This window comes from Gammaproteobacteria bacterium, assembly GCA_024235095.1.
In the GTDB taxonomy this organism is placed as follows: domain Bacteria; phylum Pseudomonadota; class Gammaproteobacteria; order Competibacterales; family Competibacteraceae; genus UBA2383.
On the sequence record JACKNC010000001.1, the window covers coordinates 115,343 to 346,028 of the forward strand.

Sequence of the window (230,686 nt, forward strand, 5' to 3'; positions counted from 1 at the left end):
TTTTGAAAAAGTAAGATTCCGCCAAATCAGGGCTTGACCTATACTTTTTTCCGGCTATAATTCGCCACCCTATGAATCGAAAACTTCGTAACCCTCATTTTTCATCCATCGCTGACCAGCGTTTGCTGGCAAGATGCAGCTACGCGCCAGCGATGGACCCGACGTAGAGCCTGTGAGCTTCAGCTCGAAGGGTTCGCGTTAGGCAGCCCTCCGAGCGGGAACTAAAGAACCCCGGTCGGCGGCACGCCTTCCGGGGTTCCGTTTTTTTCTGCAACCGATTCGAAGCAGCCCCGCCGCCGCACAGCGGTGCCGGTTCTACATGCCGGTCCGGCGCGCTCAAGCTAACCATGGCACAGCGTGTGTCGGGCGACGACGGGACTTCGAAGCAAGGAAAGTAGCTCAGTGGGTAGAGCAACTGACTCATAATCAGTCTGTCGAGGGTTCAACTCCCTCCTTTTCACTGGTAAAGCCCTAAAAAGGCCTGCGGTTCAAATCCGCTCCACTCCTTGCAGCACCCAGGAGCCGTCCCAGCGGGCAGCAACCCTTTCGACGCTTTAGCATTGGGAGGGTCGCTGACCTGCAGCGCCCGCGCGGCCTTGCGCGGCGAGCAACGGATCGATGCCGATGATCGGCCAGCCGGTCGCAGCGAGAGCGGGCAGGGACGCCTCGCGTTGCGGCGGGTCCGCCGGTGATCTGCACGGTTCGCCTCGTCGCCCGCCGTGCGGGCGTGGGACGCGCTCTCAACCCTATCAACTTTATTGTCAACGCAACCGGCAGGAACCGTTATTCAATGACACCCTGACGTTCGGCAGTGGCGGGCCGGCAACGGCGCCGATAGCAACACGCCATGCTCGATCGCCGGAGACGGCGGAACAGGAAAACCCAAAATAACTTCACAAGGAGAATTAATATGTTGGGTTACAAGCGAGTCGTTATTGCCCAAAACGAGCGTGGGCTGCACCTCTACGACCGCCGGTTGGCGGACATTCTGGAACCGGGCGTCTACCGCTGGTTCGACCCGCTGCGTCATCATGAAGTGCAGCGTTACGACCTGACCGTGGCTGAATTCAACCACCCGTGGCTGGACGTATTGTTGCGCAACGAACCAACCCTGGTGGAGCGGCATTTCCAGATTGTGGAGACCGGCGAACAGCAGGTGGGCCTGATTTACAAGAACGGTCGTCTGGAAGGCGTGTTGCCGCCGGCGACCCGGCAGGTCTACTGGCGCGGTCCGGTCGAGGTGAAGGTGGAGATGCTGGATATCGGCGTCGATTACGCTCTGTCCCGGGCGCACGCAGCGCTGCTGGCGCGACCCTCGGCGACGCTGGCCCGGAGCCTGAGCGGTTTTATCCTGACGGCTGAGGTCGAGGATCATCACATCGGCCTGTTGCTGGTCGACGGCGAACTGGCGCGCACCCTGCCGCCGGGTTTGCACGCCTTCTGGCGCTTCAATCGGGCGATCAAGGTTGAAACCATCGATCTGCGCTTGCAGACTGTCGAAGTTTCTGGCCAGGAAATTCTGACCCGGGACAAGGTTAGTTTGCGGGTGAACCTGTCGGCGGTGTATCGGATCGCTGATCCGGTCAAGGCGCGCAGTGAATTGGGCAACATCGCCGAGTACCTGTACCGCACCTTGCAGTTTGGTTTGCGCCAAGCCATCGGCGCGCAGCCGCTGGATGGATTGCTCGGCGACAAGGATGAACTGGATCGAGTGGTGCGCAACTACGTCGCTGAGCGCGTCGAGCTACACGGCCTGGCTTTGGAAACGGTTGGCGTCAAGGATGTGATTCTGCCCGGTGAGATGAAGGATATTCTCAACCAGGTGGTGACCGCGGAGAAGGCGGCGCAGGCCAACGTGATCCGCCGGCGTGAGGAAGTCGCCGCCACCCGTTCGCTGCTCAACACGGCGAAGTTGATGGAAGAAAACCCGATTCTGTTGCGCCTGAAGGAACTGGAGGCACTGGAAAAAGTGGTGGACAAGGTTGAGCGGCTAACCGTGTTCGGCGGCCTGGATGGCGTGTTGCGCGATACCGTACGCATTAACTTGCCTCCACACTAACCATGTGGTGATATAGCCGTTCTCACATCAACCCTCTCCGGCTTGCGGGAGAGGGTTCTTTATTTGCTTCCGGAAATCGAAATCGCATGTCTGGCACCATTGCCATGCTCTTACTAGGTCTGGGTACGCTGCTGGTGGGGAATGGCCTGTTGGGTACGCTGTTGGGTATTCGGGCGCGGCTGGAGGGTTTTACCAATACCTCGATTGGGGCGCTAATGGCGGCTTATTTTCTGGGCTATGTGATCGGCGCCTTTCAAATCCCGGCGCTGATCCGGCGCGTGGGCCACATCCGCACCTTTGCCGCGCTTGCAGCGCTTGGCTCGGCATCGGTCCTATGCTACGGCCTGATCGTTCACCCCCTGGCCTGGGCGATATTGCGGGTCGTGACTGGCTTTGCCGTGCTGGGCGTTTATATGGTGGTGGAAAGCTGGCTGAATGAGCAGACGCCGCATCACATTCGCGGCCAAGTCTTTGCAACATATATGGTGGTGACGCTGGTGGGTCTGGCGGGCGGACAATATCTGATCCTGGCCGGGGACACCGGCACGCTGGCGCTGTTCGCGGTGGCCTCCATGCTGTTCAGTCTGGGACTGGTGCCGATCGCTGCAACTCGCGTCCATGCGCCTCAACCGCTGGCGACTTCATCGGTCAGCCTGATGCATCTGTTCTGGTTGGCCCCCCTGGCGGCGTGCGGCGCGTTCATGGCCGGCATTGTCAGCAGCGCGTTCTGGAGTCTGGGCGCAGTGTTCGCGCAGCGAGTCGGCTTGTCCGAGCAAGGCGTCGCCCTGTTTATGAGCGCCACCATTCTGGGCGGCGCGCTGCTGCAATGGCCAATTGGCCGGCTGTCAGATCATTTCAGCCGGCGCTTTATTCTCACTACGGTAAGCTTTTCCGCTGCTTTGGTCGCCTTACTGGCGTTGCAGATCATGTATGAATCGCTGGCCGCGCTGACCGCTTGCGCCTTTCTGTACGGTGGTCTGATGTTCTCGGTCTACAGTTTGAGCGTGGCGCTGATGAACGACCGCTTGAGTACGCCGGGGGAAGTGCTGGACGCCACGCGCGGTTTGTTGCTGATCTTCGGCATTGGTTCGATTGCTGGCCCAGCGATTGGCGGTCCGTTGATGGACTGGTTTGGACCCGGCACGATTCCCGCTTACTCTGCTGCTACGCTGAGTTTGCTCGGTTTTCTGGGACTGGTGCGTCTGGTTTGGGCCAAGCCGATTCCGCTCATTCAGCAGGGCCGGTTCGTGCCAATGGTGCGCACCACACCGGTGGTCTTGGAAATGTTACCGCAGACCGATATGCAACCGGAACCGGATTTGCCGCCGCCGACTGAATCCCTGAAGCAGTGCTGATTAGCGTCTAAACTTGAAGAATGATTCAACACATTGGAGAAGCACTCATGATTCGAGCCTACGCTGCACACGAAGCCAAGGGTAAACTCACGCCATTTGAGTACGATCCTGGCGAACTGAAGCCGGATCAAGTCGAGTTGGATGTCATCGCCTGCGGCATTTGTCATTCCGACCTCTCGGTCCTGAATAACGAGTGGCAAAACAGCATCTATCCTCTGGTGCCGGGTCACGAGGTTGTCGGAACCGTCGCCCAGGTTGGCGGCAACGTCAAGCATCTCAAGGTCGGCGATACAGTGGGCCTGGGCTGGTTCAGCGGCAGTTGCATGACTTGTGACCAGTGCATGGGCGGCAATCACAATCTCTGCGCCAGCAACGAGCAAACGATGATCGGCCGCTTTGGTGGTTTTGCCGACAAGGTGCGTTGTAATGCGGAATGGGCTGTCCTGCTGCCTGCTAGCGTGGATGCAAAGAAAGCCGGCCCCTTGTTCTGTGGCGGCATCACCGTCTTCAACCCCATCGTTCAATTCGATGTAAAACCCACCGACCGGGTCGGCGTGGTGGGCATTGGTGGCCTGGGGCACCTGGCGATCCAGTTTCTGAACAAGTGGGGCTGCGAGGTCACGGCGTTCACCTCCAGCGATTCCAAGCGCGCTGAAGCCCTGAGCATGGGCGCGCACCAGGTCGTCAATTCCCGCGATGATGGGCAACTGGAGAAAATCGCTGGTTCGCTGGATTTCATCCTGTCGACGGTCAACGTCGACCTGAACTGGCCAGCGTTTCTGAATGTTCTCGGGCCGAAAGGACGGCTGCATACGGTTGGAGCGGTACTAACACCCATTCCGGTCGCTGCGTTTTCGCTGATCATTGGCCAGAAAAGCGTATCCGGTTCGCCGCTTGGTTCCCCGGCGACGATGCGCAAGATGCTAGAATTCTGCGCCCGTCATCAGATCGCGCCGGTGACTGAATTCTTCCCGATGAGTCAGGTCAACGAAGCGCTGGCGCATCTGGAAGCCGGCAAGGCGCGCTATCGCGTTGTGCTGGAAAACGACTTCGCTTAATCCCAGTCACCCCACAGCGCCTGCAACGCCGCCAGCGCCGCCACGCCGGCGGTTTCTGTGCGCAATATACGCGGTCCCAGACGGACGCCGGTGAATCCTGCTGGCTGAGCCTGATTGATTTCCGCCGGACTCAAGCCGCCTTCGGGACCGATGAGCAACGTTACGGGTCCAGTGGGCGGCTCCAGCCCACGCAAACTCTGCTTAGCCAGCGGATTGAGTAACAGGCACAAACCGGTTGCTATCGGTCGCGCCAGCCAATCTGTTAGCGATCGCGGCTCCTGCAACATTGGCAACCGGTTGCGCCCGCATTGTTCACAAGCGCCAATCACGATGCTCCGCCAGTGCTCGACCTTGCGCGTCAGCCGTTCACCGGTTAAATCCACCCCGCCACGCTCGGTAAAGAGCGGTTGAATGGCAGCGACTCCCAGCTCCACCGCTTTCTGGAGGGTGTAATCCATCTTCTCGCCCCGCGAGACGCCCTGCGCCAGTGTAACTCGCAAGGGCGATTCCATCTCCTCGCCAGGCAGCGCTTCCAGTACGTGCGCCCAGGCTTCCCGCTTGCCCACTTCCCGCAACGTCGCCGCGAACGCGCCGCCTTCACCGTTGAACAACGTCAACGATGCACCGGGTTTGAGGCGCAGCACCCGCACCGCATGATTGAAGGAGCTGTCGGTCAGCGGCGCGGTTATGCCAGCAACCAGGGGTATCGGGAGATAAAGTCGAGGGATGCGCATTTATTATCAACCGTGGAAAAGTTGATAACATTAAAGGTAGACATGAACGGATCGCTGTAAAGCGATCCCGGTCCTTTACTGTCGGTTAAAAATCTTCTCAAAATCGACTTTGATTCCTTCGGACTCAACCGCTTGGTTGTAGAAAATATTTTCACCTTGTGCGCTCGTGACAAAGATGGCTCTCGTATAAGGTTCAATCGTCCAGACTGCTTTGATGCCTGCTTTAACCATTCTTTCTGATTTTTCGAGAATATCCTGGATGTTCTGAGTGGTGGAAATGACCTCAATGGACAGGATCGGCATTTTTTGCAGCTCGGTGATGTCTCTTGAAAAATTGGGATGAATCACTTCGACAGGATAAACACAAATATTCGGCGTCAGACCGTTATCAATATCCAGAGTGAGTTCAGTCAATACCTCAATATTTTCATTTTCAAAGAGTTGGCGCAGAGTTCTTGAGCAAATATAACTATGGTTCAAGGAAGGCATTTCCGTACTCGGCTTGTTTACGGGAAGTTCCAGGTACAGCATAAGCAAGTTCCTCGGATGTGAAGATCACCTCAAGTAAGTTATGAAACGAACCAACGATGAAACTGACCCTTGAAATCTACAAATTCTTCTGCACCACCAACCTGGACGCGCCTTATGTGGCGGCGCTGTTTGAGGATGGACGGCTGGTGGAACAATTTGCCTATTACTCCAGCACCGAGTCCGCGACGGACGCCGGCATGGCTTATGTCCACGACCATTATCGGGATGGGCAACCCGAAATACAGATCAAGGTTGCTCCCGATCCCTGATGCAAGCCGGATCAACGCCGTGCAAGCAGTGTCAGTTGCTTCCAGCGGCGACGAACCCTCGCGCCATACCAGTCCGTTTCCAAACGCTGGTCCTGTTCATCCGCCAGCGATTGAGCAAGTTTATAATCCTGTTCTATCTGGTCGAGTACTCCCAGAGATACCGATTGGGCAACGTTAATCTGCACAGCGTTGATAGCGGCTGCATTGCCATCATCGTCGCTAGTCGGCAAATCCAGCGCCATGCGCAACCGGTTCAACTCTAAATCGGCGAGTATTAACTGCTCCTCGAAGCAATCGTTTTTCAGTGGACGTTGTGCGAGCGCATCGTCCATTTCTCGCCAGCGACCTACCAGCGCGAGTGTCAGTAAAGCTTCACGATAAGCTCCAGAATCGCGAGTTTCCCCAGTATTAATACTGGATGTCAGCAGGGCCAGGGCCAGATCAACCGGGTCTGATTCCGTTGGCTGGACCCGCCACAACAAGAGTTGCGCCCGCTGGACTAATTCTCGCTCCAGCCGCTGAGTCGGATGGAGTTCCGCCAGTTTTCCGACCTCCTGCTCCAGAATTGCAGGATCGCCAAGCCAAAAAGCAGTGCGGCATAATGCCCAGAGGTGAGTCGCCGGGGTCAGGCGGGGATGTTCATCGCGCCAACCGGCCCAGGCGCGCTGATGCCAGTCCCAGGCCGTCGCAAACTCGCCACGGCGGAACGCCAACTCGCCTTCCAGGAAATCCAGCGGTGCGTTCCAAGGGCGGCGTAATTCAAACAACCAGTCCCGGGTCTGGTCCATTAAGGTCCGGCAAAACCGGAACGGCTTACGCTCCAGGCTGATATGCAGGATGGCGGTCAGGGCGCTGAACACATCGGCGGGATCAGTGGTCGCCCGATCATGCGCCGCTTGCAGCAAGGCGGCCAGCGCCAGATCATCCTCGCCAGCCTGGCGCAAGCTGTAGCCTTCCCACAGCAACGCCCGCGCCTGCGAACCGGCAAGCCCTCGCGCGCCGGCCCATTCCGCGGCCTGGCGCTCCAACCGGGCAGCCTGACGATAATCGCCAATCTCACGCGCCTGCTGGGCCTGGACGCGCAGACGATCAAAGATCCGCCGGTCAGAGGACATTGCTCAATGGAACAGAGAGAACATGCGTCGCCGGTAGGTCATGACCAGCGGATTCTCGTTGCCGAGAATCTCAAAGATCGCGATCAATCCCTTGCGACCAGCCTCTTCCTCGAATTGCGGGTCACGGCGCAGAATTTCCATGAATTGCTCAAGAGCGGCTTCATAGTCGCCCGCCAGTACACAACGGGCCGCCAGTTGCCGACGGGCCGCGCTGTCTGTGGGATCAGCTTGGACTTTAAGCTCCAGCGCCGCGCGATCCAGCGCGCCTTGCGCCATATCGGCGAATTGCAGCCGAGCCAGCAGACCGCTAGCAGGTTGCCGATTGCGCTCTTCCTCCGGCAGACTTTGCAACACCGTGCGAGCTTCTTCACTCTGATCCAGTTGCAACAGCTTTTCCGCCAGCGTGACTTTCCATTCAACCCGATCCGGTTCCTGTTTCAGCGCCTCGCGCAGCAGTTCGACGACTTGCTTATGATGACCCCGTTGCCAAAGCGCTTCGATTTGCTCCTGCAACGCATTACCGGGCGCAGCGCCGCCGAACTGGTCAATAATCTGCCGGTAAGCCGATTCTGGTTGCAGACCCACCAGTTGTTCAGCAATCTGCCCTTGCCAGATGACCATGACCGTCGGCAGGCTGCGCACCCGAAAATGCGCCGCCAAACCCTGTTCGGCATCGGCATTGATCTTGGCCAGAATGAATCCGCCCCGGTATTCCTGCGCCAGCTTGGTGAGCAGGGGAGTCAGCTGCTGACAGGGCTGGCACCAGTCGGCCCAGAAATCCACCAGCACTGGAACCTGCTGCGAGGCTTCCACCAGCGAGGCGAAATTATGTTGATTGACTTCGACAATATAGGGTGAATCGCTCATTGTGGACTATCCGAGAATCTGGAATGCAAAAAGGTAAACTGGCTGTAATATTGGGGTGCGGACGCTTTCAGGAACAGTTAAACACGCAAACCTGACGGCTATGTACCTGTCCCCCACAATTTTGAAAGCAGCGGCGGTAGTCGGCATCGCAAGCTTCGTAGTTCGCTGCCCGGCAATAGGTCTTGTTCGACAGGCGCTTGCATTTGCCAGAGTCATTCTTGTTTCTGTCGAGGCAGCGCTGATAGTCGGCCTCAGCGTCCTGGCGATCCCGGTTACATTGCTGATACTTGCGATCTTCGAGCCGCCGGCAGTCAAGCTTCACCCGTTCGCATTCCACCGTGCAGAATCGCCCGGCGTCATCGGTAGGAGGGAGAAGATCATAACGGGTTTCGTAGATGGGTCCGCAACCCGTAAGGAGGAGAAGCAAAAGAGGGAGTATTAGCAAGCGCGCATTCGCATTCATTCAAAAACTCTCTTGGCGGCCATGTAGATTTTTGCGATATCAACGGATGTCTTCATTTGTTCAGGTATTGCAGCTTGTCTGGTTTGCCATCCCAGTTCTGCGCGTCGGGTGGCGGATCCTTCTTTTCCGTGATCACCGGCCATTTTTTAGCCAGTTCAGCATTGAGTTCAAGGAATTGTTGCTGATCCGCCGGCAGATCATCCTCGGAGAAGATAGCTTGCGCCGGGCATTCCGGCTCGCACAGCGTACAGTCAATGCACTCATCGGGGTCGATAACCAGAAAATTCGGGCCTTCGTGGAAACAATCCACCGGGCAAACTTCGACGCAATCAGTGTACTTGCACTTGATACAGTTTTCGGTGACAACAAAGGTCATGAACGCAATCTCCCAGCCGGAAACAGAATGGGCACTATCTTAACCGCAATCAATCGGAAGAAAAACCAGATCACGCAGGGCGGCGATCACCATAAAGCGCGTCCCGAATAAAAACGGGATTCTGGCCAGCGTCCACAGAGCGAACAAGGCCAGAAGTCTAAATCCACGCAGATTTGTACACCTGTCCAGTTTTAACAGCGGTCGGCAAAAGAGATAAACGCCCATTCATAGCGCTATGGCGAGGATAGCGAAAGTCCTCGCGCCGAGGAAAAACGGTCGGAATCCCAAGTTAAATAGGGCGATGTTCGAAAATTGGTGGTGTCCCTCAGTTTACGTGATGAGCTAAGCCAGTGACGACGACAACATGTATCCTCATTGTGATTGTGGTGTTAATCACTGACCGGGGATCTTATGAAGTGGGAAACGCTCTACTGCCCCAATCGTTCCTGTCACCACTACGGTCGGCCCTTTGGTCAAGGGTTGTTGGTCAAAAATGGTTCCAGTCACGGGAAAAAGCAGGCGTTGTGTCGTTCGTGCGGGAGGAGAGTGTCCTTGACGTACGGAACTGCGTATTTTGACCTCGAGGCCGACCCCGCCGTTTTCGAACTGGCGATGCGGGCGTTGGCGGAGGGAAATTCCATCCAGGGTACGGCACGAATCGTCCAGATCGACAAGGATACGGTTTGTGCGTGGTTGACTCGGGCCGCCCAGCAATGTCGTTTGGTGGTTTTGTCCCATTGGCGCGAGCTGACGGTGACCGAGTGTCAACTGGATGAATTGTGGAGCTTTGTCCATACCAAGGACCAGAATCTGCCGATGGCGCAGCAATGGTGCGAGACGGATGGCGATGCTTGGGTGTGGGTCGCCTTTGCGCCCGAATGGCGCCTGGTGGTAGGGTTTGTCGTGGGCCAGCGCACGCAGGCTCAGGCGAACCTGCTCCTGGAGCGCGTGGTGTATGTGACCGACGATCACGTCCCCTTCTTTACTAGTGGGCTGACACAGAAGTTTTGACAGGTAGCGGTGGGTGCCCTATGGTTGAGATCAACAGGAGGAATCACCATGGCCCACAAGTATCTGGTTGATCTAACTGAAGAGGAGCGGGAAGACCTGCTGAAGGTCATTCATAAAGGCAAGGCAGCGGCGCGCAAGGTTGCCCGTGCCCATGTGTTGCTGCAGGCTGCGGAAGGGGCGACGGATGAGGCCATTGCCCAAAGCCTTCACTTGGGGATTTCGACCGTTCATCGTACCCGTCAACGGTTTGTCGACGAAGGGTTGCTGGCGGCGTTAAGCGAGCGGCCACGAGTCGGTTTGCCCCCGGCCTTGACCGGCAAACAGGCCGCCTTTCTGGTCGCCTTGGCCTGTAGTACCCCGCCCGCTGGCCGTTGTCAGTGGACTCTCCAATTGTTAGCGGACCGCTTCATGGAACTCCGGCCCATCGAAGCCATTTCCCGTGAGAGTGTGCGGCGCATCCTTAAAAAACGACCTCAAACCCTGGCAACGTCAAGAATGGTGTATTCCCAGTGTCAGTCCCGATTATGTTTGGCATATGGAGGATGTGTTGGGCCTGTACGCCGAAACCCGATGATCCTCAATACCCCCAAGTGTGCTTCGATGAAAGTCCGGTGCAATTGACCAGCGAAACCCGCTGTCCTCAACCCGCCCGCCCGGGTCAACCGGCGCGCTATGACTGTGAATACAAACGCGAAGGCACCGCCAATTTATTTCTATTCGTACAACCCTTGCGCGGGTGGCGTCATGTTAATGTCACGAAACAGCGCACCAAACGCGATTTTGCCCAGCAAATGCAGCAACTCGTTGATGTGTACTTTCCGAAGGCGGAGCGAATCCGGTTGGTCGTGGATAACCTCAATACCCACACTGCTGCGGCCTTGTATAGTGTCTTTTCTCCAGAGGAAGCCCGCCGGATCACCCGCAAGCTCGAATTTCATTACACCCCCAAGCATGGCAGTTGGCTCAATATGGCGGAATGTGAGTTCGCTGTTCTCGCCGGCCAGTGTTTGAATCGCCGCATTGCGAACCTCGAAACTTTGCGGAAGGAAATCGCCGCTTGGCAAGGCCCACGCAACCTACGTCAGACCAAAATCCACTGGCAGTTCGGCACCGACTTGGCCCGGGTCAAACTCAAGCGCCTCTATCCTCCCTTGAAATCTTCTGAAACCCCGGTGGACCTAGAAACCTCTGAACCTGTCAAAACTTCTGTGTCAGCCCACTAGCGACCAATGGCCGGGCTATCCCAGCGCCTTGCTCCATGCCTATGGGGAATGGTATCAGCCCGAGCGCCAAGGGACGCGAGGACGATATCCGGCCCCACGGTGCCGCCCACCGCCGAATTTGCTGTATGCTCAAGTGGTTAAGCGACGTGAAAAAGGACGGGTGGTCGAGGTGACCCGTAAGAGGGTCTGGGGAAGCGCGGACGAGCTTCAGGCGCGATTGGCCGCATCCGCCACCAGCACGACGATCAACACGAGCTTTGTGGAGCGGGATAACCTGGCCTGGCGCGAACACAATCGGCGGTTGGCTCGCAAGACGACCGCGTTTTCCAAGCAACGGTCGTGGATGGAAAAGCAGGTGTGGCTGTCGTTGGCTTACTACCATTTCTGCTTGCCCCACCTGAGCCTGCGTGAGGAATTGCCCACCCCGGAACCGACCCGAGGCAACGGATCGCCCCGTAAATGGCGGCCTGTCACGCCGGCCATGGCGGCGGGGATGACCGATCATATCTGGACCACGGCGGAGTTGCTGGGCTTTCGGGTACCCGCACCGTTTCTGAATACCTTGGAAACCATCAAACACTTGTTCCCCGCACTCGACGATGCTCATCACGTAAACTGAGGGACACCACCCGAAAATTGCATACGAGGTCTTTTAGATGTGGGAGGGTTTGTAGCGATCCAGTTTGATCAAGGGCGGTGGAGAACCCGGAATTTTTTGTGCAGCGCACAATTTTTTGCTATGATCTTGACCTGTGAATCTGTCAGGCGCGATAAAAATCATGTATATCGTCGACGACCCCCTGTTAGCCCTCATCAGCCGTTTCATGTGCCAAAACCAGCATCTTGAAGTATCTGATGCGGAATTTCTGCTTCGGCAAATCAGCGCTATTGAAGAGTATGTCGGGCAATTTCCCGATTGTGAACGCGATCAGCACGCCATGGAGTGGATTGCGGCGCATGCCCGCGAATATCGGCGTCAGTGGCAAAAAAGCACGGTTGCGCAGATTTTGGTCAAGGCGCGTTGTCCGGATTGCCCATTGCTGGGAGAGCGGCGGTCGCCGCAATGCGAGATTCATGCTTTCTGGCTGAGTTTATTGCAACACTATATCGCTGACGATATCTCTTCGCAGGAGTATGTTGAGAGTGCGCTGAAACTACTGAGCCAATACAAGGAACGACTCAAGATAGGGATAACACGTCGGCAGCTACAGCTTGGCTCTGCACAATTTTCAATTGTCTGATTTCTTTTAAGCTGTGAACTGTTGGTGGTCAATACCAGTTCCACTAACCCCTGCTCGCGCAACCGGCCCAGTTCCCGGAACAGCTACAACACATTTTGGCGCACCAGCGGTTCGCCGCCAGTGATGCGAATTTTATGCGCTCCCAACGCCACGAACGCCGCACCCCAGCATCGCCCGTTCTTCCAGCGTCAGCGCCTGCGTATGCGGCAAAAAGGTCATTGCCAGCAATAGAGTCACTGGAGTCAACTGTGCTGCCGAACTGGGCAGCCTGGTTGATATTCTGAATCTTGGCTAAAATTTGAACAACTTTGCCTGCGCAGGAGTAGCGTGGGCCGTCTTGGAGTACCTTTGCAACATGCCTCTCCCCTTTCGGCGCTCGACCCGACGCCTGATCGCACTGCTTGCCTGCTTGCCAATAGCCGTCTTATTACTCGGCAGTCTGTACCAGCTTGGCTCGATCTACCTGGAAGACAATCCCCGTGGATTCTGGGCAAGCCTTGAATGGGCCGCCGAGACCCTCACGACAACCGGCTATGGCGCCGATGCCCGTTGGAACCACCCCTTGATGACGTTGTTTGTCATTTTGGCACAGTTCCTCGGCTTGTTCCTGGTCTTCCTGATCTTTCCCGTGTACGTGCTGCCCTACTTCGAAGAACGATTTGAAGCGCGGTTACCGCGCGCCCTGCCGTCAATGACGGGACGGGTGTTGTTCTACCGCTATGGTCCAGCGATCGACTCGCTGCTGGAGGAATTGCAACGGGTCGGCTCCACCTTCGTCATTTTCGAGGAAGACCTGTTGCTGGCCCGCAGTCTGCGTGATCGCGGCTATCCGGTGGTGTTCGGCAACCTGGATGAAGATCCGGAAATACTAGCCGGGGTGAACGAGGCGCAGGCGGTCGTGACCAATGCCAATGACCATGCGAATGCAAGCTGCATTCTGATGATCCGTGAAGGGGGATTCGAGGGGCCGGTCTACGCCCTTGCCGATAATCCCCTGTACCGCCCGCCAATGTTGAAGGTGGGCGCGTCTGCGGTATTCACTCCGACACATGTGCTTGGCGCGGCGTTGGCAAGTCGCGCCAGCGCCCGCATCAACCCCCCAGCGGAGGGTTTGCACTTACTCGGCGCGCAACTCGGTCTGACCGAATTCCGGATCCGGGCAGACAGCCCACTGGCCGGACAGCAACTCGGCGAACTGCGCCTGCGCGAACGCCACGGTGTTACCGTTATCGGCCAATGGCGCGGCGGGCAATTCGCCATTGCCAAGGGGCCGGATATGCGCATTGAGTCCGGCGCAATCCTGGTTGTGGTCGGCGCTCATGCTTCGTTGACCCAGATTGAGCGCTTGGCCGCGCCGATCCGCCGCACCGGCCCTATCGTGGTGGCGGGTTACGGCACGGTCGGCGGCAAGGTGGTGCAAATGCTGCGCGACGCCCATGAAATGACGGTTGTCATCGATCAGCAACTCGCGCCAGGGGTCGATATCGTTGGTAACGTACTTGAACACACGACGTTAAACCGCGCGAACGTGCGGGCGGCCAGCGCGGTGGTGTTGGCGTTAAGCAACGACAGCGAAGGGGTGTTCGCTACCGCGGTGGTTCGTGATTATGCGCCCGAAGTTCCACTGATTGTCCGGGTCAACCGGGCGCTGAATATCGCGCGGCTGTATCAAGCTGGAGCCGATTTCGCCCTGTCGGTGGGGCAGATGGCTGGAGAAATCCTCGCTTACCATTTGCTGGGCGAACAGGCAGTGACCGTCGAGCCGCGCATTAAATTCGTGCGACTGGCCCCAGGCGCGCTGGTGGGTCAACATCCTTGGCGCGCCTGGGTGCGCGAACGAACCGGCGCAGCGGTTGTCGCCGTGGAGCGAGACCGGGATGTGTTTGTCAAATTCGATGATGATTTCCAGGTAGACCCTGGCGACATTCTGTTCGTCTGTGGAACGCTTAGCAGTCTGGATCAGTATGTACGCGAGTTTCAGGCTGCGCCCGCTGAAAGCGCGCTGACGGCAGACGAACCAAATGATAGCGCTTTGTAGATGATCCCGCAGGTATCGCCCGTTATCTGAAACTCGAGGCGCTGGAAACCAGCGCTATAGGGGACACTATGGAAGTTGCTGAAATCATGAAGGGTTGTGCAGAACTGGACGTGCGCTTTCTGGAGGAGAAAGGTTGGGGGAGAGAGGATTGGCTGGCAATGGGGGCAACTGATCGAGAATGCGTCGAGCCACGCCCGGATAATCCTCGTCAAAGTGATGATCGCCCGGCATCGGTTGTGCGATGACGCCCAGGTCAACAAGCTTTGGACAGGAAGCATCCTCATCTTCGGCGCCGTAGATGCATAGCCGTTTAATACCGCTCAACTTGGCAATTTCCGGGCGCACCGGCTGATCGCTTTCATCGGGGTTGTCGCTGATCCAGTCGTTGAGATGAAACTCGAAAGAGGCGTAATCCGACAAGCCCAAGAGCGCTATGAGATCAATCTGTTCGCGCAACGCCGACGGCAAGCGATTAACGATGGCCGGCAATACATCAGCCCCGAAGGAATAGCCGATTAAAACGATGCGCTCTTTCTTCCAGACATCCAGGTACTTGCGCAGCGTCCGCTCCAAGTCCAGCGCGACTTCATCCGGTTGGCGGGCTTTCCAGAAGTAGCTTAGCGAATCCCAACCGACAGTCGGCAAGCCGTTTTTAGCCAGTTCCGCCGTCACCGCCCGGTCGAGCAGCGCCCAGCCGCCGTCTCCGGACAGCATGACCGCCAATTGTGGCCGGTTGGGACCGCCGGTCGCGGGTACTTCGGTGAGCGGTGCGCCACTGACGCTGGCATCCGGTTGCACCTGTTTAACGATGCTGGGGTCCAGCCATTGCAAGAGCGCAGACACCTGTGGCAGCCAGTCCTTGAATCCCTGATTGCCGGGCGCTTCGGTCAGTCGAGCTAACGAGATCGACTGGATAAACTGGGTGGTAGTTACTGCGCCACAGGCAGGCTGATTCTGGAACACAAACCAGGTAGTCGACAACCGGGTGACCGGTTTTAAAAGCGCTCCCTGCGCATTGGGCAATGCGCTGCTTTCCAGTTTCCCGACCCCAGGACATAGGGGTTGGCGCAAAGGCAGTTCCGGGCAAAAGTTGACGCCCACTCCGGCATGAAAGCGGTCCGCTGACGCCTGAGCCAGTGCGGCGTAGCCCAGCGTTGCGCCCGCGCCATACCCCAGTAAAATCGGCGGCAAGGGAGTCGCCAGTGGGTAGCGCTGCTCCATCCGCTGGTTCAATCGCTGGAGATCCGCAGATAAGTCGAGGCAAGCAGTCTTTGACGATTCCAGGCGCGTCAGATATTGATCCAGATCGATGCCGGCGACGACATAATCCAGACCGGCAACGTCTCGCGCTACAGCAGTCAGGTCAGCATTCCAGCCGCCTGCGCCGGATGCAAACAACACCACGCCTTTCGGTTCGTCACTCGTATGGTAAATAGCCAGACGGCCAAAGACAGCGTCGTCCAGCGTTTCCTCAGCCATTTCTGCCTGAGCGTTGGACAGCGCCAGCAGCGCAATGGTCAGGTACAGCACTCGTAGTAGGAGATGCATGGTGTTTTTAGAGATTGGGGATTGGGAATTGGGGACTGGGGATTGACCGCTTTTTGAAGCCGCCGCCAATCAGCGTCGTCAAATCGGCTAACACCCGGGGCAGCACCACCATACCGCTCGGCGTAGCCAGATAGCGGGCTTCCCACTGAGGATCAAACTTTTCCTTGTACTGGCGCAGACCCCGGAAATTGTAAAACGTCTCGCCATGCCCAAAGACCAGCGCGCCAAATCGATTCCACAGCGGCGCAAGGCTGCGGTTCTGCAAACCGGACAGTGGCGCCATGCCCAGATTGAACCAGGCGTAACCTTGCGCGCGGCCCCATAACATGATCTTGAGCAACAGATAATCCATTAGACCTTGCGGACTGTCGGGCGAATAGCGCATTAAATCGACCGATAACTCCTCGCCTCCGCTTTGCCAGAGGTTAGCGAAGGCGTCTATTTGCTGATCGCGCCAGACGACAGCGACCGGCCCCATTCGCAAGTAGTCCTCGTCAAAAAAACCCAGGGAAAAGCCTTTTTCCCGCCTGCTTTTCCCATGCAGCCAGGCGTCGGAAACGTGCTTCAATCGGGGTAATAGCGATGATGAAACATCCACGGCTTCCACAATCTCGAAACGGCAGCCCTCCCGCTCCAGGCGGTTGACATAGTTGCGCATCGCTTTGCGGGCCTTGCCGTCCAGTGAAAAGGCGGTCAGCGCTACCCGCGCTTCTTCGCCAAATTTCAAGAGCGTCAAACCCAGATCTACATACAAGCCCAAATGGTCCGGGTGAACCTGATAGAACACTGGCCAGCCGTCATGGCGTTCGCATAATTCGCGGAATTGCCAGGCCAGTTCCCGGCGGTCTTCCTCGTGGCGGGCGACGGGATCGCCCATGGCCACCCAGGTGCGGCCTTCCACAGCATACATCAGGAAAGCGCTGCGATCCGCATTGAACAAGAACGCCTTGTCGCCCAACAACGCGAGGTGGGCGTAGGTGCGCGGAAAGGCAACAGCGACCGCTCGCGCTTGTTGTAATTCGTTTGAACCTGGCCGGGTAGGTTCAAACGCGGCGGGTCGCAATAACTTGGCGATGCCAAAGAATAGCGCTGCACCCAGGGCGCCGACCATCGCACGTAGAAAGCGCGGCGCCTCACCCTGGTCGCTGAAGCTGAAATCCCACCACAGTTCGCTGGAATACTCGACATGCTTGTAGGAGAAGAAACCCAACCAGATTGAACACAGCAACACCACAGCAATCGCGGCGAGCCAGCCTGGCGTGAATCGTTCGCTGAACAGCGAAGCCTGCCGGTAGAACTGTCGCCGGGAGGGTAGCAAACCCGCCAATAGGACGGTCAGGATGATCGCTTCTTCGTAATCAGCGCCTTTCAGCAGCGAAGCGACGATGCCCGCGCCCAGAAAAATCACTGCCAGCAGCCAGGCGGCGTCGAGCCGGCGTTGCAAACCGCGCGCCAGCAATAACAGGCCCATGCCGATCAGGCTACTCATAAAGTGGGAGATTTCCAGCACGGATAGCGGGATGTGGTGATGCAACCATTTCAGCCGAGTCTCGATCGCCGGGGTTGCGGTTGAAAACAGCAACACCGCGCCGCTGATCAGCGTTAGCAGGGCGAAAAGATGCGGGAGCAACACGGGAACCCAGGGACCTATCATTCGGGGCAACCACAAGACCCGCTCCTTCTGATGCCGCAATTCGTACAAACCCAGCGTGAGCGCCGCCAGCGCCAGCGGCAAGAGGTAGTAGATCAGCCGATAGGCCAGCAACGCGCCAAGAATGTCGGCGCTGGGTAACTCGTTCTGGAGCATGAGCAGCACCAGCGACTCGAAAACGCCCAGGCCGCCGGGAATATGGCTGAGCAAGCCCGCAATTTGCGCAATCAGGAACACACCGAGGACATGGCCGAAGCCGAGCGTTGCCGTGACTGGCAGCAACGTGTAAAGAACCGCGCTGGCCATGACCCAGTCGAGCGCGCCGATGGCGATTTGCAGCAAGGCCAGACGTGGCCGGACCATCGGCAATTCCCAAGGCCCTACCGACAATGGTTGGCGACGGAGGACGCCCAGCAATACATAAACCGCCGGCAGAGCCAGCATCGACCCGCCCAACCATCGGTTGTCCAGCGCCAGCCCCGGAATCATGCGTAAATCCAGCGGTTCCAGCAGCAGCACTCCGCCGCCTACGGTCAGAATGCCCAGCCATAGCGTCAGGGTTGTGAACAGCACAATGCGGGCAATGTCCACCGTGGTCAGTCCCCAACTGGAGTACAGCCGGTAGCGCAGGGAGCTGGAGGTCAATACCGACAGGCCGACCGAATTACTGAAAGCGTAACTGAGCAGCGCCGCGAAACCGACCTTGGGCCAAGGCAGCGGCTGGCGGATATAGCGGAGCGCCAGCCAGTCATAACCGGTCGTGACCAGATAGCTGAACGCAGTGACCAGCAGCGCCGCAAAAATCTGCATTGCCGGTAATTGTCGCAGATACGCAGTGACATCCCGATAGCGGTCTTCGGCCAGCGCCTCGCGCAGCACCCACAAGGCGGCAACGAACAGTATCAAACCGATAAACGAACCGGCGTATCGAGCGAAGAATATTTTCATGGCCAGACGAAAAGAAATCCCTCTTTGGTGCAACGCTCATCCAATCAATTGTCAATCAATCCTCATCCGGTTCATAACCCAGACTCGGCGCCAGCCACTTTTCCGCCTCCGCCAGGGTCCAGTCCTTGCGCCGGGCGTAGTCGGCAACCTGATCGCGACCGAGCCGCCCTACGCCGAAATAGCGCGCCTCGGGATGGCTGAAATACCAGCCACTGACTGCCGCCGTCGGGGTCATGGCGAAGCTCTCGGTCAGATGGATGCCTGCATTATGATCCACATCCAATAACCGCCAGAGTAAATCTTTCTCAGTGTGGTCGGGACAGGCTGGATAACCGGGGGCCGGGCGAATCCCGCGATATTGCTCAGCAATCAGATCGTTATTGCTCAGCGTCTCATCCGCCGCATAGCCCCAGAACTCCTTGCGCGCTCGCTCATGCAAACGCTCGGCAAAGGCTTCCGCCAAGCGATCGGCTAATGCCTTCAATAAAATAGCACTGTAGTCGTCATGAACCCGCTCGAAGGCAGCCACCTGTTCCTCAATGCCGATACCCGCAGTCACCGCGAACGCACCCAGAAAGTCGACGACGCCCGATTCACGCGGCGCAATCCAGTCCGCAAGACAGTAATGGGGTTTGCCGGCCGGTTTCGGACCTTGTTGACGCAGGTGATGGAGCGTCATCAATGCCTGATTGCACGTCTGATCGGTATAAAGCGCTATATCGTCATTGTCGACCTGGTGCGCCGGGAAAAAGCCGATCACCGCCCGCGCCGTCAGCCAGTCTTTGGTGATGATTTTATCGAGCATGGCCTGGGCGTCGGCGAAGAGTTGGCGGGCGTGTTCGCCCTGTGCGGGATCGTCAAAGATCGCCGGATAGCGCCCGCGCAGTTCCCATGCCTGGAAAAACGGCGTCCAGTCAATTCGTTCCACTAATTCCGCTAATGGGTAGTCGTCGAACGTGCGAATGCCGAGGAAGCGGGGTTGTGGCGGGATATAAGTCGACCCATCGAGGACAGGCCGGTTAGCGCGGACTTGGGCAAGCGGCAACAACGCTTCGCGCCCACGACGATTGGCGTGTTGCTCGCGTTTCTGGACATAATCGGCTTTGGTTTTGGCCATATAGCCGGCCTTGGCATCGACGCTCACCAGGTTTTGCGCCACGCCCACCGCCCGCGAGGCGTCCTTGACATAGACCACCGCGCCCGGATATTGCGGGTCGATTTTCACCGCCGTGTGCATAACCGACGTGGTCGCGCCGCCGATGAGCAACGGGATGTTGAAGCCCTGCCGCTTCATTTCCCTGGCGACGTTGACCATTTCATCCAGTGACGGGGTAATCAACCCGGACAGGCCGATCATGTCCGCTCCATGCTCACGCGCAGCGTCGAGAATCTTCTGTGCGGGAACCATCACCCCGAGATCGACGACTTCAAAGTTATTGCATTGCAGCACCACGCCGACAATGTTCTTGCCGATGTCATGCACATCGCCCTTGACCGTGGCCAGCACAATCCGGCCATTGCTGCGGCGCTCGCCTTCCGCCTGTTCCGCTTCGATGTAGGGAATCAGGTAAGCGACGGATTTCTTCATCACCCGCGCTGATTTCACAACCTGCGGCAGAAACATTTTGCCCGCGCCGAACAGATCGCCGACCACGTTCATACCATCCATCAATGGCCCTTCAATGACCTGTAAAGGTCGATCGAAATGCTGACGGGCTTCCTCAGTGTCGGTCTCGATGAACTCGTCGATACCCTTGATCAGCGCATGTTCCAGTCGTTTAGCGACGGGCCAGGAACGCCACTCCTGCACCTTCTCCGGAGCGGCTGACGCCTCGCCGGTCTGGTATTGCGGCGCGATGTCCAGCAACCGCTCAGTGGCGTCCGGACGACGGTTAAGAATCACGTCTTCGACCCGTTCCTGCAGTTCAACCGGAATTTCCTCGTAGATCGCCAACTGCCCAGCATTGACGATGCCCATATCCATACCGGCGTGGATGGCGTGATAAAGGAAGACCGAATGAATCGCCTCGCGCACCGGGTTGTTGCCCCGGAAGGAAAAGGACACATTGGACACGCCGCCGGAGATTAGCGCATGAGGCAAGGCCGCCTTGATGCGCCGGGTGGCTTCAATGAAATCCAGCCCATAGCGGTTATGTTCCTCAATTCCAGTGGCAACGGCGAAAATGTTGGGATCGAAAATAATGTCCTGGGGCGGAAATCCCACTTGCTCGGTCAGAATCCGATAAGCGCGCTGGCAGATGGCGAATTTGCGCTCCTCGGTGTCGGCCTGGCCTTGTTCGTCAAAAGCCATGACAATCGCCGCCGCGCCATAGCGACGGACTAACCGGGCCTGACGGATAAACTCCGCCGCCCCTTCTTTCATGCTAATTGAGTTCACCACCGGCTTACCCTGGATGCGCTTGAGACCGGCTTCCAGAATTTCCCATTTGGAGGAATCGATCATCACCGGCGTCCGGCTGATATCCGGCTCGGCGGCGATCAGATTGAGAAAGGTAGTCATAGCCTCCTTCGAGTCCAGCATCCCTTCATCCATGTTGATGTCGATGATCTGCGCACCGTTTTCGACCTGCTGGCGAGCGACATCCAGCGCGCTGTTGTAATCACCCGATTTGATCAGCCGTTTGAATACGGCGGAACCAGTGACATTGGTGCGCTCGCCGACGTTGATGAATAACGAGTCGGGACCAATATTGAGCGGTTCCAGTCCGGCCAATCGGCAATGCGGCTCGATGGTCGGGATTTGCCGGGGCGGGAAGTCTTTGACAGCCTCGACAATGGCGCGGATGTGGGCCGGGGTGGTGCCGCAGCAGCCGCCGACGATGTTGAGAAAACCGCTTTCAGCGAATTCACGGATCGTGGCGGCCATCATCTCCGGAGTTTCATCATACTCGCCGAAGGCATTGGGCAACCCGGCGTTGGGATGGGCGGAAACATGCGTGTCGGCGATGCGCGCCAGTTCAGCGATGTAGGGTCGTAGTTGCGTCGCGCCCAGCGCGCAGTTGAGGCCAAAGGATAAGGGCCGGATATGCGAAAGCGAGTTCCAGAACGCCTCGGTCGTTTGCCCGGATAAAGTGCGCCCGGAAGCGTCGGTGATGGTGCCGGAAATCATCACCGGTAGCCGGAGGCCGGAGTCATCGAAAAATTGCTGGATGGCGAACAGCGCGGCCTTGGCGTTCAGCGTGTCGAAGATCGTTTCAACCAGCAGTAGGTCCACGCCACCCTCGACCAGCGCCTGGGCGGCTTCGGTGTAAGCAACGACCAGTTCATCAAAGGTGATGTTGCGGAAACCGGGATTGTTGACATCCGGCGACAGACTGGCAGTGCGGTTGGTAGGGCCAAGTATTCCGGCAACAAAGCGGGGTTGCGCGGGGTTGCGAGCGGTAAATTCATCGGCGACTTTACGGGCCAGCCGCGCCGCTTTGCGGTTTAACTCTGGTACGAGATTTTCCATGCCGTAGTCGTGCATGGACACCGAGGTCGAGTTGAAGGTGTTGGTTTCGAGAATATCTGCACCGGCATCCAGATAGGCGGCGTGAATCTCCCGAATGATCGCTGGTTGGGTTAATACCAGCAGGTCGTTATTGCCTTTGAGGTCGCTGGGCCAGTCGCGGAACCGTTCGCCCCGGTAATCGGCCTCTTGCAGGCGGTAACTCTGGATCATGGTGCCCATCGCCCCGTCCAAAATGAGAATGCGGCGGGCGAGCAGGTCAGAGAGTTCGGCGGTTCGGTCAAAGGGCATCAGCAGGGTACTCGGAGATTTGAGCGGAATGGAAACGGTTTTTTGGATTATGGGTTTAGCTAATACATTCTATGCAATCAGGGTAGACTCTGATCAATTCTTATGTGTAGTGATCTTACTACCTGTCAGTTCCTCATCATGGGGCAGATCGGGTAGAAGGGAGGTAAGCATTGACGGGAGTTTATCGGAAATCGTGTTGAGCTTGGGCTAAAATACCCAGGTTATGCCTGAAGCACAGCTATTCTGAAACAGCGCCGAATTCCCCGGAAACAGGAAATCTGGACAGGAAAATCCCGGATATGTCGATCCACGACTCACCTAACACCTCGGCGCAAGGCGCGATCCCGCCTACTCGCCTGATCGCTTACAGCGTCGCGTTGGCGGCGCTGGCGGTCGCCCTGTCGCCGATTAGCATTCCCATCGGCATCGCCAAGATATCGCCGACTCAACACTTCATCAACGTCATCGCTGGGGCGCTGGTTGGCCCCTGGTGGGGACTGGCCATTGCGCTGGTGACTTCGCTGATCCGCAACGCCATCGGTTTGGGTACGCCGCTTGCCTTTCCCGGCAGCGTGTTTGGCGTGGTGCTGGCCGGACTGGCCTACCGCTATACCCGCAATGTGTATTTTACCGCTTTGGGTGAAATCATTGGCACGGGCTTGATTGGCGCGTCGATTGGCGCGCTGCTGGTTGCGCCTTACCTGATGGGTAAAGACCTGGCGTTGACCCTGCTGATTCTCCCCTTCCTGCTGTCTTCGGCAGCCGGCGCAGCGCTGGGAATCACTGGTCTGGGGATTTTACGGCGACTTGGTTATTTGCGCTGAGTGATATGACTCAATCCCCGACCGGGATGAAAACCACTGTCGTCCATTCCTGGAATCTCAGTCCCGCCGAAGCTATCGCCTTGCAGCGGGAATTGCGTCCTCATCTGATTCTGGAGGATCGGTTGGCGGCGGTGCGGCGGGTGGCCGGAGTCGATGTCGGATTTGAGGAAAGCGGCGCTGTGACCCGTGCGGCCATTGCGGTGCTGCGCTACCCGGAACTGGAGGTGCTGGAAACCGCTATCGCCCGTCGTCCGACCTCCTTTCCCTACGTGCCGGGACTCCTCTCCTTCCGCGAACTGCCCGCCGTGCTGGAGGCGTTGGAACAGTTGCGGAAACCGCCGGACCTGTTGCTGTGCGACGGACAAGGCATTGCCCATCCCCGGCGCTTGGGCATCGCTAGCCATCTGGGTTTGCTGGTGGATATTCCATCGATTGGCGTGGCCAAGACTCGCTTATGCGGTGCACACGACGACCCGCTGAATCAGCGTGGCGCATGGGCGCCGTTGTGGGCGAAGGGTGAAATCATTGGCGCGGTATTGCGAACCCGACCCAATGTCAAACCGCTGTACATTTCGCCCGGTCACCGGATCAGCCTGGATACGGCCATTCACTATGTAATGGCCTGCTGTACCCGCTACCGCCTGCCGGAAACGACGCGCCATGCGCATCGGTTAGCGTCAGAACGATAGGCCGGATCAAAGCGAAGCGTTGCCCGACAGCGCGAAGGGATGAGTTCAGGTCATCACCCGTGGCGTCAACATCCGGCGCGCTTGTTCCAGGAAATCGGGTTGCGGCAACAGTTCACTGCTGGGAAAGCGCGCAAACAACATGGTGAAGCGGCGCGCATCCTGACGCAACACAATCTCATCGAATTCCAGCATGTTCGTGTTATGCCGCGAATTCGCCGACATCTTGACGTTCATGTGGTTGAGATGCAGGATGACCCGTTCCAACCGCAGGTGTTTTTCCGGCTCGCGCAAGGTTGCAGCGACTTTCGCCAGATGGTTTTCAATGGTGGCGGAACTGATGCGGATGTGCGTCAACTCGGTTTCGATTTCCTGCAACTGCTTTTCCAGCGCGCCAGCGTCGGGCGCGGCGGGAACCCGGATTTCCATCAGCGGTTCCAACGCCAGCGTACTGGCTTTGTAGAGTTGCGCCTTTTTCTGCAACAGCAGGCGCTGTTGCTGCTCCAGTTGCTGCTTGCGGCTGCGGGTGGAGAGCAGGCGTTGCAGCGCAATCTCAACCAGGTAGTCGAATACCCGATTCATGGCGTTGTGGCGACTCTCGGTCGCACTGTCGGTCGGCAGAGAGACGCGCGGGTCATGGAAATTCACCACGGTTTGCACAACGTCGCGCCGCATCAAGTCGCCCTGTAAATCCATGCCGATGATGTTTTTCTCGACCCGTTCCGCCACGAGAACCGCATAAAGCGTCTCGGGCAACGGACCAGGGTTTTGGTCGAGATAGCCGAGCATCCCCTGACTGAAGCTGATGACTTCCCGCAGTTGTTCTGGCGAGGCGAACAGTGCGCGCACTCGGGGATCGGTCGTGAAACTGCGCCGGCTGAGTTCGACCGCCGGCGGAAAGGTGTCGACAAAGGCGACCACGAATTCGATGGCCTGCTCCACGGCGTCGCGCAATTTGCGCTGATAGTGTCTGACCGCACGCAGGCGCGGATCGGTGCCGTCTACCACCCGCTCAATTGCGGATCGAATCAACGCTTCATCAAACTTGCCCGGTTTGTTGGGGGCGGTAGTGAAAATGGATTGCAGCAGGCGCAGCACCATGCTTTGGGTCTCCTCTGAGGCGTGGGTTAGCGCCGGTGACTACAGGGACAACGTTTTTTGCATATCAGAATTATAGGCTGACCCGTTATTTCGCGCATTGAGCTTGACTGTGGTTAGTCATGATTTGAACAGATATGATTAAATCCGGTGTAAGCATTCACCTCCCCCCTTTGAAAAAGGGGGGCTGGGGGGGATTGCGCACGGGCGACGGGGCCAAAATCCCCCCTAACCCCCCTTTGCCAAAGGGGGGGACTGAACGGTTACAATCCGATAAACAGGCATGGCCATCGAAAACATTATTGGTTTATCGGCGATTATCCAATGTAATGGGAGCAAAAATTGATGCCGGATTGGACACTGATCACCTTGGCCGGAGTGTTATCCATCCTTCTTGCCGCCTGGCTGCTCATCCAGATTTTCCTCAAAGGCCCCAGTCTGCGGAGTTACGATCAACCGATCCCTAACGCTCGCACCGGCTCGCGCGACCACGCCAGTCCCGAACATCAGGAAGTCTTGCGGTTGCTGGAACAGGCGCAGACCGAAATTCGCACCGCTCCACGGAAACAATGGCTGGAAACCGTCCGCAAGGTCATGGCGCGTGGATTTGTAGAACCCTCCCTGCTCGCAAGTCATTCGGGATACCAGATTCGCCAAGTCGATGCCGGCGGCGTTGCCGGCGAATGGGTGCTGGCCCCGGATGCTGACCCGAATCGCCGCCTGCTTTATCTGCATGGCGGCAGTTTCATTAGCGGTTGCCCGCATGGCCATCGGGTGATCACCACGCAATTGGCCCGGATCACGGGCGCTTCAGTGTTGGCGTTGGATTATCGGCTGATGCCGGAACATACGCGGCGAGACTTGATCGCTGATTGCCAGACCGGTTATCGCTGGATTCTCGACCACGCTCCCGAGGAATCGGCGCCCGTTCAGGAATTGTTCGTCGCCGGCGACTCGGCGGGCGGCGGTCTGGCGCTCATGCTGATCGCCTGGGCGCGTGACGCCGGTTTGCGCGCGGCTGACGGCGCGATCGCCCTCTCGCCCAGCGTAGATATGACCTTCTCCAGTCCCACCCTCAAGAGCCATGCCCAATCCGACTGGATGCTCGGTCCGGGTTTGGGCAAATTCATGAAAATTCCCTTTTCCATCCGGCTGCTCATTTTCTGGGCCATCAATCGCATGATGCCGCCCAATCCGTTGCTCTCACCGATTTTTAGCGATTTGTCGGGATTGCCGCCGGTGCTGATCCAGGTCAGCGAAGCCGAAATGATGTTGGGCGACGCCCGTCGCTATGTGAACAAGGCGCGCATTGCCGGAACTCAGGCGAAACTGGAAACCTGGCCGGATATGCTGCATGTCTGGCACTTGTTTGAACCGATTCTCCCGGAAGCGCGGGAGGCGCTGGAACGGATCGGGCAATTCGTAGCGCGCTGCTCAGTCAAATAGCCGCCCAGTCCATCCATGTTTCAACATCGGGCCGCGCCAGCAGCCGTCTGGCGAATTCGATTGCTGCTGCAAGGTGGGTCTCCGCTGTCGCGCTTAAAGACTCGCCCAGTTCAAATCGCTCGCCGCGAATCGCCAGTTGAAACGCTGGCGGCGGTGGCGTTTGATTAATTAGTTGATAAACGTGCAGCACCGCAGTTGGCGACAGCGCATGGCTGGTATAGCTGGTATCCCGCGACGGTTGGAGACGGGTCAACTGGTGCGGCGCTGGACAGGATACGCTGGCGTCCACAAACAGGGCCAGCGCCCGGCCCTCCAGATCAACGGCATGTTCGATCTGCAACTGGAAGTCGGTCAGCAACTCAATGTTCCCCCAGTCGCTACGTTGTTCCTGCTCAGCCGCTAGTTGCTCCAGGAACAAGGGACCCAGGGCGTCATCCCCCCGACTTGGATTGCCAACGGCCAGAACAACCACAGTTTTAGTCAATCTTTGTCTTCCAGGCTTGCTTTTACGAGGGCCGGTGACGGTAAAACACCGCCAGCCAGATGGCGGGGCGCGAAGTATACGTCACCCGATGCCGGGTATGCGCGGGCAGGTTCAGCGCATCGCCCCGCGTCAGGTGAACCCGCTCGCCATCGGCGAATTCGATACCGGCTTCCCCCTCCAGCAACAACACCCATTCGTTTTCGTCCTGATCATACCAGAAGCCGTCCGGGGAGGCGTGGCCGTTCGAGACAATCCGCTCGATGCGCACGGCGTCATGACGCAGCAGTTCAGTGAACGCTTCCTCAGTGAGCTTCTCGGGAAGGGGATGAAGTAGGTTCATGGACAGTGGGCTGTACTGACCCCGATTTTTTGGATACTTAAATCGGGATGTTTAAGTTATACCGTTTCCCGGTAAGTTTTGAACGCTGGATTCCCCCCTTTAGCAAAGGGGGGCCGGGGGGGATTTGAACGCCGTGAGTTCCAGCCACAGGTCAAAATCCCCCCCGGCCCCCCTTTTTCAAAGGGGGGAGGCTCCGTGGCATTAGGAAATAGCGAACCCCGAACGCTCATCGCTTCACCGGTTATTGAAACCGAACTCGGCCCCAGGAGGCGGTTGCACCGAGACCGGCGCGGCGGGGACATCCTGGCGGGAGTTCGCTGCCGAAGAAGCCAGCGCCACGGGTTCCGTCGGCAGACAGCGACTGAGGGGCGCGGGCATCGCCTCGTCTGGCCCGAGCGGCAATGCGCCCCGGCCATGAATCAGGAAATGACTGCGCTCGTCGCGGTCGCCGCTGTCACAGTGTCGGCTGATGTGGTGGGAGACATCGAGGTAGGGCGTGTTGAGGTTGGCCAGGCTACCGCTGATATCTGTGGTCGGGGCGTTGACTTCCACGGTGCCGTCGTTGCCGCTGCGGCCACCAGTGGCGCTTAGAACGTCGTCAACCGTAGGCGCATCGTGTAGGAAGGCTTGGGCTTCGATGCGGATGCGGCCCCCCTGAAATTCTTCAGCACGGGCAGTCACGGTGCTACCGTCCAGCGCGACGATGTTGGTGCTGTGAATAGTGACATTGCCGCCGTCGCTGTTAGAGATGTTGCCGCCTGCCGAGGAACTGATTTCGCTACCGTTGAGTAACTTAAGGTAATCGGCGTTGATCGTGACGTTGCCGCCAGTGGTGTCCGATGCAGTAGCGACAATGCTGCCGCCATCGGTCAGAGTCAGATAAGGGGCATTGACTTTTAATTCACCTGCGTTGCCTTCGTCACTAAAGGATCGGACGCTGATTCGCCCGTCATTTTTCACCGTGAGAGTATCGGTCACGCTCACGGTCACGTTTCCTCCATCACCGAGCGCGGTAGAGTTGGCCTGGCTGGAAATTCCAGTAAAGCCGTCATACCCCATCCCATCCACGAGCAGATTGCCGACGCTCACCGTCACGTCCCCGGCAGGGCCTTCGCTAAAGGTGCCAGCACTGATTTCCCCCCCATTCTGCACCGTGAGGGTGTCAGCAATATTGAGGTTCACGCTCCCTCCAGCTCCGGTGCCGTCTTCGGCATCGCTGGCCAGGCCGGTGAAGAACTCTGATCCCATCCCATCCACCAACAGATTCCGGGCATTCACCGTCACGTCCCCGGCAGGGCCTTCGCCCCAAGTGTCGGCGCTAATTTGCCCCCCATTCTGCACCGTGAGGGTGTCGGTAAGGGTGAGATTCACGCTCCCCCCGGCCCCGGTGGAGTCGGAATTAGCGTTGCTGACCAGGCCGGTAACGGTCTCCGCTCCCATCCGATCTACCAACAGATTCCGGGCATTCACCGTCACGTCCCCGGCAGGGCCTGTGCCAAAGGTGCTGGCGCGGATGGTCCCGCCATTCTGCACGGTGAGGATGTCGGTAAGGGTGAGATTCACGCTCCCCCCGGCCCCGGTGGAGCCGGAATTAGCACTGCTGGCCAGGCCGGTGAAGAACTCTGATCCCATCCCATCCACCAGCAGATTCCGGGCATTCACCGTCACGTCCCCGGCAGGGCCTTCGCTAAAGGTACCAGCACTGATTTCCCCCCCATTCTGCACCGTGAGGGTGTCGGCAAGGGTGAGGTTCACGCTCCCCCCGGCTCCGGTGGAGCCGGAATTAGCGTTGCTGACCAGGCCGGTAACGGTCCCCGCTCCCATCCGATCTACCAACAGATTCCGGGCATTCACCGTCACGTCCCCGGCAGGGCCTTCGCTAAAGGTACCAGCACTGATTTCCCCCCCATTCTGCACCGTGAGAGTATCGGTCACGCTCACGGTCACGTTTCCTCCATCACCGAGCGCGGTAGAGTTGGCCTGGCTGGAAATTCCAGTAAAGCCGTCATACCCCATCCCATCCACGAGCAGATTGCCGACGCTCACGGTCACGTCCCCGGCAGGGCCTTCGCCCCAAGTGTCGGCGCTAATTTGCCCCCCATTCTGCACCGTGAGGGTGTCGGTAAGGGTGAGATTCACGCTCCCCCCGGCCCCGGTGGAGCCGGAATTAGCTTGGCTGGCCAGGCCGGTGAAGGTCTCCGCTCCCATCCGATCTACCAACAGATTCCGGGCATTCACCGTCACGTCCCCGGCAGGGCCTGTGCCAAAGGTGCTGGCGCGGATGGTCCCGCCATTCTGCACGGTGAGGATGTCGGTAAGGGTGAGATTCACGCTCCCCCCGGCCCCGGTGGAGCCGGAATTAGCACTGCTGGCCAGGCCGGTGAAGAACTCTGATCCCATCCCATCCACCAACAGATTCCGGGCATTCACCGTCACGTCCCCGGCAGGGCCTTCGCCCCAAGTGTCGGCGCTAATTTGCCCCCCATTCTGCACCGTGAGGGTGTCGGTAAGGGTGAGATTCACGCTCCCCCCGGCCCCGGTGGAGCCGGAATTAGCGTTGCTGACCAGGCCGGTAACGGTCTCCGCTCCCATCCGATCTACCAACAGATTCCGGGCATTCACCGTCACGTCCCCGGCAGGGCCTTCGCTAAAGGTGCCAGCACTGATTTCCCCCCCATTCTGCACCGTGAGAGTATCGGTCACGCTCACGGTCACGTTTCCTCCATCACCGAGCGCGGTAGAGTTGGCCTGGCTGGAAATTCCAGTAAAGCCGTCATACCCCATCCCATCCACGAGCAGATTGCCGACGCTCACGGTCACGTCCCCGGCGGGGCCTTCGCTAAAGGTACCAGCACTGATTTCCCCCCCATTCTGCACCGTGAGGGTGTCAGCAATATTGAGGTTCACGCTCCCTCCAGCTCCGGTGCCGTCTTCGGCATCGCTGGCCAGGCCGGTGAAAGTCTCCGCTCCCATCCCATCCACCAACAGATTCCGGGCATTCACCGTCACGTCCCCGGCAGGGCCTTCGCTAAAGGTGCCAGCACTGATTTCCCCCCCATTCTGCACCGTGAGGGTGTCAGCAATATTGAGGTTCACGCTCCCTCCAGCTCCGGTGCCGTCTTCGGCATCGCTGGCCAGGCCGGTGAAGAACTCTGATCCCATCCCATCCACCAACAGATTCCGGGCATTCACCGTCACGTCCCCGGCAGGGCCTTCGCCCCAAGTGTCGGCGCTAATTTGCCCCCCATTCTGCACCGTGAGGGTGTCGGTAAGGGTGAGATTCACGCTCCCCCCGGCCCCGGTGGAGCCGGAATTAGCGTTGCTGACCAGGCCGGTAACGGTCTCCGCTCCCATCCGATCTACCAACAGATTCCGGGCATTCACCGTCACGTCCCCGGCAGGGCCTTCGCTAAAGGTGCCAGCACTGATTTCCCCCCCATTCTGCACCGTGAGAGTATCGGTCACGCTCACGGTCACGTTTCCTCCATCACCGAGCGCGGTAGAGTTGGCCTGGCTGGAAATTCCAGTAAAGCCGTCATACCCCATCCCATCCACGAGCAGATTGCCGACGCTCACGGTCACGTCCCCGGCGGGGCCTTCGCTAAAGGTGCCAGCACTGATTTCCCCCCCATTCTGCACCGTGAGGGTGTCAGCAATATTGAGGTTCACGCTCCCTCCAGCTCCGGTGCCGTCTTCGGCATCGCTGGCCAGGCCGGTGAAAGTCTCCGCTCCCATCCCATCCACCAACAGATTCCGGGCATTCACCGTCACGTCCCCGGCAGGGCCTTCGCCCCAAGTGTCGGCGCTAATTTGCCCCCCATTCTGCACCGTGAGGGTGTCGGTAAGGGTGAGATTCACGCTCCCCCCGGCCCCGGTGGAGTCGGAATTAGCGTTGCTGACCAGGCCGGTAACGGTCTCCGCTCCCATCCGATCTACCAACAGATTCCGGGCATTCACCGTCACGTCCCCGGCAGGGCCTTCGCTAAAGGTGCCAGCACTGATTTCCCCCCCATTCTGCACCGTGAGAGTATCGGTCACGCTCACGGTCACGTTTCCTCCATCACCGAGCGCGGTAGAGTTGGCCTGGCTGGAAATTCCAGTAAAGCCGTCATACCCCATCCCATCCACGAGCAGATTGCCGACGCTCACGGTCACGTCCCCGGCGGGGCCTTCGCTAAAGGTACCAGCACTGATTTCCCCCCCATTCTGCACCGTGAGGGTGTCAGCAATATTGAGGTTCACGCTCCCTCCAGCTCCGGTGCCGTCTTCGGCATCGCTGGCCAGGCCGGTGAAAGTCTCCGCTCCCATCCCATCCACCAACAGATTCCGGGCATTCACCGTCACGTCCCCGGCAGGGCCTTCGCCCCAAGTGTCGGCGCTAATTTGCCCCCCATTCTGCACCGTGAGGGTGTCGGCAATATTGAGGTCGACGCGGCCCGCATCACCTGCGCCGAAAGTAGCGCTTTGTACAGCACTCCCGTCCAGCGACAAATTCCCTGCCTCAACCGTGATCGACCCGGCGTCACCTGCTGCGGTATCTGCTGTCAATCGGGCATTCCCGATAAAGCGCATCCCCCCCGCGATCTGTACATTCACATCCCGCCCTGCCTGCGCCCCGTAGGTATCGGCAAACACCATCCCGCCCCAGTTCACCCACTCCCCGCCGCGAATGAACAGCGCGCCGCCGCCTGCGCCGCTGGTGTCCATATCACCCAAAGGCACATCAGCAAACCCATTTCCCATATCGACCATCTTGCGCGGCGCATCAGGGTCACGCTTCATTGTTAACGTCCCCAACCGCCCAAACCCCTGCATGACCAAATCCGTATCTGTGGGGATCACCGCCCCCGCCGAACCGACCGCCGCTACATTCAACCGCCCCGCCGGCGCGTACACCGTCGCATTCGTCAGCGTCACATCCCCGCCAATTAGCGACAGCGTTTGTCCTTCTGCCCCATGCAGATAGCTGCCGTTGATGTCGATCCGCCCCGGCATCTCCCCGAGAAACCCAAACGCCTCCACCGGCGCGACTGTCAACACACTGTTTCCGGGCGTTAGCGCCTCAAACCGCCCGCCCTCACCCAAGCGCAAATAATCCGCCGTGCTGGCGTGGAACGACCCGGACACGTCCAGCCGGGCATTTTCCCCGAACAGAAGTCCCGCTGGATTGAGCAAATACAGATTCGCGCCGGGAATAGTCGAGCGCAGCAACCCGTCAATTGTGGACGCCTGCCCACCCGTCACCCGGCCAATGATGTTGCTCACTGAATTTGGCCCGCTAAAGGTCGCGGATTCCCCGGCATGAATCGAGAACTGGCCAAAGCTATGAAACAGATTGCCGCCGTGTTGTTGGCCCACCTCAGCGGGAATGGCGTAGTTCGGCCCGGACAACGGCCCCGCCGGCCCGAGCGTCCCGTCCAGGGTAACTTGGGCCAGACTGAGGCGAGTCAGCAGCATCAGCCCGAAAAACAGGGAAAAGCGATCAACAGGACGTAATGTCGCCATAGGAGCAATCTCTATCGAGGGGAAATCAGGTTCTCACTGCTGCGTAACCGTTCAGTCCCCCCTTTAGCAAAGGGGGGTAAGGGGGGATTTTGGCCCCGTCGCCCGTGCGGAATCCCTCCCGGCCTCCTTTTTCAAAGGGGGGAAATGAACGCTTACACCGCTGCCATTTCATATACCCGTAAAGAGAGTATGGTAAACTCTATACCTTATTTCCAGCAAACGATTGTGGCGAATACCTTTTCATTTGAAACGGTGCTTTGGCCACCTGCGCTGGCTGCTAACCGGATCGACCAAAGCCAGCCCTACTTCGTGCTGGGCGAGGTGGGGATTGCCAATGGTAGGGCAACCGGTCGCCCCGGCTTCACACATTGACCAGCTGCATCATCTCGGCTGGATACCGCAGGCCCGCGGCTGCATCGGGCGGAAAAGCAGTCGCCAACTCAGCATACTCCGTCGGAGTCAACATGATGTCGACCGCGCCCACATTGTCCTCCAGATAGCGCCGCCGCTTGGTGCCGGGAATCGGGATAATGTCTTCCCCTTGGGCCAGCACCCAAGCCAAGGCCAATTGGGCCGGCGTACAGCCTTTCTGCCGGGCCAGCATCTCGATCTTGTCGACGAGGGCCAAATTCCGGGCGAAGTTCTCGCCCTGAAAACGCGGGCTGGTGCGCCGGTAGTCGTCATCGGCAAAATCTTCCGGACGCCGGATCGCGCCAGTCAGAAAGCCACGTCCGAGGGGACTATAGGCGACGAAGCTGACCCCGAAGCGACGGCACGCCGCCAAGACCCCGTCGGTTTCCGGGTCACGGCTCCACAGGGAATATTCGGATTGCACCGCCGCGATCGGGTGGACCGCATAGGCCCGCGTGAGGGTGGCGGCGGAGACCTCCGACAACCCGAGCCAGCGCACCTTGCCAGCGCGCACCAAGTCCGCCATAGCGCCCACGGTGTCCTCAATGGGCGTGTCCGGGTCGAGCCGGTGCTGGTAATACAAGTCAATCGTCTCCACCCCCAACCGCCGGAGGCTGCCCTCACAGGCGGCGCGAATGTACTCGGGGCGACTGTTGAGACCGCGCCGCGTCGGATCTTGCGGGTCGCGCACGACGCCAAACTTGGTGGCGAGAACGACGCGGTCGCGTTGCCCCCGGATCGCTCGACCGACTAGTTCTTCATTGGTGTGGGGGCCGTACATATCGGCAGTGTCCAGCAGAGTGATGCCTAACTCCAGCGCACGATGGAGCGTCGCCAGGGACTCGGCCTCATCGCGCCCACTGTAAAAATCACTCATGCCCATACAGCCTAGACCGATGGCGGAGACGGAAGGGCCGTTGCGGCCTAATAAACGGGTTTTCATGGAAAGCGCCTCGTCAGGGTAATAATTCAGAATGATGGAATTTGCGGCGTTGCGTGTCGGGGGTGTCCATTGCGCACCTCGACCGAGTGATGGATTATCATGGGGTTCTCCAGATTTGAGATAGAATAACTAATATTAGAACACGACTTTGCGGCAAAACGAGCCGCTTCGTATGCCAAAAGAAATTCCTGATGCATCATGCTCAAATCCTCAGCACCGGGAGCAATGCGCCTGACCGGGTGGTGACCAACGCCGACTTCGCCGCCCGGTTCGGCGAGAAGGTGGACGATTGGCTGGTTGAGAATGTCGGCATCCGCGAGCGCCGGTATCTGCGCGAGGATCAGGTCACGTCCGATTTGGCGGTCGCCGCCGGGCGTATGGCCCTGGAACGGGCCGGTCTGGAACCGGCGGCGCTGGATCAAATCATCGTCGCTACCGATACCCCGGATTATCTCAGCCCGGCCACGGCAGCGGTGGTGCAAGCCAAGCTGGGCGCACACCGGGCCGGCGTGTTCGATGTCAACAGCGCCTGTGCGGGATGGGTCACGGCCTTGGACCTGGCGGCCCGGCAGATACTTACCGAACCGGAAGACACCACAGTGCTGGTGATTGGCGCGTATGGCATGAGCCGGTTCCTGGACGGAAACGACAAGAAAACTGCGACCCTGTTCGCCGATGGGGCCGGTGCGGTGATCGTTGGCGCCGGTTCAGCACCTGGCTGGCTGGCCACGGTCACGGCGGCGGCGGGTGAATACCATGACGCCCTGGGCATCTACACCGGAGGAACCTTTCGCCCGGCTACCGCCGATCACGTGGCGCAATTCGGCCCGCCGGTGGTGCAGTTCGTGCGCCCCTTTCCGGCGACCTTCAACGTCGAACAGTGGCCGCCGCTGATCGAGCGGCTACTCGCCAAAGCGAGCGCCACGACCGGAACCCGCCTGCGCCCGGAGGATGTCGATCGCTACTATTTCACGCAGGTCAACCTGCGCGTCATTGAAGCTGCCATGGCGGCGTTGGGGCAACCGCTGACCAAGACCCACTGGATCATGGATCGCTATGGCTATACCGGTTCCGCCTGTATCCCGATGGCCTTGGACGACGCCATTCAGCGCGGCAACGGCCCGCAGCCCGGAGAACTGGTGTTGTTCTGCGCCAGCGGCGGCGGGATCGCCTTGGCGGCGTCGTTATGGCGCTGGAGGGAAGGGACTACATCATGACCCTTGTGTACAAAGAAAATGCGCCATTGAGCATTGAAGCGGCGCAGGATCTGTACCGGCGCTCCACGCTCGGTGAGCGGCGTCCGGTGGATCAACCAGATCGGTTGGCCGGAATGTTGAACCATGCAAATCTGATCATCACGGCCTGGCATGAGGAGTACTGCGTAGGCATCGCCCGCACCTTGACCGATTTCACCTATGTGGCTTATCTGGCGGACCTGGCGGTCGATGCCGCCTATCAACGGCAAGGTATTGGCCGACAACTGATTTTTGAAACTCGACAGCGATTGACGCCCGCGTGTATGGTCGTGCTGTTGGCCGCGCCCCAGGCCCATACCTACTACGCCCAGTTGGGCTTTGAACCCCATCCCCGCGCCTGGGTGCGCCCAGGGAATCATTCATGAAAACTCTTGGGCTGATCGGCTGAGCGCGCCTATAGTTTTGCTAATGTAGAAACCAGGCCAGATTCTAAGCAAGAAATTGATCTTGCTTATACCGTTTCTCGATAAGTTTTGAATCATAGGTTCCCCCCTTTAGCAAAGGGGGGTGAGGGGGGATTTGAACGCCGTGGATCGAAGCCGCTCGTCAAAATCCCCCCCAACCCCTCTTTTTCAAAGGGGGGAGCTTCTAAAACACACACGACATAGAAGATCGGTAAAAACCACCGCATTTAGCAGCTCCGCGATAGATACTCGCCCAGTAATTCCTGCAAATCCGCATGAAACCGCCGGGCGACCGCCGGGGTCAACCGGTGCTGAGCGTTGAGCAGCGCGCTGTAGTACAGCCCGGTCAGGATCGACCGATAACGAGGATGATCTGGTTCGGTCAGTGCGCCCAAGCGTTGTACGAGAGGATGTTCCGCGTTTAAAAACAAGGTCAACGGATATTGGCGCAAGCGGTCGCGCACCTCGCCCGCCAGTTCCGCCAGTCCGTCCAGGGCAAACGGTTTTTCCAACGTTCGCTCCATCGCATCAAATGCTGTAATGCGCTGGCCGGTCAGTAATACGGCGCTGAGCGTGGCGGGCTGAAACCGGCGCACCTGCGTATGCACCGCGACTTCCCGTTCCGCCAGCACTCGGTCTACAGCGCGCGCCAAACGCTGGTAAGTCGCTTGTTCCTCTGCTGGCAGTTTTTCATACCATTCTGGATCATCCAACCGATCCAGAGGTTTCAATTCGACCATCTCGGCGTGTTGACGCGCATAGCGGCGCAATAAAGTCTCATCAAAAGGCCGGCCTGCGTTGATCGCCAGCACCCCGTGCGCCTGGCAGAGAGCATTAAACTGATTGGCGTCGGCCTCATGGGTAAAAAAATAGAGCAGGCGTTTACCCTGTTCCGTGGTGGGCTGGCGGGCCAGAATGTCGGGCAAACTCAATTGCCCTTGGTGCGTCTCAAAGGGCAAGTAGTCCAGCACCGCTGCGCCGAATTCCGCATGACGCGCCGCCATGCCCTTAATCGCGTCATGTTGCCAATCGCAAAGTTGCAGAAAGCGTGGTTGATCATGGTTCGCTAGATCGAGCAAGCTGGCGACGATTCGTTCCCCTAACCCTGTGCGTAAGGCCGACCAAGCGGCGTCGCGCAATACATTATCGCGAGCGGCGGTCGGTTGCAGGTCGGGACAATCCACTACGCCGCGCACAAAACCGGCCCATTCCGGTAGTAACTCAGCATCGTTCGGACGAATCGCCATCCGCGCCTGAAACAGGTCGACCGCACCGCCGGTCGACTGGCCCGGCGTGTAGCGGGCCGGGATGAATAACCCGCCCAATGCGCGCGGTTGCGCCAAGTCAATGGGAATAACCAGCAGCGGCGGATCGGCGTAGCGCTGGCTGAGAAAGGCCGCCAGCGACCGTTCCCGTTCCACAGGATCGCTCCAACCCGGTTCATGCCAAGGCGCATTAACCGCGTTGATCGGGCCAAAGCCGTTCAACAAAATCGGGAACGGCAGAAAATCGGCATAGCGGCGCACCACTTGGCGAATTAATCGCCCGTCCAGAAAGTCGGTCCGGTCAGGCGCTAAAGTGACAATCACTCGGGTGCCAGGCGGTTGCGCGGTCGCTGGCAACGCCTCCAGTTGATAATCTTCGCCGCCATGATTGACCCAGCGCCAGGTTTGCAGCGCTCCAGACTTACGGGTGAGAACCTCGACTTGCTCGGCTACCACAAAAGCGGACAGCAAGCCGATACCGAATTGACCAATGGTCGCCACCGCCACATCCCGCGTCGCCAGTTCCTGAGCGTGATGACCGGTGCCGGTGCTACCGATGACGCTCAGGAATTCCTCAATGTCGCGCTGATCCATGCCGCTGCCGTTGTCGGCGAAGCGCAACGTCCGGTTCGCTTCGTCCACATCAATACGGATTTCACCCGCCGGCTGTGGCGTGTGAACCTGGCGTAACTGGATGCTGTCATGAGCGTTTTGCAGCAGTTCACGAATAAACACTTCCGGCTCCGGATACAGGCTTTTCGCCAGCAACCGGACCAGACCCTGAAAGCTGGTGCGCATCTTGGGCATGGGGAAACTCGCGGTTTGCGGTAAGCTATAGTCAAACAGTTTTATGTTGATTGCCCTTCCAGCAAGGAATACTGTAGTGGCCTGAGCACATGGCGAACTATCCAAAAACTGTTTGACTATAATCGTCGTTTACTTGCCTTTCACGAGTGCGACCGCCCGGTCCGTGGTTCCGTTGCGGAGAATTTGATTCCCACTCGATGATTGCGGTTTGGAAGCCGTTATTATGGTTTCATTCGCAATAATGTGGTTTGAACGCGACCGATAGAATCACTTAATGTGCTCGAAAAAAACCGATGATTGCAGTTCGCTACAGATAGGCGTTAAAAACTTTCCCATTTTGGGTTGTTATCGGGAAAGTTTTGGCGAGAAATCGGCGAAAGAACGCCTCACAGAATTTTCTCGGATTTGGGCCTACACCCCACACTAAGCCGATTAAGAGGTAGTAGCTAGACTCTGATCCATCAGGAGTTTTTGTCTAACCTGTTCTTTAAATTGAAGCGACTCCTTCCATTCAGGAATTTCTTTAGCCAGCAAGTCAATCGACATGTCCAGATTCAAATCCTGTCGTAGAACCTTGTTGCAGATCACCGGTGCTACGGGGCCCATAAATTCAGTCAATACTTCTTTCAACACTTCCAGAGTCTGCTGGGAAAGTGTTTTAGCGGTCGTTTTAACTGCCCCCGATTTCGGAGAAGAAATACTGCCGCCACTGAGAAAATTAAAAATATCGGTGGTTGAAGGTTGCCAATCAGGGTCAGGAGTGACACTGCTGCTCTTGATAAATTGAAACCAGTTAGGTTTGATCTGCTGGATCAGCGATAGTGCTTCCGCCCCCCGCTTATTCTTATAAGACAAGGTTACGATGTTGCCGTTCAGAAGACCAATTCGGACCATTTGGCGATCTTCTGTCACAATAGTCATATTGCCAGAGAGTTTGTCTTGAGAAATTTTCTGGAGTTCGGCTACTACTTGAGCCAAAGATAACGGTTGTGAATTGCTCATGTCAATTAACCTTAAATGGAATTTAGGAAATTGATACCTAAGTAACGATAAGTGCTAGCTCAATCAGCTTGTGACGGCAATGAAGCGTCTGTATATGAAGGAGCTAGCACGCTGAATATTGGCTATCCTTTTGATTGCCCTATCGTCCATTTTAAGCTGCGCCGCAATAACTCAAAAGAATGAGCGAGTTCACCAATTTCGCTGCCATCCCGCTTAACGTTAATCTCTTGCTCAAGATTCCCTTTGCTTAGAACAACTGCCGCCTCCGTAATGTTTGCGATTGGCAGAAGAATGTTTCTCTTTACTAGGGTGTTAATTATTAGAAATATTAAGCTGAAAATCAAGGTAATTATCCCTACTGCTACAAGCCCGCGTTGAATCACTAAAGTATTGACATCTGCTAATGGAACACCCAGGTTAATTGTGCCAACAACGCTGCCAGTTTGATAATTATAGCCGCTTGTCGTGCCGTATTTGCTAGTTATTGGCATAGGGGCGCTTTTCGGATCACCGTGGCATACCATACATTCTTTTTTAGCTACACTGGGGCGAGAGGAAACCAGAAACCGTTCGCCATTAATCTCGCCAATTTGTATTATTTCATCTAATTTTCTATCTTCACGATATTGATCTAATAATTTTTTTTCAAACGGCCCCGCCATATTTTTTAGATTCAATGGATTATCAGAAGCAACTTTAATATAGTAGTTAGGTTGCCTTTTAATGAAATAGTTAGCCACCTTGCTTGTTGCCACAGCCCCAGACATTGTAGGTGATTGAAACATTTTTGCTTCCATGAGATCTGGGCGAACATCCTTTGAGATGTACTCTCTCATAGAAGTAACCATATCCAACATTAATGTTAATTCTTTATTAGATTCCGCATGTACTTGGTACTGTGTGACCAAATAAATAATCGGAATGCTAATCATAATGGTGATGATATACAGCCAGACTATCGATTTACGAAATCGCTTTATTAAGCTATTTGTGATGACCGGACCCATAGGATTTTTCTCGTTTGCCATTGCAGTTCTCCAATTTACCGATGTCAATTAGTGCGATGTTCGACTTTATCAGACAATCAGTTCCCTGAATCGAGGGTCTGGCTGATTGAGTAAGTGGTTCACAAAAATCTGGGGAGTGTGAGTTAAGATTTTTACATCATCATTCCATGTCCAGATTGTTTCGGATAAAACATGACCTTAGAAATATAAGCAAATAATGAGCCAATAATAAAATTTAAATAGGTATTTGAATTTTAAATATTATTGCTTGATTGGGATCTCGATAGATTATTTTTAATAATTTTTGTTGTTAAAAATAAGGTAGATTTTTATTTTTTTAATATATTTCAAGTAAATAGCATAAACAATAAAAGTTGTAGTTAACAACCTTTATTGTTAACTATCGCTCATTCTCAAAAGGATTCTATCGGCCATCCGGGCACATGTTACCTCTGCTGCCAGGTTTCAAATCAAACACACAGACCAGATTCACACAGTACCGGATACGCGATATGACTGCGACACCGCATCCACCCGAGTTCGATAGTTCAGCCCTCAATATCACTACTGTTACTCAATAAAAACAATATCTTGACCAGAGAACCCTAGCACTTTTATGGTGGCGCGTCTACCTCACCAGATTTTGATTGACTTGGATGAGCGCGCTGATAAAGTGGCGGCATGTTGGTGAAGATTACCAACTCAGGCAGCCGTCGCTACGTCCAATGGGTCGAGTCCTTTCGCGATGAAGGCGGGCCGGGTCAAGAAATGCACCTTGGCCACCCTCGGGTGGCTTGATCCACTGGACGGTGGACTCGATACCATCATCAACGGTTTGTTCAAAGCATGTTTGGAGCACTACCGGATGCGCTGATCGATGATCAAGCCCCGGTGGAGACTGTCGTCGCCGGTGTGCTGCGCCCGATGATCGCCTAGGATTTAGCGGTGGTCTTCTGATTTGAAGATGATCCGCGCCGAAGGATCGAGTACCCCCTTACAAGGGTAGGTTTTTTCACGTCTCTCCTTCTGGCAGTGGTAACGAAAAATCATCGGTGGTCATCAGGATCGCTGGCCAGGGTTCAGGGCAACCGTGACCGATGGGGAACGGCTGATGATTGAACATCGCGGCGATAATTGACCTGGCATTCCGCATATCACTCAGCCATCTCCGGAATAAAGTAAAGACCGTGCTTCGGCGTACTCTATCGAGTCCACGCCCCACCATAACATATAGGCAAGCCGCCAAAAGTCAGCATAAGTTCTATTCTTAATAAATTGAATTAAAAGATATATTTTTGATTAACAAATTGGAAATCTAGTGTGCAGAATGTCGGGTTTACCACGTTCTCGCCAGCCTCCGCTTCCACGCCTCATCATCCCGGATACCCTGCGCTCATGACGACCCACTCTGTTTCCCTCGCCGAATTTGCCCCCTTGCGTCTACGCAAGAATGAAGATCGCCGGTTGCGCGCTGGCCACCTGTGGGTCTATAGCAACGAGATCGATGTGGAAGCGACACCGCTGCGCAATTTCCAACCCGGCCAGCCGGTGGCCATTCAAGCCAATAACGGTCAATTCATCGGCACGGGCTATATCAATCCACATGTTCTGCTGTGCGCGCGCCTGGTCAGCCGCGATGTGGAACATCCGTTGAACTCATCACTGCTGGTGCATCGCCTGAACGTGGCGTTGAGCTTGCGCGAGCGGATTTTCGAGCGGCCCTTTTACCGGCTGGTCTATGGCGAAGGTGACGGGTTACCGGGTTTGATCGTGGATCGCTACGGCAATTTATGCGTCGCGCAGATCACCACAGCCGGCATGGAGCGACTCAAGGACGAAGTGTTGGCGGCTTTGCAGAAAGTGTTGAAGCCGGCGACGGTGCTGTGGCGCAATGACAGTCCCATGCGAGAGTTGGAAGGCTTGGAGCGCTATGTCGCCGAGGCCGTGGGCGAGGTTCCTGAACTCGTCACCGTTGAGGAGGACGGTCTGCATTTCCAGGTCGCGCCGCGCACCGGTCAGAAAACCGGCTGGTTTTATGATCAGCGGGATAATCGCGCCCGGCTGGATCGCTACGTTCGCGACCGGCGGGTGCTGGATGTGTTCAGTTATGTCGGGGCCTGGGGTATTCGCGCTGCGGTGCGCGGCGCACGGGAGGCGCGGGTGGTGGACAGTTCCGCGTCGGCGCTGGAACTGGCAAGGGCTAATGCCGCGTTGAACGGCGCCAGCAACCGGGTGCAATTCCAGCAGGGCGACGCTTTTGAAGTATTGAAAGCGTTGCGCGAGGCCCGCGAACGCTTCGACGTGGTGGTCGTCGATCCGCCCGCTTTTATCAAACGCCGCAAGGATTTTAAGGAAGGCGCATTAGCCTATCGCCGACTCAATGAAATGGCCATGCAAGTCCTGGAGCGGGATGGTCTGCTCGTTTCCTGTTCCTGTTCGCAATTATTATCACGCGACCTGTTGATCCAGACCTTGTTGCAAGCTGCCCGACATCTGGATCGCAATCTGGTGATTCTGGAGCAGGGGCGGCAGGGACCCGATCATCCTGTGCCGCCAGCCATTCCCGAAACCGAATATCTCAAAATGGTGTTAGCTCGGGTGTTGCCCGCTTGACGTTTCACTACTTTCCGGCGCCGACTGTTCGGCGAACCGCCAATCATTCTTGCCTGCCCGCTTGGCTTCGTACATCGCGGCATCCGCCTGCCTGAGCAACGACATGGCCTGTTCCAGATTCGCCGGCCACTCTGGCCGGTAAAGCGCAATCCCAACGCTGGCGGTGACTGTAGCCCTGACTTCACCCACGGGCACCGGTTCCGCTAGACTGGCCACTAGTTTCCGGGCCACCGCTTCCGCCGCCTCGGCCTGTTCCAGATCGGCCAGGACAATGGTGAATTCGTCGCCACCCAGTCGCGCCGCGGTGTCGGTCGCACGGATGCATTGACGCAAACGCCCGGCAACCTGCCGCAGCAACTCATCCCCCATATCGTGGCCAAAGGTGTCATTCACTTCCTTGAAGCCATCCAGATCCACCAGCAGTAACGCTAATAGTCGCCATTGACGCCGGGACTGCTGCAAGCTCTTGCGCAAATGCTCGAAAAACAAATTGCGGTTGGGCAATCCGGTCAGGCTGTCGAAATTGGCCAGCCGCCAATTGCGCAGACTCACTTCCGTCAGCATCCGGGTGCGCTCCACCACCCGCGCTTCCACCTTCTCTTCCAGGGTCCGGTCGTAATCCTGCAATAGCGATTCGGCCTGTTCACGCAGTGCCTCAGCTTCCTTGTAATCACTGATATCAGTGGTGGTGCCGCGATAACCTCGAAATTCACCGCTGTCGTCGAACAGCGGCAAACCGCTGTTACGTGTCCAGATCGGCGTCCTTGCGCCGGGCAACCGCACCCGCAACACCCGTTGTTGAAAGCGCTGGCGTTGGCGAAGCGCTGTGCGAAGTCCGCTGAGATCAGCATCTTGATCCGGCAGCACATATTCCCGCCAATGCCGTCCCAATTGTCCTTTAAACGCTTCCCTGGAGCCAACGAAATGCCCCTGGAGATCACACAAACGTCCCTGCTCGTCGAACTCCCACAGGAGATCGTTGGATACTTCGGCCAAATCACGGAATCGACCGATATCCACCAGTCGCGCCTGGGACACGGCGCCTGTGAGCAGTCCCGAGGCTGCGATGACCGCCATGGCGATCTGATATTGGAACGCCAACATCGGTTGAGTGAAATCCAGGACCAGCACCATGATGCTTAATTGATAAAGCAGCACGGTGGGCATAGTCCCTCGAACTCCATGAGTCGCAGCGATCCAGGTCAATACAGGGAGCAACAACAAGGTCATGAAGGGATAGGACTGACCGAACCATTGGGGGAGAGGCGTCAAAAGTAACGCCACAATCAATGCGATGGATACTCCCCCTTGCAGGACGCCCAGGTGCACAGATAGAAATTCGGTGGCGGGAGCCGCTGTTGGTCGATATAAGGGTTCCTTCCGCACAAACCGTCGTGCGAAGGGTGCGACGAAGATTAACGCCAAAGGGGTGACAGTAGCGACGCCAATGAAAGCGCCGATCCACTTTTGCTCAACCATTTCTAGCCATGACAGCATGGGTGGCGATAATCCGGCTGCCTGTAACAACGGGGCACCCGCCAGCGCCGCGAACAGCGTACCCAGCATGACTGCGCCCAGAAAAGCCGCTACCCGTCGTGGATCATCAAAACGCCATGCGCCGGGGCGCTTGCCACCCGGACGATGGCGCAGAATGCAGGCGGCGATCAGATAGCCAAGCAGCGGCGCCAGGCTAGCGGCCAAGCTATAGGGCCAGCGCTCCCCGAACCCGTTGTGTGACCATCCTGCCAGTAGGGTGGCCAGCAAAGGTAAGGGCAGTGACCGCCAGCCATATTCCAGCAGAATGGCAAAGGTCAGACCTGCGCATGGAACCCAAAGATTAACGCCAGCTAATTGATTAAGCCGGTCGACCGCATGCCAAAGCGCCACCCAGATAACGACATAGGCCACGGCCAGCATGGCTGTCCGCGTCCATGAGCGTCTGTTGCGCGGGGCTTCGCCGGCGTTTTCCTCCGCACCCATGATCGATATTCTCCCGGAATTATCGAATACAATTGTCAATTATTATATACGACTATGGACGCCCTCAATAGTGCTATCGATCAGTAATGGCGAATCTCGTATAAGGTTTTATCCAGTAGAATGGCCTCAAGCGCATCACCAATTCGATCCGCCCAGTATGCGCAACCCTCATTATCGACCAGTAAATCCTGACGGATTTCTACTTCCACATGCGGCAAACCGGCAGCGCCGCCATGCGTATCCATGGTGAAACCCACTTCACGCCCTGAATAGGGCTGATTGTCGCCGACACACCATTCGATATTAGCCCCAAACCGGGTCAATAACGGTTCAGCTAGCCGGGGATCGCGATTCCACAGCACCCCAAGCTGCCAGGGACGACGAAACCCATTCATCACTGGGGTGAAACTGTGAATCGCGATCAATGCGGGCGCACGACCGTGACCATGCCGCCAGCGATGGGCCAGCGCTTGGGTAATCGCGTGGTGATAGGGCCAGAACACTTCGTTTAACCGAGCTTCGGCTTCCTGGTCACTCAGATCGCGGTTACCAGGAATAAAAATACCGTCGCTAACCTCGGCCATCGAAGTGGGATGACCCGGCGGACGGTTGCAATCAATGACCAGCCGTGAATAGCCGGCCAGGACGGCGGGCGCATTCAGGCGCGCTGCCAGTAACTGAGCCACTTGAGCAGCGCCGATATCCCAGGCAATGTGTTGGTTGAGTTCGTGCTTCCCCAGTCCCAAACTGTTCAACTGGGCTGGAATCACGTTACTGGCGTGATCACATACTAAAACCACTGGCGCTTGACCATTCGGATTGACCAGGGTGAAAGTTGGCGGATCGGTGGAACCGATAAGTACGGGAGGGGCAACCGGTTGTGTAGCGGCATCCGAGAGCAAGCAGGATTGCAGTCCGCCATGAAACCCGGTTTCATGGGTAGGAGCGTCAATCCCTTCGACATGACCGTTAGACGCAGCGTCTTTCATGTATGGAGGTTTCAGGCATCGGTAAAGGAAACAGCAAGTTATTTTGTCATATTTAATATGTTATCGAAAAATATTAATAAACCAGCGCCAATCGTGATCCTGAACCACAATCCCGGACGAGTCAAAGCAGAGTTGCCGGTCACGCGTAAGCATCCCTGCGATGATAGGATTCTGTCGGGGGTCAGCCGTGTCGGGTGACCGCGCGCATAGCCAGTTCGACCCGGCTGCGCGCATGCAGTTTATCCATGATCCGGCTGACGTAATTCTTGACTGTGCCTTCCGCCAGAAACACCGAGGCGGCAATTTGCTTGTTGCTCTTGCCTTGCGCGATCAGGTCGAGGATGCGTTCCTCCTTGTCGGTAAGCGGGTCGTCGATCGAATGCGAAGCAACCGGTTTCGGCGCGGACGTCGCCGTTTGAGCTGCTTGCAGCGCGGGGTCGACGCTGTCGATGTCCTTGAGGATAGCGCTTTTCAAGAGATCGGCTTCGGTTTTCACGGTGTAACCGGCAAACGTTCGGAACTGTTCCATCACTTTGCGGGCAATAGTCGGCGACAGGCGCGACTCGCCGCGTTGGACCGCACGCAGCGTCTCAAGCACTTCCTCCTCGGGGGCATCCTTGAGTAAGTAAGCCTGTGCGCCTGCATAGATGGCCTCGAACACCAATTCGTCGTAATCGTAAGTGGTGAGGACGACGACTCGCGTGGCAGGCAGCTTCGTAGTAATCTCGCGGGTGGCGACAATCCCGCTGGCGCGAGGCATTTGCAAGTCCATCACCACGATGTCCGGTTGGGTCGCTAAGGCTTGTTCAATCGCTTCCAGGCCATCCGCCGCTTGTCCAACCACTTCGATATCGGGTTCAGTCGCCAGCATGATCGCCAGCCCACGTCGGATCAGCGGCTGGTCATCGGCAATCAACAGTCGCAGGATAGGTCTGTCGGTATCGTTCACTGCTGCGCTCATTCTCAATGTTTGGGTTGCGATCGTGAATCGAAACATCACTACCGCCTTGCGCATTATTGTAGCGGATACCCCTTCAGCCAGCACAGCAACAAAAGTCATGCCGTAGTCATAGGAGCCGATGACCTCAGTCACAATGACATGCGAAAATTGCTATTATGAAACTATTATCCTATCTCAATCCGCGGTTACGGTTCTCCGCCGCCATCGGTTGGACGGTGTTCGCTGTCATCTTATTAGCAGCGCTGGCTGGAGCGAATCTGGCTGCCCGTGAGGCCGAACGCCTTGCCCGCGCCGATGCCGAACGCCTGCTAACCCAGTTCGCTGTGCAAATTCACCATGCGCTCGATATGAATTTGGAAATGCGGCGCTCCATCCTCCAAGTTACCGCCGTCCAAATTGCCGCTTCTCAGGATCGGGGCACCGATGCCCTCCGTCATCATCTCGAAGCCGTGCAGGCTCATTTCCCCGAATTCGCCTGGCTTGGCGTGGCGGACGAGCACGGTCGCGTAGTGGCTGCCACCGGCGGGGTGTTGCATGGTAAAAATGTCTCTGCACAGTTCTGGTTTCAGGAAGGCAAACAGCATTCGTTCATCGGGGACACCCGTCGTGTTTCCTTACTCGATGGGGAAGCTTTACCTGACAAACTCGCGAACGGATCACCAGGGTTCATTGTCGCCGTACCGATCAAGCAGCCTTCAGGTCATCTCGCTGGCGTTCTCAGCGCCCGGCTTTCCTGGAGTTGGATCGAGCGCCAACAAAATGAGCTGTTGCACAATCTGGATACGCAACAACCGCTCGATTTATTTCTGATTGCCGCTGTAGACGGTTTCTTGTTGATCGGTCCGAAAAACTGGCGCAACCGCACACTCGCAACCGGTTCTGACCTCAGCGAGGGTGGCGCCTACATGGTTGGCCGGAATAACGCGCTCTCTGAAGAAAAAGAAGGGCTGAATTGGATCGTCATTCTGCGTCAAGACGCCAGCACCGCCCTGGCGCGCGCCCAGACCGCCCGCCGGGGGGTTTTTCTAGTCGTGTTTTTGGCAGGACTGGGTTCAGCGGTCGCCGCGGTTCTCGCCACTCGCACCCTCACGCGCCGCCTGACGCTGCTGGCGGATCAAGCGCAGGCGGTTCGCCAGGGTGTACAACAAAATATCTCGGTTCCCGCCGGAGCCGATGAGATCGCCCATATCGGCGCGACCTTGGTCGACCTAGTGGGGTATCTGCAACAGGAAAAGAAGGGATTAGCGATCCTGAACGCGGAACTGGACGCCCGCGTTGCGCAACGAACCGCGCGCATCGAGCGAATGGCCAAGGAAGCCCGTCACGCCGCCATCGCCCGTGAGCGGTTACGGCTGGCGCGCGAACTGCACGATACGCTGGCCCATTCGCTGATGGCGCTGCTGACGCAGATTCGCCTGATTCGCAAGCTGCGCGACCGCCTTGATCCTGTTGAACTGGATGCGGAGTTGGCTCAGGCTGAAGACGTCGCCGCCAGCGGCCTGGCCGGGGCGCGCGCGGCGATTTCCCAAATGCGCCATAACGATGTGTGCGATGCGGGCCTTGGCGCAGCCTTGCAAGATCTGTTAAGTCGTTTTGAGGATCGCTCGGGCGTCGATGCCAGGCTGGATGCTGATACGCAAGCCGCTGGCCTCGCTGACGAGCGGGCGGAAACGGTGTTTCGCATCGTCGAAGAAGCGTTGAATAATGTTGAGCGGCACGCCGGTGCGCGCGCGGTGCGCGTCGCCTTACGCTGGGCCGAGCCGCAAACCGCTGCATCGCTCTGCTGGGATCCCGATGGGCCGGCGTGTGTGCGCGTCGAAATCGCTGACGACGGGGTCGGCTTCGACCCAGCGGCGCCCTGTCCGGGTCATTACGGATTGCGCGGCATCCGCGAACAAGCTGAACTGATCAAGGCGCGCTTCGAACTGCACAGCCGGCCTGGAGAAGGAACCTGCATCGTTCTGGAATTTAAAGCCTGAGAATTCATCGTGACGGATGACCTCTCTTCTACATGACGAACGGCACTTGGGAGCGTAGAGCAGTTCTCCTACAGTACACAAACAGGTTGCGCGGATGGCAAATTTTGCGAGGCGCTGCGCGACCTGCCGCCAACTCAACTGTATAGGAGAAACCATGATGAGTCTGATGAATACCTCCCGCCGGGCGCTAATCGGCAGCTTGTCCGCCGCGGCCCTGTTGGTCGTCACGAGTCTTCCGGTTTATGCCCAGGACGAGCTGATCATTATCGAACCGGTGTTAACCACGATGTATCTCAACGGCGGCGTCGGCGAGAGCAGTGAGCAATATATGCATAAGATCGCCAAGGATTGGCCGCTGCGCATGATTTTCTCCGAGCGCAAAGACAATGAATTCGTGGCTGATGTCAAGCTACTGGTCACTGATGCGCAGGGCGTACCTTACTTGCAACTCAGCAACGCCGGCCCGATGACCTATGCCATGCTGCCAGCAGGCAAGTACCGAATCACCGCTCAGTTCAGAGGCCAATCCGAAACGCGAGAAGTCACGCTGGACGGCAAAACCGGTCGCGATGTGTATTTTCACTGGAAGGGTGACGCCAGATAAGCGCTCGCGGCGACAAAATCCCAGCGGATAGCAACGACCGTTCGGTGGAAGCATATTGGCAATAGCCGGCCCGACTCGCATGGGGTGTGCTCAAGATCCTGGCGTCGCTGGTGGTGGTCAGCACCGGCGGCGCTGTGGGCCGCGAGGGCGGGAAAGCGTTGGTTAGGCGTCATGGTGTAGAGATTTCTCAATGCGGCGATCAGGTACCAGCCATATAAGGGCAACCAGGACATAAAGCGCCAGCGCCACCCAGGTCCACATAAAGGTGGAGATGATTCCGAGCAAGTACAGGAATGGGGAGAGCTTACCTTTCCAATCACCTCCGATTGCTGCCTTCAGTGGCGAGTCCGGCCCCTGCGAGGCAATAATCGTTTGCTGGAGAATCCAGTAAGCAATAGCGGCCGCAAGGAGCACTATGCCATAAAGCGCCGAAGGAACGGCAGCGAAGTGATTCTCGCCCATCCATCCGGTGACGAACGGAAACAGCGATAGCCAAAAGAGTAGATGCAAGTTTGCCCAGAGAATGCCCCCCGTTACCCCGGTGCTAGCGTGAAGCATGTGGTGATGATTATTCCAGTAGATGCCAATGTAAATGAAACTGAGCACGTAGCTCATAAACACTGGGGCAAGTGGCGCGAGCGCGCCAAGGCTGTCCCCATGCGGAACCTTCATTTCGAGCACCATGATTGTGATGATTATCGCGAGGACACCATCGCTGAACGCCTCAAGTCTGTTCTTTCCCATTCGCCACCTCATGAGATAAGCCGCCAACGCGCCAGTAAAAAGCCCCGCCGCTTGCGATGGGGCTTTTAAAAAGAAAAAAGACTGATCTGGGATAGCAGTGAGTATCGAACCCGCTACCCCAGATGGCTCACTCCTCTCCACCGCAAGCGGTGGGGCATCCTAAGCGTTTTCGTGAATCCTTGTTCCTGGTTTTCCGTACTCACTCCACCTGTGCCTCGGAACTTTCGATTTTGCTGGCGCAACATGCTGACAGTCAAATTGAATTCCACATGCAAGGGCGGTATGTCAGCTCAGTCGGTTGCAAGTATCGTCATAGTGAGCCTCCGGCAACAGAATGAAGGATAATCAAGATAAGCAATTGCCATACTAAGTACTCTTGATTTAAATGTTGACGAGCTTGCTCTATAGATATTCTCGCGAATCGATGCGGCGGCGGATTGCCGTTTCTCCAGCAAGCGATAGAGGTGAACCCGCACGAATACCTCAAGGCTCAACGCTACATCGCATCTTCCCCGATTTTAACTCGGCACACTAGGCAGATCAGTCTATTGATTGGAAATCGGTCGGAAGTCGGCTTGAGCGTGCGATTTTCGGATATTCGACACCCTCCATATTTTATATTGCAATGCAATATCATACATTATTTTATCAATCGACATATTGACTTCAGTTATGGTGCACTGCACGGATGGTCGAATGGCACGTCCGCTGCAAATCCTGGGGGGCCAGCAACGAACTGGCATCTAGATCACACACCAGAGGAAACCCCATGGAACCCCAAACCCTATCACAGGTACAGGTTATGGGCATCGATGCCGGCGGCACGATGACCGATACCTTCTTTGTCCGCGCCGATGGAAGATTCGTAGTCGGCAAGGCGCAGAGCAATCCAGAAGATGAATCCCTGGCCATCTTCGAGTCCTCGCAGGACGCGCTCAAACATTGGCAGCGGAGCGTCAACGACGTCTATCCGGAACTGGTTACCGGCGTGTATTCCGGCACGGCGATGCTTAACCGCGTCGTGCAACGCAAAGGACTCGAAGTCGGGCTGATCTGCAACCGAGGCTTCGAGCAAATCCATTCGATGGGACGCGCGATTCAAAGCTATCTCGGTTACGCGCTAGAGGAGCGCATCCATCTCAACACCCATCGCTACGACGAGCCGCTGGTGCCGATTTCGCGCACCCGAGGTGTCACCGAACGTACCGACGTGCAAGGTGAAATCGTCATCGAACTGCGCGAAAACGAAGTACGCAAGGCGACGCGGCAATTGGTGGAAGCCGGTTCCAAGGCCATCGTCATCTGTTTTCTCCAATCCCACAAGAACGCCACCAGCGAGCTGCGCGCGCGCGATATCTGCCGCGATGAACTGAAGAGACACGGCGTGGATATCCCGGTCTTCGCGTCCGTCGATTACTACCCATCGCGCAAGGAATCCCACCGTATGAACACCACGGTGCTCGAAGCCTATGCCGCCGAACCCTCGCGCCAGACCTTGAAAAAGGTCAGCGACCGCTTCAAGAAGAACGGCGCGCACTTCGATCTGCGGGTGATGGCTACCCATGGCGGCACGATCAGTTGGAAGGCCAAGGAGCTTGCCCGCACCATCGTGTCTGGTCCGATCGGCGGTGTGATCGGTTCGAAGCTGCTGGGCGAAGCACTCGGTTACGACAATATCGCTTGTTCCGACATCGGTGGCACCAGCTTCGACATGGCGCTGATCACCAAGGGTAACTTCGCCATCGCCTCCGATCCAGACATGGCGCGCCTGGTTTTGTCGTTGCCGCTGGTGGCGATGGATTCGGTCGGCGCGGGCGCGGGCAGCTTTGTGCGTCTCGATCCCTATAGCGGCGCGATCAAGCTGGGACCGGATTCCGCTGGTTATCGAGTCGGCACCTGCTGGGCGGACAGCGGTCTGGATACTGTCTCCGTGTCCGACTGTCACGTGGTGCTGGGCTATCTCAATCCGGAGAACTTCCTGGGAGGCGCCATCAAGCTGGACGTCGAGCGGGCCCGCGAACACCTCAAGGCACAGATCGCCGATCCACTCGGTTTGAAAGTGGAAGACGCCGCCGCCGGCGTGATCGAACTGCTGGACTTGAACCTGCGCGACTATCTGCGTGCCACCATCAGCGCCAAGGGCTACAACGCAGCCGAGTTCGTCTGTTTCTCCTACGGCGGCGCCGGTCCGGTTCATACCTACGGCTATACCGAAGGACTGCACTTCAAGGATGTGGTGGTACCCGCCTGGGCGGCCGGCTTCTCGGCGTTCGGGTGCGCCTGCGCCGACTTCGAATACCGCTATGACAAATCAGTCGATCTGGCCTTGCCGCACCTAGCCTCCGACGATGAAAAAGTCGACGCTTGCAAGGTCATCCAGACGGCTTGGAACCAACTGGCCGCCAAGGTGATCGACGAGTTCGTCATCAATGGGTTCAAGCCGGAAGATGTGATCCTGCGTCCCGGCTATCGCATGCAGTACATGGGGCAGCTCAACGACCTGGAGATCACCTCGCCGGTGACCGCGGCCACCACCGCCGCCGACTGGGATCAGATCGTCGCGGCGTTCGAGCATACCTACGGTCGTGTCTACGCCAGTTCGGCGCGCTCGCCAGAGCTGGGATTTTCCGTCACCACCGCCATCATGCGCGGCTTGGTCACGACGCAGAAGCCGGTCCTGCCGGAAGACCCCGAGGATGGCCCGACACCGCCAGACGAAGCCTATCTCGGCACCCGCCCGTTCTACCGCCACAAGAAATGGGTCGAGGCCACCATCTGGAAGATGGAAGCGCTCCATCCCGGCAACCACATCGTCGGTCCAGCCATCATCGAATCGGACGCAACGACCTTCGTGGTGCCAACCGGTTTCGAGACCACGCTCGACAAGCATCGCTTGTTCCATCTCAAAGAAGTGGCAGGAAAATCTAATTAGGAGTTGCCAGAATGAACATGATGACCTCCAACGCGGTACAAGGCCCCGATCTGTTGAAAAACGGCAAAACGCTCAAGCAGTTCCGCGATGAAATCCTCGAGCGCACCGCCGCCACCGGTCACTACAACGGCTTGGAACGGCTGGAATTACGCGAGAAAGATCCGATCGGTTATGAAAAACTGTTTTCCAAGCTGCGCGGTGGTCTGGTGCACGCTCGCGAGACGGCCAAGAAGATTGCGGCCAGCCCCATCGTCGAACAAGAAGGCGAATTGTGCTTCACGCTCTACAACGCGGCGGGCGACTGCGTGCTCACCTCGACCGGAATCATCATCCATGTGGGCACGATGGGCGCCGCGATCAAGTACATGATCGAGAACGGGTGGGAATTCAACCCCGGCATCAATCCTGGCGACATGTTCACCAATAACGATTGCCAGATCGGCAATGTCCACCCCTGCGACATCGCCACCATCGTCCCGATCTTCTGGGAGGATCGGCTGATCGGCTGGGTGGGCGGCGTTACCCACGTCATCGACACTGGCTCGATCACGCCAGGCTCGATGTCCACCGGTCAGGTGCAGCGTTTCGGTGACGGGTACATGATCACCTGCCGCAAAACCGGCATCAACGACATGCCGCTGCGCGACTGGCTGCACGAAAGCCAGCGTTCGGTGCGCACGCCGAAGTACTGGATTCTGGACGAGCGTACCCGCATCGCCGGTTGCCACATGATCCGCGAATTGGTCGAGGACGTGATTCGGGAAGACGGCATCGACGCCTACGAGAAATTCGCTTTCGAAGTGATCGAGGAAGGCCGTCGCGGCTTGCAATCCCGCCTCAAGGCCATGACCCTGCCGGGCAAGTACCGCAAGGTGGCGTTCGTGGACGTCCCTTACGCGCATCCGGACGTCCAGACCTCGTCGGCCTTCGCCAAACTCGACACGATCATGCACTCGCCCTGCGAAATGACGATTCGCGCGGACGGCACATGGCGCCTTGATTTCGAGGGCGCCAGCCGCTGGGGCTGGCATTCCTACAACGCCCATCAGGTCGCCTTCACCAGCGGCATCTGGGTGATGATGTCGCAGACGTTGGTTCCCACCCAGCGGATCAACGACGGCGCCTATTTCGGCACGCAATTTCATTTGCCCAAAGGGGCTTGGTGCAATCCCGACGACCGCCGCACCGGCCATGCCTATGCTTGGCACTTCCTGGTTTCCGGTTGGAGCGCGTTGTGGCGCGGCTTGTCGCAAGCCTACTTCAGTCGCGGCTATCTGGAAGAAGTCAACGCCGGCAACGCCAATACCTCCAACTGGCTCCAGGGTGGGGGAATCAATCAGGAAGGCGAAATCCACGCGGTGAACAGCTTTGAAGCCTCCTCGTGCGGCACTGGCGCCTGTGCGATCAAGGACGGCCTCAACCATGCCGCCGCCATCTGGAATCCGGAAGGCGACATGGGCGATATCGAGATTTGGGAAATGGCGGAGCCGCTGCTGTACATGGGCCGCAACGTCAAGGCTAATTCCGGCGGCTACGGCAAGTATCGCGGCGGCTGCGGCTTCGAAACGCTGCGCATGGTCTGGAAAGCCCAGGACTGGACTATGTTTTTCATGGGCAACGGTTACATGAACAGCGACTGGGGGACGATGGGCGGCTATCCACCCGCCACCGGTTACCGTTTCGAGGCGCATAACACCGGTCTCAAGGAACGGATCGAGTATGGCGACAGCTTGCCGCTGGGCGGCGATACTAATCCGGCCAAGCCGAACTACGAACACCATATCGACGCGACCGCCACCATCAAGCGCGACCAGCAGTGCATGACCACCGAGGATTGCTACGACGAGTACGATCTCTACCTCAATTACATTCGCGGTGGCCCTGGTTTCGGCGATCCGCTCGATCGCGATCCGCAAGCCATCACTTACGACTTGAACCAGAAGTTCATCCTGCCGGAGTTTGCCTTATCGGTGCACGGCGCGGTGGCAACCCAGGATGACAAGGGGACATGGTCGGTCGATGCCAAGAAGACCGAAGAGCGCCGCACCCAAATCCGCCAGGAACGAATCGCCCGTTCGGTGCCAACCCGCGAATGGATCAAGGCGGAGCGCGCGCGCATCATCACCAAGCATGCTTCGCGTCCGGTGCGGCACATGTATGCCACGAGCTTCGCGCTTTCTCCGAAATTCTTGGCGGAATTCAAGAAGTTCTGGCGATTGCCGCACGATTGGAAACTGATGGAGGAAGAGCTCGACGTGCCGTGTTATGGCTCGAAGTATCGGATGGACCTGGCGAAGCTACCGGATGTCAGGACCATCGTTCAGGTCGAAGAGTAACGCGAGCCGCCCCCTAACGACAAACTGAATCAAGGAGCACGCCATGTCTTCTTATACCAAAGATCAAGTACAGCACCTCGTCGAAGGGTCCCTGGATTGGGACACCACACTACGCATGTTGTCCATGCCCAAGGATAAGGAACGCTTTAGCCTCTATCTCGACGTGCTGCAAAGCAAGGTCAGTTGGCACGATCGCATCGTATTGCCGTTGAGTCCGCACATGTATATCGTGCAACAGACCAAAACCAAGGAATGGGTCGTGAAATGCGATTGTGGGCATGAGTTTTGCGATTACCGCGAGAACTGGAAGCTATACGCCAACATTTACGTGCGCGATACCGAGGAAGCCATGAGCGAAATTTATCCGAAGCTGATGGCCCCGGATGTCTCATGGCAAGTGTATCGCGAATACTATTGCCCGAGTTGCGGCACGCTGCATGACGTGGAAGCGCCGACCCCCTGGTATCCGGTGATTCATGATTTCGAGCCTGATATCGAGGCGTTCTATCAGGAATGGCTCGATTTGCCAGTGCCGGAACGGGCTGCTTGAGAGATGAAGGGTGACAATGGATCGCCGGGATAGCGATTCCCTCTGTATCAACACAGGGCCGCCACAAGGTTTTAGGCGGCCCCGACTATCATCGCCATAATGCGATTTTGGTATTCACGGAGATACGCCAATGAATGATAAGAGGCATCCTAATCGACCGCTGTGGACACCTGATCCAGCTTGGAGCGCCACGACGCGAATAGCGGCTTTTACCCAGCATGCTCGTGCCATCTCTGGCGCGGCCCTGGCGTCGTATGCGGACTTGCACGCCTGGTCAGTCGCCGCGCCTGAGCAGTTCTGGCTGGCGGTCTGGGAATTCTGCGGGGTGGTGGGTGAACGCGGGGAACGAATACTCGTCGATCCCGAGCGAATGCCGGGCGCGCGCTGGTTCCCCGACGCCCGCCTCAACTTCGCCCAGAACCTGCTGCGGGATTGCGCCAACCCGGAAGCCCTCGTGTTCTGGGGCGAAAACAAAGTCCAGCGCCGGTTGTCGCGGACCGAACTGCGTCAGCAGGTCGCCCAGTTCGCGGCAGCCTTAACCGCTACTGGCGTCGGCGTTGGCGACCGCGTCGCCGCCTATCTACCCAATCTGCCGGAAACCATCATCGCGATGTTGGCGGTGGCCAGCATCGGCGCGGTTTTCACCAGCGCCTCACCGGATTTCGGCGTTCAGGGCGTGCTTGACCGGTTCAACCAGACCGAACCCAAGGTGCTGATCGCCTGCGATGGCTACTGGTATAACGGCAAGGCCATCGATATTCGGGACAAGCTGGCCGAACTCGCGCCGCGGCTTCCCAGTGTGGAACGCCTGATTCTGGTTCCTTATCTGCATAATGAGGCGGACATGCAGGCGACGGAATTGCCCAAAGCGGTGTCCTGGGCGCGCTTCGTCGCACCTCATACGGCGGTGACCGAACCCGAATTTATCCCACTACCCTTCGATCATCCGCTCTACATCCTATATTCCTCGGGCACGACCGGCATTCCCAAATGCATCGTGCACGGTGCGGGCGGGACGCTGTTGCAGCATCTAAAGGAACATCAGCTCCACACCGACATCCGGGAAGGCGACCGCCTATTCTATTTCACCACCTGCGGCTGGATGATGTGGAACTGGCTGGCGTCCGGGCTGGCATCCGGCGCGACCCTGTTGCTGTACGATGGCAGCCCCTTTGTCGAACAGGGCCGGATTCTCTGGAACTACGCCCAAGCCGAGCGCATGACCCATTTTGGTACCTCGGCCAAGTATCTTGACGCTCTGGAAAAAAGCGGGATCAAACCGAGGGAAACCCATGAGTTGCACCATCTGCGGGTCGTTACGTCTACCGGCAGCCCGTTGGTCTCTGAACGCTTCGACTTCGTGTACGCCGCCATCAAGTCGGATTTGCAGCTTTCCTCGATTTCCGGCGGCACCGACATCATGGGCTGCTTCGTGCTCGGGAATCCTGCATTGCCGGTCTGGCGTGGCGAGATTCAATGCAAAGGGCTGGGCTTGGCGGTCGATGTCTGGGATGACGAAGGTCGTCCGATTCGGGAAAGAAAGGGCGAGTTGGTCTGCACGCGTCCGTTTCCGTCCATGCCGGTCGGTTTCTTGAACGATCCCGACGGCAAGAAATATCAGGCCGCTTACTTCGAGCGTTTTCCCGGTGTCTGGTGCCACGGCGATTTTTGCGAAGTGACCGCGCACGACGGCTTGATTATCCATGGCCGTTCGGACGCCACCCTCAATCCGGGCGGCGTCCGCATCGGTACCGCCGAGATCTATCGGCAGGTCGAGAAGCTGCCGGAAGTGATCGAATCGATCGTGATCGGGCAAGACTGGCGAGGCGACGTACGCGTCATCCTGTTCGTGAAGCTCCAGGACGGCATCGAACTCGATGACGACTTGATCGCCATGATCAAGCGGACGATTCGGGACAACGCCACGCCGCGCCACGTACCGGCGAAGGTGCTGCAAGTCACCGAGATTCCCCGCACCAAGAGCGGCAAGATCGTTGAGCTGGCGGTGCGCAACATCGTCCATGGCCAACCGGTCCAGAACATCGAGGCGCTCGCCAACCCGGAAGCTCTTGCGCTGTTCGCTGATCGCCATGAATTGCGAGAATGAAATAGTCATTTGAAAATTTTGCAGATATTGCAAAGCAAAAAGGTCGCTAACCACAATCGCCCTTAGGTCGGGCAAACGTCTTTCAATTATCGAGGAACCATCATGACGACCGCTTACGACGACATTCTGTACGAGATCAACAACGGCGTCGCTACTATCACCATCAACCGCCCGGATAAATACAACGCTTTCCGCGCCCAAACCTGCGAGGAAATGATCGATGCCTTTCTGAAGGCAGGATGGGATAAAAAAGTGGGCGTCATCGTCTTGACCGGAGCGGGCGAAAAGGCTTTTTGCACCGGCGGCGATCAATCGGCGCACGCTGGCCATTACGACGGCCGTGGGGTAATCGGCCTGCCGTTGGAAGAACTGCAAAGCGTAATTCGCGACGTGCCCAAGCCGGTGATCGCCAAGGTGCGCGGTTACGCCATCGGCGGTGGCCACGTCCTGGCGCTGCTGTGCGATTTGACCTTGGCCGCCGAATCGGCCCGGTTTGGCCAAGTCGGTCCCAAGGTCGGTTCGGTCGATCCCGGTTTCGGCACCGCCTACATGGCGCGGGTCATCGGCGAGAAGCGGGCGCGGGAAGTCTGGTACCTCTGCCGCCAGTACACCGCCGCCGAAGCGGTGCAAATGGGCCTGGCGAATAAGGCCGTGCCCGACGCCGAACTGGATGCCGAAGTCGAGCACTGGTGCGCGGAAATCTTGGAGAAAAGCCCGACCGCGCTGGAGTTGGCCAAACGTTCCTTCAATGCCGACACCGCCCACATCGCCGGGATTTCCTCATTGGGCCTCAAGGCCGTCAGCCTGTTCTACGGCACCGAGGAATCCCAGGAAGGCGTGCAAGCGTTCCAGGAAAAACGTAAACCAAAATTCCACGACTGAGTCAAAACTATCGCCATTGGCATCAAGGAAACACCATGAACGCCATGATGAAAGCAACCGTATTCGTTGCGCCCGGCCGTATCGAGTTGACCGACAAGCCGATTCCTGAGGTCGGTCCCAACGATGCGTTGATCCGTATTACCACCACCACCATTTGCGGCACCGATGTCCATATTCTGAAAGGCGAGTATCCGGTAAAATCTGGCCTAACCATCGGCCATGAACCGGTGGGTGTGATCGAAAAACTCGGTGCCAACGTGCAAGGCTATGCCGAAGGCCAGCGAGTGATCGCCGGCGCCATTTGTCCGAGTTTCACGTCCTATGGATGCCAGGATGGAGTTCCTTCCCAGGATGGCGGCGGCCACGGCCATGGCTACAAACCGATGGGAGGATGGCGCTTTGGCAATACCCTGGATGGTGCTCAGGCCGAGTATGTGCGAGTGCCCGATGCTCAAGCCAATCTCGCGCCGGTGCCGGACGGCCTCACCGACGAGCAGGTCTTGATGTGTCCCGACATCATGTCCACGGGCTTTGCCGGCGCGGAAGCCGCCAACATTCGCATTGGCGATACCGTGGTCGTGTTTGCTCAAGGTCCCATCGGCCTGTGCGCCACCGCCGGCGCGAAGCTGCGTGGGGCGAGCACGATCATCGCCGTCGACGGTATCGACGATCGGTTGCAAATCTCACGCAATATGGGCGCGGACATCACCTTGAATTTTCGCCAAGTCGATGTCGTCAGCGAGATCATGAAGATGACCGGGGGGCGCGGCGTGGATGCGTCGATCGAGGCGTTGGGCACGCAAACGACCTTTGAAACGGCACTGCGCGTGTTGAAGCCCGGCGGTACGTTATCCAGCCTCGGCGTCTATTCGAGCGATCTGAAGATTCCGCTCGATGCCTTTCATGCCGGTCTCGGCGATAACAAGATCGTGACTTCGCTGTGTCCAGGCGGCAAGGAACGAATGCGGCGGCTATTGAACGTGGTGGCTTCCGGCCGCGCCGACTTCGGTGCGCTGGTCACCCATACCTACAAACTCGACGACATTGTGGCCGCTTACGAACTATTCGCCAATCAGCGCGACGGCGTGCTAAAAGTGGCGATCAAACCGCGCTGACCGTCCGCTTCCAGCGAGCCGCGTTACCGTCCGCGAGAAGCTCGCTGGGAATGGTGGATGGACTTTTGTCGAGAACAGGCGCGACCCAAAGCGTCCGGTTTTCGGACGATCAAACGTTTTCGTCCGTCCGAAAACCGGACGCTTCGTATTTTGTCCCACGCTGTAGCGCCTTCGATCAAACGAAACCCTTCTCTTTTCTCTTTCTTCACTTGAATCGTCCCGCGGATTCGCTTGTGCGAATCGCGCCAATATCCATGTTGAAATTTTCACATCATCGAATCAAAAATCACTAATAATTATATAGTTTATATTGTTATGGCATTATCTTTGCTATATTTAGAGACACGAAAATGCGATCCATTTCATGCACTGGGAGATGCTGGAAACGCTGAAAATTTAGACAAAGCCAACATGGCGGAATGAATGGGGAATCAATCCCCTCTTCGCGATGACAGCGATACGCCTGTTGCAACTACCGAGGAGGAGAATGGAGATGACGCATAATGCCAAGAGGCAGGTTTTTGCCGATCCTGGGAACGATGCGGCGATCATGACGGCATGGGAACGATTTCTCGCGGGCGGTGGGCAGCCCTCCGACGCCTTGCGCGGGATCGTCGAAGGTTCGTGGCAACGCTGCCGGGCACACCACGTCGATCCCGAAAAACGCAGCGGTCCGTCGCCAGTGTGCAACTCCAAGCTGGAGTCGCTCAAGGGTCAGCATCGCGAACTCTTTGAAGCCGCCGCGCCGATCATGGCCTGCGCGCGGGATTTTCTCGCGGAGACCGGCGCCATCATGGCGCTCGCCGACACCAATCCCACTATTCTCACCATGGAGGGCGATAGCCGCACCCTAGGTTTTGCCGAAGACATTCATTTGCTGCCTGGCGTGGTCTGGAGCGAGGGTATTTGTGGTACCAACGCGATTGGCACCGCGCTTGCCGTCGGCCACGCCGTGCAAATTCACTCCGCCGAACATTACTGCGCGGGCATCAAACGCTGGACCTGTTCCGCCAACGTCATTCGTCATCCCCACGATGGCGAGATTTTGGGTGTGATCGATGTATCCGGGCTTTCGGAAACCTACAACCGCCAGAGCATGGCCCTGGTCGTGACGGCGGCCAGCCGGATCGAGAGCCGACTGACCATTCGCGAGATGGAGCGGCGCTATCAGCTCTTGGAAGTTGCCTTGCCGCGCTGGTCGGGGGGCACCGATGGCGTGGTTCTATTCGACCGTCGTGGCTATCCCATCAAGGCCAACGAAAACGGGCAGGCGGCGCTCGTCGCTCTTGGCGCCGATCTCGATCTGGCCGCGCCACGGCGGATCCCGGCGCTCGCGCTCGACAGTGAGCGACAGGCCTATCCGCCCTGGTTGCGTCCAGAATGGCTGGTGCCAGCGGTCAGGCACGGCGAGCGCCTGGGAACCCTGCTGATCATACCGATGCCGGGTCTTGGCCGCGCGCGGGCCAGAGGGACCGAACTGTCGCGATTTCCAGCAAATGGGGAAGAAAACGGTCCTCCTTCGGCAATGTCGGCAAGCTTTGCCAGAATCATTACCGGTCATGGCGGCCTGTTGGAAGCCGTCCGCAAGGCGAGCCACCTGGCTCGTTCCCGCGTGCCCGTGCTGCTGCTGGGCGAGACTGGAACGGGCAAGGAGGAATTCGCGCAAGGTATCCATCAGGCCAGCCCGTTTCGAGAGGGTCCTTACGTGGCGCTCAATTGCGGCGGTCTATCGCGCGACCTGCTCGCAAGCGAGCTTTTTGGCTATATCGATGGCGCTTTCACGGGCGCGCGTCGCAACGGTCTGGTCGGCAAGATCGAAGCGGCCAACGGCGGCACGCTCTTCCTGGATGAAATCGGCGAAATGCCGCTCGATCTCCAGCCCCACCTGCTGCGCGTGCTTGAACAGGGCGAAATCTACCGTCTCGGCGAGAGCGCGCCGCGCAAGGTCAACTTTCGGCTTGTTGCCGCGACGCATCGCGATCTGCGTCAGGATGTGGCGGACGGTCGCTTTCGCATGGATTTCTATTATCGGGTGGCGGTGACGTCGATCCGGATTCCCGCCTTGCGAGATCGGAAGGGTGACGTCGACCTTCTCGCCCAGCACTTTGTCGAGCGATTCTGCGCACTGCACAAGCTAAAGCCTCGCCGCTTGGACGAGGCGCTTATCGCACGCCTGGAAGACTATGCGTGGCCAGGAAATGTGCGAGAGCTGCGCAACGTGATCGAGAGCATGTTGTTGATGAGCGACCGCCGAGTTCTTGATGTCGATAACCTACCGCCGGAGCTTACGTACGAGATGGCAACCCATGACACGCACGCCGATACGACCTTCAATATTTCCGAGAGCGAAGCGAATCTCATCCGACGCGCGATTATCGCCACACGGGGCAACCTGGCTCGCGCGGCGCGCGAACTCGACATTGCCAAGAGCACTCTCTATCAAAAAGTTAAGCAATATGGCTTGGAACGGGAAATTTATTGCGCGCGCGGATTCGACTGACCTGCTGGGAAAATTCGCGGGCCTGTTTAGAGGACATCCGGCACAGACTTTGCCGTATCGAGCCGCTCATCGTGACGGATTGCCTCTCTCATGCATGACGAATGGCACTTGGGAGGGTAAGGCGGTTCTCCTACAGTACGCGTAAACGGGTTGCGCGGATGGCAAGTTTTGCGCGAGGCGCTGCGCGACCTGCCGCCAACTCAACCGTACAAGAGAAACCATGATGAGTCTGATGAATACCTCCCGCCGGGCGCTGCTCGGCAGCCTGTCCGCCGCGGTCTTGTTGGTCGTCACGAGTCTTCCGATCCGATGATAATCAGCGGATAACCGTTCAGTCCCCCCTTTTGGCAAAGGGGAGTTAGGGGGCTTTTCGAACCATCGCCCGTGCGGAACCCCCCCGGCCCCCCCTTTTCAAAGGAGGGAGTTGAACGCTTACGTCAACGGATTTCCTGATCATTGTGATCTCTCGTACGGCTTTGCGAGGCGCCCGGCGCGTGTTGGGCGCGCTGGACGGCCCTTGGCGCAATCTTCTGGTGGCCATGGGGGTGGGCGTGTTGGGCGCGCTGGCCGTGGAGGCGTTTCGCACGGTGCTGTTCGCGCTGGAAATGGGGTTGGTCGGCGCGCACGACGGGCATCTGGTACCCGCCGCCCGTGAACTGGAACCTGAAATTCGTTTGCTGGTGCCGATGATCGGCGGGCCGGCGGTAGGGATGTTATTGTGGCTAGCCGAGGGAGCGCACTCAACCAAGCCCTCTCGCTTCAGAGGCGATTACATCGAAGCCGTCGCCATTGGCAATGGCCGGCTCGACCTGCATAGCGGCGCGCTCAAGATTCTGGCGTCGCTGGTGGTGGTCAGCACCGGCGGCGCCGTGGGCCGCGAGGGCGCTATGATTCTGCTGGCCGCCATGGCTTCATCGTGGATTGGCCGGCTGGCTGGCGAGACCTTGCAACTGCGGCTGATGGTGAGTTGCGGAGCGGCGGCTGGACTGGCGGCTGCCTATCACACGCCGTTGGCGGGAGCGGTTTTCGTCGCCGAAATCTTGCTGGGATCGCTGGCGTTAGCGCAGCTCGGGCCGGTCGTTGTGGCGGCGGTCGTCTCGCACGGTATTACCATCGCGCTCGTAGGTCCCGGTGTCCGGTTCCCCATGGCGACCGTTCCCCCATTTGCAGCGTCGCAAGCGATGATCATGTTGGCGTTCGCACCGATCAGCGGCATGGCGGGCGCTGTCTTACTGTATTGGTTGGAGTTGACGCGCCGCTTATTTGTGAAGCTCGCCTTACCCTTGCCTTTGCCGCTAGTGGTGGGGGGGCTGATCGTCGGCGTACTGTCGCTGTGGCGACCAGAAGTCTGGGGCAACGGCGATAGCGGCATCCGTCAACAGATTGACGGACTCTGGCCTTGGCAAATCGTCGCGCTCGTGCTCGCGCTTAAACTGCTGGCAGTCGCGGCGACCACGGGATCGGGAGCGCCGGGCGGCGTCTTCACGCCGACGTTGTTCGTCGGCGCGGCATTCGGCGCATTGCTCTCGGCTGCGCTGGCCGCGCTTGGCTACACGGGTGCGGCTGAACCGGTTTACGCCGTATTGGGCATGGCCACGGTGCTGGCCGGCACCACGCATGCGCCGGTGATGGCCGCGTTGATGGTCGCCGAAATGACGGGTCAATACAGTTTGCTCACTGTATTCCTACCGGCTTGCGTAGTAGCAACCTTGGTTTCTCAGCGCCTGCACCCGCAGTCGATTTACGGCCTGAGCGCGCCGACCGAGGAACCCAAATGATGACCGGCGTCACGAACGGGTGTGACCACCGGCACTGACTCATCACCTGATCGAACATACAATACGCTTATCCGAAGTCTCGACTGGAGTTCCGTCATGCACGGCGATCCGCTGATCCTATCGCGCCTGCAATTCGTTTTTGTCATCGCGTTTCATATTATTTTTCCCGCTGTCACCATCGGACTGGCAAGCTATATCGCGGTTCTCGAAGGTTTGTATTTAGCGCGGGGCGACGCCCGCTACCTGCGGGCATCCCAATTTTGGCTGCGTATCTTTGCAGTCGCCTTCGGCATGGGGGTGGTTTCGGGGATCGTGATGCCCTTCCAGTTCGGCACCAACTGGGCGCGTTTTGCCGATCATGTAGCCAATGTCGTTGGCCCGCTCCTCGCCTATGAAGGGCTGACTGCGTTTCTCCTGGAAGCCACATTCCTAGGCGTGCTGCTGTTCGGCCGGAACCGGGTGCCGCAATGGGCGCATTTCGGCGCAGCGGTTCTGGTGGCGGCAGGCACCTTGTTTTCGTCGTTCTGGATTTTGGCCTTTAATAGCTGGATGCAAACGCCCGCCGGTTTTGTGATGGAAGGCAGCCGTTTTCTACCCGCAGACTTCAGCGCCATCATTTTCAGCCCTTCGTTTCCCTACCGGTTGGCGCATACAGTAAGCGCGTTCTACAACACTACAGGTTTTGTCGTGTTGGGTGTGTCGGCGTATTACTTGGCGCGCGGACGCCATCGAAAAACGGCCCTGTTGATGGCGCGCATGACGGTATTTTTCCTGGCGGTGATGATGCCGTTGCAAATCGTTCTTGGCGATGCGCATGGACTGAACACGCTGCAACATCAACCGGCGAAGATCGCGGCCATGGAGGGCTTGTGGGAAACGCGCGCGCCCGTGCCATCGGTATTGTTCGCGATTCCCGATCAAGACGCGCAAAAGAATCTTTTTGAACTCTCGGTGCCGCATCTGGCCAGCTTGTACCTGACCCACTCCTGGGATGGCCAGGTGACGGGTCTTAAAGCCTTTGCGCGGGAAGACCAACCGCCGGTATTGCCGGTCTTCTTCGCCTTTCGGGTGATGGTGGGCATCGGCGTGCTGATGCTGCTGGTCGCCTGGTGGGGAGCATGGCTGGCCTGGCGCGGCCAATTGGAGCATTCGCCGCGCTTTTTACAGGTCGCACAATGGATGGGACCCAGTGGCTTTATCGCCGTGCTGGCCGGCTGGGTCGTTACCGAGGTGGGCCGACAGCCGTGGACCGTCTATGGATTGCTGCGCACCGCCGACAGCGTGAGTCCGACGCTCACTGGCCTGGATGTGTTTCTGTCGCTGTTGTTTTATCAGGCCGTCTACTTCACGGTGTATGCAGCGGCCGGATACTATCTGCTACGGCTGATCCGGCAGGGTCCCGACGCCGAGCTGGCGCCCGACGCCAGCGCACGACCCATGCGGCCCCTGTCGGCATCCTCTATCTCCTTGGAAAGCGAGAATTGTCATGGCCATTGACCTCGTGCCGATCTGGATCGCGATCATGGCGCTTGCGATCTTCATGTATGTCTTGCTCGATGGTTTCGATCTTGGGGTGGGCATTCTCTACCCCCTAGCCCCTTCAGAGCGGGACCGGACGCTGATGATGGCGTCGGTGGCGCCGATTTGGGACGGCAATGAAACCTGGCTGATCATCGGTGGGGCAGGGTTGCTGGCGGCGTTCCCGCGCGCGTTCTCGATCCTGATGCCTGCACTGTATTTCCCCATCCTGTTCATGTTACTGGGTTTAATTTGCCGAGGCGTCGCCTTTGAGTTCCGCCACAAAGCCACCCGCTGGCGCACAGCTTGGTCCGCGATGTTTTGCGGTGGCTCGTTCGTGGCGGCATTCGCGCAAGGCATTATTCTCGGTAACTATATCAATGGCTTTCGGGTCGTGAACGGTCAGTTCGCTGGTACGAGTTGGGATTGGATTCATCCCTTCGCCCTGTTTACAGGGTTTGGGGTGACCACTGGCTACGCGCTGCTGGGCGCGACCTGGTTGGTGTTGAAAACCGAAGGCGAGTTGCAAGCCTGGGCGCGCCGACAGGCAGAGCGGGCGCTGGCCATGACCGGACTTTTCATCATTGTCGTCAGTGTGTATTCCCCGTTCGCGCATCCCCGTATTTATGCGCGCTGGTTCACCGCGGAACACTGGCTCTGGCTCGCCCCCTTGCTATTGGCGATGGTGGCCCTGTTCTGGGCCGCGTCCGTAGCTCTGCGCCGTGGGCGCTCGCAAGCCGGGCCTTTCGTAGCGGCAATGGGCATTTTCGCACTGTGTTACGCCGAACTGGCGGTGAGCTTATTTCCGTATGTGGTTCCGCACGAGATCACCCTGCGCCAAGCTGCCGCGAGCCCGTACAGTCAAGCGTTCCTCCTCATCGGCACCCTGCTGTTATTGCCGGTGATCCTGGGCTACACGGCGTGGTCGTATTGGGTCTTCCGCGGCAAGGTGTCCTCCGCTGACGGTTATGGTTAAACCGCGTGAGAGGGTCTGATCTACAAATGTTGAGGATCAGCCCCTCTGTCAACCAGCCCGTTATAGCCCCGCCAGCCGTCTGAATCGATGGCGCTTTCCGCATCCACCTTTCCCCGCGGATGAGCGCCGTCATGATCGCGACGAGACTAGCGGCGTTGTGCGCTCTCCGGTGAGTTCGCCGTTTTGGTAGTCGACGAGGGCTTGCTCGATCTCCTCGCGCGTGTTCATCACGAAAGGACCGTACTGCACCACCGGTTCGCGCAGCGGTCGCGCAGCCAGCAGGATGAAGCGCGCGCCCAGCTCGCCAGCCGCGACGTCAATGCGCTCGCCGGTCGACAACAGGCCGGCCTCGTGCGCCGCGAGCCGCCGCGGGCCACCCGCTGCGCCGATCTCCAACTCGCCCTCGTAGACATACACGAAGGCGTTGTCAGCGGTTTCGATAGCCTGCGTGAAACGCGCACCGGGGCGTAGCTCCACATCGGCGAACAGCGGCGCTGTGCTCAGGCCCTGGATCGGGCCTTCTGCGCTCGCTGTTTGCGAATCGATCCGGCCAGCGATGACGCGCGCCCACCCGCCACCCTCGAGCGCTATGGAAGCGATCTCTTCCGGACGAATGTCACGGTAGGCCGCCAGCTTCATTTTCTCGCGGGCCGGCAGGTTGATCCAGAGTTGGAAACCGCGCAGGCGACCGCTGTCCTGTAGCGGCATTTCCGAATGAATGATGCCGCGCCCGGCGGTCATCCACTGTGCGCCGCCGCTGACCAGCTCGCCGCGATGGCCGAGATGATCTTCGTGTTGCATCCGGCCTTCGAGCATGTAGGTCACCGTCTCGAAGCCGCGATGCGGATGGGCGGGAAAGCCGGCGATGTAGTCGTCCGGATTGTCCGTGGAAAATTCATCCAGCATCAGAAACGGGTCCAGGCGCGCGCCGGGACTTTGGCCGAGGCTGCGGCGCAGCTTCACACCAGCGCCGTCCGAAGTCGGGTGGGCGCGAATGATCTGTTGCAGGGTACGGGTGCTCATCGTCTTCTCCAATAGTTCGTTATACTCAGGCGACCAGCATTTCGGTATCGCTGCGCGCTTGGGCCAAAGCAGCCATCTTGCTGTCCTCACCCAAGGCCAGCCCCTCGGCATAGACAAAGCGCACGTCGTCGATACCGATAAAGCGCAGGAAATTCCGCACGTAGTCGGTCTGGGTGTCCAGCGGCGTCCCGGCGTAGCGGCCACCGCGTGCGGCATAGACCACCACGGTCTTGTCGCCCAACAGACCGACTGGACCCTTCTCGGTGTACTTGAAGGTAACGCCGACGCGCGCTACATGATCGAAGTAGGCTTTGAGCGTCGAAGGAATGCCGAAATTGTACATCGGCAGGCCCAGCACCACGATGTCGGCCGCACGCAACTCCTCAATCAAAGCGTCGGAGTAGGCGACTACAACATTCTGCGCTTCGGTGCGCGACTCAGGCGCAGTGAGGAAGGACTGAAAGCGCGCGCCGTCCAGATGGGGCGCCGGATCGGCGGCTAGATCGCGTGTGATGACGCGGCCGTCCGGGTTCTTGTCGCGCCACCGGGCGACAAATTGATCGGCTAGTTGGGTGGACTGGCCTTGGCCAGAAAAAAGACTGGTGTTCAGTTGCAGCAGTGTTTTCATGATTGCCTCCGTGTGGGGTACCGCTGCATTAAACGATTTACTCATCGAATAAAAAAGAACAATAATTCGCTCATATCTATCGAATCATTCGATCATGACCCGAAACACCCCTTCAATCAGCCTCGAACAATGGCGCGCCTTAGTGGGCGTGGTCGAGGCTGGCGGCTACGCCCAAGCGGCTGAAGCCCTGCACAAGAGCCAGTCGGCGCTGACCTACGCTATCCAGAAGATCGAAACCCAGTTGGACGTGCGCGCCTTCGAAATCCAGGGTCGCAAGGCGGTGCTGACCACGACCGGGCAGATGCTCTACCGGCGCGCCCTGGCCCTGCTGGCGGAGGCCGCCGAACTGGAGCAGGCGGCCTACAAAGCCTCGGCCGGCTGGGAGGCGGAAATCGGGTTAGCGGTGGAAATGCTGTTTCCCACCGCCATCGTGCTCGCCAGTCTGGCGGAATTTGGGCGGGAAAGTCCGCACACGCGCATCGAACTGATCGAATCGGTGATCGGCGGCACGCCGGAGGCGTTGCTCGAAGGCCGTGCAAACCTCGCGGTCACTGCGCGCATTCCGCCAGGCTTCGCCGGCGATTCGCTGATCCGCATGCCCCTGCTGGCGGTGGCGCATCCCGACCACGCCCTGCATCGAATGGAGCGCCCGCTCCGCTTTCGCGATTTGCGCAGCCACCGTCATCTGATCGTGCGCGACAGCAGCCGTCAACGCGACCGGCGCACCCTGTCGTTAGACGTTGAACAGCGCTGGACGGTGAGCCAGATGGCCACCTCGATCGCCGCGGTCTGCGCCGGCTACGGCTTCTCCTGGTTTCCGCGCGAGGCCATCGCCGCCGAATTGTCCGATGGCCGGCTGAAGGCCCTGCCGCTCAAGGAGGGCGGCGAGCGGTACGTGGAACTCTATCTGGTCCTCACCGATCCGGACTTTGCCGGTCCAGGTGTGCGCCGCTTAGCGGCGATCTTGCGCGAAACCGTGCAGCGCGAATGCGCCCGCACGCGCGGCGAACAGACGGGACTCAACCGAGCTTGAACCAATAGACGGCTGCCAAAGCGATAACCAACAGCAGCATCAGCCATCGCCAACCACCGCCGCTATCCCCGCGGCGTACCAGCGCAACCATGCTGGTAGCATTCTGGGCGTTGGAGCCGTGCTGTTCGACATATTCCTTGGCTTCCTTCAGTCCGATGCCCAGCGCTTCGCGCACGATGCGGATGGCTTCGATCTTGTTGCCGCGCGCCAAGGCATCGGCAGCCGCGCTGGGCAGCCCTTCTTGGTGTTGTCTGCTGTACGGTCTTTGACTCCCCGGTGAGCCGTCGCCCGATGAAGCTTCGACGATCTCCTTAGCTTGCTTCAAATCGACGCCGAGTTGCTCACGCACGATCTTGATCGCCTCGATCTTGTGGCCACGTTGCAAGGCGGCCCGCGCCATCGGTGGCAGTTCAGCATTCATCGTATCTCGTCTCCCGTGCTTGGATCGTCACCTGCCAAGATTTCATCTGCTAGGCGGAAATCCATTCCCACGTATCCGCAGCAGCAATGCGATCACCGCTTCTTTAACATGTGTGGGCTGCGTACTCAAGGTAACTTTACACTGGAACTTAAACGGGCATTTGTGGAGTTGCGCATCGCGCCCGATGATTGGATTGAACACTGTGGGAATGGATATAAAAAGTGACCAGTACCCAAAGTCATCGTGACTCCAGCCACTTCCATCCAGCCGACAGGATTTTTACAGTGCCGTCATGGTGATGAACGGTCGCCGATCCCTGAAATCTCTTGGAATTCCCGTGAGGATCAGTCTTATGAAAACCTCGATGACGTTCGTTTGTTCGGCTGTCGTGCTTACCTTGCTACAAGCACCTTTGACAGCCTCTGCGCAAGCTGCATCAACACCCTCCACTGCGGACAGTCAACCCTCACTCACCGTTGACCAGAAGCCCGTCGACTGGATTGAATTCGACGATGCCACGGTTACGCCTGTGCTGGATGATTTCAGCATCCATCTGGCGGCGGCTCGCACCGCGCTGGCTCAAAAAGACCATGCCCAAGCGGCTAAAGCGCTACGGGCCGCGTCGCAGGAGTTAGCCGCGCAAGCCGCCCGCGTCGACGAACTCGATCGCCAGCGTGCGGCAGCGGACTTGGAGCGAGCTTACGAGACTAAGGTTCGTTTGATGGCGCTCACCAAGAAACTGGATACCGCCGCCGATCAGGTCGAGGCAGGTAAATTGTCGACAACCACTGCGCTTGACCAGACCTTGGATCAGGCCGCGCGCGCCGATCTTGAGCGACGCTGGCTGGTCACGGACGTAACGACTTGGTATTCCGTCACGGATAAACCTCAGCAGCATTTTCTCGCCGCCATGGACGCTTTCGTGCAGAAAAATTATCAAAAGGCGGCTGACGAGGTCCGTAAAGCCGAAGCCTATGTGCGACTCAATGCGGCGCGAGCCAGTGGTCAAGCCAAAGCTGGACTTAACGCCGCCAACGTCGAGCTGGAGAAAACCGCGCAAGCGCTTGATCAAGGAACCCTACAAAGCGAGCAAGATTTAGCAAAGGTATTTGCACAAACCAACCATGCGCTGGCGTTAGCCCACCGCACGCAAGCCGCTGAATCATGGGCGCAAAAAGCTTACGAAAAAGCAGGCTACGAATTGAAAGCGGCAGCGCATGGCTTGGAAAGCGCGGCGACGTGGGTGGGCACTGAAGCGAAATCCGCTGCCTCGACAACGGTCAAGGCTGTGCATACCCTCGGCGATAAACTCGTGAGCGGCGGCGTTTGGGCCAAGGAAGAAGTCGCCGAGAGCTTTGAATCACTGAGTCAGGAACTCGCCAAGCTTGGCCTGACGACGACGAGCGCGAAAGCGAAATAATCCTTCGCAGACGGCTTGCCCTACCACACTGAGTTGATGAAGCACAGAATCTAGGGCAGCCGCCTTTGCAGTCGTTTATAAGTGGCGCTTTTTGCCAAAAGGAAATTGACCGCGCCAGTGGCGGAGAGTCATCCAGCCACCCGCCAGTCCGCCCAGATGAGCGAAGTGGGCAACGCCGTTCGCGCTGGCGGTCACTCCCAGCGTCAGCTCAAGCAAGCCGTACAACGTAGCGAATAACCAAGCTGGCAATGAAATCGGCGGTAGCAACAGCAGCATTTTCCGGTTCGGAAACACCATCGCGAAGCCGATCAACAAGCCAAATAGGCCGCCAGAAGCACCGACCATTGGTGCGTCTCTACCGAGCACGGTCATTACGATCAACTGGACTGCCGCCGCCGTCAAGACGCAGATGAAATAGAAGGTGGCAAACCGGCGCCAACCCCAGGCTCGCTCCAATTCGGAGCCGAACATCCACAGCCCAAACAGATTGAAAAGCAAATGCGCCAGGTTAGCGTGCAAAAAAGCGTAGCTAACCAATTGCCAAGGCATGAAAAAGCCAGAATTCGTCGGCCACAGTGCAAACCAGTCTATCGCTCTGAACCCCGTCAACTGCGTTAGAAAAAATACTGCGACGTTGGCGATGATGAGCGTTTGGGTGAAGGGCGGCATTGATCACTTGCTCCAGGGAATACAGGGCGCAGCATAGGGGAATCACGCGGCATCGGCCAAAATTTGTTGCAGAGTGTGTTCTACAGCGGCGGCGGCCTCCTCGATATCGGGCGTGATCTCGAAACCGGAGAGGATCGTGGTGGGGGCTATCGTGCCCAGGCAGGTTTGGCCAGCGCTTTCGAACACCGTGATGCGACAAGGCAGCGCTAGGCTGACCGTAGGATTGCGGGTTAGCATGCGTGCGGCTAATGAAGCATTACAGATCTCGAACACGGCGCAGCGCCCGACGATGGGATGGCCTTTGGAGGCCAGCGTCTCGCTGAGAGGAAAGCAGTGCAGCACGCTGAAACCATGACGTGCGACGCTCTGCTCCAAGTCGACTGTGGTCTGATCGAAGGATTTCGTGGAATTGACGATGATATTCATAAAAAATCTCCATTTACTTTAAGAAGAAAAACACCATTGTCTGGGTTGTCTAGCGTCTTCGCCAGTGCCGATCGTCACCGGACTGTTTATTTGAAAAACGGATGACGGAGCATGATCCAACGAGGCCATCGTCGTGCGCGTTCAATGCGCCGCGTCGCCCGCCGAAAATGGGGGCCGCGCCCACCAGACCAGCCCGATCAGCGTCAGCGCGAGCACAGCGCTGGTGAGCAATACCGCATTCGTCGCCAGTAGCGACGCCTGCGGCGCAATCACATTATGTTGCAGGTAGGCCAGCGCTGCCGTCAGAGAAAACCCAATTTCGCTCAACTGGTTGAGATACGCAGTAGCCGCTGGGTTATGGTTAGCCACATGCTCGGCCAGTTGCACGGTGTACTGCTCGGTGCGGTGTGACCACAGGGAAACCATGATCGAGGTGCCAAAGCTCGAACCGAGGTTGCGCATGAAGTTGCCCAGTCCAGCGGCGCTGGCAGTCTGCTCGGCAGTCAGGCCCGATAGATAAATGACGGTCAGCGGCAGAAACAAACATGAGATCCCCGCCCCTAACAACAAGCGGGTGGTCGCCAGCGTCCAGAAGTCCACGTTCGGCGGAAAACGCGACGACAGATAGGCAAACAGCGCAAACATCACCAACCCGAAGGTGGCGGCTGCGCGAGCGTCGAGCCGATGAATGTTAGCGCCAAGCAGTGGCCCCATCACGATCGCCAACATTCCGCCGAACGCCATGGTGCGGCCCGCCCATTCAGCCGTATAACCCAGTTGGGTTTGCAGCCACAATGGCACCACCACGTTGGTGCCGAAGAAAGCCACTGAAGTGATCGCCATGCAGGTGACGCCCACCGCGTAGTTGCGGCGAGCGAACAGGTGCAGTTCGACCACGGGATAACGCGAGGTCAGCGTCCAGGCGACAAAGACCGCCAGCGCGATCCCCGCGGTTACCGCGAGCGCAACGATGAACGGCGAGCTGAACCAATCCAGCTCGTTGCCTTTGTCGAGTAGAATTTGCAAGCAACCCACCCCAAGCGCTAACAACGCGATGCCGACTAAATCGACCGGCGGTCGGCGGCGGGCGCTTTCAAAACGGCCCAGTAACCCCCACACCAACAATAAACACAGCGCGCCCACCGGCAGGTTGACCAAAAAGATCCAGTGCCAGGACAAATGATCAGTGATCCAACCGCCTGCCACGGGGCCGACAATGGGAGCGGCCACCGTGGTCATCACAAAGATGCCCATCGCTAGCCCGCGCTTGGCCGGAGGATAGATGGACAGCAGCATGGCCTGCGCCAGCGGGATCATCGCCGCGCCGACCGCCCCTTGGATCACCCGGCCCGCCAGCAGCACGGCGAAGTTCGGACTCAGGCCGCAGGCCAGTGAGGCGGTGGTGAAAGCCAGGGTGGCGGTCATAAACATGCGGCGCTGACCCAGCCGCGCTGCGAACCAACCCGTCAACGGCAGCATGATCGCCTCCGAGACCGCGTAAGAGGTCACGATCCAAGTGCCCTGGGTGGCGCTGACCCCCATGGCGCCGGCGATGGTTGGCACGGAAACATTGGCGATCGTTAGGTCCAGAATGTTCATGAAGGCGGCCAGCGCCAACGCCATCGTTGCCGCGAGCCGCCGACCGCCTTGCAGCGGTTCGAACGGTTGTGTGCCAGGAGGACGACCGGACGGTATGGCTGCAACGCGGCTCATCGCCCGACGTTGGCCGCGATGACCGCGGCCACCCGAGCATCGGCTTCGCGCGCCGCGCCGTCGTAGATAGTAGTGTGCGCCGGTTGCGCCGCTTGCGGCAGCAAGCCCAAACGCGGGCCGCTTTGATCGTGCAAATCAACGGTGACATTCATCGACAAACCGACTTGGAGGGGATGGGTGGCCAGCCGTTCCGGTTCCAACCAAATACGCACCGGTACGCGCTGCACCACCTTGATCCAATTACCGGTAGCGTTTTGCGCTGGCAGGAGGGATAGCACCGAACCCGTGGCCGGCGAGACGCCCGCGACCTTGCCGCGATAGATCACTCCTGAACCGAAGGCGTCAGCCGTCAGCGCGACTGGTTGCCCGACCCGCAGCGCCGCCAGTTCGGTCTCCTTAAAATTGGCATCGACCCACACCTGACTTAGCGGCGCGATGGACATAATGGGCGTGCCGGGCGCCACACGCTCGCCCAGTTGCACGTCACGTGGGCCAGCCACGCCATCCATTGGCGCGAGAACGCGCGTGCGGGCCAGCGCCAGCGCCGCCTGACGAACGCTGGCCGCCGCCAGCGCCACGTCGGGCTGGGTGGGAATAGGACCGCCGTTGACCTGCGCTTGCGCTGCTCGGGCTTGTTCCCGCGCCTGACCCGCACTGGCCAGCGCAGCGGCCAGCGTACTGGCAGCCGCGTCGCGGTTCGCTTGTGCGGTCTGCGCGATAGCGCGAAAGCTGATCAACGTTTCTTTCGATACAAAACCCTGATCGGCGAGATCGGTTTGACGCGCTAGATCGGATTGCGCCTTAGCCAACGCAGTTTCCGCCGCTTGCAGTTGGGCGCGCGCTGCTTCAGTATCGGACTGGCGCTGCGTCACGCCGGCTTGCGCCGCGAGGGCGCTGCTGGCCAACCCACGCGCGCCGCGCACGGCTTTAGCAAGATCAGCTTCGGCCTGGGCCAACGCGATTCGGGCATCGCTGTCATCCAGTTCGACCAATACATCGCCTTGTTGTACCTGCTGGCCGGTTTGTACATAGATCGCTTTGACCATCCCGGAAGTCAACGCACTGATTTGGGCCATGTCGGCCCCGGTATAGGCGTCGTCCGTCGTAGCCCGCCAGCGAGCGATGAGCCACCACCAAGCGATGAACGCAACGGCTGCGAGCACAACCACGAGCGCAATGAAGGTCAAGGCGCGCGCGCGGCGGCGGGCCAGCGCGGCGGCGGAAGTATCGGTGGGTTCAGACAGAGATGAAGGCTCCGATAGCGATGTGACAGTTTTCGAATCGTTCATACGATATCCGCAAGAAAGTCAGATTGTGAATGATATCCGATACCGATGTGGAGCCTACCATGACAATTCACACTTTAAAGGACACATTATTTCCTCCTGTAAATTTTCCTGTGATGCTCTATGCGTTTGAAACTAACCGCAAGTTTGACGGATCATTCGCGGCTTCTTGAGGAAACCAGACAGAATCCCATTCATTATTGAGTTCGATCACCTTTAAAATGCCTAAACTTCGACTTCCTGCAGGACGCCAACTCATCCCTTTTTTCTTCTGACGACGTCCGATAACTTGATCACAGCCTTTCTCGATAGAACCACTTCCGATGGGTTTGCCTGCAATCTGACGACTTCGATAATCGATAATTTCATGCTGATGTTTTTCAAGATAATTGATCAGTTCAAGATGCTTTTCTGCATTTTTGGGTTGCACCTGCTCGACTAAGTAATTCAAAACCGTGACAACATCACCACGCCAGAGGTGATAGAACATAAACTTTAGATGCTGATTCTTCTCATCCTTATTCAAGGCAATCATACTCATTAAATCACGAATTTTTTTACCAAGATGGTACCAATCCAGGATAATCAGCACGGTGATACCAAATACCGCCCAAAGATGCTCACGAATGATTTTTGCGCCATCTGTAATCGCGATAATCGGCAATGGCTTTTCTTCTTTCCCATAATCTTCAATCACCCGGCTTTTCAGAATATCAGCAACCGGAATGATCGCTTTCCCCTGTCGATCAATCGGTGCGGTCAGGTATTCAAGATCGCCGTCTTTATTTTCAAAGAGAATGACGTCACTCGATACGGCAGACGTCTTCTTCGGTGCGGATTTCTCTGGCACTTCTTCCTTTATAACTGATTGTTTTCTTATACGATTTTCTTTCTGACCACGGACTTGAATGGCATCTTCGAAAATCAGAATTTCCCGACTTTCTGGGTCGTAAATATCAACATCAGGGTCAATGTTGATGACAGAACCACTCGTCTTCGATAAGGTTTCTTCCACTTGCGCGACGCACGCTTGACTGAGCGCTTGCGCCTTTTCAACCACCACATGGTGGATTTTTTGGTCACTGAGTTGTCGGAACCCGGTGACCCTCTCTATTAAATCGGATACATCGATATAGCTTAAGCGATTGCTATAATAAGCGGAGAATTCTTTTAACCGATCACTCACATAATCTTCCTGAAATTGATCCGTCAAATCAAAGTAGGTTCGATGAGGCAAACTAGGGTATTCTCGATCAATAAATCGCTGAAGTCTAAATTCAAAAGGTCCATGAAGCGTCTTAATCTTGATGGGTGTTGTCCCATTGCAAATCAAGTCTTTTTTTTATCCTGAATAAAGATGTTTTGAGCCGCTTCTAACAAATCAGCCTGAAGATCCGGTAGTGCATTTTTCTTAAATTCTTCAACTGCACCTTCAATACAATGCAAGCTTTGATTTCTCCAATCCAAAGAATATGTTCGTGTGGATCGATGATCAATAATACGACCTTCATCATCACGAAGAATCAATTCAACGGTCGGCATGGCGCTTCTCCAGATCAAAGAGGAGGCGTGGTTTTTTACAGAATTTCTGGACGCATCCTCAGCCGCCGCCCGATCGGCAGCCTTCCATGGATTTCGCCCTTTTTCAAAATCAATCAATGCCCTAATAGGCCGGCTCCAAAAGAGTTCTTGAAAAAGCAAAAAGTTAGATATCAGTATACCCTATGGTTTGTCTATCACAGGAAAATTTACAGGACCCATTATTTTGAATGACTTTCGTCATTCCACTAGAACCCGAAACGATGTGACCACAGGATGACTCTTGCCACTGTTGACGATAGCGATGCCCGCCTAAAGTACATCTAACGGCGGTCGTTCGTAACTGCCGAACACAACGATTGAAGGAGTGCTCCCATGAGCAAGATCGACACTGCGGTAGCCGTCTACGACGCGCGCGAACAGGCTGAGGAAGCGGTTCGAGAACTGGCTAAATCCGGGTTCGACATGAAGACGATTTCCATCATCGGTAGGGATTACCACACGGAGGAAAACGTCGTTGGGTATTTCAACGCGGGTGATCGTGCGAAGTTCTTCGGCAAATTCGGCGCATTCTGGGGCGGACTAGCCGGATTACTGTTTGGTTCGGCCATGTTGTTTATACCTGTCGTCGGACATGTCGTCATCCTTGGGCCTTTGGCCGCCACCTTGGTCGGCGGTCTGGAAGGCGCCGCCCTCGGCGGCGGCGCGGGCGCGCTAATCGGCGCTTTGTCAGCGCTGGGCATCCCTAAGGATTCGGTGCTGCGCTACGAAACCGCCGTCAAAGCGAACAAGTTTCTGGTCGTCGTCCATGGCGGAGGCGATGCCGTCCAACGCGCTCGCGACGTGCTCGCGACCGCTGGTAGCTCCGATGTCCAAATGCATCCCGGAACCACCTGATTGTGAATTTCTGTGATCCTTAACTCATTAATTTTCAAAAGGAGGCTTTAAATGAACATTCGTAAGACCCTGCTTGCCTTAACCAGCATTACCGTTGTCTCTCTATCGCTCGTCGCCGTGGCGGTGGAGAAGAATGCCAACGAACGTACATTCATACGGCTATCGGAAGATGGCGCTAAAGCGGCCCGCACGATTTCGCTGGCGCGCGTCGCCATTTTCGATGGGCAAACCCAGGAAGCGAAAGACTTGCTGGATCAAGCAAAGACCGCACTGGACGCCGCCGCCAAAGACGTTGACAAATTGGCGATCAAAACATCGAAACACAACGACTTGGGACCGATGGTGCCCATCGATGCTCGATTGTCGGTCATCGATGCCTATACCCTTACGCCTGAAAAGAAGGCTGAAATCGGTAAGGTGAACGAACATCTAAAGAAGGGCGAAACGAAGAAAGCACTGGAAGTGCTCCGCCCAATCGATGTGCAATTGACGCTGACATCGATGTTCATGCCGCTGAAGCCAACCACTAAAGCGGTGGAGCAGGCCAAAACGCTGCTCGCTGACCATCAATACTATGAAGCCAATCTGGCGCTGAAGAAGGCGGAAGACAGCTGGGTTATCGATTCACAAGGTTTTGTCGATTATCTGGAAAAATTGCCGGAGTCGGGCAAACAGCCAGCTGACGCCGCCTCGTCGAACCAGCCAGAAAAAAAATAATTCATTAGGAAAGCTAATGATCTCGCACCCCTCCTATCGGGAGGGGTTTTTCTTTAAGATGTAATGGTTTAGAGGGAATTTCAATGAACCGACGATTGATAGTCGCTGCCGTGACTTTCCTGTTGGGAATCGCTACCGCATGGCCTGCGCTAGCGGATAGTTATGGCCCTGTTCTCCGAGGACAAGACCTTTGGGATATCGCCCGGCGCGTTTATCCGAATGAGGATGTCAGCCGCGACCAGATCATGCTGGCCTTGCTCAAGGCCAATCCTCAAGCATTCGACATGCCTTGTAACGCCAACTCTCCTCTAAAAGTCGGCGTGATGTTACAAATCCCAAATTTAACGCAAGTCCAAGCGTTGAGCCGTGAACAGGCTAACCAAGAATTCGAGCGGCAATTACGGGAATGGGAAAATCATCGGGTGTCGGGTGAGATGCTGGTCTGTCCGCCCGAAACCCAAACGGTAGCGGCTACGCCTGAACAAGCCACCGCTCCCGCTCCGGAAACCACAGCAACAGGAACCGCTCCCGCTCCGGAAACCACAGCAACAGGAACCGCTCCCGCTCCGGAAACCACATCGCCTGTGTCTAAACCGGCAGCATCGGCTGGAACGCCAGGCACCCCCGCCCAAACAGCGACTCCGACCGCGCCATCAAGTGGAGGGGCATCGAAACAACCCGCGACTCTCGTTCATTATGAGGAATGGTTAGGCATTCCGATTCTGGCCCTGTTGTTGATCGGTATCATCGTCCGCAAATACCGCCGTCGTCCGGCCCCAATCGCTGCCTCGATCCCGGTTGCCACCGGCCCCGTCAAAGGCGCGGATGAGGATCGGATGACCGTGGAAGAAACGCTTGCCACATTCGGCGTCGACCGTGAGCGAGGCTTGAGCGCCGAAGAAGCTGCGAAACGCTTGCAGGCCAGTGGGCCAAATGCGCTGGAAGAAAAGCATGTCAGCCTGCTCCAGCGGATACTCCCTTATTTTTGGGGGCCAATACCGTGGATGATCGAAGCAGCGGCAGTGCTATCGTTGCTGACTCGTGATTGGAACGATTTTGCAGTGATCACCGCCCTGCTGGTGTTTAATGCGGTGATCGGTTTCCGTGAGGAAGCGAGCGCCGCCAATGCCCTGGCCGCGCTGAAGAACCAACTTGCTTTGAAAGCCCGTGTCTTGCGCGACGGTCGGTGGCGGGAGATCGAGGCTCGCGAGCTGGTGCCGGGCGATGTGGTCCGCATTCGTTTGGGCGACATCATCCCCGCCGATGCTACGCTATTCGACGGTGAATACCTAAGCGTGGATCAGTCGGCGCTGACCGGCGAGTCCTTGCCGGTGAACAAGGAGTCCGGTGATGTGGTGTACTCGGGTGCAGTCGCCAAGCAAGGCGAAATGGTCGCGGTCGTCACCGCAACCGGCACCAACACCTTCTTTGGCCGCACCGCCAAGCTGGTGGAATCGGCGGGATCCAAGTCGCATTTGCAGGAATCTGTATTGCAGATTGGCAACTTCTTGATCTTCTCGGCGCTGGCGTTGATTCTGGTGCTGGCGGAAGTTGAGCTGTACTGGGGAACCTCGTTCCTGCACCTGCTCAAGACAGCGTTGATCCTGCTGGTGGCGTCGATTCCGGTGGCGATGCCAGCGGTGCTGTCGGTCACTTTGGCGCTTGGGGCGCTTAAGCTCTCCAAACTCAAGGCGATCGTCTCGCGTATGGAAGCCATTGAAGAATTGGCCGGTGTCGATATTCTCTGCTCGGACAAGACCGGCACCTTGACCCAAAACAAGCTGACCCTGGGTGAAGCGCAACCGTTTGGAGTGACGACCCAAGAGCTGATTCTGGCCGGAGCCTTGGCGTCCAAGGCGGAGAACCACGACGCCATCGACTTGGCGGTCATCGGCGCCCTATCCAGTCCCGATGTGTTGACTGGGTATCGGCAAGTGCGTTTCGTACCGTTCGATCCAATCGGCAAGCGCACTGAAGCGACCGTTGAGGACGCGGACGGCCACGCTTTCAAAGTAACCAAAGGCGCGCCACAGGTGGTGATGCAACTCTGTCATGCTGATCAAGAGACGCAAACCCAGGCTGATCAGTTGATCGATGCCTTCGCCGCCAAGGGGTTCCGCACGTTGGGCGTGGCGCGCGCCGATGAAAATGACCAATGGGCTTTTCTCGGCATTCTGCCGCTGTTCGATCCGCCGCGCGAGGATTCTGCAGCAACCATCGCCGAAGCCAACCGTTACGGTGTCGCAGTTAAAATGGTCACCGGTGACAACCTCGCCATTGCCCGTGAGATTTCCGGACAACTGGGAATTGGCACGGATATCCGCGCAGCAGAAGCCTTGTTTGCCGGCGGCGTCGCGCATGGCGAATTGCCGGAGATCGCTGTGCATCGGATTGAGCAGACGGATGGTTTCGCCCAAGTCTTCCCAGAGCATAAATACGGTATTGTCAAGGCTCTGCAACAGGGTGGCCACATCGTGGCGATGACCGGCGATGGCGTTAACGACGCTCCTGCGCTCAAGCAGGCGGATGTCGGCATCGCGGTGTCTGGAGCTACGGACGCTGCTCGGGCCGCCGCCGCGCTGGTACTGACCGAACCGGGTTTGTCGGTGATCACTCACGCGATGGAAGAGTCACGGCGCATTTTTGAACGGATGACGAGCTACATCATTTACCGGATCGCCATGACCATCGACATCATGCTGTTCGTGGTGCTGGCCAGCATCGTGTTTGGTTTCTTCCCACTCACTGCGATTATGCTGGTGGCGCTGGCCTTGCTCGATGACGTGCCGATCATGACCATCGCCTACGACAACACCCTCCCCGATCCCCAGCCGGTGCGCTGGAACCCGGAACGCACATTCGCGGTGTCGATCGTGCTGGGTCTGCTGGCGGTCGCGCAGAGTTTCGGCCTCCTGGCTTTGGGCATGAATGTCCTGCATCTGGACGGCGCTCATTTGCAAACCATGCTATTTTTGCAGCTGCTGGTCGGTGGACATTTGCTGTTATTGTTAACCCGCACGCCGAAAGCCTTCTGGGCGCCTCCTTACCCATCCTGGCAGTTGCTGACAGCGGTAGTGGGGACGCAGATCCTAGGGGTGTTAATGTGCGGGTTTGGTTGGTTAGTGCCAGCGTTACCCTGGCATTTGATCGGCTGGGTCTGGGTGTACAATCTCGTCTGGATGATCGTGCAAGATGGCGTCAAATGGGTGACCTATCGGGTCATCAACCAGCGTGCGAATGGCGAAACCACGCGGCCCGGCTTTGGGCAACTGGTGACAGCGCTGGAAAACGGCTAACTTCGGAGGACCGAGGCTTTGGAATCCGCCGCCCTGGAGGCGCCACGCAACAAATCGAAAGACCCGCCCGGTTTTACCTGGGCGGCGCTGGCCTCCACACTGGCGTGGATTGCAGCTCTGTGGCTAATCGTGCTGGCGTTGCATTTGACGCCAGCATTGTTCGCCGCTCTTGTGACCTACGGCGGCACTCGCGCGCTTGCTCGTCTGCTGGAGCGTTGGCGCCCTGGACTGCGCTACGCGCAAGCTTGGGGCCTGGCGCTGCTATTGTTAATGATCGGTATCGTCGGCTCAGTGCTTGTCGGATATGCGGTGGATACAGCGGAGACGGGGGGCTATGCTGGGTTGCTGCACGAGATGGCTCATGCCTTGGAGCGGCTGCGCCAGGACTTGCCGTCTTGGCTGGCGGCGCACCTGCCGACCTCGCTGGAAGCGTTGCATAGGGTGGCAGTGGTGTGGCTGCATGACCATGCAGCGCAGCTCCAGCTTTGGGGTGGGGATGCCCTGCGCGGCGTCGGCTATGTGTTGATCGGTGCAACGACCGGCGGGTTGATGGCGTTACAGTTACCCGTGAACCCGACTGGGATGCTTCCGCAATCCCCTACTGCCGCCATGCGCCGAGAATTCGATGGATTAGTGCGGAGCTTCACGGCTGTGGTGTTTGCGCAACTACGCATCGCCATCCTTAACACCGCACTGACCGCTCTCTATCTGTTAGGCGTGCTGCCATTGTTGGGGATGCCGCTGCCGTTACCGGGGACGCTGCTAACGCTCACCTTCACCGCCGGCCTGCTGCCAGTCGTCGGCAATCTGATCTCCAACACCGTCATCATGATCGTCAGCCTACGCTATTCGGCGCTGGGCGCCGCGCTATCACTGGCTTGGCTGGTAGCGATCCACAAACTGGAGTATTTCCTGAACGCCCACATCATCGGTCACCGCATCCGTGCCCGCACGTGGGAGCTATTGATCGCGATGCTGGCGCTTCAGGCCATGTTTGGCCTGGGTGGCCTGATTGGAGCGCCGGTGTTGTACGCCCAAATCAAACAAGCATTGCACGAGCGCGGCTGGCTTGACTGATCGGGCGTGCTTAAAACCAAACTTAAATTAAGGAGACCGTTATGCCCGAATTCGAATCGACTTTGGAATTGACGCCAGTCGAACCCAAACGCAACCTGTGGCGGTTGTTGCTTCGCCCCAGAGACATCGGTTTTTATTTGATGATTGTGCTGTCTTGGATCGGTATTATCTACAGCACATCCAGTTTGGAAGGGAGTCGTTGGTACTGGCATTGGCTTATTCCAGGGTTCGGCGTGATTTGCATTTTTACCCACTGGAACAAAACTGAGAAAACCTTTAAAGCCCGAGCATTGCTGGTCTTGCATGAGACTCTGTACTGGGGCGGGGTATTGGGCCTGACGTATTTGATCTATGCAGTATCCTCGCCCGCTAACGGCTGGATCGATCTGTTCGATATACGGCAGTTAAGCTTTCTCGTCGCCTTTATCCTGGCGACAAGCACCTATCTGGCTGGCCTTAATCGCGATTGGCGGCTGTGCGTGGTCGCTGCTTTTATTCTGACCGGTGGATTGGCCAACGTGGCTTTTTCCAACATGGCGCCAACGTTAATATGGGGCAGTTTCGCTGTTATCGTAACTTACATCGTTTGGGCTTGGTTGCATAGCATTTGGCGGAGCAGAAAAACTCTTCCAACAGACGAAATTTGAAAGAATACGATCTGAACGGGGGTCACTGGGATTCTGACGGATTCTTTATATCACCTCGCAACCTGCATAAGCTGGCATTCTGAACCACCCCGGCGCTTCGCGCTACCCCTTGTATGTTTGGAATTTAGTAAAGTATCCCGAAACGTGGTAGCGCGATCCCCCTCTGGGACTCACGATCCCGTTAAGGAGCTTGACGCGCCGCGTTCCGGTTTTTGTGAACCTCAAGCCCGAACAGTTGATGGGCTTTAAAGCCGTATCGTGCAAGGTGGGGATAAGGAACACACGATGATCAAGAACTCATTGACCGTTGCCGTTGAACAAGCCCTCCATCCACAAGCGCACCGGGCCGAAATCGGCGCGGCGATCCCGTCCGCCGGTTCTCTGCCAGCGCCGACCGACGCACTGCCGGCGGAATGTTGGGTGGGGATTGATGTGGCCAAAGCCCATCTGGATGTGGCGATCTGGCCCACCCAGGAACGGTGGCGCGTACCCCGCGATGAAGCGGGTTTGGCGGCATTGATCGCCTGGCTGCAACCCCAGACACCGCGGCTGATCGTCCTGGAAGCCACGGGTGGCTTGGAAACCCTGGTCGCCGGGATGTTGATCGAGGCGCAGTTCCCGACGGCGGTGATCAATCCACGCCAAGCGCGGGACTTTGCTAAAGCCTTGGGGGTTCTGGCCAAGACGGACGCCTTGGATGCCTTGGCGCTGGCCCGGTTTGGCCAGTGCATTCAGCCCCAACCCCGTCCCTGGAAAGACGAAGAGACCCAGGCGCTGACGGTGCTCCTCCAGCGCCGGCGGCAACTGATCACGATGCTCACTGCCGAGAAGAACCGCTTGGGCAGCGCCCATCGTCAGGTGCAGGCGGATATCCGCACGACGATTGCCTGGCTGGAACAACGCCTCAAGGCCCTCGATGACGACCTTCAGGGCCGACTGCGGGCCAGCCCCGTCTGGCGCGAGCAAGACGCGCTGTTGCGGAGCGTTCCCGGGATCGGCCCGGTGACGACGGTGACGTTGCTGGCAGCGTTGCCGGAACTGGGCACGTTGGCTCGCCGCGAAATCAGCGCCTTGGTCGGGGTCTGCCCGTTGAACCGGGATTCGGGTCAGTATCGAGGACACCGGTCGATTTTCGGCGGGCGGGCGGTGGTTCGCACGGCGCTGTATATGGCGACGGTCACGGCCAGCCGCTGCAATCCCGTGATCAAAGCGTTCTACGCACGGTTGCGGGCTACCGGCAAACCGGCCAAGGTCGCGCTGACCGCCTGTATGCGTAAATTGTTGACCATCCTGAACGCGATGCTTAAGGCCAAAACCCCCTGGCAGCCTCCAGAGGAGTGCAGGGCCTGAAGTTTTCAACACAGTTGCTCCTTATTCAAGGAGGGGAATTCCGTAGTGTGAGGCGAGGCTATCAGCGAGCAAGACTATTAAAAAACCTCTTCCGCTAACGGGCTGAAGATGCAGCGGTAATATCGCCCGATCGCACGGCCCATGCGTAGCTTTTGTAAACCCGACGGTCCAAATACTGGTACCCACTGCTGGCGAGGAAGTACCACGCGAAAAGGGCAATTGGCTCGTACCTAGTGCCTAACCAATAGGCATCGTCTTGGATGTGGGTGAATAAAGCTAAATTAGCAGTATGTGTTCCTTTTGAAATAAGGTTGCCAGCCGTCGCACCCAAGTTTTTGTAAAACATATAACCCATTTCACTGTCCGTGCAGTTGTAGCCGCTACACGGTCCCGTATGATCGCGGTTCAACGCGGTTGGCAACCGCCAGTCGTCATAGCCGCCATAGACCAACTGATCCGCCCACGCCATTGCCTCATCCCAAGTCATCCTTCCGTCGGTATCGTAACCACTGGTCTGGGCATAATTGGCGTCTTGCAACCAGGTGATATTCAATACCGTGTCGTAAATCAGTCCACCCCCACGGTCGACCAGCTCGGCGCTCGCTACGCCGGAGATCCCCAGAAGAACTGCAAACGCCAACGCCGATAACGATGGATGGTTCATGGCTTTGTTCCCTCATTTGTAGGTCAAGGGTTGTAAGTCGCTTTTATTGAGGCGCTCCAGTTGCCGGATTTTGCCCAAGTCGCCGACGGCATCCGGTTGACCCCGTATGAATCGAGCATTTCCTCAATGCCGACATTCAGCGGCGCAAAACCATTTTCGGCGAGTATGTGTTGCGGCGCGTGCGATGGCCCCGGACACCAATTCGTCGTAATCGTAAATGGCGAGGACGACGCCTCACGTGGCAGGCGGCTTCGTAGTAATCCACGAGTACGATGAAGGTCAAGGCGCGTGCGGCGGCGGACCAACACCGCGTCGGAAGTCCTTGGCGGATTCAGACAGGGACGAAAGCTCCGATGGCGGCGCGGCGGTTTTTTTAAATCGTTCATGCAACATCCGAAAGAGAGTCAGATTGTAAATGATATCCAATGCCAATGCAGGGTCCACAATGACAATTCGCACTTTGAAAGAGACACATTATCTTGAATGATCTTTCATCATTCCACTCAGACTCGAAACGATGTGACCACAGGATAACTCTTGCCACTGTTGACGACGGCGATGCCCTCCTAAAGTGGATTCAATAGCGGTCGTTCGGCACTGCCGAACAGAACGATTATGAAGCCAATATGGCGCTGAAGAAAGCGGAAGACAGTTGGGTTATCGATTCACAAGGCTTTGTCGATGATCTGGAAAAATTGCCGGAGTCAGGCAAACAGTCGGCTGACGCCGCCTCGTCGAGCCAGCCAGCAAAGAATAACGCTCTACCTGGGGTTCTTTCAGTTTGTGCATAACATCCGCTTTTGAGGCAAAGGCTTGCTCAGCCCTCCTGTTGAAGAACTCCCGGTGGCCTAACCTAGCGAACTGCTGAAATCCATATTGAGTCAATTTTATATCTGAATGAACGATTTGGTGATAAAAATTTACATGTATCCCGAGCAGACCCAGATAGAACAGCGAATTTCAGTAGTGATTCACTCTAAAACTTGATAATTAACCTATTTATGATAATAATGGTTTGGGGACAGTGAAACGAAAAACTGAGTTAAGACGCCTGCTACGGTGAAGGAGATACGATATCTGGAAGAAAAACATGTGCCTATCCGTACAACATGATTACATAAATCTATTCTGTCACCTCAGGATGATCGTGTAAACGATCATTTGTGCACCTGGTTCGGCAGCGAAGGACACTACAACCTGACGTGTGACGTACTCCCCGACAAACGGGAACTACGTCAATGCTATCTGCGCTGCTTAAGCTGATCATGAATCAGCTGACTCTACAGAGTCCTCGAAGAACTCAAAAATTGAGGAGAGAAGCATGTTTAGCCGATTAAAAATTGGAGTTCGTATCGGTATTTCCATGAGCCTGTTGCTAGTTTCTGCCGTCTTGGCCACCACTTCTATAACATTTTTTAGATTTCAAGGATCGGTATTCGAGGCAGAAAAACGTGAAGTTGATAAAACATTTGAATTATTGGTTCAGACCATTGCCTCCCAAAGCCAAGTGGCAGAAACGCTAAGTGTCCTGTTAGCAAATATACCTGAAGTGCAACAAGCAACGGCAAATCAAGATCGTGAACGGCTACTTACACTCATGCAAGCCCCTTACCAGGCGCTGGCCAAGAGATATGGCGTTTCACAGTTTCAATTTCATACACCGCCAGCGACTTCATTACTACGGCTTCACAAACCTGAGAAGTTTGGAGATGACTTATCAGCGATAAGACCATCAGTCATAGACGTCAACAAGACTGGTAAGACAGTAGGTGGCCTCGAAGAAGGCGTGGCGGGCCTTGGAATTCGAGGTATTGCACCGATATCAAATAAAGATCAACATGTTGGATCAGTGGAATTTGGCATGGCTTTCAATCAAAGCTTCTTTGAGAATTTTAAGACTGAGCATGGAGTGGAAGTCGCGCTATTTGTGCCGCAACAACAAGGCTTCAAAGGGCTATATTCGACTTATGGTGAGCATTCTTTTTTATCTAATGAGCAGTTAAAAACTGCTCTAACTGGAGAGGTTGTCGTACAAACAACGAATTTCGCCAATCGGCCAGTAATGGTTTACGCCCGGGCTATCAAGAATTATTCTGGTATGCCCATTGGGGTATTAGAGATGCTGGTTGATCGCAGTGACTTTATCACAGAAATAGCACGTACCCGTAATCTTGTCTTAATCATTGTGGGGCTGATCTTTGCGGTTGGCCTAGTAATCATCCGGTGGATAGTGCGTTCTATCTTAAAGCCGTTGGCCAATATGGGTACTATCGCAAGTCGTATTGCTGACGGCGACCTGACAACTGTCATTCAGGTCACTTCACAAGATGAAATCGGCCAGTTGCTACGAGCAATGCAGACCATGAGTTCTAATCTGCAACGCATCGTAGGCCAAATTGCTCAATCAACCAGCCAGGTCGGTTCCGCTGCGACAGAAATTGCCCAAGGCAGCGCCGACTTAGCTCAACGCACCGAAGAACAAGCCTCCGCACTGGAAGAAACCGCTGCGTCGATGGAAGAGTTAACTTCAACGGTGAGACAAAGCGCTGATAACGCTGAGCGAGCTAATCAATTAGCTGAAACCGAACGAGTTCGGGCAGAACAGGGTGAATATGTTGTGGATCAAGCGATCAAGGCGATGAGCGCTATCAGCACTAGTAGCCTTAAAATTGCTGACATCATCGGTGTCATCGATGAAATCGCTTTCCAAACCAATTTGTTAGCCTTAAACGCCGCTGTGGAAGCCGCCCGTGCTGGGGAACAAGGGAAAGGCTTTGCCGTTGTGGCATCTGAGGTGCGCAAGCTCGCGCAGCGTAGCGCTGACGCCGCCAAGGAGATCAAGACATTGATTACCGACAGTGTTGCTAGAGTGGAAGATGGTAGCCGACTTGTCGAACAATCCGGCAGAACGCTCCGGGAAATGGTCTTGGAGGTTAAGAAAGTTAGCAAAATCGTGACTGACATGGCAGCATCAACACGGGAACAAGCCCTAGGAATCGAACAAGTCAACAAAGCCATTCTGCAAATGGATCAGGTTACACAACAGAATGCTACTCTTGTGGAAGAGACTGCTGCTGCTAGCCAATCGATGGATGAACAGGTTCATGAATTACAGAATCTGATGGCATTTTTCAAGCATTAGACCAACCAACCTTATTTCAGCTCGATTTCACCCTATTTGACTGTATAAAAATTAATAATTACAAACAGATAAACAAAAGGCGCTGCTGGAATGGTTACTCGGCTTTTACAGCGATTCCCAGGTTTCCCTACCCGATGTTCATTCCGAGTAGCGGCGGCTTTGGAATCGGCGATCAAGACCAGCGAGTTGAATAGAGCGCTGATTCAGGTGCGCTGAGCGCTGTATCTGGATCCAGGCGCACCGTTTCCCGGCATTCATCTGCGCTACAACGCAAATCTGACTGATGGCGCCACGATTACTTACCTTGCAATTGATACCGTCTGACCGCTCGATTGTGCTCAGCGAGTGTTCGAGAGAACACATGGCCGCCCTGACCATCAGCGACAAAGTACAGCGCATCGCCGGCGGCTGGATTCACTGCCGCTTTCAAAGCTGCTTCACCTGGCAGGGCAATCGGCGTAGGCGGCAGACCTTTGCGGGTGTAGGTGTTGTAGGGTGTGTCGGTCGTTAAATCCCGTTGCCGGAGATCGCCATCGAAAGCCTCTCCTAACCCATAGATCACCGTCGGGTCGGTTTGCAGACGCATCCCTTTGAGCAGACGCCGCGCGAACACCCCGGCGATTTCCGGACGCTCCGCAGGCAGACCGGTTTCCTTCTCGATGATCGACGCCAGAATCAATGCCTGATAGGGATTGTCCAGAGGCAGGTTGGGCGCGCGATTCTGCCAAATCTCAGCCAGGCGCTGATCCATCGCTGTCATTGCCCGGCGCAGGAATGCTTCATCAGTGAAGCCGGCGGGAAAGTGATAAGTGTCCGGTAGAAACCGTCCTTCAGGATGCTCACCTGGACGTCCCAAGCGGGCCATGACGTCCGCATCGCTTAACCCTTGTAGAGTCTGCGCAAGTTTGGGATGACGGGTCATCGCCTGCTGCAATTGGCGAAATGTCCAACCCTCCACCACCGTCAGCGCGTGTTGGATCACTTGCCCGGCGACGATCCGGTCAATGAGCGTTCGGGGGGTTAGTCCAGGTGACAGTGCGTATTCACCGACCTTGAGGCGGGCGGCCAGGCCATTCAGGCGGGCATGAGCTTCCAGATAGAGCGCGGGGCGCGACAAGCCAGGTTGCCGTTGCAAATGCCGGGCAATCTCATTGATGCCCATTCCGGGCTTGACTTCAAGCACCTGACCGTCAGCGGAAACCTCCAGAGGAGCATCAAGAAACTGCTGATAATCAGAGTAAAGCAGTGACAGGAACAGCGCCAGCCCCAATGAAGCCAGCAACCATCGCCACATCATCCCCCCCTTGGATAAGGAGGGGTGGCGCACAGCGCCGGTGTGGTGCAAACACGCCCAGTCGACAACAGAATTAGCGCCCTCAACTCAGGCTGCGGAACACTACCGTGCCGTTGGTGCCGCCAAAGCCAAAGGAATTGGATAGCGCTACCTGGATCCGTCGTTCCTGCGCCGTATGCGGCACGTAGTTCAGATCACAACCTTCTTCCGGTTGATCCAGATTAATGGTGGGCGGGGCCACTTGATCGCGCAACGCCAATACGGCAAAGATCGCTTCAACACCGCCGGCAGCGCCCAGCATGTGACCCGTCATCGACTTGGTCGAACTCATGGCTAACCGATAGGCATGATCGCCAAACACTTCCTTAGCGGCGTCGCTTTCAATCTTGTCGCCCGCTGGCGTGGATGTGCCGTGGGCATTGATGTAATCGACAGCCTCAGGCGCGATTTCACCATCGCGCAGGGCGTTGGCCATCGCTCGCCGGGCACCGTCTCCATTTGGAGGCGGCAGGGTCATGTGGTAGGCGTCGCCGCTCATGCCGAAACCGATCAGCTCAGCGTAAATCCGCGCGCCGCGCTTTTTGGCATGTTCATACTCCTCCAGCACGACGACCCCGGCACCATCGCTTAACACGAAACCGTCTCGATCGCGGTCCCAGGGACGACTGGCTTTCTCCGGCTCATTATTGCGCACCGACAAGGCGCGCGCCGCTGCAAAGCCGCACAGTCCCGTCGGTGTTGTGGCCATTTCCGCGCCGCCAGCAATCATGACATCGGCGTCGCCATAGGCAATCAACCGACCCGCCAGACCAATGCTGTGCGTTCCTGTAGTACAAGCGGTGACCACCGCCAGATTTGGACCCTTAATGCCATACATGATCGACAAATTGCCCGATACCATGTTGATAATGCTGCGCGGTACGAAAAAGGGCGTCAGCCGGCGCGGCCCACCCTTCAGAAAGGCCGAATGCCCTTCCTCAATCCCCGGCAGACCGCCGATACCGGAGCCAATGTACGTTCCAATCCGTTCGGCATTGGCTTCAGTGACTTCCAGTCCTGAGTCCTGGATCGCCTGCGCCGCCGCGCCGATGCCGTAATGAATGAAGGCGTCCATCTTCTTGGCTTCCTTGGGATTCAGGTACTGCTCAATTTGAAAATCCTTCACCGCTCCGCCAATGCGCACCGGAAATGTGCTGACATCGAAAGCGGTCACCGGCGCGATTCCGCTGCGACCGGCCAAAATGTTGTTCCAGGCTGTCTCCACGGTGCTGCCGACGGGCGATACGATACCCATACCGGTCACTACCACTCGCCGCTTGGCCACAGGATTACCCTCTGCTGTGCTGCGCTGACAAAAGAAAGCCACGACCCCCGGCGGTGGCCGCGGCGGCTGAACCCGAGCGATACGCGACTGACACTCTCAACCGAGATGCGATGCAATATAGTCAATCGCCTGCTGAACCGTAGTGATCTTTTCGGCATCCTCATCAGGAATTTCCAGTTCAAATTCCTCTTCCAGAGCCATCACCAGCTCAACGGTATCCAGCGAGTCAGCGCCGAGATCCTCGACGAAGGCGGCCTCATTGGTGACCTGCTCCTCCTTGACCCCCAACTGCTCGATGATGATTTTCTTGACGCGGGCTTCAATGTTGTTGATGTCAGTCATGTGCTTTACTTCCTCGTTGTCTGTTTCAATCCACACCCGCCATCGACGGCGGGCGAAATCCGGCGCAACGGTACCACAACTTGCGCGAATTTCAGAAATAATCAGGTGATGCTTTCCGAATTCGGCGTTTTCGAGAATCCGCGGCGACCGCCGGCGCGTCAGCGCGGATTTCTCCGGATTCTATCGCTTGGCGCTACGCATCAAATCATCGCCATCCCGCCGTTGACATGCAAGGTCTCGCCGGTCATGTAGGCCGCATCCGGCGAAGCCAGGAACGCGACGACACCGGCGACATCCTGCGGTTGGCCAGGGCGTTGCAAGGGAATCGAGGCGACCAGCGCCTGACGCTGACTGTCGGGCAGCGATCGGGTCATGTCGGTTTCGATCAGCCCTGGCGCAACAGCGTTGACGGTAATGTTGCGCGAACCGACCTCACGCGCCAGCGACTTGGTAAAACCGATGACGCCGGCTTTAGCTGCTGCGTAGTTGGCCTGTCCGGCGCTGCCGGTAACGCCTACCACCGAGGTGATATTGATGATGCGCCCACGCTGAGCTTTCATCATGCCTCGCAACACTGCCTTGCTCAACCGGTAAACCGAGGTCAGGTTCGTATCCAGAATAGAAGACCATTCCTCTTCCTTCATTCGCAAGAGCAGATTGTCGCGAGCGATGCCGGCATTGTTGACCAGGATGCTCGGTGCGCCGAACTCCCCGGTCACCGCCTTGATTGTTGCCTCCACTGCCGCCGGATCAGTCACGTCCAGTCGCTGGCCGCGCCCCTTGAGTTCGCGCGCGCGTAAATCCCGGGTGATCGCTTCAGCGCCAGCTTCGGTGGTCGCTGTACCGATCACGGTCGCGCCGCGTTGTCCCAATTCTCGGGCAATGGCTTGACCAATGCCGCGACTGGCCCCGGTCACCAAAGCAATTTCATCTTGCAATATCGTCATCACTGCATTCATTTCAAGACTTCATCAACGCTATTCAGTACTTCACCAATACGGTACCCCAGGTAAAACCACCGCCAAAGCCTTCCAGCAGCAGGGTTTGGCCGCGCTGAATGCGGCCATCACGCACCGCGACATCCAGGGCCAGCGGCACTGAAGCCGCTGAAGTATTGCCATGCGTCCGCACACAATCCACCATGCGCTCCTCCGGCAGACCCAGACGCTTGGCGGTCGCCGCCAGGATGCGGCGGTTGGCCTGATGAGGGATCAGCCAGTCGACATCGGCCACCGTCATCTGATGGGCGCTCAGAATGCGTTCGGCAATGTCTTTGAGCGTGGTCACCGCGACCTTGAACACTTCGCTGCCGCGCATTTCCACGAAGGCGGCTTCCTCGCGGGTCTGCTCATAACCGCTCGATACTCCCGCAGGCACCCACAGCAGTTTCTTGTAACGGCCGTCCGCACCCAGTTGACAGTCGATGATACCCGGTTCGTCGGCGGCTTCCAGCACCACCGCGCCGGCGCCGTCGCCAAACAGGATACAGGTTCCGCGATCTTTCCAGTTGATAATCCGGGTGAAGGTGTCCGCGCCCACCACCAGCGCCCGTTTTGCAGCATCGGTGCGAATGAAGCGGTTGGCAATGTCCAGTGCGTAAACAAAGCCGGTGCAGACCGCCTGCACGTCAAACGCCGGACCACCGTAACAACCCAGGCGATGTTGCAACTGGGTCGCCACGCTGGGGAAGACATGATCAGGCGTGGTGGTGCCCAGAATGATCAGGTCAATGTCAACCGGTTCAAGCCCTGCGGCTTGTAACGCAAGACGGGAAGCTTTTTCAGCCAGATCGCAGGTAGTCTCGTCTGGCGCGGCGATATGGCGCTCCTCGACGCCGGTGCGTTCGACAATCCAATCCGCCGTGGTATCGATCAGTTGTTCGAGATCGGCATTGGTCAGGATTTTCTCCGGCAGGTAGCCGCCGGTTCCGGCAATTCTGGCGTAGTTCAAAGCGCTTGCCTCTCGGCGTGAAGGGCGGCCAGATAAGCATCGATGCGTTGGGGCACCGCCTGCTCAACTTCCAGCATCGCCACCTGGATGGCGTTAGCGAACGCCAGTGCGTCAGCGCCGCCGTGGCTTTTGATCACAATGCTCTGCAAACCCAGAAGGCTGGCGCCATTGTAGCGGCGAGGATCGATTTTGCGGCTGAAAGCGCGCAGCACCGGTAAGGCGATCAATCCAGCCAGGCGGGTTAGCAGGTTCCGCTTGAATTCCTGAGTCATGTAATGGCGAATAAGTTTGGCGACGCCTTCGCTGCTTTTCAAGGCAACATTTCCAACAAAGCCGTCACAAACCACGACATCCACATCATCCAGATAAATTCCATCACCTTCAACGAATCCAATGTAGTTGAGATCGCTGACCGCCAGCAAGCGGGCGGCTTCCTTAACCTGTTCGTTACCCTTGATATCTTCCTCGCCGATATTCAGCAGGCCAATCCGCGGGTATTCGATGCCGTTCACAACCGCCAGCACCGAACCCATCACTGCGAATTGCAGCAGATGGGCGGCCTTGCTGTCTACATTGGCGCCCAGATCCAGGACGCGAACATGGCCGCGCACAGTAGGCAAGGTCGTGCAAATCGCAGGACGGTCGATGCCAGGCAAGGTTTTCAGCACAAAGCGGGCGGTAGCCATCAGCGCGCCGGTGTTGCCGGCGCTGACGCAAGCATCAGCCTCGCCTTGCTTGACCAGATTGATCGCAACCCGCATTGAGGAATCTTTCTTGACTCGCAGGGCCTGGGCCGGCGATTCGTCCATGTTCACCAATTGCGAGGCATGACGAACGATGAGATGCGGATGCCCCTCAGCCTTGTGCCGACGCAAACAGGCGGACAGCACATCTTCCTGACCCACCAGGATCAGACGCAGCGCATCGCGCGTCGTCTTTAGCACTCGCAGGGCGGCGGGTACGACGACTTCGGGACCGATATCGCCGCCCATACCATCGAGAGCGATGGTTAGCGGTCTGTTCATGGGGATGCCAGAGGGCCGGGCAGGCGGAATGAAACGCAGCGCAGACCGGGAAGAGCGGCTATTCGGTTTCAGCAGCGGCTGAGACATTGACCACCTTGCGGCCGCGATAAAATCCTCCCGCTGTAACGTGATGACGACGATGCACTTCGCCGGACAAAGGATCGGTCGACAAGGTGGGGCCGGTCAAGGCATCGTGGGAACGACGCATGTCGCGCTTGGAGCGACTCTTGCGGGTTTTCTGTACAGCCATGGTTCAATGACTCCTTTGGGAATCCTGTAATAAAGTCGCCAGCGCCGCGAAGGGCTGGCGTTTTTTTAGGTTCAGCGCCGGTTCGCCGGGCTGGGGATAACCGTGGGCCTCGCATTCCCGCAGGTTTTCATGGCGGGGAATCTGTGGCAAGGCCAGTAGCAATTCATCTTCGATTAAATCGGGGACCGAAACAACGCCGCCCTCCTGAACCAGTAGGGGGTCATATTCATCAGGCAACCGATCGGCAGCGGCTTCGTCGCGCGCTAATCCCAGATTGACGGTGATATCCAGGGGCAAGCACAATGGACCAAGGCAGCGCTGACAAGTCCATTCCACATCGGCACACAAGCGGCCCTGGATAAATCGCACCTCCTGCGCGTCACATCCCGTGGATAACGCCACAACCACCTCGCCATCCGCGTGACCCAGCAGTGCGCTCAGACGCGGCAGTGCGGCCAGCACTAGGCGGCCATCCAGGCAGCCACGCTCAGCGGCCATTCGCCATGGATGGATTTTTGCGGGAAGCGATGGAGTCTCCATAAGGCGCCGAATCATATAGACCTGTCGGAATTCTGTCAAAATAAACCAGAATTCCACACAATTAAACCAATTTTCAGTGACCTTGAAGAGTAATAACCATGTCCAAAGCCCTGTTTGGCGGTCGCCGACTGATTCTGGCGTCCACGTCCCCATTCCGCCGTGAGTTGTTGACGCGGTTGGGTTTGCCGTTCGCAACGCGATCTTCCGATATTGACGAAACCCGCTTGTCGGGAGAGGATGCGCCGAATCTGGTCGCCCGCCTGGCCGAGTGGAAAGCCCGCCGAGTCGCCACATGGGAACCGGACGCGCTGATTATTGGTTCGGATCAGGCGGCGGTGCTGGAAGGCGAGATTATCGGCAAACCCGGTAACCATCAACGGGCGGTCGAGCAGCTGCAGCAGGCTTCTGGGCGCGTAGCGACCTTTTATACCGGCTTGTGTCTCCTGGATAGCGCGAGCGGATTTTGCCAGGTGGCGGTGGAACCGTTTCATGTAGCGTTCCGGGCGTTGACCAGCGAGATGATTGAGCATTATCTGCAACGGGAACAGCCTTACCATTGCGCTGGCAGCTTCAAATCCGAAGGTTTGGGCATCGTGCTGTTCGAGCGGCTGGAGGGTGATGATCCCACTGGGTTGATCGGTTTGCCGCTGATCCGGTTGACGCGGATGCTGGAAGCGGCGGGCATCGTCATATTGTGAGTAGATTTGCAAAATCATCATATAGACGCTGGCTAGATTTTGCCGGCCTGCTGGGCGATGAACGCGGTTTTCGCTGACAATTCCAGCGAACAGGTCCATTTATAAGCCAGATTGAGGCTGTTCGCGCAGGCATAGACGCCATGACCGCGCACCACGGCAATAGGATAGTCCGCCAAAATCTCCGCGACCATGTGCGGTGAACGGGCTTCATATTCGTCATAAGGAATGGTCAGCACCGGCACACGGCTGAAGTATAGCTGCCCTTCGAAATCCGTTGGCACGAATTCCTCGTTGTCCATGGTCATAGCCACCGAGTAGGGACCGTGACTGTGCAGGATCGAGCAGGCGTCGGGATTCGCCTGGTAAACCGCCTGATGCAGGCGGGCATCCAGCGATGCGCCCTTGCCGATCGCGCCATCAAGGCGGCATTCAACCAGGTCGCCACTGCTGAGAGTGTCGGCGCAGCAACCGGTGGGGGTGACCCAGAAAAGGTCGCCGTCCCGGATCGAGGCGTTGCCGCTGTGGGAGTCGTTAAGACCATACTGGCGCAGCCAGTGGTAGTGTCGAACCAGGTCGTCTTTGCTGTTCATAGGGTTCGGAAGAGAGTGTCCATTCTTTTGTCGGGAAAAATGATTAACGCGGTTAATGCTATAGGCGAGGAAGGACCCGCCAAAAGGAATTATGATAACAGGATGACAGGGAAAGGTGGGGTATACCTCGGCTACTCACCACTTGCCGTAAAAAATACCGTGGCCAATTTATCAAAGTTCCTTGTAATCCATCTGTTTAGAATGTACTCGTTCGACCTTGGTCCGAGTCGATCGGTTACCTGACAAGATCACGGTTAGCGCGATCATCATGAAACATTGCTGGAGGCCCTATGCTTGTCACTCAACCGGAAAGCAAGCAGCGTCAGGCCAGCGGTCCTCGCATCGGGCTGGCCATCGCCGGCGGCGGACCGGTGGGGCTGGTCTATGAAATTGGCGCATTGCGCGCGCTGGATGAGGCGCTGGAGGGCATTGATTTTAATAACCTGGACGTTTATGTCGGGGTCAGCGCCGGCGCCGTGATCGCGGCCCTGCTGGCCAATAAACTCAAGACGGGCCAGATGTGCCATATTTTCATCAGCAACGAATCGGAAGAGCATCCGCTTGATCCCCGGATTTTTCTGACGCCGGCCTTTGGCGAGTACTGGCGGCGATTGGCGTCCATACCCGGATTAGTGTGGGAATCGTGCTGGCATTATTTCAAAAATCCCATGGACTTGAATTTCTTGCAGTCGCTAACCCGGTTAGGGCGAGCGCTGCCGTCGGGTTTCTTCGATAATGAACCCATTCATCATTATCTGACCCGGTTATGGAATACGCCTGGCTGCACCAATGATTTCCGTCAACTAGCGAATAAACTCTACATTGTGGCGGTGGATTTGGATACTGGCGAATCGGTGAAATTCGGTGCGCCCGGCTACGATCAGGCGCCGATTTCCCGGGCGGTGCAAGCCAGCAGCGCGTTGCCGGGACTGTATCCACCAGTGGAAATTGATGGCCGCTATTTCGTCGATGGCGCATTGCTCAAGACCATGCATGCTTCAGTGGCGCTGCAGGAAGATCTGGATTTATTGTTCTGCCTGAATCCACTGGTGCCGTTCGATGCCCGACTGGCTGTTGCCGCTGGCCGACCTACCCAGGTCGGACGACTCGTGGAAGGGGGGTTGCCCGCAGTATTGTCTCAGACCTTCCGGGCGCTGATCCATTCGCGCCTGAAAGTCGGGATGCGTCAATACGATAGCGAATATGAACATTCGGATATCGTCCTGTTCGAGCCGAATCGCGACGATCCCAAGATGTTCTTTACCAACGTCTTCAGTTTCTCGGGCCGGCGCTGGGTCTGCGAACACGCTTATCAGACTACCCGTCAGAATTTAATCAATCGCCGGGAAGCGCTGGAACCCATCCTGGCCCGGCATGGCATCCGGATGCGCATGGACGTATTGGAAGACCCCGATCGATGCTACTACAGTAGTCTGCGCAATCAGCGAGGTTTGGCGGCGCCCGCGGAATATCGCGGCCCGATCGTGAGTCACTTGCACTCGGCGCTGGACCAGTTGGAAGAGATGGTGGCGCAGCAAGACAGGATCAACTCAGGTACTCCCGGCTGATCTGCCTTAGTAATTCGCGGGCTTCGCCTTGCAAAAAGGGCGCAACCAGTGACAGCACCTGATAAACGCCCATTGCCAGATGGTCGCTTTCGTTGCTCTGGCCTGCGACCGGGGCGCTGATGCGCTGGAAATTCAGCCAGTAGGTGGCAATCACGGCAATATTGCGGGACAGTGCGGCAATATCCTCGCTGGAGGCGTCCATAACGCCGGCCTCGATCAAACCCTTGCAGATCGTGGCGGCGGTGCTGACCTTGCGCCCCAGAATGCGCCGGAAGTGAGTGCGCAGTTTCTTATTGCGGCTGAGCAGATTGTCGAGGTCGCGGTAGAAAAACCGATATTCCCAGATATTCTCGAACACCAGGTGCAGGTAAAGCCACATATCTTCCATATCGGGCACGCGCCGTTTCGGAACTTGTAGGACTGCGCCCATCCGCCGCTCGAACTGTTCAAACAGCAGCCAGATGATGTCATCCTTGTTGCGAAAGTGGTAGTACAAGTTACCGGGGCTGATATCCAATTCATCGGCAATATGGTTAGTCGTGATGCGTGGTTCGCCATATTCATTGAAGAGTTGCAAACTGGTTTGCAAAATGCGATCACGGGTTTTCATAGGGACTAGCGCAGGTTCAGAAGAAGACATCGGATGACGGATATCGTGAGTGAAGTGAGTGAAATTACCATCCATTGTGGTTGAATGCGAACAGTTGTCCAGAGTGGCGTCACCCAGGAAAATACGACAGCGTGAGGAGAAGAAAATGGAAAAAATCTGGCTGAAAGAATATCCGCCGGGCGTACCCGCGGACATTGATCTAAATGAGTTTGCTTCGCTCAAGGACATTCTGGAAAAGAGTTGTCAGCGCTTTGCCGATCTGCCGGCCTATTCCAATATGGGGGTAACCCTGCGTTATCAGGATATTGATCGCCTGAGTCGTGATTTTGGCGCCTGGCTACAGGGCCTGGGATTGGGCAAGGGCGAACGGGTCGCCATTATGATGCCCAATACCCTGCAATACCCGGTCGCGCTCTTTGGGACGTTACGGGCGGGGTTGACGGTAGTGAACGTCAATCCGCTCTACACCGCGCGCGAGCTGGAGCATCAACTCAAGGACTCCGGGGCCAGCGTTATCGTTATCATCGAAAACTTCGCTCACACCTTGCAGGAAGTGCTGGATAAAACGCCGCTCAAGACTGTGGTAACCACGCAGTTGGGCGATCTGTTCCCATTCCCCAAACGGCCGCTGGTTAATTTTGTGGTCAAGCAAGTCAAGAAAATGGTCCCGCCCTGGCGCATTCCCGGCGCGATTCCGTTTCAACGGACCCTGACGGAAGGCGCGAAACGATCTTTGACTGATGTGCCGCTGACCCATGACGATCTGGCCTTCCTGCAATACACTGGCGGCACTACCGGCGTGTCCAAGGGCGCGATGCTGACTCACGGCAACATGGTAGCGAATCTGCAACAGGCTTCCGCCTGGTTAAAGCCCTTTTCCAAACCCACGGAAGAGACGATTATTACCGCCCTGCCGCTCTATCATATCTTCTCGCTGACGGCTAATTGCCTGACGTTTATGAAAGTCGGCGGCCATAATATCCTGATCACCAATCCCCGCGACATGCCAGGCTTCGTCAAGGAGTTAAGTCGCACAAAATTTACGGTGATGACCGGAGTCAACACGCTGTTCAATGGTCTGCTGCACACCCCGGGTTTTGAGCAACTGGATTTCAGCTCCTTCAAAATCGCCCTGGGCGGCGGCATGGCGGTGCAACGGGCGGTGGCGGAAAACTGGAAGAAAGTGACCGGCACGCCGCTGATCGAGGCTTATGGCCTGACTGAAACCTCGCCTGCCGCCTGCATCAATCCCCTGACCCTGCCGGCCTACAACGGCAGCATTGGCTTGCCGATTCCCTCGACCGAGTTGTCTATCCGCGATGAGGAGGACCAGGAGCTGGGCATTGGGCAAGATCAGGTGGGCGAGATTTGTCTGCGAGGTCCGCAAGTCATGCGTGGTTACTGGCAACGACCCGAGGAAACCGCCAAGGTGATGACCTCGGATGGTTTTTTGCGCACGGGTGACATCGGTTATGTGGATGAGCGCGGCTATGTCCGGATCGTGGATCGCAAGAAGGACATGATTCTGGTGTCGGGTTTCAATGTCTATCCCAATGAAATTGAAGACATCGTCATGTTGCATCCGGGGGTTGTGGAGGCGGCGGCGGTGGGCGTGCCAGATGAGAAATCCGGTGAGACGGTCAAGATCGTGGTCATCAGGAAGGATCCAGCGCTAACGGCTGATTTGCTGATCGAGCACTGTCGTCGGCATCTGACCAATTACAAGGCGCCGCGTCACGTCGAATTCCGCGATGAGTTGCCCAAGAGCAACGTGGGCAAGATTCTGCGGCGGTTGCTGCGCGAGGAGCATTGAAAGACTGCGCTAACTCTGCGCAGGTAAGGCGACGCGCAATCAATATTCTTCAGTTATACTGTTACAGTTTGAACTTTTTTAGCAGGTATAGAGTGGATTAGCGGTAACCGTTCACTCCCTTACCACGGCCCTCTCCCTCATGCATGAAGGAGAGGGAATTAAATGCTTACGATTTAATTACTCGACCTTCACCACCCCCATCGCGCCGCGCCCAAACTGCCACGGTTTATACATATCCTCCACATATATTGCCGGTTGCTGATACACGCCCGGCGTGACTGCTCGCGCCAGATAGGCCAACGTGAAGGATCGTGCATTGCCCTGATCGATATCCAGCGCCGCCACGAAACGGTCGTCGCGGATTTCGGTGTGCAGAGTCGTGGTGAGTTTCGGCAACCAACCGATGTCAGTGGTCGATGCGCCTTGTCCGATCCGGGCGTTCTCGATCTCTAGCCCCGCCGGCAGCAAATCCACGACCAGCGCCTGTTGTCCTTCATTGCCCTGCGCCTCGCCGGTAATGACCGCGACCAGCAGATCGTTCTGGCGAATCTGCCCAGGTTCGACTTCCTTGCCGGTGCGGGTGTAATAGCGACGGGTAATGGTGAACCCCTCGCGGGCCGGCGGTTGGGCCACCGTCGGTACGCCGCTGCGATCTAGCACCGTCCAAGCCGGTTGTTCGCCTTGATTGACTATGACGATGCCCTTGATCAACTCATCAATACCCGGCTTGAGGTAGAACGGATCGCTGGCGGTTGCCTGACCGTTGACGCTCAACTTGAGCGTCCCGGTCTGTTGCAACAGCGCATGCGCCGCCAGCAACAGCCAGGCTTGTTCCTGGGTGCTAGTGTAGCGACGCTGATTGAAGTCCGCAGCGACTTCTTCGGCTAACTGAGACACTTTTTCAGCCAGCAGTCCCGATTCCGCCAGTAACGCCAACAACGCCGCTCGGTCACGTAGGAGACTGCCGTAATCGCGGATCGTGGTTCGATCAGTCCGGTTCAGCGCCGCTGTGAACGCCTCTTTAGCCCGCTCCAGCTCGCCATACCGGGCCAGCGCCGAACCAAGTTGCGCCTGCGCCAGGGCGCTTGGCATCTTCTGCAAATAGTTGTCATGCAGGTAACGCAAATCACCGATGGCGGCTTTCTGCTCGCGGGCCAGCACATACAGCTGATAGGCCCGCCAGCCCAGATCCTTGTCGTCAAAATCATCGGTGCGCAACCGTTCCTGCAGATGCTCCAGACCCCGTTTCCAGGCGTTTTCGGGAACCAGGTACTTCGCCTGCCGGGCGCGCACGATGAAATCCATGGCATAAGCAGACAACCAGTCTTCAACCGGACTGTCGGGACCCCAGAGACCGAAACCGCCGCCGGCGTCCTGCATGGTCAGAATGCGCTGAATGGCCTCTTGCACCCGTTCCCGCAAACCGGCCACGGTCGCATTTTGACCGGCCCAGACTTCGGCGACTTCGTTGAAATCAATCAGTGGCAACGCACGGCTGGTGGTTTGCTCCAGGCAGCCATAAGGATAACGATCCAACTGGGCCAGCAGTTCCGGGACGTTGAGATTGGGGCGACTGGCGACGCTCAGGCGCACTCGGCCGGTACCCAGCAGGTAGCCATCCAGCAACTCGCCACCCAGTCGCAAAGTTTCCCCTGGATTCAGCCGTTTTGCCGTGCGCTCGGTTGCCAGGTTCTGCGCCGGGCGCACCCCGATGTCGGATTGCCGAACCAGATTGAAACCGTTTGGTCCTTCCACATGCAGCCACACTTGGCCGGCACCGGGCTTCAAACCTCGCAGGGTAAACGTGCGACTCTCGCTGTTCTGCACGGCGGAATCTGCGACCGTGAAAGTGAACGCGGCGGCTTCAGTCACCGCCACCGCGCCATCGGCGCTCAGATGAATCGAGTAGTCACCGGGTGGAGCGCTCAGGTTCTGCACCGTCACGTTGATCTGGCTTTGATCATCCGGGGCCAGGAAACGCGGCAGATAAACTCGCGCCACCAGCGGATCGCGCACCAAGGGCGCAACTTCGGCGCGACCGAGCCGGTTCTGATTCCAGGCGACCGCCATCAACCGTACCTGACCGTTGAAATCCGGAAGCTCCAAGGGAATCTTCGCCTGACCCTTGGCGTCTAGCGCCACTGGGCCGGAGAACAACGCCAGGGTTTTCACCGTGCGAATTGCCGAGGGATCGAGTTGCCGGCTTTCCGCGTCGCCGCCGACTTTCAGCGCGCCGGGCCGCCCACCTGGTTCAATCAGCTTGCCGTACAGATCGAGCAATTGCATCCCCAGACGACGCTTGCCGAGGAAGTAGTCGACCGGGTCGGGCGTGGTGAAATCGGTGAGTTGCAGGATGCCTTCGTCCACTGCTGCGACCGTCAGATAAGCCGGTTGACCGGGTTCCAGCCCGGTGACGGTGACGGGCAGCTCCACGGTTTGACGCGGCTTCCATTCCGTCGGCGCGTCCAGGGTGATGTTCAGCGTCCGCGCTGCCGGGTCCAAACCCAGCCAGGCGACGCCAATGGCGCGACCCGGTCCGCGTGGACTGACGGAACGGGCGGTTCCCGCATTGCTACCGGCCTGAGTGGGAACGCGGAACGCCGTAGCGGTCAGGTAAACCCCCGGCCCCCATTCGGCGGGAATCGGTAGCTCCACCGTCGCGCCCTCTTCGGGAATACTGACCGTTTTGCTCAGCCATAACCGGTCGCCGACGACGTTCAACAGCACTTCACCGGCAAAGGGCGCGCGCAGGAAGACCTTGGCGGTTGCACCGGCTGGATAGCGCAGCTGATCCAGCGTGACTTTCATTTGATCCGGGGTGTCGCTCCCGCCGGGTGTTTCAAACCAGCCGACATTGAAGCGCACACTGGAGGCCACGCCGGTTTGCGGGTCCAGCACATCCAGCCGATAACGCCCCCAGTCCAAACCGCGTTGCGTCACGACCACGGGCTGTCCAGCGGCGATATTCAGGGTCTGGCTGGCGACGGCCGCGCTGTCGCGAATGATCAGCTTGTAGTTCCAGCGGCCTTCGTTGTAGTACCAGTAGTATTGATACTCCTCACGCACCAGCTTGGCGTTCAATCCACCTTGCGCCTGCGCCTGACCCAGCGCGTCCACAGCGATGACCTCAAATGTTGCTTCCTGGCCGATTTTGACGCCGCCATCGCTAAAGCGCGGCTTGACGCCAATAGCGAAGGGCTGAATCCGGTAGGGCAGGTCAAGGCTGCGGGTCACGGGCCGACCGCCGGGTTCAAACAGTGAGACGCGCACCTGAGCCAGCAAGGGGCGTGTGGTATCCGGTTTCTCGTTCAAACTGACTTCCGCCTGCGCTTTACCCTGATCATCGGTGCCGGCCAGAACGACCGGAAAGCGTTGCGCAGTCCAACTGTCTTGCGCTAATCCGAAACGATAGCCGGGGAAGGCCGGGTAGGGATCAGCGTCCTCGCGCAGCACCAGTTCGCCCTCGGCCTTGAGATTGGCCGCCGGCGCGCCGTACAGAAAGCGACCGTTGATGTCCACCATTACCGGTTCACCCGGTTTCAGCACCGAAGCGGTGGAACTCAGCTCTAGCTTGAGCCGCTGCGGCACGAAATCCTCGACTTGAAAACGCACCTCGCCCACCGGTTCGCCCTTGGGATCAGTATAGGCTTTGACCGTCCAGATTCCGGTGCGCGCGTTCAACGGCATCGGGAGGGTGGTGTGATAGCCGCCCAGCGCCGGGTTGCCGGGACGCAGTTGGGTGGATTCCACTTCATCCGGGCGAAAGACCTTTAAGGTCAGCGGCGCTTCCGGCAACGCATAACCCCGGCTATCACGAATCAGGGTCATTAACTCTACGGTTTCGCCGGGCCGGTAAACGCCGCGTTCGGTATAGAGGAATGCATCGACCGCCCCTGGCGCAGCGCGACCGGCAACGCCCCGGTCACTCAGGTCAAAAGCCGGTCGAGTCAAATCGAGAAAGTTGTAGTCGCCGTCGCCAAAGGCCATCAGCGCCGCCGGCTCCCGTCCGCCCTCGCCGCGCAACAAACCTGGATCGAGTCGGGCATAGCCTTGGGCATCAGTAGTCGCCGCGCCCAGTTCGCCATTATTGCGGGCATACAATCGCACATTGACCCCGGCGACCGGCTGGGCGCTGGACAGGGAGCGGACAAAGATATGCAGACCATCGTTGCCGCGCATGGTGAACAGCCCCAGGTCGGAAACCACCAGCCATTGCGTGGCCTGGTTCTCCCAATTGTTATCCGCGTCTTCCTTGACGGATTGCGCGGCGACGATATAGATGCCCGGCTGCGGATCGCGCAGAATTTCGCTGATCGGCAGGGCGGTAGTGACTTCCTGGTTACGCTCGCCGCTGGCCAAGGTCAAAACGCCTTCCCAGATCTGCTCGCCAGAGTTTTTAGCGATGGCGTTCAGATCGTAGCCGTCCAGCAGCTGAGTAATGCGATCCCGCTCGATTTCCCGCAGCAGATTCCGGTCATTGATGCGCAACACCCGCACCCGCGCCTGATCCATATTGACGCTGGTCAGCGGTAGTTGCTGAGAGCCGGTTCTCGGCAGGACATAGGTCGCGCCCCGGAACCCCAGAGTCGGCTTGCGGTCTTCGACCTTGGCGGTGAATTCCTGAGTGACGAGGGTTCTCTCGCCGCTGGCCGCCGGGATGCCAATCCGGGTCTTGATGATGTAGCTCTGGCCGTGACTGAAACCCTCCACGCACAATTGCCGCTCTTCGGGCGTTACCACCGGCTGGATAGCGGGTTCAATGACCAGATAATCCTCATAGTGCAGTTGCCGACCCTTAGCCAGGTCATCGGAGAAATTCAGACAAACTTTGGGCATCGCGCTGTCCGATTCCACGTCAACACCCTTGATCTGGAAGGCGTTGGCATTCACTAGATCCTGATGGCGTTTGGCGATGCGCGGATTATCCTCGATTTCCAGGGCTTCACCGTAAGCAGCAATAGCTTTCTTCGGTTCCTGGTCGCGGTCATACAATTCTCCGAGCCGGAACAGGGCGCGTGCGCGTTCGAGTGGGGCGTTTGCGGCTTGCAGGGCGTTCCAGGCGGCTTGTTCCATGCGCTGCCGCGAGCGTTGCCGGATTTCATAACCGGCGTTGTTTTTTTCCTGATGTTGCGCCTGATTCTGCCAGATTTGACTGAGCACCAGCCAGGTCGCGGTCTGGCCGGCCCCGGCGAGAATCGCGGTCTCATAGTGAGCAATAGCGTCCACCCAGTTTTTCTTCTGCGTTTGCTGCTCTGCTTGTCGCAGCAGGACAGAGACGGACTGACCGGCGGGATCGCGGCCATCGCGGATCGATTGCAGATATTGCGCCGCAGCAACGGCCAGTGGCGTATCCTCAAGCGCATAGGCGCTGAAAGAGAGCAGCCATGCCAGCAGAAAAATCGGGTACCATAAGTAACGCATCGTGAATCGCTCCTCGAAACAAGGGTTGCGAACGGGTCAGAGAACGGAAAAATTGCGGACTGGATGACTGAATAGCATAGCGGCTTCGTGGGTTTGTGATAGTCAAAAGCGCTGCGTTGTGAAAGAATAAAAAAGAATAAATATGAACAATCCATTTCAAACTGTTGGTTTTCACCGTGATCGACTCGGAGGGTTATCGGCCAAACGTCGGCATCATCCTGTGCAATGCAGAAGGACGTCTGTTCTGGGCGAGACGAATTGGGCAGCATTCCTGGCAGTTTCCCCAGGGCGGTATCCGACGGGATGAGTCGCCTGAGCAGGCCATGTTCCGCGAACTGGCTGAAGAAGTTGGTTTGCGCCCGGAACATGTACAGGTGATTGGCTCTACCCAGGGCTGGCTGCGCTATCGGTTGCCCAAGCGACTTGTCCGTCATGGGTGTCGCCCGCCCTGCATTGGTCAGAAACAGGTCTGGTTCCTGTTGCGTATGCGTTGCAGTGAGGATGTTGTGCGTCTGGATTTGTCCGAACATCCCGAGTTTGATCTCTGGCAGTGGGTCGATTACTGGTATCCGTTACACGCCGTGGTGGCGTTCAAGCGCCACGTTTACTGGCGAGCCTTGCATGAGCTGGCGCCGTTTCTGCCGGTTGCATCGTCACCCCGGCGATCGTCCGCGATCCGGCGCATCGAGTCTGTCTTATGCGATCCACCAGACCGGGAAACCTGGTCATCTCCGATCCGATCCCGAAGTATTGAGCCGCCGCGCGCTAACGCCAGCATTCAGCAGGTAACAGTTCTGCAAATGCGCCAGATGGAGAATACCCAGAATCCGGTCATCACTCGAATGGTCGTTGCGACCCGGCGTTGCGCCTTGGAAAAAGCTGTTGCTTCGCCAGCGCTTGATTTTCCGGATACGGTGGTTCTGGATGACAGCCAGGAGGTTCGACCGCCGCATACTGCTATGGCCAGCCGGCGCCGATAGCCCCCGCTTTGAGAAAGTAACTTCATTGATAGCTATATTTTAAAAAAAGCTTGAACGGTTTCTCAGTCTCTGTTGCCTGTTGAGGACGGCTCCATGCTGGATATTCTGCGGCGCATCGTGCAGGACATTAACGCCACCCGCAATCTGAGCGAGGCGCTTAATCTGATTGTGGTTGAAGTCAAGGGCGCTATCCATACTGATGTCTGTTCGGTGTATATGACGGATCATACACGCGGCGAACATGTGTTGATGGCTACCGATGGCCTGCGACCCGGCGCGGTCGGCAAGGTGCGACTCAAATTCGATCAGGGATTGACCGGACTGGCCGCCAGTCGGGCGGAGCCAGTCAATGTCGATAACGCTCCCGCCCACCCCGCCTTCCGTTACATCGCCGCCACCGGTGAAGCGCCCTTCCACGGATTCATCGGCGTACCCATTATCCGCCGGCGCAAGGTGCTGGGCGTGTTGGTGGCGCAGCAGCGCGAACAACGCAAGTACACCGCTGATGAAGAGTCCTTTCTGGTCACCCTGGCGGCGCAATTAGCCGGCTGCATCACTCAGGTCGAGATCCGCCAAGCGTTGGAGCGTTTGGGCGATGACGCCTTGTCCGGCACTCTGTTTCTTGAAGGCGTGGCCAGCGCGCGAGGGGTCGCATTGGGCGAGGCGGTTGTGGTGTTTCCCGCGACCGCGCTGGAGCGGGCGCCTGATAAGGATATTGATAATCCCGAAGCCGAGGCCGCGCGCTTTCGCCAAGCTGTAGCGGCGGAGCTGGCGGAATTGCAGCGTCTTAGCGAGCGAATGCGTTTGTTGCTGTCCGCCGGCGACCGAGCCTTGTTTGACGCCTACGCTCTGTTGTTGAGCAGCGACAGCCTGGTGAATGGCACCCTGGAGCGAATTCAGGCCGGTAACTGGGCGCCGGGTGCGTTGCGCGCCACCGTGCTGGAATACGCGAACATCTTCGCGGAAATGGACGATCCCTACCTGCGCGAGCGCGCCGCCGATATCCTTGACCTTGGGCAACGCCTGCTCGATCGTTTGCAGGACGAACAGATCGTCAACCGTGACTATCCTGACAATACGATCCTGATGGGCGATGAGATCAGCGTTTCGCAATTGCTGGATGTGCCCCAGGAAAAGATCAAGGGCCTGGTTTCAGTACGCGGCACCAGCACCTCGCACGTTGCCCTCCTGGCGCGAGGATTGGGCATTCCGGCGGTTTTTGGGGTCAGTAATCTGCCGCCAGGGCGTTTGAATGGCCGTGAAGTGGCGGTGGACGGCTATACGATGCGGGTGTGCATCCAGCCCAGTCCGCCGCTGCGCCAGGAATATTTGAAGCTGATCAATGAGGAGGCTGAGCTGTCGCGCGGCTTGCAGCATCTGCGCGATCTGCCGGCGGAAACGTTGGATGGCCATCGCGTCGATCTACACGCCAACTCTGGGTTGTTCGCTGACATCGCCGCTGCGCGCAACAGCGGTGTGCAAGGAATCGGGCTGTATCGCTCGGAATTGCACTTTTTCCTGCGCGACCGCTTTCCGAACGAAGAAGAGCAGACCACCATCTACACGCGGGTGCTGCGCATCATGGATCCGCATCCGGTCGTGTTGCGCACCCTGGATATCGGCGGCGACAAGCCCTTGCCTTATTTTCCGATCGCTGAACAAAATCCATTCCTGGGCTGGCGGGGCATTCGGATCAGCCTGGATCAGCCCGACTTGTTCAAGACTCAGTTACGCGCCATGCTACGGGCCGGAACCGCTTATGCCAATCTGTCGATTCTGTTGCCCATGATCAGTACGGTCAGCGAATTGCGGGATGCCTTGGATCTGTTGAACTGCGCCAAGGAGGGATTGCAGGAGGAGGGGGTTCCAGTGCGGATGCCACCGATTGGCATCATGGTTGAGGTGCCTTCCGCGGTTTGGCAGATTGATCAGCTGATTCGTATGGTCGATTTCGCCTCGATCGGCAGCAATGATTTGACCCAGTATCTACTGGCGGTGGATCGAAACAACGACCGAGTGGCCAAGCTGTACGATTCCCTGCACCCGGTGGTGCTGGCGGCAACCCGTCATGTCATCGAACAATCACGCGCGGCGGGTCGGCCCATCAGCGTTTGTGGCGAAATGGCCGGCGATCCGGCGGCGGCGCTGCTCTTGCTGGCGATGGGCGTGGACAGTCTGAGTATGAATCTGGGCAGTTTGCTCAAGATCAAATGGATGATTCGCAGTATCCGTTATGAGGAAACCCAGACGCTGCTGGCTGAGGTTCTTGAACTCGATACGGCGGCCGCCATTCGGGAACGCGCTAATATCTTTCTCGATCAGCAGGGCCTAAGCGGGTTGTTGCGGGTGGGGAAGTAGGCGATGCTGGCCAGCAGCCTAACCGTCTTAACGCCCTGTCAGCCAATACAAAGACCTAGCCGCTACTCTTGTGATGGTGCTTGTGATGTCACAGGCTAACGCCCGCCTCCCCCTGACCGCTTTGAGTTTATGCTTGGGACCAACCTAAGAGGCTGTACAAAAGCGCCTCTCAATCTTTCAGGAAAAGGCGTGTCCGAGAGTCACCATCATCAAATCGGCAATTATCATCGCGCCTTTGCGATAGGGATTGCCTTGAATATCATTTTTGTCGTCGTCGAAGCCGGTTATGGGATGTTCTCTGGCTCCCTGGCGCTGATCGCGGACGCAGGACATAATTTAAGCGATGTGCTCAGCCTGCTGCTGGCGTGGGGCGCAATCCTGCTGGCGAAAAAAGCCTCAACGGAAAAAAGAACCTATGGATACCGCAAGGTCACCATCATGGCGTCGTTGACCAGCGCTATCCTGTTGTTCATTGCGCTTGGCGGGATTACATGGGAAGCGATGAGTCGTTTTTTTAACCCAAAGCCGGTCGAAGGCATAGTTGTCATTCTGGTTGCAGCCATTGGCGTTGTCATCAACACATTAACTGCTTTTCTTTTTTTCTCTGGCCAGAAAAGTGATTTGAATCTCAGGAGCGCATTTCTGCATATGGCGGCGGATGCAGGCATTTCGCTCGGCGTCACTATCGCGGGCCTTGTCATCATGATCAAAGGCTGGCTATGGATCGATCCGGCGATCAGCCTCATCATTGTCGCCGTGATCCTGGTGGGGACCTGGAGGTTGCTCCAAGATTCGATCGATCACGCCATCGACGCCGTGCCCGAAGGCATCGACATGGCCGGAATCAAGCAATATCTCACCGGCCTGGAAAATGTATCTCATCTCCATGACCTACATGTTTGGCCGCTGAGCACGACTGAAGTCGCTCTGACGGTCCACCTCGTGGTGAACGACGACTCGGCGAGCAATCATTTTCTAAGAGAACTTCAGGATCATCTCCACGACCGCTTTGGCGTAGAACACTCCACGATACAGGTAGAAACAGCAGGCACTGAGAATCATTGCCTGTTGGACAGGGAAAAATGCATATAAAAATAGTGGGCAAGGGGTTCTCATACAGCTTCTAATTCAAACCTGATGGACGGTGGGTCTAATCACCCGCTAAAAGCGAATTGGGAATACTGCTATCATTCTGCGTTCCCCTTCCGACTTAGGAGAGTGTTCGCGATGCATCGTTTCCGTGGAAGCCCCGCTCTGTCGCCCTTCCGTCTGGAGAAACTGCTGGCGGCCTTGCGCCTGCAAGTTCCCGCCATCACCCGTGTTTATGCTGAATTCACGCATTTTGTCGATGGCGCGCTGACCCTGCCAGATCGCGAGGTATTGGACCAGTTGCTTGACTATGGCCCCAGAAAGTTTGTATCGCATCAGTTGACCCTAATCGGCCAGAGCCAGGTCGAAGCGCAAGGAACGCCTACCGGCGCGCCTCTGTTCCTGGCCATTCCCCGGCCTGGAACCATTTCCCCCTGGTCGTCAAAGGCCACCGATATTGCGCGTAACTGCGGCCTGCATCGGGTGCGCCGCATTGAACGCGGCATTGCCTATTACCTGGAATTTGAGCGGTCGCTCAGCGAGCGTGAATTAGCGGCGCTGAAACCCCTGCTGCATGACCGGATGACGGAAACGGTGCTGGAGCCCGGTGATGATCCGGCGTTGCTGTTTCGCCAGGCGCAACCAACGCCGCTGACTACGGTGGATGTGCTGAACGGCGGGCGCGATGCTCTGGCGGGCGCTAATCTTGCGCTGGGTCTGGCCTTGTCGGATGATGAAATCGATTATTTACAGGAGAGCTTCCTGCGCCTGGAGCGCAACCCCACGGATGTGGAGCTGATGATGTTCGCTCAGGCCAATTCCGAACACTGTCGGCACAAGATTTTTAACGCAGATTGGATTATTGGCGGCCAACCCCAGGCGTACTCCCTGTTCGCCATGATTCGCCATACCCATGAACGCCATCCTGCGGATGTGCTATCGGCCTACAGCGACAACGCAGCGGTCATGACCGGTTTCCCTGCCGGACGCTTCTTCCCCGACGCCAGTGATCGTCAATACCGCTATCATCCGGAGGATGTCCATATCCTGATGAAAGTGGAAACCCACAACCATCCGACGGCGATTTCGCCCTTTCCCGGCGCGGCGACCGGCGCTGGCGGGGAAATCCGCGATGAAGGCGCGACCGGACGCGGCGCGAAACCCAAGGCTGGCTTATGCGGCTTTTCGGTTTCCCATTTGCGCATTCCCCATTTTATCCAGCCCTGGGAAGAGGACGATTACGGCAAGCCCGAACGCATCGTTTCCGCGCTGGACATCATGCTGGAGGGCCCGCTGGGCGCGGCGGCATTTAATAACGAGTTTGGCCGACCCAATCTGGCCGGTTACTTTCGCACGTTTGAGCAGGATGGCCCGGACGGTCAGCGGCGCGGCTATCATAAGCCGATCATGATCGCCGGTGGCTTGGGCAATGTCCGCGAGCCGCATGTTCACAAGGCTGCTTTGCCGCCGGGAACCGCTATTGTCGCGCTCGGCGGACCAGCGATGTTGATTGGCCTGGGCGGCGGCGCAGCGTCCAGCATGGCGGCGGGCAGCTCTCAAGAAGACCTGGATTTTGCCTCGGTGCAACGGGGTAATCCGGAAATGCAGCGGCGCGTCCAGGAAGTGATTGACCAGTGCGTCGCATTAGGCGCGGATAATCCCATTCTCTCCATTCATGATGTGGGCGCCGGCGGCCTGTCCAACGCCGCGCCGGAAATCATCCATGGCGCAAAACGGGGCGGGCGTTTTGAACTGCGCGAGATTCCCAGCGCCGATCCGGGCATGTCACCCACGCAAATCTGGTGCAACGAGGCCCAGGAGCGTTATGTACTGGCCATCGCGTCAGCAGGATTAACGAATTTCAAGGCGCTGTGCGAACGGGAGCATTGCCCGTATGCCGTGATTGGCGTGGCCACTGAAGAGTCGCAGCTGACGCTTCACGATGAACAGTTCGCTAACCAGCCGGTGAATCTGCCGATGAATGTGCTATTCGGCAAACCACCGAAAATGGTGCGCAACGTTGAACGGGTTGCCCATCCACCCCGCCAGCGGGATGTTACCTCTCCTGCTATTGCCCTGCCGGAAGCGGTCGCCTGGGTGCTGAGCTTTCCCGCCGTGGCGGATAAGAGTTTCCTGATCACTATTGGCGACCGCACGGTGACCGGTCTGGTCTGCCGGGATCAGATGGTCGGACCGTGGCAGGTTCCGGTTAGCGATGTGGCGGTCACCGTGACCAGCTTTGATGTTTACACCGGCGAGGCCATGGCGATAGGCGAGCGAACCCCTTTAGCGGTGTGGAACGCGCCGGCCTCGGGGCGCATGGCGGTGGGCGAGGCGCTGACCAATATCGCAGCGGCGCGTATCGAGAAACTGGGCGATGTCAAATTATCCGCCAACTGGATGGCGGCGGCGGGTCATCCTGGCGAGGACGCCGGTTTGTTTGACACCGTGCAGGCCGTGGGTCTAGATCTGTGTCCGGCGCTAGGCGTCGCCATTCCCGTGGGCAAGGATTCGCTGTCGATGAAGACCGTTTGGGAGGAGAGGGGCGAGCGCCGGAGCGTCGTTGCGCCTTTGTCGCTGATTGTCTCCGCCTTCGCCCCGGTGCAGGATGTGCGCCGCACCTTGACGCCGCGATTGCGTACGGATCGCGGCGATACCGATCTGCTGTTGATTGACCTGGGTTGTGGGAAAAATCGGTTGGGCGGGTCAACGCTGGCCCAGGTTTATCCCCGTGACGATGCTGAAACTCCGGATGTGGACGCGCCTGAAACGCTCAAGGCGTTCTTCACCGTTATTCAGGAACTCAACGCCGCCGGTCGGTTACTCGCCTACCATGACCGTTCGGACGGCGGGTTGCTGGCGACGCTGGCGGAAATGATGTTCGCCGGCGGCTGCGGAGTCACGGTGTTACTGGATGATCTGGGCGAGGAACTGTTGCCAGCGCTGTTTACTGAGGAACTGGGTGCAGTCGTGCAGATGCGCACCGCCGAGCGTTCGACCGTATTGGCGTGCTTGGCCGCCGCTGGCCTGGGCGAATGCAGCCATCTGATCGGTACGCTGAATCCGCATGACCGATTGATCCTGTGTCATGCCGGCGAAGTCGCGTTTGCCGCTGATCGGGTCGAACTGCGCCGCTTGTGGTCGGAAACCAGTTATCAGATGCAGGCGTTGCGCGATGATCCCGACTGTGCCCATGAAGCCTTTGCTAGCGCCTGCGATCCCAGTGACCCGGGGTTGCAGGTCAGCTTGACGTTCGATCCAGCGGCGGATGTCGCCGCGCCGTATATCGCCAATGGCGAACGTCCGCGTATCGCCGTTCTGCGCGAACAGGGAGTCAACGGTCAGATAGAAATGGCGGCGGCTTTTGACCGGGCCGGTTTTGCGGCGGTGGATATCCATACCAGCGATCTCATCGCGGGCCGAGCGACGCTGGCGGGTTTTCAGGGCATCGTTGCCTGCGGCGGATTTTCCTACGGGGACGTTCTGGGCGCCGGAGAAGGGTGGGCTAAATCGATTCTGTTCAACGCCCGCGCCCGGGACGAGTTCACCGCGTTCTTTGCGCGCCCGGACAGCTTTGGACTCGGCGTCTGCAACGGTTGCCAAATGCTTTCCAACCTGCATGAGTTGATCGCTGGAACGGAACTCTGGCCACGCTTTGTCCGCAACCGGGTTGAGCAGTTTGAGGCGCGTTTGAGTCTGGTGGAGGTTTTGCCATCGCCGTCGCTGTTCCTGCATGGGATGGAAGGTTCGCGCTTGCCGATCGCCGTGGCGCATGGCGAGGGTCGTGCGGAATTTCGCGAGCCTGGCGATCTGGAAGCAGCGTTAACGGCGGGTCTGGTCACTGTGCGTTTTGTCAGCCATGCGGGCTCGCCAACTGAGCGCTATCCCGCCAATCCTAACGGCTCGCCCAGTGGAGTTGCCGGTTTATGCAGCCGTGATGGACGGTTTACGATCATGATGCCGCATCCAGAGCGCCTGTTCCGCACCGTGCAATATTCCTGGCATCCCGATGGCTGGGGCGAGGACGGTCCCTGGTTGCGCCTGTTTCGCAACGCGCGGCGCTGGTTGGGGTGAATGTAGGCGTTAGCTTGCCAACGATTCAAAATGCTGCTTGCAAATGCTGATTGAAATCGCTGGCGTTCATAAACCCCACTATCCGGTATTCGCGGCGTTCCCGACCATCCGCTCCGAAAAACAGCATGGCTGGGGGGCCGACAATATTGAAGCGCTTGAGCAGTGCCCGGTCGGCGTCATCATGGGCAGTAACATCAGCTTGTAAGGCCACGATGTTTTTCAATGCCGCGCGCACCGCAGGATCGCTGAAGGTGTCGCGTTCCAGCTCTTTACAGGTTACGCACCAGTCGGCGTAGAAATCCAGCATCACGGGACGCCCCGCAGCTTCGTGCAAGACTTGGTCGATATCGGTAACAGTTTTGACCGGCTGGAAGAGCGGTGCTGGCGCTTCACCGGCGGCGCTGGTGATAAAGCTGACGCCGCGCAGCGGTTGCCAGGGATCGCGTCCGCCGCCAGCGACCCCTACCAACAGCAAGACGCCGTAAACCAATAAGACCGTACCCAGACCCTTGACCAGCATCCGCCAGGGCGGCGCGCCATGGATGAGCGGTTGCAAGGCGCCCATGTAAGTAGCGGTAACGATCAAGAGCGTCGCCCAAAGCACCATACTCAGCGCTGCGGGTAGAATGCGTTCCAAGAGCCATAAGGCGACCGCCAGCAGCAACACCCCAAAAATAGCCTTGATCCGCTCCATCCAATGCCCGGCGCGCGGCAACCAGTGACCCGTCGATGCGCCGATAATCAACAAAGGCGCGCCCATACCCAGACTCATGACGAACAGGGTGGCTGCGCCCAGCAACACATCGCCAGTGACTGCAATGAAACTGAGCGCGCCGATCAATGGCGGAGCTACGCACGGTCCAACAATCAATGCGGACAAGAAGCCCATCACCGCCACTCCAGCATAGCGGCCACCGCGTTGGTGATTGCTCCATTCCGCCAACCGGTGCTGCAGGAAAGCCGGTAATTGCAAGTCGTAAAAACCGAACATGGACAACGCCAGCAACACGAATAACCCGCTGAACATGCTGATCACCCAGGGACTCTGGAACCAGGCTTGCAAATTCTGCCCAAGCAACGCCGCCAACACCCCAGCGACGGTATAGGTCGCCGCCATGGCCAATACATAGGTCAAGGCCAATAGCAACGCCCGTCGGCGAGTCAGATTCGCGCCTTGACCGGCAATCAGGCTGGACAGAATCGGCACCATGGGAAATACGCAGGGCGTAAACGCCAGCAGTAATCCGAAGCCGAAAAAAGCCGGAATCGCTAGAAAGCGCTGTTCATTCAGCAAACGCGCTAACCGATCCTGTTCCGCCTCTGGCGCGCCTTCGCCCTTTATGGAAAGGGAGGTAGGGGATATGGTTTGCGCCTCCTGGCCGTTTGAGGGGAAATTGGGAGGTGAGGTCATGGCGGGCAAAGCGACTGCGACCGTCCGTTTCAATGGCGGATAGCAAACGCCGACTTCCGCGCAACCCTGGTAACTGGCCTTTACCTCCACTTCGCCAGTACTGTTTGGGTCGCGTTGCAAACGGACGATCACTTGCGCCTCGCCGTGAAATATTTGCTGCGGGCCAAAATAAGGGTCGTCCTTCCGTTCGCCAGGAGGAATCCCAGTGCTGGCGATAGCGATGCCCTGAGCGTTAATCAGCTCCAGTTTAAACTTGTCGCGATAGAGGTAATAACCGGGGGCAATGATCCAGCGGGCCTGGAGAGTGCGCGGATCCGACGCGGTAATGGTGAGTTGGAACGCCTGGTCGGCATCGAGAATCCGCTCCCCGGAGGCGCTGCCGAAGCGGTCAAATAACCCGCTTCCACCCGTTGCCGGCCCTGTCAACAGCGCTAACAGCAATGCTAGCCAGGGCCAGACAGGGTCAAATCGTTTCATAACGGCGCCCCGGTGTTGTCGGTAATCCAGTCCAGATAGGCTGCCGAACCGGTTTGAATCGGCAAGGCGATGATTTCCGGCGTGTCGTAAGGATGCAATTCACGGATACGCGCCTCTAATAGCGGATAAACCTTGCCGCGGGTTTTAATGATTAGCAGCCACTCCGAATCCCGTTGCACTCCACCTTTCCAGCGATAAATCGAGGTCAGTCCCGGCGCGAGATTGACGCAAGCAGCCAGCCGCTCACTGACCGTGGTTTCGGCAATCTGTTCGGCGACCGTCTGATCCGGACAGGTGCAATAGACCACCAACGGTTGATTATCCATGAAGGTTTCCCCCTTGAAATCATGATGCCATGTCATTCGACCATCCAAGCCTAACGATAGACTCTTAATCCCGCCAATTTTCTTCAACGCGCTCCCTTGAAATTTCCTGGATCTCGCCCCACTTCACGGTCAACCCCTTGACAGCGATTTTTCGCTGACTATGATTAGCACTCACCAGGGTTGAGTGCTAACAAAGTAACGTCAACCTCAAGTTACCGAACATTATCCCAAGGAGATTTCATCCATGAACATTCGTCCGTTGCATGATCGGGTGCTAATCAAGCGTGTTGAAGAAGAAACCAAGAGTCCGGGCGGTATCGTCCTGCCGGGCACCGCCGCCGAGAAGCCTTCGCGCGGCACGGTAATGGCGGTAGGTCGCGGCAAGTTGCTGGAGAATGGCGATGTGCGGCCACTGGATGTCAAGGCGGGCGACCTGGTCCTGTTCGGTAAGTATTCGGGTAGCGAAGTCAAGGTAGACGGCGAAGATCTGATCGTTATGCGCGAAGACGAAATCATGGCGGTCATCGAGAAGTAAGCGTTCTCCCTGAATTTCTGCATTCGAACATCCCAAACTGGTTTTAGAGGAATTAAACATGGCTGCAAAAGACGTTAAGTTCAGTGACGACGCCCGTTCGCGTATGGTGCGCGGCATCAATGTTCTGGCCAACGCGGTCAAGGTCACCCTGGGCCCCAAGGGCCGTAACGTGTTGTTGGACAAATCTTTCGGCGCTCCCACCGTCACCAAGGATGGCGTGTCGGTCGCCAAGGAAATCGAACTGGAAGACAAGTTCGAGAACATGGGCGCGCAGATGGTGAAAGAAGTTGCGTCAAAGACCTCGGACGTCGCTGGCGATGGCACCACGACCGCTACCGTGCTGGCCCAGGCGATTGTCCGCGAGGGCATGAAGGCCGTGGCTGCCGGCATGAACCCGATGGATCTCAAGCGTGGTATCGACAAGGCGGTCGCTGCTACCGTCGAAGAGCTGAAGAAGCTGTCCAAGCCCTGCACCGACGACAAGGCGATTGCCCAAGTCGGCACCATTTCCGCCAATTCCGACGATGCGATTGGCCAGATCATCGCTAATGCGATGAAGAAAGTCGGTAAGGAAGGCGTGATTACCGTTGAGGAAGGCAAGAGCCTGGACAACGAGCTGGATGTCGTGGAAGGCATGCAGTTTGATCGCGGCTATATTTCGCCCTACTTCATCAACAACCAGCAGAGCATGAGCGCGGAGCTGGAATCCCCCTACATCCTGCTGTATGACAAGAAGATTTCTAACGTCCGTGATCTGCTGCCGCTGCTGGAAGGCGTAGCGAAAGCCAGCAAGCCGCTGCTGATCGTCGCCGAGGATGTGGAAGGCGAAGCGCTGGCGACTCTGGTGGTCAACACCATTCGCGGCATCGTCAAGGTTGCTGCGGTCAAGGCGCCTGGTTTCGGCGACCGCCGCAAGGCCATGTTGCAAGATATCGCCATTCTGACCGGCGGCCAGGTGATCTCCGAGGAAGTTGGCTTAACGCTGGAAAAGGCGACTCTGTCCGATCTGGGCACTGCCCGCAAAATTGTGGTTGGCAAGGAGAATACGACCGTTATCGATGGCGCTGGCCGGACTGATGAAATTCAAGGTCGGGTCGAGCAGATCCGCCGGCAGATCGAGGAAGCGACCTCCGATTACGACCGTGAGAAATTGCAGGAGCGCGTGGCTAAGTTGGCTGGCGGCGTGGCAGTGATCAAGGTCGGCGCAGCGACCGAGATCGAAATGAAGGAAAAGAAAGCCCGCGTTGAAGATGCGCTGCACGCAACGCGCGCGGCGGTTGAAGAAGGCGTGGTCGCCGGTGGCGGCGTTGCGCTGGTTCGCGCCTTGCAGACAATCAAGGGCCTGAAAGGTGACAATTCCGATCAGGATGTAGGCGTATCGATTGCGCTGCGCGCCATGGAAGAACCTGCGCGTCAGATCGTCGCCAATGCGGGAGACGAGCCTTCGGTCGTTATGGACAAAGTTCTGCAAAATTCTGGCAACTATGGCTATAACGCCGCGACGGGTGAGTATGGCGACATGGTTGAAATGGGTATCCTTGACCCCACCAAGGTCACCCGCTCCGCATTGCAGAATGCAGCTTCCGTAGCGGCGCTGCTGATCACCACTGAGGCGATGATCGCCGAACTGCCGAAGAAGGAGTCCGGCGGCGGCATGGGCGGCGGCATGGGCGGCATGGGCGGCATGGGCGGCATGGGCGGCATGGGCGACATGATGTAAGCACCCTGCGTCTCGCAGCCCAGGATCAAAAAACCCCGCTCCAGCGGGGTTTTTTTATGAGCCGGGAATTGCTGGTTCAGAATCGGCTGAGGAACGGTATACTCAATAGAAATTCACGATTCTTTGTTTGCAATACGGATTGAGTCACAGGCGGTCAACCGCCACCGCAACCAGGACAATGAAAAACCGGACCCACGACTCCCCGGGCATCTACCGCACGGGAGATAGCGATACTGAACGCCAATTACGCTTCGACCGGGGTACCCTGCTACTGGAAGGCGTAGCCGAGTTACCGCCCGGCCTGGAAACCTGGTTTCAATACGACCCCCGCGTCGAGGCTTATCGCGCTCCAGCCCATTCCTACAACGCGATCATCGGGCCGCTCAAAGGCGAGCTAGCGCGGAATAAAGCACCGCGTTACCAGCGCCGGGAACTGATTTGCACTCTGGAGATGAATCCCTATCCCCATCAGCGGGAGGCATTGACCGCCTGGCAAGCGGCGAAAGGGCGAGGTGTGATTGTGTTGCCCACCGGCGCCGGCAAAACGCTGGTTGGGCTGTTGGCGTTGAGCTGGACCCGGCGCGATGGTTTGATCATGGTTCCCACCCTGGATTTGATGCATCAATGGTATGCCTTACTGCGGGCGGCATTCCCCGACCAGGAGATCGGTTTGATCGGCGGCGGCTATCACGAACCACAACCGTTAACCATCGCTACCTATGATTCCGCGGCCCGCCACATCGACCGGCTGGGCGACCGCTTTGGCCTGTTGATCTTCGACGAGGCGCATCACCTGCCCTCCGAGTTCTACCGCAGCATCGCCGAATTCTCGCTGGCCCCCTACCGGCTGGGCTTGACGGCTACGCCCGAACGCAGCGATGGCCGCGATGCCGATTTACTGGAGTTGATCGGCCCGATCGTTTACCGCCGGCATCCGGAACAATTAGCCGGCAACGTGTTGGCTGCATTTCAAATCCGGTCGGTGCATGTCGATCTCTCACCTGCCGAGCGTGCTGCTTATCAACAGGCGTTGGAAGACCGCAATACCTTTCTGCAAGCCAACCGGCTGTCATTAAGTTCTTTGGAGGGTTGGAACCGCTTTATCATGCTCTCGGCGCGCAGCGTCGAAGGCCGCCGCGCCATGCGCGCTCATCGTGAGGCGCGGCGCATTGCGCACGCCACCCCCGCCAAACTCCGTGCGCTGGGCATGATTCTCGCCAACCATCCCGGCGCCAAGACGGTGATTTTCACCGAAGACAACGCCACAGCCTACGAGATTGCCCAACGATTCCTGATTCCCTGTCTGACCCATCAGACGATGGTAAAGGAGCGCCAGGATATTCTGGAGCGCTTCAAATCCAGCGCCTATACCGCCATCGTGACCAGCAACGTGCTTAACGAAGGTGTGGATGTTCCAGACGCTTCCATTGGCGTGATCTTATCGGGGAGCGCTTCCGCGCGGGAATTTATCCAGCGTTTAGGCCGCATCCTGCGACGTGGCGATGACAAACAGGCGGTGCTATACGAAGTCATTGCCCGAGAAACCCGCGAGGAACGGGTGGCCGACCGCCGCCGAACGCCTCCAAATTCCGGACATCACGCGGAACGCATCGAAGCCACGCTGGCCTTGTTTGACACTCAAACCCCGAATCAACAAAAAATCTAAAATTTCAATATATTATAGCCAAAGGTAAACATCAGCCCGGCACCGCCTAGCAGATTGAGTTGAACATTGAAATCACCGTATTTGTAGCCGATACCCGGCACAGCGCCTGGCGCAACGCCATTGTTGTTCAATGGAATTTTGTCTTCGTAAGGCTCCTTGTAACCGAACAGGACGCCGCCGGTCAGCTTGAAGTAAAGGTTTTCGTCGATCGATTCCAGCGGCCAGGATTTGCCAAGGTAGAGGTACTGGCATTTCTGGTTGAAGCTGTTGTTGAAATAGGACGCTCCCGCCAACCAGCGCGAAGGCGCCTGCCATTCCAAACCGACCAGCCACGAATACTTGGCATGTTCGGGGTCGGAATCGAAATGAATGACGCCAGGCGCTGCTTGCAACATGAGCAGGTCACCCTCTGCAAAAATATCAGCCCGGACGTTGCTCGTAGCCAGCGCCATTAGCAAAACCAGGGGCATCAACAGCTTTTGAATAAGGTTAAACAGCGGCATGGAGAAGAGCCTTTGCTGGATTCCAGAAAAATGATTAGCATTGGAAGAGAAGGTAACGGCTACGTCAATTTTCTTCACGCTGCTCCAAAATAGCCTGGATGGTGAAGCGCGGACGCTCGCGCACCTGCTGATAAATCCGCCCGACGTATTCGCCCAGCAGGCCAATCCCGAACAACAGAATGCCGATCAGCAGGAAATTGATGCCAAACAGGGTGAACAACCCCTCGGCCTCCGGCCCAACGATGATCCGGCGAATCGCCAGGAACACCACAAACCCCGCCGACGCCAGTGAAAGGGCAATTCCAGCCAGCGAGAATATCTGTAAGGGAACGACCGAGAAACCGGTAACCAGATCGAAGTTAAGCCGGATCAGCTTGTACATTGAATACTTCGATTCACCGGCGGCGCGCTCGGCGTGGGTGACCACAACCTCGGTCGGGTTGGCGGCGAAAGTATAGGCCAACGCCGGGATATACGTACTGACCTCGCGGGTGGACACAATCGCTTTGACAATCGACTGGCTGTAGGCGCGCAACATGCAACCCTGGTCGGTCATGCGGATTTTGGTAATCCGCTCGCGCAACCCATTCATGAGCTTGGAAGCCACATGCCGCCACAGACTATCCTCGCGGGTCTGGCGAATGCTGCCGACATAATCATGGCCCTGATCCATCGCCGCCAACAGCTTGCCAATCTCCTCGGGCGGATTCTGCAAATCGGCGTCCAGGGTCACCACCCGCTCACCTCGGCAATATTCAAACCCGGCTATGATCGCCGTATGCTGGCCACAATTCGCGTTGAACAGAATCACCCGCGTCACGTCGGGCCGAACCTGAAACTGGTCTTTCAACAACGCCGCCGAACGGTCGCGACTGCCATCGTTGATGAACAGCACTTCATAGGCGACGCCCAAGGCGTCCAGGGCGGGGTAAAGCCGCGCAAACAAGGCGGGCAGCGTCTCCTGCTCGTTGTAAACCGGAATGATCACGGAGAGTTGGGGAGCATTCATCGCAAACTCCCATCAACCAACACCTCGCCGACCGCCTGGCAAACCCGCTCCACATCAGCGAGGGTCATCGCCGGAAACAGAGGCAGCGTCACCGTTTCACGGGCAATTCGTTCGGTGTTTGGCAACTCCCCCTCGTAGTGACCGTATCGACGGAACAACGTTGTCAGGTGCGCCGCCTCATAGGAGATGCCAGTGCCAATGCCGCGTGCTTCGAGCGCAGCGCGAAATTGCTGACGATCTATGGTCATCTGGTCCAGCGGCAACAATGGCGCAAACAGATTCCAACTGTGGCCAGCTTCATCGCCAGGATAGCCAGGATGCGGTAACAAACAGGGCGGGGTGGTGGGGAACAGCCGAAAATACTCCGCGACCAATTCGCGGCGCCGAGCGTTGAACGCATCCAGCCGGGCCAGTTGGCCAGAACCAATCCGGGCGTTGACATCGGGCAGGTTGAACTTGCCGCCAGGAAAAGTGACATTACGGGTGCCATCAGATAATCGGGTGATGCCGTGGAAACGCAGCATTTCCACCTCGCGCGCCTCGATCTCGTCGTTCAACACCAGCGCGCCGCCTTCAATCGCCGTCATGTTTTTATTAGGATGAAAACTGAACACCGTCAGATCGCCGAAACTGCCGATTCGTCGTCCGCGCCAACTGGAGCCAATGGCCAAAGCGGCATCCTCAATGACCCGCAGCCGATGCTGACGGGCGATGGCGTAAAGACGGTCCATATCGACCGGCAACCCGGCGAAGTGGGTCGGCATGATCGCCCGGGTATGGGGGGTAATCGCTCGTTCCACAGCGTCGAAATCCAGATTGCGGCTGATTAGCTCCACATCGACGAATACCGGCGTCGCCCCCACCTTGGCGATCATGTTTGGCGCAGCGAAGAAAGTTTGCGAGGGCGTAATGACCTCCGCGCCGGGACCGATGCCGCACAATTGCAAAGCGACTTCCAGCGCGGACGTGGCTGAATTCAGCACCCGCACCGGCCGGCCATCCAGATAATAGGAGAGCGCCGCCTCGAATTTTTTGACTTGAGGCCCGGTCGTAATCCAGCCGGAACGCAGCACTTCGGCCACACCGGCGATGGTGTCTTCGTCCAGGGTCGGTCGGGCGAAAGGCAAATAGGGTAGTGATGACATCTCAGGATCTCGCAAGCAGAACCACGCCAACGATGATGCAGCTAATGCCGAGCCAGCGCCCACTGGTGAGCGCCTCGCCGAACAAATAGCTGGCGGCCAGGGCGTTGACCACATAGCCGATAGAGAGCATGGGGTAGGCGATGCTCACCGGCACCCGGGACAGGGCCAGAATCCACACCAGAACGCTAACGCCATAGCAGGCGAAACCACCGAGGAAATGCGGATTGGTCACGATAGAACTGGCGAGTGGGAGGGCGTTGGCGACAGTCGGGCTAATCACCCCCAGCGTATTGGTTCCTGCTTTCAACAGTAGTTGCGCAGTGGCGTTGAGTAACACGCCGGTCAGGATCAAGGCGAAACTGGCTAGGTTCATTGGCGGCTCACGATCACGCGGCGCGGGTCGCGGGCCAGAAGGCGCATGGGTAAACCTTCTGCGGTGAAGTGTTGGTAATTATGATGATTCATAATGGCATAACCCTTCTCCAGCGCACGCCAGCGGGATTTCCAGTCCTCAACCTTCGCAATACCCTTCTCCGGTTCAGCCGCCAGTCCCAGAGCAAACTCGTCAGTGTATTGCACCAGGGTAACCGGGCGCTTGAGATAGAACGGCAACGTCTGATCATGCATTTGGATGCTGTAGAACGGTGCGCTAGGGTCAAAGGGGCCATGTTCGGCTTCGATTTCCTGAACAATTTGATCTGCGGAGTATAACCGGGATAGCTCATTATGACCGTTCATGACCAGAATACCTGCGCTAAGACTACCCAGAGCCAGCGCGATGATGCCGGCATTGCGCGAGGTTTGGCGAAATAAACCCGCTGCCGCACCCGCGCCCGCTGTAAAGGTCGCGATAGAAGCCAGGAGCCAAGGAACAAGGGTGCGCACCATCTCGAACGGTGATGCATCGTTGGAAAATGCTTGAGCCAGATGTTCGCCGCCAAGCAGGATCAGCAAAAGTAGTAAACCGCCGATCGCCGCCAATCCCCAGGCCAAACGACTTAGGCGCTTCGGCTCCATCCGCTGCATCTCCACTCCGGCGAACAGCGCCAGCGCCGGGAAGATCGGCAGGATATAAGAGGGTAACTTGGAATGCGAGACGCTGAAGAAGACGAAAATGAAGGTCGCCCAAATCAACAACAATCGCAAAGGTTGTAGCATTCCCCGCTCCCCTTCGCGCCGCCAACCGTCGCGCAACCGCACCGCGATAAACGGTAGCCATGGCATCGAACCGATCAAGAGTTCAGGAACGAAATACCACCAGGCGCCTGTGCGCCGGTGAACATCGGTGGTGAACCGCGCGAAATGCTCGTGAATAAAGAAAAATTTGGCAAACTCGTCATTGAGCAGCGAGACTGCGATAAACCACGGCGCCGCAATAAACAGAAATAACGCTAGCCCTTTGCCCAGATGCAGGCGGGTCAACATTCGCCAGTCGCGCTCGATCAGAATATACAGCGTCAACACTGCGCCCGGCAGCACGATACCGATCAGGCCCTTACTGAGTACCGCCAGCGCCATAGCGGCCCAGACGATCAACATCCAATTGCGGTTTGCCACCGGAGTCGCATCGGGGCGTTGAGCCATCAGAAAGCTCAACAAAGCAATGGTGAGAAACGCCGTCAACCCGGCATCCAGTGCATTAAAATGCGCGTTGAGGAGGAACCAGGTGCATCCGCCCAGCGCTGCTGCCGCCGCTAGACCGACTTCCTCATCGTAGAGTCGCCGCCCCACCCAGAACATGAGCAGTACACAGGCAAAACTGGTGGTCGCCGGCCACCAGCGCGCCGTCCAGTGATGTTCTCCGAACAGTTTGAACGCCGCCGCTGTCGCCCAGTATTGCAGCGGCGGTTTCTCGAAATATTTGAGGCCATTCAGATGCGGCGTTATCCAGTCTCCGGATACGGCCATCTCGCGGGCAATCTCGGCATAACGCCCCTCGTCAGGGCGGAATAGCTTGCGGGATTCCAGATTACTGAACCAGACCAGGGTGAAGACCAGCAGCAGACCGAGCAGGAACCAGCGGGAGTAATGGGGTGATTTCAGGGAAAATAAATCCATGAGAATTTTGATGCTTATGCTTGCGGGATGGAGGAGTCTCTAGAGGCGCACATTCTGAGAAAGTTCGATCCTGCCAGAGATTAGGTTATATGAACAGAGAGATGGCGAAATGGTCATGTTGGGGTCAGTTTGTGATCAGGTTGACCCGGTAATCTCATCCTTGCTTGAACAGTATGGCGAATAATCGATCGCCCTCAGCCATGAAAATTGGACCGAAGCAGAGGAGAGAGCCATGATTGATAATGTGGTCAATGAACTGAAACAGCAGGTAGGCCCTTTTTACCAACTTCGACTAGCAACCCGTACTGTCCTTGGTCTTTGTTGCCTGTTGCCGGCGATTCCCGTTTTGGCAAACAACGACGATGACGAGAGCCGGGCTGGCGGACGCCAGAATGATTATTGTTCGGCAACGGCCAGAGCGCAATTCGTTGCCTGCGGGTACGAACAGAGAGACGATTACTTTACCGCACAAGCCGTTTGCCTCAATGAAACCGATGACGAAGAGCGACAGGCGTGCTTGGCTGATCGTACAGCCAACTCGAAGGAAAGCAAACAGCTCTGTCAGGAGCAGTTCGATGCCCGCCGCGACCTTTGCGCGATGCTCGGAGAAGCCCAATACGACCCCAGTTTCCGTCCAGAAAACTTTGTCAATCCGCTCCAAATTGGCGCTACGGTAGACCCGAACCCGTACTGGCCGCTGGTTCCACGCACACAATGGGTCTATCAAGATGCAGGGAGCGGGCAGCAAATCACTGTGACTGTGACAGAGAAAACCAAGCAAATTGAAGGAGTCACTTGCATCGTCGTCAATGATGTTGTCAGGGTCAATGGCGAGTTGATCGAGGACACGGACGACTGGATTGCTCAAGACTTGCAGGGCAATATTTGGTACTGTGGTGAAGAGGTCAAGGACTACGAGAGCTTTTCGGGCGACCATCCGGCCAATCCTGAACTGGTCGAGATTGCGGGATCGTTTAAAGTGGGTCGTGATGGCGCCAAGCCCGGAATTCTCATGTACGCCATATCCACCGTGGGGCAAATCTATCGGCAGGAATTTGCGGTCGGAGAAGCCGAGGATGTGGCGCAAGTCATCCATGTCAATGGAGATGAAGCAGTTTTCGGTTTCTCGTGTGAGAGCAAATGTGTCGTCACCCGCGACTTCTCACCGCTCGATCCGGGCGTCGAAGAAAACAAATTTTACAAGCCTGGAGTCGGTCTGATCCTGGAGTTGGGTGTTGGAACCACCGAACGTGTCGAACTGATCTCAAAATCCATTTTGCCGTAGCGGACTTTAGTCCAAGGTTCAGGGAGTTTTCTTTAGCAGGTCAACACCTTGGCCTGCTGTATCTTTTTTCATCTTTCTCGGCATCCATTTGATTCGATCCATTCGAAACGGCCTGTCTAAAATTCATAAATCATTTTAAAGAACAGGCGATTGGCGCGCTCTCCAGCATCTGCTCCATAGGCGCGACCGGCTTTGAAACTCCCAGCGATCATCTCCATTTCCAGGTTTTCCCATTTCTGGATCTGTAGCACAAGGCTGATTTCCTTACCGATTTCCCTGCTTTCTGCTGTCGGTTCGGCGTCGATGCCTGTGCTTCGCAGGAAAGGCGTGGCGTCTACCTGGCGAAAGTGGTGATAACCCAAGGTCAGGCGGGCATCAGCGGATACCGGCAACCTAAGCATCAGCGTCGCAATGCGCAGGTTGGAAAGCTCGGGTCTGAGCACGACCCCATAGTCGCGAAATTCCTCATCCTGGTCTTGCAATCCAGTCTGACGAAACGCACGATCCGTGTGATCATCAGGATCGTTGTCGCCAGAACCATAAGCGTAGACCAAGGTCACCGAGGGATCGCCCGGCAAAGGCAGGGTCCAGGTTACGCCCACGTCCGTCGCCCAACCGCGCACCTTGCGTCTCTGGATTTGGTCCACCTGACTGAATCCAGGCGCCTCCTCTTCAAACGCCGTCAAGGTTTCATCGCCGGTCAAGAAGGCGATATCGGCCCGGTACTCCAAATGGCCAGCAGGGGATTCGTCAACGACGCCAGCGGCGCGTAGTCCCACCCAAAGCAGATCGGCGTCGCTATCGTCTTGATGGCCTTCTTCGACAAGCTGGCCAACCGCCAACGCATCCGACCGGTCGCGTTGCGCCAGAAGAAAACCGGCCAGATGAAGCTGATTCGATACCTTCCAGCCTGCATGTCCGAGCAAGCGCTGCAAATCCTGGTCTTCCGGGTCGATAAAATCTTCGTTGGTGGAAACGCGCCCGAGTGCTTTAGCGACACCGACGTAAAAACGCCAGGGTGGATGGTCATAGTAGAAACGTACTGCATCGAGATCGGCGTCCCACCACCATAGGCGGGGGTCCAGGAAATTCTGGCGGCCGATTTGCAGAGAATAATTCCCGTCAAGAACCCGATTGAACAGCAGCCACATCTCGCCACGTTCGAGAGCTTCTTCAGACCCGCCTGGTCTATCGTCAGCGTAAACCGCTTGATCCGCAATCCCCTTGATTTCGCCGAAGATCAGGAAATCGCCGCGTCGATAGGATAAGCCAAGCTGGATCTCTTCCTCGAAAACACGCCAATCATCCAACGGTTGCTCGCCAAGCGTCGGGTTCCAAAGCCATTCACTCTTAAAATCGAATGCAGACGCAAATTCGAATCCAGGTTCTGCGGAAGGTCTCAATGCGGCATCGCCTCCCTGCTCAAGGCTCGAAGAACCGGATGCAGCGAAACTGATGAGTAGTAAACCCAGACTGACGAATAGCCGGGATAAATCATCAATGACCACAACACGACCGGCAAAGCATGACCGTAAAGGTGCTGCCCTCGCCAGGCTTGCTACGGACAGTGATATCGCCGCCGTGAGCGCGGATGAAGGCCAGCGCGAGACTGAGACCCAAGCCATTGCCGTATTTCGAACGACTCCAGTCGCAGCGGTAGAAACGCTGAAAGATTTTCGGCAATTCCTCCACCGCGATGCCGACGCCCGTGTCAATCACCGACAAATGAATTCTTTGTCCCTCGTCGACCAAGCGGATGAGGATCTCTCCACCAGCGAAGGTGTATTTGAGCGCGTTATCCAGAAGATTCGCCACCACGCGCTGCAGGCGCTGTAAATCCCCCTGAACAAGACATCGCGGTGGTAGATGGGTGTGCAGCGCAATGTTCCTGTCTTCCGCAACCGTTTGAAACAGATCGCAAGCGTCGATGACGATAGCGACCAGGTCGATCTCGCTGATTCTCAGCCTAGCCGCTCCGGACTCGGCTTCGGCAATATCCAGAGTTGTATTGATCATCTCCAGAAGATGATCGCATTCCTCAGTAATATCGCTGGACATGGCCTCCCAGTCCGTTCTTGAACCGTTGCTGGTGAGGGCCATTTCGGCGGATGCCCGGATGCGCGCCACCGGGCTGCGCAGATCGTGTGCCAGGTTGTCGGTCATCTCGCGCATCCCCAGGATCAGGGCTTGTATGCGGTCCAGCATGGTGTTGAAGGCTTGCGCCAAGCGGTCGAGTTCGTCGCCTTGCGACCCAACCGCCACTCGCTGGTTGAGCGCTCCATCAGCAATTTCCATTGCCGTGCGCGTAACCTCCTCAACCCCGCGTAAGGCCCGTCGGGCCATGAACCAGCCGATCGGACCGCCCAGCGCGATGACAGCCAAAAGCGCCACGAAAAACCCGTTGAGCAACGCCGCCAGGAATTCTTGGTCATTTTCCAGCGATTCTCCAATCTCCAGGACTACATCAGGTCCGATAACGCCATAAATGCTGCGCACCGAGTGTTCGCGCTCAGTCAATTGGAGGGTTTCCAAAACGGGTTCATCTTCCTCACGCAATCGAAGCAACTTCGGTGCTGGCGCACCCAGCGCCGGCCAGGATGAAAGATTCGTGGTCGCTATCAGGCGACCGTCTCGCGTCCAGAGCCGGAAAAACACCGCCTCCGCCTCTTCGCCTTGCGTCTCGAACGCCATTTCCGCTTTTACTTTATCAAGTCCATCAACCCGCATAAAGCCAGCATACTCCGCAATATCTTCTTGCAAATCCTGATCGGCGCGTTGCTGGACAACAGCCGCCATCAAGACATAAACCAGCGTGAACGCCAACAAGGAAGACAAGGCGAAGATGCCCCCATACCAGATGGTCAACCGCAGCGCGAGGGTGTGATGTTGCTTAAGGAAGGTCTTCTTTAAGAACATAACCTACCCCGCGCACGGTATGGATTAGCGGTGTGCTGAAATCTTTGTCGACCTTGTCCCGCAGTCGGCAGATCCGCGACTCGACGATGTTGGTTTGCGGGTCAAAATTGTAGTCCCAGACCCGCTCCATGATCATCGTCTTGGAAACGACGCGCCCAGCGTTACGGGCCAGGTATTCGAGCAGGGCGAATTCCCGAGGCTGTAAATCGATCTTCTTTCCCTCTCGCATCACAGTGCGCCTGAGCAGATCGATAGATAGATTGCCCACGGTGATCCCGGTCGGTTCTGGGATAGCGCTCGCGCGGCGGATCAGCGCTTGAACCCGCGCCAACAATTCGGTGAACGCGAAGGGCTTGGTCAGGTAATCGTCGCCGCCGGCTTGCAGTCCTTCGATCCGCTCGTCGAGCGAACGCTTGGCGCTCAGGATAATTACCGGCAGCTTGTTCCGCCGTTGCCGCAATTCATCAATGATCGAAAGGCCATCGAGTCCGGGCAGCATGATATCGACCACAGCAACGTCGTAAGACGACAGCAGCGCCATCTGCAAGCCGGTTTTACCGTCGCCCGCATGTTCGACGATAAAGCCAGCTTCTTTGAATCCCTTGCTGACAAAAGCAACGATCTTGAGATCATCTTCAATAAGTAATAGGCGCATGAATATATCATTCCCTGTATGAAAACCGACTCAGGATATTATCAACAGAAGACCGGGTTTTTCATCGAAGATGACCAAATACTCACCTCCACGACATGAAATGATCATGTTTGCGTTAGTTCGCGATCAGGTCAACGCGGTAGCCTCATGACCGTCTGAACAGCACGGCGACGGATCGCTATATCGCGACAAAGAGAAAACCAGGTTGCTAACGCTCTCCTAATTCTTGATCGCTATCTTCACCCTAACGCGAATATCCGCGTGACCTGAAGGAGAGATATTCATGAACCGCAAAGTTTATCCATTCATCCTGGCCACGCTGGCCGCGACGGTCATCAGTGGCGCTTACGCAGCGGAATCCGCTGAAAATGACGCTTTGGCTGTCACCGGCGCAAAAATCAGTTTAACGCAAGCAGTCGCCGCCGCTGAACAGCAGATCGGCGGTAAGGCTTCCAAGGTTGAGTACGAACGCCATAAAGGACAGCCGGTGTTCGATGTGGAAGTCGTCAAGGGCAAGAGCGTCATGGATGTCAAGGTCGACCCGACAAGCGGCCAGGTCCTCTCTGCTGTCGAGGACAAACCCGACCGCGACGATGATGGTGACGAAGCCGATTGACGCTTCTGACCGCCTTAACGCCGGCGCAGGCCACTGCGCCGGCTTTTCCCAAAAACCGAGACCAAGCTATTCCTTGCAAGAGAGGAGTCGCTCAGTCCCTCCTTGGCAAAGGAGGAGATGCTTGCCCATGTAAGAGATAAACCCTTTCGAAGGTATATCATGTGTGGAATTGCTGGCCTCTTCTTAAAAGAACACACGCTCAATCAAGCGGTTTTGCTGGATGTGCTTTCCGTGATGCGTCATCGCGGTCCTGACGACATCGGTATTCATTTACCCGACCAGATGGGCCTGGCTTTCACCCGCTTGTCAATCATTGATCTCGATCACGGCCAACAACCGCTTTACAGCGCAGATAAAAATCTTTGCTTGGTCGGTAATGGCGAGATTTATAACGCTATCGAGCTACGTCAACACCTGATCGACAAGGGCTATCGGTTCACCACCCGCAGCGATTTTGAACCGGTGTTATACGCCTACCAGGAATACGGCCTGGATTTTCTGGAGCGCCTGGAAGGCATGTTCGCCTTTGCTCTGTATGATCAACGGCAAAACCGACTGCTCCTGATTCGCGACCGACTCGGCGTCAAGCCGCTCTTCATCTGGCAGACGAAAGAGGGTGCTTATTTTGGTTCTGAACTGAAGGTCTTATTTGCGCTGCGGAAACAACATCGCCCAGCGGTCGACTCGGTGGGCCTGGCGCAGTATCTGCAAAGCGGCCTTGCTACAAACCACGCAACACTTTGCCAAGGCATCGAACGTCTGTTGCCGGGTGAAGCGTTGTTGATTGAGTCCAGCGGGCACTGTCGCCGTTGGCGTTACTGGACGCCGCAGAACGTTGAACCGCGGGTGACGGACTTCGCAGACGCGGCGGAGCACTTCGATACGCTGATGACCGATGTCATCTGCAAACATCTGCGTTCTGACGTCCCCTTTGGCTTGTTTCTTTCCGGCGGCATCGATTCTGCGACATTGTTGGCCTTGATCAAACGCGCCGGCGTCGAACCGCTGTGGACTTACTCCATTGGGTTTCCGGGCAGCGATGTGTTCAATGAACCGAGCGATGCCCAACGCATTACCCAGCATTTCCAGGTTGAACATGTCAAAATTGAACGTGATGAACAAGCGGTATTTGAACGGATGCCGCACACGATCTGGGCAGCGGATGAACTGATATCGACACGGTGTTGCCGGATCGGCTGAAGATTAAAGACCGGCAAGGTAAGATTTTTTTGCGGCGCTGGGCGCAGCGCTGGTTACCGATGGATCATCTACAACTGCGTAAACGGGGACTCTCGGCGCCGGTTGATCACTGGCCCACTGGAACAAGGTTGCCCAGACTGGAGCGAGTGCTTTTGGGCAATGCTGGCATTCGCAAATGGTTTGCGCCTGCGGGCATTCAGCAACTCATCGCGGCGCAGCGCCAGCGACCGTCAGGCAGAACTCGGCAGAAACTCTTGCGCCTGCTCCAGTTTGCGCTTTGGCACCGGATATTTATCGAAGGTGATGGCGCTGCGCCTGCAAAACGGCAAGATCCGCTGGATTTGCTGGATACACAATAAACAGTGCCAGTCTCGAAGACAGCCTGACCCGTATCGCCCGATCACTCTCGGTAAATTCTCCCCGACTCTCGTCGGCTAACCCTTCCCTAATTCTCGATCGCTATCTTCACCCCATCGCGCGTATCCACGCGCGGGAAAAAGTGACTTCTCATGGATCGAAAAGACTTTTTTCTGCCAATCAATTCGGGCAAACGCTACTAAAGCCTACGGGAGCATCGCAATGAATGTACTGACACGCGAAGACGCCATGCCGATGTTGAACAAGGTTCCAGAGGTTACATTATACTTCTGGATCATCAAAATCATGGCGACCACCGTCGGCGAAACAGCCGCCGATTTTCTCAACTTCAATTTGCACTTTGGCCTGACCAACACCTCACTTATCATGAGTGCTCTATTGGCGATTTTTCTGGTCTTACAGGTACGCGCTCGTCAATACATACCCGGCCTATACTGGTTAGCGGTCGTACTGATCAGCGTGGTCGGCACACTCATCACGGATAACCTTGTAGATAATTTTGGTATTGCGCTGGAAACGACGACTATCGTTTTCAGCCTGGCCTTGCTAGCGACGTTCGCTATCTGGTATGCAAGTGAGAAAACGCTGTCGATCCACACCATTTTTACGATGAGGCGCGAACTGTTCTACTGGGCGGCGATTCTGTTCACGTTCGCCTTGGGCACGGCGGCAGGCGATCTTACTGCAGAAGGTTTGAATCTTGGCTATGTCAACTCGACACTGATGTTTGGAGCATTGATCGGCATCGTCGCCCTTGCCTATTATGGCTTCAAGGCCAATGCGGTTTTGACGTTCTGGATCGCCTACATCCTAACACGGCCATTCGGCGCATCATTTGGCGACTATTTGTCGCAATCAGTCGCTGACGGCGGCCTGGGCCTGGGCACGGTCATTACGAGCGCGATTTTCCTGTCAACCATCGCAATTCTCGTAATCTACCTGACCATCACCCGACGGGATGCGATTGATCTTCCATCGGTATCGTCGCCTTCGCCTATTATGGCTTCAAAGCTAATGCGGTCTTGATGTTCTGGATCGTCGTCATCCTGACGCGGTCATTCTGCGCATCAGTAAGAATGCCATCTCCGCTGTGGATTAGGTCAAGGACGGCGTTACGGTAAGCCGTGTGCTCGAAGGCACTGAGCACGCGGCCATGTTGCCTGGAGTGTAGTGGCATGAATGACTTGATCAACACATCCATGCAGTGGGTTAGCCTGCATCCTCACCTTGCCGGCCTAATCTTGGGCCTGATTACCTGCGCTGAATCGCTGGCTTTCATCGGCTTGGTGGTACCCGGCGCCACGCTGACACTGGTAGCTGGCGTGCTGGTGGGCGCCGGTTCCATGGCGTTCTGGAGTACCTTCGCCTGGGCAGCGGGCGGTGCGGTGCTGGGTGATGGCCTCAGTTACTGGCTTGGCCATCGTTATCAGGAGCAACTGCGCAGCCTGGGGCTGCTGCGCCGCCACCCGGAATGGCTCGCGCGCGGGGAGGACTTCTTCCATCGCCACGGCGGCAAGAGCATCCTGTTCGCCCGCTTTGTCGGCCCGGTGCGACCAGTGATTCCGGTGGTCGCCGGCATGCTGGGCATGGCGCCGATTCGCTTCTATCTCTACAACTTGTCTTCGGCGCTGATTTGGGCGGCGGCACACTTGCTGCCGGGCATGGTATTCGGCGCCTCGCTGGTGCTCGCCGGCCAAGTAGCCACGCGATTGGCTGTGGTGTTCGGCGTACTGGTGGCATCCGCCTGGCTGATTATCTGGTTGATGCGCCTGAGTTACCACCAACTACAGCCGCGAGTTGCCCGCTGGGCGACCCAGGCTATGGCCTGGGGTCGCACCCATCGCTATCTCGCGTGGCTCGTTACCGACCTACTCGATCCGGCGCGCCCGGCATCGCGCGCTCTGCTCGTCTGGCTGGTGGTACTCATTGCGGCAGGCTGGCTGTTTCTCGGGATACTGGAGGATGTGCTTACCCAGGATCAAATCGTGTACGCAGGTCAGGCGCTCTACCATCTGCTGCAACAACTGCGCACACCACTCGGTGACTGGGTCATGGTCGTGCTTACGGAGCTGGGCGACGCAGCCGTTACGATTCCCGTCGCCATCGTGGTGCTGGTCTGGCTACTCTGGCGGCGCGCCTGGCGTGACGCGTTGTATTGGTTGACCGCGCTCGGCTCTGGAGCGCTGGCCGTCACGATCATCAAAGTGGCGCTGAAAGCGCCACGACCGGTGGCGCTGTATTCCGGGACCGATGCGTACAGCTTTCCGAGCGGTCACGCGACCCTGAGCACGGTGATCTACGGGTTCCTGGCGGTCCTCGTGGCGGACACATTCAGCCCGCGCTGGCGCTGGACCCCCTATGCGACCGCCGCGCTCTTGATTATCGGGATCGCGTTTTCCCGACTCTATCTCGGTGCGCATTGGCTGGCCGATGTCACGGCAGGTGTCTCCCTGGGTACGGTATGGGTGGCTTTGCTAGCGATCGCACGCGAGCGACGCCAGTCAGCGCCAGTTTCGATTCACGGACTCGCCACAGTAACCTTGCTGGGGTTTCTCAGCGCCGCTGGCTGGCATGTTCACAATAAAATATCGCAAGACCTTGTACGTTACGCCGTGCGCCATCCAGTGATGTCGATGCCTGTGCTGGCATGGTGGCAGGGAGACTGGCGGAAGCTGCCAGCTTGGCGGCTCGATCTGCAAGGCGAACACGAGCAACCGTTAAATGTGCAGTGGGCAGGCGACCTGGGTTCAGTACGGCAGTACCTCTTATCGCATGGCTGGCATGAACCCACGGCGCTCAGTGCCCGTACCGCGTTACGTTGGTTCTTGCCTAACCCGTCGCTCGCACAGCTTCCCGTGCTACCGCAATTGCACGATGGTCAATACGAATCGTTGCTTCTGACCGCCGAACGGCGCGACCAGACGCACTCTGCCGAACAGTGGATTCTACGTTTATGGCCGACGATGCTGCGGTTACAGCCGAACGACATTCCGGTATGGGTTGGCGCCGTCGCGTCACAGTACAGCGCGCATTTGCCACTGATCAGCTTTCCGCGTTCGAACGATGGCTACGATTCAGCACTAACGGCGCTGGAATCCACCTTGAGCAAGGTAAAGTGGAAATCGGTACAGTATCCGTCTCGGGAAAACGGAGAATCTGCTCGCTGGAGCGGTACTGTCCTGTTGGTTGACAGCAATCGTTAATTGGCGCCTCTACGCTCCAATATAAAGAGTTGTCGAATCCCTTGCAGCCGGTTGGCTGCGTCGCTGGTTGTCGGCGACAACCGATAAATTCTGAGTGAGCGGAATGATAAGCATGCAAGCAAAAGGCGACGGCTCCGGCTCTGCCCTGAAACAGATTCCAACCGGAGTCTGGATACTTGGCTTTGTCAGTCTGTTGATGGACATCTCGTCAGAGATGATCCACAGCCTGCTGCCAATGTTCATGGTGACGACGTTGGGGGCCAGCGCTCTCGTAGTCGGTTTGATCGAAGGGCTAGCTGAGTCAACAGCATTGATTCTAAAAATATTTTCCGGTGTGCTGAGCGACTACTTGGGCAAGCGCAAGGGACTTGCAGTGTTCGGCTACGCCTTGGGTGCACTGACCAAACCCGTGTTTGCATTGGCACCGACCGTTGGCATCGTGCTGACGGCGCGGCTGGTGGATCGGATTGGCAAAGGGATTCGTGGCGCACCGCGTGATGCGCTGGTCGCTGACATTGCGCCGCCGAGCTTGCGCGGAACCGCCTTTGGTCTGCGTCAGTCGCTCGATACCGTAGGGGCTTTTCTTGGGCCACTACTGGCTGTTGGTCTGATGCTGTTGTGGACCAACGACTTCCGGGCTGTGTTCTGGGTGGCGGTGATTCCGGGTCTGATGGCCGTCGCGCTGTTGTTCTTTGGTCTGCGTGAACCAGAACACCATCAGACAACGACACGCACGAATCCGATTTGCCGGGAGAACTTGCGCCGTCTTGGCGTTCCTTATTGGTGGGTCGTTGGCATTGGCGCGGTGTTCGCGCTGGCCCGATTTAGCGAAGCGTTTCTTGTCCTGCGTGCGCAGCAGGGCGGCGTGCCGGTCGCATTCGTGCCGCTGGTGATGGTGGCGATGAACGTGATCTATGCGTTGTCGGCGTATCCTTTCGGCAAGCTCTCCGACCGCATGAACCACCGCAAGCTGTTGGCGCTCGGGTTGGTTGTGCTGATTGCAGCGGACCTAGTGCTCGCCGCCAGCGATCATTGGGGCGTGGTATTGGCTGGAGTTGCGTTGTGGGGCGTGCACATGGGCATGACTCAAGGGCTGCTGGCAACGATGGTAGCCGATACGGCGCCTGCTGACCTGCGCGGCACAGCCTATGGTTTCTTCAATCTGGTTAGTGGCATGGCCATGTTGCTGGCTAGTGTCGTTGCGGGCCTGCTTTGGGATCGACTCGGGGCGTCGGCTACGTTCTATGCTGGCGCAACCTTCTGCATGATTGCGTTGGTGGGCCTCGCGTGGCCGCCTGAGGCAGATCACTGTTGAGGAGACGATGCGTATCCTGCTGGTCGAAGATGACCTGATGATTGGTGAGGCGGTATCCATCGCTCTCAAAGATGCTGCGTATGCCGTGGACTGGGTGAAAGATGGCGTCACCGCAGACGGTGTGCTGGAAAACGCTGAACACCAGGCCGTATTGCTTGATCTGGGCCTGCCCAAGCGCGACGGTTTGGACGTGCTGCGTCGTTTGCGCCAAGCGCGCAACACAGCGCCCGTCATTATTATTACTGCGCGTGATGGCATCGACGACCGGATCAAGGGTTTAGATTTTGGGGCCGATGATTATTTAGTAAAGCCATTTGATATAAAAGAACTTTTAGCCAGGCTGCGGGCGGTGATTCGCCGCCGAGGCGGGCAAGCGGCGCCGTTGCTCAGCAATGGCCAAGTGACCCTCGACCCGACGACCCGCGAAGCGCGCTGTGGCGCTGCGGTAGAGGCGCTAAGCGCACGTGAGTTCGCTGTGTTGCAGGCGCTCCTGCTCAAACCCGGCATGATTCTCTCGCGCGCTGAGCTGGAAGAACGCATCTATGGCTGGAACGAAGAGGTTGAAAGCAATGCGGTGGACTTCCTGATTCACGGCGTGCGCAAAAAACTCGGTTCCAACATCATCAAGAACGTCCGTGGGGCCGGCTGGATGGTGGAAAAAGCCCGATGAAACGATCCTTGCGACGGCATCTATCGCTGACGCTGGGCAGCGCTATCGTGCTCGCTGGTCTAGCAGCGGCGCTGGCTTCCTTTGGTCTGGCATATTTCGAAGCCAAGGAATTTCAAGACGACATGCTGCGGCAGATCGCTATGCTCCATGTCAACGGTCCCAGTACATTTCGCGTGCTGGAATCTCCTCATCGAGATACCGGGGAAATTCCGATCAGCGATCCTGAATCCCGCATTATCGTCATCCATCTGCCGCGTGATGCAAGACCCGATTGGATCCATCTGCCGCGCGACGCAAAATCCACCTGGGTCGCCAGCGATTTGCCGCCGGGCCTCCACACCCTGAACACCCGCTCTGGATCTCTGCGGGTGCTGGTTCGCGATATGCCTGCCGGGGAGCGTTTGATAGTGGCTCAGCTCACCACAGTACGCGATGAACTCGCGCTCAGCAGTGCGCTGCAGACACTGATTCCCTTGCTGCTGTTGCTCCCACTACTGGTCTGGTTGATCGTGCGGATTGTCCACAGTGAGCTGGCGCCCATCACCCGGATGGCCAAAGCGCTGGACGCCCAGCCGGCGGATCGGCCGCAAGCCGTCCCTGACAATGGTCTCCCAGATGAAATTACCCCTTTTGTGCATGCCATCAACCGCTTGCTGGAGCGGGTCAATCTATTGATCGGACAGCAAAGGCGCTTTATCGCGGATGCTGCGCATGAACTGCGCAGTCCGCTGACCGCGCTGTCGCTGCAAGCGCAGAACCTGATGCGCGCCGAGTCGCTGGACGCTGTGCGTGAGCGTGTCGTTCCGCTTCAGGAGGGCATCGAACGCGCCCGCCATCTGGCGGAGCAGTTACTCAGCTTAGCCCGAACTCAAGCCAGTATTGCCGAAGCATCCGTGGTCGACGTTTCGGCTATGGTGCGCGAACTGATGGCCGAATATTGGCGCTTGGCCGAGGCCAAGCGTATCGACCTGGGCCTTGAGGAAACCGCGCCCTTTACTCTGCGCGGCTCCAGAGAAACATTGCGCCTGATGATAAGCAATGCGTTAGAAAACGCCCTGAAATACACCCCGGAAGGCGGTGAAGTGACGCTACGCCTGCGGTCGGATGCGCAAGGCGATCTTATCGAAATCGTAGATAACGGCCCTGGAATTCCTCCTGCCGAACGCGAGCGAGTGTTCGACGCCTTCTATCGGATACCCGGCGCTAAGGGCGAGGGCAGTGGACTCGGACTGGCCATCGCACACGAAGCCGCAATCCGCATGGGCGGGACCGTGAACCTGTATAATCGGCAAGCGGGTTCCGGTCTCATCTTCCGCTACCAACACGGATGCAAAAATTAATGAGTGCTTTCGTTGCATTTTCTGAGGTGAACCTTCGACGGTAGAGCGCAGATAGTGGTTCGGACGCATAGGAGCTTAGCTCTGCTACCGTTCGCGCAAACGCAGTTTTCCAGCCGTCAGAATCTGCATTGCTGCTTCATCCTCATGGCGCACTTCGGTATGATAATCCTCTTTTTCCCAAACGGCCCTACCATGCCCACCGGTTCTACATTCAACAGTCCCGCCCGAATTGCCGATAGCGAGCGCTTTTTGCAATGAACTATAACAACACCGATTCTCCCGTTGATCTGTTGCCCGCCACCCCCTTGCGTGATCAGGTCTATGAGGCGCTGCGCATCTATTTTCACAATCTGGGCGACCAGCAACCCAGCCATTTGTACGATCTGGTGCTGCAAGAGGTGGAACCTCCCTTGCTGGAGATCGTCATGGAGCGCACCGACGGCAACCAGACCCATGCGGCGGATCTGCTGGGCATCAATCGCGGCACGCTGCGTAAGAAGCTCCGAAAATACGCTCTTGATAAACTCACATTATCCAGTAAACGGTAATCATTTTATGAGTTTGGCGATTTTTGATCTCGACAACACCTTGCTGGGGGGGGACAGCGATTACCTATGGGGCCAGTTTCTCATCGAACAAGGACTGGTTGACGGTGAACATTACGAGCGCGAGAATCAGCGCTTTTACGATGAGTACCGGGCAGGCATACTGGATATTCACGCTTTCCTGGCTTTCATGTTGCGCCCCCTGGCCGAACATCCGCTGCCCGAGCTGTTGGCTTGGCGCGAACGATTCCTGGAAGAGAAAATTCAACCGATTTTGTTGCCCAAAGCGGATGAATTACTGGACCGGCATCGCACCGCCGGCGACACTCTACTCATTATTACCGCCACCAACCGCTTCATCACCGCCCCCATTGCTGAACGGCTGGGCGTACCGCATTTACTGGCCAGCGAACCGGAATTGATCGATGGCCGTTATACCGGACGACCGACCGGCATTCCCTGTTTCCAGCATGGCAAGGTGGAACGGCTCGATGCCTGGCTCACCGAAACCGGCGGCGATCTTGTGAGAAGCTGGTTCTATAGCGATTCTCACAATGATTTGCCCCTCCTCGACCGGGTTACTTATCCTGTAGCAGTCGACCCTGACGCCACTTTGGCCCACCATGCCGGGAAACGTGGTTGGCCGATCATTAGCTTGCGGAATTAATCCATTCCAAACCCTTGTTTTTTTAATTCACTACCTTGATTTTACGCTCATGCAAAACCTGTACAATGTCAATGTTGCCGCCCTGGAAGTTCTCCCTACGCCCGAGGAAATCAAGCAGCGCCTACCGCTCAGCGAAGCGGCGGCGGACACAGTGTTCCAGGCTCGGGAAACCATCAAACGCATCCTCGACCGCCAGGACCCGCGACTCTTCGTGGTGGTCGGCCCCTGCTCTATCCACGATGTGGCGGCGGCTCGTGATTACGCACAACGCTTGAAGGCGCTGGCCGATGAAGTGAAGGACACCTTGTTCGTGATCATGCGCGTGTATTTCGAGAAACCGCGCACGACGGTAGGCTGGAAAGGTTTGATCAATGATCCGCGCATGGACGATACCTTCCAAATCGATGAAGGCTTGCAAATCGCCCGCGGCCTGTTGCTGGAGCTGGCGGAAATGGGTCTGCCGGCAGGCATTGAGGCACTGGACCCGATCATCCCGCAGTACATTTCCGATCTGGTCGCCTGGACCGCCATCGGCGCCCGCACGACCGAATCACAAACCCATCGCGAGATCGCCAGCGGCCTGTCCACGCCCGTTGGGTTCAAGAATGGCACCAATGGCAGTCTGGAAGTCGCGATCAATGCGCTGCAATCCGCCGCCCGCCCACACAGCTTTCTGGGCATCAATCCACAAGGCCAGTCAGCGACCATTCGCACTCTAGGCAATCGTTATGGCCATGTCGTCTTGCGCGGCGGCGATCGGCCCAATTATGACTCAGTATCGATCGCCTTGTGTGAAAAGGCGCTGCGTGAAAAGAAATTGCCCGTCAACATCGTTGTCGATTGCAGTCACGCCAACGCCTTCAAGGATCCCGCCATGCAGCCGCTGGTCATGCGCGACTGTACGCATCAAATCATGGAAGGCAACCAGTCCATTGTCGGACTGATGATCGAGAGCAACCTGGAATGGGGTAGTCAGTCGATCCCAGCGGATCGCAGCCAGCTTAAATATGGCGTATCGGTCACCGACGCCTGCGTGGACTGGGCCACAACCGAGAAAATGATGCGCGAGACGGTCGCTAAATTGCAAGGCGTGTTGTCCAAGCGCAGCGCGGTCTGACCGTTAATTGTGCAGATGGTGAGGTTCATGACGCGAATGCCGTCTTCGATTTCTTCGAGGACCCCGGCCCGCCCCGGCATGGTAACCGCTGTGAAATGCGGTAATATCACGATCCCGGTTAAATAGCGAGGCAGCGTGAATGATGAAGCGTGTAGGTCTAGTCGGTTGGCGCGGCATGGTAGGTTCCGTGCTGATGGAGCGAATGAGGGCGGAAAACGATTTTTCCCTGATTGATCCGGTATTTTTCACCACGTCCAATGTGGGGGGTCAGGGGCCGGTCATTGGCCAGGACACGCCGCCGTTGAAGGATGCCCGATCGATTGATGAATTGAAGACGCTGGACATCATTATCACTTGCCAGGGCGGCGATTATACCAACGAGATTTACCCGCAATTGCGCGCCGCCGGTTGGCGAGGCTACTGGATTGACGCAGCTTCGGCATTGCGCATGAAAGACCACGCTGTCATCATTCTCGACCCCGTCAATCGCTTGGTCATCCAGGATGCGCTGATCCGGGGAATGAAGGACTATATCGGCGGTAATTGCACAGTCAGCCTGATGCTGATGGGTCTGGGCGGATTATTCGCCCATGATCTGGTGGAATGGATGAGCGTCATGACCTATCAGGCGGCTTCCGGGGCTGGCGCGCAAAACATGCGCGAACTGATTCAGCAAATGGGCGCAATTCACGGCGCGGTCGCGGATCGTCTGGATCAACCGGCCTCGGCAATTCTGGAGATCGACCGCATCGTGGCGGAAACGCTGCGTTCCGATGATTTCCCGGCTGCGAATTTCGGCGTCCCATTAGCTGGCAGTCTGATCCCGTGGATCGACAAGCAATTGGACAATGGACAAAGCCGTGAAGAATGGAAGGGCCAGGCCGAAACCAATAAAATTCTGGGCTGTGCCGATCAACCCGTACCCGTCGACGGCATTTGTGTACGGGTCGGCGCCATGCGTTGCCACAGTCAGGCGTTGACCATCAAGCTCACGCGCGACGCCCCCCTGGATGAAATCGCTGAAATGATCCAAACCGCCAATGACTGGGTGCGCATCGTGCCGAATGAGCGGGAGCGCTCCATTCGGGAATTGACTCCCGCCGCCGTGACCGGCCATCTGAACGTGCCGATGGGCCGGTTGCGCAAACTCAATATAGGACCATGTTATTTAAGCGCATTCACCTGTGGCGACCAACTGCTGTGGGGCGCCGCCGAACCCCTGCGGCGCATGTTGCGTATTCTATTGGAGTCGTGATTTTTTCGGCTCTATTCACCATCATCTGCTATAGGGCAGATATCCAATTTTTCGGTGGTGTCCCTCAGTTTACGTGATGAGCTAAGCCAGTGACGACGACAACATGTATCCTCATTGTGATTGTGGTGTTAATCACTGACCGGGGATCTTATGAAGTGGGAAACGCTCTACTGCCCCAATCGTTCCTGTCACCACTACGGTCGGCCCTTTGGTCAAGGGTTGTTGGTCAAAAATGGTTCCAGTCACGGGAAAAAGCAGGCGTTGTGTCGTTCGTGCGGGAGGAGAGTGTCCTTGACGTACGGAACTGCGTATTTTGACCTCGAGGCCGACCCCGCCGTTTTCGAACTGGCGATGCGGGCGTTGGCGGAGGGAAATTCCATCCAGGGTACGGCACGAATCGTCCAGATCGACAAGGATACGGTTTGTGCGTGGTTGACTCGGGCCGCCCAGCAATGTCGTTTGGTGGTTTTGTCCCATTGGCGCGAGCTGACGGTGACCGAGTGTCAACTGGATGAATTGTGGAGCTTTGTCCATACCAAGGACCAGAATCTGCCGATGGCGCAGCAATGGTGCGAGACGGATGGCGATGCTTGGGTGTGGGTCGCCTTTGCGCCCGAATGGCGCCTGGTGGTAGGGTTTGTCGTGGGCCAGCGCACGCAGGCTCAGGCGAACCTGCTCCTGGAGCGCGTGGTGTATGTGACCGACGATCACGTCCCCTTCTTTACTAGCGACCAATGGCCGGGCTATCCCAGCGCCTTGCTCCATGCCTATGGGGAATGGTATCAGCCCGAGCGCCAAGGGACGCGAGGACGATATCCGGCCCCACGGTGCCGCCCACCGCCGAATTTGCTGTATGCTCAAGTGGTTAAGCGACGTGAAAAAGGACGGGTGGTCGAGGTGACCCGTAAGAGGGTCTGGGGAAGCGCGGACGAGCTTCAGGCGCGATTGGCCGCATCCGCCACCAGCACGACGATCAACACGAGCTTTGTGGAGCGGGATAACCTGGCCTGGCGCGAACACAATCGGCGGTTGGCTCGCAAGACGACCGCGTTTTCCAAGCAACGGTCGTGGATGGAAAAGCAGGTGTGGCTGTCGTTGGCTTACTACCATTTCTGCTTGCCCCACCTGAGCCTGCGTGAGGAATTGCCCACCCCGGAACCGACCCGAGGCAACGGATCGCCCCGTAAATGGCGGCCTGTCACGCCGGCCATGGCGGCGGGGATGACCGATCATATCTGGACCACGGCGGAGTTGCTGGGCTTTCGGGTACCCGCACCGTTTCTGAATACCTTGGAAACCATCAAACACTTGTTCCCCGCACTCGACGATGCTCATCACGTAAACTGAGGGACACCACCAATTTTTCCAAAATTCGCGTTTCAAGCCTCATTCAAATCGCAGAAACGCGCGTTAAGGAGTATCTTTAACGGAAGCTTCGAGGCCACGGGTAATAGGGGTGGTTCGGAGCGGGAAAGCCCCTTGGCCTGTCCGAGGCCAGTGACGGCATTCAAGCCAACCCCGCCGGGACCGTGACCCTCCGGTGGCGTAATGGAGATTAGGTCATGCCGACCAGGATATTACTCCGATTATTTCTTTTGGCCGGACTGGCAACGCCACTTTGCGCGTTTGCTCTGGGTATCGGCTTGCTTCAAGTTCGTTCGGCGCTCAATCAGAATTTTGACGCCGACATTCCCTTGATCACCAACAATCCCGCCGAACTGGTCGGATTGACCGTGCGAATTCCTCCTCAGCAGGAATTTGACCAGGTCGGCGTTGAACGATTGGAATTGATGTCGAACCTGCGCTTCTCAGTGCAGACGCCGCCCGGTGGCCCGAACTACATCAAAGTGACCTCGGTTCAGCCCATCCGCGAACCTAACTTTGATCTTCTGGTGGAAGTGATCTGGCCGCGCGGCCGCTTGCTGCGAACCTTTGCAGTTCAACTCGACCCAGAACTTTACGCGAATCGCCAGGAACCGCCGCCGCCATTACAACCGACTGAAACGCCGCTGATCGAAGCGCCATCGACTGTTGCCGCTGCGCCGGCCACACCCAGCCTGACGCCACCTCCACCTGTGAGCTTCGAAGGCGCATCATCCTATGGCCCAGTCCGTCGAGGCGAAAATCTGACCCGCATTGCTGAGCAGGTTCGTCCTTCCGACGCTATCAGTGTCCCGGATATGATGGCAATTCTGCTGGCGGGCAACCCCGAAGCATTCATCAACGGCAATCCGAATCTACTGCGGGTCGGCGCAGTGCTTAAGGTGCCTGCTCCACAGGCCCTGGGTGTGCAGGGCGCGCCTAGGTCGGAACCTTCCACTGAGATCGCCGCTATCGCGCCGCCGGGTGATTTGAATCCCTCGGAGCCGGTTTCGCAATCGCCACCCGATGTCGTTCCCGCGCCGGAGCCAACGCCGCCGGTTACGCCAGCGCCAGTTATTCCTACGCCCGAACTGACACCGCCGGCAGCGCCAGTGCCGGTTACTCCCATACCGCCATCTGCGCAGCCGCCATCGGAAATTGCTGCCTTGCCGGCATCGCCCGAAGAGACACCGTCATCTACGGAGGAGACTTCGCCGACGATGGCCGAATCCGCTCCAGCGGTTCCACTTACGCCGATTGCGCCGCAAGAGATCATTCCTCAAGCCGTAATGCCTCAGGCGGAAACGCCGCCGACTCCCGAGGCTGCTGAACCTGTCGCCGCTCAACCAGAATCGCCACCAGCCCCCGAGGTTGCTGAACCTGTCGCCGCTCAACCAGAACCACCACCGGCGCCAGCGCCAGAACCCAAGACGCCACCGCCACCGCCCCAGGAAACTGGCATGGAGTGGTTATCCAATCCAGTCGTCTGGATCGCGATTGCGCTAATTGTGCTGGCGATTGCTGCGGTATTGCTCGTGCCATTAATGCGACGGCCAGCGCGTCCGAAAACAGCTGAGACTGAGCCGAAAGAAGAACCTACCGCTGGATCAGTCGACGAAACGACCGAAATAGCGGAGAGCACCCAGATCCAGCTTCGCAAACCCCGTCCACAAAAGCAGTCCCCGCTGGCCCCGCCCCTGGCCGAGGCAAGCGCCGCGTCTACACCAGCCGCTACAGCCGCGCCTGCCCAAAAAACAGGCGCTGTCTCGCCTCCCAAACCGATTGATGAGCTATTGAAGAATATCGATTTCGGGCTTGGCGACGAAAAATCGCGACTGACAGCCCCCGGTGGAAAGAGAGGTGCAATACTGGCGCGAAGTCAGGAAGGACAGCGTTTGCCGGATGCCGAGCCACCGACAGCTTCAATAACCCAGACGAAACCATTTACCCCCGCGCCGCCTGATAAACCCGAGGCTCGGGAGCCAACTTTGGAAGAGCAGCCGGCGGCGCAGAAGCCCGCCCCAAAGCCGCAGCCAACGCCTGAGCCACCGGTATTGGAACCGCCGTCAGAACTTCCATCCGGCTTAAAGCTGGACAGCCTGGACTTTGACTTGGGCGATTTGGGACTGAGCGCCAGCCGCGATCAAGCTCCCGAGTTACCGCCTTTGGAATTAAAACCAGTAGGGTCGCCTAAAGCCGTGGATCGGAAGCCACTGGACTTCGACCTCCCTCCGATTGAACCTCCGACCCAGAGCGGGCCAGAGCAGGAACCGCCTAAACCCAAGGCGTCTGACCTCAAATTTGAGTTTACTGACGTCAGTCGGGAACAGGAGCAAATGGGCGCTCATGAGAATCTGGCCAAGCTGGATGAAGAATTGCTTAACTTCAGTGGCGCGGAATTAGGCGCAATGGAACTCAATTCGCCAGGCGCTACGGCTGACACCGGCGCTGATTACGTGGAAACCAAACTGGATTTAGCCTCGGCCTATCTGGACATGGGCGATCAGATGGGCGCCCGAGGTTTGCTTGAGGACGTTTTGCAGGAAGGCGATGCTTCGCAGAAGAAGCGAGCGGAGGAAATGCTCAGGAAGATCGGCTGAACTGGGCTTCAGCACGGGCAGGATGCCCGTGCTGGGAAAGCAATGCGCTTTAACGCAGCCGGGCGGTGGAGACCGGCTCAGCCAGCACCAGCGCTCGTGAAGTAGCGCCGCGTTGGGCCAGGCGGATCATGGTTCCTGCTGGCAGCCAAATCATACTCCCTGCTGGCAGCGGCTTTTCGCCACTATGGGCCGGCGCTTTCCACGCTTTGTTCAAAGCGATGAGTTCACCGAGATTGACCTCGTAGTAACTCGCTAACGTCGGAGCATCCACCGCTTGCCGAAGCCGGATCCGGTCGAGATTCAGCGGCGGCTCGTAGGCTACGCCCTCTGGGAAAAACCGCTGGGGATTGCGGGCAATCTCACGGGCAGCCAGGAATTCCGTGTAGAAATTTCGTGAGGCAAAGCCGAAACTCTTTCCTCCATAGCTTTGAACGATGGCGTCAATATTGTCGCCAACCTCCCTTTTCGCTCGAGCCATGCCCCCCACACCATGATTATAAGACGTAATGGCCAGCGGCCAACTCTCCAGCCGGTCATGCGCGTTCCCCAGATAGCGGGCCGCGCCTTGCGCCGAGATCACCGGATCGCGCCGCTCGTCGACAGCGGTATTCAAGTGCATGAATTGCCGTGCGGTGCTGGGCATGAATTGCCACATACCCGCGGCCCCGACCGAAGATGAAGCATGATTCTGAAAGGATGATTCGACATGTGGCAGGTAAGCCAAATCTTCAGGCAAACCGGCTTCGCGGAATACCTCGCGGAAAGCCGCATCGTAGCGTCCGCTGATTTCCAGCCCGCGCTTGAACCGTTCGCGCAGACCCCGTTGGCTGCGCAAGCGCTCGCTTGCACCCATCAGGGCGACCGGGCCAGAGCGGCTGGCGTTAATAAAATCCGCCAAACGCTGTTCATCGAGGGTCAGCGGCGCGTTGACTGCGGTCTTCGATTCGACTTGCCGGAGCAGGTCTTGCAAATTTTGGTAATGATTCTGGAGGAAGGCTCTCTGCTCGGCGCTATAGCCTTCGTCAACCGGACCGGGCAAAGTCAGTACCGCATAGATCAGATCCATGTAGCGATCATCGTGCAGTGCGACCTGATTGCGCCCCCAAACCGCGTAGACGTTTTGCCAAAAGGTAATTTGCGGCTGTAATGCCGGCGGCACCGGGAATGTCGCATCATTGGTCGTGATGGGAATCCGAGTCGGTGGCGGTGTGGGCTGCTGGTTGGCGCAGGCAGCCAGTATGAGCGTCGTTAAAACAATCGAGAATCCGCGCAATCGTAGTCGCATCGGCGCTTTCCCCCTGGTTGCGTTATCAAGTAAAAATCTTGCGGAACCCCGCAAGGCATTAACAGGCGCTGTCGTCGGTCAACCCTTGGTCTATCGGGACAGCACACCAGAAAAACTGAGCGTCCATCGCCCCTCCCCGTCAGGCGGACCCAACAGGTTCATCGCCTGGCGAAGCGCACGATTTTCCGTATCTCGAATCGCTGCCTGACCGTTAAACCGGTACCGGCCATCAGGTTGCAGGCTGAAATTCCCCTCCAGCATCAGCGGACCATTGTTGTCCTTGACGACCCCCTGAACACCCTCCGGGTCAGCCGAATTCACCTGCGCTGTGAAATCGCCCAGCATCAGTGGCTGACCCAAAGTGAGTCTTAAGTCCATCATGCGAATCATACCAGATGCACTTAAGGGCTGTCCGTCCGAGCTCAAACGGAAATCCGGCAGATCAAATTCTACGACTCCCTGTAAGGGTAGTTTAGGTTGTCGGGCTAAAACAGCGAATTCGGTAAGAAGCAGTCGGCCCATCAACTTTTGCAAACGGATGTGCTGGCTGGCATCGACTGCTGCGTTTCCTGAAAACCGTATTTCAGGATCGTCGACATTCAGGTGAAATTCCAGCCATCCGGTGAATAAAGCCAGTGGCCGCCAATTCCATTGTAGTCGGTCAACGCGAACACCGCGCCAGATCACGCCTTGCGCCGCGCCGTCGACTACCGCGCCCTCGACGGTTTGCACACTGAAACCGGGCAGTCGTTTGGCCAATTGTTCCGTGACCAGGTTGGCCGGCGCCTGCAACAGCAAAAACAGGAGAAACGCCAGCAATCCCGGCAGACCGTAGCGCAGGACGCTTTTCATGGCTGCTTGCTTTGCAGAATGAGCCGGGCGTTTACTTGCCCTGGAGTTTCAGTGCGATCCACACTGAGATTGATCAGCATGATGCGATGTTCACGCTCCAGCGCGCCGAGCCAGGCGAGCAGTTTGTCAAACTCAACCGCATCCAGGCGAGCGTTCAGTTTATCGTCGCCTTGCGGAGTAATCTGCTTCAAGGCAGCGCCCAATCCAGCGGCGCGCGCCGTCTGATCGATCCGGGTCAACAGCGATCGACCATCGGCCTGAGGTTGCGCAGCGCCGGCGTTGTTGCTCAGACGCTGGATTTCCTGGGCGGCTTGGCGCATCCAAGCGAGGTCGGCGCGTTGTTCGGCTACCCGTTGCTGGAGTCGGCGATGGCTGGACTGAAAGGGTTCCCAAATCAGCACATAACCCAGTATGCACAACGCCAGGACGGTTCCACCGCCGATCAGCCATTGCTCCCGAACGCCGAAATGCTCCCACCATGTTTTCATGAAGCCGCCTTTTTTAGCGTAACCCGGCTTTCCAGCCGTCCCTCGCGCTGGGTTGTGCGCATTTCCGCCCGGACGTCGGGCTGTTGTTCAAACCGTTGCCGAAGTTGATCCAGCGTCGCCGGATTACCACCCTCCAGGGCCAGATCCAGTTGACCCTCGCGGTAGCTGAGACTACGCAAGGTGATATCGGTAAAATCGACCAGCGGTTGTCCACCGTGGTAAAGCAGATTAAGAAAGAGGCCGCCTCGGGCGTCGGTTGGGGTTAATTCGCGCAGGCGGGCTTCCAGCTGCGCCTTAGGATTAACGATGCGGGTTGCGCCAGGCACGGCGTTTTTGTAAACCTCCTCCATTTTAACCTGGAGGGCGACCTGTTCCCGCTGCAACTGCTGATGTTCGTAAATCACGGCGATGCCTTGCAACAGCAGCCACACGCCGGCCAGGATCGCCGCAGGCCGCCAGGGCTGCAGTCGGCGTTTCCATTGGGTTTGTCGACTGTAGGGGCCTTGCAGTAGATTCAATATCGTGGGTGGCTGATAACCGGCGGCAAATAGTTGCAGTGGTTCGCCAGGCTCCTCTTCCACTTGCCAGGCCATGCTGCTTGCGGTCAGTTGTGGCGGCGGACTGCCCCAGATTCGTAGTCGCTGGGGCTGGGCGTCGCCGGCTTCGGCAAGGGCCTGATCCAGGAACAGATCGAGCGATTCCTGCTCCAGCGCGAATCCTTCCCAGCGACCGGTGCGCACCACGGCGCGTCCGTTTTCCACCAGCACACTCCAATCCCCGTCCTGCCAAGGTAAGAGCAAAGCATCCGGGATCACCGCCGTCGGCGTGAGTCCAGCCTGGGCGCAGGTTTCCAACCAGTCGCGCAGCACCGCATGGTCCAACGTCGCGACCGGCAGGCAGTTGCCGTCCGCTGCATGGGCCATCGCAAAATGCACCGTCTCGATATCATCGATTAACTGGTCTTCCAGGGCATAAGGGACAGCCCGCGCCCACAGGGTCCGGTTGCGTCCGGGCAAGGGAACCCGATGCAGGGTAATGGCTTCGCTCGGCGCAACCAATATCAGGCGCGCATTGCCTGGCTGACTGGCCAGTTCCAGTAATGGCCCGCGTTGCACCGTGCTATCGGGGCGCAGCCACTCGCCTTGCTCAGCTGGGAGGATACGAAAAAACGACAGGGAAATAGGCACGGCCTCAATCCTGGTAGCCAAAACTGCGGCGCAGGATGCGAGCGCCTCGATCGTCACGAAAAATAACACTATATAAAATCGAGTGGCCATCGCCGACCTGTGCATCAGCGCGCAGTAGAAAATACTGACTGCTAACGCTAAGCAGCGCTTTTAATTCCGCGTTCAGGGTCATTTTTGTCGCGCTCAGGAATTCATCGACGTTTTCATAACCCTTGGTGGGCCGATCTTCCAGCAGGCGCTCCATATCGGCCAGTTCCAACCCGTCGCTCAGCGCCGCCAGAACCACCGCCGGCGCGGTGTTGACATTCAAGGCGGTACCCGGCGGCAGCGCGCAAACCAGCGGTGCCAGTTTGTTGTAGGCTTCCCGATCCACGCCCTTGACCAGGCGTAATTCGGAAACGCTCATAAATGGCTGATTCCCAGCCAGGTAAGGCGGATTCAGTACCGTGTAGTCGCTATCTTCGGCGCCGTCAGGAAACAGGGGATCAGGGTCGGGATCGACCCAGTCGACAATAGCTTGAGCCAGTTCCGGTTTCAGCTCCAGAAGGGTTAACAGGCGTTGCAGGGCTTGCAACTGGGTTTTATCGAGACCGGCCTTGCCGGGTCGAGGTTGATTGGAATCCTTGGGAGCAGGGACATTCGACGGATCTGATGAAAGATCATCGGGATTTTTCTTGGATTTCTCATCATTTTTTACGGAAATCTCCCGGTTGTCGTCCGGATTGGCTGGTGACCCAGCCAACGCAGGCCGCCACAGATTGTTGAGATTGAAGCAACCCTGCAAATCACGGATTTTTGCCGAAAGGGTTCCACCCTCGACCGGTAGGGTCGGCAGCAGGTTGGCCCATTCCTCGTCAGGATAATCGGTCTGGTTTTCCTGCGCATCCCGGATCAGGATCAGCTCGGCCCACTGTTCAACGCCCAGTGTGTACAAGCGGGCTTGTTGCTGGTGCTGAAGGACAGTGCTGCGGCGAATCGCTATCTGTTGCAGGGTGGCGAGACTGGTCGCAGTCAGGCTGGCCAGAAAGACAATCAGCAGTACCGTGATCAAAGCAACGCCGCATTGGCGATGGACAGCAGGGTTAACCGGGCAAGGGCAGCAGACGGGTGATCGCACCCCAATCCTCCAGAGTCAAGGTGATTTCCACGGCGCGCGGCAGGACGTTCGGGTCGGGCGGCAGACTATGATCGGCGGCGCTGCTGGCGGGCGGCGGCCAGTCGTTTTGCCAGGCGTCGCTCTGATCCAGAAATCGCACCCGGAATTCCCGGACCTGGTCCAGCAGCAGTGTTTCCCGGGGTTCCATCGCCCCACCCCGATCCAGCACAGTCCAATACAATCGCCACAGTCGCCCTTCCCGCAACCGGTAGGCGACTCGTTGCAAGTTAGCGCGCAGTTGACCGAGCGGATTATCCCAGCCAGCGCGGGTCAAAACCAGTGTATCGCTCAGTAATTCCCCACCGTGCAGGGCAGGTTGCGGCTCGCCATATTCATCCCGGACGCCGCGCGGCAGAGCCTGCTCGATATCCTGCTCTAGGCGGAAAACCGCCAATTGCACCGCCGCCAGTCGACGATTCTCCTCCTCCACGGCAGCGCGCGTGAACAAAACGCTGCGCAGGCCGCTGTAGGCCGCGGTCGCCATGATGGCGAATACCGCCAAGGCGACCAGCAATTCCAACAGCGTAAAGCCGCAGGATCGATGTTGCCTCCCCTTTCTCACAGGCGGGAGAGGGAGTGGGAGGGAGGAAGCGTTTTTCATCGCGACGTGGTTGGAGGGCGTTCTTTGGACGGACGGTTCCTGGATGGAGGGTTTTCGGACTGCGGTTCCCCAGATGTTGGGCCGTTGGGTTGATCGTTTGCTGGCGGTTCGGGCGGCTTGGCTTTGAAGGCGGTCAGTACGCTTAACGCTGGAGCATTCTCGGCGCTGCGCACCGCGACTTCGAGCCGGCGCAGATCGGGATCGTCGGTTTTCGCAAAGCGCGCTTCCCAGCGCCAGACGCGATTAGCCAGTTCGGCGTTGCCTTGCCGAGAGCCTTCCTCGGGCCAGGGGTCAGGATCGAGCAGTAGTTCATTGACCTTGTTCAGAGCGACCCAACTGGCAAAGGTTTGATCGCGTAAGTAAGTCGTGCTGGCAATGCTTTGCGTCGCGGCGTTGATCATTGCTCCCATGGCGATGGCCAACACCGCCAGGGCGACCAACACTTCCAGCAACGTAAAACCAGTCGCCCGTCTCACCGCATGGTTTCCTTCAGGGTCAACCGGCCCATAGCGTCGCTGGCCACCCGATACAGCGGGGCGTCCAGCGCCGGATCATCAGCCAGGCTGAACACGGCGACGAATTCAGTCGCTTCGCCGCTATTTAGCAACAGCACCTGGGGAAATTCCGCTTTTTCCAAGGGTACGGGGCGATCCTCAACCCATAACCCTAACGCGATATCTTCAGGCAATTCATGGCGGATCAGGCTATTTGTCGCGTCGGGGGAACGCCAGGCGCCCTGTTCATTAAGACTCAAAATGGCGTAGCCCTTCTGATCAAACTGAATTCCGCGCAATTCACCGCTTAAAATGGCCTCCTGTTGATGTAACTCCACCAGCGCCGCCAACCGTTGCCCTTCCTCGGCCAACCGATCCCGTGTACCACCGCCAATCGACAGCACTGCCAAGCTGCTGAGAATGCCGATGAGCACCATCACCACCATGATTTCCAGCAGGGTGAAACCGCGCATGGAGACTGGAGCTCGGAGGCTGGAAGCTTTTTGTGGCCGTTCAGTCCCCCCCTTTGGCAAAGAGGGGTGAGGGGGGATTTTGGCCTCGCTGTCTGTGCAAAATCCCCCCCGGCCCCCCTTTTGCAAAGGGGGGAGGTGAATGCTTAAACCTTCTTTACTCATCCAAATTCCAGTTGCCAATATCCGCATCTACGCCCTCGCCACCGGGTTGACCGTCAGCGCCCAGCGAATAGATGTCCAATTGGCCATGCTGACCAGGACTAAGATACTGATACGGTTTACCCCAGGGATCTTTGGGCAACTTGTCCAGGTAGCCGCCATCCTGCCAATGAGGGGCATCCGCAGGTTTTTGCACCAGGGCTTCCAAACCCTGTTCGGTGGTGGGGTAGCGGAAGTTGTGCAGCCGATAGAGGTCAAGCTGGTTCTTGATCACGCGAATATCCTGCTTAGCCTTAACGATGCGCGCCTTGTCCGGGTTATCCATGATGCGTGGCACCACCACCGCCGCCAGGATGCTCAGAATGACCACCACGACCATGACTTCGATCAGGGTGAAGCCTCGTAAATGTCGCCTGTATCCAAATTTCCTCCCTCCTTGTGGATGAGTGCCAAGATAGGGAGTGTGAAAGGTTGCGTATCGAAAGCGCTTTATCGACATCAAAAATCTCCGGAATTCAGTCCTGGTCAGCGCCAGATTCAGGCGCGACCCAATCGGTATAATGCGATCTCGCCAAGCAGGTTGGGCCACAGCCGTGGTCCCTGCCAGGGACGGTGCGCATGATCCAGCACCATGCGCTGTAGAACATCGATGCGCTTGCGCTGGCACAATTCCTCAAAATCGCGAATCGTGAAAAGATGGACATTCGGTGTGTTATACCACTGATAAGGCAAGGTTTTAGCGACAGGCATCAATCCCTGCAAGGCCACTTGCAGCCGACAACGCCAGAACCCGAAGTTCGGAAAAGTAACAATTCCCTGCCGACCGACCCGCAGCATTTCATCCAGCAAGCGTTCAGTGTGTCGGACCGCCTGTAAGGTCTGGGTCATGATCACGTAGTCAAAGCTGCTGTCGCTGAAGTCCTCCAGCCCGGCTTCCAGGTCTGCATGAATCACGTTCACGCCGGTTTGAATGCATTTGACAATGTTGCCGGTGTCGATTTCCAGGCCATAACCTTCAACCTGTCGCTGTTCGTGCAAATAGGCCAGCAATGCGCCATCGCCGCAACCCAAGTCGAGCACCCGGGCGCTGGGGCGAATCCAGTCGCTGATCAACTCCAGTTCAGGACGCATGCGCATGGATCTCAGTAGAATGAGGCAGGGGGGATGCTTCATAAGAGAACGCTTCTTCGGGACCGTTCACTTCACGAGCGACCCGGGTTAGATAACCGCGCAGCATGTCGTGATACAGTGGAATGGGCATTAAAAAGGCGTCGTGGCCATACTCCGAGGTAATTTCAGCATAGCTAACCTCGCGGTTGGCCCGCACCAGCGCCCGCACAATTTCGCGCGACCGGGCGGGGGAGAACCGCCAATCGCTGGTGAACGCGATGACCAGAAATCGCGCCTGCGCCCGGTGAAAGGCGACCGACAAATCCTGGTCGAAATCCGCCGCCGGGTCGAAGTAGTCCAAAGTTTTGGTCATCAGCAAATAGGTGTTAGCGTCGAAGCGATCCACGAAGGCTTTGCCTTGGTGGCGCAGGTAACTCTCCACTTGAAATTCGGTATCGAAGTTGAAGTTGAAGTTGGGCGTTCCCTGGCGCAGCTCACGGCCAAACTTAGCGCGCATTCCTTCATCGGAAAGATAAGTGATGTGGCCCAGCATTCGGGCGATCATCAACCCGCGCCGGGGCAATACGCCGAATTCGTAGTAATGGCCATGATGAAAATCGGGGTCGGACAGAATCGCTTGCCGGGCGACTTCGTTAAAAGCGATGTTCTGCGCTGACAAGCGAGGGGCGGCGGCGATCACCAGTGCGTGACGAATCCGCTCGGGAAAGGTGATCGCCCACTGCATGGCTTGCATCCCCCCCAGACTACCGCCAATGATAGCGGCCCATTGCTGGATGCCGAGTCGATCGGCGAGTCGGGCCTGACTACGCACCCAATCCTTGACCGTGACGATGGGAAAGTCCGGTCCATAAGGTTTGCGGCTGTCTGGATTGATCGAGGTCGGTCCGGTGGAGCCTTTGCAGCCGCCCAGATTGTTGCAGCACACCACGAAGAATTGACTGGTATCAATGGGCTTGCCGGGGCCGATACAGTTATCCCACCAGCCTGGCTTGCTGGGATCGCTGCCTTCGTGAAAGCCGGCGGCGTGATGATCACCAGAGAGGGCATGGCAGATCAACACCGCATTGCTGTGGTCGGCGTTCAGCGTTCCATAGGTTTCATAGACGATTTCATAGTCAGCCAGCATCCGGCCACAATCCAGCGCCAGCGGTTCAGAGAAAGGGGCGGCTTGGGGCGTGATCAGACCGACGGAATCGGGAGGAAATTGTGCGGCCATCATTCTCCTGACCGTGATGTTTATCCTTGGGTGAAATGGTTGACGATTTAGTTTGAGTGGCGCGCAACGGCGCGGTAACCGATATCGGTCCGGTAATACGCCCCATCCCAATGGATGCGCTTGACGCTGTTATAGGCCAGGCTTTGCGCTTCGGCGACGGTGGCGCCAAGCGCGGTGACGCAGAGCACCCGCCCACCGTGGGTAACGATAGGGCCATCCTTCGCTTCCGTCGTCCCGGCATGGAAGATCTTGATATCGTCGCCCAGTTCCTCATCATGCGCCGGCAGACCGGAGATGACGTCACCCTGCCGGTAACGACCGGGATAACCGGCGGCGGTCATCACCACACCCAACGCTGGACGCGAATCCCAATCAATCGCAACGTCACTTAAACGCCCTTCCAGCGCCGCCTTGCACAGCTCCACCAGATCCGAGCGTAAGCGCAAGAGCAGGGGCTGAGTTTCCGGGTCGCCTAATCGGCAGTTGTATTCCAGCACTTTGGGGCCATCGGCGGTGATCATAATTCCGGCGTAGAGGAACCCGACATAGCGGCAACCTTCCTCGGCCATGCCGCGCACCGTCGGTTCGACGATCTCGCGCATGATCCGGTCATGCAATTCCGGCGTGACCACCGGCGCCGGGGAATACGCGCCCATGCCGCCGGTATTCGGCCCCCGGTCGCCATTGTCGCGGGCTTTGTGATCCTGGGAAGAGGCCAGCGGCAGGATGAATTCCCCGTCCGTCATGACAATGAAGCTGGCTTCTTCGCCGACCAGAAATTCCTCGATGACCACCCGGTGACCCGCTGCGCCAAAGTCTGCGCCGCTTAACATCCTGCGCATGGCGGCGATGGCCTCGTCCTCGCTCTGCGCCAGAATAACGCCTTTGCCAGCCGCTAAACCATCTGCTTTAACCACTACCGGCGCGCCCATTGCGCGGATGTAGTCTTCCGCCGCATCCGGATCGGTGAAGCTTTGATAACGGGCGGTCGGGATGTGATGACGGGCCAGGAAGTCTTTAGCAAAAGCTTTGGAACCTTCCAGTTGCGCCGCCGCCTTGGAGGGGCCAAAGCAGGGCAGGCCCGCTTGGGCGAACTGGTCGACAATGCCCAGCACCAGCGGGACTTCCGGGCCAATGATCGTCAAATCAATCTGGTGATTGCGGGCGAATTCCAGCAAGTCCGGTGGGTCGTCAGCGGTGATCGAGATGTTGGTGACTTTGGGTTCCCGCGCCGTGCCGGCATTGCCCGGCGCGACGTAGACCTGGTTGACCCGGCTGGAGCACGCCGCTTTCCAGGCCAGGGCGTGTTCGCGGCCCCCGCCGCCGATAATCAGGATGTTCATCAATGTCTCCCTGCTTCAGCGTCAAAACTCAATGCCGGAAATGCCGCATACCGGTGAAGACCATCGTCATGTTGTACTCATCCGCAGCAGCGATGACTTCGTTGTCGCGCATCGAGCCGCCCGGTTGAATAACCGCGGTAATACCGAACTCCGCCGCCAAATCAATACCGTCCCGGAACGGGAAGAAGGCGTCGGACGCCATCGCCGCGCCTTGCAGCTCCAGCTTTTCTTCCTGCGCCTTCATAGCGGCGATGCGCGCTGAAAACACCCGGCTCATCTGCCCGGCGCCGACGCCCAGAATCATCCCATCCCTGCCATAAACGATGGCGTTGGACTTGACGAACTTCACCACCTGCCAAGCGAACAACAGGTCAGCCATTTCTTCGCCACTCGGCTTACGCTTGGTGACCACTTTCAATGCCGAAAGCGCGACCTGGCCCAGATCACGGTCCTGCACCAACAGGCCGCCGGTAACTCGTTTGTAGTCCCAACCCGGTGCCCGGTCGATATCCCAGAGACCGCAGGCCAGCACCCGCACATTCTGCTTGCTGGCGGTGACTGTTAAGGCTTCCGGCATGACCTCCGGGGCGATGATCACCTCGACAAACTGGCGTTCGACGATGGCTTTGGCGGTCACCTCGTCCAGGGGCCGATTAAAGGCGATAATGCCGCCGAACGCGGAAGTAGGATCGGCCTGATAGGCCCGGTTGTAGGCGTCGAGAATGGTCGCGCCGACCGCCACGCCGCAGGGATTGGCGTGCTTAACGATCACGCAGGCCGGGGCGGCGAAGCCTTTGACGCACTCCAAAGCGGCGTCGGTGTCAGCAACGTTGTTATAAGACAGTTCCTTGCCCTGAAATTGACGGGCGGTGGCGATGCAGGCTTCCTTCGGTTGCGGCTCCACATAGAACGCGGCGCCCTGATGCGGGTTCTCGCCATAACGCATGGCTTGCGCCTTGCGGAACTGAATGCTGTAGGTACGGGGGAAAGGATCGCGTTCGCCTGCGGCTTGAATGGAGCCGAGATAGTTAGCGATAGCGCCGTCGTAGCGGGCGGTGTGTTCAAACACCTTGGTCGCCAGATCAAAGCGGGTAGCATTACTGACCGCTCCGTTTCCAGTACGCATTTCGCTCAGCACTCGTTCATAATCGCCAGCATCCACCACGACGGTGACCGCCGCATGATTCTTGGCCGCCGCCCGCAGCATGGTCGGTCCGCCGATGTCAATGTTTTCAATGGCGTTAGCCAGGGTGCAATCCGGCTGGGCGACGGTAGCCTCGAAGGGATAGAGATTGACCACCAGCAAGTCGATCAGGGGAATGCCATGCTGCATCATGGCGTCTTCATCCTCGCCGCGCCGACCCAGCAAACCGCCATGAATGCGGGGATGCAGCGTTTTGAGCCGGCCATCCATCATTTCCGGGAAGCCGGTGTAGTCAGCGACTTCGATAACCGGTATGCCGTTGTCGTTCAGCAGCTTGGCGGTACCACCGGTGGAGAGCAGTTCCACGTCCAGCTCATGCAGGGCGCGAGCGAAATCGACGATGCCGGTTTTGTCGGAAACGCTGAGCAAAGCGCGGCGGATGGGGGAAGCGAAGGTTGGATTCATGCGGGAGTCCGTGGCCATTGGAGAAATGGAGGGTAAGCGCCGGAATGAACGATTAAAGGTCTTCTTCGGCCGCTGAGCCAAAATAGAGATCGTAGAACCGGTCTTTCTCGGCATCGTACTGCATGAGTTCGCCATTTTCGAGATCGTAGTACCAGCCATACAGATTCAGACGGCGATCCTCAACCCGTTCGCGCACGAATGGGAAGCTCAGCAAATTGGTCAGCGAGGCGCGAATGCCGGCGCGTTCGCAAGCCCGTTGCTTGAATTCGCGGCTGGCGTCCGGCCAGCGGCGCAACACTTCGTCACGAGCCGAAGTCGCGATCTGCACCCAGGGCGCAATAAAACCCTCGCCTTCATCATTCAGGCCGTAGCCTTCCAGCAGCGCATTAATGCCGCCGCAGCGCGAATGACCGAGCACGATGATGTTGCGGACCTGCAGATTGCAGACGGCGAACTCCAACGCGGCGCTGGTGCCGTGGTAACGTCCGGTCGTTTCGTAGGGGGGAACCAGATTGGCGACGTTGCGCACGACGAACAGGTCGCCGGGCGCCGAGTCGGTGAGGATCGCCGGGTCAACCCGGGAATCGCTGCAACCGATCAACATCGTTGATGGGGTTTGTCCCTGCATTGCCAGCCGGTTGAATACCTCCCGGTTCGGTTCAAAACTTTTGACGCGAAAGCGTTGAAAACCTTTGACTAATTCTTTGATGTCAGCCACAGCGCGAGACTCCGATGATGAGGGTTGGCGCGCTATTATACAAGCTGGGACAGGGCGTTGCGCAGAATCGCATTCATTCGTTATGATCGATGCTGGGTAAAGTCCAGACTGGCCAGACTTGAACCAGGCGAGGCAAGAGCAGCAGGTTTGACGATATTCTGGGCGAGGTTTGAATCAATGTTTCCAGGACTCGCCAGCAAAGGGATTCCGAATAATTAACTGTCCATTGATGATTTGAGCCTCTTGCCAGTCTTCTGAATACAGCGTGCTGCAATTCGCCAGTAGCGCGGCGGCGATGATCAAGGCGTCATAGAACGAAAATCCATAACGTTCCGCAATCCTGAATCCAAGGTCATGCGTTTCTAAAGTGACGGGGTGAATTTTGCAAACCTGTCGAACTGTTTGCAGAATTTCGCGGATTTCAGGATACGACAGACCTAGTTTGCGGGATGCGACGGCGGCAAACTCATTGAGAATTTGCACGCTGATGACTCCACCCTGAGCCAGCAGCGCCTCGGCGCGATCTGCTTTCTCGGGGTCCCCGGACAACAGATAGAGCAGGACATTGGTGTCGAAAAACGATTTATCCTCGCTCATGAGCTTCGAGCCGATCAAACTTGAAGTCGGCAGGAAGTCGTCCGCGATATTTTCTTAACCGAGCCAGCAACTCGTCAGTTCCAGGCTTTGCTCTGATTTCGAAGACGCGTTCTCCGGCCACATCGATTTCAATGTGATCGCCCTCTTTAAGATTGAGCGCCTCTACAACTGACGCCGGCAAGCGCACCGCTAGACTGTTGCCCCATTTCGCCACTTGCATAGAATCCCCCTCACGGTTTGGATATATATTGTGATTGTATATCTATAATCCCAAGTTTGAAAATCTGATGATGGGAAGTCCCAAACAAAACGGCGACCCGCAGGCCGCCGTTTTCGCAACTTCAACCACTCTGACGATTAAGCCCGCTTACGCCGCCGGGTGAAGCCCAGACCGGCCAGGCCAAGGCCAAAGAGGGCGAGGGAGGCGGGTTCGGGGATGTTAGAGTTGACTTGTTCCGGACTGCCAATAGTGAAATTATCAAAAGCGAAAATATCACCTTGGCCCGTCGTGGTATTAAAGGCTACCGAAGTGAATTGTTCAGCATTATTCTGCGCAATTAAGCCATAAAATAGTACCGAACCATCGGTGGAACCGGAGCTGCCTACAGTATTAGGTACCGTCAGATTATCACCATTTGACAGGTTCAAGGTCAATTGGCCGCCAAAGTCGCCGATGTCGACACCATAAAATCCAAATGCGGCGATAGGATTGCTGAAATTGATGGTAAAGTTACCGGCACCGCCTGCTGATACTTCCCAGTAATTAGACGAACTTGCGGAGGGAATGCTGTAGCGTCCAGCAGACGCTGTACCTGGAGAGGAACTCCGCACCGATCCATTACCACCGGTCAGCTCAGCGGTGCCTGCACCCGGAAAGGTCAGCGTCAGCGGTGAGCTGGTAAAAAGCGCAATGCTCTCAAAGGTTTCCGTTCCCACGCCAATTAAATTGGATAAAAAGTTCGTTTCCGCCCCCGAAGCGTTGGGGATTGATGACAGAGGTGTGCTGGAGCTGTTATTCAGATCTTCACCAAAGAAGATTTGGTAGGCGTGAGCAGTGCTGGCGCTAAAAGCGAGTAGCGCTGCCAGCGTTGCGGAAGCAGTAAAGTGTTTCTTAAACATCTCAATTTCCCCTTGAAAAGAAGTGAAGTGGATTTCACCAGGCGCCTCGGCGACTGTGCCAAATTCTTGGTTGTTGGTCATTGATGCGCCTGATTTCGCAGGGGATTAAAAGCAAAAAAGAAGCCAAATTTATATACTATTGAATAATATATAAATTTAGTTATTATAATCCATTCGGTTGTAAAAAATCCTGACAATTAACGATTAGCAGATGAAATAGTCGGAAGTTTACAGTTATGACCTTTAAAACTGCCGAAAATCGCCGCTTATAGTTATCGATTGTCATCTATTAGAATGATTTTCACTATTAGCCGAAATCTTCTGTGTCCTGCTTATGCTTAATAAATTTCGCCAAGCCGGCAAATTTGTAACATATCAGTCAAACAACCCAGTGTATCAGTAGGAAATTCAACCGGACGCCACTGTAAAATTTTCCGACAGTCTCTTTGCTTCAAACGCCGTTTTTCCGCTTAAATCCGTGATCAGACCCAAAAGCGCTGTAAAATTTTCTGACAACGCGGGTGATCACACGCTCGCCCGGCTCATCCACGTCGGAGAACCCTATTCATCGGTACGCACGAGCAATATGATGGGATCGATGCCGAAACCATTATTTCCGCCGAGAGCCTGATCCGCCCTTCAGGTCCGCGTTGAAAAAAATGAGCATAGCGCTGTGCGTTAATCGAGGATAACTTGATGAATACCTTATTACTGGAAATCCCGGCAGATGCCTTGCCCGCTCCCGCCGATCCTCCAGAATTATTTGCGGCTGAAGCCCGCTTTCTGCTGGCGTTGAAGCTGTTCGAGTTGGGCCGGGTTTCCTCAGGCAAGGCGGGACGTCTCTGCGGCATGGGACGAGTCGAGTTTCTGCTGGCCGCCAGCCGCGCCGGAACTCCGGTTGTTCACCTGACCGCGGAGGAGATGGCGCGTGAGTTCGTCTGGGATGATTGAACGCGCTGTGATTAACGCCGGTCCTCTGGTGGCGCTGTCGCTTCTGGAAAAGCTGGATGTGTTGCCGGCGCTGTTTACAGAATTCTGGATTCCCGCGCCGGTTTATACCGAAGTCGTAACCGCTGGGCTGGGTCGTCCCGGCGCGATGGACTTGAGTGCGCCACAATGGAGGGCGCATATTCGCCAAGCGCCGGACCCGGACCCCTTATTAGTCGCGGAACTCGATCCGGGAGAGGCATCTGTCATCGCGCTTGCCCGTACCTTGCTACCCTGCCTGGCGATCATCGACGAACGGCGTGGTCGCCGCATCGCGCAACAGATTTATGGCTTGCCCGTCAGGGGTACGGCGGGTCTGCTGGTCGAGGCAAGGCGGCGCGGATTCGTGGGTGAACTCCGCCCGATGCTTTATCAGCTCAAGGCCGCTGGCTATTTTCTGGCTGATTCAGTGATTGACGCTGCGTGTCAAGCGGCAGAAGCTCCTCATTGAGATTTCCTGATCACTCCAAATAAACCCAGTGTATCAGTAGGAAATTCAACCGGACGCCACTGTAAAATTTTCCGACAATGAGAAGGCTCCAAGTCTTGAATCACCGCTAAATATCGTGACCAGCATTCAAGCGCACTGTAAAATTTCCCGACAGCGCAGCTTGCGCTTATCCCAAAATGGGACTATCGTTTAGCCTCATGAAAATCATTGCAGTCAAGGCCCTGCGCGAGTTCTGGGAACGGTTCCCGGACGCTGAGCAACCCCTTAAGGCGTGGGTGGATGAAGCCAGAAAGGCGCAGTGGACGCAACCCGCCGATACCAAACGCCATTATCGCAGCGCCAGCATCCTCAAAAACCGGCGGATCGTCTTCAATATCAAAGGTAATGCTTACCGATTGGTCGCATCAGTTGCCTATCGATTTGGGGCCGTGTACATCAAGTTCATTGGTACGCACGAGCAATATGATGGGATCGATGCCGAAACCGTTGACGAGGAGTATTAAAAATGGAAATTCGCCCGATTCGCACCGAGGACGATTATCAAGCCGCACTGCGCCAGGTTTCCGCGTTCTTCGATCAGGAGCCAAAACCGGGTTCGCCGGAGGGCGACCGTTTCGAGGTCATGCTGACCCTGCTGGAAGCTTATGAAGCACAACATTTTCCCATCGATTTGCCGGATCCTGTCGCGGCCATCCAGTTTCGCATGGAACAGGCGGGTCTAACGCCCAAAGATTTACAACCCATGATCGGCCGCCTGAATCGAGTCTATGAGGTACTCAATCGCAAGCGCCCGTTGACCCTGAACATGATCTGGAAATTACATCAGACCCTGGGCATTCCCGCCGAGAGCCTGATCCGTCCTCCAGACCCGCGTTGAAAAGGAGGTTGTTCAACACCTTCCGTAGAGTTGATGTAGGGCCAGTTTCAAACGGCCCTGGCGGGTTAAAACCGGCCATACAGCTTTTTAAATCAACAAGTTATTGTGCCTTCTTTCAGAAGGTGGGCACAAACTATCCCTCCCGCAACGCAGCGCGCAAAGCGCGCACCGCCTGAGTTTGGCTGGACTCGCTCATGCAACGGGCCATCAACGCCGGGTCAAGATCGGGCAACAGGCGACTTCGGGCGCTTGGCGAGTAGCCGCCCTCCTGCAACAGAAAAAACTGGAGTTGGCCTTTTTGCCAAAACCAGACTTCAGGAACGCCCAGACCTCGGTACACTTCCAACTTATCAATGCCTCCCGAAGTCCAAACCACCTCGATAGCGATATCCGGAATGCTCGGCGGCTCGTCTCTGATTCCCACGACATAGCATTCATCGGCTTCGACGCCGCGCTCCACTGCGGCGGACTTCACCGTCCACGAGCCATAGCCGTTCAATTCGATATTGCGTTCTTCGGCGTAAGCCTCCAGCAAACGGCCCAACAAGGTTTTGAAATGCTCGTGGTTGATTGAAGGCGACATCAGCTCCAGTTCCCCTTGAAGATAAGTCACGCGGGCGCCAGCCTGATCGCCGCGCATCGCCAGAAAAGCTTCATACCCTTCCCAACTGATGTCGTGCAGGCAGACACGCTGATCAATGTGCTGAATCGGAACTGCTGGAGGATGCAATGCGGAAATCATAGCCAAATCTCCCAATGGTTTAGCGGTGCGCTGGAACCGATGCCCGGTTCGTGGTCATCTGCGCCGCCCAAGCGTTCGCCGCATTCACCGTCAGGTTTTGCACCAGGCTGGGGAACAGACCCCCGGTTAAAACCAGTAATCCCATCACGCTGGCGATCAGCAATTCACGGGGACGCAGATCCATCGCCGAGGCGACCGCCGGTTGCGTGACTGGCCCCAGAAAGGCATGGCGGAAGAAACCCAGAAAATAAGCCGCGCTCAGAATCACCCCAAGCAGGGCAACAACAGCCAGACCGGGCGAAACTTGCAAAATGCCCAGCAGCATCAGCAATTCAGCGACGAAGCCATTCGTGCCGGGCAGCCCAATCGACGCCATGCCCAGCAACAGGAACAAAGCGGTCAGGCGCGGTAGGGGTTGCGCCAGCCCGCCCAGGCTGGCCAGATCCGTCGAACCCAACCGATGGTGCAGAAAACCGGCCATGAGCATCAACCCGCTGGCGACAATGGCGAAATTGGCCAGTTGGAAAATCGCGCCCTGCATACCCTGCATATTCATCGCAGCGAGGCCCATCATCACCAGCCCGACATGACTGATGCTGGAAAACGCTAGCATCTTGCGCAAATTGGCCTGGCGCAGTGCGATCAGCGCCCCATACAGCAACCCGAACAGACCCAGGAGCACTATCAACCAGAAAAAATCGCGAGCAGCCATCGGCGCCAGCGGCAGCGTAAAGCGCAACATGCCAAAGACGCCCAGTTTGAGGCCAACCAGCAACGCGCTCAGTCCCACCGGCCCTTCCTTTAACACGGTCGGCAGCCAGGCATGGAAAGGAAAAAGCGGCGCTTTGACCGCGAAGCCGAAAAACAGCAACAGGAAAACCACCGTCTGCGCCGGGGCGGGTAACGGCTGCTGCAACAACGCCAGATAGTCGAAATTTAATGTATGACCCGCAATGCCTGGGTCGTGCAACCCCAGCAGAATCATCCCAAACAGCAGGGGGACACCGCCGGCCAACATGAACAGCGTATATTGAGTAGCGGCGAAGCGCCGTTCCGGGCCAATACCCCACAGGCTGATCAGGAAGTAAATGGGAACTAGGGTCAGCTCCCAGAACAGGAAGAACAACACCAGATCCAGAGCGCAGAATACGCCCATGGTCACTCCTTCCAGCGCCAGCAACAAAGCAAAGTACAAGCGCGGCAGGGATTGAATGCTGGTCCAGGACGCCAGAATCACCGCGCAGAACAGCAGCGCGGTCAGTGGCGGAAACAGAGCAGCGATGCCGTCGATGCCCAACAGGTAATGAACATTCAGACTGGGAATCCACGGTGCGCGCTCCACAAACTGCATCCCCGCGACCTCTAAGCGCAGTGAGATCAACATCGCCAGCGACAACACCAGCTCCACCACCGCGCCCATCAATACCAGGATGCGCACAGTGCGGTCTTCGCGCGGGAACAGCAACAGCAACGTCCAGGTCAACGGCAGAAAAATGAGCAAACTTAAAATGGGAAAACCGATCGATTCGGCAGCCGATAAATATTCAGGATTCATCCCCTGGATTCCTTTAGAAAGAGGTTCTTCACGAATTCTGGTGGAGTAAGTGGAACGCAATCCACCTTTTTGAGGCGCGCTACCAGTTTAAAGAACGAAAGGCGAGACTTCCAAAGGGACATCCTGGAAAAAGGACCGACACCGGATTCTGATATGACGCAAGATGATCGCCCTACAGGCGATGCGCTCTCCCGCCCCGCCCTAAGCAACGCAGGGCTGTTAAATTCTGTGTAGGGCGGGTTAGAGCGCCAGCTCGTAACCCGCCGATTTTGCTGGACTTCGGCGGTGGCGGGTTACGCTACGCTAACCCGCCCTACCCATCAGAATCAGCAGAACTTAACGGCCCCGCCCTAAGCAACGGGGCCTCTTACGCAAGAAAGGTGAAATTTTAAACATAGCCCATTTCCCACTTATTGAAGTTGTTGCCACGACTGGCGGGATGCCACGGTTTGCATTGACGTGCCTTGACCGCCAGCCAGTTGCCTGCCCAATCCTCCGAGAGTAGGAGCCCAGGTCGGATTCACGGCAGCGCCTGTTGTTAATGCATTTGCACTGTTAAGAATAGTGGTTGCTTGAGCTAATGCAGTTTGGGCTTCCGCCACAGTAACACTCTCATTGCCTCCACCGCTAATGATCGCATTAGCGTTATTAATGACTTCATTCGCGGCATTAACAATCGCTGCTGCCGCAGCAGTGTTGGCGTCCGCTGCGGCTTGGTCGGCAGCCGCTTGCGCAGCTTGCGCGTCGGCCAAGGCTTGCGCAGCCGCAGTCGCAGCGGCTGCGAGATTCGCATCAGTAGGATCGGCATCCGCCGCAGTTTGCGTGTCATTCGCTGCAGTTTGCGCATTTGCGACATCCGCTGCGGCATCCGCTGCGGCTTGTTGTTGAGCGGCGGCGGCGGTGGCAGCAGCAGCAGCAGCATTAGCGGCGGCTATCGCCGACCCACTAGCTGATGAACTTAAACCCCCAGTTCCCGATGCAAGTATATCAACGCCTCCAGAGGACCTGATGAGGGTGGCCTGTGCGATGCCGGCGACTTCGGTTTGAAAGCCGCTCGCTACTCCCGTGACTCCAGCGATAGTCACATAATCACTCGTATCGGATTCATTATCACGATTGACATCAAACACATTGGTCTCAGCTTGACCGCCCGTCAGCCAATCCAGCGCCATGAACCAGGATGTGCCTGTGGATGGGATGCAGGGATCGATGTTATAGGGAATGCGCGTAACAAAGATCACTCGACCTTGAAACAGAATGGGCGCATCGATGACGCGCTCGCCTTCTGGATTGTTATTAACAACTAGGTCAACATACCAGCCACGCCCGTCATTAACATTCCAGGTAATGGGATTTTTCGACAGCAAGCGCCAATTATTCCCATCTTGTACTCCTTCACCCAGAATTTCCTGTTCCAGGAGTACGCTACGATCAGTCTTGTTTATGGCGGTTCCACCGCTCCAAGCACCAGCTTCAAATTCGGCAGTGTCCCAGATGCCATAGAGGCTGTTTACTGGAGTGGCGCTGGCGGAGTGATCACCGACCTCGAAATACTTACCGGTGCCAAAGAAGATTAGATACCCTCCATCCGGGTGTTTAGCAATTTCAATCGGCGCAGTGATCGGCTGGATATTGCCAGAATCATCTCTAGCTTTGAAGAGAGGCTTACTACCGCTAAACGCCACTGCGTTGCTAGTTAGATCGAATTTCCACAAGTTGCCCCGTAAATCGCCAGCATAGGCAGCTATAAAGCTGCCACTATCATCAGCCAGTAATGCAGGCGTCGCTAAACCATTACCTGTCTCACTGTCTGTCGGGATTTTTATATAATTCGTTGGATCGTCAAGAGGGACTATAAATAGAAACGCTTTACCATTATTACTTTCATAGCCGTTGCCAAAAACTGCGACCCAAGTATCCCCAATGCGCCCGATAGTTGGTTGGCCGATTGTGTAACCAAGATCATCGTTAGTGAACTCCCACAAGACATTATTGACGCTAAAAGAATCAGGGTTGGTCACATCCAGCGCGAACACCGCCCGACCGCCTGCGCCGGTAGTGCCAATCAACGCTGACTTCCAATTGCCGCCAATCTTAGCGTCGCTGATGATGGGCGAGCCATCGACGAAATACTTATGGCTGTAATTAGGGGCTGACAAGCTGGCCAGATTGGCCAGCACCGCATTGGGAATGAAAGCGAACTGCTCTACGCCGGTCGATGCGTTGAACGCATGCAACATGCCATCGTTGGCGCCGACATACAGCATGGGGGTTCGTCCTTGATTCGCGTTGAGGAACGCTCCATAGCCTGTCGAATCCCAAGCAGAATGCTTTAAATTGACTACTGGTTCGCCGACATAAGCAGGATCGGAATTAACGATGTCGCCGAGTAACTTGCTGTATTGATCCGCGGGTGGCAGCGGGTTGCCATTTTCATCCTCGGTGACGATCTGACGATTGCGCAGCGTTCCCCCATTTTGCATTTCCTGGCTTTGATCGCCGCGCACCCAGTTCAGGACCTCTTCCGTAATACCCAAGCCATCCAGTGTCGTTTGTTGAGCGGCCGTCAGCGCGCTCCATTTGAACTCGACTTTCTCGCTGCCAATCATGCCGTAGACCGTTCGGCTACCCGCCGCCGGAATTTTGCCAGCCGAACTGGTATCCCAAGTGGCCGCGCCCACTGTACCGTAAGTAGGATCTAGCGCATACGAGATGAGTTGTCCTGTCCAATCGCTACTGTTGAAGGTGGCTTGGTAGATCGATGTGCCGGTGTCCAGCTTGGTCGAGTTGGTCGCCAGGGAAGCAGCGGAACTTTCTTCGCGAGTGACAATATCCTCCAGGATTCCCGCTAGCTGGTCAGCAAAGGTATCCGGCTCTGCCGCGCTAAAAAAGCCGCCACGGCTGTTAATTGCAGCATGAAGTAAATCATCAATCCGTGCAGGACATTCAGTACCAATACAGTTTCCATTACTACTAGAACCCGTGTCCGGCCAATTAATTGCGCTGCCATTTGCAACTGCCGTCCATGCATCGTTTGGATTGATTGAGCCAGTGACGCCCAAGCCAACGCCAAATACCACCATGTGCTGCCAAAACGCTTTATCTACTGAGTCAGTTGGCACCAAGTTGTCCAGATCAGTACGTAGGTCACGATTCCAATAGTACATCGCAATATCAGAAAGATTATTGCTTTGATTATCCCTATAGGGATCAGCCGGCGTGTATTGATAAGTCGAACCATCTGGTGCGGAAATTGACGGTCCTGATGCATTGTCGACGTTTTGGCGAGCCGCGCTGGTGCTGGCTTGATAATCGCTTCCTCCTGACCAGTAACCATCGGTCATCAAAATCGTATAGCTTTTTCGGCACTGCAAATGATCGCTTGAATCGTTAGTGCCAGGGACAGCGCCCCAAGGTCCATAGTTATCCGTGCGGGAGAAATACTGCCCGGCGTCATCAAGCGCTTTGCGCAATGGCGTACCTGAAGCAGGGATATCGCGTGTATAAAGTTCATTAAAGAATGCCTGACGGTTGGAACCGGTGAACGGACGCACTCCACGCACAATCGTACTGGTATTACTTACAGTATCAATGATGCTCGATCCCTTATTAATCGTCCCATAGCCCACACGGAGATTTGAGCCTTGTTGCGCGAAAGCTTGACCAATTCCTGCTCGGGCAGTAAGGATTCGCGAGCGGTAATAAGTATACCAGTTGGCGAAATTCTGGATTTCCTGGGCGTAAGTACAGATGCCACCCGTACAATCAGTTCGATTATCACGACTGTGACCACTATAGGTTGAGGTGCTGGATTTAATTTCGACCCGGGTGTAGTTATTCCAATTCCATTGGTCGCCACCATTATGCCAGTAGTATGTGGAAGGCCAGAAGGTTTTATCGCTCGTCGATGACGAACAACTTCCATTGCTGGTACACGTTCGCCAGTAGTTATTATTATACCTAGCGTTATTCACAGTCAGATTACGAGCAACAGAGTTTACGGATCCACTAGGGCAGCTACCTGTGTTCTCTGGATTATGATATGCACAAGTAGGCGAAGCATTTGGATAGGAACTGCCATCATACTTGATCCAAGGCTTATAGGTTTTTGAAGGATTGTAATAAGATTTGTTAAACTGCGGCGAACGGGTCGTTGCAGTATAAGCAACATTTGAATCTACCGTAGCCGTTTGAATAAAGTTGTCTAAGTAATCGCTTGGACCATAAACATTATCCGCGCGCGGAAAGACAAACCCTGCATAGGAGAGGCCAGGAAAAGCCAAAGTTTCTGGGGTGACCTCGAAGAACATTGAACCCGAGTCATCAATGATGAACATAATATTCGGATCTACGCTATCCAAAGCCATAAACAGTGGCAGTTGCGAAACCGTTGCCCGTGCATTTTGGCTTCCAATACCCGATAAAGTCAGGGTAATGGTTAGCAAGAATAGCATCGATAATGTTTTAACGATGCCTGTATTGGAAAGTAATAATTTTTGGTTTTCCATGGTCTACCTCAGCTTAATTTCTCTGATTAATAGAAATTTCTGGTCTTCGGATGGAGAAGTAGAAATAACAAAATCTCCCTCATATATGTGGTACATCAAAAACACGAAGACTTTGAATGAGGTTACCATCCGCTTCAAACTCGACATAGTAACCGACCTTCAAATCTGTAATGCTTATTGTCTCTTCGGTCTCATTAGATAGTTTTTTAAGATCGATTTGAGGGGCAATTTTATACTGTTGACCATCAACTTCGATTATCCTTTCGATAACATCTATCGTGGTAATCCTTCCAATAAGACTAGATGCTTGAGTTATGTGCAATGGCACCGAAATTAAAATAGTCAGAATAAATGGGTATATCCAGAAAGATTTTCCAGATTTTTCAAAATAAGCCGCGAAATTCATGGTTTATCCTCCAAAGCTCAAATAAATCATTTGGAATGCATCATTGCTATATAGCAAGAGCATGATGAGTTTCCAAGGCAAATAAAAACCTGCTACTGTTCCCATTTACATAAAGTCTACATCCGATAGACACTCTGTAAAATGACTACAGCGTTTGGCGAACCGCCGATTCCACGGGCAGTGATACGAAAATAATCATCTCCCAGACTCGTTCGATTATTCACTACCTGGCTACTCCCTGAGCCACCAGTTTGAGCTATGTTGCCTAAGTACTCAATCACATAACTCGGCGGGGCGGAAATCCCCATCAACGCCCCATTATAATTTATCGGTTGCGGACCTCCCCAGTTGAAAGCCAGCCAGCTCGCAGGTGGCGCAAAGGTGTTTGGTTGAACTCCTGGAGCAGCATTGCCCCGCTGATCCAATGCATTTTCCGCAGCCAATAACGCCGCTTCGGCGGCCTGAAACGCCAGATTGCGATCAAGCACATTACCCGCCATTTTCTCTTGTTGCGTGGTGCTTTGCATACCTGTCACACCAATCAGGGTCATCGCCAATAGGAAAACCAAGGCAATGATCAACGCCGAACCCCGCTGTCGGTAAAGCCTTAGACTATTTTTGCTTAAATACGAGATGTACATGACGGTTCTCACAAGTTAGTTCCGCAAGGCGATGGTTGTAGAAAAAGCTTGACCTAAACAGCGGTTATTTAAAATCACATTAGTTTGACCTCCAGCGCCATCAGAAAAATTAACACCTTGCGGAGTGGTGACCAAATTGCCTTCAAGGCCCACTACCAATAAATTGATCTGGACACTAACGACGTTGTTCCAGTTGACCACACCCCCAGCCGGAACGATTTGTCTAGCTACACTAGGGGTAGGAGGGGTACCGGCGGGAGCTGTGTCTTCCCCATAGAGAATCTCCATACTACGAACCCCTTCGATCAGTTCCTGATTATTTAAGCCATCTAGTCGATTAACTCTTAGGGAGTTATTTGCTTCAGGACAACTTACAGCACCCGTTGTTCGCGGCCCAATAGAATAGATTCTGGAGTTAAATGTAACGCCATCATCAGCAAGCCATTGAATAGCAATATTATCTGTAGCACCATTATCATTACCGAATATTGGAAATGCGCCAAAACTAGGGATATTAGGCCATACAGGCGGCGGTGTTACCGTCGTCGAGGTAATCCCTCCTGCGCCTGCGACAACTGTTGTCGTAACTCTTGGATAATAACGGGCCATCCGTATATCACGCGCCATCGCTTCCAATGCAAACCGCCCATTCTCTTGAATGCGGGACAGCGCATCGTAGCCACGATAGGTCTGTTTGCTACCGATAAAAAGCTGAATCACGCCCGCCACTAAAAACAGACTAATGACCAGAGCGACTAAAATTTCCACCATCGTAAAACCTTGCTGAAGGTGGCTTGATTTAAAAAAGTGAGGATAGCGTGTATTCATCATAGTTCGGTCGTCACGATAAATTGATTGGGAGTCTCTTGTCCGCGGCTGTCATCCCATTGGATGGTTATTGTCACGATTGCGCCATCATAGTTAATAGTGCCATTTGCTGACGGCAGTGTGTTATTCAATGCCGTTGTCCACCTTCCGGTATCAGTCACAGCGATGCCATTCAAGCCTGCAACCAAAATAGCATTGCAATCTTCGCCTGGCCTTTGCGTGTTCGCCGCATCATAGAAACCGCATCGGACTCCTTTTACATTAGCTCGCATCTGTTCAAGAATGTCATACGCTAAGATCGTTGCTTGCGAGCGTTGAGAAGCAGAACTATTAAACCTTAATGCCGTCGCCTGCAGGCCAGCCAGTCCTAAAAGTCCAATCGCCAACACCACGACCGTTACTAGAATCTCGATGAGGGTAAAACCAGTTTGTTTTCGCATTCTTATCCTCCAGTCTAGAAAGTACAGGGTGTTATTCCTAAATTACCCTGCAGATCTGTGTTCACTCGCGCTCGTCCAACAAAATTGATAATAATCTGATTTTGCTGATTGTTGTTATGACAGAGACTTAGAGTCAATGTGCATGCCAGAGGAGCATTGCCAAGTTGACGCGCTGTTCCATCCGGTGAGAAAGAAATGTACTGGTTATTTGGTGGGTTGAGGATTGCCGGAGCATTGCCTGTCAATGTAGTCCTGCCGCCATCGAACGCCTCATAAACGCGGAGAACAACCTCATTGCCGTCCAATGTGCCGTTGTTGTCTGTAATAGGGTCATTAGCAAAATTGCCGTCGCCAGTCGCATCGGCATCGACGAAAACAATCCAGCCATTGCCCCACGCATTCCCGTTACATCCGGCTTGGTTGCCAGGACAAAGCACAACTCGCCAGCCCCGTTTAATTGCTTCACTTCGGGCCAGATTGAGCGCGCTCATAAACTCGTTCGTGTAGGTAGCCGCACGATTATTGCGCATCATCGCCTGAAATGACGGTACGCCGACGGTAAGCACAATCGCGGCAATGGCCATCGTGATGATCAGTTCGATCAAAGTAAACCCTCGTTGTCTATTCATCGTCACTACACCATTGGTTAATAGTTGACACCCTACACAAAACGCAGTCTCCTCTTCACGCCGCTTCTGATTCAACGGTCACATTTTTCCGACAAACGGCAATTCATCCTGACTGGCCCGCCGTCTATAGCTCCTCAACCAGGATCGAATCGCCGAAGGTCTCAATCCCCAATTGTTCAGCGACCTTGTGCGCCCGGACATCGATCATTGGCGAGATCACGATCAACCGGTTGGCCTGCCGCCCGTGGCGCTTCTCATAAAACCGCGCCTTGCGTTCAAAAATATACATTCCTGCCTTATCAATCGACGATTTCAATTCACAGATCAGCAGCAACCCGTTCTTAATGATCACATCCAACTCCACCTGATCCGGTCGACCGAACACCTCGCCCTGATCATCGTACTCATTGACGCTGAGCACCTGCACATCAAAGTTTTTCTCCAGAATTCCGGCCAGCGCATCGCGGAACGCTTTCTCGGATTGCAGACCCCAGCACGACCCCAAAGCGCCAATGCTGCGGTCATGTTTTTTCGCTTGCGCCATAATTTCCTCATGGAGCTGCCGCAGCTCTTGCTGATTCTCCCACCACTTACGGTTCTGCTCCTCCCACTTGCAGTTCTGCTCCGCCTGATGCTCGTCCCACTTACGGTTCTGCTCCTCCCACTTGCGGTTCTGCTCCGCCTGATGCTCCTCCCACTTGCGGTTCTGCTCCGCCTGATGCTCGTCCCACTTGCGGTTCTGCTCGTCCCACTTGCGGTTCTGCTCCTCCCGATCGCGGCGCAATTCCGCTAGAAGGTCATAAAACCGATCTTGGGTTTCCTCTCGCCCCGCATATTCCCGACGAGTCAAGTCGAGAATATAGGCGCGCAAGTCGGAATCGGTCCGCAAAAGCTGCGGTAACTCTTGTCGAATCGCTTCTTTCAACGACTCTGTATTCATGACTTTTAAATCCTATCTTTGCAGCCTAACTCTTAAAAAAAGCCTGCTCTCTCCACTCTGGCTTCATAATCACTATACTCCTTGCCAAAATCACACACAAAAACGCCGCTCCGGTTTCACCAAAGCGGCGTTTTTTTGATTCTCTCCCCGGCGCAAAACCGGGCAGGGATTTATCCGATCGACAAATCTAAAGACCCAGTTCCGCCATAAAGTCAGTGAATTCCTGAGAATAGAGGAAGTCCGCCATCACGTCGTTGCGTGATTTACCGGCTGCCAACTCACCCTGCCAAAACGTCAGGCCATCCGCATCTGGCTCGCGCTGGAAGAAGGTGCGATAGAGATCGGTGATGAACTGGGTATCGCTAGTATTGTTACCCAGATATTCGGGACTGTTGAAGAAGAAGTTCGCCATATCCCGGAATACAGGTTTGACATCGACGCCTGCCGCCTGGCGCTCAGCGATGAGAGCCTGCCAGAAAGCCAGGCCCGTCGGATCGGGCGCGCGACCCAGGATAGAGGTGTAGTAATGGGTGATTAGCTCGGTCGATGAGCTGACAAAAGTAGCAGTAGCCGTTTTGATGGCGTCCATCGTCACCGTGCAGGTTGTCCCGGTTCCAGCACAAGCTCCGCTCCAACCAGTAAAAGAGGAGGAGGTACTCACGTCGGGCTTGGCTGTGAGGGTGACGATCTTGCTATCAGCCTTTGTGTAGGACTGCCAACAATCAGCGCCACAATCGATGACCGTGGTAGTAGCACCGTCATCAGCAACCACCGTACCGGTTACCTTACCAGTACCCACTCCGGTCTTGTACACAGCCAGGACGACCTGGCTGGGATCTTTGTTATTATCCCAGTACCTGGCTGTGATGTTAGTCGTGTCCTCCTCATACAAGGCCAACTCACAGTCTTTAAGACCCACGCAAGACCCACTCCAATAAAGGAAGGTATACAGCGATTTTGGCGGATCCTGTCCATCCGTCTTCGGTGCCTGGGTCAACGTAACTTTATCGCCGTACAGGAAAGGAATATCGCAGTTAGTGCTGACATTGCAGACAATGCCGCTGGGTTGGCTATACACCGTTCCATTGCCAGATTCTTCGACAGTTACCTTCAACCGTTTAACGGTGAAGATCCGATCAGTGGCATCCCGCTGGCCTTGGGAGTAAACACCCAGCTTGTAGTCGCCCGCTGGCAGATCTTTAGGCGGCACATTAGGCAACACAATACTGCCAATACACGGTGGATGCTCCGTACCCGTTTCGGTGCTTGTTCCGGTACCCGCAGGTAAACTACTAAATTGGCACTCTTTGCCTGCGCTGAAAACCGTCGAATCCGTGGGAAGGAACACATCTGCTTTATCGGGTGAAACGAAGTACAGGCTGGCCTGGAAAAGTCCTGTTTCAAATGGTTGGTTATTTTCTACATTGAGTTCAAAACTGATGTTGCGCTGGCCATTTTTGCCCGCTGGTTGTTTCCCGTCAGCCGTAGCCGGTTTGGGACTGACTAACGTCAAATCTACTCCTACATTAGAATCTGAAAATGTGGCGGTCACTATTTTATCGCTGTCCAGCGTCACTGTGCAGGGATCCGCGCTATTACAAGTCGGTTCGCTCCAACCATTGAAAACCGAGTCGGTTCCGGATTGGGCAGTCAGCGTCACCCGAGTACCCATATCATAACTTTCCTGGCAATCATCACCGCAGTTGATGCCGGACGGGTCGCTGATTACAGAACCAGTGCTGCTACCCCCTTTTTTCAGGTTGACAATCAATGATCGTTGGCTCTCTTCCCGGAAAACCGCCGTGACAGACTTAGCTTCATTCATTTTGATTGAGCAAGTCTCCACGCTTGGATTACTATCACAACCGCTCCAACCTACAAAAGATAAGCCAGGAGCAGCCGTAGCAGTTAATGTCACATCTTTGCCCCGATTGTAGTCTTTGGCGCAGTCGGCAGCGCCAGAGCCACAACGAATACCTTCTGGACTACTAATCACAACGCCTCTGCCAGTCACCTTCACAGTTAGCGTAAAGGTATCCGGATCCAGGAAGTTCGCAGTTACTGTCTTGTCTGCGTCCATTTTTACAGTGCAGGTTGCTCCAGAGTTATTTCCACCCTCACAAGATACCCCAGCCCATCCGGCAAATATCGAACCGTCTTCTGCCTCAGCAGTCAGCGTGACTTCCGTATCCACTTCATAGGCTTCTTCGCAATCCACACCGCAGTCAATGCCATCCGGGACACTGGTCACTGTGCCGGAGCCTACTCTAGTAACCGTCAAGGCATTGGAATCAGTATTGATGACTGGAATGCTGAATTTGGTCACAAATGCATCCGCGCCACCCGAATAACGCCGGTAAGGCGTAATCGGATCCAGGACAAAGCCATCCTCAAGCGAGTTGGTATAACCGACCATATAAACATCATTAGAGAAGTCCTTGGCAAGTCCACGCCCGGAATCATTCTCGGCGCCGCCCCAGAAACTGGAATACGTTAACTTCGTTCCATCTTCATTGAGTCTGGATAAGAAGGCTTCGCTCTTGGCCGCCACATTGTCATCAGCAGCCACCATTGGAAAACCAGGTGAGAAGGTTTCGCCAGCAACAAAAGCATTGCCAAAGCTATCTACAGCAATGCCATAACCGACGTCATTGGAAAATCCACCCAAGTAAGTGGCGTAATTCAGCGCGAAAGCAGAACCTGAATCGGTGTACTTGGCGACAAAAGCATCCTGCGAAGCTGTTGGGCCGTTGAACGTGGCGTCATAAGCGCCTTCCGTAGCAATACCGGATATAGAACTGGTATAGCCCGTTATATAGACGCCAGTTAATTCATCCCGCGCAATCGCTAAACCCCGTTCATTGCTCGGACCATCCAGAGATGTATTAGAGCTGATGACACCGGTTGTATTAACCTTAGCAATAAAAGCCGCTTCATTGGTTGGGCTATTGCGATAGCCGGTGATATAAGCGCTTGTTCCCGCCGAATCTAGCACAATGCCTTGGCCGCGATCATTGCCGGTAAAGTTGGTCAGGCGGCTATATACCAAGCCGTTACCTGCTGCGTTCACTTTGACGATAAAGGAATCTTCACCACCACCATTAGCAGCAGCGCCAGTTGTTCCTGGAAAATTCACTCCTGGAAAACTTGATGAGGTAGTGTACCCCGTTACATAAGCCTCACCCAAACCATTGACGGCAATCCCATAACCAGATTCACTCCCTGCGCCACCGAGGTAAGTTGAATAGCCCAACTGGCCATTGGCATTGATTTTAGCAACAAAAGCATCTTGGGTGCCTTGAAGCGCAGCAACAATCAGGGTGAATGTCTTACGGGTGACATTTTTAGGATCAGCATTATCTTCTACTTTGACAATAAAATTGTAGCTACCCACCTGATCAATAGTTGACGTTCCTGATAATACACCCGCAGAGGAAAGCGTAAGGCTGGAGGGCAAACTACCTCCATCAACGCTCCAAGTATAAGTCACCGTACATATTGTTTCTGGCGCTACTGGTGTACACTGCCCATCCGTCGCTATAAATGTTTTCGTATAGGCAGTCCCTGGACGGGCTACGGATAAAGGCGTTGTCGTCGTAATCACTATAGTATCGCCTTCATCAACCTGCTCAGCGGTTGATTTAATCGTCTGTGGAAAATTATCTGAATTCGTGGAACCGGTCACATAAGCATTGCTCGCGTTATCCACGGCAATCCCATAACCCACATCGAAAGCGCTGCCGCCAAAATAGGTTGAATAAATAATCGTACCGGCTGCATCCATCCGGGTTACGAAAGCGTCAGTACCCCCGCTAAAATTCTGATTGATTGCAAGACTCGTCGTAGGAAACTGCTTACCCGCATCCCCCACGTTCGCATTATTCGTACTGGTCGAACCGGTAATATACGCATTGCCTGCGCTATCCACTGCAATGCTTAAACCCCGATCATCGCCGCCGACACCGGTATCATCATCCGGTGCACCGCCCACAAAAGTAAAATACACCACCGGATCAATCACCAGCGGTAGCTGCGAGTTATAAGCGGCAATCTCAAATCCCACTACCGGCGCATCCTCAATGGACTTACGCAACACATAACGCCCATCTACCTTCCGCCGTTCGCCATTCACCACCTGATAAATGGTCGGTGAGGAATGCAGTACTTCCCGCCCGGTCGCTAAAACCACCAACTCCCCATTATCGGCAATGCGCGCTTCATCCGCCCCGACCAGACTTAGATTGATCACTGTCGGGTCAACACCCGGCGCAACCACAAAGTCATACTCCAACTGGCGCGGATTGCCATACAACACCCAATCCACTCCCGGATACACTTCGCTATAACGTACTTTAGCGAAATGCGGCACATCGGTTTGCCAATACTGCGGATCATTGCCCAGATAATAATGACTGCGGCCCGGCAACGCATCCATGCCGGACATCACCGGCTTTGAATTCACCGTATCACCAGCCAACTGCATTTGCACCAGCGATGACGTTTGCTCCTTTCCACGCAACGCCAGCACCGCCGCATTCGGGGTTAAATACAACTGATAGCCTGGCGCCCGCGCCACAAACTTCACGTTTTCCGCTGCCTGACCCTGATTCGGTTCAAAATGCAACGGTGACCGCCCGAACGCCTCGATCATCCGCGCCCGTTGCGCTGCGATCGCTGGCTGTCGGTCCAGCACCGCTGCCTCACTCGCCAGCGCCACGCCCTGACCCAGCAGCACACTGACGACGAAAGCCCACAGTATGACGCACAGCCACTGCCTCCCACTGCGCATTGCCCACCCGTTGCTATTCATGACTGTACCCCACAACATGTCTTATCGCTGCATCTTTAGAAAAAAGAGTAAACCCATTACATGGTGATTCGCGAGTCCCGCCTACGTAAAGAGCAGATTATTTTGGTACTGTAAATTTTCCTGTGATCGCCGGATCAGATGTAGGATACGGTTCGCAAGCTCACCATCTCCTACAGTTACTCCTATCTGCTTTCATTACAACTCCGGCCAGAAGCCTTCAGCCATCACCTGATCTATAGACCAGAGGCATGCGTCTGGAAAAACCAGCCCGGTTTCTTCGGTTGCCAAAGCTACGCCATCCGCCCATACTTCTTCCCACCACTGCATATCGGCCAAAGACGCTTTTAAGACTCGGCGTTCGCTGCAAGCGCTTGGCAATGGCGCGTCGCTGGACGGTAATCGTTTGTCGCCAACTCCGTCCCTGTCGTTCCGGTTGAAACTGCCATTTCAAGAGATGCGCCAACAAGACCGCTATGCGATTCGCCAGCTCGCGTTGCTCGCTTTTACCCACATCCTCAATCTCCTCAGCAACCTGTTCCACATCGAGTTCGGCGAAGCGACCCGCACGTAATAGAGCGGCCTGCTGATTAGCCCATGCAATGACATCTTGCTGGTAAAGCGTCGCCATTGGCTTCTTCAACTTCAATTCCAAGCAGCCCAATACCCCTCTTTGCAAAAGAGGGGGTTAGGAGGAGTTGAGAACGGCTACGGTGTTAGTTCAACTGGCACTACCACCTTGGCATTACCCACCTCGAACGTCACCGACCCGACGGTTACGGGAACAGGCACCGATAGATCCTGGCTTGGATTGGTCACTGTCACGTTGAACAGCGCCGTTGACCCCGTCGTGTTGGACCTGAAGGGTTCGACACTTAGATTCAAAGTAGCATTCGTCGAACCCGCAGTAGCAAAGACCGTCGTACCGGTTAGATCCACATTACCCGGTAAATTGACAACTATCGTCACATTACCAGACACACTTGCCAGCGGCCCAAGGGCAGTGCCGCCCACCGATAAATTCAATCTGGTAGGACTGGCGGCAACCGTCAGAGCTGCCTCGTTCTCAACCGAAATCGCGCAACTGGGCAATACGCCAAAAGGACTTGGCTGACCAGGAGGGCTTGGGACTGCCGGCAGCACATCACCCGCAAGAACAGGAAGGGTAAAGGCGGCGCTTTGACGCGCTTCGGTGCCACTGACCCGCGTACTGGCCTCCAATGCGACCGTCACCCAATTAGCGTATTGCTGCGCATAAACAACGCTGAAATCACCAAATCCCGAATCATCCGTAGTAACAGAGGGCACCGATGGGGCTGCAACATTGCCCGGATCAAGCCGACCATTACCATTGGTATCCTCACCCGCATCCAAAACACCGTTATTTCGCCGCGGATCGCCTTGAGGGTAAAACTGGTCCTCATTCGGACAAGTTTGGTTGACCTGAGGTATCCATACTTCAGTTGTTCCGATAAATCCACGGAAATATTGCCCTTTATTATAGTTGCTCGGGATAACCTGAAGAACGACACTAGCTCCGGCAACGGCTCCACCGACCACGTCAGTCACCAGCACGTTGTACGGTAGCAAATACTTCGTAGCATCTTCGCTCTCCAGAACGACATTACCCGTACCCAGCGTAATGAAAAGTTCCTTTTTAGCCACAGTCAATTGCACTTCCCCTGTCAAACTAGTCTCAGCGATCGCCGCCTGAATAATCACGCCATTTTCCTGGGTCGCCGAGGAACCGGCAATGTATTCGACGCTGGCCCGGCCCGCCAGATCGGTTTTCGCCGAACTGGAGGTCAATGCACCGCCACTGGTGTCGCGCAGCACAGTAAACAGCACATCTTGACCAATCACCGGATTTTCGCTGGCATCTACAACAATAGCGGTAATTGTACTGCGCTCAACGGTGCTAGGCGGAACATTAACGCCAACGCTCGTAGGATTGGCTTGCAGATCAATAATGCGCGCAGGCACCGTAGAACTGAACTGGAGACTCACCGTCGCCGCCACGGAGTCAACGCCCAAGGCGCCGCTGGCGGACAGTGTGGCGCTGCCAGGCACACTTGACTGAATCGTCAGCAGATCGCTAATTTGCCCATCAGCATTGGTGATGCCTGCATACTGCGTACCATTACTGCCCGCTTCCGAAGGATTCAGGATGCCCTTAGTGGTTTGCACACGGACGCTGGCCCCCACTACCGGCTGGCCATCCCTGGTCCAGGTCACCCGCACACCTACCGGGGTATCCAGCGCTGCGCTCTCGGTCAGCTCATTGGTTTCCAGATCGTAGATTTCAATGATAAAACTGTCTGGCGAGGCACTGAGTTCGACCGGTAACGTCGAGGTATTGGCATTCGCCGACAGCCCATCCCAACTGGCATTGATGGTGTACGAACCCGACTCAGTCACCCTCAGAATGAATCGTTCACCCTGATCGTCCAACGCGATGCCCGAGGCGTTGGTCGTCAATGTCTGAGTCTGACTGACGGCCCCGGAAACGGTCACCTGAATCTGCGCGCCGCCAATACCCCGATCCGACGAATCAATCAGGGTAAAGGTCAATGGCACTTCATCGCCGACTTGAATCGCTGTCGGCACCCCAGAGATATCCAGCCGGGTGCCAGTCACCGTGACCGTCACATCGTTTGCCGTGATGCCCCCTGAACTCGCGCCCACCACGATATCACGATTGCGCTTATTGCCGCCCGCCGACAACTCCGCTGTCGCTTGACCGGCTGCGTCAGTGACTGCGCTGATCACCTGCAAGGTGCCATCGCCGCTCTTAATCTGGAAGGTCACTGTCGCCCCTTCGACCAGTACGCTGTTGGCGTCGCGGGCAACCGCCGTAATCGTCACCGGCGTCTGGTCGGAAGACGGCAATTCCGGGCTACTGGCCAGCAACGCCAACTGGGTCGGAACAGGACCGCTATTGCCTCCTGACTCCACCGTCACCGTAGCGTTGGCGATGCTGGTCAACTGGGGACTGCTCGAATCCACTACTTTGACGACGAAATTATAAGTGCCCGCGGCGCCAAACGTGCCCGCCAGCACCCCACTGTCGCTAAGCGTAATATCCGCCGGCAGATTACCAATGCTTTCGAACGACCAGGTATACGGTGCGGTGCCGCCCGCCACAGTTCCGATGACCGTGGAATACGGTACGCCCGCCGTCGCTGTCGGCAATGGTGTATTGAGCGTCACCGTCAACGGTTCGCCAGTGCCACCTCCATCGGTGATAGTGATGGTCGCCGTAGCCGTTCCCTTCAAGCCATTTTTATCAGTCGCCTCGGCATTGAAAGTGAACGTCCCCGCCTGGGTCGGCGTACCGGTGATCGCGCCGGTCGATGAACCCACGCTCAAACCGGCTGTGGCCAGTACGCTGCTGGCGTCGCGGAAGGTGTAAGGCGGCGTGCCGCCAGTCGCGGCCAACACGCCGTCGGTGAACGGTTCGCCGACCACCCCTGCGCCACCGCCTTCAAGGGTCACGGTAATGGGCGACTCGCTGGCAATCTCAATACTGAAATTGCCGGTTCCGGTCGCACCCTTGCTATCAGTCGCCTGGATCGACACGGCAAACGTTCCCACCGCCGTGGGCGTTCCTGACAACGTACCGCTAGAATTCAGCGATACACCCGACGGAAAGTTACCCGCCAGCTTCTCAAACTTATACGGCGCTGTCCCACCGGTCGCACCAGCCACACCGTTAAAGGGCACGTTCACCGTGCCGGTCAACGGCTCCAGGGTCACCGTCAGCTCCGGCTGCTTGCCGACAACGATGGTGAACGCTGCCGTACCGGTAAAAGCGCTGTTATCGCCGGCTGGTCGGGTTTCCTTCACATTCACCACAAAGCTGAAGGTGCCATCGGTGGTCGGTGTGCCGCTGATAATTCCGGTTGACGGATTCAGCGACAACCCCGGCGGCAACGCGCCCGCGATGGACCATTCATACGGGGGTACGCCACCGGTCGCGGTCAAGCTTCCTGAGTAAGGCGTTCCCACTTCTGCAGTGAGCGGATCCAGGGCAATTTGCAGCGTTCCCGGCGCCGGCACCGTGATATTCAGCGTGAAGGTCGCCGTACCGCCCGACGCGGTCTGGAACGGGAAGGCATAGTCACCTGGCCGCTCCATATTGACCGTCACCTGCACCTGGCCTTGATCATCGGTCTTGCCGAATTCACCCTCGGCGGGATTAAAGACCAAGGTAAATGGGCCAGCTGCCACAATCTGTCCGACACCAATCAGTATGCCCGCCATCGGCGAACCTTCATCATCGGTCAGCCGCAGTGTACCAGTGCAAGAGCCGGTTCCCTCCGCCGGAGTCACCTGGCAATCGAATAAACCCTCCAGCTTGCCTGCGCCCGGCGAACGAATCGTTACATCCACCGGCGCCGCCACATTGTCCGAGGTGAATTGAATCGGGATCTCCTGGCTGCCGGGAATCTGGCCACTGCTGGCGATGGTCACTGTCGTACAACCCTCCGCACCGGTCAGCACCGCGCCGCGAACGTCGGCAACGCCATTGACCGTCACCGCCGCCTGACCGCGCGCCCCAACGTCATAGCGAATTTCCGTCGCTGGTAGTGGCGAGAAATTCACATCGCGCAAGCACATCCGCACATCGGTGCTGCGGTTCGGCCCCAGGCTGGTCGCCGATACAGTCAGCACCCGGTCAGCGCCACTAGTCGCCGCCAAATACACCGAGTCGCAATTTGCGCCGCTGGGATTGCAGGTATTCAAAATTCCGCACACATCCATATCGGTGGTGCACGCCATCAACACCGCGGTCTGTCCCAGGTTTTCCACTGGATAGGTCAGCGTGGTGCTGGCCACGCCATTCAGATTGGTGAAGGACGGCGACAATACCGCGCCGTGTACAGCGCGTCCGATGATATACGGCACCGTCCCCCGGTTGTTCTTGCCGCTATTGAATGGCTGACTCACGTTCAACACTTGCTGCCGGGGCACCGATTGCACCCGTCGCAACGTCGTGTGATAACTGTTGTTAAAACCGGTGGTATCCAGGAATCGCCCATCCAGCACCAGCGAATCGAAGAGCAAAACGCCCTTGGTCCGGAAAGCGCCTCTACGCGCCCTGAACTGGAATTGCCCTTCGGTAGGGTCGCCGTTGGGGCCAGCCATGAAGAAGGAACCTGGATTGTCGGGATAACCGGTCAGCGGGCCATCGACCAGGAAAAAATTAATTTGCGTATTGGGATTGGTCGGGTTGCCATTAATGTCGTTCACCACCACGCTGACCACCCGGCTGTAGGTTCCGCTCTGAATAGGCGGATCGCCGAACCGCGTTTGACCGGCCAAAATGGCGTTGACATACGGACCAGTGAAAGTGATTGAAAAGGGCGGACGCTCTTCGTTATATACCTCGATCTCAATGCTGGCGCTCACCACCTGATTAGTGGTCGGATCCGCCGCCGAAGCAGTGATAATCACGGTGCCAGGGGTCGAGGTGGCGTGGAAAAAAGCGGTCGCGATGCCGCTGCTTTCCAATGACAGACTGCGGAACCCCTGGGTCAGATCCTCGGGATTAACCAGCGCGCCCGAAGCCAGCGTCGGCGCTAAATCCAATTGAATATTGCCCGCCAGTAATCGCCCGTCCTGTTTCAATAGAGCCGTCAGCGTGCGGGTGTAGGGCAAACTCGGGTTGACCGGTTGGCCGGATAGATTGACCGGAACCCGGGTGCTAGTGACCGATTCGCCGGTAACGGTATCGTTAACGTAAAGTTCGACGGTAATTAGCGGCCGCCCGGTAAACCCGCCATCGCCGCCGCCAGGATTGGTAAAGCCCTGGGCCAGAACGTCGCCCATCCCCCCGCTGACCATCAACAGGATGATCAACATCAATAATTCTGTAAAATTTTTTAGCCCGCTTAACAGTGTTCGCATGGCTTGGCTCCCCGCAACACAAATTCATTGTTTATCTGGAAAATCAGAATTCAGTCCCCTTTTTTTCAAAAGGGGGAGGCGAACGCCCGCCTGACTACTCGACCGCCGCTCCTCCCTCTTTCAAAATCTGCGGCGTAACGAAGATCAGGAGTTCGCGTTTGGTAGCGCTGTTAGAAGTAGTTCTGAATAAATAACCAAGCAACGGCACATCACCGAGTAAGGGTACCTTGGTCGTGTTATCAGTCTTGGTCTGCTCGAAGACGCCCCCGAGCACCACGGTTTCACCGTTATTGACCAAGACTTGCGTCTCGACTTCACGCTTGTCAATACTGACCTGTGGTCCTGTCGCAGTCGCCACCAGCGCACCCTGCTCATCCTTGGAGACCTTGAGATCCATCCGAATCCGGTCATCTGGGGTAATCTGCGGCGTCACCTCCAGCTTCAGGAAGGCATCCTTGAATTCAACATTCGTACCTGAATCGCTTACCGTCGAATAGGGAATTTGCCGGCCCTGCAAAACCGTGGCCTTCTTTAAATCAGCCGTCACAACCTTCGGATTTGAAACGATTTCCGCATTTCCTTCAACCTGCTGCGCCGACAGTTCCAAATCCACCAGATAATCTGCTCCCAATATCGCGAAAGCGATGCTCGGACCGCCAACCGGCAGGTTCACACCGAGCCGATCAGGCAAGGGCGGCACCGCCACCGGGAAGGGCTGGCCAGTGCTAAGCAAATTACCCACCGCGCTGTCGATCATGGCTCCCGTGGAATTCACATTGCCGCTCACGGTATTTACCCGGCCATCGCCTGTCGTACTGACTCCTGATACTCCAAATCGCGCTCCCAAATCCCGGCTGAAATCATCACTAGCAATCACCACCCGCGAATCAATCATGACTTGCCGAATGGGCTTGTCGAGTTGTGTAATCAGCTCGCGGATCTCACCCATTTTACTCGGCACATCCTTGATGATCAGGGTATTCGTCGGTTCGTAGGGTTCCACCGAACCGCGCGGCGACAAAATACTCTGTTGCTGATCTTTCTCCCCACTCTTCTTCTTCAATAACTCAGCAAGATCCTTAGCCTTCGCGTAATTAACCTGAATAATCTCTGTTTGCAATGGAACCAACTCTTCCACCGTCTTGCGCGACTCCAGATCCAGCTTCTCACGTGCTGCAATCTCCTCGGTCGGCGCAATAAAAATCACATTACCATTCTGGCGCTTGTCCAGACCCTTGGTGCGCATGATGATATCCAGCGCCTGATCCCAGGGCACATTCTGCAAGCGCAACGTTAGATTCCCTTTCACCGTATCGCTGACCACAATATTCAATCCGGTGAAATCCGCTAGAATTTGCAGGATCGCCCGCACCTCGATGTCCTGGAAATTCAGCGACAACAGATCACCCTGGTATTTCTTCTTCGACGGATCCAGTTCCGCCGCGCGCCGCTCCGCCTCGGTATCCCGCTGCGGCGGACGCACCTCGATCACATACAAATCATCGGCCTGATACGCCAGATACTCAAATGGCGGAACCGGCTGAATGCTCAACCGGGCGTTATCGCCCCGATTCAGCGCCTCAATCGTCGTCACCGGCGTCGCAAAATCCGTCACATCCAGCCGCCGCTGCTGACCACGGGGCAATTTCGCATTCTGGAAATCCGCCACGATCTGATTGCCTTCTTGACGCACATCCACCGCCGTACTGGCGCTGGACAACTTGACGGTGATCACGCCCTGCCCAGCGGGACCCCGCTTGAAATTCACATCGCTGACGCTGCGCGGCCCCGCAAAAATCGGCGCTTCACTCCGCTTCGGCGCCGAAGCCGCTACCGAACCGGACGGAGTCGGCGCTGGCGTCTTGCGGCTCGTTGTCCCCGCGCTCTCCAGGGTCAGGATTACCGAATCGCCGCGCACATCCACCTTATACGGCACCAGCCGCGCCAGATTCAGCGAAGCCCGGGTGCGATCCGCCCCTTCTAGAACGCTGATCTTCTCCGCTACCCCGACATTAATCGGCTGCTGACGCGACGCCAGGCCATTGCGCGTATCCAGGAAGTCCAGCACGATGCGCGCCGGCTCATTGATCGTGAAACTGCTCGGCGGCGCTTCAATCCGCTCTGACAACTTAAACCGTAACTGCAACCGGTTACCCGCCAAGGGGCTGATATCCACCGCCTGCAGGATCGGTTGCCGACCCGCGCCTGGCGGCGCCGCCCAAGCTCCATCGGCCCAGCCCCCGACCAAAAACATGAACGTCAATCCCCAAATCCAGCTCAACGCTACCCATTCTTGCAGTAGCCTCCCCTCGACCAATCGTTGACCGCCGTGGCCCTGGCTCATGGATCTACCTGTCATAATTTTTCCCCCTCAATCATTGGGTCAGCGACAGAAACGATTCCCGCTCCTGCCAACACCCGGGACGATCCGGAACGATTTCCTTCAGATCGACTCGCTGCTCGCTGATATTGATGATTTTGCCGTGATTAGCGCCCAGGTAATTATTTTTCTGTACCCGATGCACCACATTGTCGGGCGCTAGAATCAACGCCCACAATTCATCGGTGCCGCCCATTCGCACCGTTCCCATCATTCTAAGTGAACCCAGCGAATACTTCTCCAATTCCTCCCGAATCCGGTTTGGATCAGGCGCAATACACCCCGCCTCCGGCGCCGCAGTTGGCCGAACACCACCAGAAATAACACCCGCCTCAACCGGTTCAGCAAACGGTGAAACTAGAAAGGGATCCTTCAAGCCTTGAGCCGTGTAGGCAAATGGCTGATAGGGTTCAATCTTCGGCGCAGGCTCCGGTTTGCGGATCGGCGTGGTGCGCTTAGTGGTCTCCACGAAATTCCGCAGATCGCTCATGTCTCGCTCAGCGCAACCCGCCAACAGGCCCAATACACCCAGCGCTGCGATGATCCTCAGGCGATTTCCATTAAGAATCTTACCATTACAAACTCCACCTTCCCTTCTTGAAAAAGGGAGGCTAGGGGGAATTTTGCCATAGGATTGCGCGACACCCGCCGGGAAATCCCCCCTAACCCCCCTTTGCCAAAGGGGGGACCCCCTTAAATACTCAGTCACTTCGGGAAATCGCCTTAAATATCTGTTCATTTCTTACCGGCTCCCCTTCTCGGCGGGCTGCTCGGCGGCGCGTCCGCTTCATCCATATAGCGATAAGTCTGCAACGTCGCCTGGATATCCACCGGCTCCTGGTTATTCTTCGCGCCACCCTTACCCTTATCGCCTAACCCTGCCAGCGTCGCATTCTCCAGCGTCACAATGCGCGGCAACGCCGCTACCCCGCTCACAAATGCACCAAACTGATGGTAAGTCCCCTTGGCCTTGATGGTAATCGGCTTAGCCGCGTAAAAATCCCGGGGCTGTTCCGCCTCCGGCTTGAAGAGATCAAATTCCAGACCGTTCTGCTTACCCGTATTCGACACGTCATCCAGTAAATCCGGCATTTCGGTGCCGGTCGGCAACTGGCGCAACATCTCCCCCAGCTTCTCCTCCATCTCCGCCAATTGCGCCCGAAACGCCTCCAGATTGGCCGTCACTCGTTGCTTCTCGGTAAACTCCTGCCGCAACTTCTTTTCTTCGTTCTGCACGGTCTCTAGTTGCATCAACTGATCACTGGTGAAAAAGTAATAACCAGCGCCCAGCACCGCGACGATGACCAGCACCGCCAGCACCAGCCGGCCCGCCAACGGCCAATCACCAGCCTCGCGAAGATCAATATCATTCAGGTTGATTTCGGACAAGTTCATGTCTTGCCTCCCATATCCTCCTGCTCCACATCCAGTTTGAGCGGAATATTCAACTCAAAAACCCGAGCCTGCACGTTGTTTACATCTTTCTGTTGAATAACCTGCAACACCGGCTCGCCGAACAACGTGGAATTCCTGATCAGCCGCATGAATTCGGAAATAATCAGATCATTGCGCGCCGTGCCGATCAGCGTGACCCGTTTGTCCGCGGTTTTGAATGATGTCAGAAAAATGTCCTCGGGCAACAAACGCACTAGCTCGTCCAACATCCGCACCATACCAGGACGGCTGGCCTGCAACTGCTGAATGACCTTGATGCGATCCACTAGGCGGGCCTTGGCCTTCTGCAATTCCGCCAGCTCCTCGGCAGCTTTCTTGAGTCGGGCAATCTCTCCGCGCAGGTATTCATTACGCTCCTGCTGAAATTCAATGCGGTTGGCGATCTCGGTGTGAACCAGGAACACGATCCCACAGGCGAGCAACGCCACCCCGACCAGCATGGCAATCAGGTCGCGCTGACGCTGGAGGCGACGCGCCTCGCGCCAAGGCAATAAGTTGATGCGCATCATCAGTCAAAACTCCTCAGGGCCAGTCCTCCCGCCACCGCCAGTAATGGCGCATCGCGCAACAGGGCGCTGCTGTTCACCCGCGAGGCGCTACCCATGTTCTTGAAGGGATTGGCGACCATCGTAGTGATCCCCAGCACATCGGCCACCATCCGATCCAGCCCCATGACCATCGCCCCGCCTCCGATCAACACAATGTTATTTACAGTATAGCGGCCCGAAACATAGAGATCAGAGGAAAAAAAGAACTGCAGAGTATGGCCAATCTGTTCCGCCAGCCCCTGCTTGAACGGCTCGAGAATGGCATCGGCAAAATCTTCGGCGACTTGACCGGAACGCTTGGCGCGTTCCGCCTGCTCCCGGGTCAGATCGTAAGCTTCCGCGATGCGCAGGGTGAGCTGATCGCAACCAAACCCCTGCTCACGACTGAAAACGGTTTGACTGCCCTGTAAGACATACAAGGTGGAAACCACACCGCCAATATCAATCAGCGCCGTCAATCCCTCGCGTCCCTTGCTCAGATTCACTCCGCCGCTTTCTGCGCTGGCCTGGGAAAGACTGTCCGCGATCAGTCCAAAACTGTTCTCCAAGGCATACCCTTCTACATCAACCACTACCGGCGTCAGACCGGCTTCCTTCAGCGTAGCTTCGCGTGTGTCCACATTCTCCTTGCGGGTTGCCACCAGCACCACGTCCTGCATTTCGTTGCTGGCCTGCGAACGCCCCTTCACCTGGAAATCCAGATAGATTTCCTCAGTGGGATAGGGAATGTACTGGGACGCTTCAATGGAAATATTAATCTCGATGTCGCTTTCCTTGAATTCAATCGGCATCGGGATGGTGCGGGTGATAACAGCCGAGGTCGGCACCGCTACCGCGGCGCGGCGCGTTCGCACGCCGGCGTTGCGACAGGCTCGCTTAACGACCTCGCCCACTGCCTCCGGATCGACTGGATTACGATCCTCCAGCATGCCCTCGCCAAGGGGTTCGATGGCATACGCCTCAACCCGGAATCGCGCCCCGGAACGGCTCAACTCAACGACCTTGACCGCCGAGGGGCTGATATCGATACCCAATAGGGGTTCTTTACGCTTGAACAGAGCCAAGTTACCCTTCCTTCAACTGATCAGAGTGGACGAAGTTAAATCCGAGCCTGCTTTAGAATATAGCAAACACCCGGTGTCCAGTATCGAAAAATTGACCTTGAGATTGATGAGCCTGATCGCTTCGATACTGGCCAAAACTCAATAACCCTTTAAAAAACTGCTTAATTGCCACACATGGCTCAAGCAGTGACTCGTTATTTTGATAATTTGTATCTTTATTGTTATATTAATACCAATTTCCGATCCGCCATCCTACCCCTGGAGTCCGCTCATGGCCCATCGTCATCGTGACACCCAACGCGTAAAAACTCTGCTGGCCCAGGAATGCGCCCGGCTAATGGTCGATGAAGGCGTCCCGGACTTCAGAACCGCCAAGCGTAAGGCAGCGCTGCGGCTGGCCATCGCTAATAAGGCGTTGCTGCCGGATAACCGCGAAATTGAACAAGCCCTGATCGATCATCAACGCCTGTTTCATGCTGATCATCAGGCATCGTGCCTACGCGATCTACGCGAAGCAGCCCTGAACGCCATGCGCTTTCTGGCGCCGTTCCGGCCGCGATTGGTTGGTCCGGTCCTCAGCGGAACAGCGGGACCCAACGCGGACATTCATTTGCATGTATTCGCCGACACTCCACAGGATATTGCCCGGTTTCTGATGGAGCATCACATCCCTTTCGAAACCGCCGATCGCCGGTTGAAGCTGAGTAACGGCGAGCTGGCTTGGCAGCCGACCTTTCGGTTCGACGCGGGCGATCATGGCTTTGAACTCATCGTCTTCACCCCGCTGGCCGAGCGAGAAGCGCCGCGCAGCCCGGTCGATGGCCGGCCAATGCGCCGCGCCAACCTGAGCGAGGTCCAAAACCTGCTGACTGGCGAACCGGATTGAACCATCGCGATTCGCCATCCTGCACCTCCCTCGCCCGGTAGGAGAGAGGCTGGAGGTGCAGGTCACGCAAAAACCTCTCAGACCCTCCCAGGGTTTTGCGGATGTGTATCGATGAAATGCTTGAGCACCAATTTCAACTGCAAAACTTTCTCATTATGCCCGCGATGACGCTCCTCCTCGATATCATCCAGGATAATGCGCTTGATCATCGGAACGCCTTCCGAGGTATGCACCAGATAGCTGCCCATTTCCAGCGCGGCGATTTCCGGCAAATGCTCGTGCTCGGCAATGGCCGTAATTTCTTCCTCGGTCAGGTCACTCAATTCCACACAATCTTCATACGACAACATGATGCTCCCTCCTGAGTCGTTCGGTTTGATTTGGTTTGCAGAGTAAAGGTTAAACCCGGCAACCCGTCCAGACAAGCATAAATCGCAGGGTGTTTACATTAAAATTCGCATCCGCCGGCAAGGATCATGAAAATCCCATGAATCCCTTAATGACAATCAGGGTTTATCCCTATTTACGAGCCGGAAAATTCCTGGCTATCTTAAAAAAAATTAAACCGGGGTTCGCCGCGAAGACGAGAGGAGTTTCACACCACCACAGGATCGAGGGCCAGTTTGCCACCGTCCGGCCAAAGCGCGTTTGCGCGTGCTTCATAACAATAAGCACACTCGATAATCCCATAACCCGCTCCCTCGTCTTCGCGGCGAATCCTTTTTCTGAACCACCTCACCCGGCCTGACCACATCAAACGTGGTTTCCCCTCCCGAAAGCGGTATGATAGCAGGTGTAATCACTAACGCTGGCCGCTACCCCGTGCGGCCTGCTCCAACACTTTGATAAGCCCCATGAGCGCTGACTGTTCATCCCCGCCAAACGATCCTCCATCCCCCTGCGTAGGGGTCTGCGTGATCAGCCCCAAAACCCAATGGTGCGAAGGCTGCTACCGCACCCTGGATGAAATCGCCGGGTGGTGGGACTATGACCCCTATCAAAAGCGCGCCGTCATCGCCCAGCTGGACGACCGCCTGGCGCGCATCATGGATGGGTCGTTTGATTGAATTGCCTGTTTCGCCTTCAACAAGAGGGTACTAATGTCGCTTCTCCCTGCTGTTCCCCGTCGTTTACTCCACCGGCGCCTTGTCCAGTGCCACGGCTACCAGCGAGATGACGGCTGGTGGGATATTGAAGGGCAAATCGTCGACACTAAGACCTATGCGTTTCCCAATGAAGATCGCGGCGGCGCTATCCAGGCTGGGGAACCCCTGCATGACATGTCGATTCGCCTGACAGTGGATCCAGAGTTTGTCATTCAGGAGGTTACAGCCTGTACTGACGGCTCGCCGTTTGGGCTGTGTCCGGCGATCACCACCCGCTACCGTAAACTGATTGGGGTAAAAATCGGAGCTGGATGGTCGCTCAAACTCCGGGAGTTATTCGGCGGAGTGAATGGCTGCACGCATCTGACGGAACTTCTGGGGCCAGTGGCAACTACTTTTTTTCAAACGGTCTATGGCCAGCATTACGACCAGGAAGACGCCAAGCCACCGGACGAACGGGAAATCCCGCCGGTGCTGAACACCTGCCACGCCCTGGCCAGCGACAGCTTGGTGGTGAAGAAACGCTGGCCACGGGCCTATACGGGACGGGACCGGGAAGCCGATACGCAACACCGGCTACTGGTGGATGATTGTTTGACCTAATTGTGCGCGTTTTAGGCGCTCTAGGGTCGTTGCAACGCAGCTTCCACCGTATCGCGCGTTTCACGCCCACACAGGATCTCGACCAGAGTCAGGGTAAAGTCCATGGATGCGCCGGGACCGCGCGAAGTAATGAACGTCCCGTCGCGCACCACCGCAGCGCTGCTTAATCGAATGCCAGCCTGATCAGCCTGGTCATCGAGAATGCCTGGATAGGCGGTCGCTTCGCGATCCTTCAGCAGACCCGCGCTGGCCAGCACCTTCGGCGCGGCGCAGATGGCGGCCACATAGCGGCCCTGTTCCGACATGTGCCGCAGCAATGCAGCGATGCGTCGATCGGCTTCCAGGCGTTGCGCGCCACCCAGGCCGCCGGGCAGGACCACCAAATCAAAATCCCGATCCAGCACCGCTTCCAGGGTAGTGTCCGGCATCAGCATCACGCCGCGCGAAGCCGTTACGGGACCTTGTTCCAACCCCGCTACCGTTACTTCAACGCCGGCCCGGCGCAACAGATCAATAATCGTAACCGCTTCCAGTTCTTCACAGCCTTGAGCAAGCGGGACAAGCACATGAGACATGGGATTGCTCCTGATAATGTCGGTTAGTTTACTGGCGCCCAACACCTACCCCTTCCTCCCCCCCTCCGGGAGAGGGGATTGCGGGGAGACGCTGCGACCTTGCAACAAGGTCATGCCCTTGAGCATGTTCAGCGCTTCATATAACTGATAATCATCTTTCGCCAGCTCACTATCGGAACCCACCGTGGTTTGGGGTATGGACGGGAGCGGCGGCTCCGCGTCATCGGTCGCCGGCGCAGCGCCATTGCCGCCATCATTCTGTAAATGGCCGGTCAGATCCGCTTCCTTGATCAGCGCGGCGTCAGCACTGTCGTCAGCCACCTTGAGCGATTTGAGTTCGATATCGGGCTTGATGCCCTCGGCCTGGATCGAACGGCCACTTGGGGTATAGTAGCGAGCCGTAGTCAACTTGACCGCCGCGCCGTTGCCCAGCGGCAGAATCGTTTGCACCGAACCTTTGCCGAAGGTGCGTTCGCCTAGCACCAACGCCCGCTGGTGATCCTGCAGCGCACCCGCGACGATTTCCGAAGCCGAGGCCGAGCCGCCATTGACCAATACGACCATCGGCGCTTTTTTCAGTAGATCACCGGCAGTAGCGTTGAAGGTTTGTTCGGAGTCCTTATCTCGTCCCCGGGTTTGCACGATGACGCCATCCTCGAGAAAATCATCGGCCACGTCGACCGCGCCGTTCAACACCCCACCGGGATTATTGCGCAGGTCCAGAATCAAGCCCTTGAGCGCCGCCTGATTCTGTTTCTGCAAATCTTGCAGGGCATCCTGGAGGTTCGCTTCGGTCCTGGCCTGGAACTGCGTGATGCGCAGGTAGCCAAACCCCGGCTCCAGCAAGCGGCTCTTCACGCTCCGAACCTGAATAACTTCACGCACCAGTTTTATCTTTAGAGGCTTTTTCACTCCTTCACGGATAATGGTCAGAACGATGGAGGTATTGGGCTTGCCGCGCATCCGGTTAATCGCGTCGGACAAAGTGATGCCCTTGACCGAAGCATCATCCAATCGAATGATCAAATCGCCGGCCTGGATGCCGGCCCGCTGGGCAGGGGTGTCATCGATGGGGGCAATGACCTTGATAAAGCCGTTTTCCTGCCCCACCTCAATGCCCAGTCCACCAAATTCGCCGGAAGTGCCGATTTGCAAATCCTGGAAGGCTTCGGCGTCCAGATAGGACGAGTGGGGATCCAGATTGCTCAACATGCCACGGATGGCGTTTTCCAGCAGGTCTTTGTCCTCAATCGATTCAACATAGTCCTGTTTGACTGCATCGAGGACGCTAGTGAAGGTGCGCAGCTCGTCAAGCGGCAACTGACTTTCCGGCGCAACGCTCTTTTCAGCCCGGACCGCATAAACCGTGGTCAATGAAATGCCTGCTAGAAAGCTCAGCGCCAGCGCCAGACTGTATCGAGTTACAGCACTCATGGTTACTCCGCAATGCATCAGGTGAACAGTATAGAGGTATCAGGTATCAGGAACGGAAAAAGGGAATTGTTCCTGAATTTGTCCGGCTTCCATGTGGAAAGACAATATAAGACAACGGAAACCGCTTGGAAATTGCGCGGGTGAGGGAAAATTTCGAGGCGCTTCGAGAACTCTTGGTGAGTCGTCAACGTCAGGTCGGGCAAAGCTTCATCTGCACCCGACCTGCCGCTAAAGAATATTGATTACGCGTTGCCTTACGAACCCGCACGCAACATGGTTTGCATGAAGTTAGCTAATGTGCCTTCCGGCAAACCTGACCAAATATCAGACACTCTCTGGAAGGACCGCATGGAATCGAAGATTTTCTTGAAATCGGGATTCTTCGCGGACTCCTCGGCGAAAATTTTCTGCGCGGTCTCATAAGCCGCTTTCAGAACATCGTCGGGATAGCGCCGCAACTGTGTGCCGCTTTGCACCAGCCGCTGAATCGCCAGCGGATTCTTGGCGTCGTAAGCCGCCAACATGCCGACATTCGCTTCAGCCGCAGCAGCCTCAAACGCGGACTGATAAGACTTGGGCAATTTATCCCACTGCTCCTTGTTCACATAGAACGACAGCACCGGACCTGGCTCCCACCAACCGGGGTAATAATAGAACTTTGCGACTTTGTAGAACCCCAGTTTTTCATCATCATAAGGGCCGACCCACTCGGCGGCGTCAATCGCGCCCCGCTCCAGCGAAGGGTAAATCTCGCCACCGGGTAATGATTGCGGCACCGCGCCCAATGCCGAAAACACCTCGGCGCCGAAGCCAGGAATACGGATCTTCAAACCTTTGAGATCATCCAGCGAGTTGATTTCCTTGCGGAACCATCCCCCCATCTGTGTACCGGTATTCCCGCCGGGGAAATTAACCACGTTGTACTTGGCAAAGAACTCACGGAGTAACGGACCACCTTCGCCATCATAAAGCCAAGCGTTCATCTGTCGGGCCGTGAGGCCGAACGGCACCGAGCAATCCAGCGAGAACGCCTTGTTCTTGCCATGGTAATAGTAAGAAGCCGTGTGACAGACCTCAACTGTGTTTTGCTGCACCGCATCCAGCACTCCAAAGGGCGGGACGATTTCACCGCCGGCGAACACGCGGATTTCAAACTTGCCATCCGTGATTTCCGCGACGCGCTTGGATAACACTTCGCCTGCACCGTAAATAGTGTCCAGGCTCTTGGGAAAGCTCGACGCCATGCGCCATTTGATGGACGGCATCGACGATGAAGGTTCATCCGCAGCAAACACGGGAACGGCGGCGGCGCCAGCGGCCGTGGCCAAACCCAGCCCGGCCTTCTTGATAAAATCACGACGTTGCATGGTCTCCTCCTCGATGGGTCAGTGAATTGTAGTGCGTTCACGGCGACAGAAAGTCGCAATGCATTGTTCATAACTCTATCAGAGCTTTGCTTAATTGCACGGGACAAACCCATGAAAAAGCAGCGTAGATTTCCAGCCGATTAAAACCAAGTTGTAAAGATGGCGCTATCCTTGCTTGCAACCCTTGTTGGCGTGCGGTACCGTTTCAACCCGAACTGATTCAGGCAACATTTAATAACCCGTCGCCAGTATTCATTGAACCGCAGTCCAATCCCCTGATCCTAAATCACGATCCTGCTGGAGCCTGTTGTGACCCGAACTCTATTTATCGGCCTGGATGGCGCCACTTTTCATATTCTTGATGGCCTGACCCGCGACCAACCCGGTCAGGGCGTGGTTATGCCATTTCTCGGGCAGTTCATGGCAGATGGTTTTCGCGCGCCGTTGCGCTCGACACCGCATCCACTGACCCCGCCAGCCTGGACCACGCTGGTCACTGGACGCAACCCCGGCGCGCATGGTATCTACGACTTCATACGCGTCGACGACCGCCAACACGAGGTGTTTTTCACGCTTTACGACTTCCGCGATATTCGCTGCGAAACGATCTGGAGTATCGCCGAACGACAGGACCGCTCGGTGGTCTCGCTTAATTTCCCGATGATGGCGCCGCCGCCCAAGCTCCACGGCAGCCTGATTCCCGGCTTCACTCCGTGGAAGCACCTGCGCCGTAATATGACTCCCGATACGCTCTATGAACGGCTGCAAGCGATTCCCGGCTTCCATCCCAAAGAACTGGCCTGGGATTTCGAGCGGGAGAACCAGATTGGCGAAGACATGGACAGCGATTATCTGGCCGCCTGGATTGGCTATCACTTGCCGCGTGAAGAACTCTGGTTCCAGGTGGCTCGCAAGCTTCTGGTCGAAGATCAGCCAGCGCTGATGGCGGTGATGTTTGATGGCACGGATAAAATTCAGCATCAGGCCTGGGCGTATCTCGACCCGGAATTGCGTCCTGGCTCTCCTGACGAAACCTGGCTGCGCCTGCGCACGCTTTGTCTCGACTACTTCCGTAAACTGGATGGCTATCTGGCGGAGCTGGTGCGGTTAGCCGGCCCGGAAGCGCAAGTGTTCATGGCCTCGGATCATGGCTTCACCGGCTCCACCCGCGTCGTGCGCATTAATCGCTACCTGGCCGATCTAGGTTATCTAAGCTACCACGATGTTGCCGACAGCGACGCCGCCCGGCGCCGGGCCGCCAGTCCATTCGCTTACCTCGATTGGGAAAAAACCGTCGCTTACTGTCCCACGCCCTCCAGCAACGCCATTTTCATTCGCGTCGCCCGCGAACCGGGTCAGCCCGGTATTGCGCCGGCGGATTATCCAGCGTTCCGCGCCCGGCTGATCGAACAACTTTACGCTCTGCGCGATTCCGCAACCAGCGAACCGGTCATTCGCGACATTCTGACCCGCGAGGCGGCTTTCCCCGGCCAGGCCAGCGCCAGCGCCCCGGATTTAACTCTGGTTCTCACCGATTACGGCTTTGTCTCGATCCGCAATCTGGAGCCAGTCATTTTCACCCGACCGGTCGCGACGGGCACGCACCACCCCGATGGCATCGTACTGGCCGGCGGTCCAGGCATCCAGCCTGGCGGGCATTGCGAACCACTGCCCATCGCCGGCATCGCCGCCAATCTGTTGCACAGTCTGGATTTGCCGATTCCCGCCGATTTCGACGGCCAGGTGATGACCAGCGCCTTCACCACCGACTTTCTGCGCGGCCGTCCGGTGCGCTCCGGCCTGCCGACCCGCCCGGTCAAAGATGGTGCAGTGCAGGAGGATGCGATTCCCGCCGAGGATCGGAACAAAATTCTGGCGCAACTGGCCATGCTGGGTTATCTGGAGGAATGATGCCGGTTGCGCCACTGGCTTCGGTTAATCTCAACTATTTGCGAATCCCGGCCCAAACCGAAGCGCCCATCTGCGGCGATCTGGTGCTGGTGCATGGCCTGGCGGCCAGTCTGGGATTCTGGCATCTGGGCATCGTTCGCGCGCTATCGGGGCTTTGCCGGTTAGTCGCTTATGATCTGCGCGGGCATGGCCGCAGCGCAATGGCGCCGACGGGCTACTCTATTCCCGAAATGGCCGATGACCTGGCCGCTCTGCTCGATCACCTCGGTCTAGAGCGAGTGCATCTGCTCGGCCACAGTTTCGGCGGCGCGATTGCCCTGCGCTTTGCCAGCCGGCATCCGGAGCGGGTGCATAGTCTGATACTGGCGGACGTGCGCCTGCGCGCCCTGCAACCTTATCATCGACTCCGCGACTGGATTGATTGGCCTCTGTGGCGTCCAATACTACAACGCGCCGGTATTGAACTAAACGATATGGAGCCAGAGGGCGGTTATGCGCTGCTGACCGCCATGGCGCGGGCGCAGTCCCACACCACGAATACTCTGTCCATGCCGCTGTTCCAGACGCCCACCGGCAGCGTCCGGCGAAATGGCGCGGCTCAGCGCTGGCTGCAATTGCAGGAAACTACCTCGATCCGGCGCGATTTGCGCGTATCCGATGGCCTGACGCCCGCCGTTTTGCGCGCCATTCGTCTGCCGGTGCTGGGCCTGTATGGCGAACGCTCGCCGGTGATGCCCACCGCACGCGCCCTGCATCGCTTATGTCCGCATTACGAGTTGCATCGGGTGCGCCACGCCGGCCACTTCTTCCCGCTCACCCGGCCACGGCGACTGGTCAATATCGCCCTGCGTTTTCTGGCTACGCAAAGCGGGGTTGCCACGCATTCTGAACACCTCTTTGGGAGCATTGATCACGAGCATGAACCTGAACACGAGCATGAACCCGCCTCGCTCCTTGCGGCCTTCTGAACCGGGTACAAAGCCCGGTTTGGCTCGCCAGCATTTCCGCCGCATCGCTGCCCACGGCTTTGGCGATCCCTATAACGCCTACCCGCATTCGATGATCGCCTACAAGGGTTATGTCTACGTCGGCACCACCCGCGCCAACCTGTGCATGCTCAAGGTTTCCAAGATTCCATCCCGGTTCGCCTTCTGGCCGGTGGAGTGCCCGGAAGACTTATACGATCTGGACATGCGCGCGCAAATCTGGCGCTACGATCCGGTAGTTGAGGAATGGCGGGAAGTTTATCGTTCCCCCTGGATCGACAGCGTCGAAGGCAAATGCATTCCCCGCGACATGGGCTATCGCGGCATGGCGGTGTTCCAGGGCGAATCCGACCCCGAACCTGCATTATATGTGTCCACCTACGCGTCGGCGGAAGGCCCAGGCGCCTATATCCTGCGTAGCGTCGATGGCGAGCATTTTGCGCCGGTATCCAAACCGGGCCTGCTGGAATTGCCAACCACCAGCATCCGCACCCTGACCGTTTTCAAGGATCGGCTGTTCACCTCGCCGACTGGACGGGCAGGCGGCAGTCCCAATGCAGCGGACATCGCGGTAATCTATGAAAGTCGTGATCCAATCCAGGGTGAGTGGACGCCGGTCAACCCGCCTGGTTTTGACGATCCGGACAACGTCAGTATTTTTGAAATGGCGGCGTTTGGCAACCATCTTTACGCCGGGACGATTAATTTCAAGCAGGGTTTTCAAATCTGGCGGACTCAGGCTGATGGAGATCCGCCCTATACCTGGGAACAGGTCATGAGTCATGGCGCTTATCGGGGACCGCTCAACCAGGGCGTCGTCAGCCTGGCCGAATTCAACGGTGCGCTCTATGTCGGCGGCGGCATCCAGAATGGCGGTATTGACGGCGTGAACCGGGTCGGCCCCGCGGCGCCGGAACTCATCCGTCTGTACCCGGATAACCATTGGGACTTGCTCGTTGGCAATGCGCGCGAAACGCCGGACGGTTTCAAGCAACCTTTGTCCGGCTTCCGACCCGGTTTTAACAACCTGTTTAATGGCTATTTCTGGCGGATGGCCGCGCACGACGGCTGGCTGTATCTGGGCACGCTGGACTGGAGCCGGATGTTGCCCTACGCTGACCGGGAGCGCTGGCCAGCCTGGTTCCGGCGCACCGTGGATCGGATCGGTCTGGAGAAAATTATCGAGCGACAATCCGGATTTGATCTTTATCGTAGCGCTGATGGCGAAAACTGGCTGCCAGTGACCACTAACGGCTTTGGCAATTCCTATAATTACGGCTTACGCGGACTGGTTTCTACGCCACAAGGATTGTATGTCGGTGCGGTTAATCCCTTCGGTCCCCAGGTCGCCTGTTGTGAAGAGGAACAGTGGCGCTACCAGGATAATCCGGATGGGGGTCTGGAGATTTGGCTGGGTTCTCAGGCATAGGCTGATTATGCAAGCCCCATTGTTTGTCCTGACGTGTATGCGTTCCTATTCCTCGCTGGTCAGCGCCATGCTCGGTCAACATCCCGACATGTACGGTTTGCCGGAACTCAATCTGTTCATGGCTGACACCTTGGCTGGCGTCATGCGCAAATTGCAAATTGTCCGCCCGCAAAGTCTGCACGGTCTGCTGCGCGTCGTGGCGCAAACTGAATATCAAACCCAAACAGTCGAAACCATTGAGAGGGCGCAGGACTGGCTGCAAAAGCATTCTGGCGGAACGGCCCGTCACCTCTTGGAATATCTGGCTGAGCGTACCGGATCGCGCATTTTGATCGATAAAAGCCCCAGCACCGCCTTGAATCCAGCCAATCTGAAACGGCTACAGTCTAATTTCCCAGATGCGCGCATTTTGCACTTGGTGCGCCATCCCCGCGCGACCTGTAAATCCATCCACGAACTTCGGCAAAAAACCGCCCATAAGCGCGAAGAGGGTCAAGCAGACGAACTGACACCGGAACAGTTGTGGCTGCGCATCAATCGCAATATTCTGGATTTCACCGAGCGACTGTCCCTGGGTCAAAGTATGCGGATTCAGGGCGAACAATTACTGACCGAGCCGGAACGGTATCTGGCGCAAATCACCGAATGGCTGGGTCTAAGCAGCGATGCGCACAGTCTTCAAGCTATGCTGCATCCAGAGTGTTCGCCCTATGCCTGCATAGGTCCGTCGAATGCGCGGTTTGGCAACGATCCCAACTTCCTACGCAATCCGCGCTATGCCAAAAGACCGATTCCCTTGCAACATCTGGAAGGGCCTTTGGAGTGGCAACGCGACGGTGCTCAGGGTTTTTCCACGCAAACTCTGGCGATTGCTCGCCGGTTTGGTTATCACTGAATCCTCATCGAGGTTTGCAAAATTTATGACTTCACTACAGAACAGTACGGATGCATGGTTAAAAACCATGAGGTTTATGACTCATTTTACTATTCGTTTAGCCATTCTTGCTCTGTCCATGTTGCTAATCGCCGGTTGTCCTGTGGAGCAGGAATTCAGCCAGGTTGGTTTTGGCGATCGCACACAACCGCCATCGACTATAAATAATACCGTTGAATATTCAGCGAACAATCGTAGAGGGAAATTGATTGAACGATTCAATCAATTTGATCAAAACGGGGATGGTGTTCTAACTAGCGAGGAAGTAAAGCGTCCCAGACTTTTCAACAAGTTTGATGAAAACGCCGATGGTTTCATAACGCTGCAGGAAGCTGAAAATTATGTACGAAATCGGCGCTCGTCATCCTCTTATCGTAATAATAACTATCCCGAAAGAAGAAATTTTGAGAATGCTCCGCCGGTCCGGCCAACTGCAGACCCGGTCTATGCTAGTGTGACTCCTTATGATTCAGGAAGCGATTTACCTGATGATTTGGAAAACAGTTCACCGGAATTCAGCCAGCCACCTACAAGAGGTCGTTATACCAATAATTCTGGTGGTAATCGTGGCGGTAAACTGGTTGAGCGATTCAGGAAACTTGACCGGAACGGCGATGGCGTTCTCACCCGGGAAGAGGTGAAACGCCCTGATCTCTTTGAACGCCTAGATCAGAATGCGGATGGTTCCGTAACGCTGGAAGAAGCCAGGAGCTATGCGCGAAATCGCCGTCAATCCTCCCGCAATAATAAGGTATCTCGCTCCGAACCATCCGGCAATTTCCAAAACCCTGGGCTTGTAATAGCAAGCACTTCATCATCCTTACCGATTGATGATACGCCAGATGCTCATAATACTTCTCTTGGAATGAATCAAACCTTGAATGTTCGCTATGCGGACATTCCCGGTGTTGATCCTAACCTTGTCAGCCTGGATATTTATGCGCCAAAAACCGGTAAACAGCATCCTGTCGTTATCATGGTTCATGGCGGCGGTTGGCGACGAGGAGACAAAGCCAATCCAAATGTTGGAATAGACAAAGCCAACTTCTTTGTACCCTTGGGTTATGTATTCGTCAGCATTAACTATCGCTTGTCACCTGCTGTAAAACATCCCACGCATGTTCAGGATGTAGCAGCAGCAATCTCATGGATATACGATAGAATTAACCAATATGGGGGTGACAAAAATCATATTTATTTGATGGGACATTCGGCTGGCGCGCACCTAGCGGCGCTGGTTGCCACCAACAATCAGTATCTCAATGCGCTGGGCAAAAACTTGTCAGTAATTAAGGGTGTGATATTGCTTGATAATGCCGGTTACGATTTAAATCGCGCCATTGATGATTTAGATGGCGGTAGAGAATTACGCAGCATGTATGAACAATCTTTTAGCAAGGACCGTAAACTTTGGAACAATGCATCTCCTGCTAAATATATTGCTCCTGGAAAAAACATTCCACCCTTTTTAATATTTTTCCATTCAGGCTCTAGTTCGACAAGAATAACGCTTTCCAATGATTTTGCCAAGTCATTGCGTAAAGCTGGCATCTCTGCCAAAGTGGTTTCAGTGCCTGGAAAAAACCATCAGGCCATGAATAGCGACGTTGGGAAACCAGGGGATATCCTGACCGTTAATATTCTTGAATTTCTAAACGAACTATCGCCTTCCAGGCCGATATCAACTCCTGCAATTGAACGCTCTATTTCTAAAACATCGCCTATCTCAAATGCCAAGGTGAGTTTTAAAGAAAACGAGAATACGCTTTCTCATCTACGCTTTTCGAAGGATTACTTTCCTGGCACACGGGATCGTAAGGGAAATTTCATGGGAGGGACGGAAACAAATGCAATCGTAGCCTATGAGGGTCAGTTATATGCCGCCATCAGCTACTGGAATTGGGATCGCACATCAGGTGAAAACCCCGGCGCACAAATCCTGGTCAAGCGTATTGCGCAGTCACCTTGGGAAGTTGATGTCAGCCCTGGGGTTGACTACCTCAGATTTGCTGCGCTGCATTCGGTCAATTTTACGACCGATGACGCTGGTAAGAAGCTGGACAAGCCGGTTCCTGTATTATTAGCAGGCACCAACTGGCAAGGCCAGGACAATTCAGCGATCATTTTTGCCAAAGAGGGCGGGCATGGATCATGGAAACGTTTGACTGTTACCAAAGATGCGCCTCGAACTGCGGGTGGTTATTCTGAAGTGCGGGTTATTTTTGATCACATTGACCACATAACCGGTGTTCACTATGTCTTTGCAGCAGTTGGCGATGGGCTTTATCGTGGCGTCTACGATCCTGATAGTTCTGAACATATTCGCTGGGAGTCCAATCCGGAAATGCGCTGGTCAGCGAATAGGCTATTAGCCGCTGCGGAAGCAAACGGTTCTTTATACGTGACTGTCAATATTGTCCCTAGGCGAGCCAAGGCCGGAGGATTATTCAGGCGCATTGATGGTTCCTCACCTCGTTGGGAACAGGTCTACGAGTGGCAATGGTCGCATCCTTATCACGAACATCCAAAGCCTAAATATGGGATGCGTGGTTTGACCGCAGTAGCAGGCGCGGATGGTTATGAATTTCTGCTGGGTGCGCGAGAACATCCAGGGGTCATCGATCACATTGATTTAAAAAATAAGCACGTTATGCCTGAGATTAATGTTCGTGACCTGGTTCAGAAGCATTTGATGAATGGTAAAGAATACCTGCGAGTTACGCTCATCGCCTATAATAATATGTTGCCCGTAAGAAACCCTGACACCGGCATGTCTGCGCACTTGATTGGTTTGTGGATTAACCCGGACGTATCAGATTTAAAAATACAAAAAAGCTCGTGGTATCTCGTAAGATCAGCGAATGGAAAATATTCATTAGGGCGAGTTTTTGATCCAAAAAATCCTGATCCTGAACATGGATTGCGCGGTACAAGAACGATCTGTCAATCACCTTTCCCTGGAGAGAAAGGCAAGATTTTTTATTTCGGCGGTTTCGATGCAACAGGTGGCCCTTATCGAAATACTGCCTGGATTTACAAAGCAGAGCTACCTGTGTGGCCAACCTCAAATTAAAGACTCTGGAAAGAAGGAGGAAAAGTAATGACAAAATCCGAATTATTTCGGCTATTGACTTACTCAATGCTTTTTCTTTCCTCAATACAAGGATGTGTGGCGGCTGCTACTTCGGTTAATGCGGAAATTGGATGTTATGAGGCAGCGCCAGGCACTCCACTAAGAGATCCTGAATTTAACTCTGATAACCTGCTTGCGACTTGGCAAGTGAACCCGGTTCTAAGAAAAAATGGGCAATTAAAGCGGCCTGGGTGGCTTAATATAACCCCTATCGATCCTGCAACAGGTCTTTTCCTGATGGATCAAACCATTTCATTTTCTGAAGCAAACCCTACTCGCGTCAATGTCACGAATAACGGGCCAGAGTGGGCCTATAGTCAACGTGGACCTGAAGTTTATTTCACTGCATATACATCAAACCTGCGAGGCACCCAAATCGGTCGTATTTCAAGGAACTCACTTGGTGAGTGGCAACTTGGCTTTTTACCAGGGAGTAAAAAACTAGCGCGTCCGGAACCTAGCAAGACTAAAACCGACCCTGCACCTAAAATTTACTATACAAAACAAACCAAAAAATTACCCAATTTTGCATTTGGCGTATTTGGCTGGCGTGAAGATACTGAGTCCTACATCGATGCTGCGATGAGTGAAGATGCCCGAACAGGAAGATGGCTACCTGATGGCCAACATCTTTTTTACCATAAGCTAGTCGCACAGAATCCAAGAAGGATTGCGCAACTCTATTTACTGAATGTTAATACTTCGGAAGAGACTCGAATCACCGATGACAATTTACGCTATATCTCGATTGCCGCATGGAATGCCCCTGAGTTGGATGGCGCGACAGCACTGCTGTCAACCGTGAGTACGGCTAATGAAGATGAAGTCTATATCAAGGCTTGGCGTCAAGATACTAATGGGAAATGGATTGATTGGACAGAAATTCATTCATTTATTCCAGAACTCCCGGACTTGGATAGCCCGGAGCCTTTTGTATACAAAGGCCGATCCTATTTGCTTATTACTTCGCGCACAGCCCTATCCCAAAATCTAAGCACTGAAAGTGTTATATGGGTTGCAACAATTGATCCTTTATTGCCAAGCGATCAGAGAATTGAGCAACAGATTATTAGTCAGGAATACATACCTAATACGATATCAGTAAAAGCAGACCCAGAAGTGTTGATAACTCCCAATGATGAGGTGTGGATTTACTATCTTGACAAGGGAGTCATCGATATGCCGGATAGTGCGATTGGTTTGATTGTCTGTAATTTCTCTCCTTCACGTTAGGAAAACTTAAATTGCTCTCCTTGGAAGAACCATGCTAACTTACAATTTCTTTAGCAATAAAATCTCATTTATCCTATTTTTATGCTTTGCAGTGATCAGTCACAAGGCATTTACCCATGAAGATAACTTCTTTCAAGCACCCTATACATATTCAATTTCTATTAACAACATTGATTCCTTCAAGCCTAAATGCCAGGAAGCCTTGCCGGGTTGGGACATCAAGGACCCTGAATTTAACCAGGAAGAAATGCTGGCTGTCTGGCGAGTTAGCCCCAGACTCAATCAGGATGGGAGTATAAAAGAAGATGGCAAAATCTATATTACACCCATAGATATAGAGACTGGCAACTTCTCTCTGATGGGTCAATTCGAAATTAATGACGCCAATCCTGTTCCACAGAAAAGCGTGATCAATGGGCCAGAATGGGCAAACAGTCGAAGGGGTTGGGAAATATTTTACTCATGCTACTCAGCCGATTTTAAAACTGTTCGCCTCTGTAAATTGTATCGCCATCAAAATATTTGGCGGGCTCCTGCATTACCTTCAAGCAAACATAAAGGCATGCGAAATCCCAGTAAAAATGCCCTGGATCCAGAACCGAATCTTTTCTATCAATACTACCAAGGAATAATAAGTAAAGGCTCCAGTCTGAAGAAATTATATTTTGGCTGGAGGAAAGATACCGATAACCCTGTTGATATCGAACTATCACAGGATATTGGCCAAGGTAAATGGATGCCTGATGGAAGAAGGATTGTCCATATTAAAACTTTAATTAATTCAGCGGATGGTAAACGCATTAAGCAACTTGCTATCTACGACCGACTTACTAACAGCGACCAACTCATGCTCAATGATGGCCGGGAACGGCGTGACCCTTTTGCCTGGAATGCTCCAGAGTTAAATGGACAACCTGCGATTGTTTCCATCGTGCAAAATCACCAAACTAATGCGTGGGATGTCGAAGTCTATCGGCAAAATGAGCAGGGAACTTGGGTAATCTGGAATATAATTCCGCCAGTGCATCAAGATTTTCGGGTCAATTTTAGCCCAGAAGCTTTTGTCTTTAAAGAAAAATCTTATATTTCAATAGTTTCATATATGGGCAGTGACCTAAAGGGGTGGCGTAATCAACCCAGTATTGTCTGGATTGCCAGCGTCGATCCAAATTTGGAAGAAACACAGCAGATTCGTCACATTGTCAGTCAGGAACAAGATCCATCACAAATATCCCGCAAAACCGATCCTGAATCACTGCTTATTCAGGAAGGAGATTCTGCAAGAGTTTACTATGTTGACTTTAGTGTAAACGGTAAAGCAGCCAAATTGGTGAATTGTGATACGGGCCTTACAATGCCTGATTGAATAAATCATACTTAAGGTAGTTTTATGAAAAAATATTTTATTATATATAGCCTCTTTCAAGCATTATTTCTTAGTACGTCGGACCTCTTTGCTAAAAATGATGAAGAAGATTTCAGGTATAAAAATAATAATTTTTTACCCTTATTCGTAGAGATTGTAGGTCGCTATTCGATGCCTTATTTTTTAAGATGTGACACGGAAGTGATTCAAGCCAGGTTAGGAGAAAATCCTATAGGATTCATCACTTTTGTACGGGATAATCAGAGCGGAAAAATTTGCCAGAGAACTGGCGAGGTTATGCAGGATGTGTTTGTGAGTCCTCTTGATCCCTACACAGGACTTCCTCTTGAATCTATTCAATCCAAACATGTTGGATCGAATGAATGCGGTAAGCCAGTGTTATCTGATGCAGAATTCGGCTTGGACTCAGCGAATCGCCCATTATTAGCATATACTTCTGATAATGGAGTGCAGCTTGTTCAGTTTCAAGGTGATAATTGGGACACTATTACTTTTGTTAATCAAAAAATTCCTTACTCAGATAAGTGGCAAATTGCAGGTGAACCTCTCTCTCAACATCTTTCCGAGTTACAAATTGAAGTTCTCACTGATCCTGTTTTACCGGATGCATACAGAACTATGAGTAATGTTGTATGGTTGCGTATTTCCAGTGATGTTTCTGGAAAAATTAAAAATATTGAAAAAATCCACAAATTCTATTATTGGGATAAAGAGAGTGATCGCACTAGTTTTAAATCCCATATCCATCCTGAAGATCCCACTAAATTTATTCGAGTTGGAAAAAATGGAATTTATGAATTTTCCGATAAGGGCGTCGATTTAGCGCTTATCCATGACAGTTTCCCGGAGTCAACCATGCGAACATGGCTGATACCTGAGCAGGAATGTATAAGTCTTGGTTTAGCACGTATATCTAATCCCCAAACATGTCCTGCTATTGTATTTGGAGACCATACTGAAGGCGATAAATGGAATTTAATAGTAAAGGCCAAACATTTTAATGGTAACTGGGTTGAAATTCTACGGGTTCCCTATAATAATACAATCAGAGTTAACGCAAATATAATCAATCACTTAAATTATCCGCGTTCAGTGATTCTGGTAACAGGAGATGGAGATGCAAGACTTTACTTTCTTGATGGGTCTCTATTCGTGGTAGAAGACAGCACTGTTCATACAAAAGGATCAGAAATGCTATATTTCTCAGAAAGTCAACTTCTCGTTATTTATTATATAAACGCCAATACAAGAGAACCACAAGTTATTATGGTGCGTGTTACCCAATGAACAACCCCGCAGCAAGCTGCGGGGTATGTATCCCGAACGAGAATCAATTACTGATACCCCAAGCGCCTTGCCAGCGCCACCGTCGCCGGACTGAATCCCGAACCATCCGCCATCCACTCCAAGGGATCGCTCAAATTGACTTTAGGCGGGGGTCCCGTTCGTAATCGTGGATCTTCCAAATACTTGCGATTGTTACCGCCACGCGCATTATCCGGTCCCAGAGTGGCGAATGGGGAAATTTCTGGATGCTTCATCGCTTCGATAGCTTGAGCATCCATGCGAATATCCAGCCACTCGGCGATCTGCCGTAAATAGCGATCCGGATCGGCCAATAACTGCTCCCCTTGCAGATGAAGACTCTGCCCGACCGGCAGCCGTTCGGTAAATCGCAAAATGTGCCCATGAACCTTCAGCCAGTTTTCCTCCATCCGACGCCCATCCACCGGCATCCGATCCCGTCCTCGTCGGGCGCGCTGTTCCTGGCGCACCTGATATAACGATTTACCGGTGGAACGCGGATGTCGCGATAAATGCAGAAAATGGGCAGTGGGAAAAATCTGGTATAAACGCACCAAATAGGCGGCTTCCGCACAATTACTGGGACTCTTCTCGACCATCTGGCGTGAACCAAGTTGTGACGCCACATACCAGGCCAACTCGCGCGTAGTCATCGGCAAACGCTCGCGCAACCATTGCCAGGCGCGTTCGGCAGCCGCCTCGGTTTGTTCGCCATCATGCAACTGGGCCAGCGTGCGAACCAGACCATGCAAACGGTGTCGATCGCCGGGACCGGCAAAGCGCTGAAACAAACCATCCACCGTGTCGGCCACGAAGAAATTCGTCTCCGGCAATCCGTATAATTGCGGATGCTGGCCCAACATGCCACACGCCACCGACGAAAAGGAACGGCCCGGACAAAGGATAAAGACCGGATGATGAACGGAATAGTCTGGATGACTCACTACGACCCCACTTGCAAGGACTCTCTGCGCATCGGGAACAGCGTTTCCCGAAAAAGTTTTATAATCAACTTTACACTTCCAGGGGCGTTGTATCACCCATTTTTTGCCACTCATTCCACGATCCGGTCGCTAACTGCATGTCCGCACATTCCTCGTTTCAGTTTCACCCCCTCCCTGCCGAATTACTACCCGGGACTGGCCGCTGCCTGATGCAGACATCCGCCTGGCATCAGGGCTGGTTATACCTGGGCGTCACCGGCTACCCGGCGGACGCCTACCAACCGGGCAGCGCTGTCCTCCTGCGTCATCGGTTACGCGCATCCAGTTGGGAGTCGTTGTACGCAAACCCGGTGGAATCGCGCTGGATTATCCAGGCTGGTCAGGCCCGCCGCTTCCCGCTGGAACTGGGTTGGCAAACATTGACGGTGCTGCCCGGCGCCACACAACCGACGCCCGCGCTGTATGCGCTCCGGTTAGGGCTGCGCACCTCCGCCCTGTTGCATTCCAGGGATGGCGTTCATTTCGAAGCGCTACCCAATCCAGCTCCCGATGCCGGCCACGGTCCTTTCATCGCGTTACGCGGTTTTTCAAATCAGGCGTTCGCCATTCCAGCCAGCGCCGCCCATGATACTGGACGTGAGGGTCCACAGATCTGGGTTAGCGCCGATCCGCTTTCTCAACCCTGGCATCCGGCCTGCGAACCCGGTTTTGGCAATGCCGGGAATCGCACGCTGGATGGTTTACAGGTCTTCAATGGTCAATTGTATGCCGCCGCCGGTAACTCAACCAATGGCTTTCAGCTCTGGAAAACTGCGGCCCGCAGCCTGTTGCCTTTGACCTGGGAACCGGTGCTGATCGAAGGCACCCAGCGCTACACGCTCAATCCTCATATTGAAACCATGACGGTGTTCAAGGATGCGCTTTACCTGGGCGTCCGTTCGCCTAGCCCTGATCCCAATTGGGAATTTGCGACGTCCGGCGCGGAGATCATCCGGGTTCTACCCGATGGCCGCTGGGAGCTAGTAATGGGAACCCCGCGCTTTTCGCCGGTTGGCTTGCAAATTCCTCTTTCTACGCACGGTCCTGGTTTCGGCGACCCGCATCACCGGCGGATTGCCCGGCTGGTCGGGACACCCGATGCGCTTTATGCAGTCATTGATCAAGGCGAAGAGCCGCCTCAAGCTGATTTCACTTCCACGCTCGAATCGAAACGGTTCCAACTCTGGAAAACCCGCGATGGCGAGGACTGGCAAATGATTCCACTAGACGCTTTCGGACAACCTGGAGTCACCTGTTTGCGGGTACTGCAACCGACGCCGTATGGCCTGGTAGTTGCTGGCGACTGGGATTTAAGCCGTCATCCCGAAACGCAACCCGGTATTTGGCTGGAGAAGAGGTAACTTTTGTTTCTTTATACCAGCCGCCACATTGATCTGTGATAAGAATCGTGTTGATCACGGCAAGCAACCCACGATCAAGGCGAGCCTGCTCAATGATCTGAGTTACCTATGCCGCCGCTGCTAAGCCAAGTCGTCTGCGCACGTTTTCCTTGAAGCGATCCGCCTGCGTCAGGTTCGGCAATACTTGGCTCAACGCTGCAAGCGCCGTTTCCACATCGTGAACGCCTACTAGTTGCTCCTCACAAATAAAAGTGGCGATTGGACCGATAAATTCGGCCAACTCTTGCTGTAACGCTGTGAGCCTTGACGCTGACAGATGTTGGTCCGATTCTGGCACAGGCGATGTCGAGTCAACGGCGCCTAGGTAGTTCAGAATATCGGAAGTAGCTGGCAGTGGCGTGCGTAAAGCGGGAATCGGTCCATCGACGAAGCGCAACTTGCCACTGTCCACTTGGGGCAGCAGCTCAAGCGCTTGGTTACCTCGCTTATCGGAGCAAGCGAGGTATACGATTTCGCCATCTAGTAGATTGAGCTGAACCATCAGCTTAGACTTTGTAATCATGAGCAAACCAGTACGGCGCTCTTGATGCAATCGCTGGAGTTCAGTTAGAAACTGCGGTGAGAAGGTTGTTGCTTGCGTCATCATTAGTTTACTTGGCTAGTGAGTTATTGGGTAGCATCGTCAATTTGGAGGCATTTTTATACCAGAAATTCCCGGTATCTCAGTTAATCATTGATCTTCAATAAGTTTTTTATGTATATTCAAGATTACATTAAGAAAAATATCATTTAGATTCAACATGATGTAAAAATAGACTGGGAATTGCTGTTTTTATACAGCCTCTGGCAAGCCAACTCTTTAAAAAGAAAAATCTTCGTCTCCCCTCTCCCGCTTGTGGGAGAGGGGTTTTCATATAGCTTCTTAGGACTTGAGACGCAGGCGCTCAAGCGCCATTTTCAAGCTAACTCCCATACGCTCGATAGCGCGTGCTAAAGCACCGATCTCGTCATTGCGATCAGTCGCAACAATTGTTTCATTCAATTCGCCTTTGCTAATTTTATTTGCAACTATAGTCAGTTGCTGAATCGGCTTAGCTAAGCGCTGTGAAAAAAGATAACTAATCGCGATAATTAGAATCAAGCTGAAACCCAACAAGATAAAAGAGTTTCGCTGAACTTCATACAGAGAAGAAAATGCCTCGTCGTAGTCCTGTTGCACGATCACAGTCCAACCCTGACTAGTCTTTTGGGTATAAGCAATAACACTCTTACCGTCTTCTTCATAGACTATCAACCCATTATTTGATTGTGAATTATGCAACGCTGGATGTTGGCTAAAATCTTGCAAAGCTTCACGTAAAACTTCGGGCCTGCCATGCGCAATAGCTTTGCCAGCTTGATCTAGCAGAATAGCAAACCCAGTCTGTCCAATCTTAGCATTCGTAATTGTCTGTGAAATATCCTCCAAGTGCATAGCCATTGCAATCACCCCCAGTCCTTGCTGCTTGGCATCGGCAATAGAACTGGCCAGAACCAAGGCCGGCTTACCAGAAGTTCTACCTATTAAGACTTGCTGACCTAAAGGCTTACCCGCTATGACTTCCTTAAAATATTTGCGATCGCCATAATAAGTGGTAGGGTTATCATCACTACGACCGATATTTTGACCATCAGACCGGACAGTAAAAACCAGATAGGACCATTGATAAGATTCTACGATCGTCTTGAGTACAGGATTTTGCTGAGCCGCATCCATTGAACGAATCGCCTCTAGACGAGAATTTTGCTGCAAAACCTTGATGTTCATATCCAGCCAGTCGCCTACTTGATTAACCAAACCAGTAGCTGTCTTATTAAAAGTTAAGGCGACTTGATCACCCCAGGTTTCTTTGGATCGATAGTAATTCAAATACCAAAGACTTCCAAATGGCACGAGTGTTACCATCAGCATGATCGACAAAATCTTGGTAAAAATATTTAATTTTAAAAATGCAGTCTTCTCTGACATCGCATGGACCTCTTGATTTAAGATTGATAGTTAAAAGATTTATTAGTCGATACAGAAGCCAACTTTCTGGAGTCCCTATCACTCAAGGCTCTATTCTATATCAGTACTATCATTCACTAAATTCTCCAAAATAATGGCAACTGTATTGTACACATGAACCGATGTAACTCTCCATATGATACCAGTCAAATCGCTGCACAAACCGGTGCTTATCAAAAAGCATTTTATTTTCATAATGATATTCCTTAACTTTTTCATGATGTTTATAATAAGCATTTTTTAGGCCATTCTAGGAAATGGTATCATGTTTATAGTCAATATTAATTTGATCTGCCCTAGTTATCATATCAAAAATAATTAAAATTAATTACTTATATAAAATATCGCCCGCTTGGCGCAAAAGAGGCGCGCTATCCAGCCAACGGCGAGCGCTGTCATGATCTGGCAATATACTAGTCACAAATTTTACTTTTCAAGAGCTCTTTTCTAGCTATTGGTTCAAAATGAACCACTGTCTATCTCAGATACACCACAAGTAGGGCGCACGAGCGTCATTGTGGTTGAGAGACCCATTCCATTCAATTGGGTTTAGGCGGATTAACGATGGCGCGTGCTGGATTGCCTGCCCTCTTCCCTGTAGCCAGTCGAAAATAAAAATTTTTTAAAGGGATGATGAAGTTACATTCATCAAAATAGCGTAGATTCCCAGAGCAAATTCTGTTCCGGCAGATCTCAAGGCAACCATGACCACATTTCCAGCATCACAAACCGCACCAGCGCCCGAGTGAAGGCGACAATGGCCCATTGCTCGCCAGCGGCGATCTTGGCGAACCCGGTCATTTGCGATTTCAGCAATCCATCCGGATTGGGGATTTCAATGATCACCCGCACGGCGTGCATGAACGGATTGGCCGGGTTCGGTTCAACGACTGGGGCAACGGCGGTCACGCGACCGGTGAAATCGCGCAGCGGATAGGCCCAGACCCGCAATTGCACCGGCGCATCAGTGCGCACCTCGCCAATATCGGTTTCCGGGGCCAGGATTTCAGCGCGCATGACCCGATGATCTTCAACGGTCACGAACAGATCGCCCTCTTTCAGATAATTTCCGGTCATGAACTCCGGGCGCGGCGTGACCACTCGCCCCGCGACCGGCGTTCGCAGGTAGGTTCTTTTTCGTTGCTCCTCAAGATAGGTTTGTTTGGCGCGCAACTGCTCAAGTTCAGCCTCTTTCGCCGTGACTTCCAGGGACAGTGGCGGGCTTTTGATCAAACTTAAATTCGCCTCGGCGACCGTGACCGCCGCCTGATCTACCTCGGCGGTCTTGACAGCCTCTTCATACTCCAGCGCCTTCACCACACCCTGTTGGTGAACCGGCTCCAGCAGTTCCTGGACCTTGCGACTGTGCTTTGCGCGCACCTGAGCCATCGCCAACTGTTGCCGCGCATATTCAATCGCTTCGGCTTTGGGGCCATGCTGAAGCAGTTCCAGTTCTGCCTGTTGACGTTTGATTTCAGTGGCAGTAACGGCAAGCTCTTGATCCTGTTGCCAGGTGCTGAGTTCAGCCAGCACCTGCTCCGGCGTCACCCACTCGTTTTCTCGAACCTGAACCTGCATGACGATGCCGGACGTGACCGCATGAATCTCGGCGCGTGCGGTGGGAAACAGGGTCACTTCACCGGTGACATCGTAGGAATAGGGCAGAAACGACGCCACTGCCAACAGTGTCAGCACGATCAGCCACAACCGATAATGGCGTTGCGGAGGGTCTCCGATCGGTTTCATTACCGCCGTGCCGGCTTTGCTCCCAACCAGCCGTTTCCCAACAGACTGGGCTGAGCTGGCCGCGCGCAGTGCGGTCCGCGCCTCTGCCCGCGCTTCAACTCGCGTTCTAATCCGTTGGCGCTTATGGGTTCGCCGATAGAGCCACCAGCGCATCACCATCGCCACCAGAATCAAAAATAATACTACGCCGATGCCTTGATATTGACTTTCCAGATAAATGGCCTTTGTCAGCATCACCATGGATAGCAACAACAGAACATAGGAGATGCTGGCGACGATGTATCCGACAAGGGCATATCTTTCCAGGGGCGCCAAACCTGCTGGTGGGCGACGACCGCGCACGTAAAGCCCCAAGACCCGAAATGCTCGATCTCGCAACCTGGGCAATCCCAAGTGAGTAGCCAACCAAACGTAGCCATCGCCCCACCAGAGCGGATTGGCAATAAACAGAAACGCCCCTAATCCCAGATGGCCCAGAAGAAAGGCGTAGGAACTCAGCGTAATACCGCTCTGATAGGTCAGCCGCCAGATCAGGATGCCGCCGACAAACAGCGTCAACTTGCTTAGCAGCGCCGCTCCAGACGCAGCCAGACGCTGCTGGGGCGGACGGGTGACCGCCCGAATCGACTTGCCGATAAAGAAGTGAGGGATGACCCCAAATTCCAATCGCAATCCAAACTGTTCCACTAATCCACCTACATAGGCGATAGCCACCCCCTGGGCAATTCGGGTGAACAGGTTGCTGATGAATAACCCCAGAGTGAACTTGAACAGCAGATGCGAACCCGGATCGGCAAAGATTTCCAGCGCACGCTGGTACTGTGGCTGGTTGTACAATATCACCAGCAACGCCAGGGGTATCCCAGGCGCCAACAACCAGGCTCCATGGCGCAACCACCCGATGCGAGACGCCAGCCAGGCAAACATCCGGTTAGGATTGAAGAATACCCATTGATACAGGTCGCGCCCTTGCTCACCGTCATCGGCATCCACTGACGTTATATCCTCCATAACCGGCGACATGGGTTCCAGCAATCCCAATGCCGCCATGTCCTGGTAAAACTGATGGAGCTGATCAGCCGTGATGGTCAAACCAAATCGCTGCGTGAAATCGACCTGAATGACTTGAGGATCAGTGGTGCGACTCAGCACCTGACAGAGAAAAACCTCCTCCTCGCCCAACTCAAAGCGTTCGCCGCTGACCGGATTGCGCACCTGAAAACGTCCAGCGGTCGCAGTGGCTTCAAACTGAAAGTCCGGTTGCAACCGCCAGCGAATGGACTCGCCCTGTTCTTCGCTTTCCGCCACGCTCACTGTCCCCGCCGGCGATCCAGCCAGGCGTTCATAACCTGTCCCTGCTGACGCAGAAATTCCTGCATGAGATCAAAGTGTCCGGCCAATGCAGCGGATTTCTCCCCTTGGTGCAAGGGAGATAGGGGGGATTTTGACAGCGATGGAATGGGTTTGGGGTGAATCCCCCCCGGCCCCCCTTTTTCAAAGGGGGGAGCGGGTTGATCCTTGTCAAAGGGGGGAGCGGGTTGATCCTTGTCAAAGGGGGGAAACTTAGGAGAGGGGGCGGTTTTGCTTAGTAATTGCCGCAATTGCTCGGTCATTGGCTCCGAGGGCTGAATTAGCGGAATAGCGGTCGACAGGTACGGCGCTGACTCGCTTACCGGTTGTGGCGTTCCGCCGTAGAGAGGCTCCAAATCGACCGGGACGCCGTGGGCGAATAATTGGCCAAGCAGGTGGCGCAACTGCTGATCAGCGCCGCGCCGGCGATCATCGCAGGAGACCGCCACATGCAGTCGATTACGGAGAATGTCCCGGACAAAGGCGGTCAGGTGGCTTTCCGGCCCCGCTTCGATAAACACCCGCACGCCATCCCGATACAAATTCTCAATGCTCTCGCGAAAGCGCACCGGGCACGTGTACTGGGCGGCGGCGGTGTCGCGAATCGCCTCAGCTTCGCTGGGGAAAGGTTCAGCGGTCACGCAGGAATACAGAACCTGCTCGGTCGGCGTAAAGTCCACCTCGGCAAACAGACTCCGAAACGCCTCGGCCATCGGCGTCATTAATGACGTGTGGTAACCCCGATCCAGCGCCAACTCCGTGCAGAAACCGCCTCGTTGTTTCAGTGCGGCGTGGGCGGCGGCAATCGCCTCGGCAGGACCAAACAGGATGAACTGGTTGGAGCAATTATCCATGGTCAGATGCATCCGCGCATCAGCCGCCAGCACATCCCGCGCCTCTTCCAGCGTCAGCGCGCCGACCGACAATAATTTACCATCGGGAATCGCACCCGCCGATTCCAGTTCCCGATACAACGCATTCATCCGCCGAATACACGCTCCTACTCCAGCCTGATCCAACTGGATGACGCCCGAGGCGACCAGGGCGGCATTCTCTCCCGTGCTGTGCCCAAGCAACGCTTCGGCGCGAATGCCAAAGGTGGTCAACAGCGCAAATAATGCCTGATCGGTAACGAATACCGATTCCGAACCCAGTTCCATGCCTTGTAACTGCGCTTGCAGCCATTGCCGATCCTCGGCGTTCAATCCGGTCGGCGGCGGAAAGATTGCCTGACTCGGCGCAAGATCCCGCTCGCCAAGGTACAGTCCGTCGAGAAAATCAAACCAGCGCCGCGCTTCGGGAAATTCCACCGCCAAATCCCGCAACATATCGGGATACTGGGAATTTTCCCCAGGGAACAACAATGCTACACAACCCTCTGCCGGACGTGCGCTGAAATAGACGCCATCACGGGTTTGCAGACGATCCCGCGCCGGATCGGCCAGCTTATTCAACACTCCCGCCAGGCGGTTCTCCAAGGCGCGATGATCCCCGGCCACTATCGCCAACCGCTCGCCGCCTTCACTGCGCTGACGCCAGAGTTCAGCAGCCAGGGCGCGTAAGTCCATTGCAGGAACGCTTTGCAACCGCTCTCGCACCTGTTCAACCTGTTGCAGCAGTGCGGCTCGATCCGGTTGGGCGAATAGGAACAGCTCGTTGCTGCTTTTCCAGCGCCGCCCCAGGAACGCCGACAGCGGTTCAGCGCCTTGACCGGGCGCTTCTTCGAGAATGGCGTGGGTATTAATGCCACCGAAGCCAAAGGCGTTCACCCCGGCGCGGCGCGGCGTTGGGCCGCCGTGAATCCACGGACGGGTTTCCGTGTTCAGGTACAGACGACCTTGGCCCGAAGTTAAATCCGCGCGCGCTTCATCGCACAGAGTCGGCGGCAACACCCGGTGATAGAGCGCCAGCGCCGTCTTGATCAGCGACGCTGCGCCCGCCGCCGGGATGCAATGGCCAATCATTGACTTGACCGAACCCAGAGCGACATCCGGCAAACGTCCCTGGCGTTGGCCTAACACTTGATGTAATGCCTGCACTTCCGTCTCGTCGCCCAGCGGAATACCGGTGCCGTGGGCTTCAATCAACCCCACGCTGGCGGGATCAAGTCCGGCCTGTCGCCAGGCGCGACGTATTGCCAGCACTTCGCCTTCCAGACGCGGGGCCATCAAGCCCTTGGCGCGGCCATCGGAAGACTGGCCAATGGCTTTCAGAACAGCATAGATTCGATCACCGGCCCGTAAAGCGTCATCCAGCCGCTTCAACGCCAGGACGCCGCCGCCTTCACCTAGCAAGGTGCCATCAGCCCCGACAGCAAAGGGACGGATGCGGGACTTTCGCGACAACGCGCCCAGCTCGCAGAACACCATATGCACCAACGGCGGGGTTGAAGTATTCACGCCGCCCGCCAGCATCAAATCAGCGCGCCCCAACCGCAATTCCTGCATGGCGTGTTCAACTGCGATCAATGACGAGGCGCAGGCGGCGTCGATAATGTAATTCGGCCCCATCAGATTCAATCGGTTAGCGATGCGCCCGGTCATCATGTTCGGCACCAGACCGGGGATGCTATCGGCATCCATCGGCAGCAGCGCGCTTTTCAACTGCCTTCTCAGTTCCCGCCGACGTTCGGCGCTCATCTCCGGCAGGGCCGCCGCCAGCAGGTCCAGCATCTGATCGACAATCATGCCGTGCTGAACACCGTTAACGCTGGCCCGGTTGGGATGGATGCCATGCCCCAGAATGATGCCGGTGGCTTCCGGGCGATAATCATTCTCGTTGATGTGCGCATCTTGCAGCGCGGATTTGGCTAAATCCAGCGCATGAAACTGATCCGGTTCGCCACTGGCCACCGAGACCGGCATGATGCCGAAAGCGCGGGCGTTGAACCGGGACAGTTCCTTGAGAAAGCCGCCGCGCCGGGTGTAAATTTTGGCCCGCTCCAGAAAACCGCCGCGCGAATCATCCTCATGCGTGGTTCCGGCAACCGGTTCATAAAAGCGGTTGGCGTTCCAGTCAGGCAAGGGTTCGTCAATGGCGTCACGCTTGCCGAGGATGTTCGCCCAATAGGCCGCCAGGTTTTCCGCCTGGGGAAACAAGCCAGCCATGCCGACGATGGCGATATCGCTATTTTGCGTGGCGCTCATGTCAATCCCAGTCCACTGATCACTGCATATCTGCCGGTGATGGCCATCCTATCGACACTCACCCACTGACCCTGGCCGACAACGCTGGCGATTGATCCAGATCGTGCTATCGAGCTGGGCGTCGGTGAAAAGCGCGCTATCGATTCGCGCTTCCGCCAAAGTCGCCTGACTGAGATCGGCGCCGGTAAAGTCGGCGCTTAGCAAGTTTGTCCCGTCCAGCCGGGCGCTGCGCAGCTTGGCCCCGGTCAGCGCCGCATCTTCCAGCACGGCTCGACTCAACACAGCATCGCTTAAATCGGCATTGGCTAATTTAGCGTCGGTCAAATCCGCTTGAGCCAAATTCGCCTGATTCAGTTTCGCCTCACTCAGATCAGCCCCGATCAGTTCCGCCTGATACAGCCGGGCATTACTCAAGTCCGCCTTGCGCAAATCCGCCTTGGTCAGCACGGCCCGGTCCAGCCTCGCCCCGCTCATGCTGGCTTCGGCGAACACCGCCTGATCAAGTTGCGCCGACACCAGGCGCGCCCCGCGCAACGCCGCTCCGGTGAAATTCGCCTTGTTGAGTATAGCCCGGCCCAGATCCGCGCCGCTGAGTCGCGCGCTGCTCAGATTAGCGCTGCTGAGGTTGACCTGGGTTAGCACGGCTTCACGTAAATCAGCGCCTTGCAGATCAATTCCTTGCTTATCGCAATGCAGCCAATTGACCCGCCTGGCGGGAGGATCGTCGCAGGCGGTCCAACCCATGGCGGGCGCCTGGAGCAACGTCAGCAAACAGAGCGGCGGCAATAACGCGGCGCGGGTCTTGCCAGGAATCATCGCTGTCATCACAAACCGTGTCCTCAGCCGGGATGCCCGGCAGCAAAAACCAGATCGACTACCTGCTGAAACCGCTCGACAAAGTGAACCGTCAAACCTTCACGGATATGATCCGGCAATTCGTCGAAATCGCCGCGATTGCCTTCTGGCAGCAGAATCTCGTGAATGCCCACCCGGCGGGCAGCGATCAGCTTCTCGCGGACACCGCCAATCGGCAACACTTGCCCGGTCAGCGTCAATTCACCGGTCATCGCCAGTGGTCGCGCCGTGGTCTGGCCCTGCGCCAGCGACAACAGGGCGGTGGCCATGGTAATGCCGGCGCTGGGGCCATCCTTGGGCGTAGCGCCCTCCGGAACATGCAAGTGGACGAACGCTTCGTCAAAGAACTTGGGATCGGCCTGATAATCCTCCAAATGGGCGCTGACATAACTGTAAGCGATATTCGCCGATTCCTGCATCACTTCGCCTAATCGTCCAGTGAGTTTGAAGCCACGATTCTTGGTATGGATCAGACTGGCTTCCACATTCAGCGTCGCGCCGCCCAGCGCCGTCCAGGCCAAACCCGTCACTACGCCAACCCCAGCCATCAAAGTTTCCGTCTTGAACGGGGGTTTGCCCAGATAGCGATCTAGGTCGATGCGATTAACGGCGATCTGCCCTTCTTGTCGATTTTCAACAATCTGCACTGCACTTTTGCGAACAATGCGCCCGAGTTGTTTTTCCAGATTGCGCACTCCGGCCTCGCGGGCATAACCCTCGATGATTTGTTGTAACGCCTCCTCGTCGAGCTGGATGCGGTCGCGCTCCAACCCACTCCGCTCCAGCAGCCTTGGCCAGAGATGGTTACGGGCGATTTGCAGCTTTTCGGCGGTAATGTAGCCGGACAAACGAATGTTCTCCATGCGGTCGAGCAATGGCGCTGGAATGGTGTCGAGCTGATTAGCGGTGCAGATAAACAGCACTTTGGACAGGTCAAAACGCACATCCAGATAATGATCGAGAAATTCGGTGTTCTGTTCAGGGTCGAGCACTTCCAGCAATGCTGAAGCGGGATCGCCATGATACGACGCGCCGATCTTGTCAATCTCGTCCAGCATGATGACCGGATTAGCCGTCTTGGCGTCACGAATGGCCTGGATGAATTTGCCGGGCAATGCGCCGATATAAGTGCGGCGGTGCCCCTTGATTTCAGCCTCATCACGCATTCCGCCCAGACTGAGCCGGTAGAACTGGCGGTCCAACGCGGCGGCCACCGAGCGGCCAATCGAGGTTTTACCCACGCCGGGCGGGCCGACCAGCAGGATGATCGAACCGCCAACCTGCCCTTTCAGCGCCCCAACCGCCAGGAATTCAATAATCCGGTCTTTCACGTCAGCCAAGCCATCGTGATCGCGATCCAACACTTCACGGGCGTGTTTGAGATCGAGATTGTCGGTGGAATAAGTCCCCCACGGCAGATCGGTCATCACATCCAGGTAATTGCGGGTGACGGCGTATTCCGGGGAACCGGTTTCCAGAATCGACAGCTTGTCCAGCTCCTCGTCAATGCGTTTTTTAGCGGCCTCGGGAACCTCGCGGGTTTCCAGCCGTTCCCGGAAACGGTCGACATCGGCGGTGCGGTCGTCCTTGGCAATGCCCAGCTCCTGCTGAATCGCCTTGAGCTGCTCGCGCAGAAAAAACTTGCGCTGGTGCTCGCTCATCTTCTCTTCGACCTGCTTGCGAATCTTGGTCTGAAGTTGGGCGACCTCCAGTTCCTTCTTGATCAGCACGATAACTTTTTTCAAGCGCTCCAGAACCGGCGCGGTAGCCAGGATTTCCTGCAATTCCTCTTTGCTGGCGGTCGTCAGACTGGCGGCGAAATCGGCCAGCGGCGAAGGATCATTGGTGTTGAAGCGATTGAGAAAAAACTTGAGTTCCTCGGAATACAGCGGGTTAAGCGGAATCAGTTCCTTAAGGGTATTGATCACCGCCAGGGAATAAGCGCGCAACTCGTCGGGACCTGCGTGCTCGGCGCTCTCGTCCAGATACTCAACCTGCACATGATAGGGCGGTTGGATCGACAGCCAGCGCTCGATGCGAAACCGGCGCAGACCCTGAGCGATGAATTGCAGACGCCCTTCGTTGCGCGCCAATTGGTGCATGCGGGCCACCGTGCCTACTGGATGAAAATCATCGGGATGCGCATTTTCCGCACTGTCCGGCTTGACCAGAATCAGACCGATCACCCGTTGATCGCGGTTGGCCGCCGCTTCAATGGTCGGCAGCCAGGGTTCTTCATTGAGTAATAGGGGTAGAGCCTGCGCCGGGAAGAAAGGCCGTTCGGAGAGTGGCAACAGGTACAAGGTATTGGGCAGAATGTCGACGGCGGGAACAATATGATTGGCGGGCGTCTCGGAGACATCGTTGTCCTCGCGCACGACTTCCGCTTCGATAGCTTCTTCGTGGTCGGTCATGATTTTTCACGCGGCTGTAAAGGATATTGCTCTTCTAAATGCGGGCAAGGTAGCGGATTGTCAAGAGTAGCTATCTCACTACCTGTGTAGTCAGTCGATTCCAAACTATGGTCATGAACCTTCATGGATTTCCCGCAATGGTCGCAAAGAGTCAATGCGCTCTTCCAGCCGGTGAGATCGGCAATGTGACGATCAATGTACTCTCATCACCGGGGAAGACCGCTCACCATCGCTTTCCGCACCGCATCAATTTCCCCGGAAGTGAATCGCTGTTGGTCAGTGACCGTAAAGTTCACTGGCAAATTCAGCCGCTTGACCAAGCTGACCACGGCCAGATCGCACAACCGCCGCTGGGGCTGAACGCCAGAGGGTGCGCCGCCGCCAATTTCATGGGTATCGTCCAGCGTGCTGGCCAGCGCATGCAAGACTTCGAGTGAGTCGATTTCCCGCAGCACCGACAATAAAAATTCCCGCTCTGCCAGCGAACCGTCGGCGCTGGTTTGCAACAGCGTCAACCGCGCAGCCCGATCACCCAGGCGGGAGAGACTCACCGCGACCGGTAACTGGACGGGCACGACCGGCGCCCAGGTTGCCAGCTCGGTTTGCGCATCCCCGGCCCGGTCGCGCAATGCTTCCAGCGCTTTGAGACTGGCTTCGTCCGGGAAGTAGCCCAGCAACAGGATAGCGGCGGCGGCATCATTGCCTTGATCGAGACTGGCGCGTAGCGCCTCGCCAAGTTCAGGCCGCTCTGCGAGTTGCAGGGGATCATGCCGTTCATAAAGCGCCAGCGCCGCCCGAGCGCGGATGTCCTGCAACGGATCGCCCAGGGCCTGCGTCAGCAAAGGAATGGCGGCGGGGTCATCGAAGGCAGTTAACAGCGCGACGGCTTGCAGGCGCACCATCTCATTCTCATCGCGCAGATACGGTTGCAGATGCGGAATGACGCCAGCGCCTTGTTCGCCCAGTTGCGAAACCGGTTCGTAGTTGCCCTCTCGGGCAGCCGCGAAAGCCGCGTTGACTTGATTCGCAATATCATTGTTCATAGCAATTCCTCGGGGAAACTGAAAGACGAGCAGGACCGACACGAGCGTCGCGCCTACCAGAGAGAACAACCACACGCGCCGGCGGTTCATGATTTCCAGCCTTGCTCATGGGTTCATGGTGTTCGCGTGGGCCTTGGGAATTTTCTGGCCACGCTGATCGGTGATCCCATACATCAACAAGGGCTTCTCAGCCGCGCCGTAGAAATCGTTCACTCCGAGCGTGTGCCCCAGCTCATGGGCCAGCGTATCGCCCACATTCGTCCCGGCGTGATCTTCGAAAATACAATTCTTACCCAGCGTACCCGCGTCGGTGTCATCGTGATTAGGATTGATGTCCTGTTCATATTCCCAGACGAAAAATACATTAAAGTCGGCGGAAGCGTCGCCCTTGGCGGTGACCAGATCCCATTCATGTTCGCTGGCAGGCACCCCAGGCAAATGCTTGGAGAAGCGCACCACGGTGCCCAGATCCTTGTTGATCTTGACGCTGATCGCCCGCTTCTTGGTGACCTGAATATTGGCCTGCGGCAGGAAAATATCGTTCATGGTCTTGACCCAACCATCCACGCTGCTGGCGCTGCGACTGGTTTTATGACCTGCGTTATCCTCGACCAGATGAAATGACGCCTGAATGGTTTTTTTGGTTTTGACCGCAATTTCCAGACTGGCCACCGTGGTGGCGCCATTCTTGACATCAATAAATGTCGTACCCTTGGTCTTGCCCTTGATGATCAATTCCCGTCCGCCATGCACGAAACACTTCGGGACATCTTCGACCGTAGCGATGCCGGGGTTGCGACTGACCACATTGAGATTGGCGGCATTCTTCAGAATGACCGTCTTTTGCCCGCTCATGGGGACCATCTGCCAGGGAGGGTTGACCGCGCCATCAAACCCATCCTTGGGTTTTTTCTCCTCGAACTTGGGTTTGCCGGCGGGCGGCGCGGGCATTGCACCCGGACCGGTATAAGTAACGCCCAGCGCTCCCCAGGTCTTCGGACCAACAATCCCATCGACCTTCAATCCCTTCATTTGCTGGAAGGTGCGCGTAGCGGCATCAGTTTTCGAGCCAAAGATACCGTCTTCCACCAGTTTCTTCCCCTGGGGCAGCTTAGGCAGGGGGACTTTCTGATTCAGTAACCCTTGCAGCAGTTTGACATCAGCACCGGTGCTACCCTTTTGAATCATGCGATTTGCAGTTGCCATAGTGATTTCTCCACATTCTATAAAATCAAAATGTAGGTTTTATTTCTCAAACCTCATGCCATTTTCTCCAAACGCTTGATTATCGGGTTATTCGCAGATTGGATCGATTCAGTCCGGTCATTCCGAACCGTTCGAGTTGACCGGTACAGCTCAAAATGAGTGGAATGGCCTTTGGAGTAGCGAGAAAGTGGTTACAATTGCTTGTCCCGACTCTCTCCATTGGAACCGACCGAATGGGCGGCAACCCAATGGATTCAAGACTCAAAAGGTATTTCTCCATGCTGGAAGTGAAAGAACCCGTTGCAGGATGCGCGCCGCCAGCGCGCAGTGGCGCCGAGATCGCTATCGATGTGCTGAATGAACTCGGCGTCGACTACCTGTTTGGACATACCGGCGGCGCAGTCATTCCCTTGCACGCCGAGTTGAATCTGCGGATGAGACAAGGCCGGAAAACGCCTCGTTTCGTGCTATGCCGTCAGGAAGGCGCGGCTGGTCACGCCGCCGAAGGCTACGCCCGGGCCAGCGGCAAAATCGGGGTCGCGCTGGCGACGTCCGGGCCGGGCGCGACCAACCTGATAACGCCCATTGCCGACGCCTACAAAGATTCGACGCCCTGCGTTTTTATCACCGGCCAAGTCCCCAGCACCATGCTTGGCAAGGACGCCTTCCAGGAAGTCGACATGGTGGGCATTACCCGCTCCATCTGCAAACACAACTACCTGGTCAAGGATGCCGGAGAGCTGGCCGGTGTATTACGCCAAGCTTTCTTCGTTGCGGGTAGCGGTCGGCCCGGGCCGGTGGTGGTGGATATTTGCAAGAATGCACTTATTGGCCAGTCCATGACCGAACACCCGCTCAGACTGCCGCGCGGTTATTATCCCGAGACGACCATGCATCGCCCGACTGCTGATCGCCTGCTGGCGGCGCTGCAAAGCGCGCAACAACCGGTGGTCATCGGCGGCGGTGGGGTGATCAGCGCCGAAGCCAGCGACGAATTCCGTCAATTCGTGGATCGCTATCAATTGCCGGTCACGCTGACATTCATGGGGCTGGGCGCGATCAACCACGACCATCCCCGGTTTCTGGGTATGCCTGGAATGCATGGCACAGTTGCTGCGAACCAGGCGCTACGGGATGCGGATTTCATTTTGAGCATCGGCGCCCGTTTCGATGACCGGGTCGCGGTTCGCGCGTTCGGTGAAGGCAAAACCATTGCCCATGTCGATATCGACGCGACCGAGATCGGTAAGGCGATTATGGCCGATTACCCCTTGCGCGCGAATGCCCAGGATTTCCTGAATTACGCCAACGGGCTTGATTGGGCCAGCGGAGACATCGACAAGTGGCTGGATCGGTTGACCGCCTGGAAACAGGAATACGCACCGACTTACCGAACTGGGGGAAACTTTATTAAACCCCAGCAATTCATCGAGGAATTATCCCGGCTGACCGAACGGACCAGCATCATCGTCACCGGCGTCGGCCAGCACCAGATGTGGTCCGCGCTGTTTTACAATTACCAGGAACCTCGCCAATGGATCAGTTCGGGGGGACTGGGCACCATGGGCTTTGGCTTGCCCGCCGCCATCGGCGCCTGTTACGCCCGCCCCGACAAGACGGTGCTATGCATCGACGGCGACGGCAGTTTCCAGATGAATCTTCAGGAACTGGCCACCATCGCCGCAAACCGGATTCCGGTGAAAACCTTCATTCTGAATAACGGTTTTCTGGGCATGGTGCGGCAATGGGAGGACATGTTCAATCAGGGCCATCATTACGAAACCTGCCTGGCGCGGACGACGCAATGCGATCCAGCTTGCATTGACGCTCGGGAATGCCGGACGCCGAATCCCAATTATTTGAATCTGGGCCGCGTGTTTCCGGGCATCGAAACCGTGCGGATCAGCCGTCCTGACCAAATCCAGACCGGCATTCAACAAGCGCTGAATTATGATGGCCCCTGTGTGGTCGATGTCTGGGTCGACCGCACCGAGGATGTCAAGCCGATGATTCCGCCGGGTGGAACCCTGGCGGATATGATTCATGAACTGGATTGAGTTTGGCGTCATTACTTACCCAGCCTCTTGTACACGATTCGACTGGAGTCCGCGTGAAGCGATTTTTTTTACTGTATCCGTTGTTGATACTGATTTTTCTGATCGGCCCCGTCCATGCCGAAACCCGTTATGCGACAGATGACTTCACAGTGCCGGTGCGCAGCGGCGCTTCCACACGCCACAAGATCCTGCGCATGGTGTCTAGCGGTACGCCTTTGGTCATTTTGCAAACCAATAATGAAGACGGCTATACCCAGATTAAAACGCCGGAGGGAACCGTCGGCTGGATTCTGACGCGCTACCTGATGGATGAGCCGCCGACCCGGGAGCAGGTGGCGCAACTTGAAAAGCGCATGGCTGCGCTTGAAAGTGAAAATCAGACTCTACAGGGTGAAAAGAAAGCGCTGGAAACGACCCGCGCTGACTTGACGCGCTGCAGCGCGGAATTGGCAGAAGTTCGCCGCGCTGCGTCCCAAACTCTGGCAATTGAAGAAGATAATGCGAGATTGCAACAGGAAATGGCCGCAATTAATCAGCAATTGCTGGAACTCGAAACGCAAAATATCTCCTTGCGCGACGAATCCAAACGCGACTGGTTCCTGGTAGGCGCCGGCGTAGTTGCAGGCAGTCTGTTGCTGGGCCTGATCATTCCGCACATTCCCTGGCGCCGACGCCGACGCTGGGATCAATTCTGACCAGAGGAAAACGACTAAAATCTTCTCAACCCCCCTTTTTCAAAGAGGGGAGGTGAATACTTACCAAATAACCTTTAGTCCATTAGCAAAAAGTTTCGCATGTTCTCCTACCTCCTGCGCCGCCTGTCGCTGATTCCGCTGACCTTGCTAGGCATTATCGCGATTAATTTCGCCATCGTGCAGATTGCGCCTGGCGGGCCGGTGGAGCAATTGCTGGCGCAACTCAAAAATACCGCTGTAGCGGCAACCGCGCGGGTGGGCGGCGGACAGGGCATGGAAGCAAGCGGCGGCGCAGCGGCAACGAGCAGTGACAGCGCCTATCGCGGCGCGCAGGGTCTGGACCCGGCGTTCATTGCCGAATTGAACCGCCAGTTTGGTTTCGACCAGCCTGCTTACGTGCGGTTTGGCCGAATGATCGGCGACTATCTGACCTTCGATCTCGGCCAGAGTTATTTCCGCGACCGGGCGGTGCTGGATCTGGTACTGGACAAGCTGCCGGTTTCCATCTCGCTCGGGGTATGGAGCACGCTGCTGATCTACGTGATTTCGATTCCGCTGGGCATCGCTAAGGCGGTGCGCGACGGCTCGCGTTTCGACGTATTGACCAGCGCGGCGGTCATCGTCGGTTACGCGATTCCCGCTTTCCTGTTCGCGATCCTGCTGATCATTCTATTTGCCGGCGGACGCTATCTGGACTGGTTCCCATTGCGCGGATTGACTTCCGACAACTGGATGGATTTGAGTTGGCCGGCGCGCATCGCCGACTACTTCTGGCATCTGACCTTGCCGGTCACGGCAATGGTGATTGGCGGTTTCGCGTCATTGACCATGCTGACCAAAAATGCCTTTCTGGACGAGATCAATAAACAATATGTCGTCACCGCCCGCGCCAAGGGCTTGAGCGAGCGGCGGGTGCTGTACGGACATGTTTTCCGCAACGCCATGCTGCTGGTGATCGCTGGTTTTCCGGCCACGCTGGTGAGTATGTTGTTTACCGGTTCGCTGTTGATCGAGGTGATCTTTTCGCTGGATGGACTGGGTTTACTGGGTTTCGAGGCTGTGGTGAAACGTGACTATCCAGTGATGTTCGGGACGCTGTACTTCTTCAGCCTGATCGGCTTATTGTTGAATCTGATCAGCGACTTAACCTATCATTGGGTAGACCCGCGCATCGACTTTGCGGCGCGAACGTAGCGACTCCCTTCCGGTGCAGTTAACCGGCATTCCAGCGCCAACCCCGCCAGCGCCAGTCAGCGCCGGGCGCGGCCAGCGCGGCGACCCACCCAGGTTCGATGGGCACATTCAGCACGCTCCATTCCCGGTCAGCGGCGTCGCGCAGACCCACCCGCTGGTTGACCCAATCGTCACCCTGCAAACAGACTTCCAACTTGCCCAAACCGTGGGCTAGTCCTTCTCCCAGTGCTTTGACGACCGCCTCCTTGCGCGTCCAGCAGGCAAAAAACTCTTCGCGGGCACATGCCGGGGGCAATTCCTGGAATACCGCCCATTCACGCGAGGTACAGATGCGTTCCGCCACCGCCGCGTAATCCAACCGACGATTCATGTCCTCCAAATCTACGCCGACCTCACACCGGGCAATGGCGTACAACACCTGATCACTGCTGTGGGAAAGATTGAAGTGCAAACAGGTTTCCGCAGGCTGGCCCACTAGCACCGGCTTGCCGCGCGGTCCCTGATTGAAACGGATAAGCGCCGCCGGCTGATCCAGATAGATACCCAGCAGTTCCCGCAGCAAACCGCGTCCTGCAATGAAACGATCCTGATGCTCAGGAAAGCGAAACCGCCCCGCCCGTTCCCGCTCGTCCACGGTCAACGTGGCTGTCAGCACAGCTAATCTCTCGGCCGGCAGCCGCAAATTAGCCAGCCAGAGGTGCGCTTCCTCCGCAGCCAGGGCCGGAGCCGCTCCTCGCATCGACTGCAAAGGGTCAATCACTGGCCACTGCGTATTCACAATGGAAGGAAGCAACGATCGAGGATCGACGGGTAAGCCATGTTACAAAATCTTCTGCTGGCAGCGGTTGGCTGAATAGATACCCTTGCGCCAGATCACAACCTTGCTCCAGCAGAATGCGCCGCTGCTGCTCAGTCTCGACGCCCTCGGCAATGACTTTCAGTCCCAGGCTATGCCCTAGCGCCACAATAGTTGCAGCAAGCGTCCGGTCATCCGGATCATTCTCCAGATCGCGCACGAAACTTTGATCGATCTTCAGCGCCGTGATCGGCAGGCGTTTGAGATAACCCAGACTGGAATAACCGGTGCCGAAATCGTCAACAGCCAACCCGATACCCAAGCGCCTCAATCCCTGCAACGTATCGGTCGTCTGCGTGCCGGTTTCGAGCAAGGTGGATTCGGTCAGCTCCAGTTCTAATGCGGCGGGCGGCAAACCGTAAATGGTTAGCAAACCCTCAATATGCGCCACGAATCCAGGTTGGCGAAAGTGGCGTGCAGCAAGGTTGACAGCCACATGCAAAGCAGGCAACCCAGCGCTACGCCAAGCGGCCAATTGCCGGCTGACTTCTTCCAACATCCAGTCGCCCAAACCAACTATCAGGTCACTGGCTTCCGCTAGCGGAATAAATTGATTGGGCGGGATCAAGCCGCGTTTCGGATGTTGCCAACGAACCAGAGCCTCGGCGCCGACCAGCTTCCCATCCGCCAACCGCAACTTGGGCTGGTAGTAAGCACGTAACTGGCCCATTTCGAGCGCCTGGCGCAATTCGGTTTCCAGCATCAATCGCGCCACGCTGGCAATATTCATTTCCCGGGTATAAAACATACGAGTATTGCGCCCAGCCTCTTTGGCCCGGTACAGAGCGGTATCGGCGTTCTTCAGCAACTCGTCAAAATTGACGCCATTATAAGGATAGAGAGCGATCCCAGCCGAGAGCGTGGCGTGCAAGCGATGGCTGGCGATATTGAACGGCTGACGGAAAGCGGCCAGCAGTTTGTCCGCCACTCGCCGCGCCCCTTCCAAGCCAACCTCGGGCAGCAGCAACACAAACTCGTCGCCGCCCAGCCGACAAACTGTGTCGGTTTCCCGGACTGTTCTTTCAAGCCGCCGCGCGACCTCCACCAACAACACATCTCCCTCGGTGTGACCGAGTGAGTCGTTCACTTCCTTGAAGCGATCCAGATCCAGAAACAGGATAGCCAACTCCTCGCCACGCCGCTCCGCCAACCCCAGCATCAAATCCGCCCGTTGCGTCAACAACGTCCGGTTCGGCAGACCCGTAAGCGCATCGTAGTAAGCCAAATATTGGATGTTTTGCTTGTCCCGCTGCTGCTCAGTGATATCGCGTCCGGTGCCGCGATAGCCGGCAAAACATCCGGCGGCATCAAATAAGGGGATGCCATTGATGGAAAACCAGCGTTCCTCGCCCGAATCCGAATGCACCCGATACTCAAAATTCCGAAAGGGTTGATGCGCATCAAGCAGAGCGCGGTGCGCCGCCCACTGTTCTGGCATCAGATTGACAATCGGCATTTCCCAGCGGGTCTTGCCCAGAAAATGGTTGGGATTAATACCGATTTGCTCCAGGCCCGCCATCGCCTTGCCCAAAGTAAAGTAGGTAAATCGAAACTGATCATCCTGTTCCCAGAGCCAGTCCGAAGCCAGCGTTGACAGATCGCGGAATCGCGCTTCACTGGCGCGCAACGCCTCTTCGGCGTTCTTGCGTTGCGTAATATCACGCCAGGTTGTATGCAGAATATGCTGATTCCGCCACGGAATCACTGTTAG

The 230,686-nt window shown here is 56.3% G+C and carries 183 protein-coding genes, 1 tRNA gene and 3 pseudogenes (1 of these 187 only partly in view); 85 read left to right on the top strand and 102 right to left on the bottom strand.

The annotated features are described in order from the left end of the window. Window positions 1–388: 388 nt before the first annotated feature. The 5 genes from H6973_00475 to H6973_00495 all read left to right on the top strand — a co-directional run bounded on the left by H6973_00475 (window position 389) and on the right by H6973_00495 (window position 4,472). A tRNA-Met gene (locus tag H6973_00475) sits at window positions 389–461 on the top strand. A gap of 157 nt (window positions 462–618) precedes the next feature. Continuing rightward, entirely contained in the window at window positions 619–891 is a 273-nt protein-coding gene (locus H6973_00480; GenBank protein MCP5124144.1) for a hypothetical protein, read from the top strand. A gap of 19 nt (window positions 892–910) precedes the next feature. After that, a complete protein-coding gene (locus tag H6973_00485) occupies window positions 911–2,059 on the top strand; it encodes a slipin family protein (protein MCP5124145.1) in 1,149 nt (382 codons plus the stop codon). Window positions 2,060–2,145: 86 nt separating this feature from the next. Beyond that, window positions 2,146–3,414 carry an MFS transporter gene (locus H6973_00490; GenBank protein MCP5124146.1) on the top strand — a complete coding sequence of 423 codons (1,269 nt, stop codon included), beginning with the start codon at window positions 2,146–2,148 and terminating at the stop codon, window positions 3,412–3,414. 47 nt (window positions 3,415–3,461) lie between these two features. Beyond that, window positions 3,462–4,472, top strand: coding sequence for an NAD(P)-dependent alcohol dehydrogenase (locus H6973_00495; GenBank protein ID MCP5124147.1), 1,011 nt, complete (start codon window positions 3,462–3,464; stop codon window positions 4,470–4,472). On the opposite strand, the gene H6973_00500 is transcribed toward H6973_00495, so the two are convergent. Beyond that, window positions 4,469–5,206 (bottom strand): 16S rRNA (uracil(1498)-N(3))-methyltransferase, encoded by a 738-nt coding sequence (locus H6973_00500; GenBank protein ID MCP5124148.1) that lies wholly within the window; start codon window positions 5,204–5,206, stop codon window positions 4,469–4,471. The genes H6973_00495 and H6973_00500 overlap by 4 nt on opposite strands. A gap of 75 nt (window positions 5,207–5,281) precedes the next feature. Beyond that, a complete protein-coding gene (locus tag H6973_00505; protein MCP5124149.1) occupies window positions 5,282–5,737 on the bottom strand; it encodes a Uma2 family endonuclease in 456 nt (151 codons plus the stop codon). 56 nt (window positions 5,738–5,793) lie between these two features. On the opposite strand from H6973_00505, the gene H6973_00510 reads away from it, so the two are divergent. Further along, on the top strand, window positions 5,794–6,006 hold the full coding sequence (locus H6973_00510; GenBank protein ID MCP5124150.1) for a hypothetical protein: 213 nt from the start codon (window positions 5,794–5,796) through the stop codon (window positions 6,004–6,006). A gap of 11 nt (window positions 6,007–6,017) precedes the next feature. On the opposite strand, the gene H6973_00515 is transcribed toward H6973_00510, so the two are convergent. Then, window positions 6,018–7,121: a hypothetical protein gene (locus H6973_00515; GenBank protein MCP5124151.1), complete on the bottom strand. Its 1,104-nt coding sequence runs from the start codon at window positions 7,119–7,121 to the stop codon at window positions 6,018–6,020. Window positions 7,122–7,124: 3 nt separating this feature from the next. Next, window positions 7,125–7,988 (bottom strand): tetratricopeptide repeat protein, encoded by an 864-nt coding sequence (locus H6973_00520; GenBank protein MCP5124152.1) that lies wholly within the window; start codon window positions 7,986–7,988, stop codon window positions 7,125–7,127. 100 nt (window positions 7,989–8,088) lie between these two features. Here H6973_00520 and H6973_00525 point away from each other — a divergent pair, with 100 nt between their 5' ends. Continuing rightward, the gene (locus tag H6973_00525) at window positions 8,089–8,430 is read left to right on the top strand and encodes a hypothetical protein (GenBank protein MCP5124153.1); all 342 of its coding nucleotides are present in this window, start codon (window positions 8,089–8,091) and stop codon (window positions 8,428–8,430) included. Between the two features lie 73 nt (window positions 8,431–8,503). On the opposite strand, the gene H6973_00530 is transcribed toward H6973_00525, so the two are convergent. Continuing rightward, window positions 8,504–8,827, bottom strand: coding sequence for a ferredoxin family protein (locus tag H6973_00530; GenBank protein MCP5124154.1), 324 nt, complete (start codon window positions 8,825–8,827; stop codon window positions 8,504–8,506). Between the two features lie 552 nt (window positions 8,828–9,379). Here H6973_00530 and H6973_00535 point away from each other — a divergent pair. The 5 genes and pseudogenes from H6973_00535 (at window position 9,380) to H6973_00555 (ending at window position 14,340) form a co-directional block, all read left to right on the top strand. Next, window positions 9,380–9,838, top strand: a complete 459-nt coding sequence (locus H6973_00535) for a hypothetical protein (GenBank protein ID MCP5124155.1) — start codon at window positions 9,380–9,382, stop codon at window positions 9,836–9,838. 48 nt (window positions 9,839–9,886) lie between these two features. Beyond that, window positions 9,887–11,061, top strand: a pseudogene (locus H6973_00540) (IS630 family transposase). Window positions 11,062–11,089: 28 nt separating this feature from the next. Beyond that, a complete protein-coding gene (locus H6973_00545; GenBank protein ID MCP5124156.1) occupies window positions 11,090–11,680 on the top strand; it encodes a hypothetical protein in 591 nt (196 codons plus the stop codon). Between the two features lie 160 nt (window positions 11,681–11,840). Beyond that, window positions 11,841–12,302, top strand: a complete 462-nt coding sequence (locus H6973_00550) for a hypothetical protein (protein ID MCP5124157.1) — start codon at window positions 11,841–11,843, stop codon at window positions 12,300–12,302. Window positions 12,303–12,657: 355 nt separating this feature from the next. Continuing rightward, window positions 12,658–14,340, top strand: coding sequence for an NAD-binding protein (locus H6973_00555; protein ID MCP5124158.1), 1,683 nt, complete (start codon window positions 12,658–12,660; stop codon window positions 14,338–14,340). An 84-nt stretch (window positions 14,341–14,424) separates the two neighbouring features. On the opposite strand, the gene H6973_00560 is transcribed toward H6973_00555, so the two are convergent. The 3 genes from H6973_00560 to metH are packed head-to-tail and all read right to left on the bottom strand — an operon-like array spanning window position 14,425 to window position 22,247. After that, the gene (locus H6973_00560; protein ID MCP5124159.1) at window positions 14,425–15,888 is read right to left on the bottom strand and encodes a virulence factor family protein; all 1,464 of its coding nucleotides are present in this window, start codon (window positions 15,886–15,888) and stop codon (window positions 14,425–14,427) included. Window positions 15,889–15,895: 7 nt separating this feature from the next. Continuing rightward, window positions 15,896–18,487: a bifunctional lysylphosphatidylglycerol flippase/synthetase MprF gene (gene mprF, locus H6973_00565; GenBank protein ID MCP5124160.1), complete on the bottom strand. Its 2,592-nt coding sequence runs from the start codon at window positions 18,485–18,487 to the stop codon at window positions 15,896–15,898. A gap of 55 nt (window positions 18,488–18,542) precedes the next feature. Beyond that, entirely contained in the window at window positions 18,543–22,247 is a 3,705-nt protein-coding gene (metH, locus tag H6973_00570; GenBank protein MCP5124161.1) for a methionine synthase, read from the bottom strand. A gap of 299 nt (window positions 22,248–22,546) precedes the next feature. On the opposite strand from metH, the gene thiW reads away from it, so the two are divergent. Together thiW and nfi are read left to right on the top strand one after the other, a co-directional pair. Further along, window positions 22,547–23,071 carry an energy coupling factor transporter S component ThiW gene (gene thiW / locus H6973_00575; protein ID MCP5124162.1) on the top strand — a complete coding sequence of 175 codons (525 nt, stop codon included), beginning with the start codon at window positions 22,547–22,549 and terminating at the stop codon, window positions 23,069–23,071. A 26-nt stretch (window positions 23,072–23,097) separates the two neighbouring features. After that, window positions 23,098–23,760, top strand: a complete 663-nt coding sequence (gene nfi, locus H6973_00580; protein ID MCP5124163.1) for a deoxyribonuclease V — start codon at window positions 23,098–23,100, stop codon at window positions 23,758–23,760. Window positions 23,761–23,805: 45 nt separating this feature from the next. On the opposite strand, the gene H6973_00585 is transcribed toward nfi, so the two are convergent. Continuing rightward, a complete protein-coding gene (locus H6973_00585; GenBank protein MCP5124164.1) occupies window positions 23,806–24,858 on the bottom strand; it encodes a hypothetical protein in 1,053 nt (350 codons plus the stop codon). Window positions 24,859–25,200: 342 nt separating this feature from the next. Between H6973_00585 and H6973_00590 the strand changes: the two genes are divergently transcribed. After that, on the top strand, window positions 25,201–26,301 hold the full coding sequence (locus H6973_00590; GenBank protein ID MCP5124165.1) for an alpha/beta hydrolase: 1,101 nt from the start codon (window positions 25,201–25,203) through the stop codon (window positions 26,299–26,301). Here H6973_00590 and H6973_00595 read toward each other — a convergent pair. From H6973_00595 to H6973_00605, 3 genes are all read right to left on the bottom strand, one after another. Continuing rightward, on the bottom strand, window positions 26,294–26,785 hold the full coding sequence (locus H6973_00595; protein MCP5124166.1) for a hydrogenase maturation protease: 492 nt from the start codon (window positions 26,783–26,785) through the stop codon (window positions 26,294–26,296). The two genes, H6973_00590 and H6973_00595, sit on opposite strands and share 8 nt — an antisense overlap. 22 nt (window positions 26,786–26,807) lie before the next feature. Next, a complete protein-coding gene (locus H6973_00600; GenBank protein ID MCP5124167.1) occupies window positions 26,808–27,125 on the bottom strand; it encodes a cupin domain-containing protein in 318 nt (105 codons plus the stop codon). 234 nt (window positions 27,126–27,359) lie between these two features. Then, window positions 27,360–32,630, bottom strand: coding sequence for a filamentous hemagglutinin N-terminal domain-containing protein (locus tag H6973_00605; GenBank protein ID MCP5124168.1), 5,271 nt, complete (start codon window positions 32,628–32,630; stop codon window positions 27,360–27,362). 144 nt (window positions 32,631–32,774) lie between these two features. On the opposite strand from H6973_00605, the gene H6973_00610 reads away from it, so the two are divergent. Next, entirely contained in the window at window positions 32,775–33,002 is a 228-nt protein-coding gene (locus H6973_00610) for a hypothetical protein (protein ID MCP5124169.1), read from the top strand. Here the strand turns inward: H6973_00610 and H6973_00615 are convergent. Continuing rightward, window positions 32,992–33,984: an aldo/keto reductase gene (locus H6973_00615; GenBank protein ID MCP5124170.1), complete on the bottom strand. Its 993-nt coding sequence runs from the start codon at window positions 33,982–33,984 to the stop codon at window positions 32,992–32,994. The two genes, H6973_00610 and H6973_00615, sit on opposite strands and share 11 nt — an antisense overlap. Before the next feature lie 191 nt (window positions 33,985–34,175). On the opposite strand from H6973_00615, the gene H6973_00620 reads away from it, so the two are divergent. Together H6973_00620 and H6973_00625 are read left to right on the top strand one after the other, a co-directional pair. Then, entirely contained in the window at window positions 34,176–35,201 is a 1,026-nt protein-coding gene (locus H6973_00620; protein ID MCP5124171.1) for a ketoacyl-ACP synthase III, read from the top strand. Continuing rightward, on the top strand, window positions 35,198–35,605 hold the full coding sequence (locus H6973_00625; GenBank protein ID MCP5124172.1) for a GNAT family N-acetyltransferase: 408 nt from the start codon (window positions 35,198–35,200) through the stop codon (window positions 35,603–35,605). The genes H6973_00620 and H6973_00625 overlap by 4 nt, the downstream gene beginning before the upstream one ends. A gap of 266 nt (window positions 35,606–35,871) precedes the next feature. Here H6973_00625 and H6973_00630 read toward each other — a convergent pair whose 3' ends face one another. From H6973_00630 to H6973_00640, 3 genes are all read right to left on the bottom strand, one after another. Beyond that, the gene (locus H6973_00630; GenBank protein MCP5124173.1) at window positions 35,872–37,716 is read right to left on the bottom strand and encodes an ATP-binding protein; all 1,845 of its coding nucleotides are present in this window, start codon (window positions 37,714–37,716) and stop codon (window positions 35,872–35,874) included. Window positions 37,717–38,148: 432 nt separating this feature from the next. After that, the gene (locus H6973_00635) at window positions 38,149–38,718 is read right to left on the bottom strand and encodes a hypothetical protein (protein MCP5124174.1); all 570 of its coding nucleotides are present in this window, start codon (window positions 38,716–38,718) and stop codon (window positions 38,149–38,151) included. A 122-nt stretch (window positions 38,719–38,840) separates the two neighbouring features. Beyond that, entirely contained in the window at window positions 38,841–39,746 is a 906-nt protein-coding gene (locus H6973_00640; protein ID MCP5124175.1) for a DUF3365 domain-containing protein, read from the bottom strand. Between the two features lie 1,374 nt (window positions 39,747–41,120). Here H6973_00640 and H6973_00645 point away from each other — a divergent pair. Then, window positions 41,121–42,338, top strand: coding sequence for a class I SAM-dependent rRNA methyltransferase (locus tag H6973_00645; GenBank protein ID MCP5124176.1), 1,218 nt, complete (start codon window positions 41,121–41,123; stop codon window positions 42,336–42,338). Here the strand turns inward: H6973_00645 and H6973_00650 are convergent. The 3 genes from H6973_00650 to H6973_00660 all read right to left on the bottom strand — a co-directional run bounded on the left by H6973_00650 (window position 42,315) and on the right by H6973_00660 (window position 46,268). Further along, complete coding sequence (locus tag H6973_00650) at window positions 42,315–44,318, bottom strand: diguanylate cyclase (GenBank protein ID MCP5124177.1); 2,004 nt, start codon at window positions 44,316–44,318, stop codon at window positions 42,315–42,317. The genes H6973_00645 and H6973_00650 overlap by 24 nt on opposite strands. 80 nt (window positions 44,319–44,398) lie before the next feature. After that, window positions 44,399–45,307 (bottom strand): N-formylglutamate amidohydrolase, encoded by a 909-nt coding sequence (locus H6973_00655; protein ID MCP5124178.1) that lies wholly within the window; start codon window positions 45,305–45,307, stop codon window positions 44,399–44,401. Window positions 45,308–45,488: 181 nt separating this feature from the next. After that, the gene (locus H6973_00660; GenBank protein MCP5124179.1) at window positions 45,489–46,268 is read right to left on the bottom strand and encodes a response regulator transcription factor; all 780 of its coding nucleotides are present in this window, start codon (window positions 46,266–46,268) and stop codon (window positions 45,489–45,491) included. A 155-nt stretch (window positions 46,269–46,423) separates the two neighbouring features. Here H6973_00660 and H6973_00665 point away from each other — a divergent pair, with 155 nt between their 5' ends. Continuing rightward, window positions 46,424–48,247, top strand: coding sequence for a hypothetical protein (locus H6973_00665; protein ID MCP5124180.1), 1,824 nt, complete (start codon window positions 46,424–46,426; stop codon window positions 48,245–48,247). A 154-nt stretch (window positions 48,248–48,401) separates the two neighbouring features. After that, window positions 48,402–48,851 (top strand): hypothetical protein, encoded by a 450-nt coding sequence (locus H6973_00670; protein MCP5124181.1) that lies wholly within the window; start codon window positions 48,402–48,404, stop codon window positions 48,849–48,851. Window positions 48,852–49,013: 162 nt separating this feature from the next. Here H6973_00670 and H6973_00675 read toward each other — a convergent pair whose 3' ends face one another. Next, window positions 49,014–49,595, bottom strand: a complete 582-nt coding sequence (locus H6973_00675) for a DUF1211 domain-containing protein (protein MCP5124182.1) — start codon at window positions 49,593–49,595, stop codon at window positions 49,014–49,016. Between the two features lie 769 nt (window positions 49,596–50,364). On the opposite strand from H6973_00675, the gene H6973_00680 reads away from it, so the two are divergent. From H6973_00680 to cydB, 10 genes are all read left to right on the top strand, one after another. Next, complete coding sequence (locus tag H6973_00680; GenBank protein ID MCP5124183.1) at window positions 50,365–52,527, top strand: hydantoinase/oxoprolinase family protein; 2,163 nt, start codon at window positions 50,365–50,367, stop codon at window positions 52,525–52,527. A gap of 11 nt (window positions 52,528–52,538) precedes the next feature. After that, complete coding sequence (locus H6973_00685; protein MCP5124184.1) at window positions 52,539–54,863, top strand: hydantoinase B/oxoprolinase family protein; 2,325 nt, start codon at window positions 52,539–52,541, stop codon at window positions 54,861–54,863. A gap of 43 nt (window positions 54,864–54,906) precedes the next feature. Beyond that, window positions 54,907–55,413 carry an acetone carboxylase subunit gamma gene (locus H6973_00690; protein ID MCP5124185.1) on the top strand — a complete coding sequence of 169 codons (507 nt, stop codon included), beginning with the start codon at window positions 54,907–54,909 and terminating at the stop codon, window positions 55,411–55,413. Window positions 55,414–55,543: 130 nt separating this feature from the next. Beyond that, the gene (locus tag H6973_00695) at window positions 55,544–57,520 is read left to right on the top strand and encodes an acetoacetate--CoA ligase (protein ID MCP5124186.1); all 1,977 of its coding nucleotides are present in this window, start codon (window positions 55,544–55,546) and stop codon (window positions 57,518–57,520) included. 102 nt (window positions 57,521–57,622) lie between these two features. Then, window positions 57,623–58,402 (top strand): enoyl-CoA hydratase/isomerase family protein, encoded by a 780-nt coding sequence (locus tag H6973_00700; protein MCP5124187.1) that lies wholly within the window; start codon window positions 57,623–57,625, stop codon window positions 58,400–58,402. 35 nt (window positions 58,403–58,437) lie between these two features. Further along, the gene (locus H6973_00705) at window positions 58,438–59,517 is read left to right on the top strand and encodes an NAD(P)-dependent alcohol dehydrogenase (protein ID MCP5124188.1); all 1,080 of its coding nucleotides are present in this window, start codon (window positions 58,438–58,440) and stop codon (window positions 59,515–59,517) included. A 493-nt stretch (window positions 59,518–60,010) separates the two neighbouring features. Further along, window positions 60,011–62,017 carry a sigma-54-dependent Fis family transcriptional regulator gene (locus tag H6973_00710; protein ID MCP5124189.1) on the top strand — a complete coding sequence of 669 codons (2,007 nt, stop codon included), beginning with the start codon at window positions 60,011–60,013 and terminating at the stop codon, window positions 62,015–62,017. 458 nt (window positions 62,018–62,475) lie between these two features. After that, complete coding sequence (locus H6973_00715; GenBank protein MCP5124190.1) at window positions 62,476–63,795, top strand: chloride channel protein; 1,320 nt, start codon at window positions 62,476–62,478, stop codon at window positions 63,793–63,795. 96 nt (window positions 63,796–63,891) lie between these two features. Then, window positions 63,892–65,292 (top strand): cytochrome ubiquinol oxidase subunit I, encoded by a 1,401-nt coding sequence (locus H6973_00720; GenBank protein ID MCP5124191.1) that lies wholly within the window; start codon window positions 63,892–63,894, stop codon window positions 65,290–65,292. Next, window positions 65,282–66,289 (top strand): cytochrome d ubiquinol oxidase subunit II, encoded by a 1,008-nt coding sequence (gene cydB / locus H6973_00725; GenBank protein MCP5124192.1) that lies wholly within the window; start codon window positions 65,282–65,284, stop codon window positions 66,287–66,289. Before H6973_00720 ends, cydB begins: the two co-directional genes overlap by 11 nt. Before the next feature lie 41 nt (window positions 66,290–66,330). On the opposite strand, the pseudogene H6973_00730 reads toward cydB, so the two are convergent. The 3 genes and pseudogenes from H6973_00730 to H6973_00740 all read right to left on the bottom strand — a co-directional run bounded on the left by H6973_00730 (window position 66,331) and on the right by H6973_00740 (window position 67,940). Continuing rightward, window positions 66,331–66,405 (bottom strand): annotated as a pseudogene (locus H6973_00730) (IS1595 family transposase). 13 nt (window positions 66,406–66,418) lie between these two features. Next, window positions 66,419–67,312: a pirin family protein gene (locus H6973_00735; protein ID MCP5124193.1), complete on the bottom strand. Its 894-nt coding sequence runs from the start codon at window positions 67,310–67,312 to the stop codon at window positions 66,419–66,421. Between the two features lie 25 nt (window positions 67,313–67,337). Then, the gene (locus H6973_00740; protein MCP5124194.1) at window positions 67,338–67,940 is read right to left on the bottom strand and encodes an NAD(P)H-dependent oxidoreductase; all 603 of its coding nucleotides are present in this window, start codon (window positions 67,938–67,940) and stop codon (window positions 67,338–67,340) included. Between the two features lie 94 nt (window positions 67,941–68,034). Here H6973_00740 and H6973_00745 point away from each other — a divergent pair, with 94 nt between their 5' ends. Then, window positions 68,035–68,973, top strand: coding sequence for a LysR family transcriptional regulator (locus tag H6973_00745; protein ID MCP5124195.1), 939 nt, complete (start codon window positions 68,035–68,037; stop codon window positions 68,971–68,973). Here the strand turns inward: H6973_00745 and H6973_00750 are convergent. Further along, entirely contained in the window at window positions 68,960–69,394 is a 435-nt protein-coding gene (locus H6973_00750; GenBank protein ID MCP5124196.1) for a ribosomal protein L7/L12, read from the bottom strand. The genes H6973_00745 and H6973_00750 overlap by 14 nt on opposite strands. Window positions 69,395–69,746: 352 nt before the next feature. Between H6973_00750 and H6973_00755 the strand changes: the two genes are divergently transcribed. Beyond that, complete coding sequence (locus H6973_00755) at window positions 69,747–70,814, top strand: hypothetical protein (GenBank protein MCP5124197.1); 1,068 nt, start codon at window positions 69,747–69,749, stop codon at window positions 70,812–70,814. Window positions 70,815–70,889: 75 nt separating this feature from the next. Here the strand turns inward: H6973_00755 and H6973_00760 are convergent, their stop codons facing one another. The 6 genes from H6973_00760 to H6973_00785 form a co-directional block, all read right to left on the bottom strand. Continuing rightward, the gene (locus H6973_00760; GenBank protein ID MCP5124198.1) at window positions 70,890–71,483 is read right to left on the bottom strand and encodes a rhomboid family intramembrane serine protease; all 594 of its coding nucleotides are present in this window, start codon (window positions 71,481–71,483) and stop codon (window positions 70,890–70,892) included. Window positions 71,484–71,525: 42 nt separating this feature from the next. Further along, a complete protein-coding gene (locus H6973_00765; protein MCP5124199.1) occupies window positions 71,526–71,909 on the bottom strand; it encodes a DUF302 domain-containing protein in 384 nt (127 codons plus the stop codon). Window positions 71,910–72,050: 141 nt separating this feature from the next. Beyond that, complete coding sequence (locus H6973_00770) at window positions 72,051–73,622, bottom strand: DHA2 family efflux MFS transporter permease subunit (protein MCP5124200.1); 1,572 nt, start codon at window positions 73,620–73,622, stop codon at window positions 72,051–72,053. Further along, window positions 73,619–74,866, bottom strand: coding sequence for an efflux RND transporter periplasmic adaptor subunit (locus H6973_00775; GenBank protein MCP5124201.1), 1,248 nt, complete (start codon window positions 74,864–74,866; stop codon window positions 73,619–73,621). The genes H6973_00770 and H6973_00775 overlap by 4 nt, the downstream gene beginning before the upstream one ends. Before the next feature lie 163 nt (window positions 74,867–75,029). Continuing rightward, a complete protein-coding gene (locus H6973_00780) occupies window positions 75,030–76,145 on the bottom strand; it encodes a hypothetical protein (GenBank protein ID MCP5124202.1) in 1,116 nt (371 codons plus the stop codon). A 92-nt stretch (window positions 76,146–76,237) separates the two neighbouring features. Beyond that, window positions 76,238–76,567 carry a hypothetical protein gene (locus tag H6973_00785; GenBank protein ID MCP5124203.1) on the bottom strand — a complete coding sequence of 110 codons (330 nt, stop codon included), beginning with the start codon at window positions 76,565–76,567 and terminating at the stop codon, window positions 76,238–76,240. Window positions 76,568–76,822: 255 nt separating this feature from the next. Here H6973_00785 and H6973_00790 point away from each other — a divergent pair, with 255 nt between their 5' ends. The 6 genes from H6973_00790 (at window position 76,823) to H6973_00815 (ending at window position 84,431) form a co-directional block, all read left to right on the top strand. Continuing rightward, entirely contained in the window at window positions 76,823–77,344 is a 522-nt protein-coding gene (locus H6973_00790) for a general stress protein (protein MCP5124204.1), read from the top strand. 51 nt (window positions 77,345–77,395) lie between these two features. Further along, window positions 77,396–78,061: a YfdX family protein gene (locus tag H6973_00795; protein MCP5124205.1), complete on the top strand. Its 666-nt coding sequence runs from the start codon at window positions 77,396–77,398 to the stop codon at window positions 78,059–78,061. Window positions 78,062–78,144: 83 nt separating this feature from the next. After that, window positions 78,145–81,357: a plasma-membrane proton-efflux P-type ATPase gene (locus H6973_00800; protein MCP5124206.1), complete on the top strand. Its 3,213-nt coding sequence runs from the start codon at window positions 78,145–78,147 to the stop codon at window positions 81,355–81,357. An 18-nt stretch (window positions 81,358–81,375) separates the two neighbouring features. Next, window positions 81,376–82,434, top strand: a complete 1,059-nt coding sequence (locus H6973_00805) for an AI-2E family transporter (protein MCP5124207.1) — start codon at window positions 81,376–81,378, stop codon at window positions 82,432–82,434. A gap of 41 nt (window positions 82,435–82,475) precedes the next feature. After that, on the top strand, window positions 82,476–83,081 hold the full coding sequence (locus tag H6973_00810; protein MCP5124208.1) for a hypothetical protein: 606 nt from the start codon (window positions 82,476–82,478) through the stop codon (window positions 83,079–83,081). A gap of 402 nt (window positions 83,082–83,483) precedes the next feature. Next, window positions 83,484–84,431, top strand: a complete 948-nt coding sequence (locus H6973_00815) for an IS110 family transposase (GenBank protein MCP5124209.1) — start codon at window positions 83,484–83,486, stop codon at window positions 84,429–84,431. A 94-nt stretch (window positions 84,432–84,525) separates the two neighbouring features. Here the strand turns inward: H6973_00815 and H6973_00820 are convergent, their stop codons facing one another. After that, on the bottom strand, window positions 84,526–85,095 hold the full coding sequence (locus H6973_00820) for a DUF1566 domain-containing protein (protein ID MCP5124210.1): 570 nt from the start codon (window positions 85,093–85,095) through the stop codon (window positions 84,526–84,528). 23 nt (window positions 85,096–85,118) lie between these two features. Further along, entirely contained in the window at window positions 85,119–85,481 is a 363-nt protein-coding gene (locus H6973_00825; GenBank protein ID MCP5124211.1) for a hypothetical protein, read from the bottom strand. A gap of 240 nt (window positions 85,482–85,721) precedes the next feature. On the opposite strand from H6973_00825, the gene H6973_00830 reads away from it, so the two are divergent. Beyond that, window positions 85,722–85,886, top strand: a complete 165-nt coding sequence (locus H6973_00830) for a hypothetical protein (GenBank protein ID MCP5124212.1) — start codon at window positions 85,722–85,724, stop codon at window positions 85,884–85,886. Window positions 85,887–86,416: 530 nt separating this feature from the next. Further along, window positions 86,417–88,237, top strand: a complete 1,821-nt coding sequence (locus tag H6973_00835) for a HAMP domain-containing protein (GenBank protein ID MCP5124213.1) — start codon at window positions 86,417–86,419, stop codon at window positions 88,235–88,237. Window positions 88,238–88,532: 295 nt separating this feature from the next. Here H6973_00835 and mltG read toward each other — a convergent pair whose 3' ends face one another. The 8 genes from mltG to H6973_00875 all read right to left on the bottom strand — a co-directional run bounded on the left by mltG (window position 88,533) and on the right by H6973_00875 (window position 94,962). Then, window positions 88,533–89,534: an endolytic transglycosylase MltG gene (gene mltG, locus H6973_00840; GenBank protein ID MCP5124214.1), complete on the bottom strand. Its 1,002-nt coding sequence runs from the start codon at window positions 89,532–89,534 to the stop codon at window positions 88,533–88,535. A 79-nt stretch (window positions 89,535–89,613) separates the two neighbouring features. Further along, window positions 89,614–90,855 carry a beta-ketoacyl-ACP synthase II gene (fabF, locus tag H6973_00845; GenBank protein MCP5124215.1) on the bottom strand — a complete coding sequence of 414 codons (1,242 nt, stop codon included), beginning with the start codon at window positions 90,853–90,855 and terminating at the stop codon, window positions 89,614–89,616. A 96-nt stretch (window positions 90,856–90,951) separates the two neighbouring features. Then, entirely contained in the window at window positions 90,952–91,188 is a 237-nt protein-coding gene (acpP, locus tag H6973_00850) for an acyl carrier protein (GenBank protein ID MCP5124216.1), read from the bottom strand. 209 nt (window positions 91,189–91,397) lie between these two features. Continuing rightward, on the bottom strand, window positions 91,398–92,144 hold the full coding sequence (gene fabG, locus H6973_00855; GenBank protein ID MCP5124217.1) for a 3-oxoacyl-ACP reductase FabG: 747 nt from the start codon (window positions 92,142–92,144) through the stop codon (window positions 91,398–91,400). Window positions 92,145–92,178: 34 nt separating this feature from the next. After that, on the bottom strand, window positions 92,179–93,147 hold the full coding sequence (locus H6973_00860; protein MCP5124218.1) for a ketoacyl-ACP synthase III: 969 nt from the start codon (window positions 93,145–93,147) through the stop codon (window positions 92,179–92,181). Then, window positions 93,144–94,172: a phosphate acyltransferase PlsX gene (plsX, locus tag H6973_00865; protein MCP5124219.1), complete on the bottom strand. Its 1,029-nt coding sequence runs from the start codon at window positions 94,170–94,172 to the stop codon at window positions 93,144–93,146. Before plsX ends, H6973_00860 begins: the two co-directional genes overlap by 4 nt. Before the next feature lie 58 nt (window positions 94,173–94,230). Then, entirely contained in the window at window positions 94,231–94,422 is a 192-nt protein-coding gene (gene rpmF, locus H6973_00870; protein ID MCP5124220.1) for a 50S ribosomal protein L32, read from the bottom strand. Window positions 94,423–94,425: 3 nt separating this feature from the next. Then, window positions 94,426–94,962 carry a DUF177 domain-containing protein gene (locus tag H6973_00875; protein MCP5124221.1) on the bottom strand — a complete coding sequence of 179 codons (537 nt, stop codon included), beginning with the start codon at window positions 94,960–94,962 and terminating at the stop codon, window positions 94,426–94,428. Window positions 94,963–95,060: 98 nt separating this feature from the next. Here H6973_00875 and maf point away from each other — a divergent pair, with 98 nt between their 5' ends. Beyond that, entirely contained in the window at window positions 95,061–95,660 is a 600-nt protein-coding gene (maf, locus tag H6973_00880) for a septum formation inhibitor Maf (GenBank protein ID MCP5124222.1), read from the top strand. A gap of 32 nt (window positions 95,661–95,692) precedes the next feature. Here maf and H6973_00885 read toward each other — a convergent pair whose 3' ends face one another. Beyond that, window positions 95,693–96,250 carry a class II aldolase/adducin family protein gene (locus H6973_00885; protein MCP5124223.1) on the bottom strand — a complete coding sequence of 186 codons (558 nt, stop codon included), beginning with the start codon at window positions 96,248–96,250 and terminating at the stop codon, window positions 95,693–95,695. Between the two features lie 290 nt (window positions 96,251–96,540). On the opposite strand from H6973_00885, the gene H6973_00890 reads away from it, so the two are divergent. Next, window positions 96,541–97,818, top strand: coding sequence for a patatin-like phospholipase family protein (locus tag H6973_00890; protein ID MCP5124224.1), 1,278 nt, complete (start codon window positions 96,541–96,543; stop codon window positions 97,816–97,818). Here the strand turns inward: H6973_00890 and H6973_00895 are convergent. Then, window positions 97,796–98,428, bottom strand: a complete 633-nt coding sequence (locus tag H6973_00895; protein MCP5124225.1) for a TetR/AcrR family transcriptional regulator — start codon at window positions 98,426–98,428, stop codon at window positions 97,796–97,798. The genes H6973_00890 and H6973_00895 overlap by 23 nt on opposite strands. A 145-nt stretch (window positions 98,429–98,573) precedes the next feature. Here H6973_00895 and H6973_00900 point away from each other — a divergent pair, with 145 nt between their 5' ends. Continuing rightward, window positions 98,574–100,241, top strand: coding sequence for a long-chain-fatty-acid--CoA ligase (locus H6973_00900; protein MCP5124226.1), 1,668 nt, complete (start codon window positions 98,574–98,576; stop codon window positions 100,239–100,241). Between the two features lie 177 nt (window positions 100,242–100,418). On the opposite strand, the gene H6973_00905 is transcribed toward H6973_00900, so the two are convergent. After that, the gene (locus H6973_00905; protein MCP5124227.1) at window positions 100,419–105,662 is read right to left on the bottom strand and encodes an alpha-2-macroglobulin family protein; all 5,244 of its coding nucleotides are present in this window, start codon (window positions 105,660–105,662) and stop codon (window positions 100,419–100,421) included. Between the two features lie 176 nt (window positions 105,663–105,838). Between H6973_00905 and H6973_00910 the strand changes: the two genes are divergently transcribed. From H6973_00910 to purL, 4 genes are all read left to right on the top strand, one after another. Further along, window positions 105,839–106,642: an RNA pyrophosphohydrolase gene (locus H6973_00910; protein MCP5124228.1), complete on the top strand. Its 804-nt coding sequence runs from the start codon at window positions 105,839–105,841 to the stop codon at window positions 106,640–106,642. 93 nt (window positions 106,643–106,735) lie between these two features. Beyond that, window positions 106,736–109,000, top strand: a complete 2,265-nt coding sequence (gene ptsP / locus H6973_00915) for a phosphoenolpyruvate--protein phosphotransferase (GenBank protein MCP5124229.1) — start codon at window positions 106,736–106,738, stop codon at window positions 108,998–109,000. A 129-nt stretch (window positions 109,001–109,129) separates the two neighbouring features. Next, complete coding sequence (locus tag H6973_00920; GenBank protein ID MCP5124230.1) at window positions 109,130–110,092, top strand: cation transporter; 963 nt, start codon at window positions 109,130–109,132, stop codon at window positions 110,090–110,092. Window positions 110,093–110,227: 135 nt separating this feature from the next. Next, a complete protein-coding gene (purL, locus tag H6973_00925; protein MCP5124231.1) occupies window positions 110,228–114,163 on the top strand; it encodes a phosphoribosylformylglycinamidine synthase in 3,936 nt (1,311 codons plus the stop codon). Window positions 114,164–114,188: 25 nt separating this feature from the next. Here purL and dsbD read toward each other — a convergent pair whose 3' ends face one another. Both dsbD and H6973_00935 read right to left on the bottom strand, forming a co-directional pair. After that, window positions 114,189–116,051, bottom strand: coding sequence for a protein-disulfide reductase DsbD (gene dsbD, locus H6973_00930; GenBank protein MCP5124232.1), 1,863 nt, complete (start codon window positions 116,049–116,051; stop codon window positions 114,189–114,191). Continuing rightward, window positions 116,048–116,377, bottom strand: a complete 330-nt coding sequence (locus H6973_00935; GenBank protein ID MCP5124233.1) for a divalent-cation tolerance protein CutA — start codon at window positions 116,375–116,377, stop codon at window positions 116,048–116,050. The genes dsbD and H6973_00935 overlap by 4 nt, the downstream gene beginning before the upstream one ends. A gap of 244 nt (window positions 116,378–116,621) precedes the next feature. Between H6973_00935 and H6973_00940 the strand changes: the two genes are divergently transcribed. From H6973_00940 to H6973_00950, 3 genes are all read left to right on the top strand, one after another. Further along, window positions 116,622–116,912, top strand: coding sequence for a co-chaperone GroES (locus H6973_00940; GenBank protein MCP5124234.1), 291 nt, complete (start codon window positions 116,622–116,624; stop codon window positions 116,910–116,912). 58 nt (window positions 116,913–116,970) lie between these two features. Then, window positions 116,971–118,632, top strand: a complete 1,662-nt coding sequence (gene groL / locus H6973_00945; GenBank protein MCP5124235.1) for a chaperonin GroEL — start codon at window positions 116,971–116,973, stop codon at window positions 118,630–118,632. 178 nt (window positions 118,633–118,810) lie between these two features. Further along, window positions 118,811–120,298: a DEAD/DEAH box helicase gene (locus H6973_00950; protein ID MCP5124236.1), complete on the top strand. Its 1,488-nt coding sequence runs from the start codon at window positions 118,811–118,813 to the stop codon at window positions 120,296–120,298. On the opposite strand, the gene H6973_00955 is transcribed toward H6973_00950, so the two are convergent. The 5 genes from H6973_00955 to H6973_00975 form a co-directional block, all read right to left on the bottom strand. Then, window positions 120,295–120,801, bottom strand: a complete 507-nt coding sequence (locus H6973_00955) for a hypothetical protein (GenBank protein MCP5124237.1) — start codon at window positions 120,799–120,801, stop codon at window positions 120,295–120,297. The genes H6973_00950 and H6973_00955 overlap by 4 nt on opposite strands. A gap of 64 nt (window positions 120,802–120,865) precedes the next feature. After that, a complete protein-coding gene (locus tag H6973_00960) occupies window positions 120,866–121,810 on the bottom strand; it encodes a glycosyltransferase (protein MCP5124238.1) in 945 nt (314 codons plus the stop codon). Further along, entirely contained in the window at window positions 121,807–122,955 is a 1,149-nt protein-coding gene (locus H6973_00965) for a DegT/DnrJ/EryC1/StrS aminotransferase family protein (GenBank protein ID MCP5124239.1), read from the bottom strand. The genes H6973_00960 and H6973_00965 overlap by 4 nt, the downstream gene beginning before the upstream one ends. A 1-nt stretch (window position 122,956) precedes the next feature. After that, window positions 122,957–123,328 (bottom strand): EamA family transporter, encoded by a 372-nt coding sequence (locus H6973_00970; GenBank protein MCP5124240.1) that lies wholly within the window; start codon window positions 123,326–123,328, stop codon window positions 122,957–122,959. Next, window positions 123,325–125,013: a glycosyltransferase family 39 protein gene (locus H6973_00975; protein ID MCP5124241.1), complete on the bottom strand. Its 1,689-nt coding sequence runs from the start codon at window positions 125,011–125,013 to the stop codon at window positions 123,325–123,327. The genes H6973_00970 and H6973_00975 overlap by 4 nt, the downstream gene beginning before the upstream one ends. Before the next feature lie 256 nt (window positions 125,014–125,269). Between H6973_00975 and H6973_00980 the strand changes: the two genes are divergently transcribed. Then, window positions 125,270–126,298, top strand: coding sequence for a hypothetical protein (locus H6973_00980; GenBank protein ID MCP5124242.1), 1,029 nt, complete (start codon window positions 125,270–125,272; stop codon window positions 126,296–126,298). A gap of 116 nt (window positions 126,299–126,414) precedes the next feature. Here H6973_00980 and H6973_00985 read toward each other — a convergent pair whose 3' ends face one another. The 3 genes from H6973_00985 to H6973_00995 are packed head-to-tail and all read right to left on the bottom strand — an operon-like array spanning window position 126,415 to window position 129,869. After that, entirely contained in the window at window positions 126,415–127,806 is a 1,392-nt protein-coding gene (locus H6973_00985; protein MCP5124243.1) for an alginate export family protein, read from the bottom strand. After that, entirely contained in the window at window positions 127,796–129,214 is a 1,419-nt protein-coding gene (locus H6973_00990; GenBank protein ID MCP5124244.1) for a HAMP domain-containing histidine kinase, read from the bottom strand. The genes H6973_00985 and H6973_00990 overlap by 11 nt, the downstream gene beginning before the upstream one ends. After that, complete coding sequence (locus tag H6973_00995; GenBank protein ID MCP5124245.1) at window positions 129,189–129,869, bottom strand: response regulator transcription factor; 681 nt, start codon at window positions 129,867–129,869, stop codon at window positions 129,189–129,191. Before H6973_00995 ends, H6973_00990 begins: the two co-directional genes overlap by 26 nt. Before the next feature lie 283 nt (window positions 129,870–130,152). Here H6973_00995 and H6973_01000 point away from each other — a divergent pair, with 283 nt between their 5' ends. From H6973_01000 to H6973_01065, 14 genes are all read left to right on the top strand, one after another. Then, the gene (locus tag H6973_01000) at window positions 130,153–130,485 is read left to right on the top strand and encodes a PepSY domain-containing protein (protein MCP5124246.1); all 333 of its coding nucleotides are present in this window, start codon (window positions 130,153–130,155) and stop codon (window positions 130,483–130,485) included. 159 nt (window positions 130,486–130,644) lie between these two features. Continuing rightward, window positions 130,645–131,685, top strand: a complete 1,041-nt coding sequence (gene asnB / locus H6973_01005) for an asparagine synthase (glutamine-hydrolyzing) (protein ID MCP5124247.1) — start codon at window positions 130,645–130,647, stop codon at window positions 131,683–131,685. Continuing rightward, window positions 131,667–132,044 (top strand): hypothetical protein, encoded by a 378-nt coding sequence (locus H6973_01010; protein ID MCP5124248.1) that lies wholly within the window; start codon window positions 131,667–131,669, stop codon window positions 132,042–132,044. The genes asnB and H6973_01010 overlap by 19 nt, the downstream gene beginning before the upstream one ends. A gap of 253 nt (window positions 132,045–132,297) precedes the next feature. After that, on the top strand, window positions 132,298–133,089 hold the full coding sequence (locus tag H6973_01015; GenBank protein MCP5124249.1) for a hypothetical protein: 792 nt from the start codon (window positions 132,298–132,300) through the stop codon (window positions 133,087–133,089). Between the two features lie 149 nt (window positions 133,090–133,238). Further along, a complete protein-coding gene (locus H6973_01020; protein MCP5124250.1) occupies window positions 133,239–135,266 on the top strand; it encodes a phosphatase PAP2 family protein in 2,028 nt (675 codons plus the stop codon). A gap of 112 nt (window positions 135,267–135,378) precedes the next feature. Next, a complete protein-coding gene (locus tag H6973_01025; GenBank protein MCP5124251.1) occupies window positions 135,379–136,581 on the top strand; it encodes an MFS transporter in 1,203 nt (400 codons plus the stop codon). A 7-nt stretch (window positions 136,582–136,588) separates the two neighbouring features. Then, window positions 136,589–137,251 carry a response regulator gene (locus H6973_01030; protein MCP5124252.1) on the top strand — a complete coding sequence of 221 codons (663 nt, stop codon included), beginning with the start codon at window positions 136,589–136,591 and terminating at the stop codon, window positions 137,249–137,251. Next, window positions 137,248–138,591 carry a two-component sensor histidine kinase gene (locus H6973_01035; protein ID MCP5124253.1) on the top strand — a complete coding sequence of 448 codons (1,344 nt, stop codon included), beginning with the start codon at window positions 137,248–137,250 and terminating at the stop codon, window positions 138,589–138,591. Before H6973_01030 ends, H6973_01035 begins: the two co-directional genes overlap by 4 nt. 254 nt (window positions 138,592–138,845) lie before the next feature. Beyond that, a complete protein-coding gene (gene fis, locus H6973_01040) occupies window positions 138,846–139,139 on the top strand; it encodes a DNA-binding transcriptional regulator Fis (GenBank protein MCP5124254.1) in 294 nt (97 codons plus the stop codon). A gap of 7 nt (window positions 139,140–139,146) precedes the next feature. Next, entirely contained in the window at window positions 139,147–139,803 is a 657-nt protein-coding gene (locus tag H6973_01045) for an HAD family hydrolase (GenBank protein MCP5124255.1), read from the top strand. A gap of 49 nt (window positions 139,804–139,852) precedes the next feature. Further along, window positions 139,853–140,920, top strand: coding sequence for a 3-deoxy-7-phosphoheptulonate synthase (locus H6973_01050; GenBank protein MCP5124256.1), 1,068 nt, complete (start codon window positions 139,853–139,855; stop codon window positions 140,918–140,920). Window positions 140,921–141,062: 142 nt separating this feature from the next. After that, entirely contained in the window at window positions 141,063–142,175 is a 1,113-nt protein-coding gene (gene asd / locus H6973_01055; protein MCP5124257.1) for an aspartate-semialdehyde dehydrogenase, read from the top strand. A gap of 261 nt (window positions 142,176–142,436) precedes the next feature. Further along, complete coding sequence (locus H6973_01060; GenBank protein MCP5124258.1) at window positions 142,437–143,522, top strand: helix-turn-helix domain-containing protein; 1,086 nt, start codon at window positions 142,437–142,439, stop codon at window positions 143,520–143,522. 215 nt (window positions 143,523–143,737) lie between these two features. Beyond that, window positions 143,738–146,137, top strand: a complete 2,400-nt coding sequence (locus H6973_01065; GenBank protein MCP5124259.1) for a hypothetical protein — start codon at window positions 143,738–143,740, stop codon at window positions 146,135–146,137. Window positions 146,138–146,186: 49 nt separating this feature from the next. Here the strand turns inward: H6973_01065 and H6973_01070 are convergent, their stop codons facing one another. The 17 genes from H6973_01070 to H6973_01150 all read right to left on the bottom strand — a co-directional run bounded on the left by H6973_01070 (window position 146,187) and on the right by H6973_01150 (window position 160,565). Next, window positions 146,187–147,422, bottom strand: coding sequence for a lytic transglycosylase domain-containing protein (locus H6973_01070; protein ID MCP5124260.1), 1,236 nt, complete (start codon window positions 147,420–147,422; stop codon window positions 146,187–146,189). Window positions 147,423–147,512: 90 nt separating this feature from the next. Beyond that, window positions 147,513–148,274 (bottom strand): type II secretion system protein N, encoded by a 762-nt coding sequence (locus H6973_01075; protein ID MCP5124261.1) that lies wholly within the window; start codon window positions 148,272–148,274, stop codon window positions 147,513–147,515. Continuing rightward, entirely contained in the window at window positions 148,271–148,762 is a 492-nt protein-coding gene (locus H6973_01080) for a type II secretion system protein M (protein MCP5124262.1), read from the bottom strand. The genes H6973_01075 and H6973_01080 overlap by 4 nt, the downstream gene beginning before the upstream one ends. Further along, complete coding sequence (gspL, locus tag H6973_01085; protein ID MCP5124263.1) at window positions 148,759–149,949, bottom strand: type II secretion system protein GspL; 1,191 nt, start codon at window positions 149,947–149,949, stop codon at window positions 148,759–148,761. Before gspL ends, H6973_01080 begins: the two co-directional genes overlap by 4 nt. 4 nt (window positions 149,950–149,953) lie before the next feature. After that, on the bottom strand, window positions 149,954–151,000 hold the full coding sequence (gspK, locus tag H6973_01090) for a type II secretion system minor pseudopilin GspK (GenBank protein MCP5124264.1): 1,047 nt from the start codon (window positions 150,998–151,000) through the stop codon (window positions 149,954–149,956). Between the two features lie 31 nt (window positions 151,001–151,031). Continuing rightward, a complete protein-coding gene (gspJ, locus tag H6973_01095) occupies window positions 151,032–151,625 on the bottom strand; it encodes a type II secretion system minor pseudopilin GspJ (GenBank protein ID MCP5124265.1) in 594 nt (197 codons plus the stop codon). A 77-nt stretch (window positions 151,626–151,702) separates the two neighbouring features. Continuing rightward, a complete protein-coding gene (gene gspI / locus H6973_01100) occupies window positions 151,703–152,182 on the bottom strand; it encodes a type II secretion system minor pseudopilin GspI (protein MCP5124266.1) in 480 nt (159 codons plus the stop codon). After that, window positions 152,179–152,673: a type II secretion system minor pseudopilin GspH gene (gene gspH / locus H6973_01105; protein MCP5124267.1), complete on the bottom strand. Its 495-nt coding sequence runs from the start codon at window positions 152,671–152,673 to the stop codon at window positions 152,179–152,181. The genes gspI and gspH overlap by 4 nt, the downstream gene beginning before the upstream one ends. Window positions 152,674–152,827: 154 nt before the next feature. Further along, entirely contained in the window at window positions 152,828–153,331 is a 504-nt protein-coding gene (gene gspG, locus H6973_01110; protein MCP5124268.1) for a type II secretion system major pseudopilin GspG, read from the bottom strand. A 38-nt stretch (window positions 153,332–153,369) separates the two neighbouring features. Further along, complete coding sequence (gene metW, locus H6973_01115; protein MCP5124269.1) at window positions 153,370–153,963, bottom strand: methionine biosynthesis protein MetW; 594 nt, start codon at window positions 153,961–153,963, stop codon at window positions 153,370–153,372. Continuing rightward, window positions 153,953–155,179: a homoserine O-acetyltransferase gene (locus H6973_01120; protein MCP5124270.1), complete on the bottom strand. Its 1,227-nt coding sequence runs from the start codon at window positions 155,177–155,179 to the stop codon at window positions 153,953–153,955. Before H6973_01120 ends, metW begins: the two co-directional genes overlap by 11 nt. A gap of 47 nt (window positions 155,180–155,226) precedes the next feature. Then, window positions 155,227–156,522: a phosphoribosylamine--glycine ligase gene (gene purD / locus H6973_01125; protein MCP5124271.1), complete on the bottom strand. Its 1,296-nt coding sequence runs from the start codon at window positions 156,520–156,522 to the stop codon at window positions 155,227–155,229. A 28-nt stretch (window positions 156,523–156,550) separates the two neighbouring features. Next, window positions 156,551–158,131, bottom strand: a complete 1,581-nt coding sequence (gene purH, locus H6973_01130) for a bifunctional phosphoribosylaminoimidazolecarboxamide formyltransferase/IMP cyclohydrolase (protein ID MCP5124272.1) — start codon at window positions 158,129–158,131, stop codon at window positions 156,551–156,553. 52 nt (window positions 158,132–158,183) lie between these two features. Next, complete coding sequence (locus H6973_01135) at window positions 158,184–158,849, bottom strand: carbonic anhydrase (protein MCP5124273.1); 666 nt, start codon at window positions 158,847–158,849, stop codon at window positions 158,184–158,186. A 174-nt stretch (window positions 158,850–159,023) separates the two neighbouring features. Further along, entirely contained in the window at window positions 159,024–159,446 is a 423-nt protein-coding gene (locus H6973_01140; protein MCP5124274.1) for a PIN domain-containing protein, read from the bottom strand. Continuing rightward, window positions 159,433–159,666 carry an AbrB/MazE/SpoVT family DNA-binding domain-containing protein gene (locus H6973_01145; GenBank protein ID MCP5124275.1) on the bottom strand — a complete coding sequence of 78 codons (234 nt, stop codon included), beginning with the start codon at window positions 159,664–159,666 and terminating at the stop codon, window positions 159,433–159,435. Before H6973_01145 ends, H6973_01140 begins: the two co-directional genes overlap by 14 nt. Before the next feature lie 137 nt (window positions 159,667–159,803). Next, window positions 159,804–160,565 carry a PEP-CTERM sorting domain-containing protein gene (locus H6973_01150; GenBank protein MCP5124276.1) on the bottom strand — a complete coding sequence of 254 codons (762 nt, stop codon included), beginning with the start codon at window positions 160,563–160,565 and terminating at the stop codon, window positions 159,804–159,806. Between the two features lie 696 nt (window positions 160,566–161,261). Here H6973_01150 and H6973_01155 point away from each other — a divergent pair. The 4 genes from H6973_01155 to H6973_01170 all read left to right on the top strand — a co-directional run bounded on the left by H6973_01155 (window position 161,262) and on the right by H6973_01170 (window position 162,880). Further along, window positions 161,262–161,516 (top strand): UPF0175 family protein, encoded by a 255-nt coding sequence (locus H6973_01155; protein MCP5124277.1) that lies wholly within the window; start codon window positions 161,262–161,264, stop codon window positions 161,514–161,516. After that, on the top strand, window positions 161,509–162,003 hold the full coding sequence (locus H6973_01160) for a DUF3368 domain-containing protein (protein ID MCP5124278.1): 495 nt from the start codon (window positions 161,509–161,511) through the stop codon (window positions 162,001–162,003). Before H6973_01155 ends, H6973_01160 begins: the two co-directional genes overlap by 8 nt. 197 nt (window positions 162,004–162,200) lie before the next feature. Further along, window positions 162,201–162,506 (top strand): type II toxin-antitoxin system HigB family toxin, encoded by a 306-nt coding sequence (locus H6973_01165; GenBank protein ID MCP5124279.1) that lies wholly within the window; start codon window positions 162,201–162,203, stop codon window positions 162,504–162,506. Window positions 162,507–162,508: 2 nt separating this feature from the next. Then, window positions 162,509–162,880 (top strand): transcriptional regulator, encoded by a 372-nt coding sequence (locus H6973_01170; protein MCP5124280.1) that lies wholly within the window; start codon window positions 162,509–162,511, stop codon window positions 162,878–162,880. Window positions 162,881–163,013: 133 nt separating this feature from the next. Here the strand turns inward: H6973_01170 and H6973_01175 are convergent, their stop codons facing one another. The 17 genes and pseudogenes from H6973_01175 to H6973_01255 form a co-directional block, all read right to left on the bottom strand. Then, the gene (locus tag H6973_01175; GenBank protein MCP5124281.1) at window positions 163,014–163,622 is read right to left on the bottom strand and encodes a Uma2 family endonuclease; all 609 of its coding nucleotides are present in this window, start codon (window positions 163,620–163,622) and stop codon (window positions 163,014–163,016) included. A gap of 19 nt (window positions 163,623–163,641) precedes the next feature. Further along, on the bottom strand, window positions 163,642–165,177 hold the full coding sequence (locus H6973_01180; protein ID MCP5124282.1) for an NADH-quinone oxidoreductase subunit M: 1,536 nt from the start codon (window positions 165,175–165,177) through the stop codon (window positions 163,642–163,644). A gap of 410 nt (window positions 165,178–165,587) precedes the next feature. Then, a complete protein-coding gene (locus H6973_01185; protein ID MCP5124283.1) occupies window positions 165,588–169,685 on the bottom strand; it encodes a pilus assembly protein PilY in 4,098 nt (1,365 codons plus the stop codon). A 79-nt stretch (window positions 169,686–169,764) separates the two neighbouring features. Further along, a complete protein-coding gene (locus tag H6973_01190; GenBank protein MCP5124284.1) occupies window positions 169,765–170,091 on the bottom strand; it encodes a hypothetical protein in 327 nt (108 codons plus the stop codon). Between the two features lie 116 nt (window positions 170,092–170,207). Then, entirely contained in the window at window positions 170,208–170,732 is a 525-nt protein-coding gene (locus tag H6973_01195) for a pilus assembly protein (GenBank protein ID MCP5124285.1), read from the bottom strand. 15 nt (window positions 170,733–170,747) lie between these two features. Then, window positions 170,748–171,563, bottom strand: coding sequence for a PilW family protein (locus H6973_01200; GenBank protein ID MCP5124286.1), 816 nt, complete (start codon window positions 171,561–171,563; stop codon window positions 170,748–170,750). Beyond that, window positions 171,560–172,000 carry a type IV pilus modification protein PilV gene (gene pilV, locus H6973_01205; protein MCP5124287.1) on the bottom strand — a complete coding sequence of 147 codons (441 nt, stop codon included), beginning with the start codon at window positions 171,998–172,000 and terminating at the stop codon, window positions 171,560–171,562. The genes H6973_01200 and pilV overlap by 4 nt, the downstream gene beginning before the upstream one ends. Before the next feature lie 14 nt (window positions 172,001–172,014). After that, on the bottom strand, window positions 172,015–172,629 hold the full coding sequence (locus H6973_01210) for a GspH/FimT family pseudopilin (protein MCP5124288.1): 615 nt from the start codon (window positions 172,627–172,629) through the stop codon (window positions 172,015–172,017). Between the two features lie 124 nt (window positions 172,630–172,753). After that, on the bottom strand, window positions 172,754–173,569 hold the full coding sequence (locus tag H6973_01215) for a DUF3782 domain-containing protein (protein MCP5124289.1): 816 nt from the start codon (window positions 173,567–173,569) through the stop codon (window positions 172,754–172,756). A gap of 187 nt (window positions 173,570–173,756) precedes the next feature. Continuing rightward, window positions 173,757–178,304 carry an SBBP repeat-containing protein gene (locus H6973_01220; GenBank protein MCP5124290.1) on the bottom strand — a complete coding sequence of 1,516 codons (4,548 nt, stop codon included), beginning with the start codon at window positions 178,302–178,304 and terminating at the stop codon, window positions 173,757–173,759. 270 nt (window positions 178,305–178,574) lie between these two features. Further along, window positions 178,575–179,007: pseudogene (locus H6973_01225) on the bottom strand (DUF29 domain-containing protein). 77 nt (window positions 179,008–179,084) lie between these two features. Then, window positions 179,085–184,286, bottom strand: a complete 5,202-nt coding sequence (locus H6973_01230) for an Ig-like domain-containing protein (GenBank protein MCP5124291.1) — start codon at window positions 184,284–184,286, stop codon at window positions 179,085–179,087. Window positions 184,287–184,380: 94 nt separating this feature from the next. Beyond that, window positions 184,381–186,540 (bottom strand): type IV pilus secretin PilQ, encoded by a 2,160-nt coding sequence (locus H6973_01235; protein MCP5124292.1) that lies wholly within the window; start codon window positions 186,538–186,540, stop codon window positions 184,381–184,383. Between the two features lie 121 nt (window positions 186,541–186,661). Further along, window positions 186,662–187,156, bottom strand: coding sequence for a pilus assembly protein PilP (locus H6973_01240; protein MCP5124293.1), 495 nt, complete (start codon window positions 187,154–187,156; stop codon window positions 186,662–186,664). Window positions 187,157–187,401: 245 nt separating this feature from the next. Beyond that, window positions 187,402–188,061, bottom strand: coding sequence for a type 4a pilus biogenesis protein PilO (locus H6973_01245; protein ID MCP5124294.1), 660 nt, complete (start codon window positions 188,059–188,061; stop codon window positions 187,402–187,404). Continuing rightward, a complete protein-coding gene (locus tag H6973_01250; protein ID MCP5124295.1) occupies window positions 188,058–188,630 on the bottom strand; it encodes a PilN domain-containing protein in 573 nt (190 codons plus the stop codon). The genes H6973_01245 and H6973_01250 overlap by 4 nt, the downstream gene beginning before the upstream one ends. Beyond that, window positions 188,630–189,733: a pilus assembly protein PilM gene (locus H6973_01255; GenBank protein ID MCP5124296.1), complete on the bottom strand. Its 1,104-nt coding sequence runs from the start codon at window positions 189,731–189,733 to the stop codon at window positions 188,630–188,632. Before H6973_01255 ends, H6973_01250 begins: the two co-directional genes overlap by 1 nt. Window positions 189,734–190,004: 271 nt before the next feature. Here H6973_01255 and H6973_01260 point away from each other — a divergent pair, with 271 nt between their 5' ends. Continuing rightward, window positions 190,005–190,619 (top strand): hypothetical protein, encoded by a 615-nt coding sequence (locus H6973_01260; protein ID MCP5124297.1) that lies wholly within the window; start codon window positions 190,005–190,007, stop codon window positions 190,617–190,619. Window positions 190,620–190,696: 77 nt separating this feature from the next. Here the strand turns inward: H6973_01260 and H6973_01265 are convergent, their stop codons facing one another. Further along, entirely contained in the window at window positions 190,697–190,969 is a 273-nt protein-coding gene (locus tag H6973_01265) for a hypothetical protein (protein ID MCP5124298.1), read from the bottom strand. A 504-nt stretch (window positions 190,970–191,473) separates the two neighbouring features. On the opposite strand from H6973_01265, the gene H6973_01270 reads away from it, so the two are divergent. Together H6973_01270 and H6973_01275 are read left to right on the top strand one after the other, a co-directional pair. Continuing rightward, window positions 191,474–191,686, top strand: a complete 213-nt coding sequence (locus H6973_01270; protein ID MCP5124299.1) for a DUF1289 domain-containing protein — start codon at window positions 191,474–191,476, stop codon at window positions 191,684–191,686. A 33-nt stretch (window positions 191,687–191,719) separates the two neighbouring features. Further along, window positions 191,720–192,328 (top strand): DUF2889 domain-containing protein, encoded by a 609-nt coding sequence (locus tag H6973_01275; protein ID MCP5124300.1) that lies wholly within the window; start codon window positions 191,720–191,722, stop codon window positions 192,326–192,328. A gap of 20 nt (window positions 192,329–192,348) precedes the next feature. On the opposite strand, the gene H6973_01280 is transcribed toward H6973_01275, so the two are convergent. The 3 genes from H6973_01280 to H6973_01290 form a co-directional block, all read right to left on the bottom strand. Then, complete coding sequence (locus tag H6973_01280) at window positions 192,349–192,903, bottom strand: DJ-1/PfpI family protein (protein ID MCP5124301.1); 555 nt, start codon at window positions 192,901–192,903, stop codon at window positions 192,349–192,351. A gap of 45 nt (window positions 192,904–192,948) precedes the next feature. Continuing rightward, window positions 192,949–194,337: a S41 family peptidase gene (locus tag H6973_01285; GenBank protein ID MCP5124302.1), complete on the bottom strand. Its 1,389-nt coding sequence runs from the start codon at window positions 194,335–194,337 to the stop codon at window positions 192,949–192,951. Between the two features lie 254 nt (window positions 194,338–194,591). Then, a complete protein-coding gene (locus H6973_01290) occupies window positions 194,592–195,704 on the bottom strand; it encodes a TRAP transporter substrate-binding protein (protein ID MCP5124303.1) in 1,113 nt (370 codons plus the stop codon). 309 nt (window positions 195,705–196,013) lie between these two features. On the opposite strand from H6973_01290, the gene H6973_01295 reads away from it, so the two are divergent. The 8 genes from H6973_01295 (at window position 196,014) to H6973_01330 (ending at window position 208,004) form a co-directional block, all read left to right on the top strand. Next, window positions 196,014–197,615 (top strand): alkaline phosphatase family protein, encoded by a 1,602-nt coding sequence (locus tag H6973_01295; protein ID MCP5124304.1) that lies wholly within the window; start codon window positions 196,014–196,016, stop codon window positions 197,613–197,615. Continuing rightward, entirely contained in the window at window positions 197,615–198,583 is a 969-nt protein-coding gene (locus H6973_01300) for an alpha/beta hydrolase (protein ID MCP5124305.1), read from the top strand. Before H6973_01295 ends, H6973_01300 begins: the two co-directional genes overlap by 1 nt. Beyond that, on the top strand, window positions 198,552–200,030 hold the full coding sequence (locus tag H6973_01305; protein ID MCP5124306.1) for a hypothetical protein: 1,479 nt from the start codon (window positions 198,552–198,554) through the stop codon (window positions 200,028–200,030). Before H6973_01300 ends, H6973_01305 begins: the two co-directional genes overlap by 32 nt. Before the next feature lie 7 nt (window positions 200,031–200,037). Further along, window positions 200,038–200,925, top strand: coding sequence for a sulfotransferase (locus tag H6973_01310; GenBank protein MCP5124307.1), 888 nt, complete (start codon window positions 200,038–200,040; stop codon window positions 200,923–200,925). Window positions 200,926–201,001: 76 nt separating this feature from the next. Next, window positions 201,002–204,037 carry an alpha/beta hydrolase fold domain-containing protein gene (locus tag H6973_01315; protein MCP5124308.1) on the top strand — a complete coding sequence of 1,012 codons (3,036 nt, stop codon included), beginning with the start codon at window positions 201,002–201,004 and terminating at the stop codon, window positions 204,035–204,037. Between the two features lie 27 nt (window positions 204,038–204,064). After that, a complete protein-coding gene (locus tag H6973_01320; protein MCP5124309.1) occupies window positions 204,065–205,330 on the top strand; it encodes a hypothetical protein in 1,266 nt (421 codons plus the stop codon). A gap of 31 nt (window positions 205,331–205,361) precedes the next feature. After that, window positions 205,362–206,696: a hypothetical protein gene (locus H6973_01325; GenBank protein ID MCP5124310.1), complete on the top strand. Its 1,335-nt coding sequence runs from the start codon at window positions 205,362–205,364 to the stop codon at window positions 206,694–206,696. 24 nt (window positions 206,697–206,720) lie between these two features. Next, window positions 206,721–208,004 carry a hypothetical protein gene (locus tag H6973_01330; protein MCP5124311.1) on the top strand — a complete coding sequence of 428 codons (1,284 nt, stop codon included), beginning with the start codon at window positions 206,721–206,723 and terminating at the stop codon, window positions 208,002–208,004. Between the two features lie 47 nt (window positions 208,005–208,051). On the opposite strand, the gene H6973_01335 is transcribed toward H6973_01330, so the two are convergent. Continuing rightward, window positions 208,052–208,966: a sulfotransferase gene (locus H6973_01335; GenBank protein ID MCP5124312.1), complete on the bottom strand. Its 915-nt coding sequence runs from the start codon at window positions 208,964–208,966 to the stop codon at window positions 208,052–208,054. Window positions 208,967–209,175: 209 nt separating this feature from the next. On the opposite strand from H6973_01335, the gene H6973_01340 reads away from it, so the two are divergent. Continuing rightward, a complete protein-coding gene (locus H6973_01340; protein MCP5124313.1) occupies window positions 209,176–210,366 on the top strand; it encodes a hypothetical protein in 1,191 nt (396 codons plus the stop codon). Between the two features lie 106 nt (window positions 210,367–210,472). Here the strand turns inward: H6973_01340 and H6973_01345 are convergent, their stop codons facing one another. From H6973_01345 to H6973_01380, 8 genes are all read right to left on the bottom strand, one after another. Beyond that, window positions 210,473–211,012 carry a DUF4388 domain-containing protein gene (locus H6973_01345; GenBank protein MCP5124314.1) on the bottom strand — a complete coding sequence of 180 codons (540 nt, stop codon included), beginning with the start codon at window positions 211,010–211,012 and terminating at the stop codon, window positions 210,473–210,475. Window positions 211,013–211,288: 276 nt separating this feature from the next. Further along, window positions 211,289–212,374, bottom strand: coding sequence for a cache and HAMP domain-containing protein (locus tag H6973_01350; GenBank protein ID MCP5124315.1), 1,086 nt, complete (start codon window positions 212,372–212,374; stop codon window positions 211,289–211,291). Window positions 212,375–213,106: 732 nt separating this feature from the next. Next, window positions 213,107–215,467 (bottom strand): efflux RND transporter periplasmic adaptor subunit, encoded by a 2,361-nt coding sequence (locus tag H6973_01355; protein MCP5124316.1) that lies wholly within the window; start codon window positions 215,465–215,467, stop codon window positions 213,107–213,109. A 2-nt stretch (window positions 215,468–215,469) separates the two neighbouring features. After that, window positions 215,470–218,655 (bottom strand): type I polyketide synthase, encoded by a 3,186-nt coding sequence (locus H6973_01360; protein ID MCP5124317.1) that lies wholly within the window; start codon window positions 218,653–218,655, stop codon window positions 215,470–215,472. A 48-nt stretch (window positions 218,656–218,703) separates the two neighbouring features. Further along, entirely contained in the window at window positions 218,704–219,480 is a 777-nt protein-coding gene (locus H6973_01365) for a pentapeptide repeat-containing protein (protein MCP5124318.1), read from the bottom strand. A gap of 14 nt (window positions 219,481–219,494) precedes the next feature. Further along, window positions 219,495–221,924 carry an endopeptidase La gene (lon, locus tag H6973_01370; protein MCP5124319.1) on the bottom strand — a complete coding sequence of 810 codons (2,430 nt, stop codon included), beginning with the start codon at window positions 221,922–221,924 and terminating at the stop codon, window positions 219,495–219,497. Window positions 221,925–222,130: 206 nt separating this feature from the next. Beyond that, window positions 222,131–222,967: a HEAT repeat domain-containing protein gene (locus H6973_01375; protein ID MCP5124320.1), complete on the bottom strand. Its 837-nt coding sequence runs from the start codon at window positions 222,965–222,967 to the stop codon at window positions 222,131–222,133. Between the two features lie 105 nt (window positions 222,968–223,072). Continuing rightward, the gene (locus H6973_01380; protein MCP5124321.1) at window positions 223,073–224,173 is read right to left on the bottom strand and encodes a peptidoglycan-binding protein; all 1,101 of its coding nucleotides are present in this window, start codon (window positions 224,171–224,173) and stop codon (window positions 223,073–223,075) included. Between the two features lie 278 nt (window positions 224,174–224,451). Here H6973_01380 and ilvB point away from each other — a divergent pair, with 278 nt between their 5' ends. From ilvB to H6973_01395, 3 genes are all read left to right on the top strand, one after another. Continuing rightward, window positions 224,452–226,230, top strand: a complete 1,779-nt coding sequence (gene ilvB, locus H6973_01385) for a biosynthetic-type acetolactate synthase large subunit (protein ID MCP5124322.1) — start codon at window positions 224,452–224,454, stop codon at window positions 226,228–226,230. Between the two features lie 53 nt (window positions 226,231–226,283). Continuing rightward, window positions 226,284–226,925: a TIGR04211 family SH3 domain-containing protein gene (locus H6973_01390; GenBank protein MCP5124323.1), complete on the top strand. Its 642-nt coding sequence runs from the start codon at window positions 226,284–226,286 to the stop codon at window positions 226,923–226,925. Between the two features lie 99 nt (window positions 226,926–227,024). After that, a complete protein-coding gene (locus tag H6973_01395; GenBank protein MCP5124324.1) occupies window positions 227,025–228,119 on the top strand; it encodes a microcin C ABC transporter permease YejB in 1,095 nt (364 codons plus the stop codon). A gap of 19 nt (window positions 228,120–228,138) precedes the next feature. On the opposite strand, the gene H6973_01400 is transcribed toward H6973_01395, so the two are convergent. Together H6973_01400 and H6973_01405 are read right to left on the bottom strand one after the other, a co-directional pair. Continuing rightward, on the bottom strand, window positions 228,139–228,879 hold the full coding sequence (locus H6973_01400) for a 4'-phosphopantetheinyl transferase superfamily protein (protein MCP5124325.1): 741 nt from the start codon (window positions 228,877–228,879) through the stop codon (window positions 228,139–228,141). Beyond that, on the bottom strand, window positions 228,872–230,686 hold the 3' portion of the coding sequence (locus H6973_01405; GenBank protein MCP5124326.1) for an EAL domain-containing protein. Its footprint extends 525 nt past the window's final position; only the last 1,815 of its 2,340 coding nucleotides appear in the window; its start codon lies off the right edge, out of view — the gene reads right to left on this strand; its stop codon occupies window positions 228,872–228,874. Before H6973_01405 ends, H6973_01400 begins: the two co-directional genes overlap by 8 nt.

Bases quoted from the DNA above. Each gene is read 5' to 3' on its own strand.
- H6973_00480 (MCP5124144.1), top strand. From the start codon at position 619: ATGCCGATGATCGGCCAGCCGGTCGCAGCGAGAGCGGGCAGGGACGCC.
- H6973_00485 (MCP5124145.1), top strand. From the start codon at position 911: ATGTTGGGTTACAAGCGAGTCGTTATTGCCCAAAACGAGCGTGGGCTG.
- H6973_00490 (MCP5124146.1), top strand. From the start codon at position 2,146: ATGTCTGGCACCATTGCCATGCTCTTACTAGGTCTGGGTACGCTGCTG.
- H6973_00495 (MCP5124147.1), top strand. From the start codon at position 3,462: ATGATTCGAGCCTACGCTGCACACGAAGCCAAGGGTAAACTCACGCCA.
- H6973_00500 (MCP5124148.1), bottom strand. From the start codon at position 5,206: ATGCGCATCCCTCGACTTTATCTCCCGATACCCCTGGTTGCTGGCATA.
- H6973_00505 (MCP5124149.1), bottom strand. From the start codon at position 5,737: ATGCTGTACCTGGAACTTCCCGTAAACAAGCCGAGTACGGAAATGCCT.
- H6973_00510 (MCP5124150.1), top strand. From the start codon at position 5,794: ATGAAACTGACCCTTGAAATCTACAAATTCTTCTGCACCACCAACCTG.
- H6973_00515 (MCP5124151.1), bottom strand. From the start codon at position 7,121: ATGTCCTCTGACCGGCGGATCTTTGATCGTCTGCGCGTCCAGGCCCAG.
- H6973_00520 (MCP5124152.1), bottom strand. From the start codon at position 7,988: ATGAGCGATTCACCCTATATTGTCGAAGTCAATCAACATAATTTCGCC.
- H6973_00525 (MCP5124153.1), top strand. From the start codon at position 8,089: ATGTACCTGTCCCCCACAATTTTGAAAGCAGCGGCGGTAGTCGGCATC.
- H6973_00530 (MCP5124154.1), bottom strand. From the start codon at position 8,827: ATGACCTTTGTTGTCACCGAAAACTGTATCAAGTGCAAGTACACTGAT.
- H6973_00550 (MCP5124157.1), top strand. From the start codon at position 11,841: ATGTATATCGTCGACGACCCCCTGTTAGCCCTCATCAGCCGTTTCATG.
- H6973_00555 (MCP5124158.1), top strand. From the start codon at position 12,658: ATGCCTCTCCCCTTTCGGCGCTCGACCCGACGCCTGATCGCACTGCTT.
- H6973_00560 (MCP5124159.1), bottom strand. From the start codon at position 15,888: ATGCATCTCCTACTACGAGTGCTGTACCTGACCATTGCGCTGCTGGCG.
- mprF (MCP5124160.1), bottom strand. From the start codon at position 18,487: ATGAAAATATTCTTCGCTCGATACGCCGGTTCGTTTATCGGTTTGATA.
- metH (MCP5124161.1), bottom strand. From the start codon at position 22,247: ATGCCCTTTGACCGAACCGCCGAACTCTCTGACCTGCTCGCCCGCCGC.
- thiW (MCP5124162.1), top strand. From the start codon at position 22,547: ATGTCGATCCACGACTCACCTAACACCTCGGCGCAAGGCGCGATCCCG.
- nfi (MCP5124163.1), top strand. From the start codon at position 23,098: ATGAAAACCACTGTCGTCCATTCCTGGAATCTCAGTCCCGCCGAAGCT.
- H6973_00585 (MCP5124164.1), bottom strand. From the start codon at position 24,858: ATGGTGCTGCGCCTGCTGCAATCCATTTTCACTACCGCCCCCAACAAA.
- H6973_00590 (MCP5124165.1), top strand. From the start codon at position 25,201: ATGCCGGATTGGACACTGATCACCTTGGCCGGAGTGTTATCCATCCTT.
- H6973_00600 (MCP5124167.1), bottom strand. From the start codon at position 27,125: ATGAACCTACTTCATCCCCTTCCCGAGAAGCTCACTGAGGAAGCGTTC.
- H6973_00605 (MCP5124168.1), bottom strand. From the start codon at position 32,630: ATGGCGACATTACGTCCTGTTGATCGCTTTTCCCTGTTTTTCGGGCTG.
- H6973_00610 (MCP5124169.1), top strand. From the start codon at position 32,775: ATGAACGCTTACACCGCTGCCATTTCATATACCCGTAAAGAGAGTATG.
- H6973_00615 (MCP5124170.1), bottom strand. From the start codon at position 33,984: ATGAAAACCCGTTTATTAGGCCGCAACGGCCCTTCCGTCTCCGCCATC.
- H6973_00620 (MCP5124171.1), top strand. From the start codon at position 34,176: ATGCATCATGCTCAAATCCTCAGCACCGGGAGCAATGCGCCTGACCGG.
- H6973_00625 (MCP5124172.1), top strand. From the start codon at position 35,198: ATGACCCTTGTGTACAAAGAAAATGCGCCATTGAGCATTGAAGCGGCG.
- H6973_00630 (MCP5124173.1), bottom strand. From the start codon at position 37,716: ATGCCCAAGATGCGCACCAGCTTTCAGGGTCTGGTCCGGTTGCTGGCG.
- H6973_00635 (MCP5124174.1), bottom strand. From the start codon at position 38,718: ATGAGCAATTCACAACCGTTATCTTTGGCTCAAGTAGTAGCCGAACTC.
- H6973_00640 (MCP5124175.1), bottom strand. From the start codon at position 39,746: ATGGCAAACGAGAAAAATCCTATGGGTCCGGTCATCACAAATAGCTTA.
- H6973_00645 (MCP5124176.1), top strand. From the start codon at position 41,121: ATGACGACCCACTCTGTTTCCCTCGCCGAATTTGCCCCCTTGCGTCTA.
- H6973_00650 (MCP5124177.1), bottom strand. From the start codon at position 44,318: ATGGGTGCGGAGGAAAACGCCGGCGAAGCCCCGCGCAACAGACGCTCA.
- H6973_00655 (MCP5124178.1), bottom strand. From the start codon at position 45,307: ATGAAAGACGCTGCGTCTAACGGTCATGTCGAAGGGATTGACGCTCCT.
- H6973_00660 (MCP5124179.1), bottom strand. From the start codon at position 46,268: ATGAGCGCAGCAGTGAACGATACCGACAGACCTATCCTGCGACTGTTG.
- H6973_00665 (MCP5124180.1), top strand. From the start codon at position 46,424: ATGAAACTATTATCCTATCTCAATCCGCGGTTACGGTTCTCCGCCGCC.
- H6973_00670 (MCP5124181.1), top strand. From the start codon at position 48,402: ATGATGAGTCTGATGAATACCTCCCGCCGGGCGCTAATCGGCAGCTTG.
- H6973_00675 (MCP5124182.1), bottom strand. From the start codon at position 49,595: ATGGGAAAGAACAGACTTGAGGCGTTCAGCGATGGTGTCCTCGCGATA.
- H6973_00680 (MCP5124183.1), top strand. From the start codon at position 50,365: ATGGAACCCCAAACCCTATCACAGGTACAGGTTATGGGCATCGATGCC.
- H6973_00685 (MCP5124184.1), top strand. From the start codon at position 52,539: ATGAACATGATGACCTCCAACGCGGTACAAGGCCCCGATCTGTTGAAA.
- H6973_00690 (MCP5124185.1), top strand. From the start codon at position 54,907: ATGTCTTCTTATACCAAAGATCAAGTACAGCACCTCGTCGAAGGGTCC.
- H6973_00695 (MCP5124186.1), top strand. From the start codon at position 55,544: ATGAATGATAAGAGGCATCCTAATCGACCGCTGTGGACACCTGATCCA.
- H6973_00700 (MCP5124187.1), top strand. From the start codon at position 57,623: ATGACGACCGCTTACGACGACATTCTGTACGAGATCAACAACGGCGTC.
- H6973_00705 (MCP5124188.1), top strand. From the start codon at position 58,438: ATGAACGCCATGATGAAAGCAACCGTATTCGTTGCGCCCGGCCGTATC.
- H6973_00710 (MCP5124189.1), top strand. From the start codon at position 60,011: ATGACGCATAATGCCAAGAGGCAGGTTTTTGCCGATCCTGGGAACGAT.
- H6973_00720 (MCP5124191.1), top strand. From the start codon at position 63,892: ATGCACGGCGATCCGCTGATCCTATCGCGCCTGCAATTCGTTTTTGTC.
- cydB (MCP5124192.1), top strand. From the start codon at position 65,282: ATGGCCATTGACCTCGTGCCGATCTGGATCGCGATCATGGCGCTTGCG.
- H6973_00735 (MCP5124193.1), bottom strand. From the start codon at position 67,312: ATGAGCACCCGTACCCTGCAACAGATCATTCGCGCCCACCCGACTTCG.
- H6973_00740 (MCP5124194.1), bottom strand. From the start codon at position 67,940: ATGAAAACACTGCTGCAACTGAACACCAGTCTTTTTTCTGGCCAAGGC.
- H6973_00745 (MCP5124195.1), top strand. From the start codon at position 68,035: ATGACCCGAAACACCCCTTCAATCAGCCTCGAACAATGGCGCGCCTTA.
- H6973_00750 (MCP5124196.1), bottom strand. From the start codon at position 69,394: ATGAATGCTGAACTGCCACCGATGGCGCGGGCCGCCTTGCAACGTGGC.
- H6973_00755 (MCP5124197.1), top strand. From the start codon at position 69,747: ATGAAAACCTCGATGACGTTCGTTTGTTCGGCTGTCGTGCTTACCTTG.
- H6973_00760 (MCP5124198.1), bottom strand. From the start codon at position 71,483: ATGCCGCCCTTCACCCAAACGCTCATCATCGCCAACGTCGCAGTATTT.
- H6973_00765 (MCP5124199.1), bottom strand. From the start codon at position 71,909: ATGAATATCATCGTCAATTCCACGAAATCCTTCGATCAGACCACAGTC.
- H6973_00770 (MCP5124200.1), bottom strand. From the start codon at position 73,622: ATGAGCCGCGTTGCAGCCATACCGTCCGGTCGTCCTCCTGGCACACAA.
- H6973_00790 (MCP5124204.1), top strand. From the start codon at position 76,823: ATGAGCAAGATCGACACTGCGGTAGCCGTCTACGACGCGCGCGAACAG.
- H6973_00795 (MCP5124205.1), top strand. From the start codon at position 77,396: ATGAACATTCGTAAGACCCTGCTTGCCTTAACCAGCATTACCGTTGTC.
- H6973_00800 (MCP5124206.1), top strand. From the start codon at position 78,145: ATGAACCGACGATTGATAGTCGCTGCCGTGACTTTCCTGTTGGGAATC.
- H6973_00810 (MCP5124208.1), top strand. From the start codon at position 82,476: ATGCCCGAATTCGAATCGACTTTGGAATTGACGCCAGTCGAACCCAAA.
- H6973_00820 (MCP5124210.1), bottom strand. From the start codon at position 85,095: ATGAACCATCCATCGTTATCGGCGTTGGCGTTTGCAGTTCTTCTGGGG.
- H6973_00825 (MCP5124211.1), bottom strand. From the start codon at position 85,481: ATGAACGATTTAAAAAAACCGCCGCGCCGCCATCGGAGCTTTCGTCCC.
- H6973_00830 (MCP5124212.1), top strand. From the start codon at position 85,722: ATGGCGCTGAAGAAAGCGGAAGACAGTTGGGTTATCGATTCACAAGGC.
- H6973_00835 (MCP5124213.1), top strand. From the start codon at position 86,417: ATGTTTAGCCGATTAAAAATTGGAGTTCGTATCGGTATTTCCATGAGC.
- mltG (MCP5124214.1), bottom strand. From the start codon at position 89,534: ATGATGTGGCGATGGTTGCTGGCTTCATTGGGGCTGGCGCTGTTCCTG.
- fabG (MCP5124217.1), bottom strand. From the start codon at position 92,144: ATGACGATATTGCAAGATGAAATTGCTTTGGTGACCGGGGCCAGTCGC.
- plsX (MCP5124219.1), bottom strand. From the start codon at position 94,172: ATGAACAGACCGCTAACCATCGCTCTCGATGGTATGGGCGGCGATATC.
- rpmF (MCP5124220.1), bottom strand. From the start codon at position 94,422: ATGGCTGTACAGAAAACCCGCAAGAGTCGCTCCAAGCGCGACATGCGT.
- H6973_00875 (MCP5124221.1), bottom strand. From the start codon at position 94,962: ATGGAGACTCCATCGCTTCCCGCAAAAATCCATCCATGGCGAATGGCC.
- maf (MCP5124222.1), top strand. From the start codon at position 95,061: ATGTCCAAAGCCCTGTTTGGCGGTCGCCGACTGATTCTGGCGTCCACG.
- H6973_00885 (MCP5124223.1), bottom strand. From the start codon at position 96,250: ATGAACAGCAAAGACGACCTGGTTCGACACTACCACTGGCTGCGCCAG.
- H6973_00890 (MCP5124224.1), top strand. From the start codon at position 96,541: ATGCTTGTCACTCAACCGGAAAGCAAGCAGCGTCAGGCCAGCGGTCCT.
- H6973_00895 (MCP5124225.1), bottom strand. From the start codon at position 98,428: ATGAAAACCCGTGATCGCATTTTGCAAACCAGTTTGCAACTCTTCAAT.
- H6973_00900 (MCP5124226.1), top strand. From the start codon at position 98,574: ATGGAAAAAATCTGGCTGAAAGAATATCCGCCGGGCGTACCCGCGGAC.
- H6973_00905 (MCP5124227.1), bottom strand. From the start codon at position 105,662: ATGCGTTACTTATGGTACCCGATTTTTCTGCTGGCATGGCTGCTCTCT.
- ptsP (MCP5124229.1), top strand. From the start codon at position 106,736: ATGCTGGATATTCTGCGGCGCATCGTGCAGGACATTAACGCCACCCGC.
- H6973_00920 (MCP5124230.1), top strand. From the start codon at position 109,130: ATGCTTGGGACCAACCTAAGAGGCTGTACAAAAGCGCCTCTCAATCTT.
- purL (MCP5124231.1), top strand. From the start codon at position 110,228: ATGCATCGTTTCCGTGGAAGCCCCGCTCTGTCGCCCTTCCGTCTGGAG.
- dsbD (MCP5124232.1), bottom strand. From the start codon at position 116,051: ATGAAACGATTTGACCCTGTCTGGCCCTGGCTAGCATTGCTGTTAGCG.
- H6973_00935 (MCP5124233.1), bottom strand. From the start codon at position 116,377: ATGGATAATCAACCGTTGGTGGTCTATTGCACCTGTCCGGATCAGACG.
- H6973_00940 (MCP5124234.1), top strand. From the start codon at position 116,622: ATGAACATTCGTCCGTTGCATGATCGGGTGCTAATCAAGCGTGTTGAA.
- groL (MCP5124235.1), top strand. From the start codon at position 116,971: ATGGCTGCAAAAGACGTTAAGTTCAGTGACGACGCCCGTTCGCGTATG.
- H6973_00950 (MCP5124236.1), top strand. From the start codon at position 118,811: ATGAAAAACCGGACCCACGACTCCCCGGGCATCTACCGCACGGGAGAT.
- H6973_00955 (MCP5124237.1), bottom strand. From the start codon at position 120,801: ATGCCGCTGTTTAACCTTATTCAAAAGCTGTTGATGCCCCTGGTTTTG.
- H6973_00960 (MCP5124238.1), bottom strand. From the start codon at position 121,810: ATGAATGCTCCCCAACTCTCCGTGATCATTCCGGTTTACAACGAGCAG.
- H6973_00965 (MCP5124239.1), bottom strand. From the start codon at position 122,955: ATGTCATCACTACCCTATTTGCCTTTCGCCCGACCGACCCTGGACGAA.
- H6973_00970 (MCP5124240.1), bottom strand. From the start codon at position 123,328: ATGAACCTAGCCAGTTTCGCCTTGATCCTGACCGGCGTGTTACTCAAC.
- H6973_00975 (MCP5124241.1), bottom strand. From the start codon at position 125,013: ATGGATTTATTTTCCCTGAAATCACCCCATTACTCCCGCTGGTTCCTG.
- H6973_00990 (MCP5124244.1), bottom strand. From the start codon at position 129,214: ATGTTCTTAAAGAAGACCTTCCTTAAGCAACATCACACCCTCGCGCTG.
- H6973_00995 (MCP5124245.1), bottom strand. From the start codon at position 129,869: ATGCGCCTATTACTTATTGAAGATGATCTCAAGATCGTTGCTTTTGTC.
- H6973_01000 (MCP5124246.1), top strand. From the start codon at position 130,153: ATGAACCGCAAAGTTTATCCATTCATCCTGGCCACGCTGGCCGCGACG.
- asnB (MCP5124247.1), top strand. From the start codon at position 130,645: ATGTGTGGAATTGCTGGCCTCTTCTTAAAAGAACACACGCTCAATCAA.
- H6973_01015 (MCP5124249.1), top strand. From the start codon at position 132,298: ATGTTGAACAAGGTTCCAGAGGTTACATTATACTTCTGGATCATCAAA.
- H6973_01020 (MCP5124250.1), top strand. From the start codon at position 133,239: ATGAATGACTTGATCAACACATCCATGCAGTGGGTTAGCCTGCATCCT.
- H6973_01025 (MCP5124251.1), top strand. From the start codon at position 135,379: ATGCAAGCAAAAGGCGACGGCTCCGGCTCTGCCCTGAAACAGATTCCA.
- H6973_01030 (MCP5124252.1), top strand. From the start codon at position 136,589: ATGCGTATCCTGCTGGTCGAAGATGACCTGATGATTGGTGAGGCGGTA.
- H6973_01035 (MCP5124253.1), top strand. From the start codon at position 137,248: ATGAAACGATCCTTGCGACGGCATCTATCGCTGACGCTGGGCAGCGCT.
- fis (MCP5124254.1), top strand. From the start codon at position 138,846: ATGAACTATAACAACACCGATTCTCCCGTTGATCTGTTGCCCGCCACC.
- H6973_01045 (MCP5124255.1), top strand. From the start codon at position 139,147: ATGAGTTTGGCGATTTTTGATCTCGACAACACCTTGCTGGGGGGGGAC.
- H6973_01050 (MCP5124256.1), top strand. From the start codon at position 139,853: ATGCAAAACCTGTACAATGTCAATGTTGCCGCCCTGGAAGTTCTCCCT.
- asd (MCP5124257.1), top strand. From the start codon at position 141,063: ATGAAGCGTGTAGGTCTAGTCGGTTGGCGCGGCATGGTAGGTTCCGTG.
- H6973_01065 (MCP5124259.1), top strand. From the start codon at position 143,738: ATGCCGACCAGGATATTACTCCGATTATTTCTTTTGGCCGGACTGGCA.
- H6973_01070 (MCP5124260.1), bottom strand. From the start codon at position 147,422: ATGCGACTACGATTGCGCGGATTCTCGATTGTTTTAACGACGCTCATA.
- H6973_01075 (MCP5124261.1), bottom strand. From the start codon at position 148,274: ATGAAAAGCGTCCTGCGCTACGGTCTGCCGGGATTGCTGGCGTTTCTC.
- H6973_01080 (MCP5124262.1), bottom strand. From the start codon at position 148,762: ATGAAAACATGGTGGGAGCATTTCGGCGTTCGGGAGCAATGGCTGATC.
- gspH (MCP5124267.1), bottom strand. From the start codon at position 152,673: ATGCGCGGTTTCACCCTGCTGGAAATCATGGTGGTGATGGTGCTCATC.
- gspG (MCP5124268.1), bottom strand. From the start codon at position 153,331: ATGTCGATAAAGCGCTTTCGATACGCAACCTTTCACACTCCCTATCTT.
- metW (MCP5124269.1), bottom strand. From the start codon at position 153,963: ATGCGTCCTGAACTGGAGTTGATCAGCGACTGGATTCGCCCCAGCGCC.
- H6973_01120 (MCP5124270.1), bottom strand. From the start codon at position 155,179: ATGGCCGCACAATTTCCTCCCGATTCCGTCGGTCTGATCACGCCCCAA.
- purD (MCP5124271.1), bottom strand. From the start codon at position 156,522: ATGAACATCCTGATTATCGGCGGCGGGGGCCGCGAACACGCCCTGGCC.
- purH (MCP5124272.1), bottom strand. From the start codon at position 158,131: ATGAATCCAACCTTCGCTTCCCCCATCCGCCGCGCTTTGCTCAGCGTT.
- H6973_01140 (MCP5124274.1), bottom strand. From the start codon at position 159,446: ATGAGCGAGGATAAATCGTTTTTCGACACCAATGTCCTGCTCTATCTG.
- H6973_01145 (MCP5124275.1), bottom strand. From the start codon at position 159,666: ATGCAAGTGGCGAAATGGGGCAACAGTCTAGCGGTGCGCTTGCCGGCG.
- H6973_01150 (MCP5124276.1), bottom strand. From the start codon at position 160,565: ATGTTTAAGAAACACTTTACTGCTTCCGCAACGCTGGCAGCGCTACTC.
- H6973_01155 (MCP5124277.1), top strand. From the start codon at position 161,262: ATGAATACCTTATTACTGGAAATCCCGGCAGATGCCTTGCCCGCTCCC.
- H6973_01160 (MCP5124278.1), top strand. From the start codon at position 161,509: ATGATTGAACGCGCTGTGATTAACGCCGGTCCTCTGGTGGCGCTGTCG.
- H6973_01165 (MCP5124279.1), top strand. From the start codon at position 162,201: ATGAAAATCATTGCAGTCAAGGCCCTGCGCGAGTTCTGGGAACGGTTC.
- H6973_01170 (MCP5124280.1), top strand. From the start codon at position 162,509: ATGGAAATTCGCCCGATTCGCACCGAGGACGATTATCAAGCCGCACTG.
- H6973_01175 (MCP5124281.1), bottom strand. From the start codon at position 163,622: ATGATTTCCGCATTGCATCCTCCAGCAGTTCCGATTCAGCACATTGAT.
- H6973_01180 (MCP5124282.1), bottom strand. From the start codon at position 165,177: ATGAATCCTGAATATTTATCGGCTGCCGAATCGATCGGTTTTCCCATT.
- H6973_01185 (MCP5124283.1), bottom strand. From the start codon at position 169,685: ATGGAAAACCAAAAATTATTACTTTCCAATACAGGCATCGTTAAAACA.
- H6973_01190 (MCP5124284.1), bottom strand. From the start codon at position 170,091: ATGAATTTCGCGGCTTATTTTGAAAAATCTGGAAAATCTTTCTGGATA.
- H6973_01195 (MCP5124285.1), bottom strand. From the start codon at position 170,732: ATGTACATCTCGTATTTAAGCAAAAATAGTCTAAGGCTTTACCGACAG.
- H6973_01200 (MCP5124286.1), bottom strand. From the start codon at position 171,563: ATGATGAATACACGCTATCCTCACTTTTTTAAATCAAGCCACCTTCAG.
- pilV (MCP5124287.1), bottom strand. From the start codon at position 172,000: ATGCGAAAACAAACTGGTTTTACCCTCATCGAGATTCTAGTAACGGTC.
- H6973_01210 (MCP5124288.1), bottom strand. From the start codon at position 172,629: ATGAATAGACAACGAGGGTTTACTTTGATCGAACTGATCATCACGATG.
- H6973_01215 (MCP5124289.1), bottom strand. From the start codon at position 173,569: ATGAATACAGAGTCGTTGAAAGAAGCGATTCGACAAGAGTTACCGCAG.
- H6973_01230 (MCP5124291.1), bottom strand. From the start codon at position 184,286: ATGCGAACACTGTTAAGCGGGCTAAAAAATTTTACAGAATTATTGATG.
- H6973_01235 (MCP5124292.1), bottom strand. From the start codon at position 186,540: ATGTTTTTGGTCGGGGGCTGGGCCGATGGAGCTTGGGCGGCGCCGCCA.
- H6973_01240 (MCP5124293.1), bottom strand. From the start codon at position 187,156: ATGAGCGATCTGCGGAATTTCGTGGAGACCACTAAGCGCACCACGCCG.
- H6973_01245 (MCP5124294.1), bottom strand. From the start codon at position 188,061: ATGAACTTGTCCGAAATCAACCTGAATGATATTGATCTTCGCGAGGCT.
- H6973_01250 (MCP5124295.1), bottom strand. From the start codon at position 188,630: ATGATGCGCATCAACTTATTGCCTTGGCGCGAGGCGCGTCGCCTCCAG.
- H6973_01260 (MCP5124297.1), top strand. From the start codon at position 190,005: ATGGCCCATCGTCATCGTGACACCCAACGCGTAAAAACTCTGCTGGCC.
- H6973_01265 (MCP5124298.1), bottom strand. From the start codon at position 190,969: ATGTTGTCGTATGAAGATTGTGTGGAATTGAGTGACCTGACCGAGGAA.
- H6973_01270 (MCP5124299.1), top strand. From the start codon at position 191,474: ATGAGCGCTGACTGTTCATCCCCGCCAAACGATCCTCCATCCCCCTGC.
- H6973_01275 (MCP5124300.1), top strand. From the start codon at position 191,720: ATGTCGCTTCTCCCTGCTGTTCCCCGTCGTTTACTCCACCGGCGCCTT.
- H6973_01280 (MCP5124301.1), bottom strand. From the start codon at position 192,903: ATGTCTCATGTGCTTGTCCCGCTTGCTCAAGGCTGTGAAGAACTGGAA.
- H6973_01285 (MCP5124302.1), bottom strand. From the start codon at position 194,337: ATGAGTGCTGTAACTCGATACAGTCTGGCGCTGGCGCTGAGCTTTCTA.
- H6973_01290 (MCP5124303.1), bottom strand. From the start codon at position 195,704: ATGCAACGTCGTGATTTTATCAAGAAGGCCGGGCTGGGTTTGGCCACG.
- H6973_01300 (MCP5124305.1), top strand. From the start codon at position 197,615: ATGCCGGTTGCGCCACTGGCTTCGGTTAATCTCAACTATTTGCGAATC.
- H6973_01305 (MCP5124306.1), top strand. From the start codon at position 198,552: ATGAACCCGCCTCGCTCCTTGCGGCCTTCTGAACCGGGTACAAAGCCC.
- H6973_01310 (MCP5124307.1), top strand. From the start codon at position 200,038: ATGCAAGCCCCATTGTTTGTCCTGACGTGTATGCGTTCCTATTCCTCG.
- H6973_01315 (MCP5124308.1), top strand. From the start codon at position 201,002: ATGACTCATTTTACTATTCGTTTAGCCATTCTTGCTCTGTCCATGTTG.
- H6973_01320 (MCP5124309.1), top strand. From the start codon at position 204,065: ATGACAAAATCCGAATTATTTCGGCTATTGACTTACTCAATGCTTTTT.
- H6973_01325 (MCP5124310.1), top strand. From the start codon at position 205,362: ATGCTAACTTACAATTTCTTTAGCAATAAAATCTCATTTATCCTATTT.
- H6973_01330 (MCP5124311.1), top strand. From the start codon at position 206,721: ATGAAAAAATATTTTATTATATATAGCCTCTTTCAAGCATTATTTCTT.
- H6973_01340 (MCP5124313.1), top strand. From the start codon at position 209,176: ATGCAGACATCCGCCTGGCATCAGGGCTGGTTATACCTGGGCGTCACC.
- H6973_01345 (MCP5124314.1), bottom strand. From the start codon at position 211,012: ATGATGACGCAAGCAACAACCTTCTCACCGCAGTTTCTAACTGAACTC.
- H6973_01350 (MCP5124315.1), bottom strand. From the start codon at position 212,374: ATGTCAGAGAAGACTGCATTTTTAAAATTAAATATTTTTACCAAGATT.
- H6973_01360 (MCP5124317.1), bottom strand. From the start codon at position 218,655: ATGAGCGCCACGCAAAATAGCGATATCGCCATCGTCGGCATGGCTGGC.
- H6973_01365 (MCP5124318.1), bottom strand. From the start codon at position 219,480: ATGACAGCGATGATTCCTGGCAAGACCCGCGCCGCGTTATTGCCGCCG.
- lon (MCP5124319.1), bottom strand. From the start codon at position 221,924: ATGACCGACCACGAAGAAGCTATCGAAGCGGAAGTCGTGCGCGAGGAC.
- H6973_01375 (MCP5124320.1), bottom strand. From the start codon at position 222,967: ATGAACAATGATATTGCGAATCAAGTCAACGCGGCTTTCGCGGCTGCC.
- H6973_01380 (MCP5124321.1), bottom strand. From the start codon at position 224,173: ATGGCAACTGCAAATCGCATGATTCAAAAGGGTAGCACCGGTGCTGAT.
- ilvB (MCP5124322.1), top strand. From the start codon at position 224,452: ATGCTGGAAGTGAAAGAACCCGTTGCAGGATGCGCGCCGCCAGCGCGC.
- H6973_01395 (MCP5124324.1), top strand. From the start codon at position 227,025: ATGTTCTCCTACCTCCTGCGCCGCCTGTCGCTGATTCCGCTGACCTTG.